Source organism: Cryptosporangium sp. NPDC051539 (assembly GCF_044454545.1).
Classification (GTDB): domain Bacteria; phylum Actinomycetota; class Actinomycetes; order Mycobacteriales; family Cryptosporangiaceae; genus Cryptosporangium.
In genome coordinates this window covers 56390-284349 of sequence record NZ_JBITDV010000013.1, presented here as the reverse complement: position 1 = coordinate 284349, position 227960 = coordinate 56390, and the positions used below count along the sequence as shown (strand labels likewise).

General features: G+C 69.7%; 198 protein-coding genes, 5 pseudogenes and 1 riboswitch (2 of these 204 running past the window's edge). Of the genes and pseudogenes, 83 read left to right on the top strand and 120 right to left on the bottom strand.

The window, feature by feature from the left end:
• The 3 genes and pseudogenes from ACIBZJ_RS35090 to ACIBZJ_RS35080 form a co-directional block, all read right to left on the bottom strand.
• A protein-coding gene (locus tag ACIBZJ_RS35090) for an ATP-binding protein (RefSeq protein WP_395937468.1) crosses the window boundary here: on the bottom strand, window positions 1-856 show its 5' portion. 2342 nt of this gene lie to the left of the window's left edge; only the first 856 of its 3198 coding nucleotides appear in the window; the start codon lies at window positions 854-856; its stop codon lies off the left edge, out of view.
• 155 nt (window positions 857-1011) lie between these two features.
• A pseudogene (locus ACIBZJ_RS35085) lies at window positions 1012-1880 on the bottom strand (M24 family metallopeptidase); the annotation flags it as partial.
• A gap of 42 nt (window positions 1881-1922) precedes the next feature.
• Window positions 1923-2450 (bottom strand): annotated as a pseudogene (locus ACIBZJ_RS35080) (polysaccharide deacetylase); the annotation flags it as partial.
• Window positions 2451-2469: 19 nt separating this feature from the next.
• Between ACIBZJ_RS35080 and ACIBZJ_RS35075 the strand changes: the two are divergent.
• Complete coding sequence (locus ACIBZJ_RS35075) at window positions 2470-2745, top strand: helix-turn-helix domain-containing protein (RefSeq protein ID WP_395937466.1); 276 nt, start codon at window positions 2470-2472, stop codon at window positions 2743-2745.
• 176 nt (window positions 2746-2921) lie between these two features.
• Here the strand turns inward: ACIBZJ_RS35075 and ACIBZJ_RS35070 are convergent, their stop codons facing one another.
• Window positions 2922-3512 (bottom strand): dihydrofolate reductase family protein, encoded by a 591-nt coding sequence (locus ACIBZJ_RS35070; RefSeq protein WP_395937464.1) that lies wholly within the window; start codon window positions 3510-3512, stop codon window positions 2922-2924.
• A gap of 137 nt (window positions 3513-3649) precedes the next feature.
• On the opposite strand from ACIBZJ_RS35070, the gene ACIBZJ_RS35065 reads away from it, so the two are divergent.
• Window positions 3650-4156 (top strand): MarR family winged helix-turn-helix transcriptional regulator, encoded by a 507-nt coding sequence (locus ACIBZJ_RS35065; RefSeq protein ID WP_395937462.1) that lies wholly within the window; start codon window positions 3650-3652, stop codon window positions 4154-4156.
• A 2-nt stretch (window positions 4157-4158) separates the two neighbouring features.
• On the opposite strand, the gene ACIBZJ_RS35060 is transcribed toward ACIBZJ_RS35065, so the two are convergent.
• A complete protein-coding gene (locus tag ACIBZJ_RS35060) occupies window positions 4159-4671 on the bottom strand; it encodes a MarR family winged helix-turn-helix transcriptional regulator (RefSeq protein ID WP_395937460.1) in 513 nt (170 codons plus the stop codon).
• An 89-nt stretch (window positions 4672-4760) separates the two neighbouring features.
• Here ACIBZJ_RS35060 and ACIBZJ_RS35055 point away from each other — a divergent pair, with 89 nt between their 5' ends.
• The 6 genes from ACIBZJ_RS35055 (at window position 4761) to ACIBZJ_RS35030 (ending at window position 10274) form a co-directional block, all read left to right on the top strand.
• A complete protein-coding gene (locus tag ACIBZJ_RS35055) occupies window positions 4761-5699 on the top strand; it encodes an Lrp/AsnC family transcriptional regulator (RefSeq protein ID WP_395937458.1) in 939 nt (312 codons plus the stop codon).
• Between the two features lie 16 nt (window positions 5700-5715).
• Complete coding sequence (locus tag ACIBZJ_RS35050) at window positions 5716-6714, top strand: zinc-binding alcohol dehydrogenase family protein (RefSeq protein ID WP_395937456.1); 999 nt, start codon at window positions 5716-5718, stop codon at window positions 6712-6714.
• The gene (locus ACIBZJ_RS35045) at window positions 6711-7007 is read left to right on the top strand and encodes a DUF1330 domain-containing protein (RefSeq protein WP_395937453.1); all 297 of its coding nucleotides are present in this window, start codon (window positions 6711-6713) and stop codon (window positions 7005-7007) included. The genes ACIBZJ_RS35050 and ACIBZJ_RS35045 overlap by 4 nt, the downstream gene beginning before the upstream one ends.
• Before the next feature lie 194 nt (window positions 7008-7201).
• The gene (locus tag ACIBZJ_RS35040) at window positions 7202-8344 is read left to right on the top strand and encodes a PucR family transcriptional regulator (RefSeq protein WP_395937452.1); all 1143 of its coding nucleotides are present in this window, start codon (window positions 7202-7204) and stop codon (window positions 8342-8344) included.
• Complete coding sequence (locus tag ACIBZJ_RS35035; RefSeq protein WP_395937450.1) at window positions 8341-8994, top strand: MBL fold metallo-hydrolase; 654 nt, start codon at window positions 8341-8343, stop codon at window positions 8992-8994. Before ACIBZJ_RS35040 ends, ACIBZJ_RS35035 begins: the two co-directional genes overlap by 4 nt.
• Window positions 8995-9041: 47 nt before the next feature.
• The gene (locus ACIBZJ_RS35030; protein WP_395937448.1) at window positions 9042-10274 is read left to right on the top strand and encodes an LLM class flavin-dependent oxidoreductase; all 1233 of its coding nucleotides are present in this window, start codon (window positions 9042-9044) and stop codon (window positions 10272-10274) included.
• Window positions 10275-10402: 128 nt separating this feature from the next.
• Here the strand turns inward: ACIBZJ_RS35030 and ACIBZJ_RS35025 are convergent, their stop codons facing one another.
• The 3 genes from ACIBZJ_RS35025 to ACIBZJ_RS35015 are packed head-to-tail and all read right to left on the bottom strand — an operon-like array spanning window position 10403 to window position 13481.
• Window positions 10403-11299 carry a fumarylacetoacetate hydrolase family protein gene (locus tag ACIBZJ_RS35025; RefSeq protein WP_395937446.1) on the bottom strand — a complete coding sequence of 299 codons (897 nt, stop codon included), beginning with the start codon at window positions 11297-11299 and terminating at the stop codon, window positions 10403-10405.
• Window positions 11296-12498 (bottom strand): FAD-dependent oxidoreductase, encoded by a 1203-nt coding sequence (locus ACIBZJ_RS35020; RefSeq protein WP_395937444.1) that lies wholly within the window; start codon window positions 12496-12498, stop codon window positions 11296-11298. The genes ACIBZJ_RS35025 and ACIBZJ_RS35020 overlap by 4 nt, the downstream gene beginning before the upstream one ends.
• Window positions 12495-13481, bottom strand: a complete 987-nt coding sequence (locus ACIBZJ_RS35015) for a cupin domain-containing protein (protein ID WP_395937442.1) — start codon at window positions 13479-13481, stop codon at window positions 12495-12497. Before ACIBZJ_RS35015 ends, ACIBZJ_RS35020 begins: the two co-directional genes overlap by 4 nt.
• Before the next feature lie 257 nt (window positions 13482-13738).
• On the opposite strand from ACIBZJ_RS35015, the gene ACIBZJ_RS35010 reads away from it, so the two are divergent.
• From ACIBZJ_RS35010 to ACIBZJ_RS34975, 8 genes are all read left to right on the top strand, one after another.
• Window positions 13739-14452 carry a class II aldolase/adducin family protein gene (locus ACIBZJ_RS35010; RefSeq protein WP_395937440.1) on the top strand — a complete coding sequence of 238 codons (714 nt, stop codon included), beginning with the start codon at window positions 13739-13741 and terminating at the stop codon, window positions 14450-14452.
• Between the two features lie 25 nt (window positions 14453-14477).
• On the top strand, window positions 14478-16685 hold the full coding sequence (locus ACIBZJ_RS35005; protein WP_395937438.1) for a hydantoinase B/oxoprolinase family protein: 2208 nt from the start codon (window positions 14478-14480) through the stop codon (window positions 16683-16685).
• Window positions 16682-18799 (top strand): hydantoinase/oxoprolinase family protein, encoded by a 2118-nt coding sequence (locus ACIBZJ_RS35000; protein WP_395937436.1) that lies wholly within the window; start codon window positions 16682-16684, stop codon window positions 18797-18799. The genes ACIBZJ_RS35005 and ACIBZJ_RS35000 overlap by 4 nt, the downstream gene beginning before the upstream one ends.
• 19 nt (window positions 18800-18818) lie before the next feature.
• Window positions 18819-19751: an extradiol ring-cleavage dioxygenase gene (locus tag ACIBZJ_RS34995; RefSeq protein WP_395937434.1), complete on the top strand. Its 933-nt coding sequence runs from the start codon at window positions 18819-18821 to the stop codon at window positions 19749-19751.
• A 17-nt stretch (window positions 19752-19768) separates the two neighbouring features.
• A complete protein-coding gene (locus ACIBZJ_RS34990) occupies window positions 19769-20596 on the top strand; it encodes an alpha/beta fold hydrolase (RefSeq protein WP_395937432.1) in 828 nt (275 codons plus the stop codon).
• A 12-nt stretch (window positions 20597-20608) separates the two neighbouring features.
• Complete coding sequence (locus ACIBZJ_RS34985; protein ID WP_395937430.1) at window positions 20609-21004, top strand: RidA family protein; 396 nt, start codon at window positions 20609-20611, stop codon at window positions 21002-21004.
• A gap of 9 nt (window positions 21005-21013) precedes the next feature.
• Window positions 21014-21955 (top strand): ABC transporter substrate-binding protein, encoded by a 942-nt coding sequence (locus ACIBZJ_RS34980; protein WP_395937428.1) that lies wholly within the window; start codon window positions 21014-21016, stop codon window positions 21953-21955.
• A 120-nt stretch (window positions 21956-22075) separates the two neighbouring features.
• Entirely contained in the window at window positions 22076-23104 is a 1029-nt protein-coding gene (locus ACIBZJ_RS34975) for a GGDEF domain-containing protein (protein WP_395937426.1), read from the top strand.
• 45 nt (window positions 23105-23149) lie between these two features.
• Here the strand turns inward: ACIBZJ_RS34975 and ACIBZJ_RS34970 are convergent, their stop codons facing one another.
• The 3 genes from ACIBZJ_RS34970 to ACIBZJ_RS34960 all read right to left on the bottom strand — a co-directional run bounded on the left by ACIBZJ_RS34970 (window position 23150) and on the right by ACIBZJ_RS34960 (window position 28332).
• Entirely contained in the window at window positions 23150-24385 is a 1236-nt protein-coding gene (locus ACIBZJ_RS34970) for an FAD-dependent oxidoreductase (protein ID WP_395937424.1), read from the bottom strand.
• A gap of 221 nt (window positions 24386-24606) precedes the next feature.
• On the bottom strand, window positions 24607-27348 hold the full coding sequence (locus tag ACIBZJ_RS34965; protein ID WP_395937422.1) for a hypothetical protein: 2742 nt from the start codon (window positions 27346-27348) through the stop codon (window positions 24607-24609).
• Window positions 27349-27765: 417 nt separating this feature from the next.
• Complete coding sequence (locus ACIBZJ_RS34960; RefSeq protein WP_395937420.1) at window positions 27766-28332, bottom strand: TetR/AcrR family transcriptional regulator; 567 nt, start codon at window positions 28330-28332, stop codon at window positions 27766-27768.
• Between the two features lie 101 nt (window positions 28333-28433).
• On the opposite strand from ACIBZJ_RS34960, the gene ACIBZJ_RS34955 reads away from it, so the two are divergent.
• Together ACIBZJ_RS34955 and ACIBZJ_RS34950 are read left to right on the top strand one after the other, a co-directional pair.
• Entirely contained in the window at window positions 28434-29528 is a 1095-nt protein-coding gene (locus ACIBZJ_RS34955; protein ID WP_395937418.1) for a hypothetical protein, read from the top strand.
• A gap of 185 nt (window positions 29529-29713) precedes the next feature.
• Window positions 29714-29839, top strand: a complete 126-nt coding sequence (locus ACIBZJ_RS34950; protein WP_395937416.1) for a hypothetical protein — start codon at window positions 29714-29716, stop codon at window positions 29837-29839.
• A gap of 297 nt (window positions 29840-30136) precedes the next feature.
• On the opposite strand, the gene ACIBZJ_RS34945 is transcribed toward ACIBZJ_RS34950, so the two are convergent.
• Window positions 30137-30778: a response regulator gene (locus tag ACIBZJ_RS34945; protein WP_395937414.1), complete on the bottom strand. Its 642-nt coding sequence runs from the start codon at window positions 30776-30778 to the stop codon at window positions 30137-30139.
• Window positions 30769-32028, bottom strand: coding sequence for a histidine kinase (locus tag ACIBZJ_RS34940; protein ID WP_395937412.1), 1260 nt, complete (start codon window positions 32026-32028; stop codon window positions 30769-30771). The genes ACIBZJ_RS34945 and ACIBZJ_RS34940 overlap by 10 nt, the downstream gene beginning before the upstream one ends.
• A gap of 156 nt (window positions 32029-32184) precedes the next feature.
• On the opposite strand from ACIBZJ_RS34940, the gene ACIBZJ_RS34935 reads away from it, so the two are divergent.
• The 4 genes from ACIBZJ_RS34935 (at window position 32185) to ACIBZJ_RS34920 (ending at window position 36139) form a co-directional block, all read left to right on the top strand.
• Window positions 32185-33105 (top strand): ATP-binding cassette domain-containing protein, encoded by a 921-nt coding sequence (locus ACIBZJ_RS34935; protein ID WP_395937410.1) that lies wholly within the window; start codon window positions 32185-32187, stop codon window positions 33103-33105.
• Window positions 33102-33905 (top strand): ABC transporter permease subunit, encoded by an 804-nt coding sequence (locus ACIBZJ_RS34930; protein WP_395937408.1) that lies wholly within the window; start codon window positions 33102-33104, stop codon window positions 33903-33905. Before ACIBZJ_RS34935 ends, ACIBZJ_RS34930 begins: the two co-directional genes overlap by 4 nt.
• 22 nt (window positions 33906-33927) lie before the next feature.
• Window positions 33928-35466, top strand: a complete 1539-nt coding sequence (locus ACIBZJ_RS34925; protein ID WP_395937406.1) for an alpha/beta fold hydrolase — start codon at window positions 33928-33930, stop codon at window positions 35464-35466.
• A gap of 412 nt (window positions 35467-35878) precedes the next feature.
• The gene (locus ACIBZJ_RS34920) at window positions 35879-36139 is read left to right on the top strand and encodes a hypothetical protein (protein WP_395937404.1); all 261 of its coding nucleotides are present in this window, start codon (window positions 35879-35881) and stop codon (window positions 36137-36139) included.
• A 370-nt stretch (window positions 36140-36509) separates the two neighbouring features.
• Here the strand turns inward: ACIBZJ_RS34920 and ACIBZJ_RS34915 are convergent, their stop codons facing one another.
• From ACIBZJ_RS34915 to ACIBZJ_RS34890, 6 genes are all read right to left on the bottom strand, one after another.
• The gene (locus ACIBZJ_RS34915; RefSeq protein WP_395937402.1) at window positions 36510-37595 is read right to left on the bottom strand and encodes a fumarylacetoacetate hydrolase family protein; all 1086 of its coding nucleotides are present in this window, start codon (window positions 37593-37595) and stop codon (window positions 36510-36512) included.
• 41 nt (window positions 37596-37636) lie between these two features.
• Window positions 37637-38656 carry an LLM class F420-dependent oxidoreductase gene (locus ACIBZJ_RS34910; protein WP_395937400.1) on the bottom strand — a complete coding sequence of 340 codons (1020 nt, stop codon included), beginning with the start codon at window positions 38654-38656 and terminating at the stop codon, window positions 37637-37639.
• Window positions 38653-39471, bottom strand: a complete 819-nt coding sequence (locus ACIBZJ_RS34905) for an SDR family NAD(P)-dependent oxidoreductase (RefSeq protein WP_395937398.1) — start codon at window positions 39469-39471, stop codon at window positions 38653-38655. The genes ACIBZJ_RS34910 and ACIBZJ_RS34905 overlap by 4 nt, the downstream gene beginning before the upstream one ends.
• Window positions 39471-40358 carry an amidohydrolase family protein gene (locus tag ACIBZJ_RS34900; protein WP_395937396.1) on the bottom strand — a complete coding sequence of 296 codons (888 nt, stop codon included), beginning with the start codon at window positions 40356-40358 and terminating at the stop codon, window positions 39471-39473. Before ACIBZJ_RS34900 ends, ACIBZJ_RS34905 begins: the two co-directional genes overlap by 1 nt.
• A gap of 38 nt (window positions 40359-40396) precedes the next feature.
• Complete coding sequence (locus tag ACIBZJ_RS34895; RefSeq protein WP_395937394.1) at window positions 40397-41983, bottom strand: AMP-binding protein; 1587 nt, start codon at window positions 41981-41983, stop codon at window positions 40397-40399.
• Window positions 41984-42059: 76 nt separating this feature from the next.
• Window positions 42060-42845, bottom strand: a complete 786-nt coding sequence (locus ACIBZJ_RS34890) for an AraC family transcriptional regulator (protein WP_395937392.1) — start codon at window positions 42843-42845, stop codon at window positions 42060-42062.
• Between the two features lie 224 nt (window positions 42846-43069).
• Between ACIBZJ_RS34890 and ACIBZJ_RS34885 the strand changes: the two genes are divergently transcribed.
• Window positions 43070-44080, top strand: coding sequence for an aldo/keto reductase (locus ACIBZJ_RS34885; RefSeq protein ID WP_395937390.1), 1011 nt, complete (start codon window positions 43070-43072; stop codon window positions 44078-44080).
• 66 nt (window positions 44081-44146) lie between these two features.
• Here the strand turns inward: ACIBZJ_RS34885 and ACIBZJ_RS34880 are convergent, their stop codons facing one another.
• The 3 genes from ACIBZJ_RS34880 to ACIBZJ_RS34870 are packed head-to-tail and all read right to left on the bottom strand — an operon-like array spanning window position 44147 to window position 46292.
• The gene (locus ACIBZJ_RS34880; protein ID WP_395937388.1) at window positions 44147-44629 is read right to left on the bottom strand and encodes a MarR family winged helix-turn-helix transcriptional regulator; all 483 of its coding nucleotides are present in this window, start codon (window positions 44627-44629) and stop codon (window positions 44147-44149) included.
• Window positions 44630-44646: 17 nt separating this feature from the next.
• Window positions 44647-45513, bottom strand: a complete 867-nt coding sequence (locus ACIBZJ_RS34875; protein WP_395937386.1) for an MBL fold metallo-hydrolase — start codon at window positions 45511-45513, stop codon at window positions 44647-44649.
• A 59-nt stretch (window positions 45514-45572) separates the two neighbouring features.
• Window positions 45573-46292 (bottom strand): putative adhesin, encoded by a 720-nt coding sequence (locus ACIBZJ_RS34870; RefSeq protein WP_395937384.1) that lies wholly within the window; start codon window positions 46290-46292, stop codon window positions 45573-45575.
• Window positions 46293-46441: 149 nt separating this feature from the next.
• Here ACIBZJ_RS34870 and ACIBZJ_RS34865 point away from each other — a divergent pair, with 149 nt between their 5' ends.
• Complete coding sequence (locus tag ACIBZJ_RS34865) at window positions 46442-46942, top strand: hypothetical protein (RefSeq protein WP_395937382.1); 501 nt, start codon at window positions 46442-46444, stop codon at window positions 46940-46942.
• 63 nt (window positions 46943-47005) lie between these two features.
• On the opposite strand, the gene ACIBZJ_RS34860 is transcribed toward ACIBZJ_RS34865, so the two are convergent.
• Window positions 47006-47965: an SAM-dependent methyltransferase gene (locus ACIBZJ_RS34860; protein ID WP_395937380.1), complete on the bottom strand. Its 960-nt coding sequence runs from the start codon at window positions 47963-47965 to the stop codon at window positions 47006-47008.
• A gap of 163 nt (window positions 47966-48128) precedes the next feature.
• Between ACIBZJ_RS34860 and ACIBZJ_RS34855 the strand changes: the two genes are divergently transcribed.
• A complete protein-coding gene (locus ACIBZJ_RS34855) occupies window positions 48129-48581 on the top strand; it encodes a hypothetical protein (protein WP_395937378.1) in 453 nt (150 codons plus the stop codon).
• Window positions 48582-48679: 98 nt separating this feature from the next.
• Here ACIBZJ_RS34855 and ACIBZJ_RS34850 read toward each other — a convergent pair whose 3' ends face one another.
• Genes ACIBZJ_RS34850 through ACIBZJ_RS34830 form a run of 5 tightly spaced genes read right to left on the bottom strand, consistent with a single transcriptional unit; the run spans window position 48680 to window position 53891 of the window.
• A complete protein-coding gene (locus ACIBZJ_RS34850) occupies window positions 48680-49876 on the bottom strand; it encodes an ADP-dependent glucokinase/phosphofructokinase (protein ID WP_395937376.1) in 1197 nt (398 codons plus the stop codon).
• A gap of 1 nt (window position 49877) precedes the next feature.
• A complete protein-coding gene (locus ACIBZJ_RS34845; RefSeq protein WP_395937374.1) occupies window positions 49878-50741 on the bottom strand; it encodes a ketose-bisphosphate aldolase in 864 nt (287 codons plus the stop codon).
• A gap of 28 nt (window positions 50742-50769) precedes the next feature.
• Window positions 50770-51618: a carbohydrate ABC transporter permease gene (locus ACIBZJ_RS34840; RefSeq protein WP_395937372.1), complete on the bottom strand. Its 849-nt coding sequence runs from the start codon at window positions 51616-51618 to the stop codon at window positions 50770-50772.
• Window position 51619: 1 nt separating this feature from the next.
• Window positions 51620-52549 carry a carbohydrate ABC transporter permease gene (locus ACIBZJ_RS34835; protein ID WP_395937370.1) on the bottom strand — a complete coding sequence of 310 codons (930 nt, stop codon included), beginning with the start codon at window positions 52547-52549 and terminating at the stop codon, window positions 51620-51622.
• Between the two features lie 55 nt (window positions 52550-52604).
• The gene (locus ACIBZJ_RS34830; protein ID WP_395937367.1) at window positions 52605-53891 is read right to left on the bottom strand and encodes an ABC transporter substrate-binding protein; all 1287 of its coding nucleotides are present in this window, start codon (window positions 53889-53891) and stop codon (window positions 52605-52607) included.
• 293 nt (window positions 53892-54184) lie between these two features.
• Between ACIBZJ_RS34830 and ACIBZJ_RS34825 the strand changes: the two genes are divergently transcribed.
• On the top strand, window positions 54185-55027 hold the full coding sequence (locus tag ACIBZJ_RS34825; protein WP_395937365.1) for a DeoR/GlpR family DNA-binding transcription regulator: 843 nt from the start codon (window positions 54185-54187) through the stop codon (window positions 55025-55027).
• Window positions 55028-55337: 310 nt separating this feature from the next.
• A complete protein-coding gene (locus ACIBZJ_RS34820; RefSeq protein WP_395937363.1) occupies window positions 55338-57485 on the top strand; it encodes an MMPL family transporter in 2148 nt (715 codons plus the stop codon).
• A 70-nt stretch (window positions 57486-57555) separates the two neighbouring features.
• Here the strand turns inward: ACIBZJ_RS34820 and ACIBZJ_RS34815 are convergent, their stop codons facing one another.
• The 10 genes from ACIBZJ_RS34815 to ACIBZJ_RS34770 form a co-directional block, all read right to left on the bottom strand.
• A complete protein-coding gene (locus ACIBZJ_RS34815; RefSeq protein WP_395937361.1) occupies window positions 57556-59007 on the bottom strand; it encodes an ATP-binding protein in 1452 nt (483 codons plus the stop codon).
• A complete protein-coding gene (locus ACIBZJ_RS34810; RefSeq protein ID WP_395937359.1) occupies window positions 59004-59696 on the bottom strand; it encodes a response regulator transcription factor in 693 nt (230 codons plus the stop codon). Before ACIBZJ_RS34810 ends, ACIBZJ_RS34815 begins: the two co-directional genes overlap by 4 nt.
• Window positions 59697-59952: 256 nt before the next feature.
• Window positions 59953-61185 carry an amidohydrolase family protein gene (locus ACIBZJ_RS34805; RefSeq protein WP_395937357.1) on the bottom strand — a complete coding sequence of 411 codons (1233 nt, stop codon included), beginning with the start codon at window positions 61183-61185 and terminating at the stop codon, window positions 59953-59955.
• Window positions 61182-62864 (bottom strand): gamma-glutamyltransferase, encoded by a 1683-nt coding sequence (locus ACIBZJ_RS34800; RefSeq protein WP_395937355.1) that lies wholly within the window; start codon window positions 62862-62864, stop codon window positions 61182-61184. Before ACIBZJ_RS34800 ends, ACIBZJ_RS34805 begins: the two co-directional genes overlap by 4 nt.
• A gap of 46 nt (window positions 62865-62910) precedes the next feature.
• Window positions 62911-64218, bottom strand: a complete 1308-nt coding sequence (locus ACIBZJ_RS34795; protein ID WP_395937353.1) for an NAD(P)/FAD-dependent oxidoreductase — start codon at window positions 64216-64218, stop codon at window positions 62911-62913.
• Window positions 64219-64331: 113 nt separating this feature from the next.
• Window positions 64332-65555, bottom strand: coding sequence for a PucR family transcriptional regulator (locus ACIBZJ_RS34790; RefSeq protein WP_395937351.1), 1224 nt, complete (start codon window positions 65553-65555; stop codon window positions 64332-64334).
• 56 nt (window positions 65556-65611) lie between these two features.
• Window positions 65612-66343: an ATP-binding cassette domain-containing protein gene (locus tag ACIBZJ_RS34785; protein ID WP_395937349.1), complete on the bottom strand. Its 732-nt coding sequence runs from the start codon at window positions 66341-66343 to the stop codon at window positions 65612-65614.
• The gene (locus tag ACIBZJ_RS34780; protein ID WP_395937347.1) at window positions 66340-69078 is read right to left on the bottom strand and encodes an ATP-binding cassette domain-containing protein; all 2739 of its coding nucleotides are present in this window, start codon (window positions 69076-69078) and stop codon (window positions 66340-66342) included. The genes ACIBZJ_RS34785 and ACIBZJ_RS34780 overlap by 4 nt, the downstream gene beginning before the upstream one ends.
• Window positions 69078-70310, bottom strand: coding sequence for an ABC transporter substrate-binding protein (locus tag ACIBZJ_RS34775; protein WP_395937345.1), 1233 nt, complete (start codon window positions 70308-70310; stop codon window positions 69078-69080). Before ACIBZJ_RS34775 ends, ACIBZJ_RS34780 begins: the two co-directional genes overlap by 1 nt.
• On the bottom strand, window positions 70307-72499 hold the full coding sequence (locus ACIBZJ_RS34770; protein WP_395937343.1) for an alpha/beta fold hydrolase: 2193 nt from the start codon (window positions 72497-72499) through the stop codon (window positions 70307-70309). The genes ACIBZJ_RS34775 and ACIBZJ_RS34770 overlap by 4 nt, the downstream gene beginning before the upstream one ends.
• A gap of 230 nt (window positions 72500-72729) precedes the next feature.
• On the opposite strand from ACIBZJ_RS34770, the gene ACIBZJ_RS34765 reads away from it, so the two are divergent.
• The gene (locus tag ACIBZJ_RS34765; protein ID WP_395937341.1) at window positions 72730-73566 is read left to right on the top strand and encodes an alpha/beta fold hydrolase; all 837 of its coding nucleotides are present in this window, start codon (window positions 72730-72732) and stop codon (window positions 73564-73566) included.
• Between the two features lie 4 nt (window positions 73567-73570).
• On the opposite strand, the gene ACIBZJ_RS34760 is transcribed toward ACIBZJ_RS34765, so the two are convergent.
• On the bottom strand, window positions 73571-74500 hold the full coding sequence (locus ACIBZJ_RS34760; protein WP_395937339.1) for a VOC family protein: 930 nt from the start codon (window positions 74498-74500) through the stop codon (window positions 73571-73573).
• Window positions 74501-74540: 40 nt separating this feature from the next.
• Window positions 74541-75392 (bottom strand): fumarylacetoacetate hydrolase family protein, encoded by an 852-nt coding sequence (locus tag ACIBZJ_RS34755; protein WP_395937337.1) that lies wholly within the window; start codon window positions 75390-75392, stop codon window positions 74541-74543.
• Window positions 75393-75521: 129 nt separating this feature from the next.
• Here ACIBZJ_RS34755 and ACIBZJ_RS34750 point away from each other — a divergent pair, with 129 nt between their 5' ends.
• Window positions 75522-76202 carry a GntR family transcriptional regulator gene (locus ACIBZJ_RS34750; RefSeq protein ID WP_395937335.1) on the top strand — a complete coding sequence of 227 codons (681 nt, stop codon included), beginning with the start codon at window positions 75522-75524 and terminating at the stop codon, window positions 76200-76202.
• Between the two features lie 193 nt (window positions 76203-76395).
• On the opposite strand, the gene ACIBZJ_RS34745 is transcribed toward ACIBZJ_RS34750, so the two are convergent.
• Window positions 76396-76908: an STAS domain-containing protein gene (locus tag ACIBZJ_RS34745; protein WP_395937333.1), complete on the bottom strand. Its 513-nt coding sequence runs from the start codon at window positions 76906-76908 to the stop codon at window positions 76396-76398.
• Between the two features lie 297 nt (window positions 76909-77205).
• On the opposite strand from ACIBZJ_RS34745, the gene ACIBZJ_RS34740 reads away from it, so the two are divergent.
• The gene (locus ACIBZJ_RS34740) at window positions 77206-77778 is read left to right on the top strand and encodes an STAS domain-containing protein (protein WP_395937331.1); all 573 of its coding nucleotides are present in this window, start codon (window positions 77206-77208) and stop codon (window positions 77776-77778) included.
• An 18-nt stretch (window positions 77779-77796) separates the two neighbouring features.
• Here the strand turns inward: ACIBZJ_RS34740 and ACIBZJ_RS34735 are convergent, their stop codons facing one another.
• Entirely contained in the window at window positions 77797-78543 is a 747-nt protein-coding gene (locus ACIBZJ_RS34735; RefSeq protein WP_395937329.1) for an ANTAR domain-containing protein, read from the bottom strand.
• Window positions 78544-78706: 163 nt separating this feature from the next.
• Here ACIBZJ_RS34735 and ACIBZJ_RS34730 point away from each other — a divergent pair, with 163 nt between their 5' ends.
• Both ACIBZJ_RS34730 and ACIBZJ_RS34725 read left to right on the top strand, forming a co-directional pair.
• Window positions 78707-79492, top strand: coding sequence for a phytanoyl-CoA dioxygenase (locus ACIBZJ_RS34730; protein ID WP_395937327.1), 786 nt, complete (start codon window positions 78707-78709; stop codon window positions 79490-79492).
• 84 nt (window positions 79493-79576) lie between these two features.
• Window positions 79577-80575 carry a LacI family DNA-binding transcriptional regulator gene (locus ACIBZJ_RS34725; RefSeq protein WP_395937325.1) on the top strand — a complete coding sequence of 333 codons (999 nt, stop codon included), beginning with the start codon at window positions 79577-79579 and terminating at the stop codon, window positions 80573-80575.
• A gap of 30 nt (window positions 80576-80605) precedes the next feature.
• Here the strand turns inward: ACIBZJ_RS34725 and ACIBZJ_RS34720 are convergent, their stop codons facing one another.
• Window positions 80606-81394, bottom strand: a complete 789-nt coding sequence (locus ACIBZJ_RS34720) for a 6-phosphogluconolactonase (RefSeq protein WP_395937323.1) — start codon at window positions 81392-81394, stop codon at window positions 80606-80608.
• A gap of 128 nt (window positions 81395-81522) precedes the next feature.
• Here ACIBZJ_RS34720 and melA point away from each other — a divergent pair, with 128 nt between their 5' ends.
• From melA to ACIBZJ_RS34690, 6 genes are all read left to right on the top strand, one after another.
• Window positions 81523-82863: an alpha-galactosidase gene (melA, locus tag ACIBZJ_RS34715; RefSeq protein ID WP_395937321.1), complete on the top strand. Its 1341-nt coding sequence runs from the start codon at window positions 81523-81525 to the stop codon at window positions 82861-82863.
• A gap of 61 nt (window positions 82864-82924) precedes the next feature.
• A complete protein-coding gene (locus ACIBZJ_RS34710) occupies window positions 82925-84253 on the top strand; it encodes an ABC transporter substrate-binding protein (RefSeq protein ID WP_395937319.1) in 1329 nt (442 codons plus the stop codon).
• Window positions 84250-85200: a carbohydrate ABC transporter permease gene (locus ACIBZJ_RS34705; RefSeq protein WP_395937317.1), complete on the top strand. Its 951-nt coding sequence runs from the start codon at window positions 84250-84252 to the stop codon at window positions 85198-85200. Before ACIBZJ_RS34710 ends, ACIBZJ_RS34705 begins: the two co-directional genes overlap by 4 nt.
• Window positions 85200-86042: a carbohydrate ABC transporter permease gene (locus ACIBZJ_RS34700; RefSeq protein ID WP_395937315.1), complete on the top strand. Its 843-nt coding sequence runs from the start codon at window positions 85200-85202 to the stop codon at window positions 86040-86042. The genes ACIBZJ_RS34705 and ACIBZJ_RS34700 overlap by 1 nt, the downstream gene beginning before the upstream one ends.
• 62 nt (window positions 86043-86104) lie before the next feature.
• Window positions 86105-87394: a nitrate/nitrite transporter gene (locus ACIBZJ_RS34695; protein WP_395937523.1), complete on the top strand. Its 1290-nt coding sequence runs from the start codon at window positions 86105-86107 to the stop codon at window positions 87392-87394.
• Window positions 87372-88973 carry a diguanylate cyclase domain-containing protein gene (locus tag ACIBZJ_RS34690; RefSeq protein ID WP_395937313.1) on the top strand — a complete coding sequence of 534 codons (1602 nt, stop codon included), beginning with the start codon at window positions 87372-87374 and terminating at the stop codon, window positions 88971-88973. Before ACIBZJ_RS34695 ends, ACIBZJ_RS34690 begins: the two co-directional genes overlap by 23 nt.
• Before the next feature lie 10 nt (window positions 88974-88983).
• Here the strand turns inward: ACIBZJ_RS34690 and ACIBZJ_RS34685 are convergent, their stop codons facing one another.
• From ACIBZJ_RS34685 to ACIBZJ_RS34670, 4 genes are read right to left on the bottom strand one after another with little or no spacing between them, the layout of a single operon-like run.
• Window positions 88984-90054, bottom strand: coding sequence for an extracellular solute-binding protein (locus ACIBZJ_RS34685; RefSeq protein WP_395937311.1), 1071 nt, complete (start codon window positions 90052-90054; stop codon window positions 88984-88986).
• A 14-nt stretch (window positions 90055-90068) separates the two neighbouring features.
• The gene (locus ACIBZJ_RS34680) at window positions 90069-91235 is read right to left on the bottom strand and encodes an FAD-dependent monooxygenase (protein ID WP_395937309.1); all 1167 of its coding nucleotides are present in this window, start codon (window positions 91233-91235) and stop codon (window positions 90069-90071) included.
• A gap of 2 nt (window positions 91236-91237) precedes the next feature.
• Window positions 91238-91876 carry a TetR/AcrR family transcriptional regulator gene (locus ACIBZJ_RS34675; protein WP_395937307.1) on the bottom strand — a complete coding sequence of 213 codons (639 nt, stop codon included), beginning with the start codon at window positions 91874-91876 and terminating at the stop codon, window positions 91238-91240.
• Between the two features lie 27 nt (window positions 91877-91903).
• Window positions 91904-94855, bottom strand: coding sequence for a BTAD domain-containing putative transcriptional regulator (locus tag ACIBZJ_RS34670; protein ID WP_395937305.1), 2952 nt, complete (start codon window positions 94853-94855; stop codon window positions 91904-91906).
• Window positions 94856-94940: 85 nt separating this feature from the next.
• Between ACIBZJ_RS34670 and ACIBZJ_RS34665 the strand changes: the two genes are divergently transcribed.
• Both ACIBZJ_RS34665 and ACIBZJ_RS34660 read left to right on the top strand, forming a co-directional pair.
• Entirely contained in the window at window positions 94941-96410 is a 1470-nt protein-coding gene (locus ACIBZJ_RS34665; RefSeq protein ID WP_395937303.1) for a DHA2 family efflux MFS transporter permease subunit, read from the top strand.
• Window positions 96411-96440: 30 nt separating this feature from the next.
• Complete coding sequence (locus ACIBZJ_RS34660) at window positions 96441-97355, top strand: NADP-dependent oxidoreductase (protein ID WP_395937301.1); 915 nt, start codon at window positions 96441-96443, stop codon at window positions 97353-97355.
• 149 nt (window positions 97356-97504) lie between these two features.
• Here ACIBZJ_RS34660 and ACIBZJ_RS34655 read toward each other — a convergent pair whose 3' ends face one another.
• Entirely contained in the window at window positions 97505-98083 is a 579-nt protein-coding gene (locus tag ACIBZJ_RS34655; protein WP_395937299.1) for a TetR/AcrR family transcriptional regulator, read from the bottom strand.
• Between the two features lie 102 nt (window positions 98084-98185).
• Between ACIBZJ_RS34655 and ACIBZJ_RS34650 the strand changes: the two genes are divergently transcribed.
• The 3 genes from ACIBZJ_RS34650 to ACIBZJ_RS34640 all read left to right on the top strand — a co-directional run bounded on the left by ACIBZJ_RS34650 (window position 98186) and on the right by ACIBZJ_RS34640 (window position 100056).
• On the top strand, window positions 98186-98482 hold the full coding sequence (locus ACIBZJ_RS34650) for a putative quinol monooxygenase (protein WP_395937298.1): 297 nt from the start codon (window positions 98186-98188) through the stop codon (window positions 98480-98482).
• 75 nt (window positions 98483-98557) lie between these two features.
• Window positions 98558-98977 (top strand): putative quinol monooxygenase, encoded by a 420-nt coding sequence (locus ACIBZJ_RS34645; protein ID WP_395937296.1) that lies wholly within the window; start codon window positions 98558-98560, stop codon window positions 98975-98977.
• 38 nt (window positions 98978-99015) lie between these two features.
• Entirely contained in the window at window positions 99016-100056 is a 1041-nt protein-coding gene (locus ACIBZJ_RS34640; RefSeq protein ID WP_395937295.1) for a nuclear transport factor 2 family protein, read from the top strand.
• On the opposite strand, the gene ACIBZJ_RS34635 is transcribed toward ACIBZJ_RS34640, so the two are convergent.
• The 8 genes from ACIBZJ_RS34635 to ACIBZJ_RS34600 form a co-directional block, all read right to left on the bottom strand.
• The gene (locus tag ACIBZJ_RS34635; RefSeq protein WP_395937293.1) at window positions 100030-100737 is read right to left on the bottom strand and encodes an ABC transporter ATP-binding protein; all 708 of its coding nucleotides are present in this window, start codon (window positions 100735-100737) and stop codon (window positions 100030-100032) included. The genes ACIBZJ_RS34640 and ACIBZJ_RS34635 overlap by 27 nt on opposite strands.
• Window positions 100738-100748: 11 nt before the next feature.
• A complete protein-coding gene (locus ACIBZJ_RS34630) occupies window positions 100749-101507 on the bottom strand; it encodes an ABC transporter ATP-binding protein (protein ID WP_395937291.1) in 759 nt (252 codons plus the stop codon).
• Window positions 101504-103738 carry an ABC transporter permease gene (locus ACIBZJ_RS34625; protein ID WP_395937289.1) on the bottom strand — a complete coding sequence of 745 codons (2235 nt, stop codon included), beginning with the start codon at window positions 103736-103738 and terminating at the stop codon, window positions 101504-101506. Before ACIBZJ_RS34625 ends, ACIBZJ_RS34630 begins: the two co-directional genes overlap by 4 nt.
• 45 nt (window positions 103739-103783) lie before the next feature.
• Window positions 103784-104935, bottom strand: a complete 1152-nt coding sequence (locus ACIBZJ_RS34620) for an acyl-CoA dehydrogenase family protein (RefSeq protein WP_395937521.1) — start codon at window positions 104933-104935, stop codon at window positions 103784-103786.
• Window positions 104928-105812, bottom strand: coding sequence for a TIGR03619 family F420-dependent LLM class oxidoreductase (locus tag ACIBZJ_RS34615; RefSeq protein ID WP_395937287.1), 885 nt, complete (start codon window positions 105810-105812; stop codon window positions 104928-104930). The genes ACIBZJ_RS34620 and ACIBZJ_RS34615 overlap by 8 nt, the downstream gene beginning before the upstream one ends.
• Before the next feature lie 98 nt (window positions 105813-105910).
• Complete coding sequence (locus tag ACIBZJ_RS34610) at window positions 105911-107053, bottom strand: mandelate racemase/muconate lactonizing enzyme family protein (RefSeq protein WP_395937285.1); 1143 nt, start codon at window positions 107051-107053, stop codon at window positions 105911-105913.
• On the bottom strand, window positions 107050-108327 hold the full coding sequence (locus ACIBZJ_RS34605; protein WP_395937283.1) for an amidohydrolase family protein: 1278 nt from the start codon (window positions 108325-108327) through the stop codon (window positions 107050-107052). The genes ACIBZJ_RS34610 and ACIBZJ_RS34605 overlap by 4 nt, the downstream gene beginning before the upstream one ends.
• 43 nt (window positions 108328-108370) lie before the next feature.
• Window positions 108371-109318, bottom strand: coding sequence for a hypothetical protein (locus ACIBZJ_RS34600; protein WP_395937281.1), 948 nt, complete (start codon window positions 109316-109318; stop codon window positions 108371-108373).
• 291 nt (window positions 109319-109609) lie between these two features.
• Between ACIBZJ_RS34600 and ACIBZJ_RS34595 the strand changes: the two genes are divergently transcribed.
• From ACIBZJ_RS34595 to ACIBZJ_RS34585, 3 genes are read left to right on the top strand one after another with little or no spacing between them, the layout of a single operon-like run.
• Entirely contained in the window at window positions 109610-110905 is a 1296-nt protein-coding gene (locus ACIBZJ_RS34595; RefSeq protein ID WP_395937519.1) for an acyl-CoA dehydrogenase family protein, read from the top strand.
• The gene (locus ACIBZJ_RS34590; protein ID WP_395937279.1) at window positions 110902-112029 is read left to right on the top strand and encodes an acyl-CoA dehydrogenase family protein; all 1128 of its coding nucleotides are present in this window, start codon (window positions 110902-110904) and stop codon (window positions 112027-112029) included. The genes ACIBZJ_RS34595 and ACIBZJ_RS34590 overlap by 4 nt, the downstream gene beginning before the upstream one ends.
• Window positions 112026-112913: an enoyl-CoA hydratase-related protein gene (locus tag ACIBZJ_RS34585; protein WP_395937277.1), complete on the top strand. Its 888-nt coding sequence runs from the start codon at window positions 112026-112028 to the stop codon at window positions 112911-112913. Before ACIBZJ_RS34590 ends, ACIBZJ_RS34585 begins: the two co-directional genes overlap by 4 nt.
• 77 nt (window positions 112914-112990) lie before the next feature.
• On the opposite strand, the gene ACIBZJ_RS34580 is transcribed toward ACIBZJ_RS34585, so the two are convergent.
• The 10 genes from ACIBZJ_RS34580 to ACIBZJ_RS34535 form a co-directional block, all read right to left on the bottom strand.
• Window positions 112991-114181, bottom strand: a complete 1191-nt coding sequence (locus ACIBZJ_RS34580; protein WP_395937275.1) for an ABC transporter substrate-binding protein — start codon at window positions 114179-114181, stop codon at window positions 112991-112993.
• Between the two features lie 128 nt (window positions 114182-114309).
• Window positions 114310-115335, bottom strand: a complete 1026-nt coding sequence (locus tag ACIBZJ_RS34575) for a nuclear transport factor 2 family protein (RefSeq protein ID WP_395937273.1) — start codon at window positions 115333-115335, stop codon at window positions 114310-114312.
• 3 nt (window positions 115336-115338) lie between these two features.
• A complete protein-coding gene (locus ACIBZJ_RS34570; protein ID WP_395937271.1) occupies window positions 115339-115572 on the bottom strand; it encodes a ferredoxin in 234 nt (77 codons plus the stop codon).
• Between the two features lie 65 nt (window positions 115573-115637).
• Window positions 115638-116360 (bottom strand): SDR family NAD(P)-dependent oxidoreductase, encoded by a 723-nt coding sequence (locus ACIBZJ_RS34565; protein WP_395937269.1) that lies wholly within the window; start codon window positions 116358-116360, stop codon window positions 115638-115640.
• Between the two features lie 83 nt (window positions 116361-116443).
• Window positions 116444-117649: an amidohydrolase family protein gene (locus ACIBZJ_RS34560; protein WP_395937267.1), complete on the bottom strand. Its 1206-nt coding sequence runs from the start codon at window positions 117647-117649 to the stop codon at window positions 116444-116446.
• Between the two features lie 142 nt (window positions 117650-117791).
• Window positions 117792-118220 carry a Zn-ribbon domain-containing OB-fold protein gene (locus tag ACIBZJ_RS34555; RefSeq protein ID WP_395937265.1) on the bottom strand — a complete coding sequence of 143 codons (429 nt, stop codon included), beginning with the start codon at window positions 118218-118220 and terminating at the stop codon, window positions 117792-117794.
• Complete coding sequence (locus ACIBZJ_RS34550; RefSeq protein ID WP_395937263.1) at window positions 118217-119389, bottom strand: thiolase C-terminal domain-containing protein; 1173 nt, start codon at window positions 119387-119389, stop codon at window positions 118217-118219. The genes ACIBZJ_RS34555 and ACIBZJ_RS34550 overlap by 4 nt, the downstream gene beginning before the upstream one ends.
• Window positions 119390-119560: 171 nt before the next feature.
• Window positions 119561-120421 (bottom strand): helix-turn-helix transcriptional regulator, encoded by an 861-nt coding sequence (locus tag ACIBZJ_RS34545; RefSeq protein ID WP_395937261.1) that lies wholly within the window; start codon window positions 120419-120421, stop codon window positions 119561-119563.
• 69 nt (window positions 120422-120490) lie between these two features.
• Complete coding sequence (locus ACIBZJ_RS34540; protein ID WP_395937259.1) at window positions 120491-121018, bottom strand: DoxX family protein; 528 nt, start codon at window positions 121016-121018, stop codon at window positions 120491-120493.
• 29 nt (window positions 121019-121047) lie between these two features.
• Window positions 121048-122415, bottom strand: coding sequence for a CaiB/BaiF CoA transferase family protein (locus tag ACIBZJ_RS34535; RefSeq protein WP_395937257.1), 1368 nt, complete (start codon window positions 122413-122415; stop codon window positions 121048-121050).
• Between the two features lie 121 nt (window positions 122416-122536).
• Between ACIBZJ_RS34535 and ACIBZJ_RS34530 the strand changes: the two genes are divergently transcribed.
• The 6 genes from ACIBZJ_RS34530 to ACIBZJ_RS34505 all read left to right on the top strand — a co-directional run bounded on the left by ACIBZJ_RS34530 (window position 122537) and on the right by ACIBZJ_RS34505 (window position 130553).
• Window positions 122537-123703: an acyl-CoA dehydrogenase family protein gene (locus tag ACIBZJ_RS34530; protein ID WP_395937255.1), complete on the top strand. Its 1167-nt coding sequence runs from the start codon at window positions 122537-122539 to the stop codon at window positions 123701-123703.
• 44 nt (window positions 123704-123747) lie between these two features.
• Entirely contained in the window at window positions 123748-124860 is a 1113-nt protein-coding gene (locus tag ACIBZJ_RS34525) for an NAD(P)/FAD-dependent oxidoreductase (RefSeq protein ID WP_395937253.1), read from the top strand.
• Window positions 124861-124925: 65 nt separating this feature from the next.
• Window positions 124926-125951, top strand: coding sequence for a 3-keto-5-aminohexanoate cleavage protein (locus ACIBZJ_RS34520; protein WP_395937251.1), 1026 nt, complete (start codon window positions 124926-124928; stop codon window positions 125949-125951).
• Entirely contained in the window at window positions 125948-128038 is a 2091-nt protein-coding gene (locus ACIBZJ_RS34515) for a hydantoinase/oxoprolinase family protein (protein WP_395937249.1), read from the top strand. The genes ACIBZJ_RS34520 and ACIBZJ_RS34515 overlap by 4 nt, the downstream gene beginning before the upstream one ends.
• On the top strand, window positions 128035-129828 hold the full coding sequence (locus ACIBZJ_RS34510; RefSeq protein WP_395937248.1) for a hydantoinase B/oxoprolinase family protein: 1794 nt from the start codon (window positions 128035-128037) through the stop codon (window positions 129826-129828). Before ACIBZJ_RS34515 ends, ACIBZJ_RS34510 begins: the two co-directional genes overlap by 4 nt.
• Entirely contained in the window at window positions 129825-130553 is a 729-nt protein-coding gene (locus ACIBZJ_RS34505; protein WP_395937247.1) for an SDR family NAD(P)-dependent oxidoreductase, read from the top strand. The genes ACIBZJ_RS34510 and ACIBZJ_RS34505 overlap by 4 nt, the downstream gene beginning before the upstream one ends.
• A 71-nt stretch (window positions 130554-130624) precedes the next feature.
• On the opposite strand, the gene ACIBZJ_RS34500 is transcribed toward ACIBZJ_RS34505, so the two are convergent.
• Window positions 130625-131461: an SDR family NAD(P)-dependent oxidoreductase gene (locus ACIBZJ_RS34500; RefSeq protein WP_395937245.1), complete on the bottom strand. Its 837-nt coding sequence runs from the start codon at window positions 131459-131461 to the stop codon at window positions 130625-130627.
• 104 nt (window positions 131462-131565) lie between these two features.
• Between ACIBZJ_RS34500 and ACIBZJ_RS34495 the strand changes: the two genes are divergently transcribed.
• A complete protein-coding gene (locus ACIBZJ_RS34495) occupies window positions 131566-132309 on the top strand; it encodes a GntR family transcriptional regulator (protein WP_395937243.1) in 744 nt (247 codons plus the stop codon).
• Here ACIBZJ_RS34495 and ACIBZJ_RS34490 read toward each other — a convergent pair.
• From ACIBZJ_RS34490 to ACIBZJ_RS34430, 13 genes are all read right to left on the bottom strand, one after another.
• Window positions 132281-133474 carry a lipid-transfer protein gene (locus ACIBZJ_RS34490; RefSeq protein ID WP_395937241.1) on the bottom strand — a complete coding sequence of 398 codons (1194 nt, stop codon included), beginning with the start codon at window positions 133472-133474 and terminating at the stop codon, window positions 132281-132283. The two genes, ACIBZJ_RS34495 and ACIBZJ_RS34490, sit on opposite strands and share 29 nt — an antisense overlap.
• A 23-nt stretch (window positions 133475-133497) precedes the next feature.
• Window positions 133498-135126, bottom strand: a complete 1629-nt coding sequence (locus ACIBZJ_RS34485) for an AMP-binding protein (protein WP_395937239.1) — start codon at window positions 135124-135126, stop codon at window positions 133498-133500.
• Window positions 135126-135884, bottom strand: coding sequence for an enoyl-CoA hydratase/isomerase family protein (locus ACIBZJ_RS34480; protein WP_395937237.1), 759 nt, complete (start codon window positions 135882-135884; stop codon window positions 135126-135128). Before ACIBZJ_RS34480 ends, ACIBZJ_RS34485 begins: the two co-directional genes overlap by 1 nt.
• 3 nt (window positions 135885-135887) lie before the next feature.
• Window positions 135888-137108 carry an amidohydrolase family protein gene (locus tag ACIBZJ_RS34475; RefSeq protein WP_395937235.1) on the bottom strand — a complete coding sequence of 407 codons (1221 nt, stop codon included), beginning with the start codon at window positions 137106-137108 and terminating at the stop codon, window positions 135888-135890.
• Window positions 137108-137941 carry an enoyl-CoA hydratase/isomerase family protein gene (locus tag ACIBZJ_RS34470; RefSeq protein WP_395937233.1) on the bottom strand — a complete coding sequence of 278 codons (834 nt, stop codon included), beginning with the start codon at window positions 137939-137941 and terminating at the stop codon, window positions 137108-137110. The genes ACIBZJ_RS34475 and ACIBZJ_RS34470 overlap by 1 nt, the downstream gene beginning before the upstream one ends.
• Before the next feature lie 138 nt (window positions 137942-138079).
• Window positions 138080-138655, bottom strand: a complete 576-nt coding sequence (locus ACIBZJ_RS34465) for a TSUP family transporter (RefSeq protein WP_395937231.1) — start codon at window positions 138653-138655, stop codon at window positions 138080-138082.
• 45 nt (window positions 138656-138700) lie between these two features.
• The gene (locus tag ACIBZJ_RS34460) at window positions 138701-144046 is read right to left on the bottom strand and encodes an amino acid adenylation domain-containing protein (RefSeq protein WP_395937229.1); all 5346 of its coding nucleotides are present in this window, start codon (window positions 144044-144046) and stop codon (window positions 138701-138703) included.
• The gene (locus ACIBZJ_RS34455; protein WP_395937227.1) at window positions 144043-147099 is read right to left on the bottom strand and encodes an amino acid adenylation domain-containing protein; all 3057 of its coding nucleotides are present in this window, start codon (window positions 147097-147099) and stop codon (window positions 144043-144045) included. The genes ACIBZJ_RS34460 and ACIBZJ_RS34455 overlap by 4 nt, the downstream gene beginning before the upstream one ends.
• On the bottom strand, window positions 147099-152483 hold the full coding sequence (locus tag ACIBZJ_RS34450; RefSeq protein ID WP_395937225.1) for an SDR family NAD(P)-dependent oxidoreductase: 5385 nt from the start codon (window positions 152481-152483) through the stop codon (window positions 147099-147101). Before ACIBZJ_RS34450 ends, ACIBZJ_RS34455 begins: the two co-directional genes overlap by 1 nt.
• Before the next feature lie 26 nt (window positions 152484-152509).
• Window positions 152510-154366 carry an AMP-binding protein gene (locus ACIBZJ_RS34445; RefSeq protein ID WP_395937223.1) on the bottom strand — a complete coding sequence of 619 codons (1857 nt, stop codon included), beginning with the start codon at window positions 154364-154366 and terminating at the stop codon, window positions 152510-152512.
• A gap of 929 nt (window positions 154367-155295) precedes the next feature.
• Window positions 155296-156525, bottom strand: a complete 1230-nt coding sequence (gene manD, locus ACIBZJ_RS34440; RefSeq protein ID WP_395937221.1) for a D-mannonate dehydratase ManD — start codon at window positions 156523-156525, stop codon at window positions 155296-155298.
• A gap of 114 nt (window positions 156526-156639) precedes the next feature.
• Window positions 156640-157095, bottom strand: a complete 456-nt coding sequence (locus tag ACIBZJ_RS34435) for a VOC family protein (protein ID WP_395937219.1) — start codon at window positions 157093-157095, stop codon at window positions 156640-156642.
• A 67-nt stretch (window positions 157096-157162) separates the two neighbouring features.
• Window positions 157163-158230 (bottom strand): zinc-binding dehydrogenase, encoded by a 1068-nt coding sequence (locus tag ACIBZJ_RS34430; RefSeq protein ID WP_395937217.1) that lies wholly within the window; start codon window positions 158228-158230, stop codon window positions 157163-157165.
• A gap of 69 nt (window positions 158231-158299) precedes the next feature.
• On the opposite strand from ACIBZJ_RS34430, the gene ACIBZJ_RS34425 reads away from it, so the two are divergent.
• The 5 genes from ACIBZJ_RS34425 to ACIBZJ_RS34405 all read left to right on the top strand — a co-directional run bounded on the left by ACIBZJ_RS34425 (window position 158300) and on the right by ACIBZJ_RS34405 (window position 163185).
• Entirely contained in the window at window positions 158300-158887 is a 588-nt protein-coding gene (locus ACIBZJ_RS34425; protein WP_395937215.1) for a TetR/AcrR family transcriptional regulator, read from the top strand.
• 156 nt (window positions 158888-159043) lie between these two features.
• Window positions 159044-160522, top strand: a complete 1479-nt coding sequence (locus tag ACIBZJ_RS34420; RefSeq protein WP_395937213.1) for a diguanylate cyclase — start codon at window positions 159044-159046, stop codon at window positions 160520-160522.
• A gap of 112 nt (window positions 160523-160634) precedes the next feature.
• Window positions 160635-161009, top strand: a complete 375-nt coding sequence (locus ACIBZJ_RS34415; RefSeq protein WP_395937211.1) for a cupin domain-containing protein — start codon at window positions 160635-160637, stop codon at window positions 161007-161009.
• Complete coding sequence (locus tag ACIBZJ_RS34410) at window positions 161006-161428, top strand: hypothetical protein (protein ID WP_395937209.1); 423 nt, start codon at window positions 161006-161008, stop codon at window positions 161426-161428. The genes ACIBZJ_RS34415 and ACIBZJ_RS34410 overlap by 4 nt, the downstream gene beginning before the upstream one ends.
• Complete coding sequence (locus tag ACIBZJ_RS34405) at window positions 161425-163185, top strand: hypothetical protein (protein WP_395937207.1); 1761 nt, start codon at window positions 161425-161427, stop codon at window positions 163183-163185. Before ACIBZJ_RS34410 ends, ACIBZJ_RS34405 begins: the two co-directional genes overlap by 4 nt.
• 9 nt (window positions 163186-163194) lie before the next feature.
• Here ACIBZJ_RS34405 and ACIBZJ_RS34400 read toward each other — a convergent pair whose 3' ends face one another.
• From ACIBZJ_RS34400 to ACIBZJ_RS34390, 3 genes are all read right to left on the bottom strand, one after another.
• Window positions 163195-163836, bottom strand: coding sequence for a TetR/AcrR family transcriptional regulator C-terminal ligand-binding domain-containing protein (locus ACIBZJ_RS34400; RefSeq protein WP_395937205.1), 642 nt, complete (start codon window positions 163834-163836; stop codon window positions 163195-163197).
• Window positions 163833-164681, bottom strand: coding sequence for an oxidoreductase (locus tag ACIBZJ_RS34395; RefSeq protein ID WP_395937203.1), 849 nt, complete (start codon window positions 164679-164681; stop codon window positions 163833-163835). Before ACIBZJ_RS34395 ends, ACIBZJ_RS34400 begins: the two co-directional genes overlap by 4 nt.
• 92 nt (window positions 164682-164773) lie before the next feature.
• Window positions 164774-165373 (bottom strand): TetR/AcrR family transcriptional regulator, encoded by a 600-nt coding sequence (locus ACIBZJ_RS34390; RefSeq protein ID WP_395937201.1) that lies wholly within the window; start codon window positions 165371-165373, stop codon window positions 164774-164776.
• 39 nt (window positions 165374-165412) lie between these two features.
• Between ACIBZJ_RS34390 and ACIBZJ_RS34385 the strand changes: the two genes are divergently transcribed.
• Together ACIBZJ_RS34385 and ACIBZJ_RS34380 are read left to right on the top strand one after the other, a co-directional pair.
• Window positions 165413-166108: an NIPSNAP family protein gene (locus tag ACIBZJ_RS34385; protein WP_395937200.1), complete on the top strand. Its 696-nt coding sequence runs from the start codon at window positions 165413-165415 to the stop codon at window positions 166106-166108.
• 170 nt (window positions 166109-166278) lie between these two features.
• A pseudogene (locus ACIBZJ_RS34380) lies at window positions 166279-166800 on the top strand (SDR family oxidoreductase); the annotation flags it as partial.
• 46 nt (window positions 166801-166846) lie between these two features.
• Here ACIBZJ_RS34380 and ACIBZJ_RS34375 read toward each other — a convergent pair.
• Window positions 166847-167152 (bottom strand): MerR family transcriptional regulator, encoded by a 306-nt coding sequence (locus ACIBZJ_RS34375; protein ID WP_395937198.1) that lies wholly within the window; start codon window positions 167150-167152, stop codon window positions 166847-166849.
• A 638-nt stretch (window positions 167153-167790) separates the two neighbouring features.
• Here ACIBZJ_RS34375 and ACIBZJ_RS34370 point away from each other — a divergent pair.
• Complete coding sequence (locus ACIBZJ_RS34370; protein WP_395937196.1) at window positions 167791-169035, top strand: PP2C family protein-serine/threonine phosphatase; 1245 nt, start codon at window positions 167791-167793, stop codon at window positions 169033-169035.
• A 98-nt stretch (window positions 169036-169133) separates the two neighbouring features.
• Here the strand turns inward: ACIBZJ_RS34370 and ACIBZJ_RS34365 are convergent, their stop codons facing one another.
• The 6 genes from ACIBZJ_RS34365 to ACIBZJ_RS34340 all read right to left on the bottom strand — a co-directional run bounded on the left by ACIBZJ_RS34365 (window position 169134) and on the right by ACIBZJ_RS34340 (window position 175844).
• On the bottom strand, window positions 169134-170129 hold the full coding sequence (locus tag ACIBZJ_RS34365; RefSeq protein ID WP_395937194.1) for a ribonucleotide-diphosphate reductase subunit beta: 996 nt from the start codon (window positions 170127-170129) through the stop codon (window positions 169134-169136).
• Window positions 170129-172432, bottom strand: coding sequence for a ribonucleoside-diphosphate reductase subunit alpha (locus ACIBZJ_RS34360; RefSeq protein WP_395937517.1), 2304 nt, complete (start codon window positions 172430-172432; stop codon window positions 170129-170131). Before ACIBZJ_RS34360 ends, ACIBZJ_RS34365 begins: the two co-directional genes overlap by 1 nt.
• A 167-nt stretch (window positions 172433-172599) precedes the next feature.
• Window positions 172600-172861, bottom strand: a riboswitch (cobalamin riboswitch).
• A gap of 60 nt (window positions 172862-172921) precedes the next feature.
• Window positions 172922-173632: a BTAD domain-containing putative transcriptional regulator gene (locus ACIBZJ_RS34355; RefSeq protein WP_395937192.1), complete on the bottom strand. Its 711-nt coding sequence runs from the start codon at window positions 173630-173632 to the stop codon at window positions 172922-172924.
• Between the two features lie 142 nt (window positions 173633-173774).
• Entirely contained in the window at window positions 173775-174092 is a 318-nt protein-coding gene (locus tag ACIBZJ_RS34350) for a sigma-70 family RNA polymerase sigma factor (protein WP_395937515.1), read from the bottom strand.
• A gap of 355 nt (window positions 174093-174447) precedes the next feature.
• Window positions 174448-174993 (bottom strand): hypothetical protein, encoded by a 546-nt coding sequence (locus ACIBZJ_RS34345; RefSeq protein WP_395937190.1) that lies wholly within the window; start codon window positions 174991-174993, stop codon window positions 174448-174450.
• Window positions 174994-175130: 137 nt separating this feature from the next.
• Complete coding sequence (locus ACIBZJ_RS34340; protein WP_395937188.1) at window positions 175131-175844, bottom strand: GAF and ANTAR domain-containing protein; 714 nt, start codon at window positions 175842-175844, stop codon at window positions 175131-175133.
• A gap of 113 nt (window positions 175845-175957) precedes the next feature.
• Here ACIBZJ_RS34340 and ACIBZJ_RS34335 point away from each other — a divergent pair, with 113 nt between their 5' ends.
• Window positions 175958-176686 carry an ATP-binding protein gene (locus ACIBZJ_RS34335; protein WP_395937186.1) on the top strand — a complete coding sequence of 243 codons (729 nt, stop codon included), beginning with the start codon at window positions 175958-175960 and terminating at the stop codon, window positions 176684-176686.
• 61 nt (window positions 176687-176747) lie between these two features.
• On the opposite strand, the gene ACIBZJ_RS34330 is transcribed toward ACIBZJ_RS34335, so the two are convergent.
• The 9 genes from ACIBZJ_RS34330 to ACIBZJ_RS34290 form a co-directional block, all read right to left on the bottom strand.
• A complete protein-coding gene (locus ACIBZJ_RS34330) occupies window positions 176748-177047 on the bottom strand; it encodes a hypothetical protein (protein WP_395937185.1) in 300 nt (99 codons plus the stop codon).
• Window positions 177048-177273: 226 nt separating this feature from the next.
• Window positions 177274-178248, bottom strand: a complete 975-nt coding sequence (locus ACIBZJ_RS34325) for a methyltransferase (RefSeq protein WP_395937183.1) — start codon at window positions 178246-178248, stop codon at window positions 177274-177276.
• A gap of 71 nt (window positions 178249-178319) precedes the next feature.
• On the bottom strand, window positions 178320-179576 hold the full coding sequence (locus ACIBZJ_RS34320) for an Nramp family divalent metal transporter (RefSeq protein ID WP_395937181.1): 1257 nt from the start codon (window positions 179574-179576) through the stop codon (window positions 178320-178322).
• Entirely contained in the window at window positions 179573-179833 is a 261-nt protein-coding gene (locus ACIBZJ_RS34315) for a hypothetical protein (protein ID WP_395937179.1), read from the bottom strand. The genes ACIBZJ_RS34320 and ACIBZJ_RS34315 overlap by 4 nt, the downstream gene beginning before the upstream one ends.
• Before the next feature lie 84 nt (window positions 179834-179917).
• Complete coding sequence (locus ACIBZJ_RS34310) at window positions 179918-180826, bottom strand: manganese catalase family protein (protein WP_395937177.1); 909 nt, start codon at window positions 180824-180826, stop codon at window positions 179918-179920.
• A gap of 186 nt (window positions 180827-181012) precedes the next feature.
• Window positions 181013-182038, bottom strand: coding sequence for a cytochrome d ubiquinol oxidase subunit II (locus ACIBZJ_RS34305; RefSeq protein ID WP_395937175.1), 1026 nt, complete (start codon window positions 182036-182038; stop codon window positions 181013-181015).
• Window positions 182035-183447 (bottom strand): cytochrome ubiquinol oxidase subunit I, encoded by a 1413-nt coding sequence (locus ACIBZJ_RS34300; RefSeq protein ID WP_395937173.1) that lies wholly within the window; start codon window positions 183445-183447, stop codon window positions 182035-182037. Before ACIBZJ_RS34300 ends, ACIBZJ_RS34305 begins: the two co-directional genes overlap by 4 nt.
• A gap of 215 nt (window positions 183448-183662) precedes the next feature.
• On the bottom strand, window positions 183663-188432 hold the full coding sequence (locus tag ACIBZJ_RS34295; protein ID WP_395937171.1) for a diguanylate cyclase: 4770 nt from the start codon (window positions 188430-188432) through the stop codon (window positions 183663-183665).
• Between the two features lie 156 nt (window positions 188433-188588).
• A complete protein-coding gene (locus ACIBZJ_RS34290) occupies window positions 188589-189341 on the bottom strand; it encodes an IclR family transcriptional regulator (protein WP_395937169.1) in 753 nt (250 codons plus the stop codon).
• Window positions 189342-189411: 70 nt separating this feature from the next.
• Between ACIBZJ_RS34290 and ACIBZJ_RS34285 the strand changes: the two genes are divergently transcribed.
• From ACIBZJ_RS34285 to dmpG, 3 genes are read left to right on the top strand one after another with little or no spacing between them, the layout of a single operon-like run.
• Window positions 189412-190188, top strand: a complete 777-nt coding sequence (locus ACIBZJ_RS34285) for a 2-keto-4-pentenoate hydratase (protein ID WP_395937167.1) — start codon at window positions 189412-189414, stop codon at window positions 190186-190188.
• The gene (locus tag ACIBZJ_RS34280; RefSeq protein ID WP_395937513.1) at window positions 190185-191108 is read left to right on the top strand and encodes an acetaldehyde dehydrogenase (acetylating); all 924 of its coding nucleotides are present in this window, start codon (window positions 190185-190187) and stop codon (window positions 191106-191108) included. Before ACIBZJ_RS34285 ends, ACIBZJ_RS34280 begins: the two co-directional genes overlap by 4 nt.
• Window positions 191105-192103 carry a 4-hydroxy-2-oxovalerate aldolase gene (gene dmpG / locus ACIBZJ_RS34275; protein WP_395937165.1) on the top strand — a complete coding sequence of 333 codons (999 nt, stop codon included), beginning with the start codon at window positions 191105-191107 and terminating at the stop codon, window positions 192101-192103. The genes ACIBZJ_RS34280 and dmpG overlap by 4 nt, the downstream gene beginning before the upstream one ends.
• Before the next feature lie 3 nt (window positions 192104-192106).
• Here dmpG and ACIBZJ_RS34270 read toward each other — a convergent pair whose 3' ends face one another.
• Complete coding sequence (locus tag ACIBZJ_RS34270) at window positions 192107-192436, bottom strand: hypothetical protein (RefSeq protein WP_395937163.1); 330 nt, start codon at window positions 192434-192436, stop codon at window positions 192107-192109.
• Between ACIBZJ_RS34270 and ACIBZJ_RS34265 the strand changes: the two are divergent.
• Window positions 192435-193009 (top strand): annotated as a pseudogene (locus tag ACIBZJ_RS34265) (SDR family NAD(P)-dependent oxidoreductase); the annotation flags it as partial. The gene ACIBZJ_RS34270 and the pseudogene ACIBZJ_RS34265 overlap by 2 nt on opposite strands.
• A 26-nt stretch (window positions 193010-193035) precedes the next feature.
• On the opposite strand, the gene ACIBZJ_RS34260 reads toward ACIBZJ_RS34265, so the two are convergent.
• The 6 genes from ACIBZJ_RS34260 to ACIBZJ_RS34235 all read right to left on the bottom strand — a co-directional run bounded on the left by ACIBZJ_RS34260 (window position 193036) and on the right by ACIBZJ_RS34235 (window position 198647).
• Window positions 193036-194019 (bottom strand): aldo/keto reductase, encoded by a 984-nt coding sequence (locus ACIBZJ_RS34260; RefSeq protein ID WP_395937161.1) that lies wholly within the window; start codon window positions 194017-194019, stop codon window positions 193036-193038.
• 3 nt (window positions 194020-194022) lie between these two features.
• Window positions 194023-194913: an aldo/keto reductase gene (locus ACIBZJ_RS34255; protein WP_395937159.1), complete on the bottom strand. Its 891-nt coding sequence runs from the start codon at window positions 194911-194913 to the stop codon at window positions 194023-194025.
• A 51-nt stretch (window positions 194914-194964) separates the two neighbouring features.
• Window positions 194965-196104, bottom strand: a complete 1140-nt coding sequence (locus ACIBZJ_RS34250; RefSeq protein ID WP_395937157.1) for an AAA family ATPase — start codon at window positions 196102-196104, stop codon at window positions 194965-194967.
• A gap of 4 nt (window positions 196105-196108) precedes the next feature.
• Entirely contained in the window at window positions 196109-197074 is a 966-nt protein-coding gene (locus ACIBZJ_RS34245) for an SEC-C domain-containing protein (protein ID WP_395937155.1), read from the bottom strand.
• Window positions 197075-197138: 64 nt separating this feature from the next.
• Window positions 197139-197786, bottom strand: a complete 648-nt coding sequence (locus tag ACIBZJ_RS34240) for an LLM class flavin-dependent oxidoreductase (RefSeq protein WP_395937153.1) — start codon at window positions 197784-197786, stop codon at window positions 197139-197141.
• Between the two features lie 105 nt (window positions 197787-197891).
• Window positions 197892-198647: a DeoR/GlpR family DNA-binding transcription regulator gene (locus tag ACIBZJ_RS34235; protein ID WP_395937151.1), complete on the bottom strand. Its 756-nt coding sequence runs from the start codon at window positions 198645-198647 to the stop codon at window positions 197892-197894.
• Between the two features lie 42 nt (window positions 198648-198689).
• Between ACIBZJ_RS34235 and ACIBZJ_RS34230 the strand changes: the two genes are divergently transcribed.
• Window positions 198690-199901 (top strand): MFS transporter, encoded by a 1212-nt coding sequence (locus ACIBZJ_RS34230; protein WP_395937149.1) that lies wholly within the window; start codon window positions 198690-198692, stop codon window positions 199899-199901.
• On the opposite strand, the gene ACIBZJ_RS34225 is transcribed toward ACIBZJ_RS34230, so the two are convergent.
• Both ACIBZJ_RS34225 and ACIBZJ_RS34220 read right to left on the bottom strand, forming a co-directional pair.
• Window positions 199873-200724, bottom strand: a complete 852-nt coding sequence (locus ACIBZJ_RS34225) for a lysostaphin resistance A-like protein (RefSeq protein ID WP_395937147.1) — start codon at window positions 200722-200724, stop codon at window positions 199873-199875. The genes ACIBZJ_RS34230 and ACIBZJ_RS34225 overlap by 29 nt on opposite strands.
• 104 nt (window positions 200725-200828) lie before the next feature.
• Complete coding sequence (locus tag ACIBZJ_RS34220) at window positions 200829-201134, bottom strand: hypothetical protein (RefSeq protein WP_395937145.1); 306 nt, start codon at window positions 201132-201134, stop codon at window positions 200829-200831.
• 108 nt (window positions 201135-201242) lie between these two features.
• Here ACIBZJ_RS34220 and ACIBZJ_RS34215 point away from each other — a divergent pair, with 108 nt between their 5' ends.
• Both ACIBZJ_RS34215 and ACIBZJ_RS34210 read left to right on the top strand, forming a co-directional pair.
• Complete coding sequence (locus tag ACIBZJ_RS34215) at window positions 201243-202442, top strand: hypothetical protein (RefSeq protein WP_395937143.1); 1200 nt, start codon at window positions 201243-201245, stop codon at window positions 202440-202442.
• A 78-nt stretch (window positions 202443-202520) separates the two neighbouring features.
• Window positions 202521-202667, top strand: coding sequence for a hypothetical protein (locus ACIBZJ_RS34210; protein ID WP_395937141.1), 147 nt, complete (start codon window positions 202521-202523; stop codon window positions 202665-202667).
• A 166-nt stretch (window positions 202668-202833) separates the two neighbouring features.
• Here the strand turns inward: ACIBZJ_RS34210 and ACIBZJ_RS34205 are convergent, their stop codons facing one another.
• Together ACIBZJ_RS34205 and ACIBZJ_RS34200 are read right to left on the bottom strand one after the other, a co-directional pair.
• Window positions 202834-204234 (bottom strand): amidase, encoded by a 1401-nt coding sequence (locus ACIBZJ_RS34205; RefSeq protein WP_395937139.1) that lies wholly within the window; start codon window positions 204232-204234, stop codon window positions 202834-202836.
• Window positions 204235-204244: 10 nt separating this feature from the next.
• Window positions 204245-204334: pseudogene (locus tag ACIBZJ_RS34200) on the bottom strand (DNA-binding response regulator); the annotation flags it as partial.
• Window positions 204335-204749: 415 nt separating this feature from the next.
• On the opposite strand from ACIBZJ_RS34200, the gene ACIBZJ_RS34195 reads away from it, so the two are divergent.
• From ACIBZJ_RS34195 to ACIBZJ_RS34145, 11 genes are read left to right on the top strand one after another with little or no spacing between them, the layout of a single operon-like run.
• Window positions 204750-205334: a hypothetical protein gene (locus ACIBZJ_RS34195; RefSeq protein WP_395937137.1), complete on the top strand. Its 585-nt coding sequence runs from the start codon at window positions 204750-204752 to the stop codon at window positions 205332-205334.
• Window positions 205331-205639 (top strand): LysM domain-containing protein, encoded by a 309-nt coding sequence (locus tag ACIBZJ_RS34190; protein WP_395937135.1) that lies wholly within the window; start codon window positions 205331-205333, stop codon window positions 205637-205639. The genes ACIBZJ_RS34195 and ACIBZJ_RS34190 overlap by 4 nt, the downstream gene beginning before the upstream one ends.
• The gene (locus ACIBZJ_RS34185; RefSeq protein ID WP_395937133.1) at window positions 205639-206778 is read left to right on the top strand and encodes a hypothetical protein; all 1140 of its coding nucleotides are present in this window, start codon (window positions 205639-205641) and stop codon (window positions 206776-206778) included. Before ACIBZJ_RS34190 ends, ACIBZJ_RS34185 begins: the two co-directional genes overlap by 1 nt.
• Window positions 206775-207272: a phage baseplate assembly protein V gene (locus ACIBZJ_RS34180; protein ID WP_395937132.1), complete on the top strand. Its 498-nt coding sequence runs from the start codon at window positions 206775-206777 to the stop codon at window positions 207270-207272. The genes ACIBZJ_RS34185 and ACIBZJ_RS34180 overlap by 4 nt, the downstream gene beginning before the upstream one ends.
• Complete coding sequence (locus ACIBZJ_RS34175; RefSeq protein ID WP_395937130.1) at window positions 207272-207592, top strand: hypothetical protein; 321 nt, start codon at window positions 207272-207274, stop codon at window positions 207590-207592. The genes ACIBZJ_RS34180 and ACIBZJ_RS34175 overlap by 1 nt, the downstream gene beginning before the upstream one ends.
• Window positions 207592-207960 carry a GPW/gp25 family protein gene (locus ACIBZJ_RS34170; protein ID WP_395937128.1) on the top strand — a complete coding sequence of 123 codons (369 nt, stop codon included), beginning with the start codon at window positions 207592-207594 and terminating at the stop codon, window positions 207958-207960. Before ACIBZJ_RS34175 ends, ACIBZJ_RS34170 begins: the two co-directional genes overlap by 1 nt.
• On the top strand, window positions 207957-210071 hold the full coding sequence (locus tag ACIBZJ_RS34165; RefSeq protein WP_395937127.1) for a hypothetical protein: 2115 nt from the start codon (window positions 207957-207959) through the stop codon (window positions 210069-210071). The genes ACIBZJ_RS34170 and ACIBZJ_RS34165 overlap by 4 nt, the downstream gene beginning before the upstream one ends.
• Window positions 210061-212364 (top strand): baseplate J/gp47 family protein, encoded by a 2304-nt coding sequence (locus ACIBZJ_RS34160; RefSeq protein ID WP_395937125.1) that lies wholly within the window; start codon window positions 210061-210063, stop codon window positions 212362-212364. The genes ACIBZJ_RS34165 and ACIBZJ_RS34160 overlap by 11 nt, the downstream gene beginning before the upstream one ends.
• Entirely contained in the window at window positions 212361-214121 is a 1761-nt protein-coding gene (locus tag ACIBZJ_RS34155) for a phage tail protein (protein WP_395937123.1), read from the top strand. Before ACIBZJ_RS34160 ends, ACIBZJ_RS34155 begins: the two co-directional genes overlap by 4 nt.
• 19 nt (window positions 214122-214140) lie before the next feature.
• The gene (locus tag ACIBZJ_RS34150; protein WP_395937121.1) at window positions 214141-215934 is read left to right on the top strand and encodes a DUF6519 domain-containing protein; all 1794 of its coding nucleotides are present in this window, start codon (window positions 214141-214143) and stop codon (window positions 215932-215934) included.
• Between the two features lie 10 nt (window positions 215935-215944).
• Window positions 215945-216481 (top strand): hypothetical protein, encoded by a 537-nt coding sequence (locus ACIBZJ_RS34145; protein WP_395937119.1) that lies wholly within the window; start codon window positions 215945-215947, stop codon window positions 216479-216481.
• 45 nt (window positions 216482-216526) lie between these two features.
• On the opposite strand, the gene ACIBZJ_RS34140 is transcribed toward ACIBZJ_RS34145, so the two are convergent.
• Genes ACIBZJ_RS34140 through ACIBZJ_RS34125 form a run of 4 tightly spaced genes read right to left on the bottom strand, consistent with a single transcriptional unit; the run spans window position 216527 to window position 220354 of the window.
• Complete coding sequence (locus ACIBZJ_RS34140; protein WP_395937117.1) at window positions 216527-217654, bottom strand: hypothetical protein; 1128 nt, start codon at window positions 217652-217654, stop codon at window positions 216527-216529.
• 9 nt (window positions 217655-217663) lie between these two features.
• Window positions 217664-217831 carry a hypothetical protein gene (locus ACIBZJ_RS34135; RefSeq protein ID WP_395937115.1) on the bottom strand — a complete coding sequence of 56 codons (168 nt, stop codon included), beginning with the start codon at window positions 217829-217831 and terminating at the stop codon, window positions 217664-217666.
• Window positions 217819-219699: an ATP-binding protein gene (locus tag ACIBZJ_RS34130; protein ID WP_395937113.1), complete on the bottom strand. Its 1881-nt coding sequence runs from the start codon at window positions 219697-219699 to the stop codon at window positions 217819-217821. The genes ACIBZJ_RS34135 and ACIBZJ_RS34130 overlap by 13 nt, the downstream gene beginning before the upstream one ends.
• Window positions 219689-220354: a DUF4255 domain-containing protein gene (locus ACIBZJ_RS34125; RefSeq protein ID WP_395937111.1), complete on the bottom strand. Its 666-nt coding sequence runs from the start codon at window positions 220352-220354 to the stop codon at window positions 219689-219691. The genes ACIBZJ_RS34130 and ACIBZJ_RS34125 overlap by 11 nt, the downstream gene beginning before the upstream one ends.
• A gap of 528 nt (window positions 220355-220882) precedes the next feature.
• On the opposite strand from ACIBZJ_RS34125, the gene ACIBZJ_RS34120 reads away from it, so the two are divergent.
• Window positions 220883-221995, top strand: coding sequence for a hypothetical protein (locus ACIBZJ_RS34120; RefSeq protein ID WP_395937109.1), 1113 nt, complete (start codon window positions 220883-220885; stop codon window positions 221993-221995).
• A gap of 67 nt (window positions 221996-222062) precedes the next feature.
• On the opposite strand, the gene ACIBZJ_RS34115 is transcribed toward ACIBZJ_RS34120, so the two are convergent.
• The 3 genes from ACIBZJ_RS34115 to ACIBZJ_RS34105 are packed head-to-tail and all read right to left on the bottom strand — an operon-like array spanning window position 222063 to window position 225280.
• Window positions 222063-222764 (bottom strand): hypothetical protein, encoded by a 702-nt coding sequence (locus ACIBZJ_RS34115; protein ID WP_395937107.1) that lies wholly within the window; start codon window positions 222762-222764, stop codon window positions 222063-222065.
• Window positions 222761-223288 (bottom strand): phage tail protein, encoded by a 528-nt coding sequence (locus tag ACIBZJ_RS34110; protein WP_395937105.1) that lies wholly within the window; start codon window positions 223286-223288, stop codon window positions 222761-222763. The genes ACIBZJ_RS34115 and ACIBZJ_RS34110 overlap by 4 nt, the downstream gene beginning before the upstream one ends.
• Before the next feature lie 21 nt (window positions 223289-223309).
• Entirely contained in the window at window positions 223310-225280 is a 1971-nt protein-coding gene (locus ACIBZJ_RS34105; protein ID WP_395937103.1) for a phage tail sheath family protein, read from the bottom strand.
• 181 nt (window positions 225281-225461) lie between these two features.
• Between ACIBZJ_RS34105 and ACIBZJ_RS34100 the strand changes: the two genes are divergently transcribed.
• Together ACIBZJ_RS34100 and ACIBZJ_RS34095 are read left to right on the top strand one after the other, a co-directional pair.
• Entirely contained in the window at window positions 225462-226175 is a 714-nt protein-coding gene (locus ACIBZJ_RS34100) for a BTAD domain-containing putative transcriptional regulator (RefSeq protein WP_395937101.1), read from the top strand.
• A 77-nt stretch (window positions 226176-226252) separates the two neighbouring features.
• On the top strand, window positions 226253-226510 hold the full coding sequence (locus ACIBZJ_RS34095) for a DUF397 domain-containing protein (protein ID WP_395937099.1): 258 nt from the start codon (window positions 226253-226255) through the stop codon (window positions 226508-226510).
• Here ACIBZJ_RS34095 and ACIBZJ_RS34090 read toward each other — a convergent pair.
• The 3 genes in view from ACIBZJ_RS34090 to ACIBZJ_RS34080 are tightly spaced (at most 58 nt apart) and all read right to left on the bottom strand, a layout consistent with a single transcriptional unit that may run on beyond the window.
• Window positions 226476-226607, bottom strand: coding sequence for a hypothetical protein (locus ACIBZJ_RS34090; protein ID WP_395937527.1), 132 nt, complete (start codon window positions 226605-226607; stop codon window positions 226476-226478). The two genes, ACIBZJ_RS34095 and ACIBZJ_RS34090, sit on opposite strands and share 35 nt — an antisense overlap.
• Window positions 226608-226665: 58 nt before the next feature.
• Window positions 226666-227325, bottom strand: a complete 660-nt coding sequence (locus ACIBZJ_RS34085; protein WP_395937097.1) for a response regulator — start codon at window positions 227323-227325, stop codon at window positions 226666-226668.
• Window positions 227313-227960, bottom strand: the 3' portion of a protein-coding gene (locus ACIBZJ_RS34080; protein WP_395937511.1) for a sensor histidine kinase. The gene runs 585 nt beyond the window's last position; only the last 648 of its 1233 coding nucleotides appear in the window; the start codon falls outside the window, past its right edge; the stop codon is at window positions 227313-227315. Before ACIBZJ_RS34080 ends, ACIBZJ_RS34085 begins: the two co-directional genes overlap by 13 nt.

Below are 227960 nucleotides of genomic sequence, written 5' to 3'. Positions count from 1 at the left end.
GCGCCGACGCGGACGGCTCGCCGACGCCTGCGCTGCCCGGCCGTGCCGCCGGCGTCGCCGCCCGCTCCAGCGCGTGCTCGTGCGCGTGCCGCAGTGCCGAGCCGGGGAGGACACCCAGCTCGTCGGCGAGGCGCGCCCGCACCGCGTCGAACGACACCAGCGCCTCGGCATGCCGGCCTGCCGCGGCCAGCGTCGTGACGAGTGCGGCCTGCACCTCCTCGTGCAGCGGGGCCATCGCGGCGGCCAGCCAGAGCGGCCGGAGCACTCGTTCCGGACAACCCAGCGGGACCGCGAGCCCGACCGCGTCCCGGCATGCCGCGAAGAACTCCTCGTCGAGCCCGGCGAAGAGCGCCGCGGCGGCCGCACCGTGCCGGACGCCGTCTCCGGCGGGTCCGCGCCAGACCTCCAGTGCCGACGCGTAACTCTCGAGGGCCGCGGTGCGGTCGGGCTCGGCCCGGGCAGCCGCGACGCGGGCACGGAAGTCGACGACGTCGAGGGTGCCCTGGCCGGCGACGAACACGTATCCGTCGTCGCGGCGCCGCAGGTAGCTGCCGTCGCGCCGCGGAGGGAGGCCGGGCTCGAGCGCGCGCCGCAGCGCGCCGACGTAGCGCCGGACCGTGTTGACGGCGCTGCCCGGCGCGCCGTCGCCCCAGATCAAGTTGATCAACTCGGCCGTACCGACCGCCCGGCCCGCGCGGGCCAGCAGGACGGCCAGCAGGGCGGCTTGCTGCGCGGGGCCGGTCTCCAGCTCGACACCGTGCCGCCAGATCCGGAGCGGACCGAGTATCTGCAGACGCAGCGTGCCGTCCGACGGCGTCCGGGGGCCGTCGGTCGACGAGGGGGATCCGGTCCGCACCGCCAAGCCTGGCCTACCTCTGAGTCACGGTGAGCTCGCCCGCGTGGGCACCGGGGTGGGGGTGGAGCGAGGCCGATTAGACCGCAGGTGCCACGCGGGCGCCATCCTCCGAGCGTGCGCCATATCGACGTCACCCTCCCGCGGGCAGCTACCGTTCAGACACCGAGGATGTTGTGGTCCGGGCCGAAGGGGAATCTCGTGATGTTCTCGGCGGTGTCCTCGCCGACCACGAGAATGTCGTGTTCCCGGCACCCCCCGGCACCGGGTTGGCCCTCGGGGACCATGATCATCGGCTCCATCGACACCACCATGCCCGGCTCCAGGACGGTGTCGATGTCCTGGCAGACGGCACCAAGCTTGATCAGTTCGAGTCCCCGGCGGTGCACGCGCACGTTGACGTCCCACAGGCGCAGGTGCTCGTCCCTGGGTGTCCCCAGAACAGGGTCCGTTCCAGGGCGGTGTAATAGCCGGCGATCATCGGGAAGCAGTTCAGCGACAGGATGTCCCCGCGCTGGACCCGCCGTGACGTGGCCCAGTTGTGGGCGCCGTCGGTGTTGACGCCGGACTGGAACCAGACCCAGGTGTCGCGGAGCTCCGCGTCCGGGAAGGTCGCGGCGATCTCCCGGATCATCGCGTTGGAGCCGGCGATCCCGACCTCGTACTCCGGGACGCCGTCGCCGATCGCCTCCACTACCGCGGCGCCACCGAGGTCGGCGATCCGGGCGCCGTGCGTGATCAGGTCGATTTCCTCGGCCGATTTGACCATCCGGTGGCGCATGACGGATTGCGAGACGTCGAGGAACGCGAATCCGGGCAACGCATCGGTCAGCTGAGCTCGCAGCAAGCCGGGCAAGTGGTCGTCCTCGACACCGAGGCGGCCTGACGTGACACCGGCCCGCTGCAGCACGGTGGTGATCGCGTGCAGGTAGTTGTCGCGCCGCCAGTCGGTGTAGACGACGTTGTCACCGTAGCTTCGCCGCCACGGCTGGCCGGCGTCGATGTTCGCCGAGATCGTCGTGTGCGATGCGGTTCGCGCTCGACAGCTGGTTCGCCGTCCGTCTGGCGAAGCGCGGGCGGCGATGTCGGCCAGCGTGGTCACCCACATGCCGGGCAGGGATTTGACCTGTTCGATCAGCCGCTCGAGCGCGACCGCGCGGGACGGGCGGCCGGAGAGGAAGGGATGGTTGGTCAGCACGAAACATCCGCCCTGCGCGTGCCGGGCCTGTGCTTCCAGCAGCCACATCTCGCCGGCCTTGGCCGGGCTCTCGATCACCCCGCTGCCGGTCCAGCCGGGGTGGAACGCGTACTGCTCCCAGTCGTCCAGGGCCCATTCCACCGGGATCTCGACGAGCGTTTCGGACGAGCCGGGTTCGATGACGAAGCGGTAGGGCGCGTCGCCGTCGAGCAGGCTGGAGTCGTAGTGGAAGCCGCGCTCGGCCAGCAGGGCCGGGCTGTCCCAGTTCAGCTCCCACCAGGGCGCCCGGTAGCCGACGGGGACGACGCCGGACAGCGCCTTCAGCCCGCGGTCCAGGAAGCCGGCTTCGGTGTCGCGGTCGATGCCCTGCATGGGTTCGTGCAGGTAGCCGTGGTGGCTGTCGTTGCCGGCGGACGAGGTGATCACCGGATTCATCGACGAACACCTCGGCGACCTCCGCAACCTGACCTCGGCCAAGCAGGCCGTACTACTCGAGACGCTCTCGACGTACTTCCGGCACCTGGGAAGCAAGACCGACACCGCCGCGGCGCTGCGTCTCCAACGGCAGAGCCTCTACCAGCGACTCGACAAGGTCTTCGAAACCATCGGTGAGGTACCGGCCGGGTCCGACCGGCTCGCCGGGCTGTTGCTCGCAGTGGAATTCGAACGCGCCCGGCGGCAACTCCGGCGCTAGCGGCCGGACCGCGTGCCGACCCCACGTGGCAGGTGTGGTCGGCCCGGACGCCTGCCCGACGTGCTCCGGTGCACGTTCCAGCTCGGCGACGGCAGCGAACTCTCGCTCCTCGACGAGGCGGGCGTAGCCGTGCAGAACGTCGGTGATCGCGACGCGGCCGGTGAATTCGTCGAGGGTCACCGTCGCTCCTCCGGCGCGGCCACCGGCCGGTACGTGACGTAGGTGAGGCCGGCCCCGAGCGGACGGGACTCGACCAGTCGCAGCGGTTTCGGATCGCTGGTCTCTCCGAAGAGGCGTTCACCGGCTCCGAGGACGACCGGGAAGACGACGAGCCGCACCTCGTCCACCAGGTCGTGTTCGAGAAGCGCTCGTCCGAGCTGGTAGCTGGCGTAGACGAGAATCTCGCCGTCGACGCGCCGCTTGAGCGCCGACACCTCCTCGGCGACGTCACCCCGCAGGACTGTGCCGTTTTTCCAGGCGGGCTGTTCGAGGGTCGAGGACACGACGTACTTCGGCATGCTGTTGAGCCGGTCCGCCCACACGCCGCTCCGGGACGACCACCGCGTGGCGAACCAGGCGTCGGTGCGCCGGCCCAGCAACAGCGCTTCGGCGTTCAGCGCCTCGTCGGTCTCGAGCGCGGCCCACGTCGGCAGGTCGTCGCCTCCGAACCGGTCGAACCAGCCGCCGAGGCGGAAACCTTCCTTACCGTCCGGGTCCTGAACGACTCCGTCGAGCGTGGAGTTCGTCGCGATCACGATCGTTCCCATACCGGGTTCTCCTCCGTCGTGCTGTCGGCTAGCACTGGGGAAGACACCGCGACGCCGGAAAAAGGGGCGCGACCGGCCGACGGGCGCGGTTGGCGGCTCCAGCATGATCACTCGGGCAGCGCTGCTAAGTTCCACGCATGTCGCAGGAGCCCGACCGGATCGATCCCATCCTCGCGTATCTCAAAACCCTCGATCCGAGCCGTGACCTGCAGGCCAAGGCGGTGGCGATGCGCCTGCGCCGGGCGGCCCACTACGTCGACACGAAGATTCGCCGCGAACTCGCCGACGCCGACATCGAGGTCTGGGAGCTGGAGCTGCTGTCCACGCTGCTGCGCAAAGGCGGATCCCTTCCGGTCAGCCAGCTACAGGACGCCGCTCAGCTCACCCCCGGTGCGATCACTCACCGCATCACACGGCTCGAACGCGCCGGCCACGTCACCCGCGGGATCGACCTGGACGACCGCAGGCAGATCATCGTGACGCTCACCGACGAGGGGCGCACCCACGCCGCGAAGGTCATCGACGCCAACGACCACGCCCAGCGCGCCACGCTGGAACAGGTCGATCCCGCGATCCTGGATCGGCTCGCGGACGATCTGCGGACGTTCCTGATCGCGGTCGAGGGCCCTGATCCCTGGTCGTGAGGTCATGAGCCGCCCCGGCGCGGCACTTCCACGGCGACGAGAAACGTCCTGAGGTCGTCGGCCAGACGCAGGAGGATGGCCGGATCCATCCGGTCCAGGGTCGCCCGCTGCGCCTGGTCGTTGGCCTCGATGACCTCCCCGGCGTGGGTACGCCCGCCCTCGGTCAAGCTGACGATCACTTGGCGCCGGTCGTCCGGATCGATGGTGCGAGCCACGTGGCCGACGCGTTCCAGCCGTGTGATGCGGTTGGTGATCGCACCCGGGGTGAGCTGAGCGACGTCCTGCAGCGTGCCGATCGGGACACGTCCGCCCTCCCGCAGCAGCGTGGACAGCAGCTCCATCTCCCACAGATCCATCTGCAGCGGTGTGAGGCGGCGCCGGATCTCGGTGTTGACGTAGTGGGCCGCCCGGCGCAGGCGCATCGCCACCGCCTTGGCCAGTAGGTCGCGTCCCGGCTCCACTTCCCGAAGGTAGGCCAGGATCTCCTCGACCCGGTCCGGCAACGGATCTGGCATCACACCTCCCCAGCATCTACGCTGCATCAGCGCTATATATTTTAGCGTCAAATATTTTACCAAGATTAGCATCCGTTGAAGGAGTCGCCGTGAGGAGTGCCCTCTACGACGAGCTCGACCTCAAACTCCTCCATGCGCTCCAGATCGACGGCCGCGCGCCCTTCAACCGCATCGCCGAAGTTCTCGACGTGTCCGACCGGACCATCGCCCGGCGGTACGCCCGGCTCCGGGCGACCAATCGAGTGAAGGTGACGTGCCGGACCGACTCCCAGCGCGTCGGCGAGACCCTGTGGTTCGTCCGCGTTCGCTGTGCCTTACCCGGGGCCCGCGAAATCGGCGATGCGCTCGCTCGCCGGGCCGACACCTCCTGGGTGAAGGTGATCTCGGGCGGAACCGAGATCGTCGCGACCGTCCGCGCTCCTCACGACGGCGGCGAGCCGCTGCTGCTGGATCGGCTGCCGCGCACACCACAGGTGCTCGAGGTCAGCGCGAACAGCCTGCTGCACATCTTCCAAGGCGAGTCGCAGAGCTTCCTCGACGCGCTCACCGCCGAGCAGGTGGATCAGCTGCGGCCGGAAGCCGGCCCGGAGCGGCACATGGACCTCAGCGAGGACGATCTGCGCCTGATCGGCCTGCTACGCCGGGACGGGCGGACGGACCTCGCGGCACTCGCCGCGGCCACCGGCCACTCGACGGCGACGCTGCGACGGCGCCTGACCGAGCTCCGGTCGAGCGGAGTCCTCTACTTCTACGTCCGCCTCGACTTCCGGGATCTCGGCATGACGAGCCAGACCATGCTGTGGCTGTCCGTTGCTCCGGACCACATGGTCGCCGTGGGCGAGGCGCTGGCACAGCATCCCGAGGTCGTCTTCGCCGCCGCAACGACCGGCTCGACCAACATCTACGCGGTCGTGATGGTCCCCGACTCGTCGTCGCTCTTCGGCTACCTGTCGGGTCGGGTGCCGGCGCTGCCGGCGATTCACCGGATCGAGACCGCACCTGTCCTCGAAAACCTCAAGATCCTGTGAACGAGGAGGCTGACCCATGCGAGCAGCGGTGATCGGAGAGCACGGCGACCCCGACGCGCTCGGCATCCAGGAGGTACCCGACCCGGTTCCGGGCGCCGGAGAGGTACTCGTCCGGTTGCGCGCAGCAGCGCTGAACTACCACGACGTCCTGCTCCGGCGATCCGGTCTCGGCATGCCGCTGCCGCTGATCCCCGGGGTCGACGGCGCCGGCGTCCGATGCGACACCGGCGAGGAGGTCATCATCCAGCCGTCGCTGCGCTGGGGGCCGAATCCCGCAGCCCCCGGGCCGGAGTGGAGCATCCTGGGCGACCGGACGCAGGGCACCTACGCCGAGCTCATCGCACTTCCCGAGGAGAACCTGCGACCGAAACCGCCCGGCTGGACCTGGGCTCAGGCCGCCGCACTCCCTACCGGCGGGCTGACCGTCTACCGGGGGCTGTTCACCCAGGGTGCGCTCACGAAGGGCGAGACGGTCGTCATGCTCGGGTCCGGCGGGGGCATCGCGACGTTCGTGATCGCGATGGCCGCGGCCGCCGGCGCGCGCGTTCTCGTCACCTCGTCCAGCCGGGACAAGATCGCCCGAGCGATGGAGGAACTGGGGGCGGACGCCGGCGTCCTGTACAGGGATCCGGACTGGACCGACCAGATCCGGGCGCTCACCCCCTCCGGCACGGGCGCCGACCTCGTCATCGACACCGTCGGCCGGGACACTGCGGCGTCGCTCCGCTGCGTCCGGCCCGGTGGACGGCTCGTGCTGTTCGGGGCGCCGGTCGGAGCGGTGGCCTCGTTCGACCTCCGCGACTTCTTCTTCAGCCAGCGGTCGATCCAGGGCACCACTCTCGGTACCGGCGAGGAGTTCGACCAGTTGCTCGACTGGCTCGACGACAAGCCGTGGCGGCCGGTCATCGACTCCACTTTCGCGTTCGACGACGTCGTCTCCGCGCACGAGCGGATGGAGTCCGGCCGGCATTTCGGAAAAATCATTCTCCGGTTCGACGACGAGGGGCGCGCATGACCGTCTACGTGCTGGCCAACTTCGAAGTCACCGATGGCGAGGCGTTCGCCGACTACGTTGCGCACGCGCCGGCGATCGTCGCCGCGTACGGGGGTGAATACCTCGCGCGGGGCGGCTTCTCGGAGTTGTGGGAAGGCGACGCAACACCCAAGCGCGTCGTCGTCCTCCGATTTCCCGACGCCGAGCGGGCACACGCCTGGTACGACTCGCCGGAGTACCAACTTCTGCGGGAACAGCGACAGCGGGCCGCAAGCGGGCCGCTACTCATGACGGTGGGCGTCGACGAGACGTAGCAGACCGACACCCCGCGCCGAGGGAATCGGAGCCAGAAGCACGGCCGCATGTCGGATTCGGTAAAGGGAAGCCCTCCGGCGGTCGCAGCCGAGACGTTTCGCGAACATTTCTGGCTTGTGACAAGGCAGCTGCCGAGACTGACGGTCTGATTCTCCGGCGCGCGGGAGGCTCCGTGTACGCAGCCAGGTCGCTCTTGAATACGATTTCTCTCTGCGACCAGGTCGCCGCGGCGGTGGCCCAGGACGCCGGACCGACCGACCTCACCCTCGCGATCGCGGAGGCGTCCGGACGGTCCGTCGTCCTGCTCGACCCCTCCTTCGCACCCGTCGCCGTAGCCGAGGGCACACCGCCCGGCAACCTGCGCAGCTGGCACGACGCCGCCGAGCGAGCGCCCGAGTTACTGCGTGCCATCGCCGCAGAGCACAAACCCGCGCTTCTCCCCCGGCCCTCCGCGACGGCACCCGGGAACTGGCTCGTGGCCCCGGCCCTCACGGCCGGCCAGCTGCGCGGCTTCCTGATCGTCGTGGACGCCTCGCCGGCGAGCGAGCTCGACCTGGTGGCGGTCAGCTACCTCGCACGGATGGTCGGGCTCGCCCTCCCACCGCCCGGGCCCGGCGAAGACGCGCGGAGGCACTACCGGTCGGCGATCCTCGACTCGCTCATCAGCGGCCATTTCGAGAGCCGCACCGACGCTCGCGGCCAAGCCCGTTCCCTCGATCTTTCCGACTCCGGACGACTCCGGATCGCCGTTGCGCGGGGCGCCACCGGAGGGATGCCCGCCACCGCGCCACTGCCCTCGGTCCGGCGTGGCACCGACCTGGTCATCGCGCTGCCGGAGCGGAGTGCCCCCGGGGCACCCGATCCGCTCGACCCCTTCCGCGTTCGCCGGATCACCGTTGGCCTGAGCGAGCCCGCCCTGCCGGAGCAGGTACCGGCCGCACTCCGGCAGGCTCAGTACGCGGCGGAGCTCGGTATCCGCCTCGGCCGCCGCGGCCAGACGATCCGGTACCAGGACTTGGGGATCTTCCGGCTTCTCCTGCGCGCCGAAGACCTCCATCACCTGCGTTCCTACGCCGAGGGCGTCCTCGGAACGCTGCTCGACTACGACGCGCTGCACAGACCCGACCTGATCCGCACGCTGTCGACCTACCTCGCCCAGAACGGAAGTCCCAAGCAGACCGCGCGGGTGCTACGCGTCCACGTCAACACCGTCGCCTACCGGATTCAGCGCATCGAATCGCTGACCGGGCTCGACCTCACCGACCCCGACGACCGGCTCGGTGCACACGTCGCCGTGAAGATCGTCGAGTCCCTCCCCCGTAAGGACAACCCATGATCGGCATCACCCACCTCGGTCACGCCTGCGTTCTGCTCGACGTCGACCACGGGGACACGCACGTCCGCGTTCTGGTCGACCCCGGCACCTATTCGGTGGGCTTCGAGAACGCACGCGAGCTCGACGCCGTCCTCGTGACCCACGCGCATCCCGACCACGTCGACCTGGAGCGACTCCCCGCCCTGATGGCGGCCAATCCCTCGGCCCGACTCATCGTCGATGCGCAGACCGCCGCGCACGACGATCTGGGAAACCTCGCTCACCACGCCCCGGGCAACGGCGAGAGCATCGAGCTGGGCGGCAGCGCAGTCACGGTGCTCACCACCGACCACGCCAGCGTGCACTCGTTGCTGCCCAACGTTCCCAACAACTGCTACCAGCTCGACGACCTCGCCTTTCACCCCGGCGACTCGCTGACCCGCCCGCTCCAGCCGGTGCGCGTGCTGCTGCTCCCGACCGGTGGGCCGTGGATGAAGCTCGGCGAAGCCATCGACTACCTGCGCGAGGTCGCTCCGGCCGTGGTCGTCCCGATCCACCAGGCCGGCCTGGCCGCCGTCCACCAGCAGCTGCACTACCAGCTCCTTCGCACCTTGGCGCCGACCGGCACGCAGGTCGAGGAGCTCGAGCCCAGCGTCGCACGTTTCTTTTAGCGCTATAATATTTAGTGCTGTAGGAGTTTGATCGGCAAGGAGTTCACATGAAAACCATGTTCATGACCAGCTCGGCCATACCGGTGACCGAGGAGGAACGGCGGACCAAACGTCCGGTATCCCGCGACAACGAGGCCTTCCAGCGCATGCTGACGGGCTACGAGAAGCTCGCGCTCTGGGCGGACGAGCTGGGCGTCGACGCATTCGGCAGCACCGAGCACCACTTCCAATACGAGGGTGGCGAGTCGATCCCGAACAACCTGTTGATGTACGCCAAGCTGGCCGCGTTGACCGAGAACATCACGTTCGTTCCGATGTCGATCGTGGTCAATTCCCACGACCCGATCCGCGTCGCCGAGGATCTCGCACTGTTCAGCCACATGTTCCCCGGCCGGCTCGGCGTCGCCTTCGCTCGCGGCTTCCAGACCCGGTGGGTGCAGACACTTTCCCAGACGGAGAGCGCGGTCGCGCACGCCCCGGAATCGGAGGCCGCGAATCGGCAGAAGTTCGATGAGTTCCTGGAGATCATCGAGACCGCATGGGCTCAGGACTCGTTCCGTCACGACGGGCCCAACTATCAGGTGCCGTTCCCCGCGACGGGCATTCCGAACTGGCCCCTCGCCGACTGGACCCGGGAGTACGGCGTGCCCGGCGACGTCGACGAGAACGGGACGATCCACCGGATCGGCATCGCCCCGAAACTCCTCGACCGACCGGAGATCTTCATTCCGAGTACCCGCTCGGAGCAGACGGTCATCGACTCGGGCAAGCACGGCCGGACGCTGTACGTCGCGGCCGGCGGCCGGGACCGGATCCGACAGGTCGCGACGACCTACCGGGACTCTGCCCGCGCGGCCGGCCACGACGTCGAGCTCGGCGATCGGTTCGGCGTCGTCGCGAAAATCGCGCTGGGCGACACGTTCGAGGAGGCGTTCGACTTCGCTGTTCACACCGCCGGGTTCTGGTACCAGAACATCTTCCAGAAGTTCTGGTTCAACGAGGGCTACCGGATCGACTCCGACCCACCTGCGCGCCCCCTCACCTTCGCCGACGAGCGTGCCCTCACCCAGCGGATGCTCGACGCGGGCCAGCTGCTGTGCGGCACGCCGGAGATGGTCAACGAGCAGCTCGCCGACATGTCGACGCTCTACGGCGGGGGCAACCTCGACTGGCTGATCTGGGAGTCCTGGGGACAGTCGATGCCGTTCGACGACTCGGACGCAGTGCAGCGGTACCAGCTCGAGACCTACGCCAAGCAGGTCATGCCGAATTTCCGCTGAGCTGACGGCGGAAACCGCACGGGGCCGGGCCGGACGAACACCGGCCCGGCCCGCTCGCGGGCGGGCGCGGACCGCCGGCCCCTGCTGTTGCACAGGGGCCGGCACGCACGCCTTCCGGCCGCGTAGCCCTATCCCCGCGACCGAAGCGGCGTCACCTCGGCCGGGGGCACCGGCCCCCGGCCGACTCCCTTCGTCGGACAGTGCCGCGCTCCGTCGCCGCTGACCGACACGGTGAGCGTCCCGATCCGGCTGATGGTCACCGAGATCGTGTCCCCGTCCGCGATCGTCCCCACACCGGCTGGTGTACCGGTCGAGAGGACGTCGCCCGGCACGAGCGTCATGACGGACGAGACATACGCGATCAGGGCGGGCACGTCCCAGATCAGGTCGCCGATCGACGCGTCCTGCCGGAGCGTGCCACCGACGGAGCAGCGCAACCGCAGCGAGCCCAGATCACCGACCTCATCCGGCGTCACCAGCCACGGGCCGATCGGCGTGAACGTGTCGAACGACTTGCGAGTCGACCGGTCCTCCCCGCCCCGCATCGTGATGTCGAGCAGGCACGTGTAGCCGAACACGTAAGACAGCGCGTCCTCGGCCGGGACGTCACGGGCCGTCCGCCCGATGACCAGGGCAAGCTCACCCTCCTGGTCGAAACGCCGATCGTCGTACGGCAACCGCACCACACCGTGGTGCGCGAGAACCGACGACGGCGCTTTGAGGAACACCCCGAGGCCGTCGATGTGCGTGGCCTCGTTCATCTCGGCCTGGTGGTCGACGTAGTTGACCGGCGCGGCGACGATCTTCGACGGGTCCGGAAGCAACGGGCCCACCTCGACCGAAGCAAGCGCGAGCCCCGGCCCGGAGTCGACCGTGATCCGCCGCGGGTCGCCGCCGGCGGCCGCGAGAAGTTCCCGCAGCCCGCCGTCCCAGCCCCGACCGTCCAGCCGGACGTCGTGGACGGTGTCGCCGGTCACCGCGCCCACACGCCACCCGGCGCCGGACCGAGAGGTCAAGAGTTTCATCGGGATCCTCCAGGGCTTGGCGCCGCCACGGCGTCGTCGAGGTAGAGCCAGTCGAGCTCGGAGTAGTCGTCGGCGTTGCGGCCACCGAACACGCGCCGGCGCAGGCCCAGCATCGCCTGGTCGTCGGTGTGCCACACCTCGCCCCAGGGCCGCGCGCTCCGCTGGCAGCGCGACGCCTTGCCGATCCGCTGTCGTTCGTAAGCGGCCAGAGCCACGGGCACGTCACCGGGGCCGGGGCCGACCGCGTGCGCCAGCGCCACCGCGTCCTCGAGTGCCTGACAGGCGCCCTGCCCGAGGTATTGCAGCATCGGGTGCGCGGCGTCGCCGATCAGGACGGCCCGGCCGGCGGTCCACGTCGGAAGCGGGTCCCGGTCGACGATCGGCCAATTCCGCTCGGTCGAGATCCGCGCGACGTGTCGCTGCACGGCGTCGCAGGCGTCGGCGAACCGGGACTCGAGCTCGTCGGGTGTGCCGTGGGGAACGAGACCCTGCTGGAAACGGTCGCTCCGGAACACCGCGACCTGGTTGTAGACCTCCAGACTGCGGACCGGGTACTGCATCAGGTGCAGGCCTGGGCCGACCCAGAGCCGGACTTCGTCCGCGCTGACCTCGTCGGCGACCTCGTTCATCGGTAACGTCCCGCGGTAGGCGAAGTACCCGCTGTGATGCGGCGGCGAGGTGTCGATGAGCGTCCGCACGCGGGAGTGCAGCCCGTCCGCGCCCACCAGCAGCCCGGTCCGGTACTCCGATCCGTCGGAGCAGCGCACGAATGCTTCCTCGGCGTCCGCTCGGACGTCGACGACGGTCTTGGTGTTCTCCAGCGCCACCCGGGGCTCCGCCCGGCAGGCGTCGAGGAGTACCTCGAGCAGGTCACCCCGATGCAGGACGACATAGGGGTAGCCGTACCGCTCACGAAACCGTTCGCCGAGGTCGAGCGTGGTCAGATGCTCGCCGCTCATCGCGTCGAGCATCACGGCGCGGCGTGGGCGCACGGCGCGCTTCATCACCTCGCCGAGCAGACCGAGGCGGTCGAGCATGCGCAGAGCATTCGGACCGACTTGCAAACCCGCACCGATCTCGGCGAACTCGGGCGCCCGCTCGATCAGATGCACGTCCCGTCCCTGTCGGGCCAGCGCCACGGCAGTCGCCAGCCCGCCGATCCCTCCGCCGACGACGAGCGCCGGAACGACGGTGGTCATGCTTCACGCTGCCGGAACAGGCCCAGCGCTTCGAGCACTGGGGCATCAGAGGTCGAGAACAAGTCGAGCTGCTCGTCCGCGGACACCGAGAAGGCTCCCCACGACGGCACGACGAAGATGTCTCCCGGCCCGAGCGCGAACGTTTTGCCGCCGATGTCCGCGATGCCGGTCCCGTTCAGCACGGTCCCGACTCGCGAACCGGTCTGCCGGTGGGACGGAGTCCGTGCGTGCGCCCGTACCCGGGTCATTTCGCAACGCAGCGTCGGCATGACGTCACGACCGCCGAGCGGATCCACGAAACGGATCGTGCCGTGGGATTTCGACTCGCCTTCCAGCAACGCCTCGAGAGCGACGTCGGTGTGCTCCCACCGGTAGGCCAGCAGTGGTGAGTGCGGCCGCACCGGATCGGGAGACGACGGGACGAGACCAGGGCCGCCGCCGTACCGCAATTCCGACCGGGACAGCCGGTCCGTGCGGGCATCAACCTCCTCGCTCGGGCCCTCTTCGAAAAAGACCGCGTCGAGACCGGCGACGACCGGCAGATCCAGCACGTCCATCCAGGTCATCGGACGGTCGCCGGGGTTGTGGTGCTCGTGGAACGTCATGCTCGGGGTCAGCACGAGGTCGCCGCGCGCCATGTGCAGCGGATCCCCGTCGACCAGCGTCCACACTCCGGCACCACTCAGCACGAAGCGCAGGGCAGCGGGCGTGTGCCGGTGCGCCGGGGCGACCTCACCGGGGCCGAGGTACTGCACTGCCGCCCACAACGTCGACGACGCGTAGGGTGCGCCGCCCAGCCCTGGGTTGGCACACGCCAGCACCCGGCGGTCGCCGCCGCGGTCGATGCCGACGAGTTCGCCACTGCGGCTCGCCAGGCGGGTGAGCGTCGCGGCCGGCCAGACGTACGGAACAGTGGCGACGACGGGCTCCGGCGTCAACAGACCCTTGAGCATCCACAGCGGCTGTAATTCGTTCTCGCTCATTTCGGCATAGAGCTCGTCTAATTCCGGATCGTTTCCGAAGAAGCGAATCGTGGACACGCGGACCTCCCGCAGGAACGGGTGAGAGATACTGGCTCGTTACCGTAAATCCGCGACAGCCGACAGTCAATTTGCGTCATTCAATTTGTCTTCGGGCCACAAGGCCGGGCCCGGCAATTTGTGGACCGAGCCGACTATTTCCGGCCGCTCAGGGGTGGCAATCTGTTGTTCACATTCACGTCGCCAAAGGAGTCGGTAGCGTGACGACGGAGTTGGTACCCACGTCCGACGACGAAGCGATCAGCCTGGTCGTCGATGGATCTCTCGCTCTGGCGAGGGCCGGACAATCCGATCTGATCTGGGGCCACTGCAGCGTACGGGATCCCCGGAACCGTGGCGCCTGGATGAAAAGTTCGGGCTGGGGGTTCGAGGAGATAGACCCCTGGAAGGTCGTTCTCGTCGCACCCGACGGGCAGGTGGTAGCCGGTTCGGGAAATCGACACATCGAATATCCCATTCACACCGAGATTTTCAAATACAACGACCACGTCGGCGCGGTGGTTCACACGCATTCCGACGCAGCCAACGCGTTCTCGGCGCTCGACGTACCATTCCGCCCTCTCGATCATGCCGGCTGCCTCTTCGGTTATCCCGACGTGCCGCGGTTCACCGCCACCGGCGGGCTGATCCGCGACGAGGCGCTCGGATCAGCCCTGGCCGCCACGCTGGCCGACGCGAACGCCTGTCTGATCCCGCAGCACGGGCTGGTCACGGTCGGACCCGACCTGCCCACCGCCGTGATGACCGCGGTCTTGCTCGACCGCGCCTGCCGGACCCAGCTGACCGCGATGTCCGCCGGTTCGCTGGCCCGGTTCGGCCAACGCGAAGAGACCGCCGCGAAGCGCGCCGAGGTCTGGACCCCACAGGCGATCCGGGGTGGCTGGGACTACCTGCTTCGCACCAACGCCTACTGACGCCCACCGACGACGGGAGAAACCCATGGCATCGTCCGCTGACGAGACCTTTCGCGAGGTCGACCCGGTCACGTTCGAGGTGATCCGCCACCGCCTGCTCGGGGTCGTCGACGAACAGGCCGCTCGCCTGTCCGCCATCTCCGGGTCCAAGAACGTCACCGAGATGTCCGATTTCAACGTCGGCATCTACCTGCCCGACGGCGCCGTCGCAGTGATGGGCCGCACGATTCTCTTCCACGCCTCGTCCATGGGGTCGATGGTCCGGCACGTCCTGGCCGACTGCGCCGAGAACCCCGGCATCAACCCCGGCGACATGTTCGTCGTCAACAACCCCTGGAAGGGCGCCGTGCACGGCCCCGACATGGCGATCGTGGCGCCGATCTTCGCTGATGACGAGCTCATCTTCTGGTCGGGCGGGCTCATGCACATGCCCGATATCGGTGGCATGCGGCACGGCGGCATCGGCCTGGACGCCACCGAGAGCTACCAGGAAGGCCTGCTGTTACCGCCGATCAAGCTCGTCGAGGCGGGCACGATCCGATCCGACGTCTGGAACATGATCCTCTCGCAGAGCCGAGCCGCAGCCGCGATGGCACTCGACCTCAAGGGTCTGATGGCGGCGAACCACGCCGCCGGCGACGGCATCGGCAAGCTCGTCCAGCGGTACGGCGTCGACGAGTTGCGGACGGTCATGGCGACCCTGATCCGAACCTCCGAGGACCGGATGCGCCGCCGGTTGCGCGAACTGCCCGACGTCACGGTGAAGGGCGTCGGATATCTCGAGGTCACCGAGGGGAGCAGCGAGGTCCCCCTGGTCGCCGTCACTCTCACCAAGACCGGCGACCGGATGGTCCTCGATTTCTCCGGATCCACCGACCAGCAGCCGGACGCCAAGAACTGCACGTGGGCCGGCCTGATGGCGGGCATCTCGGCCGCGCTGCTCCCGACGATCGCGTACGACATCCCGTGGAACGCGGGCCTGTACGAGCCGCTCGAGGTCATCTGCCCGGAGGGCCGGGTCTGCAACGCCCGCAAACCCGCCGCCGTCAGCGGAAACATCGCCGGAGCCGCGTACGAGGTCCAGATCGCGACGATCGCCGCCGTGTCGAAGCTGCTGGCCTGCAGTGACGAGTACCTGGGTGAGGCCGAGGCCAGCCCCGGCGGCCGGCCGAGCATGTGGGCGTTCCTCGGGCTGAAGGACAACGGACAGCAGGTCGTCGGCTTCACCTTGGACAACCTGGCGTCGGGCGGGGCGGCGTACCACGACCACGACGGTGTCGCCGTACAGGGTCACCACGACATCGAGCGGACGAACATCTCCAACGTCGAATCGCTCGAGTTCGACTACCCGCTGCTCTACCTCTGGCGCGGGCTCGCATCGGAGAGCGGCGCCGGACGCCATCGTGGCGGCCAGAGCATCGGCGCGTCGTACGTGCCGCACAAGGTCAAATCCTTCGTCCCGCTGGGAACGCAGGTGTTCCAGGTTCCGGACAACCACGGCGCCTTCGGTGGCCTCCCCGGCGCCCAGCCGGCCCAGGTGGTCGTCCGCGGCGCGAACATCCGTGAGGCGTTCGCGGCGGGCCACATCCCGACGGTCGACGAACTGTCCGGCACGCGCACCCACGCCGCCGACCTCCCGGGGCCGCTGTCCCGGGAGGACGTGCTGATCGTGACGGCCGAATCCGGAGCCGGTTGGGGGGATCCGCTCGAACGGCCGGCCGGCCAGGTCGCGGCCGACGTCCGCAACGGTGCCGTCACGGACGAAAGTGCGCGCCGGCACTACCGGGTCGAGCTGGACGCGACCGGAGAGGTCGACGAGGTAGCCACCGCGGCGAACCGGGCGAGCCTGCGGCAGCAACGTGGGCGCTTGGCCGGCAAACGGCGGTTCGACCGGGGCCCGGCATCCGGTCCACTCACCCGGGTGGGCCCGGTCGGCGACCGGCTGCAGGTGGTCCGCGACACCGGCGGCGACCTCTGGACGCGGTGCTCCTGCGGCCACGTGCTCGCGCCCGCCGGCGAGAACTGGCGGCTGTACGCCGCTACCGACGTCGCGCCCGGCGCCGAGGTGGCAACGACGCTGACCGTCCACGAGTCGGTGGAGTTCCGCCGCTACTTCTGCCCGTCGTGCGGGCTCTGCCACAGCGTCGATCTGGTGCCGGTGGGCGCCCCTGATCCGGACGACGTGCGACTGGCCCTCGCGAACTCACCCGCTCAACCGCTGGAGGCACGATGACCGGCAGGTACCTCGTCGGCACCGATATCGGTGGCACCTTCACCGACATGGTCGTCATCGACGACCTCGACGTGGCACACCAATTCAAGACCCCGACCACCCCGTCGGACCGCAGTCAGGGGGTGGTGAACGCCTTCGCCCTGGCCGCCGCCGAGTTCGGCCTGACCCCGGAGGAGTTCGCGACGCGGGTGATGTATTTCGCGCACGGAACCACCGCGGCCACGAACGCACTGATCGAGCGGAAGGGGGAACCGACCGGGATCATCACCACTCGCGGCATGGAGGACACGCTGCTCGTGCAGCGGTCGATGGGGTCGTGGACCGGCATCGGACAGGCCTCCGGTCACTACAGCCGCCGACGCAATCCGCAGCCGCTGGTCGACCGGGCACTGATCGTCGGGGTCGACCAACGCCACGACTTCGAGGGCGAGGAGATCGTCCCCCTCGACGCCGAACAGATCCGGGCCGCGGCGCGGCAACTCCGCCGAGCCGGTGTGAACGCGGTCGCGATCAGCTTCCTGTGGTCCTTCGTCGACCCCGCTCACGAGGACCGCGCCGCTCGGATCGTGAAGGAAGAATGGCCAGAGGTCTTCCTGACCACCTCCAGCGAGATCGCGCCGGTCATCGGCGAGTACGAACGCACGGCGACCACGGTCATCAATTCGTACCTGGGCCCGGTCATCAGCCGGTACGTGAGCCTGCTCGAACGGCGCCTCGAAGGCATGGGCTTCACCGGCGACTTCACCGTCCTCGACTCCACCGGCGGAGTGATGGACGCGGTGGAGGCGGGAGACCGGGCAGTGAGCATGATCATGTCCGGCCCGGCCGGCGGTGTGCTCGCCTCGGCCGCGCTGGCCCGCGAGCTGGGCTATCCGAACGTGATCACCAGCGACATGGGCGGCACGAGTTTTGATGCCGGCCTGATCGTCGACGGCGAACCGCTCGTGACGACGACCAGCATCGCCGACCGGTACCACCTCGCGACTCCGCGCGTGCAGGTCACCGCGATCGGCTCCGGCGGTGGCAGCATCGCGGGCGTCGACGAGGGCGGCATCCTCGTCGTCGGCCCGGAAAGCGCGGGGGCGGTCCCCGGACCGGCCTGTTACGGCAACGGCGGAGACCGGCCGACGGTCACCGACGCCGACGTCGTGCTGGGCATCATCGACCCCGGCTTCTTCCTCGGCGGCCGCTTCCCGCTGCACCGCGAGCTGGCCGAGGAAGCCGTCCGTAAGCACGTCGCCGAGCCGCTCGGGCTCAGTGTCGTCGAGGCGGCGGTCGGCATCCGGCGCGTCGCCGACAATCAGATGGCCGACCTGCTGCGCACCGTGACCGTGCAACAGGGGTACGACCCCCGCGACTTCGTCGTGTTCGCCTACGGCGGCGCCGGTCCGACGCATGCCTACGCGTTCGCCGAGGAAGCCGGCATCGACACCATCGTCGTGCCCTACACCGCGACGACGCACTCGGCCTACGGTGCGGTCTCGTCCGACCGCTACCGGTCTTTCCAGGGCAGCGACCCGCAGCGGACGCCGCCCGGCAGCGCCCGGCCGTCGGCGCACCTGGACCTGACGCGGGTCAACGCCAAGTTCGCCGATCTCGAGCGCCAATGCCGAGCCGCGCTGAAGGATCACCCGTTGCTACGGATCAACCGGACGCTGTACTTCCGGTTCATCCGCCAGGCGCACGAGTTGCCGATCGCCGTTCCCGACCGGGAGCTCACCGCCGAGGACTTCGACCAGCTCCTGATCGACTTCCGGCAGAGCTACGAGCGGATCTACGGACCCGGCACCAGCCTCCCCGAGGCCGGGATCGAGATCAACACGTTCCGGCTCGAAGGACGCATCTCGACGCAGTCCACCGACGCGACCAGCGGCACGCGGGGCGCCCGGGACGAGCGCACGGACACGCCGACCCCGATCGGCAGCCGCAGCGTCGTTTTCTCCGGCACGCCGCTGACCACCACGGTCTACGCGGGCGACCGGCTCCCGGCCGGAGTTCCGATCGCCGGCCCGGCGATCGCCGAGTTCCCCGGCACGACCGTCGTGATCGGACCCGATCAGAAAGCCGTCGCGGACGACGACGGGCACATCGTGATCACGCCAGCGGGCAAGTAGGACGAAGGAGAGCAGAACAATGGCCGAGGTCCTGGCAGGGATGGCGTCCTCGCACGCCTACGCCCTCGTCGATCCGCACAACTGGGAAACCCGGCGGGAGCTGAGCCGGGAGCGTTTCGCGGCGAAGTACGGCACCCCGCCGCCCCAGCACCCCAAACTCGCGGACGAGAGCCCCGAAGAGAGCAACGAACGGTTCCAGAAGCTGGGCGTCGCCTTCCAGCAGCTCCGTGACCAGCTGGTCCAGCTCGCCCCCGACACGCTGATCATCATCGGGGACGACCAGGAAGAGAACTACACCGACACGGTCCCCCAATTTTCCCTCTACACCGGCGAGCACATCCGGGCCTACGACCCCGAGTCGAAGGAGACGACGGCTTACCGCTGCAACGCCGGGCTCGCGAAGGCCCTCCACGGCAGCTTGGTCGACCAGGGCTTCGATCTGACGTCGTCCAGCGCGTTCCCGGACGACCTGCTGATCTCCCACGCGCACGCCCAAATCCTCACCCTGCTCCGGCCGGACGCGCCGGTGGTGCTGGTCTTCGTCAACGCGATCAACCTGCCGGCCGCGACGCCGAGTCGTTGTTACGAGTTCGGCGAAGGCATCCGCCGATGCCTGGACGAACTGCCCGGATCCGAGCGGCTCGTGCTCTACGCCTCCGGAGGCCTCTCCCACTTCAGTGCCGGCTATCCGTATCGGGAGTACGGCGGGCCGCTCACGATGGGCGACATCTCCGAGGACTTCGATCGCCGGGTACTGAGCTGGATCGAAGCGGGCGACGCCGACGCGCTCAAGAGCCTGTCGTCGAAGGACCTGCTCGACAACGGCGAGGTCGAGTTCCGTCAATGGCTCGTGCTGCTCGGCGCGCTGCGTGGGACCGAACCGGAATCGCTGGTCTACGAGCCGATGTATCGCGGGCTGATGGGGATGGGCGTCGGTTTCTGGCGGTCCTGAGTCGAAAGGTGAACGGCATGGAAAGCAAATACAGCAAGGAAGAGACGGACCGATTCGTCGAGATCGACGGTATTCGGCTCCACTACAACGAGGCCGGCGACGGCCCCGCGCTGATCTGCACGCACGGCGGCGGTCCCGGGGCGAACGCCTGGGACAACACCAAGTGGGTACTCGATGCCCTCGCCGAGAACTTCCGGGTGCTCCTCGTCGACATGCCGGGATTCGGCGAGTCGCAGATGCACGTCAGCCGCCAGGACGTCCCGATGGACATCTTCTGCGCCCGGCTGAAGAAGGGGCTCGCCGATCACCTCGGCCTCGGGACCGTCCACTTGTACGGGTCGTCGGCGTTCAGTGCCGCGGCCCTGCGCTTCGGCATCGACTACCCCGGCCGGGTCGGCCGGATCGTCATCCAGGCGTACGCGCCCAGCCAGCACCCCGGTCCGACGCCCGGCCTCAAGGCGGTCGGCGCGTTCGCCAAGGAGCCGACGCCGGCCAACATGGAAGCGATGATGGAGCAGTTCACGCCGAACCCGGACCTGCGCACACCGGAGGCGCTCGCGGCGCGGTTCCGCGCCGCGAACAGGCCGGACCATCTCGCCAGCCGCACGGAGATGAACGCGGGCTCGAATTCCGATCTGGTCGAGGAACTCCGCTCGCTCACCGCGAAAGTGCTCGTGACGTGGGGCAACCACGACGGGATGATCCCGGTCGCCGGCGTCCTTGCCGCGCTCGAGGAGATCCCGGACGTGCAGGCGCACGTCTGGGGCGGTAACAGCGGCCATTTCGTCGCGACCGAGCATCCGGCGGAGTTCGCCCGGCTCGTCACCGACTTCCTGCTCAAATAACTGGAGGCTGCCATGGACCGCGAAACGATTCCCAACCCGCCGGGAGCGCCCGAACGGATCAAAGGCATGGTGCCCGGCGTACGCGCCAACGGCTTCATCTTTCTGTCGGCCATTCGCGGCCGGGATCCGGAGACCAATACGCTCAGCGACGACACGACGACCCAGGCTCGGCAAGCCTTCGAGAATCTGAAGGTGATCCTCGAAGGTTCCGGCTCCAGTCTTCAGCACGTCGTCAAAGTGATGCTGTATCTGAGCGATCTGAAGTACCGGAAGGAATTCCACGACGTCTGGCTGGAGTACTTTCCGACCGACCCGCCGGCGCGCACCGCGGTCGAGGTGTCCGACGCGAGCCCGGCGCCCGGCGGCAACGCGCATTTCGCTCTCGACATCGTTGCGCTGGCCGGCTGAGCGCGCGCAGTGCTGACGCTGAGCGTCACCTATCGGGATGTCGATCGGACGCCGTATCTGTTCTTGTTACGCGACTGCGCGAAGATGCGCGGACTGGATCTGGAGATCGTCCGCTACGACATGTCCCGATTGACGTCGGGCCCCACCGGTCACGACTGGGGCGACCTGCTGATCGATGGCGAGATCGACGTCATTGCGGAGAATTACTGGGGTCTGCAGAGCTACCGGGCCCGTGGTCTGCCGCTGGTCTGTGTCGCTTCGACCTCGAGCCGGTGGCTGGAGAAGCTGCTCGTCGGGCCGGGTATCCGGTCGATCGGCGACCTGCGAGGGAAACGTTTCGCTCTGCGCTCACCCGGACCACAGGCCCTTCTGCCGCAGTTGTGGGCCGCTGACATCGGTCTCGGCTCCTCGATCGAGTTCCTCACGTACTCCGACCGGGAGTACGGACGGATGGGGCACTGGCGGAAGGTACTCGAGGGTGAGTGCGACGCCTGCTTCGTGACGAACCTGTACGCCGACGACGCGCTGGCAGCCGGCCTGCGTGAGTTGCCGTACGAGCCGTACCCGTTCGAGGGAGGCACGGTCACGCTCACCACGACCGAGGAGACCGCCGCGCACCGGGCGGACGCGGTCCAGACACTGGTCGATTCCGCGTTCGACGCGTCGGAGCTGTTCCGGACGGATCCGGCTCGGGTCGTGGGCATCATGCGGTCGGAATGCGCCGAGTTGCTGGGCGAGCATTTTGGTGCGTTGGACGAGACCAGGCTGATCCGGCTCCAGGAGATCCTCCGGGATGAACTCTCCGATCAGCCGGTGCCGACGCCGGAGGGAGTGTCGATCGCGCGCCGGATCCGCCTGGGCTCGGCGCCGGAACTCCAGCGCTACAACCCGATGATCATGTGGGATCTCGGATTCGCGAGGCGCGCGATCGAGAAGCGCTCGTCGCGCTGAAAGGAAGGGTCGAATGCTCGGGCACCGTCGGCAGGCCATGATTCGCTCCGGCCTGCCGACGGCAGCGCCGTCGCGAGCAACTTCGCCTCAGTTCGGCGAGGCCGCTGCCGATTGGTGAGCGTGCGGACCGACATCCCTTCCGCCCTGAACTCTGCCGACGGACGATGGATCGCGACCAAGGGCATCGCCGCGTACCTCGTCGTGCTGAATCTCAACGGGACAATTTTCGGGTTGATCGTGTTCGGGGCACCCGACCGCTGGACGTCCACGCAAGCCGGAACGTTCGGCGTCGGGGTTGGTCAACTCGTCCTGGGCGGACTTCTCTACGCCGCTGCAGGTCGCCTTCCCCAGGTGGTCTGGTCGTGCCTGCCGTTGTTCATGATCTGCGCGACTACGTTCCAGTCACTTCTCGTAGACATGCGCCACCAGCTCGGTCTGCTGCTGCTCGTACCGATTCTCTATTCGGCTTACTACCTGAACAACCGCATGCTGGCGGCAACGCTTGCGGTCGCCATCGCGGGTAATGCGGTCTCGATGGCGCGCCCGCCCCTCGGTGTATACGCGTCGGCGGAGATCGTCTTCTTCACGATCGTGGCGGCCCTCGTGTCGCTCACCGTCAAGCGGCTCCGCCGCGAGGTCGAGCGGTTGGTCATCCTGCTGGCGCGAGACGCGAGCACGGATCCTCTCACGGGAGCTCTGAACCGACGCTCCTTCGACGAGGTCTTCCGGGCTGCGCTCGCCGACTCCGTACAAACCGGCCGGCCGGTCGCGCTCGTCGTCTTCGACGTCGACCATTTCAAGACGATCAACGACACCCATGGTCACGCGGCCGGAGACCGGATCTTGTGCGACGTGACCGAGATTCTCCGGCAATGCTGCCGAAGCACGGACTACGTCGGACGCCTCGGCGGTGACGAGTTCGCCCTGCTGATGCCAGGGGCCGACAGTGAGGAGGGTGCGGCCATCGCGGAGCGCCTGCGTTCTGGCCTGGCGCACGGGTCCGGCGGCGGAGCCACCCTCAGCGTCGGAGTCGCGTCGGCGCCGGCCGGCGGCGTCACCGTTGCCGAGTTGACTGCGGCTGCGGATCAAGCGCTCTACTCGGCGAAACGGATGGGACGCAACCGGATCGCGACGTTCGAAGGCATCTGAATCGCCGCGACCGGCGGGCCGGATCGACGTCCGGCCCGCCGGCGTTCAGCGCGTTACCTCCTGGGGAAGCGGGTTCTGCGCCATGCGCTGCCGTCCGATCTCGGCGGCTTCGCGCACGACGCCGAAGCCGTAGTCGAGCATCTCCCGCTCGTAGGCCGCCAGTGCGTCCGCCGGCGTCGTCCGGCCCGCGGCGACCTCGCCCAGGGCACGGCCGAGCAGCGCGCCGTCACGCATCGCGACGTTGGCGCCGCGGCCGAGAGTGGGAGTCATCGCATGCACGGCGTCGCCCAGCAGAGTGACGTTCGCCGGGGCATCCAGCGTCCCTGGGACGCTGGTGTACATCTCCACCAGGAAGAACGAATCCGAGTCGCCGGCCCGCACGACGTCGGCCGCTGCCTCGGGCCACGCATCCAGCATCTGCGCCGCCACCTGTTGGAGCCGCTCCCCCGACTGGCCCCGCAGGGCCCCGTCCGCGTGGGGGAAATACTCGTGCCGGCCGCCGACGATGCAGACGACATAGTCGCTCTGCTCGCGCATGGAGATGTCGGGGGCGAACTTGGCCGCTGCGTCGGTGGGAGGCACGGGGAAGCAGACGGAGCCGAGTCCGAGGAACACTTTCCGCTGGTCCGAGGCGATCTCGAAGATGTCGGTCAGGGTCTCGGCGGGCACCAGCGGCGCGGCCGCGTCGATCGGCACCCGACCGTAGATCGCGGTGATCCCGGCATCGACGGTGACCAGTTCCGGCGCGCGCTGGGAGCGTGCGGCCGAACGGATTCCGTCGGCACCGACGAGGACGTCACCACGCGCCTCACTACCGTCGGTGAAATAGGCGATGACGCCCTCCGGGGTGCTCCGGTAGTGGTCCAGCGACTTCCCGAAATGCACGACGTCGTCCAGCCCGGCGAGCAGCAACTGACGAAGCGTCGCCCGGTCGACGTTCGCATGGGTCGGCGCGCCGTCGTGCTCCGGCCACACGCCCCGGCCGTGCTCGTCATGACTGGGCAGGCGCTTGAGAACCGACAGATCCGTGCCCAGGATCGTGGTGAACGGTTCGGTGTACTGCGCGGTGGCCTCGAACACGTCTCGCAGGCCTTCCGGCAGTACCTCGCGGGCGGCGTTGAGGGCGTCGGCGTCGAGGTGGAGGCGGTAGCCCTGCGGCCGGTCCCACGGACTCGCGTCACGTTCGAACACCGAGACCCGGATACCCCGGCCGCGAAGCGACTGGGCCAGGGTCAGGCCGCCGAGACCGGCGCCGACAACAAGTACGTTGAATTCAGACATCGAGGTGTGTCTCCTGCGTAGTAGCGGCAAGAGACGCACTGGTGGAGCCATGACCCGCGGTCATGCTCGTGTACGAACGCCTGACGGCGTCACCCGGACTACCTACCGGGCAGTGACTTTCGTACGTCGCCGTGGAACGTAGCAGCCTCCGAAGCCCCCGTGGGCGTAGATGTCCGCTAGATCACTTTCGCCGACCGTTGCTCCGGAGCGAATCAGCCCTGCTAGCGACAGGTCTGGTGGTAGGGCAGGTTGCCGGTGGCCTGAGCCCACTCGGTCGGGGCGAGTCCGCGGCCGGCGATCGCGCAGGCGCGTCCGACGGGGTCGGCGGCCACGGAGCGGGGGCCGGAGATGTCCCAGAGGATCACCGCACCGCCCCCGGCTCCGCTGAGCATCGTGTGCCCGTCGGCGGCAATGGCGGTGACCGTCAGCGAACCACCACCGTTCCCGTCCGCGGCTCCACCGAGTTGCGTCGGCCGGGCGGGATCAGTGAGGTCCCACAGCGTCACGACGTTGGGGTCAGCCACGGCGAGCGTGTGGCTGTCCGGGGAGATCGCCAGCCACTCGGCTTCCCGCTCCAGTGCCGGGCCGAACGGTTCCGGCGTGCTGCCGGACTGCAGGTCCCAGAGGATGACCTCGTGACCGGCGGAGACGAGCACACGTCCGTCGCCGGAGAGGGTCAGCGTGTTGACACCGCCGGTGTTCTTCGTCAGAGGCCGTCCGCGCAGCGTGGGCGAGGCCGGCGTGGACACGTCCCAGAGGACGACCTTCTCGTCCAGGCCGGACATCACCAGCGTCCGGCCGTTCGGGGAGAACACCATCGCGTTGATCGCGAACTGCGGATACTTCGTCTCGCTCAACTGGGTGGGGCGCCGCGGGTCGCGGACGTCCCAGAGCAGGAAGTTCTGTCCGAAGCCGCCTTCGGCCAGCAGTCCCCCCTTCGGCGAGAAGGCCAGGTGCGGAGGCAACTCCTGGTCCGGGGCGAAGCCGGCGGGCGGCCGGGGCCGGACCTTCGTGATCGGGACCGGGTGGGCTGGGTGACGCAGGTCCCACAGCGTGATGGTCCGGTCCCGGCCGGCGGTGGCCAGGGTCCAGCCGTCCGGTGCGACCGCCGGGGCGATGTCTCCGTCGACGCCGGGCAGGCTGCTGACCTTTCTGGGGCGCTTCGGATCGGCGATGTCCCAGATGTCGCTTCCGCTGAGGAGGAGGTGGCCATCGCCCGCGAACGTGGCGAAGTCGAACAGTCCGTCGCCGGGTAACGGTCCGGCCAGCCGCCGGGGTTCGAAGCGGTTGGTCAGATCCCAGATCAGGGCCGTGCCGTCGGCGCTCCCGGTCACCAGCGTCTGGTCGTCCGGCGCGAACGCCAGCGCGTAGATGTCGTCGGTGTGAGCGCGGAGGAGGCGCCCGGACTGCTTCGGGTGAGCCCGGTCGGCGAGGTCCCACACCGCCGCGCTCTCCCGCCCGTTGGTGGCGGCCAGCCGACGGCCGTCCCGGGAGAACGTGATGCCGACCGTCGTCGAGCAGGGCTTGTCGCAGGGGACCCGGGAGACGCTGGCCCGGCCGGGCAGCCGTGCTCCGAGGCTGGCCGGGCGATCCGGTCTGGCCAGGTCCCAGAGCTGAACCCCTTCGTCACCGCTGGCCACCGCGAGCGTCCGCCGGTCGGGGGTGAAAGCGAGGGCGACCACCCATTCGTCGGCAACCGGGAGTTCACCACCCAATTGGTGGGGACCTTCCGGGTCGGAAAGGTCCCACAAGCGAACTGGCTCGTCGAAATTCCCGGTTGCGACGAGTCGCAGGTCAGACGAAAAGGCCGCCGTACCCATCCCGTCGACCTCAAGCGATTCCCCGACCTGGGTCGGCCGGTCCGGCCGGCTGATATTCCACCGGGCCACCGTGCCGCCGTCACCCGCGGTGGCAATCGTCCGCGAATCCGGCGCGAAAGCAACCGTGATGACGTTCCCGTCCGGCTCGACCTCCAAGGGCGAACCGATCAGCGTCGGCGCAGCACCAGAGGTAATACGCCATAAACTGATGTGCCCCTCTTCGGCTGCGCTGCTGACGAGCGTGCGACCGTCGGGTGAGAAAGCCAGGGTCAGGACCCAGTCCCTGTAGGGGCGGACCGACGCGCCGGCCGGCACCGGTGGGCGCCCGGGCGCGGTGGTCCAGAGCCGGATGCTGCCGTCGCTGCGGCCGACCGCCAGGGTCCGGCCGTCCGGGGAGTAGCCGAGAGCGGTGACCGCGGCGGCGCCGTCGGCAAGCTGCGCGAGGACGTCCGACTGCGCGACGGCCCGCACCAGACCGGCCCGGTTCTGGGGGTCGTCGTGGAGGTCCGTGCCGGCCAGCGCCAGCCTTGCCGCGGCCCGCGGGTCGGTGGCCGCCAGATTGTCGGCCTGCGCGATCAATTGCCGGCTGGTGGCGATGCGCTGGAGCCGGACGGCCGCGTTCCGCTGCTGCTCAGCGATCTGCTGCTGGTCGCTGGCCAGGCGTTGCTGGTCGCGCGCCTCGCGCTGCTGGGCCACCGCGAACAGCGCGCTCGCGGTGGCCCCGAGAGCAAGCACGGTGAGCAGGGTGATCGCGGTCCGTGCCAGCCGGCGGGTGCGCCGGAACTGGGCTAGATCCCGGCCGATCAGATCGTCCTTGCCCAGGTGGTGCAGTGGTGCCGCCAGCTCCGCGGTCGCGTCGAGGAAGGCAGGCGCCTGCAGCGAGTACTGCTCCGTGCGACGGACCTCGCGGAGGTCCACCCATCGGGGCTCGGTGGTGAATCCGGTGAGCGCCGCGGCCGGAAGACACGTCGTGGCGTCCGGGTCGAAGCGATCGTCCCGCCAGAGGATCTCGCCCGCGGTCACCGCGATCAGCAGTTTCTCGGCCGGTCGGTGGGCGAGCCAGTACTCCACCTCGCGGGCGACCCACGACGAGCCGGCCGCCTCGGGCGAGGCGAGCAGAACGAAGAACTCGGAGCTTTCCATCGACACGCGAATGGAATCCCACAATGCCGGACTCGCGCCCAGTCCGGCGTTGTCGCGGAATATCCGCAGCGAATTCCGCTTATTCCACGGTTTCGCCAGGCGTTCCAATCCATACTGCAGTTCGGTCGCGAGTTTCTCGTCGGCCCCTCGACTGTACGAAAGAAACGCCGCATATCTTTTCGGGACGTCATTCGTCATGGACGCAGGATAACGCCAGGCAACCAGAGGCTCCGTCCCGTCAGACCACCGTGGAAACGCGACGAGAGGGCTCAGTGACACCACGCGGAAAGCCCGCAATTCGGCAGCCCTTTGATCTCCTCATACCTCTGCCGACGTCGGCGTGGCCGCCCCGCCGTTGCCGGGCCACCAGCGCACGGCGACAGATCCGGATGCCCGGGCCGTCACCCGAAGGCGGCACTAAGCATCAAGGGTTGCCCGTAGCGCGGCGAGGGCGGTCTCGATGACGTCGTAGAGCTTGCGGTCGTCGTCGATCTCGAGCCACTCGGTGACCGACACGTACATCAGGGTCGCCGACGTCTCGGCGAGCAGGGCGGCACGGGTCGGATCGAGGCCGCGGGCGCAGAAACCGTCGCGGATCGCGGCGGCCAGCGCGGCCCGCTTCTGCAGCTCGCGCTCGCGCAGGCCGGCATCGGTCGCGACGATGGCGCGCCACTGCCGGACGGTGTCTTTACGACCCTCGAACCGGGCCTCGGCGACGGCGCGCAGGCCGTCGAGGATGATGGTCAGCGGGCTGGCATCGGCGGGAGCCTCGGTGACGAGTTGCTCGGCGTATGCGGGCAGCTCGGCCTCGTCGGCGAAGAGCACCTCGCGTTTGTCGGCGAAGTGCCGGAAGAACGTGCGCGTTGTCAGGCCGGCCCGCGCGGTGATCATCGGCACCGTGGTCGCGGTGAAGCCCTGTTCGGCGAAGAGCTCGAGGGCAGCCTGCCGCAGCCGCTCGCGCGCGTCGGCTTGCCATCGGGCCATCCCTGAATCCTACTCGTGATGACACGTCATGCCATCAGCAGTACAGTGATGACACGGCGTGTCGTCACCGGACGCTCGCCACACCAGGGCGGAGCCGTGTCATGACAGTTGTGTGGATTCTTGGCGGGACCGGCCGCAGCGCGGGGGCGATCGCTGCCGAACTGCACCACCGGGGCATCAGGCCGGTTCTGGTCGGGCGCGACGCCGGACGGCTGATGGCCGCGGCGAACGGCTTGCCGACGGTGGTGGCCGGATCCGTCGGCGAGACCGCGGACGCGATCCGGCGGGAACGGCCGACGGTGGTCGTGAACACGATCGGGCCGTTCACCGAGACCGCCGCGTCGCTGCTGGACGCGTGCCTGCCGTCCAGCGACTACCTCGACCTGGCGAACGACCTCGCCGCGGTGTCGGCGACCCTCGGCCGCGGCGACGATTTCGCGGCCGCCGGGCGCGCCGCCGTGACCGGTGCCGGCTTCGGCGTGACGGCCACCGAGAGCGTCGTGGCGAAGCTGTGCGAAGGGCGGCCGATCCCGCAGCGGGTCCGAGTCGACATGGTGCCCTCGCTGACCGTCGAGGCCGGCCTCGTTGGCGACGCGCTCGCGGGCACCCTCGTGGAGGGCCTGCCCGGGTTTGAGGGCGGCAGGAGGTTCCAGGGCCGGCGGTACCAAAATGGCCGACTCGTGCCCGACAAGCTCGCCGGCGACCCGATCCGGCTCGTCCTGCCCGACGGTTCGACCGTCACCACGGCGAGCATGCCACTCGGCGAACTGATGGCCGCCCAGCGGGCCAGCGGTGCCGCAAACGTGGTCTCCGCCTCCAGCGAGGCCCCGGCGTCGCCGGTCGTACGCGCGGTCCTCCCGGCGGCCACCGCCCTGCTGAACATCGCCCCGATGCGCGCCTTCGCACGCCGGAGGCTGGCCGCGGTCCGGTTCAAAGCGGCACCCAAACCGCGGGAGCACTCGTGGGGCCACGCCGTCATCGAGTGGGCCGACGGCAGCATGCGCGAGGGCTGGCTGCGCGTCGGCGAAGCCCAGGCATGGACGGGCACGGTGCCCGCCGAAATCGTCCGGCGGCTGCTCGACGGAGAGGGCAAGCCCGGTGCCTACACCCCGGCCGCGCTGTTCGGCCCTACCCTGGCCGAGTCGTGCGGCGGCGAGTACCAGATCCTCGGCGACAGTTCGGCAGTTCGCCCCTGATCGCGATCCCTCACCCGTTGCCACCTGAGTCCGGCCACTCACGAGCCCGACCAGCGGCGTGAGCGAGTGTCGCGAGCCGAACATTCCACGCGTCACGCAGCCGATCGAGCCCGAACCCGTTCCGCGCGAACCTGGTCCCAGGACGGGGAAACACCCCGCGGAACACACTTCGGAGGCTGGACGACATGAGCGACTGCTACGACTACTCGTACGACTGCAACGACTCGTACGACTACGACTGCCGCCCGCGTCGCCGCCACCACAAGAAGCGCCACTACAACGACTGCTGGGACTACAGCTACTGCAGCTGAGCACGGTAGACAACGAGGAGGCCCGGAGCACCCCGCTCCGGGCCGCTTCGTGCTGTGTCCAGCCTCCCGAGGGCAGTCCGAGCGTCGCCGCGCGCTGCCGCTCCCACTCGTCGTCGCGGGCATCGCACCACAGCAACCGGGTCGCCGGTTCGTGGGCGCAGTAGCCCACCGCCTGCAACACCTCCACCGATCCGCATCGTTGCCGCTCATCACGGGGAAGTTGCGCCGGTCGTGGGCCAGCGGACCGGGCGGCGACGGTCGCGCGCGTGACGGCCCGGGACCACCGAAGGATGCCGGTTACGCCCCGAGGAATTTGAGCACGGCCAGCACCCGGCGGTGGTCGGTGTCGGTGGGTGGCAGATCGAGCTTGGTGAAGATGTTGCTCACGTATTTCTCGACCGCGCTGTTGCTGACCTTCAGCACCTTGGTGATGCCGTTGTTGGAGCGGCCCTCGGCCATCAGCCGCATCACGTCGTGCTCACGTGGGGTGAGGCTCACGAGTGGGTCGTCGCGGCGGCGCACGAGCAACTGGGCGACCACCTCGGGGTCGAGGGCGGTGCCGCCCGCAGCGACCCGGCGCAGCGCGTCGAGGAAGTCCGACACCTGGGCCACGCGGTCCTTCAGCAGGTATCCCACGCCGCTCGTGTCGACCGAGAGCAGGTCGGTGGCGTAGGTTTCCTCCACGTATTGGGAGAGCACACACAACGCTATCCTCGGGTATTGCCTGCGGATGACGAGCGCGGCGCGGATGCCCTCGTCGGTGTGGGTCGGAGGCATCCGGACGTCGACCACGACGACGTCGGGCCGGTGCTCGTCGACCGCGGCCAACAACTGGTCGGCGTCGGGCACCGCGGCGACCACCTCGAAGCCGCCGTCGGTGAGCAGCTTGGTCAGACCGGCCCGCAGCAGGACGGAATCTTCGGCTAGCACTACTCGCATGGGACGTCCAACGTAACGGTCGTAGGCCCGCCGGGCGGACTCACCACAGTGATACTCCCGTCGACGGCCGCCGCCCGCTGCGCCAACCCGCGCAGGCCGGTGCCGGTGCCGGCGCCGTCGATCGATGCGCCGCCGTGTCCGTCGTCGGTCACCGTGAGGATCAACCGGTCGTCGACGCGCTCCGCCACGACATCGGCTCGGCTCGCCTTCGCGTGCTTGGCGACGTTCGTCAACGCCTCGGACACGGCGAAGTAGGCGATCGCCTCGATGCTCGGCGAACAGCGCTGCGCGACCTCCACCCGGAGTTTCACCGGCAGCGGTGCCCGGGCGGCAACGCCGGAGAGCGCCGCGGCGAGCCCGCGGTGGTTGAGCACGGCCGGATGGAGGCCGCGGACGAAGTCACCCAGTTCGGAAAGTGCGGCCGTGGCCTCGTCGTGTGCCGTAGCGATGACCTCGACGATCTCCGGTGGCTGGTCGGCGAAGGCGAGGCGGGCCATGCCGAGATTCATCGCCAGCGAGACGAGGCGCTGCTGGACGCCGTCGTGGAGGTCGCGTTCGATCCGCCTGCGCTCGGCGTCGGCCGCGTTGACCAAGTCGGCTCGGCTGCGCGCGAGCGACTCGACGCGCTCCGCGAGTTCGTCGGCCCGACCGGGACCGAGCAGCTGTCGAGCCAGGACCGTGTCCGCCGCCGCGACGCCGCGTGCGACCCACGGTGCGGCGAACAGCAACGCCGTGGCGGCACCGAACCACAGGACGTACCAGGTGCCGGACACCCGCCCACCCCAGAGCGCCGCGAGCAGGAGCGCCGACCAGCACAGCACGACAGCGATGCCGCCGAGACCACCCAACAGCGGGGCAAGCAGGTGGTAGGTGAGCTGCCGCCAGTTCGAGCCGGTGGTCCACGTCCGAAGGACCCGCTGCCACCCCGCGCCGGCCGGGTCGTGCCTCGGCGCGGCGATGCCGACTCCGAGCAGGGCCCGGAACCGCTCCCGTTGGAGCCCGCCGAAGAACCGCGCGCACGGTAGCAAGGCCAGCGGGCCGAGGACGGCCGTCGCCAGATACACCACCGGAAGCAGCGGGTTGCCGATCGGCCCGTCGACCAGGCTGTAGACGGCGGCCCACCACAACACACCCAAGAACCACAGCGCGCCACCCGTCGTCACGCCGAGGAACATCCCGGCCACCGCGTGGAACGTCGCCCGCCAGGTGCGTGGTGCCACCAGCGGACTGACGAACCGCACGCCGGGCATGCGTCCACCGTAGGCATCCGAGCCTCGACCGGCCATCAGGCGCTCCCACCTTCCGGGGTGGGGAAAACCCCACGTCGGCGAGGCCGGTCGCCCCACTGACGGCGCGGCCATGCACGGGCAGCGTGTTCCCCAGACACACACGAAGGAGCGAACACGGTGATCGAGGCACGGCAGTTGACGAAACGGTACGGTGACCAGCTCGCCGTCGATGGGCTGAGCTTCACCGTCCGTCCCGGCGTGGTGACCGGCTTCCTCGGCCCGAACGGCGCCGGCAAGTCGACCACGATGCGGATGATCCTCGGGTTGGACGCGCCGACGAGCGGCTCGGTGCTGGTGAACGGCAAACCCTACCGAGAACACCGCGCACCGCTGCACGAGGCCGGCGCGCTGCTGGAGGCACGCTCGATCCACCCGGGCCGCAGCGCGTTCCACCACTTGCTCGCGCTGGCCCAGACGAACGGGATCCGGCGCTCGCGCGTCGACGAGGTCATCGACGCGGTCGGACTGTCCGATGTGGCACGGCGGCGGGCCGGCAAATTCTCGCTCGGCATGAGCCAGCGGCTCGGCATCGCCACGGCCCTGCTCGGCGACCCCCGCACGATCATCCTCGACGAGCCGCTCAACGGCCTCGACACGGAAGGCATCCGCTGGGTGCGCGCCCTGCTGGGGAGCCTGGCCGCCGAAGGTCGCACGGTCTTCGTCTCCTCGCACCTCATGAACGAGATGGCGCTCACCGCACAGCACCTCGTCGTCATCGGGAACGGCCGCCTGATCGCCGACACCGGCATGGCGGATTTTCTTCGGACCCGGGGGCGCAGCGTCGTGCGGGTGCGCACCACCGACCCGGACGCGCTCGTCGCCCGGCTCCGCGCTGAGGACGTCGAGGTGTCGTCCGGCCCGGATGCGGCGCTGACCGTGTCCGGACTGACCACCGACCAGATCGGCCTCGCCGCCGGTACGGCCGGCATCACCCTGCTCGAGCTCACGGCACAGCCGGTCTCGCTGGAAGAGGCCTTCATCGATCTGACCCGCGACGCGGTCGAGTACCGGGCACACACTGTGGGGGCGTCATCGTGACCAGCATCGTTCTGCCCGCCTACCGGGCCAAGCAGCAGGTCGGTCAGGTGCGCGTCGTTCACTCGGAATGGACGAAGCTGCGTTCGCTGCCGTCCACGATTTGGTGCCTGCTGACCACCGTCGTGCTGGTGGTCGGCGTGGGCCTCGCCTACGCCACGCTGCGCGTCGCCCGCCCGCCCGCGGATCCGTCCGCATTCGACGCCACCGCGATCAGCCTCGCCGGCGTGCAGCTGGCCCAGTTCGCGATCGGTGTGTTGGGCGTGCTGTTCGTCACCGGCGAGTACGCGACCGGGTCGATCCGGGTCAGTCTGGCCGCCGTGCCCCGCCGCCTGCCTCTCCTGTGGGGAAAGGCGATCGCGTTCGCGCTCAGCACCGCCGTGGTCTGCGTCCCGGCCGTCCTGGCCGCGTTCGTTGCCGGCCAGTCGATCCTGTCCGGCCAGCACCTCGACGCGGGCCTCGGCGATCCCGGCGTGTTGCGCGCCGTGCTCGGCAGCGCGCTGTTCCTCACGGCGGTAGGTCTGCTCGGCCTCGGACTGGGTGCTCTGATCCGCAACACCGCTGGCGGGATCTCGGCGCTGTTCGGTCTGATGTTCGCCCCGCAGCTCGTGCTCGGGCTGCTCCCGAACTCGGTGTCGGACAGCTCCTACCGGTATCTGCCGACCCCGGCGGGCGCGGCGGTCAGCCAGATCCACCAGGATCCGCTCGCGCTGACCCCGTGGACCGGCTTCGGTCTGTTCTGCCTCTACACCGCGATCTTCCTCGGACTTGCCGCGTGGCGGTTGCGCCGCAGCGACGTCTGACCCTCCCGTACCGGAGACCTTGATGAACACACGACGCACCTCGATCCTCGGCGCCGCACTGGTCGCCTCGGCCGTATTCGCCATTACTCCCATCGCGTACGCCGGCACCGACGCCCCCGACGCCGGGCTCACGCGGTTCCACCATCAACGCGTCGAGTGGAAGTCCTGCCAGCACGGCACCGACGACACCGAGGGCCGCGCGCTGGACGAAGCCGGCGTGCAGTGCGCGGACATCCGAGTGCCACTCGACTACACCCGGCCGCGCGGGCGCACGATTACGGTCGCCGTTGCCCGCAGCAAAGCCACCGACACTGCCAGGTATGCCGGGCCGCTCATCTTCAACCTGGGCGGCCCGGCCAACCCGGTGCTGTCCACTGTGCCGCTGGCCCGCCAAGGGATGGGCGCGACCGGAGCGAAATTCGACATCATCGGCATGGACATCCGCTTCTCCGGCCGCAGTTCTCCGATCGACTGCGGCTGGCCGGCCAGCTGGCTGCCGCGCTCCGCCGGCACCGACCGCGAAAGCTTCAACCGGATGGTCGCGCTGTCCAAGGACCTCGCCCGCCGGTGCGGCCGGACCAACGCCGACGTTCTGCCGTTCGCGACGACCGCGAACGCCGCCCGCGACATGGACGTCATCCGGGCCGCGCTCGGCGCACCGAAGCTGTCGTTCCTCGGCTACTCGCAGGGAAGTTACCTCGGCGCCCAGTACATCCAGCAGTTCCCGCAACAGGCCGGCCGGATCGTGCTCGACAGCGTTATCGACCCCGACCGCCCCGGCGTCACCATCCTGAGCGACCGCACCGTGGCCCTCCGCCGCGAGGTAGCCCTACGACAGTGGGCGCAACTGGCCGCCCAGCACGACGACCAACTCCACCTCGGCTCGACGCCGGAGAGGGTGCTGGCCACCGTGCAGCGGGTCTATCAGGCCGCCGCGCGCAAGCCGCTCCACGTAGGCCCCTACCTGGTCGACGACACCGTCATCCCGGGCGTGATCGTCAACCTGCTCATCGACGACAGTGAGGACAACGCCCTCGAGCTCGCCGCCACGGTTCGCGTCTTCGAGCAGGCGGCCGACACCGGCAGCGCCGAACCGACCGAGGCGCTCGCGACCACCCTCGCCGGCCAGCTCACCGGTCGGAACTCGGTCGAGCGCAGCGCCGCGACCGCCGTACAATGCGGCGATACCACGACGACCCGCGACGTGGAGACGACCTGGCGCGACGTCGAGGCGGCTCGTGCCACGGCACCCCTGTTCGGCCCGCTCGGCAGCAACATCACCCCGTGTACGTTCTGGCCGAACCCGCCGCAGCAACACCCGATCCGGATCCGCAACGGCGTGCCGGCGCTGGTCGTCCAAGCCGCTGGTGAAGTCAACGCCATCCTCGAGATGGGCCAGGCCATGCACCGCGACCTCAGCGGCTCCCGCATGATCACCCTGGCCGGCGCCCGCGACCACGGCATCTACCTCTTCCGTGGCTCCAACTGCGTCGACCTCGCCGTCAACGCCTACCTCGCCACCGGCAACCTTCCCACGGCCGACCTCACCTGCACCGAGTAGCACATGATCAGTCCACCGAGGACGCGGCGGCGGCCGATTCGGGCCGCCGCCCGCGGGGCGGCCCGATCCGCACGAGGTAGCCGACTTGCGTGGCGCGCTCGCCGGGTTCCTCAGCAGGTTCCGGGCCTGCCGGGTGGCCCAGACCCGTCGGTGCGAGCGGTGACGCCGAGCCGGTGCGCGGTGCGGGTGCCAACCTCGATCGCGAAGAACGACGCCCCTCCGGACCACTTCAGCGCCGTTTCAGGTCCGCTTCAGCGACTGGTGGGATTCTCTCCCGCGCAAACCTTCACCCTTCGAGTCACGGACCGAATTGCATCAGTCAGCAGGTTCGTTCCGCACGACAGAATCGGTGACAACCGGAGAGAGGTAACCGCGAATGAGGTCGAAAGTTCTTGGCCGTCTCGGCCTAGCTGTGACTACGATCGCGATCGGCATCTCGGTAGCATTCGCAAGCCCCGCCGAAGCGCAGCCGGTGAGCTGCAATACACTGCAGGCGCTGTCGGACAATGCCTACCAGAACCAGCAGTATTTCTTCGGACTCTACAATTTCTACTTCAACGAAGGCTACATCGAGGCCGCGTACGGCAGCTACGACGACTACCAGTACTGGACCGCCCAGTGGAACCGGATAGGGAGGAACCTCGCCAGCGCCGGCTGCCTCCTGTCAGGCTGAGACCGGCGTACGTGTCGCGGCGGCTCAGCGGTTCGAATCCTTCACCCGCACACGCCGGGAGAACGGCCCGACCACGGCATCCTGACCGCATTCGAGGCCGCGAGCGTCCGCGCAGCGCGAGGCCGACCGGTGATGAACCACCGCGCGACACCTCGACGCTGCGCCGGTGAACGTCAGGACGTGCGAGGCGGCACCGCAAGAGCAGGACGGTCAGGCTGAGCGGAAGAACGCCGGTGGGCCGGACTCGCCGCACCGACCGACCAGGTCGGAACCGCTGCTCGTCGGGCCGGTCCGGGCAGCCTCGGCTTTGGCTGACCGAGCGAATCCGAACCCGAACCCGAACCCGTCAAACTCAGCATCCTGGCCACCGTCAGGAAGTGAATTCGGCGGTGATCGCGCCGATGTTCGCGAACTCAGCGTGAACCGACATTCCCTCGGTCACCGAAATGGATGCGTGGAGCGCGCCGGCCAGCACGAGATCACCCGGCCGCAACGAGACTCCGAACTCGGCCAACTTATTGGCGAGCCAGACCACCCCGCGAATCGGGTTCCCGAGCACGGCAGCTCCGGCTGCCGTCGATACGACCTCGCCGTTGATGGTGAGGATCATTCCGATGGTGCGAAGATCAATACCCGCGATCGGCGTCACGACTTCACCGCGAACAACCTTCGCGCAAGATGCGTTATCGGCGATCGTGTCGGTCAAACCGATCTTCCACGCGCTGATGCGGCTGTCGATCACCTCGATCACAGGAAGCGCGCCCGCGATCGCTTCGAGCGCGGCAGCTTCCGTAACACCTGGTCCGCGCAGTTCGCGTTCCATGAGGAAAGCCACTTCCGCCTCGACCCGCGGCTGGATCAGGTCAGACACAGGGATCGGCTGGCCGTCGTCGACGAGCATGTCGGCGAAAAGGACCCCGTAGTCGGGCTCGTCGACGCCGAGTTGTTCCTGCATGGCTACGGAGGTCAGGCCGACCTTCTGACCGACGATGACACCGCCGTCCCGCAGGCGACGAGAGACATTCAGCTGCTGGATGCGGTACGAGTCCGCGACGCTCAGCCCCGGGAGTTGCTCTGACAACGGTTGGATGGTGAGGCGGGTCAGCTCCGCATCGTGAAGTTGCGCTGCAAGGTCCTCGAGGCTCGGGGACTCCGACGCTTGGCCGGTGTCAACGCTGACGGTCTTCAACTCAGCGACCACGGACATCGCCTTGCACCGGACGGACCGGTGCAGGTCGTCGGCGAAAAATTCGTTCTCGTCTGCCAAATCGTCGAACGTAAGGATCGCAGTATGGGTGGACGGTTCAGACGACTCCGGAAAGCCTCGATTCTCGCTGATCGAGACGTCCTTCACGGCGGGGATGGTGGCGAAACTCTGGATACCTTTCAGGACCTCCTCCACCTCCGCTTGCGGCGAGTCCTTCCGGAACCAGAAGAACATCAGGTGGTGAATCACTACGTACTCCTTGCCCAGGTTGAGTTCCGACGGGTGCCCGCTCAGGCCACCCACTCCTTGAGGCGACGCACCAGCTCACCGGGGTCGTCACCGACAGGGGTCACCTGGAGGTTGGTCACGCCCGATTCACGGAAGGCCTCGATCCGTTCCTTGACGTAGGACGCCGGGCCGACGAGGTTGACCCGTTCCAGCAGGTCGAGCGGTACGGCGGCCTCGGCCTCCTGCTTCTTGCCGTCGAGGTAGAGCTCCTGGATCCGCCGGGCCTCGTCCTCGTAGCCGTACTGACGAACGAGGTCGTTGTAGTAGTTCTTGCCCCGACTGCCCATGCCGCCGATGTAGAGGGCGAACATCGGACGGATGAGGTCGAGGACGCCCTTCACGTCTTCTCCGATGGCCACCACGCCACCGGCCACGATCTCCAGCGGCGCGAGATCCGCGGGGCGCGCGGCCGTGCCGGCGGCGAGCGCGTCGCCCCATGTCTGAGCGGCGTCCTCGGGCGAGTAGAGGAACGGCAGCCAGCCGTCGGCGTACGCGGCGGCGCCCTCGACCGACTTCGGGCCCAGGGCGGCGAGATAGATCGGGACCGAGGGACGCGGCGGCCTGCTCATCAGCTTGAGCGGCCGGCCGAGGCTCCCGGGGAGCGGCACCTGGAAGGACGGGCCGTCGTGCTCGACCGGCTCACGGCGCAGGGCGGCGCGCACGATCTCCACGACCTCCTTGGTCCGCCCGACGGGCCGGGCGTAGGGCACACCGTGCCAGCCCTCGACGACCTGCGGTCCGGAGGAACCCAGGCCGATGACGGCGCGGCCGCCGGAGACGCTGTCGAGGCCCGCTGCGGTCTGGGCGAGCAGGGACGGCGTGCGGGAGTAGACGTTGAGGATCGCCGACCCGATCTCGACGGTCGAGGTGCGCGCCGCGAGGTAGCCCATCAGCGTCGGGGAGTCGAAGCCGTAGCCCTCCCCGACCCAGACCATGTCGAGCCCGGCGGCTTCGAACGCTGCGACCTGCTCGGCGGCCGCCCGCGGATCGCCGCCGAAGGTCAGCATGGTCGACAGCCTCACGACCGGGCCGCCTTCGGCGCGGGAGCCGCGGAGTCGAAACTGGCACCCATCCCGACGCTGGCGCCTCCGTCGACCGGGGTCACCGTGCCGGTCACGAACCTCGATCCCGGTGAGACCAGCGTGGCGACGAGGTCCGCGAACTCCCGGGGTGCGCCGATGCGTCCCAGCGGCGCCGTGCTCCCCAGCCGCTCCTTGGACAGCTCGGGCTGACGCTCGATGGTCTTGGCGAGCAGCGACGTGTCGAAGAAGCCGGCCAGCAGCGTGTTGACGCTGATGTTCTGCGCACCGACCTCGAGTGCGAGGGTCTGCGCGTAGCCGATCACCGCCGACCACACCGCCGTCGGCGCGGCCATGCCGACCGCGGGACGCCGGGCGACCGCCGACACGACGTTGAGGATGCTGCCGCCCTCGGCCGTCATGTGCGGCAGCGTGGCCCGCACAGACCTGACGACGTAGAAGAAGTGCCGTTCGAAGGCCTGCAGCCAGACCTCGTCGGTGAGCTCGGAGATCCGCCGGATCGGCGGTCCGCCGTCGTTGGTCACCAGCACGTGGACGGCGTCCCCGAACCGCTCCAGCGTCGAGGCGGTCACCCCTTCCAGATCCGCAGCGCTCGAGCAGTCGGCGGCCAGGCCGAGGACCCGCTTCTCGCCGTATCTCTCGGCGAGCTGCCTCTGGGCCGCGGCGACCTTCTCCGCGCGCCGGGCGAAGAAGGCGACGTGGGCGCCCTCGGCCAGGAGACGCTCGGCGATCGCGAAGCCGAGCCCGTCGCTACCGCCACCGACGATGGCGACCTTGCCGGTCAGTCCCAGGTCCATCACGCCACCCCGATCTCGGCGAGGAAGGCTTCGGCATTGCCCGTGAAGACGTCGTCGAGGACGTCAGCGGGATAGCCCTGCTCGCGCCACTCGGCGACCAGCCGCTCGTGGCTGAGCATCGGGTAGTCGGCGCCGAAGAAGACACGCTTGCGCAGCCGCTTCCCGATTTCACGCTTGAGCTCGTCGGGGAAGTAGCGCGGGGACCAACCGTGGAGCTCCATCCAGACGTTCCCCTTGTGCAGGGCCGTCGCGATCATCTCCGACTGCCAGGGCCAGGCCACCCGGCCCGCGATCACGTTGAGGTCCGGGTGGCGCGCGGCCACCCGATCGACGTATCGCGGGTGGCTGCCCTCCAGGGTGATGCCCATGCCGCCGCGGATGCCGGCGCCGGTCGCCGACATCCCGACGTGCATCAGTACGGGACGGCCGGCCTCGCGGCACAGGTTCAGGCAGGCCTCCCAGCCCGGCTCGTCCGGCGTGCCGGCCGGTGTGAACGAGTGCACCGCCAGTCCGATCAGCCCGGGTCCGTCGCTGAGGCAGCGCTCCAGCTCCTTGACGTGGGCCGGCTGCGTGGGATCGATGCCGATCCAGTGGCCGAGGACGACGTCGGGGTGCCGTCGCGCGAAGTCGAAGGCGTAGTCGTGTTGCTCCCGGACGGCGCCGACCTCCAACGTGTAAGTGAAGGCGAAGTCCAGCATCACCCGGGCGTTCGCCGTACGGAACTGCTCGGCCTGCTCCTCGTCGCTGACGAAGCTCATGCCCCACTTGAAGTAGCCCCGCAGCGCTTCGCGGTCCGCCGCGGTCTCATACGGACTGCCTCGCCACCCTCGTTCGGTGCCCCAGTGGGAGTGGAAGTCGATCAGCCGGGGGGACGTGTCTGTGCTCAATGCTGAGCGCCTTTCCTCAATGCTGCGGGTTCGACGGGTCAGTGGACGTTGCGCGTCGAGTCGCGCCAATAGGGAGCCCGCAGTGACTTCTTGTCGACCTTCCCGACCGCCGTCTGGGGCAGCGAGTCGACGACCACGACCTCCTTGGGCGCGTACATCGATCCCTTGACCTGCTTGACGAAGGCCTGGAGCGCGGGCCGGTCGATCTCCTGCCCCGAGCGGGCCACCACGAATGCGGTGACGATCTCGCCCCACCGCTCGTCGGGTACGCCGATGACCGCGGCCGAGCTCACCGACGGATGGGCGGTCAGGGCCGCCTCGACCTCGCTGGCGTAGATGTTGAAGCCGCCGGAGATGATCATGTCTTTCTTGCGGTCCACGATGTAGAGCAGACCCTCGTCATCCTGGCGAGCGACGTCGCCGCTGTGGAGCCAGCCGTTCTTGAGTGCCTCGTCGGTCTGTTCGGGCAGGTTCCGATAGCCGAGCATGACGCCGCGGTTGCGCATGACGATCTCGCCGACCTCGCCCACGGGCACGTCGTGGCCGCCGTCGTCGACCAGCCGGATGCGGTTGCCGAGAACCGGCCGGCCGCAGGACCCGAGCCGCTCGAGGTCAGCGGTCTCGTGAGCGGCCTTGGACAGCACGGTCCCGATGCCGGTCGACTCGGTCTGACCGTAGATCTGGGAGAAGACCGGCCCGATGCGCTCGCGCGCCTCGGCCAGTCGCACCGGCGACATCGGCCCGGTGGCGTACCAGATCACCTCGAGGCTCGACAGGTCCCTGGTCTCCGGCCGGGTGTGGTCGAGCAGCGCGTAGATCATCGTCGGCATCCCGGTGAGGCAGTTGATGCGCTCCGCCTCGATCACGTCGAGGAAGCGGCTGGGCTCGAAGCCCTGCTCGACGACGACCGTCCCGCCGCGCAGCAGGGTCGGGACGACGCTGAGCACGGTGGCGTGGGTGAGCGGAGCCGCGGCCAGGAAGCGCGGCACATGCGGCAGCTCGAAATCCACCAGGTGCGAGAGCGCCATCTGCGCCATCGCCCGGTGCGGCAGCATCACGCCCTTGGGCCGACCGGTCGTGCCGCCGGTGTACTGCAGCCACGCGACGTCGGACTCGGTGGCCGGCCCGGCATCGAGCGCTCGTGCGGCGTAGGACTCGCCCTCGGGCAGGCCCCCGTCGGTCGGCACCACCAGCAGATGGCGCAACGAGTCGACCTGGTCGAGGACCTGCCGGCCGTGCTCCTCGAGAGATGCCGACACCACGAGCACGGCTGCCTCTGCGTCCTCGCAGACCACGATGTGGTCCTGGACCGAGGACAGGGCCTGGAGTCCCGTGAAGCGACCTCCGAGGAGGTACGTCGCAGCCTGCACGATCCAGGACTCGGGCGTGTTCGGGCTGAGCATGGTGACGCCCACCCCCAGGCCGACGCCGCGCCGACCGAGCGCACCCATGTACTGCGAGACCAGGTCCCGCACCTGGGCGTAGGTCAGTCGCCGGTCGCCGGCGACGAACGCCTCCGACGAGCTGTGCCGCGTCAGCGACTGGACGACGAGGTCGCTCAGCGTCGCACCGGCCGAGGCCGTGGATGCCGGCGAAGAGCTCTGGGTGGTGGCAGAGGGAGTCACCCCGTCAGCGTGGGCTCCCGCACGATCGCGCTGCCACCGATGTTCCGCCAGGAACTACCGCTGCCCCGCCAACCTCTCACCCAGGGGACCTGCGGGAGGACCGAACCGACGAGCGATAGCCCCCGGGTGTCTGACCGACCAGCTCGGTGAAGGCGTCGATGAAGCTGCTGGGGTTCGACCAGCCCAGCCGGATCGCCGTGTCGGTGACCGAGGCACCGTCGCTGAGCTCGATCAGCGCCCGTTGGATGCGCAGCAAGGTGCGCCACTGGTGGAAGCTCATCGACAGCTCGCTGCCGAACAGTCGGCTCAGGGTGCGTTCGCTGGCGCCGGCGCGGTGGCCCAGCTCGGCCAGGGTCGCCGGGCTTGCCGGGTCCACGTGGAGCAGGTCGGTGACCGCCTTGAGGCGCCGGTCGCTCGGCTCCGGGAGGCGCAGCGGCTCCTGTGCGGCGCGGGCGAGTTCGGCGAGGACGACGTCGATCAGCAGCCGCGCACGGGGGCTCTCCAGCGGCTCGCCCTCGCTCATCAGCGCCAGATAGGCCTCGCGCAGCAACGCGCTCGCCACGAAGACCGACGGCTCGGCCGGCAGCTGTCCGGTCAGCGTCACGGGCAGCGACAGCACCCGGATGTCCGTCTCGCCGTACGCCTTGCTGCTGTGCACCGCGAACGGCGGCACCCACATGATCCGGCTGGCCGGCGCCACCCACGTGCCCACCTGGGTCGCTGTCACCAGGGCCCCACGCGCGGCGTAGCGGAGCTGGCCGTAGTCGTGGAAGTGCGCGGCCACGTCGGCGCCATGGGCCAGCGGCGCCGACAACGGCGCATCGTCGGTGCAGAAGGCCGGCTCGCCGCTGAGGTCGGACACGCGATCGAGGCTACCCGCCACTGGCGGGTTATCGGAAGAACCCGGCGCGATACCGCTGGTGCGCCTGGCGCCGCGCCGGCGACGGCCGAGGCGTTTGCACTCGATCGAACCGGACGGCCTGGACCTGGTCGAGTGGATCCGAGCTACCGGCTGGACCGCGCCCACCGACGTGGCGCTGCGCGCCTTCTTGACTTGGAGCGCGCTCCAAGCGATTGACTGACCGGATGGAACACCGCTACCTCGGCCGGTCCGGCACGCTCGTCAGCGAACTGTGCCTGGGCGCCATGACGTTCGGCCGTGAGGCCGACGAACCGACGAGCCGCCGCATGCTCGACGCGTTCGCCGACGCCGGCGGCAACTTCATCGACACCGCCGACGTTTACGGCGGCGGTGCCTCGGAGGAGGTCACCGGGCGCTGGCTTGCTGGACGCGACCGCGACCAGTGGGTGATCGCCACCAAGGTGCGATTCCCGTCCGGACCCGGTGTGAACGACGTCGGGCTGGGACGCAAGCACATCCTCGCCTCCATCGACGCCAGCCTACGGCGGCTGGGCACCGACTACGTCGACCTCTACCAGACCCACGGCTGGGACCGGGCCACGCCGCTGGAGGAGACGCTCTCGACGCTCGACTCGCTGGTCACCGCCGGTAAGGTGCGCTACCTCGGCGCGAGCAACGTCACCGGCTGGCAGCTGCAGAAGGCGCTGGACGTCAGCCGCGCCCTGGGGCTGGAGCGGTACCTCACACTGCAGCCGCAATACAGCCTGCTCGCCCGGCCGACCGAGTGGGAGTTGCTCCCGGTCTGCCTGAGCGAGGGTCTCGGGGTACTGCCGTGGTCGCCGCTGCGCGGTGGGTGGCTGTCCGGGCGCTACACCCGGGAGATGTCCGGACCGCCGGCCGGTTCCCGCGTCGACGCCGCCGGTCGTGAGGGGTGGAGCGAGAGCTGGGCCGCGTACGCGAACGAGACGACCTGGTCGATCCTCGACGCTCTGCGGGAGATCGCCGACGCCCGCGACCGGAGCGTCGCTCAGGTGGCGATCCGATGGGTGCTGCAGAGGCCGGGGGTGACCGCGCCGATCCTCGGTGCGTCGCGCTTCGATCAGCTCGAAGACAACCTCGGTGCCCTCGGTTGGACCCTGACCGACGAGGAGATGGCCCGGCTGACCGCGGTCAGCGAGGTCTCCGCGCCCTACCCGTACGACGTCTCGATGCGAGACATCGCGAACAGCCGCTGAGACGCCGAGGCCCCTTCTCCTCTTGAACCGCCCGCGCCGCCTTGGCGAGGCCCCTGGCGATGAGCGTCAAAGGCAGGAGCCGCGGTCCTGGGCGTCGCCGATGATCGTGACGAGCAGCCGGCGCAGGTCCTGAACCTGCTGCGGGCTGAACGGACTCAGGACGGCCGCCTCGACCTCGGCGCACGCGTCGGCCACCGTCGCTCGCAGGGTCTCGCCGGCAGCGGTGATGACGGGGATGCGGAGACGACGGTCTCCGGGGGCACTGTGGCGCACCACCAGACCTCGGCGCTCGAGGCGATCGAGTTGGCTCATCAGCGTGGTCTTGTCCAGGCCGAGGGACCGGCTGAGGTCGGACTGGGTGAGGCCCGGGCTCTTGTCGAGCGCGCTCAGCACGATGTAGTCGCGCAGCCCGAGTCCGTGCCGCTCGGCCACGTCTCCGGTCACGCCGCGCAGGTGCTGCGCGGCGCGGTGCAACAACCAGGTGATCTCGGAGTCGGACGACGGGCTCGGGCCCGCGTCTTGCGACAGCGGTGACTCGGGAGTGCGCATCGCAGAACGGTACGCCGTCAGGAGGCGTAGCCGGTGGCGGCCTCGTGCGTCAGCAGCGGAATGCCGTCGTAGGAGCCGAGATCGTGAGCGGGGACGATCTGCATGAGGCCGTCGAGCGCGATGACGCGCAGCAGAGCCTCGCGGAGCTGGTTCCGATTGCTGTCGGCGAGCGTGCTGAGCAGCCAGGGACGTTCGACCCGCCGGCGAATGCCGTCGATCTGCCACGTCAGGTCGCCGATGAAGGCGTACCGCCGGCCGGAGGGCACGGTGACGAAAATGATGACGGAGCCGGTCGTGTGGCCTCCTGCGAGCGCGACGACCACCGAGCCGTCGCCGTAGACGTCGTAGCTCGACGTGAAACCGAGGTAGGGCCTGTTGTCGAAGCCGTACTCGCGGACTTCATGGCCTTGTGACACCGAGCGGAAGACCTTCCCGTCCGGATCTGCAGCGGCGTAGTCCCTCTCGTCGGCGTTCAGCAGGATCGGGGTGCCCCGCAGGCCGTCGAGCCCGCTGGCGTGGTCCCAATGCGAGTGCGTGAGTAGTACACCCTGGAGCCGCTCGCGGTCGTAACCGACAGCGTCGAGCTGCTCGCCGACCGTCCGGCCCTGTCGGTAAGGCGCACGCACCATTCGCGGAAGCATCGCGATGTGGTCGGCCACGTCGTCACCGAATCCGGCGTCGATCAACAGGTCGCCGTCCGGGTGCTGGATCAGGACCACGGACGCGGCGAACCGGCGCTTGTCCCGGAACGAGCCGCCGCGGACGGCGAGCGCCGCCCGGGTCTCGTACGTGCCGGTCGGCAGGTGATACAGGGCCATGCCTGCGGGCGGGTGAGCCTCCGGGAGCGGCTGGTTCCAGGGAGTGGGCGCGGGAAGAGAAGACATGCCGGGATCGTATGAGCTCAGACTTTCCGAATCAAGACGATCTTTGTCGACCACTGCGGCTACGGCGGGTTCATGCCGTGGGCCGGGTCGGTGGCCGTTCGCAGCCGCACGTACCAGCCGGCCCACGGCAGCGAGCCTTTCCAGATTTCACTGGCCCCGGTGCCGCTACCACAGCACGCGTAATGCACGGTGGTGCCGCCGACCGCCGGGACCGGGAGCAGGCTCAAAAGTTCGTGCAGCGCCGTGGACTGCGTCACCGTGTAGGCGGATGGCCCGACAGAGAGGTTTCCGGGCGGCCTGACGGTGTAGTCGACCGCGCGCTTTTCGGGGTCCTGGCGGTTCGAGCCGAACGAGTATGGATACGGCCCCGGAAGGTCACGAAGTGTCTTGGTGCCCAGCCGCTCAAGGATGAGCTCAGCTTGAGTCGGAGGATTCTCCGCCTCGATGCGATTACCCACCTGATTGTCGAGATAGGCCCCCTGCGGTGCGTAGAAGACCAGCGTCACGTTTGCGGGTATGTCGAACTTCGGATCTTTGACGCGTTTGCCCGGCAACGGATTCAGGTTGCTCTCGACGAACGTGCCGTGACCGCTGACCACGTGTCCGAAAGCAGCGGTCGGAGGGGTCTGCGGCGGCACGAGCGTCGCAGGCGGCGGCGCCTGCACCTTCGGCTTCGGCTTCGGCTTCGTCAGCTGAGAAGTCGACGTAACCTTGGGAGCTTTGACGGCTTTGGTCCGCTTCATGGATTTCGAAAGTTTGGCGGCGTTGGGGTCGAACACCTCAGGCCTCCGATCCGGGGCATGGCGTCAAGAGGCCAGCATCGCACCCGCGGCGACGGAGTCGACAGTGGACAGCGGACCGGCGCCCCGATCTACGTCATCCTCAACAGTTTGTCGGCGAACACCACGCCGGCGCTTAGCGTTGACGGATGAATGACGCACTGGTGTCGGGCTCCATCGCGATCGTCGGTACGGCGATCGGCTGGGCGCTGAGTGAAGCCGGCGCCGGGTGGCGTCGGCGGTCCGAACGGCGAAACGCAGCCCGCGACGCGGCCGACGGCCGGGTTTTCGACGCCGTACGCTCGGCCGGCACCTTCGCCGAAGGTGTTCGTACCCTGATCGGAATCGATCTCAGCAAGGCAACGCACGGAGAGGGCGTCACCCACCACACCTATGAACGGATCGTCGTCGACCTGCAAGCCGAGCTCCGAGGGCTACGGCTGACCTATCTGGCGATCACCGCGAAGGGCCCACGCGAGACGCTTCCCGCCGCAACCGAACTGATCAGCCGAGCCCAACAGCTCTGGACCACCATCGAGGCCCTGCCTCGACGCGAGATTCCGGGCGCTGCCCCACAACTCCTCCGCAGCTGCGACGAGCTCTTCGAGAGAGCCCGCACGCTCGCAGCAACCATCGCCCCTCCTCGGTGAGGAGACGGGAGGTGGCGTGACCCGGACGCCGGCCGCCTGCGCCTACTGGCGAGGGCCCGTCGGTCAGGGTTTGCGGGCGATCGCGCCGTACACGGAGACCAACTCGTCGGACCGGTCGGCGAAGCGGTCTTTCTCGTCCGGGTGCCAGCGGTGCACCAGCGTCACGCCGGGATCGACCAGCTCCAGCCCGTCGAAAAAGCTCTCGATCGCGGGCTTCGGCCGCACCTGCATCGTGACGCCCCGGGCGGCGTAGATCTCCTCGACCTTCTTCCACTGTTCCGGCAGGAAGTCGCCGGTGAGATGCGAAAGCGCGAGGTAGGAGCCGGACGGCAGCGCGTCCAGCAACTGGCGGACGATCCGGTGCGGCTCGTCCGCGTCGCCGATGAAGTGCACGATCGCGACGAGCAGCAACGCGACCGGCTGGTCGAAGTCGAGGGTGCGCTTCGCGGCCTCGATGATCCGTTCCGGATCGCGGAGGTCGGCGTCGAGATAATCGGTGACGCCCGACGGACTGCTCGCCAGCAGCGCTCGCGCATGGGCGAGCACGATCGGGTCGTGGTCGGTGTAGACGACGCGCGCGCCCGGATCGATGCCTTGCGCGACCTCGTGCACGTTCGGCGGAGTGGGCAGCCCGGTGCCGATGTCGAGGAACTGGCGGATGCCCTGTTCCGCGGTCAGATAGGTGACGGCACGCCGTAGCCAGTCGCGGTTGGCACCAGGGGCGACGTCGCTGGCCGGGTTGGAACTCCGGCCGTGCTCAGCCGCGGTGCGGTCGGCCGGGAAATTGTCCTTGCCGCCGAGCAGGTAGTCATAAACCCGGGCCGGATGTGGGACGTCGGTGCGCAGGTCGACCGGCGGGCGGTCGGTAGCCCGGGAAGCGGCCTCGGTCATCCAGTCAGCGTCAGACACGTCGATCCTTACTCGTCCCGGTGACAACGACGCCGATACTAGTGCGCCCGATCCGATGAGGACATGGTCGAGCGCGAGTTCATCCCCCGCCCACGGCAAGCTCTGCGCGGTCACCGGCGTTCGTTTCTCGCCGACCGGTGGCTTGGACCGCGGCCTGCCCGCCGTCCGCGGTCGGATGGAGGATCCGGACGTACGACGGCACGTGAACGCACCCGGTCGCTCAGCAGGTCGTGAACCCGTCCCCGGGCCTTCCCGTCCACCGAATATGAGCGGAGCCATGAACCGACGAAACCGCGCGTGGGCATTACCGATAGCCGTCGGCGCGTTGCTGTGCTCGGCGGCGTGCGGCGCGGACGAGCGCGAAGACACACCCGCGCCGAAACCCTCACCGTCGCTACCGACTGCGACGCCGGGCACGGTCGAGGAGGTGGCCGCCAGAGTCGGCTGCCGGCCGAAGATCCAGATCGAGGCGACCGAGCTCCGCCAGGGCGTGTGCACGACGTCCGTGGGCTACTTCGGCGTGACGACGTTTCCGACCGACGAGCTCAAGAGCGTCTGGCTGGACGCCGCGTCCGGGCGGCCGGGCTGGTACGTCGTCGGCCCGCGCTGGGCGGTGTCGATCGCCGAGCGGCGGGCTGCCGAGACGCTCCGCAAGACGCTCGGCGGCGCGTTGGTCGATGGCTGGAAGATCGCCGAGCGAGAGGGTCCGCCCGCCCCCTCTGCCAGCTGACCGATCCGGAGCGAAGCGGCGGCCGTCGTCAGGAACTCGGACGACGGCGGCGGACGACGAGGGGACCGGCGCCACCGCGGCGGCTGCCGCATCTGCGGTCAGCGCTTCCCCTTCGAGGCGAGCGCGGCGAGGAAGCCGCCGACGAAGGTGTCTCCGAGCCCGACGGTGGTGGGCTCGGGGACGTCGAGCGCGAACGCGGGTACGCAGTGGACGGCGTCGCCCAGGCGCTCGTGCAGCGCCACCGAGAAGGCGATCGACTCGGGTCGTCGCGGTTGCTCGCGCAGGCGTTCGACGTCCTCGGTGGTGACGTCGTCGCCGTGTCGGTAGCGGGCGGCGGCCATCACCGTGCCGGTGTCCAGGGCGTCGGCGTAATCCCCCTCGCCGAGCGTCACGGCCCAGTACTTCGTGTGCAGCACGAGCGTCGGCACCGGAATGAACGCGTGCACGGCGGTCAGCGCGTCCGCAACCTGCTCCGCGTCGAGCAGGTCGATCGCTCTGCCCAGATAGGACTGCAGTTCGTCCTCGTTCAGTCCGTACACGTCGATCTCGTCGAGCAGCGCCTCGCGGACCCGGCGGCTGAAAGCGGGCTCGTGGTAGGCCGCGTCCTCGAAGTAGGTCACCGCGTCCGGCGGCTGCTGCCGCATGTGCTCCCGGAGGGCAGCGAGGCGCTCGTCCAGCTCGGCCACGTCGCGCATGGCGTTGAAACCGGAGATCAGGAAGACCTTCGCCGCGCCCAGCCGATCACCGAGGCCGGCCGCGAGCCTCAGGTCGCTGTTGGCGGGGTCGTTGACGTAGATCAGGCGATTGGGGAACGGTGCGTCGATGTCGATGTCGGCCACGCGAACGCGCAAACCCCGGTCGTACTGGACGATCAGGTGCGGGTAGAACGTGTCCTCGGTGCCGCTGTCGAGGTACTCGCCGTCGGCGGGCAGCAACCGGCGCACGGTGTCGTTGACACTGACCAGGTGCAGGGTGGAGGGCACCCCCAGCCGGCTCATCACGATCCCGGCCCGTACCGAGGTGCCGCCGAGGGTCTCCCGGTACGGAAACCGCTGGGCGAAGGTCGACAGCGCCGGGGCGGAGGCGACGTAGTGCTCGCCGCCCCCGCCACGCGCCACGTACCCCAGGATCGACACCACGAGATCACGCTCGCTGGTCACGGTCGTGGGCGACGTCAGCTCCGCCGCGACGATGCCGTACTCGGCGACCAACCGTTCCAGGACGTCGGCGGTCAGCTTCACCTCGTAGTCGACGCAGCCGCCGAGGCCCAGGAGTACGTCGGATGCGTCGGTCATGTCAGTAGAGTGACGCCTTGCCTGCGGCGCCGAACAGCTCGATTTTCTGAGCGGCGACGACGTTCATGGCCTCGATGCAGGCGGGCTGAATCGCGTTGGGCTCGCGAACCTTCGGGTCGTCGCCGAGCACCTCGCGCATCTTGTTGTGGTAGGCAACCTTGATGTCGGTGGAGATGTTGATCTTGTTGATGCCGGTGCGCGCGGCCTCGTAGATCTCGTCGTCCGGGTTGTTGGAGCCGCCGTGCAGTACCAGCGGGATCCGCACCCGGCTCTTGATTTCCTTGAGCAGGTCGAGTTTCAGCTCCGGCTTCAAGTGGGCCGGGAAGAAGCCGTGGTAGGTGCCGATCGCGATCGCGAGGCTGTCCACGCCGGTCTGCTCGACGAACGTGACCGCGTCGTCGGGGTCGGTGTAGATGATGGTGGCGGCGCCCGCCTCGGCGTAGCTGTCGTTCGCGCCGATCGTGCCCAGTTCGCCCTCCACCGAGAGGCCGAGCGCGTGCGCGGAGTCGGTGACCTTCTTCGAGATCGCGACGTTCTCGTCGAACGGCGCCAGCGAGCCGTCGATCATCACCGAGGTGAAGCCGAACTGGACCGCGTGGAGGATCTGCTCGTAGGTGGCGCCGTGATCCCAGTGAATCGCGATCGGGACGCTCGAGAAGTGAGCCCGCTCGACGATGCCGGTGATCATCTCGCGGCCGATGTGCCGTACCTCGTCCGGATGGATCGCCACGATCAGGGGAGCATTCGTCTGTTCGCTGATCTCCACGATGCCTTTGAACATCGCCCAGTCGCTGATGTTGAAGGCGGGCACCGCGAAGCTGTGCTCGTTGGCGACGTCGAGAATCGCCTTGCCGGTCGTCAGCATTTCTGTGTTTCTCCTATTACTGGGGGTGTCAGGCCTTCACGGCACCGGCGGTGAGCCCGCCGATGAAGCGCCGCTGGAAGAGCAGGAAGAGGACGAGAACGGGAATGGACCCGAGAATGCTCATGGCCATCATCTGGTTCCACTCGTACGAGTGCTGGCCCATGAGCAGCTGGATGCCGATCGGCACGGTTCGCATGTCGTCGGTGCGGGTCAACGTCAGCGCGAACAGGTATTCGTTCCACGAGATCATGAACGTGTAGACCCCGACCGCGATGAGACCGGGAACCGAGATGGGCACGAGGATCCGCCACAGCGTGGTCCAGCTGCTGCCGCCGTCGACCTTCACGGACTCGTCCAGCTCCCGCGGAAGCGTGTTCAGGTACGCGGTGATCATGAGGATCGCGTACGGGAGCGTGAACACCATGTGCGTGAGGATCAGGCCGGTATAGGTGTTGTACAGGCCGAGCGCGACGACGAGCCCGAAGTACGGAATGACGAGCGTGATCGGCGGCACGGCCTGGACGCTGATGATCACCGCGTTGATCGTCTTCTGGAACGGAAACGTGAAACGGCTGAACGCGTACCCGGCGAGGATGGCCACCAACAGCGTCAGAATCGTCACCGCGAAAGCGACGATGTAGCTGTTGAGAAAGAATCTCAGCTGAGCGCCGTTGCCCAAGATCTCCCGGTAGGCGTCGAGCGAGAACGTGTCGGTGACGAGCTTCGGCGGGCTCTGGAAGACGTCCCCGTTGCTCTTGAACGAGGTGGAGAGCATCCACAGGACCGGTAGGCCGGCGAACAGACCACCGAGCACGAGTCCGGTGATGACGCCCGCCTTCGCGAGGGTGCGCCGGGTCTTGACCGTGGCGATCGCCATTTCACCGCTCCCTTTGCTGGCGTACGTAGAAGAAGGCCAGGACCATCGTGAGAAGCAGGACGATCACCGCGGCGGCGGACGCGGTCGCGAATTCGTACTCGCTGAACGCTTGCTTGTAGGTGTAGGTACTGAGCATTTCGGTGGTGTTCAGCGGTCCGCCGCCGGTCGTCATCCAGATCAGCGCGAACTGTTGAGACGTCCAGATCAGGTCGAGCACGGCCATGCTGATGATCACCGGCCGCAGTTGGGGAAGCGTCACGTGCAGGAACCGCTGGAACCAGTTCGTGCCGTCGACGGCGGCGGCTTCGTACAAGTCGTTGGGGATGCCCTGCAGCCCGGCGAGAAGGCTGATCATGAAGAACGGGTAACCCGACCAGATGTTGATGAAGGTGACCGCCCAGAGCGCCTTGTCCGGGTCGCCGAGCCAGTTCACGCCCTCCTGGACGATGCCCAGCGTCTGCAGCACGTAGTTCACGACGCCGGACGGGTCGAGCAGCAGTCGCCAGATGACCGCGATCACCGCGATCGTGAACAGCCACGGCAGGATGTAGACGATCCGGAAGATGGCCTTGGTGACCCCGCTGAGCAGCGGGGTGTTGAGCATCATCGCGAACGCGAGGCCGAGGACGAGGTGGGCCGCCGTGCTGACCGAGATGAAGACGGCGGTGTTCTTCAGCGCGACCAGGAAATCCGGGTCGGTGAGCACCTTGGTGTAGTTGGCGAGCCCGACGAAGACCGAGTTCTCCTGGACGATGACGTTGTCCCGGAACGAGTAGCTGATCACCATCACGATCGGGATGATCATCAGAACGACGATCAGCAGCACCGTGGGCGACAGATAGCCGTACGGGACCAACCGCCGGGCCGGCTTTCTGCGCGGCCTCGTGGGCTGCTCGACCGGCGCGGCGGTCTTCGAGGCGATCAGTGTCATGGCTGTCTCCTAGTGCGGGCGCCGTACCGGGAACCCGGCACGGCGCCCGGGCGGACTACTCGATCACCGACGACCAGTTCTCCTGGGCCTTGGTGAGGGCGTCGTCGACGTTCGACTTGCCGGTCAGCACGAGTTGCAGTTGCTCGTCGAAGCTGCGCATCAGGTCCTCGGACTTCGGGAGGCCGACGAACTCGTTGGCCGGGTAGCCCTGCTGGTAGATGTCGAAGGCGGTCTTGAACATCGGGTCGCTGTTGCTGAAGTCGGGCTTCGCGTTCTTGTTGCCCGGGAAGCCGTTGGCGATCGTGCTCAGCTTCGCGTTCGTCTCCTGGCTCATCAGGTAGGACACGAGCTTGAACGCCTCGGTCTTGTGTTCGGAGGAGTTGGAAACGCCGATGCCCCAGGACGCGTAGGGGATGCCGCGCTTGCCGGTGAAGCCGTCCTCGGCCGGCACGGCCGCCACCTCGAACTTCAGGTCCGGCTTGCTCTTCTTGATCAGGTTGATGTGCGCGAGCGAGTCGATCATCATGCCGACCTGGCCGTTGGTGAACTTCTCGACCTTGTCCTGCTCTTTCATGGTGAGCGACCCGGGCGCGATCACGCCGGCGTCGTTCAGGCTCTTCACGTACTCGACCGTGCTCTTGACTTCGGGGCTGGTCAGGTTCGGTTTGCCGTCCTTCAGCATGCTGCCGCCCGATGCCCACAACCAGGACATGACGTCGTTCTGGACCCCGTTGGGCACCGCCGTGTCGAGCGGGAGCGCCCAGCCTTTGACGTTCCCGCCGCCGGCGCTGATCTTCTTCGCCGCGTCGAGGAACTCGGTGCGAGTGCTGGGCACCTTGCTGACGCCGGCCTTGGCGAGCAGGTCCTTGTTGACGAAGAGCGGGTAGACGAAGTTGACGACCGGGATCATGTACGTCTTGCCCTTGATCTTCACCTGGCTGGCGAGCTGCGAGTCGTCGTAGTTCGCATCCGCCATCAGCTTGGACAGATCGGCGATCGCGCCCTGCTTGGCGAAGTCGCTGACCCAGGCGCCGTCGAGGCCGACCACGTCCGGCAGCGTCTTGGACGCCGCCCCGGTGACCAGCTGCTGTTTGGTCGACGCGTAGGGCGCGCTGACCAGCTTGACCTTGATCTTCGGGTTCTGGGCCTCGAAGTCGGCGATGAGCTTGTCGAAGTCCCCGGCCGGCAGCTCGGCGCCCCACCACTGCGCGAACTCCAGCGTCACCGAGCCGTTCGAGCCGGCGCTCGAATCACTCGAACCGCAGGCCGCCACGACCGCGACCAACGAGGCCGCCGTCACGGCCCCTATCAACCGCTTCAGCCGTGAGGAACGAACCGCCATGGCGATCTCCTTGTATCGAGTTCCTTCTGTTCTCTGCTGTGTTGGCGAGACGTTAGCAGCGTGTTACGAACCTAAACAAGAGTAGAACAGCAAGAAACTGCGGAGTACGGCATACTCTTGCGCCATAGGGTGGGATCGATAGTGTCCGGTGTACGTGTTTACGCAGGAAACGAGGCTATATGGCCAGGCTGCGGGCTGTGATACCCCGGGTCGCTGCTCTTTGCAGCTCTATGCGTTGAAGTGCGCAATCTACGACCCGCCGTGGCATACTTCCGCACTGATGAGAGACAGCTATGAGCGTCGATAAGGACGAGCGGCAGCGCCACCTACCCGCCGGGCGCAAGGCTCAGCTAGCCGCGTACGTCGCAGAAACCGGCCAGGTCACGGTGGGCGAATTGGCCGAGCGCTTCGGGGTCTCCATCGACACCGTGCGACGTGATCTGGATCAGCTGAGCGCCGATGGCGTCCTGGTGCGCACGTACGGCGGCGCCGTCAGCCTTTCCACGGTCGCGCGCACCGACCGAGCCGTGGACCAGCGGCTCACGGAGCAGGAGCAGGAGAAGGAGACGATCGCGGCACTGGCCGCGGCGCTGGTGCAGGACGGTTCGACGATCATGATCAACGGCGGGACGACCACCCTCGCGGTCGCCCGCAATCTGGGCCAGCACCGCGACCTCACCGTGGCCACGAACAACCTGCTGGTGCCCGGCGCGCTGCCGCCCACGGCGGTCCGCGACATCTACCTCTTCGGCGGCGCGGTGCGCACGCTCACTCTCGCGACGATCGGTCCGGTCAGCTTCCGGGCCAACGGCGGCGCCGAACTGGACATCCGGTGCGACCTGGCGCTGATCGGCGTCGGCGCGGTCGCCGCGGACGCCGGCTACACCACGAGCAACCTCGCCGAAGCCGCGATGATGCAGGAAATGATCTCGCGCGCGGCCCGGGTGGCCGTTCTCGCCGACTCCTCCAAGTTCGGCCGCCGGCTGTTCGCGCAAGCGTCCGAGTTGGCCAGCGCCGACTACCTGATCACCGACGCGACGCCACCGCCGGATCTCAGAGAGGCTCTGGCGGCCGGCAACGTGGAGCTGATCACGCCGACGGCTGCCCCTCGAGCACGGGACGCGAAATCCGTCTGACGGCCGGCCGAACGAACCCCGTGCCCGTGAGCGCGCCGGGCCCGTGGGACCGATGACGCACGATCGTCGCCTCCACGGCGGCGACTGACCGGAGACAGAACCGTCGGCCGCACGGAGGCCGCGACGTGGCAGCCGCGTGGACCGGACGGGTCCACCGGCACCGCCCGCGCGGACGTCGATGCGTTGCTCCCCCGGCCCGACGGCTGTGCCGCCAACCGGCCTGAGCGCCGCTTTAACGGTCGTCTCAGATTCGCTCGGTACGAAGTCGGCGTCCGACAAGCGAGGTAATACGCAGGTAGGAGGCCAGTGAATGGCAGTCAACGCAGGGCCGTCCGGGAAAGCGCCGGCCGGTCGGCCGGCGGGCCGGTGGGTGCCGTGGTTGGTGATCGGCCTGTGGGTGGCGCTGGCGCTGGTCATGGTGCCGCTGAGCGGAAAGTTGAGTTCGGTCACCACCGACAGCGCCGCAGACACCCTGCCGGCCAGTGCCGAGTCCACCAAGGTGGCGGTGCTGGAGGACAGTCTCCCCGGCGGGGACGACAACACGTTCGTCTTCGTGTACCACCGCGCCGGCGGCTTGACCGACGCCGACCGCGCGACGGTCGAACGCCACTACGACACCCTTGCCGAGCGGTACCCGCCGAAGGCGGCGGCGGCCGGCGGCAAGGAGGACGGCCCACCGACGAGGCTCTCCACCGACGGCAAAGCGATGATGTTCACCCTCGAGGTGAACACGACCTACGGCGCACCGGAGACGCTCGTCGGCCCGTTGCGTGACGCCGCAAGGGACCGCCCCGCCGGCCTGGAACTCGACGTGACCGGCCCGGCCGCGATCGACGGCGACCTCGATGCCGTCTTCGACGGCATCGACCTGCAGGTCTTCCTCACCACGGTCGTCGTCGTCACGCTGCTGCTCATCCTCACCTACCGCAGCCCGGTGTTGTGGATCATCCCCCTCCTGGCCGTGGGCGCGGCCGCGCTGACCGCGATGGCGACCGTCTACCTGCTCGTCAAGGGCTTCGGCATCGTGGTCAACGACCAGAACTCCGCGCTGCTGACGATCCTGGTATTCGGCGTCGGCACGGACTACGCGCTGTTGCTCATCGCTCGATATCGGGAGGCACTGCATCACCACGAGAACGTCCGGATCGCGATGGTCCACGCGCTACGCGGCGCGGCGCCGGCCATCGTCGCGTCCGCGGCCACCGTGGTCGCCGGCCTGCTCTGCCTGCTCGTCGCGGACCTGAACAGCACCAGCGGGTTGGGCCCGATCGGAGCGGCCGGCATCCTGTGCGCGCTGGTGGCCATGCTGACGCTGTTCCCGGCCGTGCTCGTCGTGCTCGGCAGGCGGATCTTCTGGCCGGCCATCCCGCGATTCAGCACGGCCGTGGCGGAGAAGCCGGGGCTGTGGGGACGGCTCGGCGCCGTCCTCAGCCGCCGGCGGTGGGTGGCGACGCTCGGCTCGCTCGGAATCCTCGGCGTGCTCGCCATCGGGCTGGCGGGCAACACCGGCGCTCTGCGGGAGCAGGACCAGTTCCTGTCCGCGCCGGAGTCGGTCGCCGGCTTCACGGTTCTCCGCCAGCACTTCCCGGAACTCGGCGGCCAGCCGATGACGATCTTCACGCGGCCGGCGTACCAGGAGCGGGTGCTCGACGTCGTCAAGGGCACTCGCGGCGTGGCCATGACCATCCCGGGCCGGACCAGCGCCGGCTGGGCCGACATCTCCGTGTTCCCGACGGACGCCCCGGACACCGCCGCGGAGTACGACACGATCAAGCGGGTGCGCACCGCCGTGCACGCGGTGAGCGGTGCGGAGGCGATCGTCGGCGGGCCGAGTGCGGAAAATCTCGACACCGAGGTGACCACCAGCCGCGACGAGAAGCTGGTGATCCCGCTGGTGCTCGCCGTGGTCCTGATCGTCCTCGGGCTGTTGCTGCGCGCGATCGTGGCCCCGCTGGTGCTGATGGCCACCGTGATCGTCTCGTTCGCCGCAGCCTTCGGCGGCAGCGTGTTCGTCTTCGACACGATCCTCGGGTTCAAGGGCGTCGACTATTCGGTGCCGTTGCTGGCATTCCTGTTCCTGGTGGCGCTCGGCGTCGACTACAACATCTTCCTGGCCAGCCGGGCCCGGGAGGAGGCCGGGCGTCTCGGCACCAGAGAGGGCATGCTCAAAGCCCTCTCGGCCACCGGTGGCGTCATCACCTCGGCGGGCCTGGTGCTGGCGGCCACGTTCGCGGTCCTCGCCACACTTCCGCTGGTGATGCTGATCGAGGTCGGGTTCCTGGTCGCCTTCGGAGTGCTGCTCGACGCCCTGCTGGTGCGGTCGGTCCTGGTGCCCGCCCTCACCCTGCTGATCGGCCGGCGGATCTGGTGGCCGAGCCGGCTGTCCGGTCCAGCGGCGAAGCTGCCGGACGGCCCGCTGTCGAACGCCGACGACGAGGAGCCCGCGCTGCAACGGTGAGTGCGGAGAAGATCCGGGACGGAGCCCAGGCCCGTCCCGGATTTCTCGTTCCTGCGCCGTGCGGCCGGGGTCAGCGCACCGCGGTGTCCTCCCCGGAGGTGAGCCGCGTGATCGGGGCGGGCGGGGCTGCGACCGGAAGATCGACCCGCAGGAGCGCGCCACCGCGAGCGGAGCGCGCGACGGTGACCCGGCCGCCGTGGGCGTCGACGACCCGCTGCACGATCGACAGCCCCAGACCGGATCCCGGCAACGCCCGGGCGCTGTCGGCACGGTAGAACCGGTCGAACACCCGCGGTACGTCGGCGGCGTCGATGCCCGGCCCGGCGTCGTCGACCTCGATCACCGCCGACGCGCCCTCGGCACGGAGCCGGACCTCGACCGGCTGGTCCGCAGGGGACCACTTGCCGGCGTTGTCGATGAGGTTGAGCACCGCCCGTTGGAGCGCAGCCGGACGCCCGCTCACCCACACGGAAGTCACGTCGAGCGCGACCTCGAAGTCGGGTGCCCGGGAACGCGCCCGGGTCGCGGCGGCCACCACCACGTCCGCGAGGTCGAGCAGTTCGGCGCTCTCGTCGCTGACGTCACCGCGCGCCAGGTCGGTCAGCTCGGCGGCAAGGGTGCTCAACTCGGCCACCTGGGCGCCGAGATCGTTGAGCAGCCGGGTCCGGCTCTCCGCCGGCAGCGCGCTGTCCAGGGTGCCGCGCCGATCGAGCCGGATCAGCAGTTCGACGTTGAGGCGCAGGCTGGTGAGCGGGGTCTTGAGCTCGTGGGCGGCGTCCTCGGCGAGCAGCCGCTGGGCCCGCCGGGAGTCCCGGAGCGCGGCGAGCATGTCGTTGATCGACCGGATCAGCCGCCGGATCTCCCCACCGCCCTCATCCGGAATGTCGGCGTCGAGATCCCGGGTGCGCGCGACACGTACCGCGGCGGCGGTCAGCCGGTCGATCGGTGCCAGCCCGGTCCGCGCCACCGCCCGCCCGACGAAGCCGCCCCCGACCATGCAGAGCAGCCCGATCAGCAGCATGCCCAACCCGAACTCGTTGATCGGGCTGTCGTCGGCGACGTTGGCTACCTGGACCGCGCCGTCGCCCGCCCGCAGCGTGTAGAGGAGGTAGCCGTCGTCGTCGAGGCCCGGCGCCTCCATCAGGTCGGCCGACGTGCCCCGCGCCACACGCCGGGCGTTCTCGCTGACGGGGGGCAACGCGGGTTGGCCGGCCGGCGTCCGGATCGAACCGTCAGGCAGGATCACCCGCACCATCCGACCGGCTCCGGGATACGGCGGTAGCTGAACCTGCGCTAGACCTGCGCGCTCCGCGTTCGTCGCCAGGACGCGGGAGTCGGCGCGCAGCTGATTCTCGGCGGTGTGCCGCAGCTCCCAACCCAATAGCTGGCTGGCGACCTGGAAAGCCACGAACACGCTGGCCGCGATGGCCGTCGCCGCGATCACCGTCATCCTGGTCCGCAGGGACCGCCGGCGCCACCATCGGGTCAGCCGGCGCGGTTCCCGGCCGGCGGGCCTCCTCACGGAGGAGTCTCCCGCAACGTGTATCCCAGGCCCCGCAGCGTGTAGATCAATCGCGGTTCACCCTCGGCCTCCATCTTGCGGCGCAGGTAGCTCACGTAGACCTGGAGGTTGTTGGCGGTGGTGCTCATGTCGAAGCCCCAGATCGCCTCGAACAGCGCGTCGCGGGTCAAGACCCGCGTCGCGTTGCGCATGAGGACCTGCAGGAGGGAGAACTCGGTCCGGGTCAGGTGCAGCGACCGCTCGCCCCGCCACGCCTCGAACCTGTCGGGGTCGAGCCGGAGGTCGGCGAACGACAGGATCTGCGACTCCCCGTCGGTCGACGTGCGCCGGCGCAGCAGGGCCCGCACCCGGGCCAGCAACTCCTCGGTGGCGAACGGCTTGGGCAGGTAGTCGTCGGCGCCCGCGTCCAGCCCCGCGACCCGGTCGGAGACCTGGTCACGCGCGGTCAGCATCAGCACCGGCAGATCCCGGCCCGCGGCCCGCAACCGCCGGCAGGTCTCCAGCCCGCCGAGGCGGGGCATCATCACGTCGAGGATCAGCAGATCCAGCGTGTCACCGTCGGCGCCACCGACCCCGTCGAGCACGGCGAGACCGTTGGCGACGGTGCTGGTGTCGTAACCCTCGACCTGCAGCACCCGCGCCAGCGACTCACGGATGGCCGCCTCGTCGTCCGCGATCAGGATCCGCACCCCGGTCCGCCCTCCAGTCGACGCTTTCCGCTCACCTTTCCCGATCAACCTGAGGCCATGATTAAAGCCGTCGGCGCCGGGTGCGACGTTCGTGGCGTCACTGCCACGATCGTGCCCGGGCCCGTTCGGCGGGAACCTGGTTCCACGGGGACACACCCCGCGGAACAACCACCCCAGCACCCCCGGCCCGGATGCCGCGCGGGAGCACGCGGTCCGGCTTCGCCGGCCGTTCCTGGCCGGCCGGCGACGTCCGCTCTCACGGACGGGCGGGCAAGGGCGCACCGTGCACCTGACGTCCTTCCTTGAACACCGCGCGGATGCGTCGGTGCAGGTCAGCGAACCGATAAGGAGTGCCCTCCACCAGCACGAAGTCGGCCAGCTTCCCGTCCTCGACGGTTCCGAGGTCCCGGCTCACCCCCAGAAGTTCCGCCGACGAACTCGTCGCCGAAACCAGCACCTCGGACGGCTTCATGCCGTACCGCTCCATCAGCTCCAGCTCGCGGAGATTGCTGCCGTGTGGTCCCACACCACTGTCGGAGCCCATCGCGATCCGGATTCCCATCGAGTGGGCCAGACGGAACGACCGCTCGTGCTGCGCGGCCACCTCTCGTGCCTTCCGAACCACCGCCGGCGGGAACGGGACGCCACGGTCGTAGGCCTCCACCACGGACAGCGGCGCCGACAGCGTCGGGACCAACCACGTTCCCCGCTCGGCCATCAGTTCAGCGGTCGGCTCGTCGAGAAAGACTCCGTGCTCGACCGAGCGAACACCGGCTTCCACCGCCGACGCTATGCCCGCAGCCGAATGCGCGTGCGCCATCACCGCGGTGCCGGTGGCGGCGGCCTCGGCCACGCATTCGGCGAGCTCGTCCGGCCGGAACTGCGGGTGCTGCGGCTCGTCGCGCGGCGAGACGACGCCGCCGGAGGCGCAGATCTTGATGACGTCGGCTCCGGCGCGTTTCAGTTCCCGGACCTTGCGCCGCATCTCGTCGACGCCGTCCACCAGTGGCCCCGGCCGTCCGGGGTGGGGCTGTGCCCCGATCGACACGGAGCATCCGCCGGACACCGTCCAGTGGTCGTTGTGGCCACCGGTCTGGGAGAGCATCTGGACGGCGATCCTCATTCGCGGCCCGTTGATCCGCCCGGCATCGACCGCCGTCCGGATCCCGAGGTCGGCGCCGCCGGCATCACGGATCGTCGTGATGCCCGCGGCCACCGTGCGGTTCAGATTGTCGATCGCGTCGTAGAACTGGGTGGAGAACGGCTTCGACAGCGCCTCGGCCGGGTCGACTCCGGAGTTGACGACGTGTACGTGACAGTCGAACAGCCCGGGCAGCAGGGTCAGGCCGCGGCCGTCGACCGATCGCGACGCGCTGAGGTCACGACCGACGGCCGCGATCCGCGCCCCGTCGACCAGGACGTCCTGCTCGGCGGTCAGCCCGCCGGACGTCCCGTCCACGACGTCGACACCGGTGATCACGTAGCTCACAGCGCTGCGGCGTTGCCCTCGCGCCGCGGGCCGGCGCAGCTGCTCAGCGTCCCGTCGTCGTCGCGCCAGCTCATCTGGTAGGTGCCCATGTGGTAGTCGTATCGAGGCAGCGGGTTGGTCAGGACGCCGAGCCGGGCCAGACCGTCGACGAAGCCGCTGCTGACCCGGCTCTCGATCGAGAGCTCGTAGGTGTCGGTCAGCGGCAGCATGCGCGGCGCGTCGTCGGCGGCGTAGGGATCCATGCCGTAGTCGAGGATGTTGGACAGGACCTGCGGCACGGTGCAGTGCACGTTCCCCGGGCTGCCGAGAGAGACCACCGGCCGGCCGTCTTTCAGCACGATCGTGTTGCTGAGCACTGCCCGCATTCCCGAGCCTCCGGTGAGCCAGCCGGAGAGCGGCGAGGTGAGCGCGTTGATCTGATGACTGCCGACCATCGGCACGCCGTCGACCACTTCGCCGGCGATTCCGCCGGTTTGCAGCGTGTTCATCATCTGCACCCAGTTGCCCTCGGCGTCGACGAGGCTGAGCTCGCAACTTCCGGTGGGCTGCTTGGATGCCGAGCCGGCCGCGTCGAGGGCATTGCGTCCGCGGGTGAGTTCGACGTGCTTGCTGAGGTCGATCTTGGGCCGGCTGTGCCGGAGCTTGGCCGCGAGCAGCGCGTGGTACTCGTCCGACATCAGCACTCCGGCCGGGTCTTCGAAGATCGCGGGGTCGTTGATGAACCCCGTCTCCAGGTGCGCCAGGCGGAGTGCGTGCGCCATGTAGTAGGCCGCCTCGGGCGACTCGGCGAAATGACCGAGCGACGGGAGGTCCAGGTGCCGGAGGATGCCGAGCACCAGAGCGCAGTAGACCGCCTGGCGGTCCGGCGGAGACAGCTGTGCGACCTCGTAGCCGCGGTGCGACCACCGGGTGGGTGTCGTCCAGTACGCCGGCAGCGCGGTCATGTGGTCGAGCGTGATCGGCCAGTCCAGTTCCCTCGCCCGGGCCACGAAGTGCTGCGCCCAGCCACCGGTGAGGAAGTAGTCCGGCCCTTCGGCGGCCAGGCCGGCCAACGTCTCCGCGAGGGCCGGCTGGGCCCAGCGTTCGCCCACCTGCAGCAGATGGCCGTTCGGAGTGAAGTGCTCACGCCCGGAGGTCGTGTAGAGGAACAGATCGACGGTTTGGGCGTAGACGAGGTGCTCGAACGACGTGACGACGTGACCGTCCCTGGCCGCCGCCACCGCGGGCGCGACGAGGTAACCCCAGGGCTTGGTCGCGAAGCGCTCGAACATGGCCTTCATACCGGGCATGAAGCCGGGGATCACCGACATCGGGCCTCGCGTCCCGGCCGGTGCGTAGAGGCCCCGTCCGCCGGGAACCCGGTGGTGCGCCGGCAGGTCGGCGACGAGGCGGCCCATCGAGTTCAGCTCGTGCACCTGCCCGGTGGCGGCCTCGTAGAACAGACAGGTCACGCTGCCGGCGTGGTTCGTCATGTCTTGCTGGACGACGGCCTGGATCAGGCAGCCGGCGATCGCCGCGTCGATGGCGTTGCCGCCGTCCCGCATCACCTGGAGCATCGTGTCGGTGACCAGTGGATGTTGGCTGGCGCACACCGCACGGCCGCCGGTGATCGGCTGCTTCGGGCCGACACGTCCGCCACTGGACGGATTCGATTCGTGGGGGGCGATCGTCCTGGTCATCGGCTGGACCCTTCGTGTGTCGGCTGAGCTGGTTGGGGTCCCACGGCTAGCCCATGACGGTGCCGGAGGAGTTCCGATTCGGCTGTCGCTTCCGGGAGAACGCGCCGAGATCGATCACATGGCCGGTGTGCTCACCGGTGTAGGTCAGCGGATCGCGGTCGTGGTCGTGACCGCCTTCGACGCCGTCGACCAGCGCGGCGACGAACCGGCCGGCCAGCGGGGCGTTCTTGAACTGGTTTCCGCTGGTGCCGATGGCGACGTAGAACCCGTCGAGGTCGGTGCGGTCGTAGACGGGCGTCCAGTCGTCGGTGACGTCGTAGACGCCGGAGAGACCGGTGGGCTTGTTGGGCACCAGCAAGCCGGGGAACCGGCGCGCAGCGCGGGTGACCTGCGCCTGGAATCGGGCGGCCGTGGGCCGCGGATCCGCCGCATCGACGTCGTCGATCCACTCCAGTGGGTCGCAGTCGGGCTCCGTGCCGCCGACCAGGAGAAAGTCGGGAGGCACCGGACGCAGGTAGATCCCGAGATCCAGATCGGCGATGGCCGGCCCCAGACCCGACGGCCCGTTGTAGCCCGCCGGGGCGGAGACCTGGTGAACTTCCTGACGCATCGGCCGAAGCCGGACCGTGAACTCGGCGCCGACGCCGGCCATTCGATTGATCGAATCGGACCACGGACCGGCGGCGTTGACGACGACCGGCGCGGCGATGCGGGTGCCGTCGGACAGACCGACTCCACCGACCCGCCCGGCGCGCTGGTCGATCGAGGTGACGACGCGATGGAATCGAAAGACGACGCCACGGGCTCGCGCGGCGTCGGCCAGATTGTGTGCCGCCAACTGCGGGTCGTTGACGAAGCCGGCGTCCGGTGTGAACAGGGCGCCCAGCTGCTCGGTGGCCTCGGCGAAGAATGCCTCGTCGTCGAGCCGTTTGGGCGGCCAGTACCGGCCGGTGTCTATTCCGGGCACCCGACCGGCCAGAGTCGCCGCGTCCCACACCTCGTAGGGCACGCCCGCCCGGTCGAACAAGGCGGTGACCGAGGCGTTCGAGATCGGCGGCACGTCGAGCATCACCATGCCGATCCGGACGAATGAGGCCAGCCTCGTATCGGCGGGTGCTTCCAGGTGCTCGGCCCACTTCTCCCAGCAGTGCTCGGACTCCCAGGCTGTCGCGACACCGTCCCAGGTCGAGTAGTTGAATCGCACGATCGCGCTGGACGCGCTGGTCGAACCGAAACCGGCCCCACCGGACTTGTCGGCGACGACCACTCGCAATCCGCGCTTGGCCAGTTCCAGCGCGGCGGCGGTACCGATCACGCCGGCGCCGATGACGACCACATCCGCTGTCTCAGCCATGTCCGCTCCACGATTCACCAGCAATTACCACGATCATGTCGGGGCGACGGCGGCCGGCACGATGGCCATCCGTCGTGCATCAGCGCGACCGAATTCGCCATTCGCGGAAAGCGTTATTCGCGGATCAGCTGGGCGAGCTTCAGACTCAGATGGGCGGCCAGGCGGTCGTCCCCGCGGGAGAGATCGAGGCCGGTGAGTTCCTGCATCCGCCGCAACCGGTAGTACAACGTCGCGCGGTGGATGTGCAGTTGTCCGGCGGTGCGCTGGACGTCGGCGGCGTTGTCCAGGTAGGTCCGGAGCGTCTCGATCAGCTGATGATGTTCGGAGGAAGCGTCGAGCATCGGGCGGATGCCCGGATGGATGCCGTCGGCGAGCTCGTTCGGCGGGAGCTTCGCCAGCACCGCGTAAACCCCCAGTCGCGCGTAGGACACGGTCGGCCCCAGCGCGCCGGTGACCCGGGCGACCTCCGCGGCGTGTCGCGCCTGCGTGTAGGAGCCGTGGGCGTCGGCGAGGCGCCGGTGCGTCGCACCGATCCCCACCCAGCAGCCGCCGGCCGACGAAGCGACCTCGGTGGCCAACCGGTCGTGCACTGCGCCGGCCAGTTCTTCCACGGCCTTGTCGATGCTCGCCGACCGGGTATCGGGCCACACCGCGAGCAGCAGCGAATGGTCGGGCCGGTTGAGGGCGACCGCGTGCCCGGGAGCGAGGAGCCGGCGACAGTGGTCGACCGCGATGTGCAGCGCCAGCCGGCCCTGCTCACCCACCGGTTCGCCACGGTCGTGGCGGAGCGTCGCGACGAGGGCGGTCGTCGGCCCCGGGACGAGGAGTTCCTCCTCGATCAACGCATCCGCGGCCTCCGCACGCAGCGCCGGGTCGGTGGAGACCAGGTCACGAACGAGCTCGCGTTCCCGGCTGCGGCTGAACTCCCAGGTGAGGTACTCGTGGTGCATGATGAGCGCCGCCTGCCCGGCGGCCTCGCGCAGTGTGTCGGCGTCGTGCGCGCTGACCGGCCCGTCCGAACCCAGCAGCCACAGGTAGCCGAGCAGAGTGTCCTCGCGGCGGATCGGCATGCCGATCCGCTCCACCGCCAGCCCGATCTCCGGGCATGCGGGCACCGTGAACAGGTCGGTGGCCCGGGCAGCACCCTGCAGGTCGACGTAGTCCGACAGCTCGACCGAGACACTTCGCCGCATGATGGACTCGACCCGAGCCGGGTCCACCTCCTCACTGGTGTGCGACGTATAGGCGAGAAGGCGTATGTGCGGGTCGTCGACAGCCACCGACCGATGCAGCCGTCCGCCGAGGTAGTCGACCAGCCGCTGCAGGTCCCGGGTCACGGCACGCAGTGTAGAAACGTCGGCTCGGCCTTGTCGACGGTCGTCGTCAGCGCTCGTCATGGCACGTCGTCGTCACTGCGATCAGCGTCGCGACCGTCGGCGAAGTACGACGCGCTGAGTTCGCCGATGCGTTCTCGTAGCTCCGGACCGGCACCTTCGAGGACGCACTCGCCGTGGTTGAGCACATATGCGCGATCGCAGAGTTCCAGAGCGAGATGAACGTGCTGTTCGACGAAGAGCACAGCCATGCCCTCCGACGCGACGGACTTGACGACCTCAGCCAGCCTGCGCACGACGCCGGGCGCGAGCCCCGTCGTCATCTCGTCGATGAGCAGCACCTTCGCGTCGAGCGCGAGGGCGCAGAGCAACGCGAGCAACTGCTGCTCCCCACCCGACAGGAGACCGGCCTGCCGGCCGCGCAGGGCCCCGAGCGCGTCGAATCGCTCGTACACGTCGTTGACGGCGCGGCGGGAGCGGGCGCGCAGGCGAAGATTCTCGTCGACCGAGAGTTGACGGAACAGCCCGCGGTGCTGGGGCACGTAGGCCACGCGATACCGCGCGGCGTCGCGCACACCACGAATTCGCCGTCCGGACACCCGCACCTGGCCGGAGAGCGGGGGCAGCGCTCCGCAGGTGGTGTCGAGCGTGGTGCTCTTGCCGGCCCCGTTCGGGCCCAGCAGGGCGACGATCTCCCCCGCGGCGACGCTCAGACCGAGCTCACGCACGACCGGCACCTTGTGGTGGCCGGCCGTGAGACGGTCGAGTTCGAGGGCCGGCGAAACCGTCATACCGCAGCCTCCGTCGCCGTGATCGATTCGCCGATGTAGGCCCGCACCACGTCCGGGTGGCGCCGAACGTGCTCCGGATCTCCGGAGGCGATCACCCTGCCCTCCTCCAGTACGTAGATCCGATCGCAGATCGCGAGCACCAGTGCCAGGTCGTGTTCGATGAGCAGCACGGCGACTCCGTCGGCGGCGATCGACCTCAGCCTCTCGCCCAATCGGCGGCTCTCGAAACTGTCCAGTCCGGCGGCCGGCTCGTCGCACAGCAGCACGCTGGGGCGACCGGCGAGCGCGCGAGCCACTCCGACGAGTTTGCGCCGGCCGCCGCTGATCTCTGCGGGCCGCTTCGCCGCCATGGCCTCGATACCGAGGAGCCGCATCGCCCACGCGGAGTCGGCGTCGGACGCACCGCGGCGGCGCGCTCGACGAGCGAGACGACGTTCAGCCACCCGGACGTTGTCGAAGACGTCGAGGTCCTCGAACAGTTCGCCGCTCTGCCAGGTGCGGCCGAGCCCGGCCAGATAGCGGCGGTGGGCGTTCACGTGGTCCAGTCGCAGCCGGCCCACCTCGACCGATCCCTCGGAACGCGCGAAGCCGGTCAGCGCGTCCAGCAGCGACGTCTTTCCCGCGCCATTGGGTCCGATCAGGCCGACGATCTCCCCGGAGGCGACCTCTAGCGAGACGTTGTCGACCGCGACGACACCGCCGTAGCGAACGGTGATGTTCCGGACGTGCAGCCCGGCCGTCACCGTGGGATCGACGGCTGTCGTCGGCAGGACCACGGTCCTCTCCACCGAGGCGGTGTGCGGTCGCAGCCGGCGTTTCAGCCTCGAGATCAACACGCGCGTCGCGTCACTGACGCCGTTCGGGCTCTGGATCGCCATCAGGATCAACGAAAGGGCGGAGATCGCGGCCCACTTCGCCCCGAGATTCCAGTACTGGCCGATCCACCCCACCAGAATCCCGCCCGGCACGAGCAGACCGGCGTACAGCGCACCACCGACGCCGGTGATACCGCCGATGTAGGCGTACACGAGCAGCGTGATGCTCAGGAACACGCCGAAGGCGTCGGCCGAGACCGCCTGGGTGTCGTAGGCGAGCAGGCCGCCGCCGAGGCCCGCGACGAAGCCCGCGATTCCCAGCGCCAGGATCTTCGTCCGCACGACGTTGATGCCGACGCTCGCCGCGGCCTGTTCGTTGCTGCGAACGGCGAGGAACCTCCGGCCGAGCCGACCGGCGATCGTTCGTGAAGTCAGAGCGCAGACGACGAGCAGGACCGCGAGCACGGCGTAGACGAACTGCAGCCGGCCGATGTGCGTGCCCACCTGCGAGCCCAAGTCGAGCGGACCGATCGAGGGCGGGGTGACCTCCACTCCGGTCCCGCCCGACTCGGCGTTGTTCAGGACCAGGGACTGCACTGCGGCCGCGCCGGACAGGGTGACGACGGCCAGCTGTGCGCCACGCACCCGTAGCGCCGGCATGCCGACGAGAACGGCGAGGACCGCAGCGACGAGGCTCGCCACCACCAGACCGAGCGGAAACGGCCAGGAGTCCAGGTACTTCGCGAGCGTGAAGGCCGCGATGCCCGCCACCGCGAGTTGCCCGAGCGAGATCTGACCGACCAGACCGACGAGCACCACGAGTGACAACGCCAGCACCGCGTACACCATGCTGGTCGCGAGACCGAGCCGAAGCGTCGGAGTGAGGAAGACGGCCAGGACGGCGATCGCGGCGCCGAGTACGGCGATCGTGCGGAGCTTCATCGCGGGTGGTACCCGAGGGAGCGGGTCGAGCACGAGTCCGGCCCGGGTGGGCAGGCTCCGGCCCCGCACGACGAGTACGAAAACGATGACGAGCAGCGGCACGGCGTCCGTCGCTCCACCGGTGGACAGCCAGGCCGGCCACCACGACTTCGTCGGGACGAAGGACAGCAGACCTTGCACCAGGCCCAGCGCCAGGCCGGTCAGCGCGGCGGGCACGACGTGAACCAGCCGGCCGACGAGCATCGCCGCCAGCCCTGGCACGACCAGCAGCCCGACCGACAGCGAATTCAACGGGCTGATCGACGCGGCGACGATCATCACGGACGTGGTGAGAGCGACGCCACCGGCGACGTTGGCCACGCCGAGCCAAGTCGGAGACCAGCGGCTCAGCGTCAGCGCGACTTCGTCCTCACGGAGGGCGGTGGTCGCCAGACCGAACAAGGTCCGGCGGTACACGAGCGACACCGCGAGGGTCAGCACGAGCACGAAGCCGGCTATCCAGAGCCGGTCTTCGGGGACGCTGAGACCTCCGAGCCGGATCGGAGTGGTGGGAAACAGCGGGGGCACGAAGCGGGACTGCTGCCCGAAGTGGTCGGTCAGCAGGCCTTCGAGCAGCGTGAGCAGTCCGAGTGACGCGATGATCTTCGCGGCCAGCGGTGCGCGCCGCAGCGGCCGGAAGACCAGCAGGTGGGTCGCGGCGCCGAGAGCCGCGGCCAGCAGCAGGGCGACGATGAACGCCGACCAGACCGGCACCGGCCCGCCGAGCGGGATGCTCGCGGTCGTGAACGGCAGGGGCAGCACCAGGTGGCCCGAGGTGCGTAGTTCGTCGTAGGCGAATGCTCCCCAGAGAGCCAGCGCGGCGTGCGCGAAGTTGATCGTGCCGGTGCCCTTGTAGGTCATGACCAGCCCCGCCCCCAGCGCGGCGCCGACGGCGCCTGCGCCCAGTCCGAGGAGGGCGAAGACCAGGTACTGCTCCACTATTTCGTACTGGCTAGTGCGGCCAGGTCGATCGGCTTGTCGCCGATCAGGGTCTGCGTCCCGTCGGCTTGCACCTGCAGCGCGATGTAGTAGCGGCCGCACGCACCGCCGGGCTGAAGCTTTGCCGTGCAGTCCAGCGGCGTTCCGAGTACCTCGCGGCCCCGGAAAGTGCTGAGCGCCTGGTTGACGGACGCCTGCGTGATTTCGCCGCTGATGCCCTTCAGAACATCGGCGAACGTCATCACCGTCGAATAGCCGTAGGCCACGTAGTTCGAGTCGAGGTGCTGGTCGAGACCGGCGGCCTTCGTCACGGCCTCGTATTGGCTGAAGTCGCTCTCGAGCCGCGGATCGTACTTCTCCGCGGAGGCTCGGGAACTGTAGGGGAACAACGTCGACGAGGTGTACACGCCGGCGGCCTGAGGGCCGAGTTGCCGGAGGAACTGGGTGCACGAGCCGGCCCAGAGCACGCCGCTCCACCCCAGCGATTTGGCGGTGCGGACAGCGTTCGTGCAGTCGTTCTCCGACAACGAGAAGATCAGGGCGTCCGCGCCTTTGGCTTTCGCGGCGGTGACCGCCGCCGTGACGTCCGGATTGGCCGGAGCGACCAGGGACAACGAGATCTGGACGCCGTACGGCGCGAGGACGGCCTGGAGGCCTTTGAATCCTTGCGACACGGCCGGCCCGAAGTTGGGGAGAATGACGACGGCGTTGCGGATCCCGATCAGTTTGAAGATCGGGCCGTTGGCGGCGGTGGCGATCGCGACCGGCGGCGTCATGATCGTGCTGTTCGGGTCGGCGCTGACGGCCGGCGGCGCTGTCACGCCGAACAGATGCAGTCCCGCCTTCTGGTAGATCGGCAGAGCGGAATCGAGCCCACCGTCGTCACCGTTGAGTACGGCGAGAACCTTGTGGGTGACGAATTGGTTGGCGCATCTGGTCGACGCCGCCGGTGTGCCGTCGGTCGCGCACAGATCCAGTTCGAGGGGGTGGCCGTTGACGCCGCCGTCGTGGTTGAGGCAGTTGGCGGCCGCCCGGGCCATCGCGGAGACCTCGGGGAGCGCGAAAGCGCCCTGGTCGGAATTGACGAAGCCGACGCGGATCGGCGCGCCGGTCAGTGCGCTCGAACACGAGGTGCGTGCGTCCCCGGTGCCGCTGTCACCGCCACATCCGGCGAGCGCCAGGGCGGCGGCCATCGTGAGCGCGATCCACGCCGTGCGCAGGTGGGCGGTCATCTGATCTCCTCGTGGATCGGTGCCCATTCCCGCGGCGGCTGCTGCCCGAGCAGGCTGCGGACGAAGTGGTCCCAGAACGTCATCCGCGCGTAGGGGCCGATCGTGTAGTGGTCGACGCCCGGCCAGATCTTGAAGTCGAACCGCTTGCCCGCCTGGATGAGCGCGTCGGCGAGAGCGAAGGTGTGGTCGACGGTGGCGTTCTCGTCGATCTCGCCGCACGCGAGGAGCAGATCGCCCCGCAGTCTGTCGGCGAGCGGGACGTTGCCCAGGCCCCGGTATTCCTCGGAGCCGCGGTATTCCTCGGGGCCCAGGTGCCAATCCCAGGAGCCGTACCGCATCTTGCGCGGGTCGTGGACGCCCGCGCTGCTGACGGCGGACCGGTAGAAGTCGGGGAACATCAACAGCAGGCGCGCCGCGTTGTAGCCGCCGTAGGAGTGGCCGACGACGCCGACGCGCTCGAGGTCCAGCGCGGGGCACTCCCGTGCGAGGGCCGTGATCACCGTGACGTGGTCCTCGAGACCGCGGCCGGTGTGGAACTGCTGGAACGTCCACTGCCGGAAGGCGCGGTCGCGGCCGGGAGTGCCGCGACCGTCCAGCATGACCGCGGCGAAGCCGAGCGCGTTGTAGCTCGGCAGGTTCACCTGGCGGCTGGCCATCGCGCTGCCACCGACGAAGGCGTGCGGCGACTGCGTCGTCTGGAACCCGCCGTAGACGTCCTCCACGACCGGGATGCGCTGAGGGTCGTGCGGCTCGGCGGGCAGCGAGTAGACCCCCCACAGGTCGGTGACCCCGTCGTCGGCCTTGACGCGGAAAGCCCGCGGGACGACGTAGCCGGCATCGAGCAGGCGACCGATGTCAGTTCGCTCCAGCTCCAGAACGATCCGCCCGCCGTCGTCGGCGTCGCGTAGTGCGATGACCGGAGCGTCGCTCACCGTCGACCGGTGGTCGACGAAGAAGCGCCCGCTCGGGCTGATGCTCCGGGTGGACGGCTTGCCCCGCCCGAACACCAGGCGGAAGAACTGCGGCTCGGGTGCGACGAGTTCGTGGTCCATCGGCTCGGGTGTGAGCAGCCGCTGCGTGCCGCCGTCGAAGCCGGCGCGGTAGACCCGCCGCCAATACGGGTTCCAGCCGTCGTCGGCACTGCCGGCGAGGTAGGTGATCTCGCGGCGCTCCGCGTCGACGTGCAGAAGGTCACGGACGACGAGTTCGCCATCGCTGATGCGGTTCTTGCACGCTCCGGTCACCAGGTCGTAGAGGTAGAGGTGGCCCCAGCCGTCGCGCTGCGAGAACAGGATCGCCTCGCCGGTCGCCGGCAGCACCCGGACGAGCGGCAGGCTGTAGAGGAATTGGTTGGCCTCGTACAACGGCCTCTCATCGACCACGAGGACGTCCCGGCGCTCGCCGGACTTCACGTCGACCTCGACCAGCGCCGCGCGGGCACTGCCCTGACGGCAATGGAACAGGTAGAGCCGGCTCTCGTCGGCGGACCAGGTGACCTCGGTGCTGCCGTTCATCCTCAGCAGGGAGGCGAGACCGTCGGCGACGTCGATCTCGGCGCGGTCGCCGGTGTCGAGGTCGAGCACGCGGCACTCGGCCGGGGCGGGCTCGCCTTCGTCCTCGAGGTGGACCCTCCACTCGTGGCATTCCGGACGCGCCGCACCCGAGCGGGGCACGTTCTCGGTCATGTGTCTGACCCGCATGCTCCGCTCGTCCGTACGCATCGTGAGCACGCGGCGGCCGGACGGGGAATGGACGGTGCCGAGCGGCGGCAGGTCCAGGCCCGCACGTGTGAACGGCACGAACATGTTGCTGTCGGAGGGCAGCGCGCCCCAGGCGAAGCCGGGCTCGCCGTCGGACGTCACCGGCGTTTCGGTCTCGCCGTCGACGAGCCACAGGTCGTGGTTCCGTCGGCGCAGTCCGCGTCGGTCCGGAGCCCACAGCACGCCGGGACGCGCCTCGGGTGGGGCCGGGCCGACGCCCAGTTCGGCGAGGCTCGCACCCACCGTCCGCACCTCGGACACGGGGTCGACCAGGACGAACTGCTCGCCGTCGGCCGCCTGGCGGCGGTACCAGAAGGCGTCGCCGTCCCCGGTCCAGACCGGGTCGACGCGGCGGTTGCGCAGGAGCGTCGGCAGCTTCTCAGGAGCGAGGGCGGCCGCCTGCTGATAGCGCTCGAGCAGGGTTGGCATACGCCGAAAGTACGGCCGCGGACGGGCCCGGCGCGTCGTGCATCTGTTGAGATCCGGTCCGCCGGTGCCTCGACGTCTGTCGAGAGAGGAGGTGGTGACGGCGGAGTCGTCCGGGGACGACTCCGACCGACGTCGAACGTCGACGGCAACATTTTTGACGGTGGACGCTAGGCGCCGAACACCACGAGCAGCAACGCTGAAGGCAGCCCGACGACGCATCAGGAGGCTCGATGGTCACGCTGCGCGACGGCCGGAATGTTCAGCTCGAGGAGTACGGCGACCCGGCCGGGGCTCCGGCGCTGTGGTTCCACGGCGCGTCGTCGAGCCGGTTGGAAGGTGCGTTCCTCGATGCTCCGGCACGCGAGTCCGGCCTGCGACTCGTCGCGCTCGATCGTCCGGGGACCGGTGGCTCGGATCCGCTTCCGGGCCGGTCCGTCACCGGTTACGCCACCGACGTCGTCGAGGTGCTCGACGCTCTGGGGCTCGAGCGGGCCGCGGTCGGCGGACTGAGCAACGGCGGCATGTACGCGATGGCCATCGGGTTCGAGATCCCGGCCCGCGTGCTCCGGGTGGTGCCGGTGAACCCGACGACTCCCGTCGCCGACGCCGCGGCGAAGGCAGCTCTGTCGTTCGGCGCGCGGATGACGTACTCGTTCATGGCGCGCAAGCCCGATCTGGTGGCCAGGCGGGCGGCGACGGCGGCCGCACCGGGCCGGTTCGCCGCTGCGGTCGCGCGGCGGACCAACCCGGACGCTCACGTGTTCGAGAACCCGGCGACGGCCGCGGCCTGGGCGACGAACAGCGCCGAGGTCCGACGCCAGCCGGACAGCGGCTACGTCGCTACGGAAATCGCCATGGCGACCGCGCCGTGGGGCTTCGACCATCGGGCCGTGTCGGTGCCGGTGAGCCTGGTCAGCGGTGAGAAGGACGCCGGCCTCGGCTACGCGGAGGTGTGGGCCCGGGAGTTGCCGCAGGGCCGTCTGGTGGTCGTACCGGGCGGGCACAACGGGATGCTCGCGCCGGACGTCGCGCGCCGGGTCGCGGACCTGCTCTGCGGCCGTCCGTGACGGCTCAGCCCTTCCCTTCGGCGCTGTGGGCGCCGGTCATGAGTGCGGCGAGGTCCTCGGGCGCCAGGAACGACGGTGGCGGAGGCGGGCCCCAGTTGTAGAGGCCGCGGGCGCCTTCCCAGGTACCGGGGGTCCAGAGCGCGTCGTCGACGATGCAGTCGAGGTCGGAGTAGTACTCGGAGAAGTTGCCCGCGGGATCTTTGAGGTACCAGAAGAAGTTGGAGCCCACGTGGTGGCGGCCGAGTCCCCAGACGTGGCGGCCGGGATCTTTCTCCAGCAGGGCGGTCGCTCCGCGGCCCACTTCGTCGACGTCGTCCACCTGCCAGGACGTGTGGTGCAGGAACTGCACCGGCGCCTGCTGCACGAGGACGTTGTGGTGGTCGGTGGAACAGCGCAGGAACGCCGCGAGACCGGGCACGGTGTCGCTGACCTTGAAGCCCAGGCCCTCGGTGAAGAAGCGCTGGCTGGTTTCCTGGTCGGTGGAGCCGAGCACGACGTGACCGAGTTTGCGGGGGCGGACGGGACCTTCGCGCAGGACGCCGTCGGCGCGGGTGGAGGGCCGGTCGACGCGTCCGGGGCCGTTGTACCGCGGGGCGGGGAGCTCGGGCTGGTCGATCCGGGGTGCGATCGAGACCTCGACGCGGGTGCCGGTTCCCGGATCGGTACTGCTCACGGTGGTGTCGGTCCGCTCCACCGGAAAGTCGAGGCGCTCCAGCCCGGCGGCGACGCGGTCCAGGTCGTCGGGGTCGTCGGCGCCGACGCCGAGTTCGAGCAGGCGCCGCCGGCCGGAGTGGGTGATCCGGAGTTGCTCGCCGCCGTCGGCCGTCGAGAAGAGCTCGGCGTCACGTCGGAGTCCGAATTCGGCGTAGTAGGCGGCGGTCTCGGCGACGTTGGGGACGCCGAGCGTGATCGTGGTCAGGCGGTGCAGGGGCACGTCAGGACTCCTTCGTTGGAGCGACCACTTCGGATACGGGTCAGCCGGCGACGAAACGATGGTTCAGGTCGCCGATTCCGGCGACGGTGCTGATCAGTTCGTCGCCCGCCCGCAGGAATCGCGGGGGCTTGCGCGCCATGCCGACACCGTGGGGGGTACCGGTGAAGATCACGTCGCCCGGTTCCAGTGGCAACACGGCCGACAGCCGCGCGATCAGTTCCGGTACGGAGAAGATCAGGTCGGCCGTCGTTCCCTTCTGGACCGATTCGCCGTTGACCGCGCAACCGAGGTCGAGCGCGTCCGGGTCGAGTCCGCCGGCGCGGAGTTCGTCGATCGTGACCAGCCACGGGCCCATCGGGCTGAAGCCCGGGAACGACTTCCCGAGGCTGAACTGCGGCATCGGACCGGCGAGTTGCACGGTGCGCTCCGAGAGGTCCTGGCCGACCGTCAGCCCGGCGACGTGGTCCCAGGCGTCGTCGGCGGCCACCGCGTCGGCCCGCCTGCCGACGACCGCGACCAGTTCGACCTCCCAGTCGACGGTTTCCCCGGCCAGCACGATCGCGCCACGGGGACCGGTGATCGAGCCGCGGAACTTCGTGAACACCGGCGGCTGGTCGGGAACGGCCACGCCGGCCTCGGCCGCGTGGTCCCGGTAGTTCAGGCCGATGGCAAACACCTGGCCCGGCCGGGGTACCGGCGCACCGAGCTGTTCCGGTGCGAACGACACCGTCTCCCGCGCCTCCGGACCGCCGGCCCAGGCCCGGAACTCGTCCCACCGGAGGAAGACTTCCTGCGGGTCGGGACCGAACTCGCCACCGCTCGCCCGCGCGACGTCGACCGCTCCTTCGTCGAGGAACAAGGCCAGTCGGCCGTCGAGGTTCCCGATGCGCATGCCGTCTCCTCCGTTGAGCTGACCCCATGGTGGCGCCGGATCGACGTCAAAACAAGATTTTATCGAAATTTTTTGGGAGTGTTGGATGCTCAAAATGATTTCGGCATTCCCGTGCTAGGGTCGCCAGCTATGACCGGGCCAGCCGAGACACGGAGTAATGCCGTCTTCGACCAGCTCCGCGCAGATCTGCTCGCCGGGCGTCTCGGGCCCGGGTCCAAGCTCAAGCTCGCCGTACTCGGCGCCCGGTACGTCGCCAGCCTGTCGGTCATCCGCGAGGCGCTGAGCCGCCTGGCCGAGCAGGGCCTGGTGGTCGCGCACCCGCAGCGGGGGTTCAGCGTCGTCACCCTGAGCCCGAAGGACCTCAACGACCTGACGAACACCCGGATCGACGTCGAGACCCTCGCCGCGCGGCGCTCGGTGGAGCACGGCGATCTCGCCTGGGAAACCGCGGTGGTCGCCGCCCATCACGCGCTTGCTCGCACTCCGATACAGGCGGCGGACGGCGACGTGAACGAGAACTGGATCAGCGCCCACCGGGAGTTCCATCGCGCACTCGTCGCGGGTTGCGGGAGCCCGCGGCTCCTAGGAATCGCCAACGCGCTCCGGGACGCCGCCGAGCTGTATCGCGTCTGGTCGCGCTCGCTCGCGCACGACGACGACCGCGACATCGGCGGCGAACACCGCGCCCTGATGGACCTGGCACTGGCCCGCGACGCCGAGGGACTGGCGAACGCGCTGGCCGCGCACATCCGGCACACCACCGAGGTCCTGCTGCGCTACTCCGCGGCGGCCGACAACGACAAGGCCTGAGCCCGCGGCACGGGAGCCCCGCGTCGCCGCCGGACGGTCCGCGGCCAGGTGACCCGTCCCGCCACGGCCCACCGCCCCTGGACGATCGGTCGTGCCGGCGCAGGTGACGACCCCGCCGGCCGCGGGCGACCGGCTCAACCGGCGCCGTACCCGCGGGCCCGCATCACGCCGACGACACCGGACCGGCCGCCGGTCAGGGCCACATCACCGCGTCGTCCGGCTCGATCTCACCGGCGCGTTTCCGGGCGTGAGCGGCGAACATACGCAGCGTCTCCGCGTCGGGAACGAGGACGGTGGTCGTGCGGCGATCGTCGTCCGACGGCCGCTTCGACACCTGCTCGGGGGCGCGGGCCGAAACGGCCCCGCTCGCGCGCCACTCGCCGGTGGACACCAGAACCCGCTGCACGAACGGCGAGGGGTTCTCCAACTGCACTCGGCATCCTGCCGCGGCACAGGAGGACCAGGCCCCGGCTACGGCGCGGACCCCGCCGACGTCGAGGAACCGAATTCCGGCCAGATCCAGTACGACCGCGCGCGGTGCTCCCGACGCGAGGACTCGGTGCACGGCGTCGGTCAGCTGTGACGCCGAGGTCCGGTCCAAGTCACCGGTCAAGGCGATCCGGGCGCCGTCGACCTCCTGATGCGACACCGCCGTGGTCAGCGACGAGCCAGAAATCCCGTCCGGGTCGAACGAAGCGTGGTACATCGGGGTGATCCCGTCACGTCCTGCCGACGCGCGCCCTACCGTTCGAAGGCCACGCCAACAGCTTCGAACAGTAGCCGACCGACGAAGCCGACGGTAACGACCGCTGTGCCCCGCCCCGCTGACTTCCGCGGCGCCGCCGGCCCGATGCGCTGCGTCGCCGCCGCCCCCGGAACCCGGACGGTCACGTCACGGCGGCGCAGCTCGACACCACGTCCCGACCGGCTACAGTTCAACGAGCTGACGCGGCTTCCGAACCGAGGACATTCGGTCGACGCCACGCGATGGGACGACCGCGGTATGGACGCACCACGCTCCCCACGGGATCCCCGTGATCCGTCGCTCACGATCACGATGACGCAGACCGCCGTCGAGGAGATGCGGCTCGCGGTCACCGGCGAACTCAGCCGAACCACCAGTGGGCAATTGATCGACGCCGTCGACCACGCCCTCGCCGCCGTTCAGCCCCGAACGATCCAGGTCGACCTGGCGGAACTTTCGGACATCGACGCGGGCGGGTTGCGGATCGTCGGCCTGGCCCGGCAACGCTGCGCCGCGGCCGACTGCCGGCTGCAGTTGCGCAACGCCCGGCCGGCCGTACTACGCCTGCTGCGGATCGCCGGTCAGTGGCACGAGACGACCGACACCCAAAATTCCTCCGCGACCATCGAGCGCCACGCCGCGCTGACGCGTCAACTGGCCCACGACCGCCGGATGATGACCATCCACGTCAACAATGCGGCCGCGCTGCATGCCTCCGCGCAGGAGTCGACCGACCGTGCTCACGCGATGCGCCGCTACAACGCGGCGCTCCGCGCCCGCGTCGCCGCCCGCCGCAGGCGCGGGCCGGGCAGCGACGGTTCAGCCGGGTAGCTCGCCGGTGCGGTGAGACTACGGACGCGATCCCGGGCTCGATGGCGACCACGAAGGGGCCGGTGCGGGCAACACGCCGGTGTCCACGACCTCCTGCGCGATCAGCCGGAGCTTGACGTTCCGATGCTGTGAGACCTCCCGGAGCAGACCGAAAGCGGCGTCGGCGGTGACCTTGCGCTGCGCCATCAGCACCCCGATCGCCTGATCGATCACCGCACGGGAGCGCATCGCCTCACCGAGTTGCTCGGCCAGGTCGCGGTGACGGAAGTACGCCGACGCGACCTGACTGGCGTTCCCGGCCTGCGCGGCGATGATCTCGCCGAGCGCGACGGCCTCGCCGGTGAACGTGTCCGGGTTGCGGGAGTACAGATTCATCGCGCCGAAGTTCGCTCCGTCCGCATGCAGCGGAATCGACACCGAACTGCTCGCGCCCAGCTTGACGGCCCGCTCGGTGTAGGCCGGCCAGCGGGTGTCCTGGCTCAGGTCACGGATGCGGAAGAGGTTCCCGGTGCGACTGGCGTCCAGGCAGGGTCCTTCGCGTTCGTCGAACTGCAGTTCGTCGAGTTCCTGGGCCCACGCATCGCTGAACGCGACCGCGGAGGGACGGCCGTTCTGGAATGTCGTGATCGACGTACCGTCGGTTCCCGGCACCAGGCGCGTCGCGATCCGGGTGATTTCCTCCAGCGTGCCGACGAGGTCGCCCTGGCCGAGAACGACCGCCGTCAGTGTGGTCAGCTCGCGTAGCTGGTCCTCGGAAAGCTCCATCGCTCCGTCCCTTCCCCAGACGTCAAGCCGAGACGTCGTGTCACCGCGTGCACTGCCCTCCCCGGCGGACGCGAAACCACCGCTCGCCGAGCAGCCCAGGAGTCTGGCTGCCCGTCGCGAAAACGGATGTACGCCGGCCCGGAGTGACCGCCAGACTGTCGTCGTGAATCGTCGCGAAATTGAGCAATTCGAGCGCGACGGGTACGTCGCCGTGCGGGGCGCGATCGCGCCGGAGATCGCCGCGGCCTGCCGGGACGAGATCTGGAACGCCCTGGCCGGCTCCGGCGTCACCCGCGACCCGGCGAGCTGGACCCATCCCGTCGTCCTGGTGCCCTGCCCCCCGGGCAGCCCGTTCGTCGCGGCCGGGACGGCGCCCGCGCTCGGCGCAGCCTACGACACGTTGATCGGTCCCGGCCGCTGGGGACGCCGCCAGGGCGTCGGCGGCATGGTGCCGGTGCGGTTCCCGTCCGAGGAGTTCCCGGGCGACTGCGGCTGGCACATCGAGGGCAGCTACGAGGTCGGCGGCGAGTACTGGGCGAACGTGCGCTCCCGGGCCCGTGGCCTGCTGGCGCTGTTCCTGTTCACCGACGTGGGCGACGACGACGCGCCGACCCGGCTGGCACTCGGTTCGCACCTGGCGGTTCCCCGCCTCCTCGCGGACGCCGGAGAGACCGGGAAGAACACCGACGACGCCCTGTCCGGGCTGCGGCCATCGGTGCTGTGCCGCACCGCGACGCACGCCACCGGGCGCGCCGGCGACGTGTTCCTGTGCCACCCGTTCATCGTGCACACGGCGACCTGGCCGCACCGCGGCCGAGGCCCGCGGATGATGGCGCAGCCGGCCGTGTACGTGGAGGACGGGTTCGCGATCGACGGTTCGGACCTCTCGCCGGTCGCCCGCGCGATCGTCGCCGGTCTGGGCGACGACTCCTCTTCGTGCCGGAACTGACGCCGAACGCTACACTGCAACCGCTTGCTGCAACTCTGCAATCGATGCTTCCTCCGATGCTGCGACCACCTCCGAAGGAGCAGGATGGCTGTCACTCTGGCCGACGTCGCGGCCGCCGCAGGCCTCTCCGGTTCCACGGTCTCGCGAGCGCTCTCCGCCCCCGACAAGGTCAACGCGGCCACTCGTGAACGGGTGGAACGGATCGCCAGGGAGATGGGGTACGTCCCCAACCACAGCGCCCGGTCACTCACGTCCGGCCGGACCGATCTGATCGGGCTGATCGTGCCCGACATCGCCAATCCGTTCTTCCCGCCGATCATCAAAGCGGTGCAGGCTCGCGGTAGCCAGCAGGGCAAAACGGTGCTGATCGCCGACGTGGACGAGCGGCCGGCCGACGAGGTGCCGCGGGCCCGGCTGATGCGTAAGCAGGTCGACGGCCTCATCATCGCCTCGCCGCGGACACCCGACGACGCACTCGGCGAGCTGGTCTCGCTCGGACCGGTCGTCTTCGTGAACCGGGCCGTGCCGGGTGCCGCCAGCGTCGTCATCGACGAGGCCGGTGGGATGGAGCAGGCAGTCGAGCATCTCGCGGCCCTCGGGCATCGCTCCATCGCCTACCTCGACGGGCCCAAGCGCTCGTGGTCGAACGCTCGACGCAAGGCGGCCGTCCGGGAGGCGTGCAGCCGGCTCGGACTCGAACTGGTGGAGTTCGGCCCCTTCGAGGCGCAGGTCCAGTCGGGAGTCCACGCCGCAGACCTGGTGATCGCCCGGGCGATCACCGGGGTGATCGCCTACGACGACTTGATCGCCTTGGGGGTGATGGCGAGGTTGACCGAGCGCGGCGTGCGAACGGGAGCCGACGTCAGCCTCATCGGGGTCGACGACAGCCCGATGTCGGCGATGGCCTATCCGACGCTCACGTCGGTGCACGTGCCCGGCGACGCGGCCGGGGCAGCGGCGGTCGACACACTGCTCGCCGTCATCGACGGTCGGCAGGACGAGGGCGCGGAGCACGTCGTCCTCGACTCCCGGCTCGTGGTGCGCAGTTCCACCGCGCCGGTGCGGACGCCGGGGCGCAGCTGAACTCCCCCGTTCAGCTGCGCCCGGCCGCGGTTACCGGCTGATCGTCGGCTCGGCCCCGTCGAGCAGGGCCGCCGACGTGGGCTCCAGCAGCAAGCGGGCGTGCGGCGTACGACGCAGAACGGTCGCCGGGCAGGCCGGGCCGATCTCGTCCGTGAGGGCGGCCCGAACCGCCTGAGCCTTCCTCTGCTCGGGCACGCACACCTGAACGCGCTCGGCGGAGAGCAGTGCCGGGATCGTCAGGGAGATCGCCAGCTCCGGAACGCTGCGGGGATCGGGGAAGTGTCCCTCGTCGACCTGCTGGCGCCTCGATTCGGCGGTGAGTCGGACCACTCGGGCCCAACGCTCGTCGTCGAAGTCGGCGTCGCCGGGCTCGTTGAAGGCGAGGTGGCCGTTCTCACCGATGCCCATGCAGACCAGGTCCAGTGGCGCGGCACGAAGCTCCTGCTCGTAGCGGTCGGCGACGGCCCGCGGGTCGCCTTCGCCGCTGAGGTAGTGCACTCGGGCGGGGGCGAAGCGTTGCTCGATGCGCTCCCGGATCCAGCGCTGGAAGCTGGCCGGATGCCGGTCGTCGATGCCGACGTACTCGTCCATGTGGAAAACCTCGACCCGGTCCCAGGGGACGCGCTCGTCTGCGAGCGCGTCGGTGAACGCGTACTGCGAATTGCCGGTCGCGATGACGACGCGGGCCTGCCCGCGTTCCTCCACCACGTCCCGGAGGAAGCCAGCCGCCAGGGTGGCAGCGGTCGCTCCCATCGCGTCCTCGCTGTCGTGGACTTCGACGGGGAGCTGATCGGCGGTGAAGCGGGTGACGAGCGTCATGGTGTCCTCTCCGATCCCACGGGTGGGGAGCGTGTGCCCTCGCAGGCTATTGCAAGCGCGTGCAGCATATGCATTAATCTTGCAGCAAGCGGCTGCGCGGCTGCGCCCACCGACTCGAGGGACAAGTCATGACTCGCATCGTTTTCATCGGGGCCGGCAGTGTCGTCTTCACCCGCCAGCTCGTCGCGGATCTCCTGCGGTTCCCCGACCTGCCCGAACTGGATCTGGTCCTGCACGACATCGATCCCGCCCGGCTGGAGGTGGCCCGCGGCACCGCCGCACAGCTCTCGGCCCGCTTCGGCCGCCCCCTCCGCGTCACCGCCACCGTGGATCGACGTACGGCGCTCGACGCTGCGGACGTCGTGGTCGACATGATCCAGGTCGGCGGCATCGACACGACCAGCGTCGACATCGAGCTGCCGGCCTCATTCGGACTGCGGCAGCCGATCAGCGACACCACCGGCATCGGTGGCGTCTTCCGCGCGCTGCGGACCTTCCCCGTGCTGTCGGCGATCGCGCGGGACATGCGCGAGCTGTGCCCGGACGCGCTGTTCCTCAACTACACCAACCCGATGGCGATGAACATCTGGTGGTTGTCCGTCGTCTCGCCCCAGCTGCGCGCGACCGGCTTGTGCCACAGCGTCTACTGGACCGTGCACGACCTGTGCGCGCTGATCGGGGTGCCGGTGGAGGGCACCCACTTCCGGGCAGCCGGGGTCAACCATCAGGCGTGGCTCTACGAGTGGAGCCGGGACGGCGAAGATCTCTACCCGCGCCTGCGCGACAAGATCGCCGCCGACCCGGAGCTCGAACGCCGGGTGCGCGTCGAGATCTTCCGCCGGATCGGCTACTACCCGACCGAGACGAGCGAGCACAGCGCGGAGTACCTGTCGTGGTTCCTTCGCTCCGACGAGCAGATCGAACGCTTCCGCCTGGTGCCGGGCCAGCATCTGGCCACCGCGGAGCAGAACCTGGCTGAATTCCGTGCCGCGCAACGGACGCTGGCCGAGGGCAAGGAACTCGAACTCGACGCCGAAGGCGACGCCGCGGAGTACGCCCCACAGATCATCCACTCGCTGATCACCGGAACCGAGCGCGAGATCCACACGAACATCCCCAATCGGGGATTCATCTCGAACCTGCCGCGGGGTGCGGTCGTCGAGGTGCCGACGAAGGTGGACGGCGCCGGCTTGGCTCCGATCACGGTGGGCGCGATCCCGACGCAGGGTGCTGCCCACAACCGCACCTACCTGTCCGTAGCGGAGCTCACCGTAGAAGCTGCGCTGACCGGCAGGCGCGACGCGGTGCTGCAAGCCATGCTCGTCGACCCCAACGCGAGCTCCACCCTGACGCCGGACCGGCTTGCCGACCTGGTCGACGAGATGTTCAAGGCCCACCAGGTGCTACTGCCGTCGACGCTGGGCGGCGGCGCCGAGCTCGATCTGTCCGACGTGCCCGCCCGTAGCTGACCCGCGCGACCGTCCTGGCGTAGTCGCCGTCCGCGACGACCCGACCCCGTAGGAGCCTGCTATGAAGCAGCGTCGCACGTTTCTCGTCGTTCGCCCGCTGGTCCTCTCCGCTGCCGCGGTGCTCGTGGCTTCCGGCCTCACCGCCTGTGGATCCGGCGGGCAAGGCAACACCAGCCTGGACAAGAACGCCAACGTCTCGATCACGATGTGGACCGGTCAGAGCGAAGACGCCCAGAAGGTCCTCGAGAAGCTGGCCGCTGAGTTCGAGAACGCGCATCCGAACGTCTCGATCGATGCCTCGCCGGGTGCGTCCAGTACCGAGGATCTTCTGCAAAAGCTGTCCGCCGGTTTCGCCGGGAAGAGCTATCCCGACATCTCGTACGCGTACGGCAGCTGGGCCAGCCAGCTGGAGAGCTCAGGGCGCACGCTCGACATCACCGACCAGGTGGCCGATCCCGAGGTGCGGTGGGACGAGTTCCCCGAAGGCGCCCGAGCGACCGTCAGGCCGACCGGTGAGAAGACGATCGGCTTCCCGGCTCTCGTGGACAACCTGTCGCTGCTCTACGACAAGACCGTCTTCGACGCGGCCGGTGTGCCCTATCCGACCGATGACTGGACCTGGGACGACCTTCGGGCCGCGGCCAAGAAGATCACCAACCCCGCGACGAACACCTACGGCTATGCCTACTCGGTGTCCGGTGCGGAGAACACCGTCTGGAAGATGTGGCCGCTGCTCTGGCAGAACGGCGGCGAGATCCTGTCCGAGGACCGGACCAGGGCGGCGTTCGACTCCGAGGCGGGGGTCAAGGCGTTGACGTTCCTGCGGGACATGGCCGTCACCGACAAGAGCGTGTACCTCGATCAGACCGACACGAGGTACGAGCAGCTGTTCAGGAACGACCGGATCGGCATGATGACGTCGGGTCCCTGGATGCTCTTCGACCTCAAGACCGCAAAAACGAAGTACGGCGTGACCAGGCTGCCCGGAACGAACGGCGACCACCAGACGGCCTCTGCTCCCGATATCTGGGCGCTGTTCGACCACAAAGACAAGAACCGCGAGTACTGGGCGTACGAGTTCACCCGGTGGCTGACCTCGGCGCCGCAGGACGAGCGGTGGAACGTCGAGATCGGCAACCTGCCGCTGCGCTCCTCCGAGGCCGACTCCGCCGCGTTCGCCGCCCAGGTCAAGACGTACCCCGGGTTGGACGTGATGGCCGCCAACGGCGTCAACGCGAAGAAGGTGCGGCCGACCGTCCCCGGCTACGTGGGCCTGTCGGAGGCGATCGGTGAGGCGATCGCGGAGGTACTTCAAGGCCGGGGCACGCCGAAGAAGGCACTGGAGAAGGCCGCCGACAAAGCTGATACCGCGCTCGAGGCCGCACGGTGACCACCGCCGTGGCCGCGCCCACCGTCCCCAGCCCGCCACCGCCCGAGCGTTCGCGGCGTGCGAAGCGAACGCGGGCCGGTCTGCTCGACTCCGTGAGCGGGTGGATGTTCGCCGGCCCGGCGACGCTCCTGGTACTCGGGCTGTCGATCTTTCCGGCGGGCTGGGCTCTCGTGCTGTCACTGCAGAAATGGAACGGCTTCAGCCCTCCCGAGTACGTCGGTGGCGCCAACTACGCCAGGCTCGTGACCGACGAGGCGTTTTTCGACGCGGTCCTGCACACGGTCGTCTACACGGCGATGTTCGTCCCGCTGTCCGTGCTGGCGGGGCTGTTCCTCGCCGTCGCGCTCAACCGCCGGATCCGGTTCATCGGGATCTACCGCACCGCGATCTTCGTGCCCTTCGTCGCCTCGGCGGCAGCCACGGGGATTCTCTCCACCTATCTGTTCAATCCGCAGTACGGACTGGTCAACAACGTGCTCCGGATGCTCAGCCTGCCGTCCCAGGGCTGGTTGGAAGATCCGTCCCAGTCGATGGTCGTGATCACGATCATGTCGCTGTGGGGACAGGCGGCTTTCACCACCGTGATCTACCTGGCGGCCCTGCAAGACGTGCCGGCCGAATTGCTCGAAGCCGCCCGCATCGACGGCGCCGGCAAATGGCAGACGTTCTGGCGGATCGTCTGGCCGCAGCTCACTCCGGTGACGGTCTTCATCACGATCTGGCAGACGATCGGTGCGATCCAGCTCTTCGATCTCGTCTACACGACGACGCGCGGCGGACCCCTCGGCGCCACGAAGACGATCGTCTACTTCCTGTGGGAGAAGGCCTTCAGAACTCTCGACTTCGGTTACGGCTCAGCCGCCGCCTACGTGCTGTTCGGGGTCACCCTGCTGACCACCGTCGGTGTCGTCGTCTACTCGAGGCGCAAGAACATGGAGGCGTTCTAGTGGCTCGCACTCCGTCACCGCGCAGGCCCAAGTCACGTCCATCGGCCTGGCACCTGTTCCTGGCGCCCGTCGCACTGCTTTTCCTGCTGCCGTTCGTGCAGATGTTCGTCGCGTCCGTCTCGCCGGCCGACGAACTGGTCAAGTTCCCGCCGCCCCTGATTCCTTCCCGAGTGGACTTCACCGGTTTCGTCGACCTGTTCACCGAGTCCGACGCGCTGGTGTGGCTCGGCAACACCGTGCTGGTAGCTGCGTCGGCGATCGTGTCCCATCTGGTGCTGTGTTCTCTCGCGGGGTACGGATTCGCTCGGCTGGCGTTCAGAGGCCGCACGGTCGGCATCTTCCTGATCCTCGCCACGATCATGATCCCCACCCAGTTGCTGATGATCCCGACCTACATCGTGTTCTCGCGCCTCGGGCTGATCGACAGCCTCGGCGCAGCCATCGTGCCTTGGCTCGCCTCGGCGTTCGGGATCTTCCTGATGCGGCAGTTCTTCCTGTCGCTGCCGAGAGAGCTCGAGGAATCCGGCCTGATCGACGGCGCGAACCGCTGGCAGGTGTTCTTCCGCATCGTCCTGCCACTGGCCAAGCCCGCCCTTGCGACGCTGGCGATTTTCACCCTGCTCGGCTCGTGGAACGACTTGGTCTGGCCGCTGATCGCGATCAACGACGAGCACGCCTTCACGCTGCAACTGGGCCTCGCGAACTTCCAGGGCACTCGACGTACCGAGTGGTCGCTGCTGATGGCGGGCAACGTCGTGGCCACCACGCCCCTGATCGTGTTCTTCCTGTTCGCGCAGAAGCAGTTCGTCGCGACCATGACCCTGTCGGGACTCAAGGGTTGAGCGTCGGAACGGCGGCGCCGAACGCACGCGGCGCCTGGGTCGTCTGGCTGGTCGGCCTCTCGATGTACGTCGTCGCGGTGTTCCACCGCTCCTCGCTCGCCGTGGCCGGTCTCGCCGCCGCCGAGCGTTTCGACATCACCGCCGCTGCGCTGGCCACGTTCACGATGTTGCAGTTGCTGGTGTACGCCGTGTTGCAGATCCCGGTCGGGCTGCTCGTCGACCGGTACGGCTCCCGTGCGGTGCTGATCACCGGCACGATCGTGTTGACGCTCGCCCAGGCCGGCTTCGCGTTCGCCGATTCCTACGGTGCCGCGCTGCTGGCCCGGACGTTCGTCGGCGTGGGGGACGCGGTGACGTTCATCTGTGTGCTGCGTCTGGTGAACGGGTGGTTCAGCCCCGGACGCGTGCCGGTGATCACGCAGCTCACCGGCGTCATCGGTCAGCTGGGCGCGATCGCGGCCGCGGTGCCGATGACGTGGGCCCTGAGCAACTTCGGCTGGACCTGGGCGTACGGGGTCGCCTCGTCGCTGGGGCTGGCCGCGGCGATCGCCGGACTGCTGTTCCTGCACGACGGGCCCGGTGCCCGGACGCTCCGCGGGCCGGCCATGTCCTTCGACGCGATCCGGGCCAGCCTTGCCGCGTCCTGGCAGCAGCCCGGCACCCGGCTGGGGTTCTGGGTGCATTTCACGACCCAGTTCGCGCAGAACGCGTTCGCGCTGCTGTGGGGTTTCCCGTTCCTGGTGAAGGGCGAGGGTGTGTCACCCGACGTCGCGTCGTTGCTGCTGACGCTGATGGTGCTGTCGCTGATCGCGGCCGGCCCGCTGGTGGGCCGGTTCACCGCGCACCACCCGTGGCAGCGCTCGACGCTCGCGCTGGCGATCGTAGGGGTGATCGCGGCGGCGTGGACGCTCGTGCTGGCGTGGCCGGGGCGTGCACCGCTGCCGGTGCTCGTGGCCCTGGTGGTCGTCATCGGGCTCGGCGGGCCGGGTTCGATGATCGCCTTCGACCTGGCCCGGACGTCGAATCCGGCCGAGCGGCTGGCCAGTGCGACCGGGATCGTCAACCAGGCCGGCTTCGTCGCGAGCCTTACCGTCGTCGTCGCCATCGGCGCGATCCTCGACTGGCGTAGCGGCGGCGGCTACCGGCCGGACGCGTTCGGATGGGCCATGTCGTTCCAGTACCTGCTCTGGGCGCTGGGCGCCGGGCAGATCCTGCGCTACCGCAAGAAGGGCCGAGCCCACGCCCTGAGCCTCGACGTCGGCGCGGTGGAGCCGCGCACAACCGCACCTGCGCGGTACTCATGTCAGACCCGGGACGGCCGATCAAACAGTGGTGAGACGGCTCATACATAGTCGTATCAGGCGGCTCGCAGGCATGTTCCTGGCACTCCTGGTGCTGGCGTCGGGCAGCATTGCGACCGTGTTCGCCACCTCGGTGGTCAGCCGTGGGCAAGAGCGGCTCGCCGGGCAGGCGATGACCCAGTCCATGAACGGGTCCGCGGGCATCATCGCCGACGGTATCGGCGCGTACAACAGTGCGATGCTGGACGTGGCGACCGCGGTCGGAGCGAGCTTCACACAACTGGACGCCCGGATGTTCGCGCACCTCACCGTGGCGCTCGACCCCGAGCGTCTACCGGGCGCCGCCCATATCTCGTTCGTGGTGCCCGCCGCGGACTCGAAGGTGGCAGCGGTTCAGGCGTATTGGCGGGCCCGAGGTCCTACCGCGCTCACCCTCCGCCGGACACGGGCCGACGCGAAGCACCAGTTCGTCGTCTTCACCCGATCCTTCAATTCGCGGCCACCGAGGCTGGGCCGCGACCTCTCCACTACGCCGACCACCAGGGAAGCTCTGGACACCTCCCAGCACGTCTGGTCGTTCGCCATGGGCCCGGCGCACGTCGCCGTCCGGGACCGGGAATTGCCGGTGGCTCAGCAGAAGCTCTCGGTCACGATGGCCGTACCGGTGCTGGACGGGGTCGGAGCCTTCCGCGGCTGGATCGTCATGGGTGTGTACGCCGACGACTTCCTGCGCGCGACGCTCAGCGGCCGGATCAGCGAGCAGGTCAATCTGACGCTCACCGACGTCGAGTCGCAGGTGCCGCGAACCATCGTGGAGATCGACGCGGGCACACCGGTGAAGGAGCCGCGTCTCGCGCGCGCACGGGACTTGTACGTCGGTCAGCGCCTCTGGCGCCTCGGGCTGACGCCCACGACCACCCTGCTCAGCGAGGGCGACCGCCGGCTCCGCTGGTTCACGCCACTGGCTGGTGGCGCGTTGACGGTGTTGCTGACCGCACTCGTCGCCGTTCTGGCCGGCGCACGCAACCGCGCGATGGACCGGGTGGACCGGGCGACCGCCGCGTTGCGAGACGACATCGCACGTCGGCAGACGGTCGAAGAGCAATTGCGCGAACGTGAGCGTGAACTGCACGAGATGGCATTTCACGATCAGCTCACCGGCCTCGTGAACCGCAGCCTGTTCTACGATCGCGTGGCCGAGGCGCTGCGCACCCACGCCGACCCGGCGAGCACTTTCGCAGTGTTCTTCATCGACCTGGACGGCTTCAAGGAGGTCAACGACACGTACGGACACGGAGCAGGCGACCTCGTCCTACGAACCACCGGGGAGCGCCTGCTGCACTGCACCCGGAGCACCGACACCGTGGCCCGATTCGGCGGTGACGAGTTCGCGGTACTCCTCGAGCACGTGGCCGATACCGCCGACACGTGTGCCACCGCCGCCCGGATGGTCAGGGACCTCGGTGCGCCGATCCGGATCGGCTCCGACGAGGTGACCGTCACCGCGAGCGTCGGCATCCGGCTGAATCTGCCCAGCGATGACCCCGACACGATTCTTCGCGACGCCGACCTGGCCATGTATCAGGCCAAGACATCCGGCAAGTCCCAATTCGTGCTGGCGGACGCCTAACCTGTCCGGCTCACTCACCGGCCCCCATCCATTCGTTCAGCTTCGCCGTCGCCTGATCGAAGTTCTGGGCGTACCAACCGATGTCCTGATAGAGGGACACACCGGTATTGACCGGACCGTAGACCTGCACCTTGCGCGCGTTGGGGGGCAGGTTCGGCCTGGCTGCCGTGTTGACCGGTGCGGTGCCGAGCGCTTCGGACATGCCGGTGACCGCCGCCGGGCTCACCACCGTCTGGATGAACCGCCGCGCGGCTTCCTTGTTCGCAGACCCTTTCGGCACCGCGAAGGCGTTCAGGGACGTGACCGTCTTGTCCCAGACGATCGTGAGGTCGTTCCCGTCGTTCAACAGCGGGACGAGCCGCGAGTCGGGTAGCAGGAACATGTCCACCTGTTTCGCGCCGACGGCCTGCTGGAGAGCGCCGATGTTCGGAGCGAGCGTGATCTGCCTGCGAATGGTCGACAGCTTCTTCAACGAACGGTCGACGTCGAGGGGATAGATGTCTTTCGGCGCCACCCCGTCGGCCAGCAGGGGGTACTCGAGGATGCCGTTCTGGAGAGAGGGAGTGATGCCCCGCTGCCCCGGGAACCGCCGAACATCGAAGAAGTCCGCCGCGGTCTTCGGTGCTGTTTTCGGGTCCGGGAACGCCTCGGTGCGGTAGGCGATCGGAGTCGCGTTGATCCAGTTGCCGAGATAACACTTGCCGACGGTCTGCGGCACGAGGTCCGTGGTGTCCAGGCCGGAGAAGTCGAGTTCCTCGAAGAGCGTTCCGCAACCTTGGGTGGCAGCCGCGGGCGAGACGGCGACGACGTCCCACTTCACGGCCCGGCTCGAGACCTGCGCTTTGAGCTGCGCCAGGTCAGGCGGCGACGTGTTGACGAACGTCACCTCGGGATGGGCCGCGGTGTAGGGCTTCTGATAGGTGTCGATCATCGCCTGCTGACCCGCCCCGCCGTAGGCGGCGAACGTCAGCATGGTGTTGCTACTGGTCGCGATCGAATGCGCTCCGCTGAGTCCGCAGGACGCCAGCAGGGAAGCAGCGATCGCCGCGCCGGCCGCGCGCCGTACGAAGCTGGACTCCACCCTGCCATCTTGCACTATTTACGGCTATTGCCCGATAGGGCGGCTTCGTAGTCCTCGAGTTCGATGTTGGTCGCGGGCTTGTCGACGATCGTCATGAGTGACCCGAAGATCGACAGCGCCGTGAACATGACGTTGCGGCCGAAGATGCCGAGCCTGGTGCGGGGAGCGAGGAGCCGGCCGGCGTTCACCTTCTGGGAGATCGACGCGTAACCGCGGATCTTCTGTTCGTACTGCGCGAACGCGAGGTGGCAGTCGCCATCCGCCGTGGCGAGTTCTCCGGCCAGGACGTACGCGCCGACCATCGCCAGCCCGGTGCCGAATCCGCCGAGCGCGTTGCCGTAAGCGGCGTCGCCGACGAGAGCGACGCGGCCCCTGCTGTAGTGATCGAGGGTGGCGCGGCTGAGGGAGTCCAGGTAGAAGTCGCCCGAGTCGGGGATCTTGCTCATGAGTTCGGGCAGGCGCCACTTGCCGCCGCGGTAGGCGTCCATGAACTGCTGCTTTTGTACGTAGACGTCGTCGCGGGCGGCCGGAAGCAGGTCGGAGGCGAAGACGAAGAAGGCGGGCGCCTTCAGGCCGCCGAGCGCGGCCATCGTGCCGGGCTCGTTGTACATCACGTCGTCGCCGCCGGCGTCGATGGTGGCCAGCACGTAGTAGTAGCCGAGGTGGGTGACGTAGTCGGCTTCGGGTCCGAACGCCAGTTTGCGAACGTTGGAGTGCATGCCGTCGGCGCCGACGACGATGTCGAAGGTGCGTGGCTCGCCGTTGAGGAAGGTGACGCCGACGCCGTCCGGGGTCTCGGTCAGCGAGGTGATCGAGTCGTCGAAGAGGTACTCGCACTTGTCGGCGGTGAGGTCGTAGAGGAGGTGGGCGAGGTCGCCGCGCGGCACGTTGATCTCGCCGCCGGCGAAGGCACCCGGAACCGTGCCGACCTTGCGGCCCTTCGCGTTGACGAGAGCGCCGTCGCCGCTGGGCACGCCGGCAGCCCTGACCACGTCGAGGATGCCCATCTTCCGCAGCACCGCCAGGTGGATCGGGCCCTTGAAGTCGACGGCTTGACCGCCGCGGCGAACCTCGTGGGCCTTCTCCACGACCGTGACGTCGAAGCCGTAGCGGTGCAGCCAGAACGCGAGGGCGGGGCCGCCGATGCCGGCGCCGGAGATGAGGACGCGCTTGTTGAGCATGATCAGCTGTTCCCTGTGGTGAGGGCGCGGAAGTGGTCGGAGGCGTCGTCGAGAGCGGCGTCCGCGTCGGCGCGCAGGCCCGCGACGACTTCGGCCCGCTCGGCGTCGTCCAGCAACGCGACTCCGATCCGGTCGGTGACGACCTGGATCACGGCGACGAGCGCGGCGGCGTGGGCACGGACGACGAGTGGGTGGAGGCCGGGATGGGTCTCGCCGATCGCGTCCGCGATCGCGTCTGCCTGCTGGTCGCGCGCCTCGAGCGCGAAGCGGCGCAGCACGCTGCTCCCGAGGCACTGGGCGGGAAACTCGCCCCGGGCGATGGCGAGGTCGGCCCGGGCGTAACGGTCGATGTCGCCGTGGACGAGCGGGCGCAGCGCATCGGCCGGTGTGACGTCGTCAGGGCGGTCGCGCACCGTCTCGCGGTAGAACTCCCGGATCTCCTCGGCCCGATCCAGCACCAGTTCCGGCTTGGTCGGGAAGTAGTTGAAGACCGTCTGATCGGAGACTCCCGCGGCCCGGGCGACATCCGACACCGAGACGGCGTCGTAGCCGTGCTCGGCGAACAGGCGAGCCGCCACGTCGGCGAGCTGGTGCCGCATTTGCTGCTTCTTGCGTTCTCGCAGACCCGTCGTCCTCGGCATATTTTTAGAGTAACCAAAAACTTTTGGTTACTCAAGAAATTTGCGGGCACGCCGGGACGCGGCGCGGAGCAGTCGAGCGGCCGCCTGGTGCAGAACGGCCGCCTCGTGTTGTTGCCCGTGCGCACCAGCGACCGTGGCCGCGTTCAGCGTGACCACCGACAGCACGGGCAGATCTCCGGCTTCCAGCGCCACCGCGTACGCCTCCGCCAACGCGGTCTCCGCGCCGGACACGTCACCCAACTCGAGGCACAACGCCGCTCGGGTGCTGCCGACGAGTGCCCGCGCAGGGCTTACCGCCGAGGCGGCTCCGTCGTCGACGAGTTCCCGCGCCCTCTCCAGGTCGCCGAGCCGAACTCGCGAGCCGGTGAGGCGCGGAGCGGACGCGACCGGCGTCCGCTGCCGGATCGATTCGATCCGTGCGATCGCCAGATCGGTCTCGCCGCGCCGCAGGTGCAGATCGATCCAGCGCAGCTCGCCGTACACGTCGTTGCCTCGGTTGTGCGAACCGAATTCGTCAGTCATCACGCGCGCCGCGAGCAAGTCGGCCTGCGCGCCGTCCAGGTCGTCGTCGTGCTGGCGCACCTGGGCGCGGACCGACAGCGCGGCAGCCTGACCCCAGCGGTCTCCGGCCTGCCGGAAGCAGGTCAAAGCGGCCGCGACCGTCGTGCGCACTCGATCGAGCTCGCCGGTGGCCGCAGCGAGCTGCGCGGCGAGCAGCCGCGCCAGTCCGGCCGACCACACCTCGTCGTCCCGAGCCAGGCCCTCGAGGACCGCGAACGCGCTCCTCTCGTTCCGCAAGGAGAGGAGAAGGAGCGCGCTGAGCACCCGGTGCGGGGCAGGCAGGTCCGGGTAGACGCGAAGCCGATCGGCCAGGGCGGCCCGATCGTCGTCGTCGGCATCCGCCCTATTGAGCAGGTAGATCGCCCGAGCGCAGTCCCGCTCCGGACCCAGGGCACCCCCGGGCACCGCCAACGCCTCGCCGAGCCGGTGGGCCGCGTCGGGGTGGTGTCCGAACATCTGCCAGTACCAGGTCAGATCCAGCGCGAGCGCGATCGCGCCGGTGGCGTCGCCGGCCGCGCAGCGATGTCGCAGGGCGGCGAGCGTGTTGTCGTACTCGGCGTTGACGAGCCGGATGGCTGCCAACTGGTCCGGCCCCCGCAGCCGCTGGTCGTTGCGGGCCATCAGCCCGGCGAAGTGGTCGGCGGCCAGGCCGCGAACGGCGTCGAGCTCACCCGTCTCCGTCAGGCGGTTGATGCCGTACTCGCGCAGCGTCTCCAGCATCCGGTAGCGGCCGGGCTCCGGCGCGAGCTGCAGCAGCGATCGGTCGACCAGGCCGGCGAGCAGCTCCGGTACGTCGGCCACCGCACCGGCGCAGACGGCTTCGGCCGAGTCCGCCGTGACCCCACCGGGCAGCACCGAGAGACGGTCCGCGAGCGTGCGTTCGGGCTCGCTCAGCAGGTCCCAGCTCCACGCGATGACCGCTCGCAACGTGCGGTGGCGGGGCCGCGCGGTGCGGCTGCCGCTGGTCAGCACACGAAACCGGTCGGAGAGACCGGTAGCCAATTCCGGCAGCGACAGCGTGCGGAGGCGGGCGGCGGCCAGCTCGAGCGCGAGCGGCATGCCGTCCAGACCGAGAACGACTCGCAGCACGTCGTCCAGCGTGTCGGAGTCGACGGCGAAGCCGGGCAGCACCGCCGCGGCCCGCTCGGCGAACAACCGGACCGAGGCGGTGCCGCGGGCCCGCTCCAGGTCCGCGTCCGATTCGGGCAGGGAGAGCGGACCGAGAGGGACCAGCGACTCACCGTCGACCGCCAGGGGCTCCCGGCTGGTGGCCAGCACCCGCAACTGCGCGCAGCGGGTCAGCAGAATCGAGATCGTGTGTGCCGCCGAATCGATCAGATGCTCGCAATTGTCGATCACGAGCAGGCACGTCCGGCCGCTGAGCTGCGCGACGAGGAAGTCCAGGTCGTCGCGGCCATCCGCGCCGCTGCGCAGCCCGCTCCCGGCCAGAAACGCCGCGACGACCCCGGACGGCTCGGAAACAACGGAGAGATCGATCAGCCAGGTGCCGTCGCGGTGCTCCTGACGCCGGGCCGCTTCCAACGCCAGCCGTGTCTTGCCTGCGCCGCCCGGTCCGAGAACGGTGACCAGTCGCCCGGAGGCGAGCGACGCCTCGATCCGGGCGAGCTCGTCCACCCGGCCGATGAAGCTGGTCAGCGAAGCCGGGAGGTTCCCGGTGGCGGGGGCGGTGCCGGGGGCGAGGGCCGCCGGCTCGAGGCGCAACGCTCGGAGATGGCGTTCGCGCAGCGCGGCGCCCGGATCCGCTCCGAGGGTGTCGGCCAGCGTTTCGCGGACCCGTTCGTACAGAGCCAAAGCCTCGGCCTGACGCCCCTGGGCCGCGAACGCGTCCATCAGCACGACGGCGGCCTGCTCGTGCGCCGGGTGCTCGGCGAGCAGATCGCTCAAGCGAGAGGTCGCGGCGTCGGCACAGCCCGTGGTCAGTTCGGCTTCGGCCAGATCCACGACGACGTCGATCGAAATCCGGGCCAGCCGGGTCGCGACGGACGGTGCCACCGCGGTGATCGCGGTCGGCTCGGAGCCGCTGCGGTCCGTCCATAACGCCACGGCCTCGACCAGGGCGTCCGGGTGGCCGGAGGCGGCGAGCCGTTCGAACCGCAGGGCGTCCACGTCGTCAGGAACGACGTCCAACCGGTAGCCACCGGCGACCTGAACGACGACCTCGGCCGAGCCGAGAGCCCGGCGTAGCCGGGACACGAGGGTCTGGAGGGCATGGGCCGGATCAGCGGGCGGCTCCTCCGCCCAGATCGCGTCGACGAGCGTGCTCTGTTCGACCGGCCGGCCCCCGGCGATCGCGAGCCGGGCCAGCAAACTCTGCAGCCGGGAGCCGGAGACGGGCAGGACGACGTCTCCCCGGGACACCGAGACGGTGTCGAGTAGTGAGATGCGAAGCCCATCCATGCCCTGATCATCGCAAACCGGCAGTAAGAACACCGTGCGAGTGTGGTGCGCGCCTCCTGTGAGCGATCCTCTGCAGGCTGCGGGTATGTCTCTCGAAGCGCCTACGGTCCGTGGCCGCGATGCGACCAACAAATGGGTCGCGCTCGGCGTCCTGAGCGTGGCCCAGTTGATGGTCATCCTCGACTCGACCATCGTGAACATCGCGCTGCCGACGGCCCAGCACGATCTGGGGTTCTCCACCGACAACCGGCAGTGGGTCGTCACCGGATACGCGTTGGCGTTCGGCAGCCTTCTCCTGCTCGGTGGGCGGCTCTCGGATCTGTTCGGCCGCAAGCGGCTGTTCCTCATCGGAGTCGTTGGCTTCGCTCTCGCCTCGGCTCTCGGTGGCGCGGCGGGGACCTTCGCCGTGCTGCTCGTCTCCCGTGTCGCTCAGGGGTCGTTCGGCGCGCTCCTCGCTCCGGCGGCGTTGTCGCTGCTGTCGGTCACGTTCGCGGACAACGCGCACGAACGCGGGCGTGCGTTCGGGATCTTCGGTGCGGTCTCCGGTGCCGGGGGCGCGATGGGGCTGCTGTTGGGTGGCGTCCTGACGCAGAACGTGTCGTGGCGGTGGTGTCTCTACGTGAACGTGATCATCGCCGCGGTCGCGCTGGCCGGTGCGGTGCTCGGGCTACGGTCCGGCGATCGGCCGGAACGGGTACGGCTCGACGTCGCCGGCGCGGTCACCGTCGTCCTCGGCCTGGTCGGGATCGTGTTCGGCCTCGGCAACGCCGAGTCGCAGGGCTGGACCGACACCTGGACCGTCGGCGCGATCGTCGGGGGCGCTCTGCTCATGATCGTGTTCGTAGTGATCGAAACGCGCGCCGAGCACCCGCTCCTGCCGCTCGGTGTGGTGCTCGACCGCACCCGCGGAACGGCCTACCTGGCCGTGGGGATCTCCGGAATCGGATCGTTCGCGATCTTCCTGTTCCTCACCTTCTACCTCCAGGACACGCTGGAATTCACCCCGGTCGAGAGCGGCCTCGCGTTCCTACCGATGGTCGGCATGCTGGTCGTCCGAGCGGTCGTCTCCGGGGCCGCGCTCCTGCCGCGCACCGGACCGCGGCCGCTCGTGCCGATCGGATGTCTCCTCGGTGCGGTCGGCATGGGACTGCTCACCGGCATCAGCACGACCTCCGGCTACGTCGGCGGCGTTCTTCCGGGTCTGCTCGTCCTCGGCTTCGGGTTCGGGCTGATCTTCGGGCCCGCACAGAACGCCGCGACCAGCGGAGTCAGCGCCGACGAGACCGGCGTCGCGTCCGCGATGGTCAACACCGCGCAGCAGATCGGCGGATCGATCGGCACGGCCGTGTTCAGTTCGCTCGCCGCGAGCACGATCACGAACTACCTCGCCGAGCATCCCGGATCCACGCCGCAACTGGCCACCATCGCCGGCTACCACACCGTGTTCTGGATCGCGGCCGCTGTCCTCGTGGCCGGCGCGATCCTGGCCGCCGCGCTGTTCCGCAGCGGCCCACTGCCGATCGATCCGGACGCCGAGCCCGTCGTCGCGATCTGACGTTCCACCCCCCTCTCCGAAGGAGAAGCCGTGAAGGCAGCACAGTTCAGCGAGTTCGGTGGTCCCGAGGTCCTCGAGATCGTCGATCTACCCGAGCCGCACCCGGGCCCCGGTCAGGTGCGGATCGTCGTCCACGCGACCGGCGTCAACGCCACCGAGTGGAAGATCCGCAAAGGCGAACTGAGCTTCGGCGCGCCACTCCCCCAGACGACCGGCCGCGACGTCGCGGGCGTGGTCGACGAGATCGGCGACGGCGTCACCGACGTGGCCGTCGGCGACCGGGTGTTCGGCGTCTCGGACGACGGCGCGGGTGCGGCCGAGTACACGCTGATCACTCACCGCTCGATCATTCCGCCGTCACTCGGGTTCATCGACGCCGCCGGGCTCCCGATCGCGCTCGAAACCGCCACCCGCGCGATCGACCAACTCGGCGTCACGAGCGGGCGGACCCTGTTGATCAACGGCGCCGCCGGCGGAATCGGCAGCACCGCCGTGCAACTCGCCGTCGCTCGCGGCGCGCGTGTCATCGGTGTCGCGAGCGCCGCCAACCAGCACTACCTGAGCGTGCTGGGTGCAGAACCCGTCACCTATGGCGACGGCCTGGCCGAGCGCGTCCGCGCCCTGGCCCCCGGCGGCGTCGACGTCGCGCTCGACGTCGCCGGAAACGGCGTGCTGCGTGAGCTCGTCGAGTTCGCCGGTGGCCCACAGAACGTCGTGACGCTCGCCGACTTCGACGGCGCCAAGGAGCACGGCGTGCACTTCAGCAACGGGTTCGTCGACGGCCACGGGTTCCGCGCGCTCGCGACCGTCGGTGAGCTGATCGAAACCGGGCGGTTCTGGCTCCCGGTCGAGCGCACGTTCCCGCTGGCCGGGATCGCCGAGGCGCACCGGGTCAGCGAGGCCGGGCGGATCCGCGGCCGGTTGGTACTGGTAGTGAAATCGTGACGTGACGCGGGCGTCCCGTCCCCGGTCGGTGGACCCCGGGCGGGCAGCGCGACTGCCCGTGCGAGCGTCGCGTGTGCCTCCCGCGAGCGCCCTGAGCGGGCTGTTGGTGAGCGGCCGAAGTACGGGTTGTCGCGCCGGCGGGGTCCGCGTCAGCGGACGTGTCCGGTCAGCAGCGGTAAGACGATGTCGTCGACTATCTGCACGATGGCCTCTTCGGACACCGGTCTGAGAGTCATCAGCAACTCGTGGCGGAAGAGGTCGAAAGGCAGGCTGACCAGACGCGGCGTCAAGACGGTCGCGTCCACCTCTCCCCGGTCGATCGCTCGTTGGAGAATCACCTCGGCCGCTGACCGACGACCGTCCAGTACCTGGGCACGGAGTGTTTCCAGGTTCGTCCCGGTGTCTTCGAAGTAGGTGCCCAGGAGCACGACGGCGCCGGCCAGCAGGTCCATCCGCGTCTCGTTCGCGGCCCGCATGAGGGCGATGAGGTCGCCGCGCAGGCTTCCGGTATCGCGGATCTCGACCACCCGGCCGGCGCTGGCGTGTGCGATAGCGGCCTGGATGAGCTGCGCTTTGGTCGTCCATCGGCGGTAGATGACCGGGGTGCTGGTGCCTGCGCGCTGTGCCACCGATTCCAGGGTGAAGTTCGCGTAGCCCCGGTCGGTCAACTCGGCCCAGGCGGCCTCGAGCAGCGCCGTCTCGAGCGCGGCGCCTCGTCTGCGCTGCATCGGCACCCTCCCACAGAAGATGTGTCGGCACATCTTACGGCGCGCCCTCCCGTTTGGTAGCTTAAGAAGCACCAGCACATCTTATTGAGAGTGGGCAGGCCCATGAGCACGTCGAAACCAGTGACCGTCCTCATCGAGATTCACGCCAACGAAGGACAGGAAGCACAGGCTCGCGACGCCTTGCTCCATGCCATCAAGACTTCGGAGAAGCCGGGCCTGGTCAGTTCCCGCCAGTACGCGGACCTCAACGACCCGGGCGCGTTCTTCGCCGTGCAGGAGTGGGAGAGCACGGAGGCGTTCCGGGCCCACATGAAGGACGCCGCGGAAGGTGGCATGAACGACGCGATCCGCGTCCTGCGGACGAGCCCCAGGACGACGGTCCTGCAAACGATCGGCTGACGCGCCACCTCCTCGGTTCCGACCGCGCTCGCGCGCCTCTTCCGGCTGCCCGAAACAGCTGACAGAAAGGGAGAAATGAACATTCGTGGGGCCAGACTGGCCGCCTTACTCCTGCTGACCGTCACCGCGTTGACTTCCGGCGGGTGCGGGGCCGCGGACGCCGGCAAGGAAGCCACGACTCCCGCCCGGCCGAAGCAGAGCACGGCATCGAACACGGTGACCGTTCTCATCGAGATTCACGCCAAGAAGGGCCAGGAGCAGCAGGCCCGCGACGGGCTGCTGAACGCCATCCAGACCTCCGAGAAGCCCGGCTTTCTCGGGTCGCGCGAGTACGGGGACCTCAACGACCCCGGCGCCTTTTATGCCGTGCAGGAATGGAAGAGCATCGAGGCCTTCCGCCAGCACATGGCGGACGCCGCCGCCGGAGATTTCGCCGAAGCGACCTCCATGCTCAGCGAACCTCCCAAGACCGCAGTGCTGCGCACCATCAAGTGACGTCAGTCCTCGCTCCACGCCGCAGGAGGATTCCGTTCATGGATCTCGGCCACAACAAGAAGATCGCTCGTGTGGTTCTCGACGACCTCACCCGGGAGACCACGTACGAATGCTTCGCCGAGCGGTCATCGTTCGAGGGCCACATGGTCGACTACGAGACGTCACCCATCCGCGTGGAGAACGACGAGCAGCGTGAGGCCCGGCAGAACGACTTGCGGTCCGAGATGCGACGGGCCGGCAAGGCTCTTCTCCAGATCTACCCGGACGGCAACACCCGGGCGATCAAGAGCATCACGGCGGAGGGCGACCGTGTCGTCGCCGAGTACCTCGTGCACGCCGGCCGGACGATTTTCGACGCCGACGTGGAACACAACTTCCACGTGGTCAAAGTCTTCGAGTTCGACCGCGGGAAGATCGTCCGCATGCGGGAATACTGCGACTCCGCCTATCTGCAGGCCCATGCGGGCCCGATCGCCGAGTTCATGCATCACACCCGGCTGGGCACCGCCACCGAGCCGGCTCCCGCGCATTCCGGCTGGAACAGCGACTGGTGCCTGGCCGGACCGGAGATACGCATCGAATCCGACGACACGACGCCGCACGTCGATCAGCTGACGTCGAACAAGGAAACGGTGCTCGCGTTGAGCAGGAACTGGGGCACCGGCGAGATGGCCGACTCACTGCACGACGACGTGTTTTTCAACAACGAGATCGACCTCGCCGTCTCGCCCGTGCTCGGCAGAGGCATCACGGGACGCGAGCAACTGGTGGCGGCCGCCGGTCGGGCCGTGGCGCCCTTCGACGGGACGCTCACCCGCACGATCACCGCCCTGACGGCGGAGAGCAACCGGGTCGTACTGGAGGAAGAGCTCAGCGCGACCGCCACGCCGGGCACCGGCACGCCGTTCCGCACCCGCACGGCAAAGATCTGCCTGCTCAGGGACGGCAAAGTGTTCCGGATCCGCCAGCACCTGGACAGCGCCTACGTCCAAGCCCACGTGCCCGACCTGGTCCACCGCGTATTCGAGCCGGCGGAACCGGCGCCGTCCGCCTCACGAGACGGTCAAGGCCCGCCCTAGGTACGCCTCGGTGAGCCGGTCGACGTCCAGCCGCAGTTCCTCGGTGGACGCGTGCAGGACCACTTCGCCGTGAACCAGGGCGTAGGCCCGGTCGGCCGCCTGCAAGGCCAGCGCCACGTGCTGTTCGACGAGGAGCACACCCACCGCGGCCTGCGCCACGATCGTGCGGATGGCCTCGAGCAATTGCTGCACGATGATCGGCGCGAGGCCCATGCTCATCTCGTCGATCGCCAGCACACGGGGGGCCGGCAACAAGGCTCGGCCGACGGCGAGCATCTGTTGTTCTCCACCGGAGAGCGACCCGGCGCGGACGCGCAGGCGTCGCCGCAGGGTGGGCAGCAGATCGAGGATGTCGTCGATCGATCGTCCGCCTCGGCGGACCGCGAGCCGCAGGTTGTCGCGAACCGTCAGTCCGGTGACGAGTGCGCGGTCGTCCGGGACGAAGGAGAGCCCGCGGCGCGGCATCAGGTGCGGACGCTCCGCGCTCACGGGATAGCCGCAGACCGTGATCTCGCCTCGCTGCGTCGGCAGCAAGCCGGCGATGCTCAGCAGCGTCGTCGTTTTGCCCGCCCCGTTCGGGCCTAGCAACAGGACGATCTCGCCTTCGTTCACTTCCAGAGACAGGTTCCGCACCACGGTGAGGGCGCCGTATCCGGCGTGCACGCCTCGGCACGAGATCAACGACGAATCCATCATGCGTCCCCGATCGTCGGAGCGCCGAGGTAGGCCTCGACGACACGTTGGTTGCGCCGGATGTCCGGCCCGGCTCCGGAAGCGATGAGCCGGCCGGAGTCCAGGACGTGGACCGCGTCGCAGCTGTCGAGAACCAGATCCATGTCGTGGTCGACGAGCAGCAGCGTGAGCCCGGTTTCGGTCAGCCGCCGCAGGACCGAGCCGAGGGCCTTGCTCTCCGTCGAGTCCAGGCCCGCCGCCGGTTCGTCGAGCATCAAGATCCGCGGCGAGCCCGCCAGAGCCCGCGCGACGGCCACCAGCTTGCGGGTGCCGACCGATACTTCACCGACGACGCTGTCCATGACGTCGGACAGCCCGAACAGTTCGGCGATACGGAGCACATCGGGGCCGGGGCGGAGCGGGCGACAGCGCAGCACTTCGCGGAACGCGCCGACGATACGTCCGCGGAAGGAGCCCAGCAGGATGTTGTCGGCGACGGAGAGGTCGTCGAACAATTCGCCGGCCTGAAAGGTTCGGGCGAGCCCGAGGCGGACCCGCCTGAACGCCGGCTCGACGTCGATCCGGCGGCCGCCCAATGTCACCCGGCCGCGGCTGGGGCAGAACCCACACACCGCGTCGATCAGCGTGGTCTTCCCGGCTCCGTTCGGCCCGATCAAGCCGACGAGCGTCCCGGCGGTGATGTCCAGGGACACGTCGTCCACCGCGACGACGGCCCCATAACGCACGGTGAGGTCTTGGATCTCGAGCAGGCTGCTCATGACCGTGCCCCCGACGAGGACGACGGCACGCCGTCCGCCTCGCCGCCGCGCTGCACGGCTCCTCGTGAGCCCCGGAACGCTGGTGCGGGATCCGGTCCGATCTCCCCCGCGGCCGCACGGTCACCGGCGCGGATCCGGCGCAGCCGCTGCACGACGAGGGGTAGGTCCTGACGGAGCGAACCGGCGATGCCGTTCGGCATGGTGATCGCGTTGACGATCAGCGCCAGCCCAGCGACCACCGGGTACCAGGTCGACAAGGACGGCACCGCTTGTTCGAACAGGATCGTGACCATGCCTCCCGCCGTCAGCACCGCTGCGGTCACCGCGCCGGCGACCAGGGAGATGCCGGCGATGAACACCGAAGCAATGAGGCTGATGGACAGGAACGAGTCGAAAGATGCCTGCGACAGACCGCCGAAGTTCAGATAGCCGGTGAACGCACCGGCCAGGCCCGCGATGAACGCCGAGACGGAAAACGCCAAGAGCTTGATCCGGGCGACGTTCATCCCGTTCGCGGCAGCGGCCCGTTCGTTGGTCCGCACCGCCAGCATCTGCAAGCCGAGCGAGCTGCGACGCAAGCCGACCACGCCGATGCAGACCGGTACCACGACCACGATCATCATCAGAGCGAATGCTGAGCGCGGGTAGCTGTTCTCGGTTCCGATGCCCAGCTCCAGCCCGAACAACGTGGGGCGCTCCACCGTGGGCGAGCCACCGTTGCCCACGTACTTCGCGTTCGCGAAGTAGAAGTTCTGGACGGTCACTCCGGCGGCCAGAGTGAGGATCGCCAGGTTCACGCCGCGCAGACGCACTGCGGGAAGCGACACCAACGCGCCGAAGAGCGTCACCGCGACCACCGCGATCAACGGGGCCAGGGGGAAAGGAATCCCCCACCCGACGGTGAGCTTGCTGAGAAGAAACGCGCCCACGCCAGCGAACATGTACTGAGCCAGCGAAATCTGCCCGGCGAAGCCGGTGAGCACGACGACCGACAGCGTCAGCAGCAGGCTGACGAGCGTCGTGGCTAGCGCCACCTGGTAGTTGCCGCGCAGCGTCAGTGCCAGCACGACAGTCGCGGCGGTGAGCCCCGCCGTCCAGAACAGGACGTTGCGGGGCGGATGTGCCGTGGGCATCGATGGACGCAGGAGGGTGCCGCGGGTGGGCGTCTCGCCGTTTCGCAGGTACATGACGCCGATCAGCAGCACCAGCGGGACGAACGTTGCCAGGCCTTGCTGCGGCAGGAACGAGTACCGGCTCGCCAGGTACTGCGCCAGCGACTCGAGCATGCCGATGACGAGGCCGCCCGCCGTCGCCCAGCCCAGGGACGTCATGCGCCCGAGCATCGCGGCGCCCAGGCCCGCGACCACGAAGAGCGCGAAGTCGTAGGGAGCCACCGGCGCAAACGACACGATCAGGGCCCCGAACATGCCGGCCACGGCTCCGCAGATGGCCCAGTTGATGCCGGCGACCCGATTGGGCGAGATGCCGAGGACGACCGCGCCGACCTCGGTCTCGGCAACCGCGGTGGTCTGCAATCCGAACCGGGTGAATTTGTAGAGCACGGTCAGCGCGACCGCGACCGCCATCACGATGCCGGCGATCCAGACCTGTCTGCTCTGGATGATCAGGTCCCCGCTGCGCCACGCGTGGTCGGGCAGGAACGACGGCGCGGAGATCGTGTTGGCGGCATCGCCCAGCCTAATCGTGACCAGCGAGGGCACGAGTACCAGCAATCCGATGGAGGCAACCGCTTGCGTCAGCGGTAGGGCCGTGCGCAAGTGCCGGAAGACGAGCCAGTAGAGCAGCAACCCGCTGACGCTGCAGAGGGCGAACGTGACGGCGAGCGCGACAGCGGTGCCGAGGTCGCCGCCGATATCGATCAAGGTGGGCTGCCGGGCGAGCACCCCGAAAGCGGCCATCGCGACAACGGTCGTGAGAATCGTGGTGATCGACGGTTTTCCGTGCCTGAGCCAGCGGATGAGCACCGACGCCCCCACGATCACCAGGACCGCGGCCGTGATCGGCACCGAGGCCGCAAGGGGATTGAAGATCGCTTGTTGAGTGCGTAAACCCTGGTACGTCACGCCCCCCAACAGCGCCATCGAGCCGGCGCCGAAGTTCACGACGTTGGAGGAGCGGTACGAAATCGCCAGGCTGACCCCGAGCGCGGAGAAGACAGCGCCGTTGCCCAGCCCCAACAGGAGGAACGTCAGAATCGTCAGAACGCTCATCGGGCTATGCCTCCGCTAGTCGAATGGCTTCTCAGGCCTGAGGACTCACAGGCCCAGCATTCGCCGGCCGATCAGGTCCTTCATGATTTCGTTCGTCCCGCCGTAAATGCTCATCGCGCGTCCGTCTCGCCACAGCCGCGCGATCGGGTACTCCTCCATGTATCCGTAGCCGCCGTGAAGTTGCAGGCAGCCATCGAGGACCCGGCGGTTCAGGTCCGTGCACCACCACTTGGCTTCCGCGGCGTCCTCGGCGGTCAGCTCGCCGTCCTCGTACGCCTCGATCTGCCGGTCGACGAAGGCCTGCGCCAGGTCGAGCTCGGTTTTCATGGTCGCCAGCGTGAAGCGATTGTGCTGAAACGTGCCTACGGCCCGGCCGAAAGCCACCCGCGATTTGACGTAGTTCAGCGTCTCGTCGAAGGCGATCCGTGCGTGTGCGGTCGCGGCGGCGGCAATCATGAGCCGTTCGGCCGGAAGGTTCTGGACCAGATAGTGGAATCCGCAGCCTTCCTCACCGAGCAGGTTCGACGCCGGAACGTGCGCGTCGACGAAACTCAGCTCCGCGGTGTCGGCGGAATGCTGCCCGATCTTGTCCAGGTTCCGGCCACGACTGAAACCTGGAGTACCGTCCTCCACGACGATCAGGCTCAGCCGCTCGTGCGCATTGTTCTGGTCACCGGTCCTCGTCACGAGAACGTAGAGCCGCCCCAGAACACCACTGGAAATGAAAGTCTTCGCGCCGTTGATCACGTACGTGTCACCGCGGCGAACAGCTCGAGTCGAGATCGCACTGAGATCCGAACCGGTACCCGGCTCGGTCATGGCGATTCCGCAGAGAATTTCGCCGGCCGCGATACTCCCGAGCCATCGCTTCTTCTGCTCGTCATCGGCGAGCCGCAGCAGGTAGTCGACCACGAGCTGGTGCGTCACCAGGCCCTGACCCGCGCCGAGCATGCCCGATCCAGCCAGTTCCTCCTGCAGGATCGTTTCGAACCGGATGTCGGTGATGCCGCCCCCGCCGTACTCTCCGGGCACCTTCATGCCCATCAGGCCCATGTCTCCGGCCTTGGCGTACAGGTCCCAGCTCACCTGCCCGGCCCGCTCCCAGTCGGCGAAGTGGGGCGCGATCTCGTGACTGATGAAGTCGCGCACCGAGTCGCGGAACTGGATGTGCTCCGCCGTGAACCCTTTTCTACGCAACTCCGGCTCCGCGGCGTTCGGCCAGACGCGCCAGGCCCGCAAGGCCGTCGGCTACCTCGGCGATGTCCAACTCGTCGAACGGGCCCCGGGAGGTGACCTGCCAGCCCTGCACGACGACGGACTCGACTCCGATGCGGGCCAGCTCGTCGATCTGCTCCGGGCCGGCACGTCCCTTCAGGACCGTGCGGATCCGGAGCGGCGGGCGGCTCCGCTCCTCGGCGACGACCAGGCCGGCCAGCCGGTCGACGACCGCGGCGAGGTCGTCTCCTCGTAACCCGAGTCCCACCCATCCATCAGCGCTGCGGGCAGCACGTCGCAGCGCCACTTCGGTCGTGCCTCCGACGTAGAGCGGGATCCGACACGGCGGCGTGGGCAGGCCCACCGACGGGAAGTCGTAGAAGTCGCCGGCATGGTGGACGAACTCGCCGGCCCACAGCTCCGACAGCAACTCGAGGATCTCGTCGAGCCGCTCACCTCTGCGTTCGAACGGAATCGCCAGCGCGTCGAATTCTTCCCGCATCCAGCCGGCGCCGACGCCCAGTTCCAGCCGGCCGCCGGTCAGAGCCGCGACGGTCGCTGTTTGCCTCGCGAGGTCGATCGGGTGCCGCAGCGGCGCGATGAGGACGTTGGTCATCAGCTTGAGGTCGGCGAAGGTCGCGCCCAGACTCGCCAGCAGAATCAAGGGATCGGGGAACTGGGAGCCGAGAGGAATCAGCGCGGGTTTACCGGAGTACGGATAACTGGTGGAAATCTGCTCCGGAACCACCACGTGCTCGCCTATCGCCACGCCCTCGAGGCCCGTTTCCTGAGCCACACGCGCGTAGGCGACGAGTTCGGGTCCGGGCCGCAGCGCGGGAAGAGAGAGCCAAACCTTCACGGGAAAACTCCTTTCGCGGCGAGTAGCGGCGCGGAGCTGCACGTACCGCGGTCCGCGGTCCGCGGTCCGCGGTCCGCGGCAATCAGTGACGCCGACGCCTACAGGTCGACGCTCAGCCAGGGCGTACGCGCGTAACGGTCCATGGCCGCGATCGACGGCTCGAAGCCGCTTCCGACGACATCGGGCACTTTCACGTGTCCGTCCGCGATGTCGAAGCCGTAGTCGATCAGGGCGTCGAACCACGGCACGTACTCCCACCACACCGGGTGCCGCGATCCCGCCGAGAGTAGTTGCGCCGACACGTGCGGATAGATGTGCGACAGCATCTGTGACGAACTATTCGCCGCCATGTCCGCGATACGGCACCACGGGCCGATCCCACCGACGCGCTCCAGTTCGGCGATCACGAACGGCACTCCGACGTCCAACAGGTGGGCGAACTGATCAACACTGAACAGCGCTTCCCCGGTAGCGATCGGGACCGCCGATTCCCGCGCCAACTGCTCGTAGCCGGCCAGGTCCAGATGGTCGATGGGATCCTCGAGCCAGACCAGGTCGAGATCCGCGAACGCCTCGGCGGCACGCAGCGCTTCCGGGACGTCCCATCTCTGCAGGGCGTCGACCATCAAGCGGGCGTCAGCGGGAAGCGCGTCCCGGACCTGCGTGATGCGCGCGACGTCCTCCTCGACGGACGGCTTGCCCACGATCATCTTGATGGCCTTGATGCCGCGCGCATAGATCGCCCGGGCCTCGGCGACGAGTTCGTCGCCCCCGGTCGGCAGCATGAGCCCGGTTTGGTAGGCCCGCAGGTGGTCGGCCCGCTGCCCGAGGTGACGACCCAAACTCACACCTGCTCGACGGCAGGCCAGGTCTTGCAGTGCCATCTCGAGTCCGGACGCCGCGAATGCCGCCACACCCGCCCGACCGACGAAGGCGGCCGCTTGGTCGAGCCGCGCGAGCGCGTGCGGTAACCCGTCCGGGTGTGCGCCGTTCAGCTGCGGTGAGAGATAGCGGATCGCGGCCTCGAACAGCGTGAGCTGAGGCTCGCGCTGTCCCCACAGCAACGAGTAACCGACCTGCTGGTCGCCGTCGGTCAGCCGGACGACGAGGACGCTGAGGTCCGTCGGTATCCGATGACCGTTCGGCAACAGGACAGCCTTCATCCCGGTCGGAAGTGCGACGTGCCGGACGTCGACGGCCGTGACGACCGCCGACGCCGTACCCGGTTCGAAGGCGCTCATCGCACCGCGGCGCCGGGCCGGCTCTCGAACAACGAGGCCGTCCGCAACAGCTCCGCCGGCGGTTCGGGGTGCCGGTACAGCGCCGCTGCGTTCTCGAAACACAGCTTGCGAATCGTCGACGTCGGAAGAAGCTCGAGTTGGGCGCGGAAGATGTCCTGGCTGTGCGGCCAGGAACCGTCCGGATGCGGGAAATCGGCCTCGAGCATGACCCGGTCTTCGCCGATGAGGTCCAGGGCCCGGAATCCGGACGGGTCCTCGATCGAGGTGAACCAGAAGTTCCGCCGCATCAAGTCGAGCGGATCCGGGTCGGTGTCCTTCCAGTAGGTGGTCTCCTTGCGACGCCGGTAGGCGACCGTGAGTCGCTCGATCGCCATCGGGATCCACGAAATACCGGCCTCGGAGAGCACCACCTTCAGGTCCGGGAACCGGATCGTCACCTTCGAGAACACCCAGTCGACGAGTGCCTCGATCCCGTTGATCGGAAAGAGCGCGCTGCTCACCACCGTCGGTGCGTCCGGCGACGGCTGGGCGACCTTGCCCGACGAGCCGACGTGCAGGTTGATGACCGTGCCGGTCTCGGCGCAGGCAGCGAAGAACGGATCCCAGTGGCCGCTGTGGATGCTCGGGTACCCGAGCGCGTACGGGTTCTCCGAGAAACTCACGGACGGGACGCCCCGGGCCGCGTTCCGCCGGATCTCCGCGGCCGCTCGCTCGGGATCACCCAGGTACGGGAGCTGGCACGGGACGAAGCGGTCCCGGTGCCGGCCGCACCAGTCCTCCAGCATCCAGTCGTTGTAGGACTGCACGCAGGCCAGCGCGACGTCAGGATCGGGGAGCTTGTTGAGCGTCGTCCCGGCGAAACCCCAGACCACCGACGGGAAGTTCAGCGAGGCCCAGATTCCGTTCAGATCCATGTCGAGGACCCGGGCGTTGACGTCGTAGACGCCGGCCCGGTATTGGTCCAGGCGCATTCCGGAAGCGAAAACCTGCTCGATGGGCCGCCCGGCTGCACCGTCGAGTCCGAGCAGCGGGAACCGCTGCGACCCGATCTCCCACATCGGTAGGCCGTCGACCTCGATCATCCGGGGCGCGGCGTCACGGTATCGAGCAGGCACCCGATCGAACAGCGTCGCCGGCTCGAACGCGTGGTCGTCCACGGAGATGACCGGACACCACGTCTGCTGCGGCTCGGGGTCGGGTAACAGCCGGAGTGGCCCACCCAAGTCGAGACCCATTCCCTCGTGTGACTCGGCAACGTCGTCGAGTTCGATCATGTGGTCGTTCCTCCGATGCTCGTATTGCTTCGCCGGTAACGGCTCAGACCTGCGCCAGCCGCCGGCTCTCCTCCAAGAGATCCGTCAGGAGGCGATTCACCTCGCCGAGCCAGCTGTGCTCCCCGGCGTCGGGGACCACACCACGGCGGTCACCGAGGACGATGAGCTCTTGTACGCCGTCCGGACCGGCGATCACCGGCGCGGATCGAACACCCGCCGGAACGACCATCAGGTCGCCGCTGACGTAGACGTAATCCCCCACGGTGCAACTGCCGCCGACGATCAAATGGAGGACTTCCGTATCGAACGTGCGCTCCGGTGCCGACTGCCCGTTGGCCGTGGTGGTCGCCATGACGAGAACGGGGCCGCACACCGGGTCGCCCATCAGCGCCCCGGCCGCCCGAGTCTGCGGTCCGGCCTGGGGCCACCGGTGACTCTCGGCGAAGCTGCCGTTGAAGTGGTTGGCCTTCAGCGGTCCCAGATCAGTCACGAGCGTGCTCGGTCCGCTCGTGTCCTGCGGATCGTCGGAGATGAGGTCGCCCTTGATGCCGAGCCACTCGGCCAGCTTGCGGTCCTGGACCTCGTGCGACGGGCTGTCCTTGCTCACGTGCCGCACCTTCATGCCACGCCGGTCCGCGAACAGCAGAAATGTCCATCCGCCGTCCGGGCCGTGCGCGTAGTTGTCGCTGCGGTAAGGCTTCCAGCCACGCTGGAGCCGGAACTCTCCCTGCCGGTAGACCTCGGAACCCATCGGTAAGGCACCGCGGAGCGAGATGCGGAAGTTGTCGCTCGCGTGTCCGTGCGCGGGTGCATCCGGAGGCGTGATTCCCGGCGGCACCGACAGCAGCAGCACCGCCGGTCCGACCTCGTTGTCACCGAGCAGTACCGCCGTCGCTGCGTACGCCGTCCCCGAGGTCCGAGAAGCGGCCTTCAACTCCCCGGGCGGGATCCATCGCTCCGGCTCGAGGAAACTGACATGCACCCGATCCACGCCGGGCGACTCGACGAACGTCCGGAACAACTCGCACCTCCACGGCTGGGACACCCGCTGAGGCACTCACCGGGCCTGTACGGGGTTGCGATAGTCCCCTCAGTGTTGGCGACGCCACAGTGTGAAACCAGACACTCGCCCCTACTAGTACTGAATCAACCACCGCCGCAGGGGTTCGGACCAGCCGTTGCGGTGGTAGCAGTTCTGCCACCGTCGACCGTTGTGAACGCCCACCTGATCGGTGAGACTCCCCAACCAGGATCCGCGCGCAGAATGGTGGAACGGCTCGTGATGACTCAGTCCGTTGATGCCTCTCGCGCCGAGATCCGGTCGTGGCTCGAGGAGAATTTCTCTCCCCACCTCACGGTGAGCACCTGGCTCGAGCTCCTCTTCGAGGGCTGCTGGGCCGTGCCGGGCTGGCCCGCGCCGTGGGGTGGTCGCGGCTTGACGCCGGCCGAGTCGGTGGCCGTGTTCGAAGAGCTCAGGGCGGCCGGCGTCCCCGGACCGCCGGCCGGAATGGGCCGCGCGCTGGCCGGGCCGACGCTCATCGCCTTCGGCACCGAGGAACAGAAGGCGCGTTACCTCCGGCCGATCTTGACCGGCGAGGAGGCGTGGTGCCAGCTGTTCAGTGAACCGGGTGCCGGGTCCGACCTGGCCGGCCTGCGCACGCGCGCGGAACTCCGCGGTGACCACTACGTTCTCAACGGCCAGAAGCTGTGGACGTCGAACGCGACGACCGCCGACCTCGGCATGCTGCTGGCACGCACCGACTTCGAGGCGCCCAAGCACCGGGGCCTCACGTACTTCGTGATCGAGATGAAACAGCCCGGGATCGAGATCCGGCCGCTGCGGAAGATGAGCGGCGACTCCACGTTCAGCGAAGTCTTTCTCACTGATGCCGTGGTGCCGGTCGAGAACGTCGTCGGTGGCCTCAACGACGGATGGCGTACCGCGCTCGGCACGCTGATGAACGAACGGGTGGCCATCAGCGGCGGAGTACCGCTCGAGTACACGCTGACCGCGCCGGCCGGAGCGTCCGGGCGAGAGATCCGGGCCCTGACCCTCCGCGAGTTCACGGCCGCCGGCGTGAGCTATCTGCCGCCGACCACCGGCGACAGTGCCATGCTCGGTAAAGGCATGGACATGCTCGTGCGACTGGCGATCGACCGCCGCCGAGCCGACGATCCCCTCGTCCGGCAGGCGCTCGCGACCCTGCACACGGCGATCGCGGTCAGCGAGTGGACAGCGTTCCGCGTCTCCGCCCACCTCGAGGCCGGCCGGCCGCCGGGTCCGGAGGGATCACTCGGGAAGATGATGGCCTCCAACGTCGCACGACTCTGGCGCGACACCGCCGACCTGATCTGCGGACCCGACGCCGTGCTGTCCGGAGTCGATGGACCGCTGGAGGGCCTGGTCGCGGAGCAGTTCTTCAACGCGCCCGGTCCGGCCATCTACGGGGGATCGGACCAGATCCAGCGCAACATCGTCGGCGAGCGCGTTCTCGGTCTTCCCCGGGACCCGGGGATCGACTCCTCCGTTCCGTTCCGTGAGCTGCGCACCGACGCGACGCCGCGGCGGGTCCGGTGAGTCGGTTCCGGACGGAGCAGGAGGAGTTCCGCTCCGTCGTTCGCGAGTTCCTGCAGTCCAAGTCCGGCTCGGCAGACGTCCGACGGCTGATGGAGACGGACGAGGGCCTCGACCGCGCGGTCTGGGGGCAGATGGCCGGGCAACTGGAACTCCAGGGTCTGCTCGTCCCCGAGCAGTACGGCGGCAGCGGCTTGACGATCGCCGAACTCGCGATGGTCGCGGAGGAGATGGGCCGCGTCCTCTTCTGCGGCCCCTACCTGTCGCAGACCCTCGCGATCGAGGCCCTGCTGGGCTCCGGCGACGAGAGTGCCCGTGCCGAGTGGTTGCCGAGGCTCGCCGCCGGCACGACGATCGGGACCCTGGCCGTTGCCGAAGACGAGACCGGGTGGTCAACCGAGCAGCTCCGAACTCGCAGCGACGGCGCGTCCACGCCCACGCTGCGGGGACGGAAGACCTTCGTGACGGACGGCGCCGTCGCCGACCTGTTGGTCGTCGCCGCCGACAGCGACGCCGGTCCGTCCCTGTTCCTGGTCGACGGCTTCGCCTCGGGCGTCAGCCCACGGCTGCTGACGACCGTCGACCCGACCAGGAAACTGGCCGTGATCGACTTCCTCGACGCGCCCGCACGGCTTCTGGGGCGGCCGGGCGAAGCCGGTCCCGTGCTCGCGCGCGTGCTGCAGATCGGCGCGGTCGTCCTCGCCGCCGAGCAGGTGGGAGCCGCTCAACGGTGCCTCGAGGTCAGCGTCGAGCACGCCAAGAACCGAGTGCAGTACGGCCGGCCCATCGGGTCCTTCCAGGCCGTCAAGCACAAGTGCGCGGAAATGCTGCTCGCCGTGGAGTCCGCACGATCCGCTGCCGGCCATGCCGTCCTGGTCGCCCTGGGCGAACGCCAGGACCCCCTGGGCCCGGCGGCAAGCATCGCGAAGGCGCTCTGCTCCGACGCGTTGACGTCGGTGACGGCCGACACCATTCAGGTGCTCGGCGGGATCGGCTTCACCTGGGAGCACGACGCCCACCTCTACTACCGGCGCGCGAAATCGAGTGCTCACCTGTTCGGTGATCCGCACGAGCACCGCGACCAGGTCGCCCAACACTTGTTCGACACCTGCGAGAGGGCGAAATGATGCCGGAGAACTTCGACGTGCAGATCGTTGACGGTGTCGCCACGCTCACGTTCGACCGCCCGGAAAAACTGAACGCCTTCACCTTGCCGATGTTCGACGACCTGGTGGAGTTGCTCAGCCGGCTGGACGCGGACGACGACGTGCGAGCGGTGGTCGTCACCGGGCGAGGGCGAGCGTTCTGCGCCGGGAGGGACATCTCGGGGGGCAGTTCGACGTTCGACAAGACCGCGGGCCCGAACCCGGCCACGCTGGCCGGCTACCGCGAACTGGGCGGACGGGTCACGCTACGCATCTTCGACATGAACAAGCCGGTCATCGGCGCGATCAACGGGCCGGCGATCGGCTTCGGCGCCACCGTGACGCTGGCCATGGATGTGCGGCTCGCGGCCGACACCGCCCAGTTCGCCTTCGTGTTCACCCGGCGCGGGATCACCCCCGAAGGAGCCTCGTCCTGGTTTCTCCCCCGCCTGGTCGGCATGGGACACGCTCAGGATTGGATGTGCTCGGGCCGCACGGTCGAGGCGGCGGAGGCCCGGGAAGGTGGGCTCGTCCAAAGCCTGCACCCGGCCGGGGACGTGCTGGCCCGCGCGGAGGCGCTGGCACGCGAGATCGCCGACCACGCGGCGCCGATCTCGGTGGCACTCACCCGACGCCTCCTGTGGGAGATGCAGGGCGCCGCGCATCCGGCGCAGGCGAGCCGCCTGGAGTCGGCCCTCATCTTCGCCCGAGGGCGGTCGGCCGACGCCGCCGAAGGAATCGACGCTGCCCGCGAGAAGCGCGCTCCCCGGTTCCCCATGCGCCTGAGCGACTCGGTTCTCGACGGAGTGCCGGTCACGGGACCGGACCTGCTGAGGATGAGGCTTTCCCCGCCCTCGTTCCGGTGAGCCGAGTTCCGTCGGCTCGGAGCGTCCGGCCGGCCGGCCCGGATCGTGCGGGCCGGCCGGCCTGGGTGGTCGACCTGTCAGCCGAGGATCTCCGAGAAGTCGAGATACCCGTTCGGCTTCAGCGAACCGTTGTCGAATTTCACCATGAACGACTTACTGCTGCAGACCGACGGAGACGCTCGCAACTGCTTCCCGTCGCAGGTCAGCGGGACGTCCCCGTCGAAGGGGTACGAGAAGTTGCGCAAGCCGTGGAAAGCGTCGAGCACGTCCCGGGCGGCGTACGAGGAATCCGCCGGCATGGCCTCGAGAACGGCTCGGATGAGCATGAACGTCGAGAAGCTCGAGGCTGCTCCGACCGTGCCGGGATCCACATCCTTCGCGTAGGTCGCCATCGCGGTGTGATACGTCTTCACTTCGTCCGGTGACAGAGCCAGGAGGTCGTTGGGGGCCAGCCCGATCGCACCGTTTCCCGTCGAACCGGCGTCCTTCGCCACCTTCGGGTCGATGCACCCGGCGAGAAAGACCTGACCGCGATAGCCGATCGACGACGCCGCTCGGAGGCCCGACAGGCAGAACGACGCTGATCCGAAGATCGAGAGCGAGGCGGGATCCCCGGAGGTCGCCAGAGTGACCGGGCCGGTGAGGTCGGGCGTTCCGGCATCCACCAGCTGGACCTTGTACGAGACGCCCTCCTTGTCGTACAAGGGCTTCACCGCATTCGAGATCGCGGCCGAGGGCGGCGCGTTCACCAGGATCAGGGCGTTCGACTTGAGGTTGTGTTCCCTGCCGTAGAGAGCGGCCAGGGCCAGCCCCTCGCTCGCGCCGCCGGAAAGCCCGATGACGTTCTTACTCCCCATGCCGGCCTGGCTCACCGGCGCATGCTCGACGAAGGGGATGCCGGCGCTCGTGATCGGCGTCAAGAACGCGGCCTCGTTGGTCGTCAACCGCGTCCCGACGACGCTGACCTTCGCGGCGACGAACTCGTTCGCGCACCGGGTCACCGATTCCGGGGTTCCTTCGTCGTTGCAGGTGAGCACCTTCAACGGTCGGCCGTGAACGCCGCCGGTGCTGTTCAGGTACTTGGTCGCAGCCTTCGCGACGTCGTTGCTGTGCTCGAGGCCGAGCCCGCCGGGGCCCCCGAGCCACCCGACGAGGATCGGGCTCTTCGACTGGTCCAGGCCCGACCCGGCGGCAGCTGACTCCGTCGCCCCACCGGACGAACCGCAGGCACCTACCGCGAGAAGCAATACGGCCAACCCGCTCAGCATCGATCTAGCCTTGAATGAACTCATTCCACACTCCCTTGTACACGCAGGCACACGGGATCCGTTACGCCTCTGAACGGGTGGATTCCCTCGCCGCGCACTCGTCGTTGTAGGAAACCGCTTCGTCTTTGCTACTGCGCGAAAGCCGGCACCGCGTCCGTCGTGCCGAACACGTACTCCACCGCTTCGGGTGCGTACGCCTGGATGAATCCGCTGTCGAGGTGCTGCCGGACGCGAAAAACTTTGCCGTCGCGAAAGAAGAGAATTTTCAGCGCCGGAACCCGGAACGGCTTGTCCGGGCGCAGCGGCGACATCCCGCTGATGATCTCCTCGACCGCCACTCGGTTCTCCTCGGCGGTCACCGCGGTGATGCGGTGCTCGACGCCGCCGGGAAACAGCTCAGCCACGCGCTCGTGCACCGTGGCCAGCGCGTTCTTACCGTGTACGGCGCGTCCCAGCGCCGGGGTGTTCCTGAGGTCGACCTCGTTGCTGAACAGCACGTCGTCGTGCAGGTGGTCGGCGCTCTCCCGGCTGCCCCACCTCTCGACGACGACTCGCGCGATACGCCGGTTTTCGTCGAGTTCGGCGGAGCCGTCGACCGTGCCGTCCTCCGGGCCGAGCTCCATCTTGTCCGACCGCAGGAGCCAACTCGTCCCCCACGACGAGTGGTCCAGCGCGTTCTGGTCGACGCCTCCCGCCGGTGTCTCGTGCATGTAACGACTGATGTCGCTTCCGAAATCGGTGAGATACGCCGAGTCGCAGTACTCGCGCATACGGACGATCTTCGAATCGCGAAGCTCGAAAATCTTCACGCAGTGGAATTTGTGGTCCTCGTCGTCCCGGAAGATCGTGCGGCCACCGTAGGTGAAGTACTCGGCGACCACCCGATCCCCTTCCGCGGTGAGGCTACGGATGGCGCGGGTGTTGCCGTCGGGGTAGACGGCGCTGAGCGCTTTGCCACTGCGCCTCATCTCACTGACCATCGACGTCTTCCGTGCGATCTCCTGTTCGGCGCTTTCGATGCGAATAGGCGACACGTCGTAGTCGACCATGTGGCCCTCGAATCCGGAGACCTCAGCGAAGTACTGATAGGAGGTTTCGCGGAACAGGTCGTCGAGGACGACGCGAACGATACGTTTGTTCAGTTCTTGGCTCATCGCTCAGAGACCTCCTGGCCCGCTGACGGGAAAGGGATTCTCCGGTCCGACGAGCGAGATGACCCGCTCCGGGCAGGCTGCGGCAGCACGCAGCACGGCGTCCCGCTGCGCGGTGGGCAGTTCGAGAGCGCCGTCGACGCTGACGAATCCGTCGGCGTCGAGAGGGAATTCCTCCGGCGCTTCCATGGCGCAGAGTCCGTTGGCCGCGCACTTGTCCTGCTCGACGAGAACTTTCATGGGAGTCCTGTTTCTCTGGTCGCTGCCGGCTCCCTACCGGGGCCGGACACGTCGCCGTGGTGTTGTCAGGCGGTGACATAGCCGCCGTTGACCGAGATGGTCTGCCCGGTGATCCACTCCGATTCCTCGACGCTGAGCCAGACCACTGCGCCGGCGACGTCTTCCGGCCGGCCGAGCCGGCGCATCGGATAACGCAGGGCGCGACGCTCGTCCCGTTCACTGCGCAGCTCGGGGGGCGGCTCGATGGAGCCGAGCGAGAGGCAGTTGCAGGTGATCCCGTCCGGTCCGACCTCCTTGGCCAGCGCTCTCATGAACCCCGCAGCGCCCGCCTTGGCGGCGGAGTACGCCGTCATGCCGGCCTCCCCGTAGCGCCCGGCGTCCGACGTGATGGCGATGATCCGCCCCCATTTCCTCTCGATCATTCCCGCGAGCACGGCCTTGGTGCAGTGCATGACGCCGTACAAGCTGAGGCCGATGTAGGCGTCCCACTCGTCGGGCGACGTCTGGACGAACGGGGAGAGCCGGAACCCGGTGGGCGGGACTCCGGCGTTGTTGACGAGGATGTCGATCGGCCCGAGTTCGTGCTCCACTCGGCCGGTCGCCTCGGCGATCGCGTCCGGATCCCGCACGTCCGCGACGACGCTGACAGCGATGCCGCCGGCCGCGGTGATCCGGTCGACGACCTGCTCGGAACGGTCACCCGCGATGTCGTTGACCGCTACCCGCGCACCGCGTCCAGCCAGTCGCGCGGCGGTCTCGGCACCGACCCCCTGGCCCGCGCCGGTCACCAACGCCACTTTGTCGGTCAGATCGAACGCGAGTGCCTGGTCCCGTCCTTCCTCTCGTGGCGAAACTCGTGTTCTCCGGGTCATCAGGCGAGATGGAACAGGCGACGGGCGTTGCCGCGCGCGATCTTCTCGATGATCTCCGGGTCGTCGAGACCGACGATTCGGGTCTGCTTCTGGAAGTGGGTCTGACTGGACGGCCAGGTCGAATCCGAGTGCGGGTAGTCGGTCTCGATGAGGACGTTGTCGGCACCGATCGCGTCGAGGTTGCGTAAGCCGACCACGTCACTGAAGAACGTGACGAAGATGTTGGACCGGTAGTAGCTGCTGGGCGGGTTCGGGATGCGCGCGCGGGTTCCGGCCCAATTACCGTGGATCTCCCAGATCTCGTCGGCCCGCTGCAGGATGTACGGGATCCAGCCGATTTGGCACTCGGCGAGGCAAATCTTCAAGGTGGGGTACCGGACGAAGAGGCCGGAGAACATCCAGTCGACCATCGCGGTGACCGCGTTGAGCGTGACGAGGATGTTCGACTCCCCCATCGGGGCGTCGTTCGAGGGCATCGGCACGTGCGAGCTCGAGCCCACGTGGATCATCAGGACCGTGTCGGTCTCGACGCAGGCCTCGAAGAACGGCTCCCAGGCACCCGAGTGGATCGAGGGCAGGCCGAGCCGGGCCGGCGCTTCGGAAAAGCAGATGGCGTGGTTTCCCCGGGCGGCCAGTCGGCGTACTTCCTGCGCCGCCAGCTCGGGGCTCCAGAGCGGAATGATGCCGAGGGGAATCAGCCGTCCACCCGAATCCGCGCACCACTCGTCGATGATGAAGTCGTTGTAGGCACGAACGCACAACAGCGCGAGGTCGCGGTCGGGGGCCTCCAGGAATCCCTGCCCGCAGAAGCGCGTCGGCGCCATGTTCGGGAAGCACAGGGACGCTTCGACGCCGGCGATGTCCATGTCCATCAGTCGCGCCTGAGGGTCGTAGCAGCCCGGGCGAACCTGGTCGAAGGTCGTCGGGCGCAGTTCGACCTCGTCGTGGCCGAACCCGACGGCCGCGCCGACCAGCATGATCGGCTCGCGCTTGTCGTGGTAGTACCAGACGTCCGCCCAGTCGCCGTCCTCGGAGGCCTGGGCCTGCGCCTCGAGCGAGACCTTGCCCCCCACCTGGAATTTCACGCGCTCGCGACGCACGTGCGGAGCAATCTCGTGGTACTTGGCCGGTAGCCGGTCAGTCCACAGGGTGGGAGGTTCCAGCACGTGGTCGTCGGCCGAAATCAGCCGAGGGAATGCGGACATCCGTGTGTCTCCGTTCGGTCTCCGAGGCGACGCCGACGATGGGGTGCAGCTGCCGCGACGGCTTGTGTGCTCGGGCGGCTCTGCGATGCTGGTCATGGTCGCGCTCCGCCGGCCCGGTACGGCAGAACCGATCTGTAACTAGTTACGGGGTTACCTGCGAGGCCCACCTGAGCAAGGAGCTCCGCGTTCCCTCGGCGGACTCCAGATCGTCGAAGCCGACGACGACCGGCAGCCCGATCGCCAGGTCGAGACCTTCCGCGTCGCCGCCCCAGAAGCCCGGCACGAGTACGTCGCTCTGGTCGTCGAGCCGCGCGAGCACCACCACGTACGGCACCTCGACCCCCGGCACCGGTGGCCTGCGGGTCACCGTCCAGCTGGCGATCGTTGCCGTTCCGCAGGCCTGGATCCAGTCCCAGCGCAAGGAACTGCACCGGTTGCAGATCGCCCTCGCGGGCCACCTCCGGCGCCCACAGTCCTGGCACGCCTGCAGGAGCAACTCGTGGCGCGCCAGCGCCGCCCACCAGTCAGCCGAGTCCCGGTCCGGCCGGGGCAGCCAGTTGACGCCGCTCATGCGTCACGCCTCAGGAGAACGGCCGCGGTGAGACCGGAAACGACTCCGGGCTGGCTCGTTGCCAGCGCCACCTCGGCGCCGGCAACTTGCCTGCTGCCACAGGTACGGCGTAATTGATTGGTCGCCTCGGCGACGTGGTTCAGCCCGTGGACGTACCCCTCGGACAGGTGTCCACCGTGCGTGTTGACCGGGAGTTCGCCGCCCGATCCGATGGAGCCGTGCGCCACGAAGCCGGCGGCCTCTCCCGGCGAGCAGAACCCGTACGCCTCGAGCTGCATCAGCACCAAGGGCGTGAAGGCGTCGTACAGTTCGGCCACGTCCACGTCGTCCGGCCCCATTCCCGCGCCGGCGTACAGCCTGGGAGCCAGGTGCCGGGCCGGCGACAGGGACAGGTCGTCCCAGCCGTTGGAGGTCAACTGGCTGCCGCCCCCGAAGGCGGCTCCGCTGATCAGGACGGGAACCTGACGCAGATCCCGGGCGCGTTGGGGTGTGGTCACGATCAGAGCGACGGCGCCGTCGGTTTCCAGGCAGCAATCCAGGAGCCGTAGCGGCTCGGCGATCCACCGTGAGCCGAGGTAGTCGTCCATCGAGATCGGCTCCGTCATCATCGCCCGCGGGCTGAGCAGGGCGTTGGCACGCTGAGCGATGGCCACGCGGCCCAGGTCCTCCGCGCCGTAACCCCAGCGGTGCAGGTAGGCCCGGGTGTGCATGGCGAACAGTTGCGCGGGAGTCAGGTGGCGGTACGGCATCCAGTACTGGGCGTCACCCGCAGTCGCCGCGGGCCCGGAGATCGCGCCCATACGCCCCTCGGAACGAGAGTTGAGCGCCCGCCAGCAGACGACCGTTTCCGCTTGTCCGGTCGCTACGGCCATCGCGGCGTCGATCAGGGTGCCGACCGACGAACTACCGCCGCCGAAGACGTCACGGACGAAACGAATGTCGGTCAGCCCCAGATCCTGGGCGATCTGGGCCGGATCCGCAGAGTCGGCCAGGCGGTGGCAGGCCACTCCGTCGAGGTCGTGGGCGGCCAATCCGGCATCGTGGAGCGCCTCCACGATTGCTCGAAGTGCGAGCGTCTGCGTGCTGACACCCGAATCGCGGAAATACTCCGTATAGCCCACCCCGACGATCGCCGTCCGCTCCCGAAGAACGCGCTCGGGCGAACTCATGGCGTCACGCGGCGGAGCGATTCAGGTGGGGCCGGACCTCGCGATGCAAGAACGACTAGCTGGATCACAACGATGATTTTTGCGATGTACGAGCGAACGAACAGAGAGACGTGGCACTGGTACCAGACTCAATAGCCACCGGAGCCGCACACCGGCGTTCGCGGTCGGCCGCTACCCGACCGCGGACGCTGCCGAAAGCCGCTCCTGCAGGGCGAACAGCTTCTGGCGGGTCTCGTCGTCCACCGCCTGATGCACGCTGAGCAGGAGGCTCGGTTGATCGATCGGTCGAAGCTGGACCTTGCTGATGTGGAGCTCACCGAGGGTTCCGTGGTTCAGCACGACCCCTCGATCGACGAACAGGCAGGCCTGGAAGTGTTGCCACACGTCGCGGAACTCGGCACTGGATTCGGAGAGCTCCGCGATGAGCTCGGCGAACCGGGCATCTCCTGGGTACTTGCCACTCTCGTAGCGGAAGCGGGCGATCACCGCGCGGAGCTCGTCGTGCCAGCCCTGCATCGAGGTGCGGACGTGATCGTCCATCAGCAGGCCGAGCAGCGCGTTGCGGTGTTCGGGCAGGACCTCGCTCATGTCGCCGAAGACGACCGCGTGCGCCTTGTTCCACGCGACGAGATCGAACGCAGCGGTCATCAGGCTCGCGGGGTACGGCATCATGTCGTCGACCAGGGCGAGCAACTCGGCTCGTGGCACTACCGACACCGGCCCGGGCTCCACGGGCAAGCCGGCCAGTCTGCGGACGTAGTCACGTTCGTCGTCGTCGAGCTGGAGGGCGAGACAGACCGACTCCATGGAGTGGGAACTGATCTTGATGTCACGGCCCTGCTCGAGCCACGTGTACCAGGTATCGCTCACGAAGGCGAGGCCGGCCACCTCGTACCGGAGCAGCCCGGGGGCCCGCCGACGGGCGGTGCGGACGAGCCCGAAGTCTTCGGGCCTGAGTCTCTCCCGTCGCGATCGGAGGAATTTACCTAATTCCTCTCGCCCGGCAGGGTTGTCACGCTGTGCCTTCGCCATGAGCAGAAGATTAGGATCCCAGCAACATGGTGGCAATAACTGGTTCATAAGTCCGTGCACGGCGGGAGCTCATTCGACGGTGGTGCCCGCAGGCCGCCAGAACGTCGCGAGGAGTGCCGCGGCGCTGCCGCAACCGGCGAATGTCGCGATGCCCAGGCCTTGCCACCCGCCGGGCTGCCACCAACTCAGAGCGTTGTCGAGCGACCACTTGCCTGCGCCCAGACCGGCCAGTCCGATCGCCATGAGAATCAGGACGAGAACGTACTCGTATCCCTCACCCGGCCGAAAAATGAAGAATCCGTTTTTCAGATGATTCGTGATGAGGGCAACGCCCATCGTCCCGATCACGCCGGCGCAGGCCAGCGGCGTACCGAGACCCAGCACGAGCAGGACGCCGACGCCGAGCTCGGTCGCGCTGGCGAGCCAGGCGTGCAGGAGGCCGGGGCGCATACCGAGACTCGCGAACCACCTGGCCGTGCCGGCGATTTTTCCTCCGCCGAAGACGTGATTGTAGCCGTGCGCCAGGAGCACGACGCCGAGGCCGAACCGGATGACCAGCAGCGACAGATCGATCGCAGGCAGAGTCGACGACATCATGTCTCCTGGTGAAGAGGGGGCCGCCGACGCTAGCCGAGTTCCACCCTGCCCCAGTCCGGATCCTCCGACACGTCTCGCCGGCTCGCGTCCAATGTCTCGCCCGCCCAGCGAATGGCTCCGGGAGTGCGGGTGAACCGGGGGACGACCGTTGACATCCGGATCTGGCCGAGGTCGGGATCAGCCACCGTCTGGATCGTTCCACGGGCCTCGTAATGCGGGTCCTGAAAAATATCCGACATATCAAGTTCTACGCAGGAAACGAGACCTGCGGCGTCGACGACGGCCGTGAGCTCCTGCGCCGTACGGCCGGCGACCCACTTCTCCAGGATCTGGTCGAGTTCTTCGCGATGGGCGACGCGCGAGCCGTTGTCGACGAAGCGCGGGTCGTCCGCCAGCTCCGGCCCTCCGATCACCTCCAAGAGGCGACGAGCCACCGGCTGCGTACTGGCCGTCAACGAGAACCACTTGTTGTCCGCGGTCCGCCAGGTCCCGACCGGAGCGACGTAGGTGTTCGAGGTCCCTTCGCGCCCCAGCACGGTGCCTTCCTGGTCGTAGGTCACCGCGATGAGTTCCATGATGCGGAACGTCGCCTCGTAGAGCGAAAGGTCGATCTCCTGGCCCAGCCCGGAACGCTGCCGCTCGATGTAGGCGGCCAGGACCGCGCCGACACCGGTGAGTGCCGCGAAGTAGTCACCGACCGGTAAGCCCGGATGGACCGGCGGCCGATCCGGGAAGCCGTTCACCGAAGAGAAGCCGCTGAAGGACTGGGCGGATCGCCCGAAACTCCGTTTGCCGCGGTACGGCCCGGTCTGGCCGTACCCGCTGACTCGAAGCAGCACCAATCCCGGGTTCGCAGCACTCAGCTCGCGGTATCCCAAGCCCCATTTCTCCAACGTGCCCGGAGTGAAGTTCTCCAGGACGACGTCGGCGGAGCGTGCCAGCGCCAGCACCGCGTCACGATCGGCGGGGTCACCGAGCGACAGCGCGATCGACCGCTTGTTCCGGCCGTTCGCCTTCCACCACAGCGGAGCGCCCGAATGCGATCCCAGCTTGCGGATGGGATCACCGACTCCCCGCTGTTCGACCTTGACGACGTCTGCACCCCAGTCGGCGAGCATCGTCCCCACCATCGGTCCGGCCAAGAGCTGGCCGATGTCCAAGACACGAAGACCGACGAGCGGGCCGGCTGCTGCCGGGCGACCGTCCGGCTCGTGCCCTGGTTGTTCGCTCGCAGGCATGGAGACTCCCTCTGAGTCAGGTGCGACGGCGGCGCGGATGCGTTGCCGATGGAGCTCCATGTTTGTCCCGGGACGGCCACGGAGAGTGGCACGCTTCGCACTAGTAACAACTCGAACAGTGCGCGTGCGGACCCAGCGCGGTAATCCGTAAAGAGCCACTCAGTTCCGCGGAGCCCGAAGGCGAATCGAGGCCGCTCGGGCGTCCGCTCGGGGCGTCCGGAGTGCGGCCTCTGTCGTCGAACGAACCCCGGCAGGCGTGCTGCCGAAGAAGGAGTCTTTCGTGTTCGACCTGACCGAGGAGCAGCGCGCGCTGAAGGATCTGGCGGCTCGGCTCGCAGCCGAGCGCTACGCCCCGCACGCGTTGGAGTGGGACACGGCCCGGCAGCATCTTCCCGACAGCGAGCGACTGCGTCTCGGCGAACTCGGGCTGCTGGGGCTGACGCTGCCCGAGGAGCACGGCGGCGGCGGGCGCCCGCTGATCGACGCGTTGATCGTCTTGGAGGAACTGGCCAAGGCGAGCCCCGTCGCGGCCTGGCCGGTCTTCGAGGCGTGCACGGGACCGGCCCGCGTGCTGGACCTGTTCGGTACCGCCGAACAGCAGAAGCGATTCCTGCCTGACGTCGTCGCCGGACGCTCGACGATCGCTGTTGCCATCTCCGAACCGGACGCCGGATCCGCCGCGACGGACGCCACGACGACCGCGCGCATCGATGGTGACGAGGTAGTCGTCACCGGCACGAAACGCTGGTGCTCCGGTGCCGGCTACGCCGAGCACTACCTGGTGTACGCCCGGTTCAGCGGCGCGCGTGGCGCCCGCGGGATGGGGGCCGTGATCGTCGACAAATCGGCGCCCGGTCTCAGTTTCGGAGCACAGGAGGCGCTCATGGGCTTTCGCGGCATCGGCTCGGCCGACCTCGTCTTCGAGGACGTTCGGGTGCCGGTGGACAACGTCATCGTTCCGGAAGGTGGGTTCGCCCGGCTGTTCACGGCCTTCTCGATCGAGCGCCTCGGCAACGCGACGATGTCACTCGCGATCGGGCAAGCGGCTCTCGACCGGGCCGCGCGGTACGTACGCGAGCGCAAGCAGTTCGGCCGGGAGATCGCCGAGTTCCAACTCGTCCAAGCCGCGCTGGCCGACATGGTCATGCAGGTGGCAGCGGCACGCCTGCTCATCGCCCAGGCGGCGGCCGGTGCGGGCACAGCCGCACCGGTCCCGCTCGACGCTTCGGTGGCCAAGTGCTTCGCCAACGAGATGGCCAAGCGCGTCTCGGACCTGGCCATACAGCTGCACGGCGGATACGGCTACACCGCGGAGTACGAGCTCGAACGTCTCCACCGCGACGCTCACGGGTGGGCTCTGGCCGGCGGTACGACCAACATTCAACGGACTCGGATCGCGTCGGAGTACCTGGGCCGACGCTTCGATCAGCGCGCCACCGCCGGATGAAACCCGAGGCCGCCACGGCGGCACCGGGCCACCGCCGACGATGTGTGATCATCGGTGCCGGCCTGGCCGGGGTGCGCACTGCCGAGGGGTTGCGCCGGCGCGGTTTCCCGGGCGCCATCCTGGTCCTGGGGGCCGAAACGCATCTCCCCTACGACCGACCGCCACTGTCCAAGCAGTTCCTCGGCGGGACCGCCGGCCCCTCCTGGCTGTCGTCCCTCGCGGACCTTGCCCGGCTCGACGTCACGGTCAGCCTGGACGAGCCGGCAGTTGCGCTGTCGGTGACGGCGCAGACGGTGTCCACGCCGAGCCGGACGGTGGGCTTCGACCTCGCAGTGATCGCCACGGGCTCGCAACCGCGCCGCCTGCCCGGACTGAACGGGCTGGTGCTCCGCACGCTGGACGACGCTGCTCGGCTGCGCGCGAGCCTGCTACCGGGGAAACGGCTCGGCATCGTCGGGGCCGGGCTGATCGGCTGCGAGGTCGCGGCCACGGCCCGGGAGCGCGGGATGACCGTGCACCTCGTCGACGTAGCGCCGGGACCGGCCATCCGGGTCTTGGGGCCGACGGTGTCCTCGACGCTGGCCGAAATCCACCGCAGGCACGGCGTCCAACTGCATTTCGGCAGGTCGGTCACTCGCCCGGCGCCGGACCGGCTGCGGCTCGCCGACGGCACGGAACTGGCCGTCGACCTCGTGCTCGAGGCGGTCGGTGCGGTGCCTTGCACCGGTTGGCTGGCCGGCAGCGGCCTCGCGGCCGGGGACGGCGTGGTCTGTGACGAGCACGGCCGAGCCGCCACGAACGTGTACGCGGTGGGCGATGTCGCCGGCTGGCGCGGCCGACGCCACGAGCACTGGTCGGCAGCGTGCCGGCAGGCCGACCACGTCGCCGCGACGATCACCGGGCAGGCCGCTCCGCCGGCGGGAGTCCCGTACTGGTGGAGCGACCAATACGGGTACAAGTTGCAGGGGCTGGGCGACCCCCGCCCCGACGACCAGGTCACCGAGTTCCGGTGGGGCGCGAAACAACGCCCGGTCGCGCTGTACTCACGCGACGGCAGGCTCACCGGCGCGGTCGGCTTCTCCGCGGCGGGCTTCGTCATGCGGTTGCGCGACCCGATCGCCCGGGCCGTTCCTCTGCGGGAGGTGTCGACGGCGTAGCCCTCGCTTGACACTGCAGAATCGCGCTCCGACAATGGATCCGAAACTAAGGATCGGATCCAATCTTGCCGATCGATCCGATCGCCACGGATGTCGAGAACGAGGTACCAGTGAGCAGAAGTCCGTACGGCGCGTCGGCAGCCTGGATCGAGCAAGTGCGCACCGGCCTTCCGCCGCTGATCATCACTTGCTGCCTCAACGGCGGCGTCCAGGGCAAGGAGTCGCACCCCGGGCTTCCGGAGACGCCTGCGGAGCTGGCGCGCTCCGCCAAAGAGGCGTACGACGCCGGCGCGTCAGCGGTCCACGTCCACCCGCGCAACCCGGAGGACTGGTCCGAGAGCTCCGGTGATCCCGACTTCAACTACGAGGTCAATGCGCTCATCCGCGAGGCCTGTCCCGATCTGATCATCAACAACACGACCGGCGGCAGCGCTTCGACGACGATGGAGCAGCGATTCGCGATGGTCGACGCCAACTGCGAGATGGCGTCGTTGAACCTCGGGCCGGACATGTCCCGCTTCCGCGTCCCGGAACGGTCGGCACCGTTGGAGCATCCGCACCCGGCCGCCGAGTACGACCTCTGCATCCCGTTCACGTACGGCACCATCGAGGGTCTGGCCGCTCAGATGCACCGACGGGGTATCCGTCCGGAGATGGAGCTGTACAACCCGGGCCAGTTCTGGGTGAGCAACGAGCTCATCAGGAAAGCGCTCATCGAGCCGCCGTACGTCTTCCAATTCGTGATGGGCTACCAGACCGCCTCTTTCGCGACGCCCGAGGCGCTCGTCGCGCTGGCGCGGGATCTGCCCGACGGTGCCGTCTACTTCGTGGCCGGTGTGGGCGTCCATCAGCTACCGATGACGACGATGGCCACGATCATGGGCGGCCACGTCCGGGTCGGGCTCGAAGACAACCTGTACTACAGCCGTGGCGTGAAGCTCACCGGCAACGGCCAGGCCGTCGAACGCGCGGTCCGCATCGCCCGCGAGGTGAACCGAGAGGTCGCGAGCCCCGCACAGGCCCGCGAGACGCTCGGCCTGAGCAGCGTCCCCAGCACCTACGAGGCCCGGGGATCGGCGGTGGCCCCATGAGGTTCGCCGTCGACACGGGTGGGACGTTCACCGACCTCGTCATCGAGGAGGACGACGGTAGCCAGACCGTCTACAAGAGCCCTACCGTCCCGTCGGACCAGGTTCGAGGCGTCCTCGACGTCTTCCAGGTGGCGGCCGACGCTCGCGGGGTCAGCCGCGAGTTGCTGCTGGGCCTCGGGTCGATGCTGATCCACGGCACGACGCACGCCATCAACGCGGTACTCACCCATACGACCCCGCGAACCGCGTTCCTGACGACCGAGGGGCACCCGGACGTCCTCGTCCTCCGCGAGGGCGGACGCAACTCGGTGTTCGACTTCTCGCGGCCCTACCCGGAGCCCTACGTCCCGCGAGCGCTGACGTTCGAAGTTCCGGAGCGGATCGATCGCGCGGGTGGCGTGATCAAAGCCCTGGACGAAGCCGCGTTCGCGACCACTCTGGAGCACCTTCGCCAGGCGGACGTGAAAGCCGTCGGCGTCTGCCTGTTGTGGTCGATCGCCAACCCGGTCCACGAACTGCGGGTCGGAGAGCTGCTCGCCGAACACCTGCCCGGGGTGGCGGTCACGCTCTCGCACGAACTGAGCGGGGCGGTACGCGAGTACCGGCGCGCGTCCTCCTGCGTGATCGACGCCTCGCTGAAACCGATCATGGGCACCTACCTCGGCGGGCTGGCCGAGCGGTTGACCAAGAGCGGATTCGCCGGACGCCTGCTCGTGGTCACGTCGAACGGCGCGGTTCGAGACGCCTCCGAAGTCGCCGGGACGCCGATTCTCGCGCTCAACTCCGGTCCGGCGATGGCTCCGGTCGCCGGCCGGCACTTCGCTCGCGAGGATTTCGGGGCCGACACGGCCATCGTCGCCGACACCGGCGGCACCACCTACGACGTCAGCGTCGTACGACGCGGGCGGATCCCGTCGACCCGGGAGACCTGGCTGGGGGAGCCGTTCTCCGGTCACATCACCGGCTTCCCTTCCGTGGACGTCAAAAGCGTGGGAGCAGGTGGTGGCAGCATCGCCTGGGTCGACAGCGGTGGGCTGCTCCACGTCGGCCCGCAGAGCGCCGGTGCGGTTCCTGGGCCGGCCTGCTACTCCCGCGGCGGCACGCAGCCCACGCTGACGGACGCGTGTGTCGCGCTCGGCCTCCTCGACCCGGCCTTCTTCCTCGGCGGCACGCTCCCCCTCGACGCGCAGGCCGCGCGGACCGTCATCGACGAACAGATCGCCCGCCCGCTGGGCCTTTCGGTCGTCGAAGCGAGCTCGTCGATCCTCGCGTTGGCCACCGAATGCATGGTCAGCGCCATCGAAGAAATCACGATTCACCAGGGCATCGATCCACGGCAAGCCGTCCTCGTCGGGGGCGGCGGCGCGGCGGGCCTGAACACGGTCGCGATCGCGCAGCGGATCGGCTGCCCGAACGTCATCATCCCGGCGGCGGGCCCGGCGCTCAGCGCGGCGGGAGGTCTCCTCTCCGACCTCGCCCAGGATTTCGACATCAGCTTCCACAGCTCCGACGTCGGCTTCGATCTCGACGGAGCGAACGCGGTGCTGGCCGAACTCGAGCGGCGCTGCCAGGCGTTCGTCGACGGTCCGGGCGCCGACGCGGTCTCGACCGAGATCGAGTACTGGGTCGAGGCTCACTACCCGAATCAGATCTGGGACCTGGAGGTCGAACTCGCCGGCAGTCGTTTCTCCGGTACGCCCGACGTCGACCGGCTCCGCGAACGCTTCCACACCGTGCACGAGGAGGTCTTCGCCGTCGCCGATCGCCACTCCGGCATCGAGGTCGAGCGCTGGCACGCCCGCGCGCGATGCCATCTCGAGCGAGGCACTCCGCCGCCCGTCGAGTGGCCCGAGCAGCGGCTCCCGATCCGACCGCGACAGGTCTACCGGGCGGGACGCGGGTGGACCGAAGTCGACATCTGGCGGATCCAGGACATGGACCGGGAAACGGTCGTCGAGGGGCCCGCGGTGATCGAGAGTGCGCTCACGACGGTGGTCGTCGACGAGGGCGCTCGGGCCCGCCGGATCGCGAGCGGCGCGCTCGTCATCGAAACGAACACGCAGACCCGAAGTGGAGGCGCGTCGTGAATCCTGGGAACAGCGCCGCCGACGGCGTGATGATGGCGTTGTTGAGCAATCGCTTGAACAGCGTCGTCACCGCGATGATGAACACGGTTTTCCGAACCGGCCGGTCCGGCGTGCTCAATACCGCACACGACTTCTCGTGCTGCATCGTGACGGCGAACCACGAACTGCTCATCGGAGCCAACAGCCTCCCGATCCACATGATGAGCGGACCGGACATCATCAGCCGGTACATCGCGCAGATGCATCCCACGTTCGCGCGCGGCGACGCGTACTTCCACAATTCTCCGTACCACGGGAACTCGCACGCCGCGGACCACTGCCTGTTCGTCCCGGTGATCGACGACGAGGGCGTCCACCGCTTCTCGGTGCTCGCGAAGGCCCACCAGGCCGACTGCGGCGACTCCGAGCCCACCACCTACATGGCTTCCGCGGAAGACGTGTACGAAGAAGGCGCGCTGATTTTTCCGGCCTTCAAGGTCCAGGCCGACTACCAGGACAACGAGGACTTCGTCCGCGCGTGCCAGGTCCGGATCCGCGTTCCGGAGCAGTGGTGGGGTGACTACCTCGCCGTCCTGGGTGCGGTCCGGGTGGGCGAACGCCGGCTCCTGGAGATCGGTCGGGAGGTCGGATGGGACGTCCTCGAGCGCTTCACCGTCAACTGGTTCGACTACGGCGAACGGCTCATGGACCAGCGCCTGGCCGAGTTGCCGTCGGGGACGGTCACGACCGAGAGCGTGCACGACCCGGTGCCGGCCGCACCCGACGGAATCCGGATTCGCACGAAGGTGACCGTCGACAGTGCCGTCCGGCGGGTGGAGGTGGATCTCCGCGACAATCCCGATTGCCTGCCGAACGGCCTGAACCTCACCGAAGCGACCTCGCGGACGGCGGCGATGATCGGTGTCTTCAACAGCATCGGCGGTAGTGTTCCGGCCAACGCGGGAAGTTTCCGCCGGATCACGGTCCTGCTCCGGCAGAACTGCGTCGCCGGGATTCCGATCCATCCGACCAGTTGCTCGGTCGCGACGACCAACGTCGCCGACCGGGTGGCCAACGCCGTCCAGCGGGCCTTCGCCGATCTCGACGACGGACTCGGGCTCGCCGAGTGCGGTGGGGTGATACCGGCCACCTCAGCAGTGATCTCCGGCCGGATGCCCGGCACCGGCCAGCCGTTCGTCAACCAGATCCTGCTGGGCGTCACGGGTGGTGCGGCGGCACCGTCGACGGATGGCTGGCTCACCATCGGACACGTGGGAAACGCCGGCATGCTGCGCATCGACAGCGTCGAACTGGACGAAATGCGCCAGCCCGTGTTCGTCGCCGAGCGACGGCTGCTGCCCGACTCCGAGGGAGCCGGGCGTCAACGCGGCGCGCACTCGGCGCGGGTGGAGTACGGGCCGGTCGGTACGGCAATGGTCGTCACCTACGGCTGCGACGGCGCGGACAATCCGGCCCTCGGCGTACGGGGCGGCCACTCCGGTGGCCCGTCGCGGCACCACCTGAGGCGACGCGACGGCGAGATCTCCGAGCTTCCGTCGGCCGCCATGCTCACGCTGGAGGACGGAGAACGCATCATCTCGGTGACGTGCGGCGGCGGCGGATACGGCCGGCCGGCCGACCGTGATCCTCTGGCGGTAGCGCACGACGTGGCCGAGGGGTGGGTGAGCGGCGAACGGGCCACCGACGTGTACGGGGTGGTGCTCGACTCGTCCGGAGAAGTCGACGATGCCGCCACGGCGTCTCGACGGGCCGATCTGCGTCCCACCGGCAACGCGGGGGCCTCCGCATGAATCTCACGGACAGAGTGGCCATCGTCACCGGCGCCTCCGGGGGTCTCGGCAAGTCGATCTGCCGTACGTTCACCGAGCGGGGAGCCCGGGTGGTCCCCGTCGATGTCACCGGGGACGACGTGTTCATCGCGGACGTCGGTTCCGACGGCGGGAATCGCGCGATGATCGACCATGCCCTCGAGCTCCACGGCCGCTTGGACGCGTTGGTCCTGAACGCCGGCGTCCAGCACGTCTCGCCGCTGGAGTCCTTTCCCGAGGACCAGTGGGACCGGCTGATGAACGTGATGGTCAAGGGACCGTTCCTGGCCATGCGGACCGCTTGGCCCCACCTGACCGCCAGGCCCGGCGGCCGAATCGTCGTGACGGCCTCCGGCTCCAGCTACATCGGCGAAGCCAACAAGGCGGCGTACGTCGCCGCCAAGCATGCGGTGCTCGGCCTCGTGAAGGTGGCCGCGATCGAGGGAGGTCCGGCCGGCCTCACCGCCAACGCGGTAGCGCCCGGCTGGATGCGGACCCCGATGGTCGAGAATCAAGTAGAGGAGCAAATGCGGCTACGCGGGCTCGATCGGCAGGGCGTCCTGGACTTGATGCTGGAGCGTTCGCCGGTCAAGCGCTTCGTCGAGACCGACGAAGCGGCGAACCTGATCGCGTTTCTGGCCGGCCCGGAGTCTTCCGGACTCAACGGGACGTGCACACCGGTCGATCTGGGACTGCTGTCGAACTGAGCGCGGTGGGAACGAGGGAGGGAGCGGCCCCTGATGGGGCCGCTCCCTCCGCCGTGCTCACCCGAGTTCGGTCACGCGGCGGTCCAGCCGCCGTCGATCACCAGCACCGAGCCGCTGAAGTAGGCGCCGCCGTCGCCTGCCAGCAGCACCACCGCCGGCACGATGTCCTCGACCCGCCCGTTGCGCCCCAACGGCGTGCGCGAGATCATGTCGGCCGCGTAGTCCGGATCGGCCATCAGGTGTTCGTTCATCGGCGTCTCGACGTTGCCCGGAGCGATCGCATTCACCCGGATACCGTGCGGCGCGAACTCGACGCCCCAGGTTTTCGTGAGGCCGAGAATCGCGCCCTTCGTCATCGCATAGAGGTCGGCTCCGGCGAACCCGATCAGGCCGGCGATCGACGCCATGTTGATGACCGCTCCCCCGTCGCCCTGTTTGACCATGTGACGAAGTGCGGCCTGGCCACAGAAGTAGGTCCCCTTCACGTTCGTGTTCAGCGCGTCGTCGAAGTGCGCCACTTCGACGTCCAGCGCCATACCGAGGGGGAACGAACCGGCCGAGTTCACCATCACGTCGATACGACCGAACGCCGCCGCCGCACCGTCGATCAAGTTGCTGCATTCCTCGGGGTTCGTGATGTCGGTCGGCACGAAACGGGCCTCTCCACCCCGGGCCGCGATGGCCTCGACGACCGCCTCGCCACGTTCGACGCTGCGTCCGGCCAGCGTGACACGAGCGCCTTCGGCCGCTAGCCCCTCGGCTATCGCACGACCGATCCCGGACGTTGCCCCGGTGACGACTGCGACCCTTCCAGCCAACTGCCCTTCGACCGCCACACCGAGCCTCCTATTGGATCCAAAACGAGTTATTGGATCCCAATTGTAGGTGCGAGGATCTCCGCCGGGCAAGGATCCGCACCCGGTGGCCGCTCGGTTCGGCCGCTTGGGCGCGCAGTGACCAGGGCCTAGACTGTCGAGACGCTTCCGTCTCACCCCAAGAGGATTTCGCGACGGTGGATCACCGAACGACTGCCCGTGACCGGGATCCCGACGACGGATCCGATGGCTCCATCGTCGCCCGGCTGACCGCACAACTGCGCGAAGAGATCCTCTCGGGCGCTCTCAAGCCCGGAGAACGCATCCGCCAAGAAGAGATCGGACGGCGCGCCGGGGTGAGCCGGGCTCCGGCCCGGGAGGCGTTGCGGGCGCTGTCGGGCGAAGGCCTGGTCACGCTCGCCCCGAACGTGGGCGCTCGGGTGGCCCGGTTGGAACCTGCGGAGCTGGACGAGGTGTACCTGATTCGGGAGCACCTCGAACCCGCGGCTCTGGCGCACAGCATCCCGCATCTGACGGTGAGTCAACTGGCCGCTCTGGCCGGCATGCACGCGCAGATGGGTGAGATCGCGGGGTCGGACGAACCCATGGCCGTCGGCCGATTCCTCGAAATCGATCGCGACTTCCATCTCCTGATGACGAGCGCCGGCCCGATGAAGCGGCTCCACGCGATCGTCAAGGGGATGATCGACGCCGCGCAGCCCTACCGGCGCGCGTTGCTGGTCAGCGACCCGCTCCAGGTGCTGCGCACCACGAACGAGGAGCACGGCCTCATTCTCGACGCCGTGCGAAACGGCGAAGTGCAGGACGCGGCGACGCTGCTCGAACTCCACATTCGTCGGACCAGGCACGCGCTCGAACGGGCGTCGGAGATGTCCGGCCTCGGCACCAAGCTCAACCGGTCCGGCGGCGGTACATCGTGACGACCGCGGCGCCGCCGAGGCCGATGTTGTGCTGCAGACCGACGGTCGCGCCTTCGACCTGACGCTTCTCCGCTTGTCCTCGGAGTTGCCAGGTCAGCTCGGCGCACTGGGCGAGGCCTGTCGCGCCGAGCGGGTGTCCCTTCGAGATCAGGCCCCCCGACGGGTTCACGACCCACTGGCCGCCGTAATCGACCGCGCCGTCGTCGACGAGTGCTCCGGCCTGGCCGACGCCGCACAGGTCCAGCGCCTCGTAGGTGATCAGCTCATTGGTGCTGAAGCAGTCGTGCAGTTCGATGACCTGCACGTCCTCCGGGCCGAGCCCGGACTCCTCGTACACCCTCCGCGCGGCGTCGCGGGTCATCCGGGCGCCGACGAGGCTCGCGTCGCTCCCGTCGAACGTGGACTCGGTATCGGTCGTCAACGCCTGCCCGACGATCTCGACCGCCCGGTCCCACAAGCCGTGCCGCTCGACGAACTCCTCGTTCGCCAGCACGGCGGCGGCGCCGCCGTCGGACGTCGGACAGCATTGGAGCTTGGTCAGCGGGTCGTAGACGACGGGCGCGGCGAGGATGTCGGCCAGCGAGTACTCGTCCCGGAACTGCGAATACGGATTGTGTACGGAATGGCGGTGGTTCTTCTCCGCGATCTTCGCGATCGTCTCGCGGCTGACCCCGTAGCGCTCCATGTACTCGCGCCCCGCGTTGCCGAAGATCTGCGCGGCCGCCGGCGCCTCGGTCCGTCCCCGGCGGGCCGCCATCGCGTCCAGGTGGCGGCCGGTCGGCGCCGTCCGGTCGGCCCAGTGGTCGCGCAAGCTACCGCGTTCCATCTTCTCGAAGCCGAGCGCCAGCACGCAGTCGGCCAGACCGGCCCGCACGTACTGGTGCGCCAGGTGCAGCGCGGTCGACCCGGTCGCACAGTTGTTGTTGACGTTGATCATCGGGATGCCGGTCAGCCCGACCTCGTACAGGGCCCGCTGCCCGGACGTCGAGTCCCCGTAGCAGTACGCGAGGAAGGCCTGCCGGACCGACTCGTACGGCACCCCGGCATCGCGCAGCGCATTCTGCGCTGCTTCCTTCCCGATCTCCGGGTAATCCCACCCGGGACGTCGTCCCGGCTTCTCGAACTTCGTCATTCCGACGCCGACGACGAACGATCGGTGCGACATGGCTCTTCTCTCCTTCGCCGGCGTCAGCGCCGGTCCCAGTCGACGTCCGCGTGCTCGCGATCCCACGTCTGCGGTGTGCGGCCCTCGTCGCGCAATGCGTACTTGTGGACGCGGCCGACCGGGCTCACCGGGAGCGCGGACCGGAACTCGATGTACCGGGGAAGCGCGAAATAGGGAACGCGGTCCTTCATCCACTCGAACAGGTCGCGTTCCGTGAGCCCGGCACCCGCGGCGAGCACCGCCGTGACCTTGAGATCGTCCTCCGTCAACTCCGAGGGCACCGCGTGCACCGCGACCTCCGCGAGCCCGGGGTGCACGAGCAGCACCGCCTCCATTTCCTGGCTCGAGATGTTCTCGCCGCGCCGGCGCAGGTAGTCCTTCTTCCGGTCGACGAAGAAGAAGTAGCCGTCCGCGTCGAACCGGCCGAGATCACCGGTGTGGAACCAGAGGTTCCTGGTCACGGCGGCCAGCGCCTCCGGCCGGCGCCAGTACCCGTCGAACATGACGCCGGGTCGCCGCGGACGGCAGACGACCTCTCCGACGTCGCCGACCGGCAGTTCGCGGTCGGCGTCGTCGAAGATCCGGACGTCGAAGTCGTCGGCGTTCGCCTTGCCCGAACTGCCCGGTGGGGCGGTCTCGCCGGACGCGAGCGTGGTGATCGGGAAACACTCGCCGAGCCCGTAGGTGTTGCCGCCCACCTGCTCCGCCCCGAACCGGGTCCGCCAGATCCGCTGCAGCTCAGGTGGGAACGGCGCCCCGTGGACGACGCGGATCCGGCCGTGGCAGCTCGTCATCTCGGGGGTGTCGCCCATCTGCGCGATCAGCGACCCCATCGAGCCGAGCAGATTGATCACCGTCGCGCCGGTCCTGGCGATCTCGGGCCAGAAGCCCGAGACGGAGAACCGCCCGGCGATCGCCGCCGACCCCCGCAGCAGCATCGTCCCGAGGATCGTTCCGCTCACCAGGTTGAAGTGGTAGATCGGTAACGGGCTCCAGTTGAGGTCGTCCCGGGTCCGGCCGCTCTGGACCAGGAACCCCCTGGCGGCACTGAAAACGTAGGAGTTCGAGATCACGCAGCCCTTGGACGGGCCGGTCGTCCCCCCGGTGTAGATGATCAGCGCGGTGTCCTCGGCCGACCGGTGGGCCCAGTCACCGTCACCGTCACCGGCGTCGGCCAGGTAGTCGTCCAGTGGCTCGAGGGGCACCCGCTCCAGCCGGTCACCAGCAACCGGGCCCCGGACCAGCATCCGCTCCAGGCACGGGAAGTCGCGGACGTGCTCGGCGAACCGGCCGACGAACTCGGCTTCGCACACCACGATCCGCGCCTCCGAGTCCGCCACGACGTGGGACAGGAAGCTGCCTTTGAGCGCCGTGTTGATCGGCACCCAGACGCCGCCGAGAAGATTCGTCGCGAACCACAACGCGACCGCGTCGACGTTGTTGTCGAGCATCGTCACCACGGTCTCGTCCGGCTGGACGCCGGCCTTCCGCAGGCCTTCCGCGTAACCGGTCACGCGAGTCCACAGCTCACGGTAGGTGTAGGTATCTCCTCCGAAGTCCAGGAATACCTGGTCGCCGACGTCCGCGACGCACTCCCGGAGTAGGCCGACGGCCGTGCCGCCGGCCGCCGGGCGATGCCACGTGCTGTCCACTAGTCCTCCTGTAAGACCTGCTCCGGACGCCAGGCCGGCGGGCGCCGTTCGAGGAAAGCGGCGAACCCTTCCTCCGCCTCGGTCGTGCCGATCGACTCCTCGACCGCGAGTTCGCCGACCGGACGAAGAGATGCGTGCGCCGCCCGTTTCCACGCCGCCCGCGCACGGGGCGCGGCCTGCAGCAGTTCCGACGCGACCGCCGACGCCTCGGCGTGCAGGTGCTCGTGCGGCACCACCCGCGCGACCAAGCCCATGGCCTGGGCTTCCGCCGCCCCGAACGGGCGGGACGTCAGGGCGAGTTCCTTCGCGCGGGCCAGTCCGACGACCGCGGGCAGCAGCGCCCAGCTCCACGGCGCCGCCACCCCGAGCCGCAGCTCCGGAAGCCGGAAGCGCGCCCGGTCACTCACCACGGCGACGTCGGCGAGGACCGCGAGCCACAGCCCACTGGCCTGACAGTGACCGTTGATCGCGGCCACGACCGGCACCTCACCCCGATACATCGGGCCGAACGGGAGGTCGTCGTCGGTCAGTGGCTCGCCGCCGTGCGACCCGACGTCACCACCGACCACGAAAACGTCGTCGACCCCGGTCACGACGAGGACCTGGAGCTCCGGATCCTCACCGACGTGACGGACCGCCCGGCCGAGCCCGCGGTACATCGGCATCGAGAGCGCGTTGCGCTGCGCCGGGTTGGTCACCGTGCACCAGGCGATCGCGCCGCGCCGCTCGAAACGCAGGTGAGGGGTTCCCAGGTCCATCCCTCACTGCCGGGTCGCGGGCGGTTCCGGCAGTTCCAGGCCGAAGACGCGCGCCGCGTTGGTCTGCAGAATCTTGCGCTTGACGTCGTCCGGAAGCCCGGCGAGCTGCTTGTGCGCGACCTCGATCGAGTTCGGCCAGGTCGAGTCCGTGTGCGGGTAGTCGGTCTCGATCATGACGTTGTCGACGCCGATCTGGTCGAGGGCGCCTACCCCGAACGGGTCCTCGATGAAGCAGCCGTACATGTGCCGGCGGAACAGCTCCGACGGCAGCATGTCGACGGCCAGGCCGCCGAGCTCACCCCGGTCGCCGACCGCACCCACGGTCAGGTCGCCGGCGAAGTCACCCTTGCTGGCCCAGCCCCGGTGCACCTCGACGACGTGGTCGCACCGTTCGAGCACGTACGGGATCCACCCGATGCCGCCTTCCGACAGGCACAGCTTGAGATCCGGGTACTTGGGCAGCCACGGGCTGAACAGCCAGTCGATGCAGGCCGCGGCCGTGCTGGCGACCGGGGTCAGCGCGATGATCGCGGCCATCGGCATGTCGGGCGACGTCGAGGGCAGCTGCGAGGACGAGCCGAGGTGCATGCAGATCGGCATGTTCGCGTCGACGGAGGCCGCGATCATCGGCTCCCAGAATCCGCTCGGGTCGTGGATCGACGGCAGGCCCAGCGGGTACGGGTTCTCGCTGAACGCGATCGCCCTGGCCCCCTTCGCGGCGGTGCGCTCGATCTCCGCGGCGGCCAGGGTCGCGTCCCAGAGCGGGAGGATGATCATCGGGATCAGCCGGCCGGGTGCCGTCCCGCACCATTCGTCGATCATCCAGTCGTTGTAGGCCCGGACGCAGGCCAGCCCGAGCTCCCGATCGTCGGCCTCGGTGAAGGCCTGTCCGCAGAACCGCGGGAACGACGGGAAGGACAGCGAGGCGAGCACGCCCGCCCGGTTCATGTCTTCGACGCGCGCGGCCGGGTCGTAACACCCGGGGCGCATGTCGGCGTAGGTCACCGGGAGCGGGCTGAACTCCTCCCGCTTTTTGCCCGCCGCCGCGGACAGGCCGGTCGTGGGCATCCGCTTGCCTTCGAAGACCCAGGCCTCGCCCTTGTCGTCGGTCACCATTCGCGGCCCGGCGTCGCGGAACTTGGCCGGCAACCGGTCCTGCCAGACGTGCGGCGGCTCGAGTACGTGGTCGTCGACCGAGACCAGCCAGTCGAGAGAGATGTCCATTAGTCGGTCTCCTTGCCTGTTGTCGCCGGGACACCCGTGGGGGCGGCAGGCGTGCCGATCTTGAGTTGTGCGGTGTAGGCGGCGAGCGAGGCGCGGAAGTCCGGGAGCGCGAACGTTTCGCTTTCCGCGGCGAACGCGAATTCGAGTACGCCGGCGAATGCTTTGCTCAGGTGCAGGTTGATCGCGCGTTTCGTGTCCGCGAGGGCCTGCTGCGGCTGCCGGGCGAGTCGCTCGGCGAGCTCGTAGGCGCGGGAGAGCAGTTCGTCGGGCGCTACGACGTGGTTGGCCAGCCCGAGGCGCTGCGCCGTCGCCGCGTCGATCCGATCACCGGTGAAGAGATACTCCTTGGCCTGCAGGACGCTCATCATCAGCGGCCAGGCCAGCACCCCGCCGTCGGCGGCGACGACACCGAGGCTGACGTGGGGGTCGGCCAGAAAGGCCCGCTCGCTCATGAAGACCACGTCCGCGAGGACGGCCAGGCTGCATCCCAGGCCGACGGCGGGACCGTTCACCGCCGCGACGACCGGCTTGGGAAAAGCCAGCATCTCGGTGACGATGCGCCGGGCGTCGGCCATCGACCGGTACCGGTACGACGGGTCGTCACCGACGCGCGCGAGGTAGTCGGTGTCGCCGCCGGCCGAGAACGCGCGCCCGGCGCCGGTGAGGACGACGACCCGGATGCTCTCGTCGTCGCGGAGCCGGCGCCAGACGTCCGCGAGCGCGGTGTGGAGCTCTTCGTTGACGGCGTTGAGCCGGTCGGGACGATGCATCGTCACCGTGCACACCGGCCCGTCCACGGTCACGAGCAGTACCTCGGATTCGGCCTCGCTCATTTCGTCCGCCCTTCTCGTGACTCGACCGAGTATTTGCCGTGGCCAGGCGGACGAACAGGGTCGGCTGATACCAGTACTCCGATTGCTACGTAGGATCCGCCGAGCGCGCCCGCGCCGAAAAAAGCCGGTCCGCCCGCGTCAGAGGGACTCGAGGGCGTACCGGACACCGACCGGCGCCGCGGTCCCACCGAGCAGCAGCCGCAGCCCCGTCTCGGGCAACCGCGGCTGCAACCGCGCGCCCGCGTACCCGCCCAGCAGACCGCCCGCACCGGCCAGCAACCCGAGCGTCCAGTCCGGCGCCGCGCTCACCGACGTGACCAGCGCCAGTCCCGCGTACACCAGGGCCCCGCAGACCGAGGCGGCGAACGTCGAGGCGAGCGCGGCCGGGGCCACCACCGAGACCGGCCGCCCCCGGCCGACCAGGATCGGTCCCATGATCGACCCGCCACCGATGCCGTAGATCCCGCCGACGACGCCGACCCCGAACGCGAGCAGCGCCACCCGCCGCACGGGCGCAGTGCCCGGCCGCGCCGGACGGACCGTCCGGAGACACAACCAGACGCCCAACGGCATCAACACACCGGCGGCGACCAGCCGGAACACCGTCGCGCCGGGCAGCAGGAACACCGCTCCCGAGACCCCGACCGGCGTCGTCACGATCGCGATCAGCAGCCCGGCACCGAACCCGGCCAGAGCCAGCGCCCAGCTCTCCACGAAGGGAAAACTATCCGGCCGCCGCTCGACGCGGTGTCCGCCGCCTCAGTCGGGGCCCGGACGGGTGCGGAGGGCGGCGACGCCGACCTCGTCGTCGGCGGGGGCGTCGGGGACCGCGGTGTCGAACCGCGACAGCGGCCCTCTCCGCAGGGCTGTCCCGGCGAGCACCGTGACGGCGAGCGCCACGACGACGTAGACCAGGCCGATCTCGCGGCCGGGACCGCCACCGATCACCGCACCGACGATCCTGGTGAAGCCGTCGTCGTCGGCGAGCACCCGGCGGAAACCACCGACGGCCAGGGGAGCGAGAACCGCGAAGCTCAGCGGCAGCGTCGACCAGGCGATCATCTGGTTGAGCGCGAACACCCGGCCGTGGAAGCGCTGCGGGACCTTGATCTGGACGATCGTCGTGTAGATGGCCTGGACGAGCGTCAGCGTCAGCCCTACCCCGAAGAGCCCCACCGCGATGAGCGCCACCGACGGTCGCAGACCGGCCACCAGACAGCAGGCGCCGAGTGCCAGGGTCACCAGCAGCATCCCCCGCATGCGTCGCCGGGCCGGGCCGCCCCAGACCGCGAACAGCAGTCCTCCGACGACGGCGCCCAGCGCCTGCGCGAACGCGACGCGTCCCACCTGGGTGAGTGAGCCGACGGTGAGCACCAACGGCGAGACCAGGACCAGCGCCGGTCCCAGCACGATGTTGATCAAGGCGGAGAAGATCAGCGTGGCTCGCAGTGCCGGCGTGCCCCACGAGTAGCGCCACCCGGCGGTGACCTCGACGAGCAACGGTTCTCGCCGCCGGAAGGCCATCGTGCTGGGGAACCGTACGACTGCCAGCATCCCCAGCGCCGCCGCGTAGCTGATCACGTCGACCAGCAGGATGCCGCCCAGCCCGATCGTCGCCAGCGCCCCGGCGGCGACCAGCGGCACCAGCAGCGTGGCGACGCCGGTGGTCAGCTGGGCGAGGCCGTTCGCGTTGCCGAGGAGCGGCTTGGGCACGAGCTGGGGAACGGCTGAGGTGAACGCCAACCGCTGGAACGTCAGCGCCGACGCGACGAGCGCCACGCCGACGTAGAGGTGCCACGGCTGCAATCGGTCCGATGCGTAGAGAACCGCCAGCGCGGCCTGGCCGCCGCCGGCCACGATGCCGCTGATCGCCATCACCGTCCGGCGGCTGGTGCGATCGACGATGGCCCCGGCCACCGGGCCGATCAGCAGGACGGGCAGCAGCCCGGTGACGGCGAAGAGCGTGAACTGCCCGAGGGAGCCGGTCCGGAGGTAGATCCAGATCGGCACGGCCCAGGCGGTCAGCGCCGATCCCGTCATCGAGACGATCTGGCCCGTCGCCACCGCGGCGAATCGTCGCATCGACGGCCGCACGGTCCGGTCAGCGGCGGCCTCCGGCGGAGGGCCGGCGCGGTGGACCTCGTGGAGCCACCACGGTCGGCCGGGCCTGGCCTCGGCGGTGAGAGCACCGACCTCGCCGTCGGCCACCGCCGGGCCGACGCGGGTCAGGATCTCCGCGAGGTCGTCCGCCCGGAACTTGAGGAAGAAGTGTCCGGCCTCGGCCAGCATCACCAGCGCACTGGTCGAGGTGAGGAAACCCCACTCCCGGTACCGCTCCTCGTAGTAGAGCGTCGACGGGTCGCGCTCACCCGCCACCGAGACCACCGGTGCACGCAAGCGCGGGACCTCGCGGGCGAGCAGGTCGCTGAAGTACGCCTCGGCCTGCCGGCTGTCGGCGCGCATGTTACCCACGATCCGGTCGGCCTGCTCCGGGTCGAGCTCGTCGAGGTCGACGCCGCCCGACTTCAGCCAGATCGCGTGGAGCCGGTCGCTCACCCGTCGTTCCCACCAGGCCTGCAAGCGGCTGATCGGTCCGTCGCCCCGGGCGAACGGGAAGATCGCGCCCACGTAGACGGTGTCCAGCACGCGTCCAGCGGCTTCCAGGCGGCGAGCCACCTCGACGACCAACGCGCCACCGACACCGCAGTGTCCGTAGAGCACCAGCGGGCCTTCCACCCGTTCGAGGACTTCGTCGACCGTGCGCCGGGCCAGCTCGTCGAAGGGCAGCGGCTGCTCGTCCAGACCCACGTCGTGACCGGGGATGGCCAGCGCGAACACCCGGTGGCCGGCCGGGAGTGCGTCCGCCAGTGGTTGGTAGACCGCGGCGCTGCCGCCGCCGTACGGAAGGCAGACGTAACTGCGGGCCGGGCTCGGCGCCGGCGGCGTCAGCTCGTGCAGCAACGGACGAGGACCGCTGCGGTCCGCCGCGAGGCCGCGGACCGTCCGGTGGGTGAAGACGTCCATCACGCCGACCGAGTGTCCGGTGCCGGCCAGCTCTTTGCGGAGCCGGGCGACGACCTGGACGGCAAGCAGCGAGTGGCCGCCCAGATCGAAGAAGTCGTCCAGCGCCCCGACCCGATCCCGTCCGAGCACCTCGGCCCAGACCTTCGCGATCGTCGTCTCGACGCCTGGCCGAGGCTCGACGTAGCCGCGCCCGGGCGTGTGTTCGGGGCCGGGTGCGGGCAGTGCGGCCAGTGCGGCCCGGTCGAGCTTCCCGTTCGGGTTCAGCGGGAGCGCGTCGAGTCCGACGATCGAGGTCGGCACCATGAAGTCGGGAAGTGCCTGTCGCAGCGCCTCGCGCACGGCGGCCGGATCGTCGGGTTCGGGCGTGAGGTACGCGACGAGGCGCTGGTCGCCGGGGGTGTCCTCGCGGACGAGGACGGCGGCGCCGGTGACCCCGGGCTGCTCACGCAGGCGGGCCTCGATCTCGCCGAGCTCCACCCGCTGACCGCGCAGCTTCACCTGCGTGTCAACGCGACCGCGGAACTCGAGCAGCCCGTCGCCGGTCCAGCGGGCCCGGTCGCCGGTGCGGTACAGCCGTGCGCCCGGAGGCCCGAACGGGTCGGGCACGAAGCGCTCGGCGGTCAGTTCCGGGCGGCGCCAGTAGCCGAGCCCGACGGGGAGTCCTCCGACGCAGAGCTCACCGGTCACCCCGATGGGTACCGGCGCGAGCCCGGCGTCCAGGACGTAGAGCCGGGCGTTCGCTATCGGCCGGCCGATCGGCGCCGGGACGCCGTCCGGCAGCGGTCCGTACGGCCAGACGCTGACGTCGACGGCGGCTTCCGCCGGTCCGTAGAAATTGTGCAGCGTGCATCCGGGCAGGCGGTCGACCAGCCGGGCGGCGGCGTCGGCGGGCAGGCTCTCGCCGCCGCACATCACCTGCCGGAGGTCCCGGCACCGTTCGATGCCGGGCTCGGCCACGAAGTGAGTGAGCATCGAGGGCACGAAGTGGGCGGTGGTGACCCGTTCGGCGGCGATGACGTCACGGAGGTAGGCCGGGTCCTGGTGGCCTCCGGGCCGGGCGATCACCAGTCGGGCGCCGACGGACAGCGGCCAGAACACTTCCCAGACCGCGACGTCGAAGCCGAGCGGCGTCTTGTGCAGCACCGCGTCCGCGGCGGTCAGCGGATGTCGTTCCTGGAGGTCCCGGAGGCGGTTGCAGATCGCGGCGTGCGTGTTGAGCGCACCTTTCGGACGCCCGGTCGACCCGGAGGTGTACAGCAGGTACGCCGCCTCGTTCCCACCCGACGGCGCGGCGATCTCGACCGGCGCATCCGCGAGAACGTCGTCGAGCAGCAGCACGTCCGCTGTCGTGCCGGTCAACAGGTCCGTCCACCGGCGCTGCGTGAGCAGCACGGTGGCGCCACTGTCGGCCAGGAGGTAGGCGAGGCGCCCGGCCGGGTGGTCGGGGTCGAGCGGCACGTACACCGCGCCCGTCCGGGTGACGCCGAGCAGCGCGGCGATCAGGTCGGGGCCGCGTTCGGCGAGGACGCCCACCAGGGTCTCGCCGTCGACCCCCCTGGCCCGGAGCGAGTGGGCGACCCGTTCGGCCTGCTGGTCGAGTTCGGAGTACGTGAGCGTGCCGTGCTCGCCGCTCACCGCCGGTGCGTCCGGCGTGCGGAGGATCTGCGCGGACACCAGTCCGGCGAGCGTCTCACCCTCCGATCGCGGTCGGTCGGTCGCGTTCCAGTCGTCGAGCAGGAGGGTCCGCTCGTCGGATGGGAGCAGACCGAGCGTCCGGATCGCGGTCCCGGGTGTTTCGACGATCGAGCGCAGCAGTTCGGAGAAGCGCCGCGCCCACCGCTGCCCGGTCGCGGGAGCGAACAGGTCGTCGTCGTGGACGAACGTGCACTGCAGTTCGCCGTCGACGACGACTGCCTGCAGCTCGACCTCGTAGCGGGCCGAGGCGACGTCCAGCGGATGCCAGTCCGCGGCGTGCGACAGCTGGAAGTTGTGCAGCGCGAAGCTGGTCTGGAACACCGGGGCGCGGTCCCCGCGCGGGGAGCCGAGATCGCTGACCACCTGTCCGAAGGGCAGCTCCTGGTGGGCCAGGGCATCAAGCACGCTGCGGCGGGTGCGCGCGAGTAGTTCGATGAACGACGGATCGCCGGTGAGGTCGGCGCGCAGCGCGAGCATGTTCACGAACATGCCGACGAGCGGCTCGGTCTCCGGGCGGGTGCGACCGGCGACCGGCGACCCGACCGCGAAGTCGTCCTGACCGGAGTGCCGCGCGAGGAGCACCTGGTACGCCGCGAGCAGGGTCATGAACAGGGTCGCGCCGTGGGCGGCTCCGAGCGCGGTCAGCCGTGCGGTCAGCTCGGCGTCGACGCTGAGGCGGTGGGTGCTGCCGACCCCGTGCGAGACGCGGCGGGGCCGGTCGGCCGGAAGGTCCAGCGGCGGCACGTCCGCCAGGCGCTGCCGCCAGTAGCGGCGGTGCCCCGCCAGGTCGCCGGCCGACTCCTCGCGCTGCCACCGGGCGTAGTCGCCGTAACCGATCGGCAGCGCCGCCAGAGTGTCCCCCCGGCACAGCGCGAGCAACTCCCCCACCAGCGTGTCCGCCGACCAGCCGTCGAGCACCAGGTGGTGGGCGGCCAGCACGAGCAGTCCGGAGGAGGCCACCAGCAGGGCCCGGACGGGTGGCCCCGCGGCGAGATCGAAACCCCGGGTGACCTCGGAGCGCAGGTCTCCTTCGGCGACGTCCTCGATCAGCAGCGACGCCGACGCCGAGACCACCGCCCGCGGAATTCCGTCTTCACCGGCGGGGAACGCGGTACGCAGGCTCTCGTGCCTGGCGACCAGCGCGTCGAGCGCGTGCTGGAGTACCTCCCGGTCGACCGGCCCCTCCAGCCGGATGGCGACCGGCGTCAGGTAGGCGGGCGTGCCCGGCGAGTACTGCTCCATGAACCAGACCTGCTCCTGCGCGAACGACAGCGGCGGCTGCACGCCGGTCGGGCGGGGCGCGATCCGGGTCGTGGCCGGACGGCGGGCCAGCCGGCGGCGAAGCAGTGCCTGGTGGGCCGGGGTGAGGTCGGGCCCGGCGGTCACGGCTGACCGCCCTGCTCGGCGAGCAGGTGCTCGGCTTCCGCCACGGAGAGCCCGGCGATCGCGTCGGTCAGCATCGCCTCGACGGCCCGTGCCAGCTCGGCCACGGTCTCGTGGGTGAAGACGAGTTCGATCGGGACCTCGAGCTCCAGAAGATCGGAGAGGCGCGCGACGATCCGGGCGGCCAGCAGGGAGTGGCCGCCGAGCGCGAAGAAATCGTCGTCGGCGGAGATCTGGTCCGCGCCGAGCACCTCGGCCCAGACCTCCGCGATCAGTTCCTCGGCCGGCGTGGCGGGCGGACGGCCGCCCGCCGCCACCGGGGCGGGCAGCGCCGCGACGTCGATCTTGCCGCTGGTGGTGCGGGGCAGCGCGTCCAGCGACAGGATCGCGGTCGGCAGGAGATGGCGTGGGAGCGCCCGGGCCAGGGCGTCCGGATCGGGTGGTCCGCCGACGACGTAGGCGACGAGAGCCCCGTCCCGCATCCGGACCAGCGCCTGCGCCGCACCCGCGGCGCGTAGTGCTGCTTCGATCTCGCCGGGCTCGATGCGGATGCCTCGCACTTTCAGCTGGGCGTCGAGACGGCCGAGGAACTCGAGCTCCCCGTCGGGCCGCCACCGGACCAGGTCTCCGGTGCGGTACCGGCGGGCGCCGGGCCGGCCGTCCGGATCGGGCCCGAACCGCTCCGCGGTGCGGGCCGGGGCCGCGACGTAGCCGCGGGCCACCGAGTCACCGCCGATCAGCAGCTCACCGGGGGACCCGATCGGCACCGGGCGTCCGGACCGGTCGAGCACTCGCAGGCGAGCACCGGGGATCGGGCGTCCGATCGGGACAGCGCCGGCGTGCTCGTGGTCGGGCGGGCAGGTGTGGGCGGTGACGCCGACGGTGGTTTCGGTCGGGCCGTAGATGTTGTGCAACGGCACGGGTAGCTGCTCGGCCAGCGCTCGACGCAGATCGCCCGTGAGCTGCTCGCCGCCGCACACGACCTGCCGCACCGACGTGCACCGCTCCAGGCCGCCGGTCGCGATCAGCTCGGCCAGTACGGTGGGGACCGTCGGAAGCAACGTCACCGCGTGCTCGACGGCCAGATCGATCAGCCCGCGGGGATCTACCGGGCCCGGGGCCACGACGATCGTGCCGCCGGTGGCCAGCACCGGGAACAGCTCGTTGACCGCGGCGTCGAACGTGGGAGCGGTGGCCGCGAGAACCCGGTCGCCGGGCCCGAGCTCGCAACGCCGCGCGAACCAGCGCACGTAGCCGGCGAGGGAGCCGTGCTCGATCGCCACGCCTTTCGGCGGCCCGCTGGACCCGGAGGTGTGCAGGACGTACGCGAGGTCCCCGGCGGCAGCCCGCGGGCGTTCGGCGCGCGGCGCCGGTTCGTCCGCGTCGATCCCGACGACCGTCCGGCCGGTAGCGACGGCGCGGTCCGCGACGACGACCAGGTCGGCACCGGCGTCACCGAGGAGAAGTTCGACGCGGTCCGCCGGCTGATCCGGGTCGATCGGCAGGTAGGCGGCGCCGGCCAGCACGACTCCCAGCACCGCGATCACGTACTCCGCCGAGCGGGGCACCGCGACCGCGACCACCCGGCCCGGCGCCGCCCCCAGCGCGGCCAGCCGGTCGGCGAGTCGTTCGGCCCGCTCGACGAGTTCCCGGTAGGTGAGGACGGTGCTTCCGGCCCGTACGGCGACCGCGTCGGGTGACCGCTGGGCCTGTGCCAGCACCCGGTCGAGGACCAGCTCCGCGCCGGCCGCCTCGGCGCCGGTCCCCCAGTCGACGACGGTGGCCGACTCGACGTCGCTCAGGAGCGGCAGCTCCGACACCCGCGTGGCGGGGACGCGGCCGGCGGCGTCGAGAATTCGCAGGTAGCGGTCGACGAGGGCCTGCGCGGTCGCCTCGTCGAACAGCGCTTTCCGGTACTCCAACCGACCTTCGGAGCCGGAGATCTCGAGTACCAACTCGTCGCGGGCCGTCCCGTAGCCCCGCTGCCGTGGGGTGTCGCGCAGGAAGTTGAAGCCGAACTGGGGCAGCGGCGCGCCGGGCTGGTCCAGTATCGACACCACCTGCTGGAACGGGACGTCGCCGTGCTCGATCGCCTGCAGCGTGGCCTCGGCGATCCGGCGGGCGAGCGTCTCGAAGGTCGGGTCGTCAGCGGTGTCGATCCGGAGCAGCACCGTGTTGACGAACATCCCGATCAACGCCGCGACCTGCGGTTCGTCCCGGCCGGCCAGCGGTACACCGACCACCACGTCGGGGTCGCCGCCGAGCCGTGCGAGCAGCGCGACGTAGCCGGCGAACAGCACCGCGAACTCGGTGACCCGCCAGCGCCGAGCCAGCGTGGCCACCCGCTCGGCCACCTCGGTGGGGAGCGTGAACAGGATGTCGCCGCCGGCGTCGTCCTGGTTCAGCGTCCGGGGCCGGTCGGTCGGGAGCGCCGGCACGGGCGGCAGATCGGCCAGGCGCCGCCGCCAGTAGGCGAGTTGGCGGTCCACCCGGTCGGGCGTGAGGTGTTTCTCCCTCTGCCAGACGGCCCAGTCCGCGTACTGGATCGGCAACGCGGGCAGGTTCGGCGCACGCTCCTCCCGTCGGGCCACGCAGAGCTCGGTCAGCTCGGCCGCGAGTTGGTACCAGGACCGGCCGTCGCAGATCGTGTGGTGCGCCACGAAGCCCAGCACCCACTCGTCGTCGGCGAATCGCAGGAGCCGAGCCCGCCAGAGTGGAGCCCGGGCGAGGTCGAACGGTTCCGCGGCGTCGGCGGCGCAGACCGCGTGGACGCGCTCCGCGGGGGAACCCGAGCCGGTACGGAGATCCATGACCGGCGCGGCGACGTCGACCTCGGCGTGCACGACCTGCTCCAGGACGCCACCGGCGAGCCGGAACGAGGTCCGGAGCGACTCGTGCCTGGCGACCACCGCTGCCAGCGCGGCCAGCGCCCCGTCCGCGTCGACGCCGGGCGGGAGCGGCACCGGCAGGCCGACCGCGAACGCGCCGGAGCCGGGCCGGGCCCGGTCGGCCAGCCAGACGCGTTCCTGAGCGTACGACGCCGGGAAGGTCCACATCACTGCGTCCTCCCGGCGCGGGGAAGCGCGGTGATCGGCGCTGCTGGTGGCGGCTCTGCCGGGGAGGCCGCGCGGAGCCGGTCGACCTCGGCGGCGATGCCGGCCACCGTCGGGGCGTCGAACAGGGCCCGCATCGGTACCCGCTGGCCGGTGACCGTGCGGATCCCCCCGAGCAACTGGACCGCGACCAGCGAGTTGCCGCCGGTGGCGAAGAAGTCGTCGTGGATGCCGACCCGGTCGAGGCCGAGCGCTTCCTGCCAGAGTCCGCAGAGCGCCGTTTCGAGCTCGGTGGTCGGTGGGGCGTAGTCGGAGTCGAGGACCCGCTCGGGGCGGTCGTCGGCCGCACTGCCGGTGAGATCGCGTTCGAGCGTGCGCTGGGTGAGCGCGCGGGCCCCCGCCAGCGTGACGTCGATCGGCTGCACGGTCACGGTCAGCTGCGGACCCAGGTCGGCTTCCACCAGCCGGCGCAGCGCCTCGACCCCGTCGGCCGGGGCGATTCCGGCGGCACCCGGGGACACCGCAACGGGCGCGAGCCGGGCCGCGGCGGTCGCGGTGCGCATGGCGTCCGGATCGACGGCACGCAACACCAACTCGGTGATCGCGACGAGTTCCCGGCCCTCGTCGTCGACGATCGTCACGTCGGCGACCAGGATCTTCGGATTGCGGGTGTCGCGGTAGCGCAGGTGGCTCCAGCACTGCGCGGTCAGCGGCGCACGTACCACCATCCGGCCGTAGCCCAGCGGCAGGAAGTGACCTTCGGAGCGGCCGGCCGCGAACGAGAGTGCCTCGTCCAACAGGGCGGGGTGCAGCGGCCACTGCTCCAGTTCGTCGGCGACGAGTGCGGGCGCCTCCAACCGGGCCAGCTCCTCGTCGCCGCCGACCGTGATCTGTCGAAGGCAGTTCCAGCGCGGTCCGAACCGGAACAGCCCGCTGTGCGAGAACGTGAGCATGCGGCGCGGCGCCGGCTGCGCGCACCGCGCTCGGATCGCCGCCAGGTCGTGGATCGGGGCTTGCCCCGGCCCGCTGGTCCGGATCACGGTGCCGCGCGCGTGAACCTGGTCGTGGCCACTCGACCGGCTGCTCAGCTGGAAGTCGACGTCGTCGGTGCCCTCGACGAACGCCACCCGGAGCTCCGCCTGCCCGTCGTCGTCCACCGTCAGCGGTTCGGTCAGGGTGACGTCCGTCAGCTCGACGATTCCTGCGGGGTAGGCCGCGCGGGCGGCCGCGACGAGGGCGGAGAGGTGCGCCGTACCCGGCAGCACCGGCCGGCCGTCCAGTCGGTGTTCGTCGAGCACCCAGTGGGTGCGCGGCCCGATCGTCCCGGTGCACCAGGCGGTGTCGCTGCCGGGTGCCCGATGGACGGTGCTCAGCAGCGGGTCGGCGATCGATGCGGTGACCACACCGCGCTGCAGGGCCCGGAACGCGCTCGGTGCGGCCACCTCCGCCGCCATCCCGACCTCCAGCCAACTGCCCCAGTCGACCGAGATCACGCGGCCGGCGAAAGCGGTCCCTGCCTGCGCGATCGCGTCCAGGAACGCATTGGCCGCGCAGTAGTCCACCTGCCCGAAACCGCCGGCCACTCCGGTGACCGACGCGCACAGCACCACCGCGTCCAGCGGCAGGTCGCCGAAGGCGCGGGACAGGGCGAGCGTGCCGAACACCTTCGGCGCCAGCACCGCTTCGGCCTGACCGCGCTCCTTGACCTCCGCCATCCCGCCGCCCGCGACGCCTGCGGCGTGCACGATCGCGTCGAGCCGCCCGAACGCCGTGAACACCGCGCTGCGCACGGACGCCAGGTCGTCCGGATCGGTGACGTCGGCCGCCAGTACCAGCACCTCCGCGCCCGCACCCTCGATCCGGCGGATCGCCGCGATGGCCCGCCCGATCCGGTCGCTCGCGCCGTGGACGGCGAGGTGAGCGTCCCAGGCGGCGCGCTCCGGCAGCGGCGTCCGCGAAAGCAGGACCGGCCGGATGCCGTCGCGCACGGCAAGCTGCTCGGCGATCGTGATCCCGATCCCGCCCAGGCCGCCGGTGACCAGGCAGACCGAGCCGGGCTGCAAGAACCGGCCGGGCCGTACGGCCGGAACCGGTACGTGCTCCCAGCCGCGTATCCAGCGCCGGCCGCCCCGCAACGCCACCGCCGGGGCGTCGTGCGGCGCGCGGATTTCTGCCGCCACCGCCTCGACGGCGGAGTCCCGTCGGGGCGCGTCGATCAGCCGGGCCGTCAGCCAGGGCAACTCGAGCGGCAGGACCAGCGCGGCGGCGGCGAGCGTGGCGTGCTCCGGTGACGACACGTCGTCGCCGACGACGGCCTGGGTGCCGGTGGTGACGACATCCAGGTGGATCGGGTGCTCCGGCTGGGCGGCGGCCAAGGCCTGGGCCAGGCTCAGGACGCCGTAGAACCCGACGTCGAACGCGGCCCGGACCGCCGCCGGGTCGGCCGCGGCGGGTTCGGCGCCCCACGCGGCCGCGTACACGATGCGTCCGGGCAGCGTGCTTCCCGGAGAGAGACGACGCAGGGCCTCGTCCGGCGTCACCACCTCCGGGCCTTGGCTCCCCGGTGTCCGCAGCCGGTGCGCCAGCAGTTCCACGTCGGACCCTTCACCGATGATCAGCGTCGCTGCCTCCGGCGACGTGGGTGCCGGGGCCGGCGGGAGCTGTCGCCAGGTGGGGACCGCGAACCACTCCTCGATTCCTCGTGGGCCGCTCGGGGCCGGCGCCGGCGCCGGCTCCTCGGCGGTCGTCGGCTCGACCCAGTAACGGCGGCGTTCGTACGGGTACGTGGGCAGCGGGATCCGGCGGGCCGGCGCGTGCCCACCCGCCGCGGTCTGCGCCGCGCCACGTATCCAGAGCTCGCCGGCGGCGGCCAGCAGCGTCGCGTGATCGTCGCCGGTGCTCTCTCGGCCGCCATCGGTACCGCGGTGGCCGGCAGCGGGCAGGCTGGCCACCGGCGGCACCGGCGCGACCTGGCGGGCGAGGGCCGCGAGTTGGCCGCCGGGACCCACTTCGAGCAGCGTCCAGTCGCCCTGGGCCAGCAGAGCGGCGAGGTTGTCGCCGAATCGGACCGTGCCCCGCAGGTGGTCGACCCAGTAGTCCGGGCTGGTCACGGCCTCGGGGTCGGCCCACCCACCGGTGAGGTTGGACAGCAGCGGCCGTTCCGGCCGGTTCCGGACCACGCCGGCCACCGCCGAGCGGAACTCCTCCAGAACCGGCTCCATCAGCGGCGAGTGGAACGCGTGCGAGGTACGCAGCCGAGCATGGGCGACGCCACGTTCGGCCAGTGTGGCGGCGTAGCCCGACACGTCGTCGACCCGACCGGCCACGACGCAGCTTTCCGGTCCGTTCACCGCCGCCACCGCCAGGCCGGCCGGCAGCTCCGCGCGGAGCACGGCCTCGTCGAGCCGGAGCGAGAGCATCGCGCCCGGCGGCGCGGCCTGCATCAGGGCACCGCGCCGCGTCACCAGCGTCAGCGCGTCCGACAGCGAGAACACGCCGGCGAGCGTGGCCGCCACGTACTCGCCGATGCTGTGCCCGAGCATCGCGGCCGGTTCCACACCGTGCTCGGCCCACCACCGGGCCAGCGCGTACTCCACCGTGAACAGCGCGGGCTGGGCGAGCGCGGTCGCGGTGAGCCGGTCGTCGGCGCCGTCCGGATCGGCCAGCAGCAGATCACGCAGGTCGAGGCCGAGTGGCCCGCGCAGGAACTCGCTGCACTCGTCGATGACCGCCGCGTAGGCGGGCTCGGCACGGTAAACGCCCGCACCCATCCCTGGGTACTGGGAGCCCTGCCCGGAGAACAGGAATGCCACCCGGCCCGGTTGCCGAGGCGCGGCGCCGGAGCGCCAGCGTCGCGGGTCGGCCAGGCCGGCCTTGGCGTCGGCCAGGTTCCGGGCCACCAGGTACCCCCGGTGCGCGTGGGTCCGGCGGCCGTGTTCGAGAGTGGACGCGACGTCGCCGAGCTCGAGTTCGGGGTGCCCCTCGAGGTGCTGGTGCAGCCGTTCCACGGCCGTGCCGAGGGCGCCGGCGGACCGCGCGCTCAGCCGGATCAGCCGGGTGCGCGGCTGGTTCCGTGCGGGCGCCGTCGTCGGAGCTTCCTCGAGCACGAGGTGCGCGTTCGTTCCGCCGACGCCGAACGAGCTGACGCCGGCCCGGCGGCGCCCGCTCGCCGGGCGGGTCCAGGGCGAGAGAGCCGCGTTGACGTAGAACGGCCCGGTCGCGAAGTCGATCTTGGGATGCGGGGTCTCGTAGTGCAGGCTCGGCGGGATCTTCTCGTGCTGGAACGCGAGCACGGTCTTGATCAGCCCGACCACGCCGGAGGCGGCGCTCAGGTGCCCGATGTTCGTCTTCACCGAGCCCAGGGCGCACCACTGCGTCGGACCATCCGTGGTTCCGGTGCTGAACGCGCTGCTCAGCGCCGCTACCTCGATGGGGTCGCCGAGCGCGGTAGCGGTGCCGTGCGCCTCGACGTAGCTGACCGTGCGCGGGTCGACCCCGCCGAGCCCCAGGGCCTCACGGATCACGGCGGTCTGGCCGCTGACGCTGGGCGCCGTGAACCCGAGTTTGTCGGCACCGTCGTTGTTTATCGCGTTCCCGAGGATGACGGCCCGGACGGTGTCGCCGTCGGCGATCGCGGCCGAGAGACGCTTGAGTACGACGATCCCGCCCCCGCTACCCCAGAGCGTGCCGCCGGACCGGGCGTCGAAGGCGCGGCAGTGTCCGTCGGGGGACATGATGCCGCCTTCGGCGTGCACGTAGCCCCAGCCGTGCGGGACGTCGATGGCGGTTGCTCCGGCCAGCGCCATGTCGCATTCGGCGTTGCGGAGGGCTTCGCACGCGAGGTGGACGGCGACCAGCGAGGTCGAGCAGGCGGTCTGCACGCTGACGCTCGGCCCGCGCAGATCGAGCCGGAAGGAGGTGAACGTCGACAGGTAGCTGGCGTGGTTGGCGGTGGCGACCGCGAAGCCGCCGGCGCTGCCGTAGACGGCCGGGTTCCGGCGGATGTTGCGCCACTGGTACTCGTCGGGTCCGCTGCCGCCGTAGACGCCGATGTCACCGGGGTAGCGGCTCGGGTCGTAGCCGGCGTCTTCCAGCGCGGTATGGGCGAGCTCCAGGAAGAGGCGCTGCTGCGGGTCACGGAGCTCGGCCTCGCGGGGCGTCATCCCGAACAACCCGGCGTCGAGCAGCCCCGGATCGTCGAGTGCGGCCGCGGCCGGCACGAACCCCGGGTCGTCCAGACGGGACCGCGGAACACCGAGCGCGGCCTGCTCCTCGCGGCTGTAGAAGCGGATCGACTCGACGCCGCCGGCCAGGTTTTCCCAGAAAGTCGCGAGGTCGGGGGCGCCCGGAACGGTCACCGACATCCCGACGATCGCTATCGGTTCCACGGGCGGGGCGGGTAGCTGCGCGGTAGTCAACGGATCTCCTGAGCCAGATCAGCAGGGGCCGGACGGCGGAGCGCCGCGCGGTGGGGTGGATTGCGCCGGGCGGCGGCGCGCTGGGCGGCACGGCCGCGCGGTTCGGTGCCTGCTACGCCGTCGAGGTAGCGGGCCAGGGAGCGGAGCGTGGGGTAGCTGAACAGATCGACCAGCGTCAGCTCGCCATCGACCGCGGGCGCGAGCCGGGCGTGCACAGCGACCAGCGAGAGCGAGTGGCCGCCGAGGGCGAAGAAGCTGTCGTCCGGGCCGATCCGAGGGACGCCCAGGACCTCCCGCCAGACCCTGGCCACGAGGCGTTCGGTCTCACTTCGGCTGCTGTCGGGTTCCGGCCGGCCGGCCCGCGCCGGATCGGATAGCGCCGGGTCGGGTAGCGCGGCCCGGTCGACCTTGCCGGCCGGTGTCAGCGGCAGACGGGGCAGGGCGGTGAGCGTCGCGGGTACGGCGTGGCCCGGGAGCCGGTCGGCGAGCAGGTCATGGAGCTGTGCGTACGAGGTCTGCCCGCCGTCCTCCCCCCACTGGACGTAGGCCGCCAGCGCCAGTTCGCCGCTGGCATCGGTTCCGGCGGCGACGACGGCGTCGACCACCTCCGGGTGTGCGCGCAGCACGGCCTCGACCTCGCCGAGCTCGACGCGGTGCCCGCGGATCTTGACCTGGTGATCGAGTCGGCCGGCCAGGGTGACGGAACCGTCCGGGTTGTACCGGCCCAGGTCGCCGGTGCGGTAGACCCGGTCGGCCGGATCGGCGCGGAACGGATTCGGGCCGAACGCATCGGCCCGCGCCGCACCGGGCACATAGCCGTCGGCCAGATTGTGGCTGCGGATCAGCACTTCGCCCACGACACCGACGCCGGCCTGCTCGCCCTGGTCGTCCACGACGAGAAGCTGGCTACCTTCCACTCCGTGGAGCGCCGCGAGTGCCCCGTAGGCGTGGAGCTGCGGGGTCTCGGTGGTGCCGTAGCCGTCGACGATCTCGGCGGCCGGGGCGAGCTCGCGCAGGGCGTCGAAATCGGCGCTTCTCGATTTGTCGCCGGCGACCACGATCAGGCGCAGCCGCGGCATCCGCCGCCCGGAACGCGCCAGCACCCGAGCCAGCTGCGGTGTCAGGTGCGCGATCGTGACCCGCGCCTCGTCGAGGCGGCCGAGCAGCCGGTCGGGGTCCCGGAGCAGGTCCTGTTCCGGGACGTACACGCGCCCGCCGACCGACAGCGGCACGAACAGGTCCCGCAGCAAGGCATCGTGGACGAGCCCTGACAGGACGGCGCCGGTGTCCTCGGGACCCAACTCGAACCGAGCCGCGTACCAGGCGAGAAAGGACGCCAGCGGACGCTCGCGGGTGCTGATCAGCGCCGGCTCGCCGGTCGTGCCCGACGTGGCCATGAGATAACCGCGCCGGTCGGCCCGCGCGACCCGGTCGTTCTGCGCGCCCCCGTCATGCTGCCGCTGCGTGAGAACCTCCGGGCCGACGCGGGGCAGGCTGCCGAGCGCGGCGGGTAGCGCGGGTAGCACCGCCCCCGGGCACAGCAGCACCGCCCGGGCGTCAGCGGCGGCCGCGAAGCGGGCGACCCGCTCGGGCGGGTGGCCCGGGTCGAGCAGTAACCACCGGGCGCCGAGCCCGAGAACGCCGAGCAGCGCGCCGGGCAACGCGGTCGTCCGACTGGTCAGGATCGCGACCGTCTGTCCGGCCTCGACTCCGGCGGCTTCCAGCGCGGCCCCGGTCCGGGCCCGCGCCCGGTCGAGCTCCGCGTAGGTGTAGGTGCCGCCCACTCCCTCGACGGCGACCGCGTCGGGCCGGACATCGACGTGTCGGCGGATCGCCTCCAGCACTCCCGGCACGCCGTGGCGAGGCGGGCGGAGTGGAGCCGTTGGATCAGGTAAGCGGGAAAAACTTGTGGCGTTGTTCGGTGACGGATTAATGACAGCGCGAAAAGGCTGGCGCATCGGACCCCCGAGTGATTCCGATTTCTGCAAGCCGTTCCGACGTTAGCTGCGGACTCCAAACCGGAGCTCGATTGAACTCAGGTGCGATTCGCGCCATCCGATCCTACTTGGGTACTTGAACTCTCAAACAACTATTTTCTCCGTTTTACGCTCAGGTGACCGATCGATTTCGGCACGCCGAAAATAGGTTTGACGTCGGGCCGACGACGTGCTTCCAACCGCCGTCCACGCTGCTCAACCGCCCCTCGGCGAGGGGTGCGGTTACTCGGTGGCCGGTGGAATCGGAATTCGTCGCGACTCGATTACGCGTGCTGAATAGCGCTGGTTTCTGGCGGCGTCGAAATTGCGAGAGCGGAGGGATCGTTCATTTCGGCCAACGACGATTCGCGAATTCTCCGCGATCCGGAATGGCCGCCATCCATTCCGTCGGTCCAGTCAAAACCGCAGGTAGGACCAGGGCCGGGTGCCGTTCGGGCAGTTCGCGTGACCCCCAAATCCGGAGCCGGAGGTAGTTGACATGACACTGAACCAAATCGGGTTCGAGAGTCCGCCGTCCGGTGCGGCTCGCCGTTCCCGGATCGGACCCCGCGACACGGCGAGACCTCGGGCCCGAGACGGATGGTGCCGCGTATCTGCCTGCTCACGTCGCGGTGGGTCGACCCGGCTGCGCGGACGGCGGCCCGGGGCCGCGGCGGCCCGGATCGTGGACGTCGACGGCGAGCCGGTACGCGTCGCCGGCGCCGGAGACAGTGGCCCGGGCGGCGCCAAGTCTGACGCAATCGCCTAGGCGGTTGTCATCTGTACGGATGACGTCAGGCCCAGCTTCACCAGTCGTGTACGGTGCCGTCGGCCAGCCGGTTGTACGGTAGATAGGCCTGCTGATACGGATATTTTCCGGCCTCGTCGAGCTCGAGCGACACACCCAGCCCCGGCTCGTCGCCCGGATGCAGGTAGCCGTTCTCCCACGTGAAGCTCTGCCGGAAGACCGCGTCGGTCCGCGCGTCGTGCTTCATGTACTCCTGGATACCGAAGTTGTGGATGCTCAGCCCCAGGTGCATCGCCGCCGCCATCCCCACCGGCGAAATGTCCGTCGGGCCGTGCATGCCCGACTTGATCTGGTACTGAGCGGCATACTCGAGCGTCTTTTTCAGAGGGGTGATACCGCCCATGTGCGTCACCGCACCACGCACGTAGTCGATGAGCTGCTCCCGGACGAGTTGCTGGTAGTCCCAGACGGTGTTGAAGACCTCCCCGATCGCCAGCGGCGTGACGGAGTGCTGACGCACCGGCCTCAAGGCCTCCGGATTCTCGGCCGGGGTGACGTCCTCCAGCCAGAAGAGGTCGTAGGGCTCCAGCGACTTCGCGAGTTTCGCGGCCTGGATCGGCGTCAGCCGATGGTGGGCGTCGTGCAGAAGCGGCAGCCCGGGTCCGAATTCGGCGCGCACGGCCTCGAAGACGGTCGGGAGGTGACGCAGGTAGGAGCGCGTGTCCCAGTCCTCCTCGGCCGGCAACGCACCGCGCTGAGCCGGCTCGTGGTCGTAGCGCACCCCGTCCTCCGCGGTGTTCGCGGCGATGCCGTAGATCGACCGCAGCCCCGGCACGGCCGCCTGCACCCGGATGGCCCGGTAGCCCTGCGACAGGTGCTCGCGCACACTGTCGAAGATCTCGGGCAGGTCCCGCCCCGACGCATGCCCGTAGGCCAGCAACCCGTTCCGGGAGGCGCCGCCGAGCAACTGGTAGACGGGCATCCCGGCGGCCTTGCCCTTGATGTCCCACAACGCCATGTCGACGGCCGCGATCGCCGCCATCGTGATCGGTCCGCGCCGCCAGTAGGCGCCGCGGTAGAGGAACTGCCAGGTGTCTTCGATGCGCCCGGCGTCCCTGCCGGCGAGTAGTGGCACCACGTGATCACGCAAGTAGGAGACGACGGCCAGCTCGCGGCCGTTGACGGTGGCGTCGCCCCACCCCACCAGACCGTCCTCGGTCTCCAGGCGGAGCGTGACGAAGTTGCGGCCGGGGCTGGTGACGACGACGTCTGCCTTCGCGATGATCATCGTGCTCCCTGGGGTAGTGAGCCTCGGCCGCGGTGGTGTGCCCGGGCGCGGGCCCGGCCGCGGCGAGCAGCGTACGCGCGCCGTCACGACCGGGGCCCGCTCTCGGTCACGGCCTCAGTACGAGGCGGCGACGTCGAGGATCCAGGTGACGCCGAACCGATCGGTCAGCATCCCGAACGCCGGCGCCCACTGCGCCGGGCCGTACGGTTCGACGATCGTGGCGCCGGCCGACAGCGTCTCCCAGAGTGCACCGACCTCCTCCGCCGTCTCACCTCGCACCGAGAGGAAGAACTTCTCGGTGGTGATCGTGGTGCCGTGCGCGCGCCTGGTCGTCGGCGCGGGCCCCTGGGGAGCCGCCGCACCGGGCACGTCGTAGGCCATCACGCGGAATCCGTTGGGAGCGACGATCTGCCCGAAGACCACCTTCTCCGCGTCGGGCTGGTCCTTGGGCATGCCGAAGTCGCCGTAGGTGGCGATCTGGACCTCGCCTCCGAAGACCGACTGGTAGAAGTTCAGCGCCTCACTGGCTTCGCCGTGGAAGTTCAGGTGCGCGACCGTGTTCACGGACATTCGGTGCTCCTCGTGGATATCTGCGCGGTGTTCTCGCAAGAACGACACTCGCAGCCGTAGAGGACAGTTACTGTCCGCTATTACGGTGGATCAGCGGACGCGCATCGTCGGGTGGCTCGCCGTGCGTGAAGACCGGCTTGGCCGGCGGCGGTTCCCGCAGTATCTCGACCGCGTCGTCGTAGCTGAACGGACCGGCCAGGACGGGCGACGGGTCCAGGGTTCCGTCGTCGATCAGCCGCAGTACCTCGGGGACGTGTGGGCTGGCGTGGGGCGGCCCGGTGACGAGGTTGATGCCGGTTGCGTACAGAGTGAAATACGGCAGGCGCAGCTCGGCGAAGTAGACGGACCGGATGACGCACGTGCCGCCGGGGCGGGTGGACAGCAGGGCGCAGCGAAAGCCCTCCGTGGCCGCCGAAGCATCCACGACCAGGTCAAATCTGCCCTCGAGCCGGTCGGGATACGCGCTCACGGGGACGGCGGTCGCGCCCAGGGCAGAGGCCGTCGCGCATCGCGTCCCGTCGGTGTCGAGGTAGGTGACCTTCGCGGCTCCCAGGCCGACGGCGCTCAGGGTCGTCAGCAACCCGAGGCTGACCGTGCCGCCCACGACGAGCACCTCGGCGTCGGGGTGGGCGGCCAGGGTCGGACGGACGGCCTGGAAGGCGTCGGTGAGGTTGTCGGCGGCGGACGCGGCCAGGAACGGATCGACGGCCGGCGGCAACGGCGTGAGGTTGTGCTCGGCCCACGGGACGCGGACCAACTCGTCGAACAAACCGCCCCAGTGCCCGCCGACGCTCGTGCCGTAGGACGCGAGGCGCGGCACCGAGACACAGGCCCCGGGCAGGTCACGTCGGCAGTTTTCGCAGGTTCCGCAGCTGATGTGCCAAGGAATGACCACCCGCTGGCCGACCCGCAGGCCGGCGGTGTCGCCGGCGAGGTCGACGATCTCGCCGACCGCCTCGTGGCCGAGGGCGAAAGGCGGCTCGAAGGGCGACGGCGAGGCCACGATCCGGCGATCGAGGTCGCAGGCGGCTGAGGCGATCGGGCGCAACAGGGCGTCCGTCGGTGCGGACAGGCGGGGCGCCGGCGGGTCCTGCCATTCCAGGCGTCGGGGACCGACGAGAACGAGGCTTCGCACGAGGCTCCGATTCTAGAGGTGACCTTCTAGAGGACATACTCTAGAAGGTGGATTCGCTATCTTCAACCCATGCCGCGCCTCGTCCACGACACCTCGACGATCCTCGACGCGGCCGCACGACTGCTCACGGCCGGGAGCGCGGACGCCATCACGATCGCCGGCGTCATCCGGGAAGCCGGGGTCTCCAGCGGCTCCGTCTACCACCGCTTTCCCAACCGCGCGGCGCTGCTGGCCGCCGTCTGGAACCGGGCCGTGCAGAGCTTCCACACCGAGCTGTACCCGCTGTTCACCGATGAGCCCGTGGCCGCGGCGACCGCTCTGGGACGCCGCACCGTCTCGTGGTGCCGCGCCCACCCGGCCGACGCCCGGGTACTGCTCACCGGCCTCGGCTCCTTCGAGCCCGACGCCTGGCCCGCGGAGAGCCGCACCTGGCGAGAAGCCGACCAGGCCCGCTGGGACGACGACGTCCGCCGCTTGGTAACCGACCTCAAGACCGCGACCGGACTCCCGACCGCGGAAATACTCCTCGTCGTCGTCGACGTGCCCTACGCGGCCGTACGCCGCTACCTCAGCTTCGACCGCGACATCCCGGCAACCCTCGAAGACATCGTCGAGCGCCTCGTCCGATCGCTACTCACCGCGGAGCCGGCTCACTGAACCGCCCGCGAGCGTGACGCACCGCACCGTGGCCCCCGACGACCCCCCGTGCACGTCTCAGGTGAGCGCGGGCCGTGCCGATGGAAAAACGGAGTCGCGCCCGGCCGGATCGGCGTCGCTCCGCACGGTCGAACCGGGAGACTTTCCATGGCCAGGATGCCTGCGGCGCGGCTCTTCTGGACGCCGTTCTGGTTCGTGCTCATGGCGCCCCTGTCCGCGGTGCTGTTCCTCGGCTTCGGACCGCTGGGCGGGAGCCTGCGGGTGGCATCCGGTGTGCTGATCCTGGGTGAGGTGCTCGGGTGGGCCGGGATCGTCGTCGGAATCCGGCGGTACCGCCCGGTCTCCCTGCTGCCCTGGTGGTGCCTTCTCGCCTACCAGGGGTTGATCTGCCTCGGCTGCACGCTGGCATTCGGAAGCTTGCTGGTGCCCGGGATGACGGTGCCGGTCGACGTCAGCTATGCGTTTTTCCTGGCCGGCTATCCCCCGCTGATCGCCGCCCTGCTGCTCTGGTCCCATCGACGCCGCGTCGACTCCGACACCGCTAACTGGATCGACCTGGGAATCGTCGCGGTCAGTGCGGGAATTCCCTCGGTCCTCTTCACGATCGAACCCACGGTGACGGCGAGCGGCGATGCGAAGTTGCAGGCGGTCGTTGCTGCGGCCAATCCGGTCTTCGACCTCGTCCTCGTGGTCGCGGTCGTGAAGTTGATACTCACACCCAGCCGTCTGATACCGTCGCTCGCCCTGCTCTGCGCCGCGATCGGCTTGCAATTGCTCGGCGACACCGCCAATTTGCTCGCGGCACTCGACGGCCTTTTCGCCGAAATGCCCCTCAGTCCGCCCATCGCACCGCTTCTCGCGTCCGCCCCACTCTTCGCCGCCGCCGCGCTGCACCCTTCGATGGCCTTGCTCTCCGAGAGCCCGGCCTCCGCCGGGCCGCCCGTCTCCGGGCAGCGGGTGGCGACGATGACGATCCTGTCACTCGTGCCACCGGCGATTCTCGTCATCGGTAGCGATTCGTGGGCGTCCTGGGAGATACGCGTGGTGGGAGGAGGCTGCGCCGCCCTCACCGGCTTGGTGCTGCTGCGAGTCTGGCTGCTCGTGGTCGGCCAACGCCAACTGGCGGTTACGGACGGGTTGACCGGGTTGCACACGCGTCGGTTCTTCGACGAGGCACTCGTCGTCGCCATGGCCGGCGCGGACCGGGTCGGGAATCGCGTCGGCTTGCTCATGCTCGATGCCGATCACTTCAAGCAGGTCAACGACAAGTACGGCCATCAGGCCGGTGATGTCGTCCTGAAAGAGATCGCACAGCGTCTCACGAAATCGGTTCGCCTCGGAGACGTCGTCGCTCGCTACGGCGGCGAGGAGTTCGCGGCCATAGTGACGGCCACGAATGCCGAGCAACTGCAAGCCGTCGCCGAACGCGTTCGGCAATCGATCTGCGGCACACCCGTTGCGCTCCAGGACGGATCCGGGCTCCAGGTGACCGTGTCGATCGGCGTGGCGGCGAGTCCGGACAATGCCCGCACGCCCGAACAGCTGACACTCGCTGCCGACGAATCGCTCTATCGCGCGAAGGCGGACGGACGGAATCGAGTCGTCGTCGCGGCGGCGGACGCGTTCGTCCGTTGACCCGGGCCGGAACGCCCGGAGCGGCACCGGCGTGAGCCGTCGGAGTCACAGGTGTGAGTTCCGGCGTCACGCAGGTCCAGGTATCAGCACGTCCGATTTCGAGGAGGTAGCGATGCCCGGAGCCAGTCCGATGAGCACGCCGGTGACGGTCGACGAGGAGTTGATCCAGGGCCGGTACGCCGAGGTGGGCGACTACACGGTCGCGTTCGAGAGCTTTCCCGTCGACGTCGATCCGGCCGAGTTCTTCGTGGGACTTCCGCAGGATCGGTGCAGTTGCCCGCACTGGGGCATGGTGACCGGAGGCCAGATCACGTTCCGGTGGCCGGACCACGAAGAGACCTACGGCGAGGGCGACGCGTACTACGCACCCCCGGGGCACCTGCCGCTGATCACCGCCGGAACCAGCATCGTCGAGTTCAGCCCGACGTCCGAGTTACAGGCCGTCCAGTCCGTGATCGGCGCCAATCTGGCGGAGGTGCCGTCGTGACGGCCGACCTCGACGTGACGCGAGTCGGCCCCGCCGTGGCAGCCCGGTTCGTGCGGTGGATGGAGACCGGCGAGGGGGCCGACGAGGTGTTCGCCCCCGACGTGTTCGGTGACATCACGCTGCCCCACTGGCGGCTGCAGACCGACAACGCCGCCGATCTGGTCGAGATCCGTCGGACGGATCATCCGTTCACCGGCACGATCCGGGTCGAGCGCCTGGAACCGACGCCGGTCGGATGGGTCATGCAGATCGAAGAACGCTGGACCGACGCGTCCGGCGCGCCGTGGTACTGCCGCGAGATGTTCCGCGCCGACGTGACCGACGGTTTGATCAGCGACTTCGCGATCTACTGCTGCGGAGACTGGGATCTCGCGGCGGTACGCCGTCACGAGGCGGAAGTGACATTGTTGCGACCGTGACCGAGCCGATCGGCGATCTCCTCGACCGGGCCGACCGCTTGCTGGCGGCCGGTCGAGGAGCTGACGCGATGGCCACCTACGACGAGGTCGCCACCCTCGCGCTCGCCGCCGGAGACCTGTCCGCGGCGACCCGAGCCGTACTCGGGTTGTCTCGCGGACAGCGCTTCGACGTCGGCGCCGGTCTGCTCCCGGCCCGGCTGCACGCGGTCTACGTGCAGGTCGACGACCCCGTCGCGAAAGCGCGGCTCGCGGCCACGATCGCGCGGACGTGGGCCTACAGCGGTCAGCCGGCCCGGGCGATCGGCTTCGCCGACCAGGCCGTCGCGTTCGCACGCGGCGGCTCGGATCCGGCCGTACTCGCCGATTGTCTGGACGCGACGCTGACCGCCCACTGGGGACCGGACGACCTCTCGCGCCGTCGGGCCTGGGCGGCCGAGCTCGACGAGACGGTCGCGCATCTGCTCGAATCCCGGGCTCGCCAGCAGGCCCACCTCTGGGGCCTGACCGTCGCGTTCGAGACGCTCGACCTGCCCGCTGTCCATCGTCAGCTCCGGGCGCTCGAGAGGCTCGGTGAACAGTCGGCGGAGGCCCGGTTCTTCGGCGCGTCCCGCCGCCTGGCCGTCGACCTGCTGCGGGGCCGCTTCGACACCGCCGCCTACCTGCGCAGCGTCGCCCGGGATGCGGCGGCCGCGACTTTCATCGCCGATCACGAGAACGTGCTCCACGCGATGACCGCCTACCCGGCCCTCCTGGCCGGAGACGAGGAGACCTGCGCCGACGAAGCGGTCGTCTTCGAGGAGTTCGGGCTCGCCGAGGGGTCCCCGACGATTCTGGCCGAAGGAGCCTGGGTCTGGGTCGGAGCGGGCCGGCTCGACCGCGCGGCCGCCCTGGTCGGGCATCTCAGCCCGAACATCCTCGCCGGCCTGCCCCGCGACGCCGACTGGCTGCTCACCCTCCAGTGCACCCTGGAAGCCGCGATCGCCACCGACGCCCTCGATGTCGTGGACGCCGCCACCGACCTGCTCACCGCGTACGAGGGCCGCGCGGTCATCAACGCCGGCGCCGTGATGTTCCACGGCGTCACCGACGACACCCTCGCCCGCGGTCATGCCCTGCTCGGCCACGACGCGACCGCCCACCGGCTGCGCGACCAGGCGCTGACCACCTACCAGCGGATCGGTGCGAGTTGGTGGCGCGCACGCCTGGAACGCTGGTCGGCGCCCTCGGCGCGGCACGCCGAGACGTTCGTCCTGCACCCGCTTCCGGGAGGTCGGTTGTGGCGGGCCGGGTCGGCGACGGTGCCCAGCGTGCGCGGCCTGGGCTACCTGCACCTCCTCCTGTCGGCTCCCGGAACCGACATCAGCGCGCTGGACCTGATGAGCGCCGGAGCCGGTCAGGCGACGGTTCTTCAAGCCGACACGGGTGACCTCCTCGACGAGCAGGCGATCGCCGCGTACCGGCGTCGCCTGACCGAGCTCGATCAGCTGCTCGGGGACAACGAGGACTCCCGGCTCAGCACCGAGCGCGATGCGCTCGCCGAGCAACTCGACGCCGCGCTCGGACTCGGCGGACGACGCCGCAGCACCGGTTCCACGGCCGAACGAGCCCGGGTCGCGGTGCGCAAAGCGATCGTGGGCGCGTTGCTCCGCATCGCCGAGGTCGACCCGGCGCTCGGCCGGCACCTCTACGAGCACATCCGCACGGGAGCCGTCTGCCGGTACGAGCCCGGCCCGCTGGCCCGCTGGGACCTCGGGTGAGCCCGCCTCTCACCCGTCGCCGGAGGCGGTCCCCCGTGACACCGGCAACGGGCGCTCGCGCGGAGTCGCAGCGAGCAGCCCGTCGAGGACCGCGTCCGCCACCTGGCCCGCCTCGGCTTCGGTGAACGGTTTCTGCCCGCGCAGCAAGCGCCACATCACCGGTCCGAACGCGACGTCGAGGGCGATGTCGGGGTCGAGATCTCGGGCCTCGCCGCGAGCGACCGCCCGCCCCCAGAGCTGCTGGGCGCCGTCGCGTCGGCTGTTTAGCAAGCGGTCGCGCAACCACCCGGCCGCGTCGGGATCCTGAGCGGCGGCGGCAAGCAGCTGAGCGAAGACCCGGCCGATCGGGGACGCGTAGAACCTGGCGACGCGACGGATCTGCTCGACGAGGTCACCGCGGGCGGTGCCGGTGTCCGGCAAGGCGGCGTCGAGGGCCAACCGGTCGGCGAAGGCGTCGACGGCGACGCACAGACGGTTGGGCCAGTGCTTGTAGACGGTCGTCTTGGAGACGCCCGAGCGATCGCGAATCGCGTCGATGGTGGCGGCTCCGAGGCCGCCCTCGGCCAGTAGCGCCGCCGTGGCGTCCAGGACGGCCCGGCGGGTGCGGACGCTGCGCGCGCTCGGCGGACGTGCGCCGGGATCCGGCGTCATCGACCGTCGTCCGCGGTGAGCAGCGTGGACGAGCCGAGCGCGCGCCACTCGTCGAGCTCTTTGCGGACGAACTCGAGCTTGTCTTCCACCATGGCCACCGCGTCGGGGCCGAGCTGGAGTCGGAGGGGCGGGTTCGGCGAGGTCACCGCGGTGTGGATCGCCTCTGCTCCCTTGGCCGGATCGTTGAGCTGGCCGTGGTTGGCCGCGGCAGCCGCGTGGCGTACCCGTCCGGCCGTCCCGGCGTAGTCGGCGATCTCGCGGGCGGTGGCGTGCAGAGAGGTGGCGTCGAGGAAGTCGGTGCGGAAGCTGCCCGGTTCGACGACGGTCACCCCGATCCCCAGCGGTGCCAGCTCGGCGCGCATCGCCTCGGTCAGCCCCTCGACCGCGAATTTGGTCGCCCCGTAGACGCCCCAGCCGGCCACCTGCGCGAAGCCACCCATCGAGCCGATGTTGACGATGTGCCCCTGGCCGCGGGAGCGAAGGTGCGGGAGGACCGCGCGCACCACGGAGAGCAGGCCGAAGACATTCGTCGCGAAGACCGCCTCGACCTCGGCTGCCGAGGCCTCCTCCACAGCGCCCAGCAGCCCTCGGCCCGCGTTGTTGACCACGACGTCGATGCCGCCGAAGCGGTCGATCGCCGCCTCCACGGCGGCGACCGCCTGGTGCTCGCTGGTGACGTCGAGTGCGACGGAAAGCACCCGTTCGGACGCGGAGCCCGCGAACGCCGCCTCGATCTGCGTTGCGTCCCGGCCGGTCGCTACGACGTTCGCGCCCGATTCCAGAGCTTTCTCCGCCATGGCGAGGCCGAGCCCGCGCCCGGCGCCGGTGATGAACCACGTTGGCATACCCACTCCTGACTCCGGTTCAAGTGAACTGTACGTCCAGTTCACCGTTTCCCGAGGGGAGCGGCGCCGGCGACCCCGTGACCGCGCGGTCGTCAGCGGACGGAGGGGATGGCGGTGCGGGCGAGCACGCGCAACGCGGAGGCAGCGTCGTGGAGAGGCTCAGCGCTTCCCTGGACGCGCGCCAGCATCTCGGCACCTTCCAGGAGCGCCAGGGCGGCGTTCGCCAGCGACCGAGCGGGCGCGTCGGCCACTCCGGCTCGCACCAGGTGGTGCTGGAGCGTGGCGATCCACCGTTCGAACGCCTCCGCCGCGGCGGCCCGCAGCACGGGCGAGCGTCCGATCGATTCCAGCGCGGTCGCGGCTACCGGACACCCGTCCAGCCAGTCCGAACGGGTGAGCACGTCGGCGAGCGCGAGCGCGCAGTCGGCGAGCCCCTCCTCCGGCGCCGTCGCCCGGGCGAGCGTCTCAGTGAGCAGTGCGTCGACGCCCTCCGCACCCTGACGAAGGGCAGCGAGCGCGAGTTCCTCCTTGCCGCCGGGGAAGTGGAAGTAGAACGAACCCATCGGGGCAGCGGCCTCGGTGGTGATCTGCTTGACGGCGGTCGCCTCGTAGCCCTGCCGGCTGAGCAACCCGACCGTGGCCGTGATCAGGCGCTCTCTGCCACCACGCGGATCCGATTGCGGTTTTCCCATACGGCGACTATACAGAGCGCTCTACTGACTAGGAGAGCGATGAGTCAGATCTTCGAGCTGCGCCAATACACCCTGCACCCCGGTCAGCGGGACGTGCTGATCGAACTGTTCGACCGGGAGTTCGTCGAGTCCCAAGAGGACCTCGGCATCGAGGTGGTGGGCCAATTCCGCGACCTCGACCGACCGGACCGGTTCGTCTGGGTGCGAGGGTTCGCCTCCATGGAGGCGAGGAAAACTGCCCTCTCCGCGTTCTACGGCGGTCCGGTCTGGGCGGCTCACCAGGACGTCGCCAACCCGACGATGATCGATTTCGACGACGTCCGCCTCCTGCGTCCGGCGAGCGCAGGCGGGGGCTTCCCGCCGATGTCGCGGACGGACGCCGGAGCGCGCGCCGCCGACACCGCGTTGACGACGGCCACCATCTACTCGTTCGCCGAACCCGTGACGGAGGCCGTACTGGAGCTCTTCGATCGGGTGGTCGAACCGCTCCTGACGCGATCCGGCAGCGACCGATCCGCGCTGCTGCGGACCGAGCCGTCGCCCAACACCTACCGCGCGCTGCCGGTGCGCGAAGGTGAGCACGTCGTCGTCCGGTTCGGACGCCAGGCCGACGAACACACACACGCGGCCGCCGACTCCGCCCGGCAAGCGGCCACAGCGAGCCTGACGCCGTACTTGCTGAGCGCGCCGATCGAGTTGCGCCTCGAGCCGACCCTCCGATCGCTCCTGCGGTAGCGCCCGGCCACCAACGCCCTCAGCCGGGGCGCCGGCGGCCTCGGACCGGCCGAGCTCGACCGGAAATCAAACGGTTGTTTTAAGTTCCGGTAGAGCAGACCTTCGCCGATAGAGCGGCCGGCTTGCTGGCGGCGACGACCGAGGACCTGGCCGCAGCAGTCGCCCGGCCGATGATGCGTGCACTGGCCGCCGGTGGCACCGAACTCGCCGTCATGCCGACGGTGGCGCGGGTCGGCATCGATCCCTCCCCCGGAGGGCTGGGATCGGCTGACCCCCAAGTTTCAGCAAACCCGCACGGACGCACTGCGTGTACTCACGCTCGCCCTGCCGGAACTCGGACCGGAGCCTTCGCGACCCGGACTAGGGACGTGGGGAACGCGACCGGCGTGCAGGTCGACGACAGCGACCTCGACGATCTCGATCGGCTCGCCGGCGCGATCAGGGACCACGGGAACGGACTCGACGCGGTCTTGGCCAACGCGGGCGGAGACGAGGCGCTGCCGCTGCTCGACCCGGGCGCGGCCATCGTGCTGACCGGCTCGAGCTCGGCCGGCCGAGGAACGTCGGCGTTCGGTCTCTCCGCGGCCAGCAAGGCCGCGATCCGCTCGCCGAGCCGCACGTGGGCGGCCGAGTTGGCCGGACGCGACATCCGGGTCAACACGATCGTCCCGGGTCCGACCGAGACGCCCGGCCAGCCGAGCAGATCCAGGGCCGCCGCACCGTGGCCGAGGTACGGCCTCAGTCTTCGGAGTTGGCCTGATTCAGCCGCAAAGCCTCCTGCAACTGATCCTCCAACACCAGGATCCGACACGCGGCATCCAACGCCACGCCCTGATCAACAAGCTCCCGAGCCCGCGCCGCCAGCCGCAACTGCGACCGCGAAAAACGCCGATGCCCACCCGCCGAACGCATCGGCGTAATCAACTTCAACTCACCCAAACTACGCAAAAAACCCTGCGACGTGCCGAGAATCTCCGCCGCACGACCCATCGTGTACGCCGGAAAATCCTCATCACCGAACATGTCCCCGGAATCTCCGGCCATCCCACCTCCACGTCTGGGCCCCGGCGCTACAAGCGCCGGGGCCCAGGAAAAACGGGTCAAAGAAACACACCATCTACCGACTAAGAACGTCGGCCTACTTATCCGCACCAACCGCCAAACACCACAACGGGGCGCGAGGATCGCATCAACGTGACCGGAGACCACCTCTCGTTCGATGGAAACAACGGTGTCCGCCACCAACTACTGGCGGGCGATCCAACGGTGTCAGACCCCTTCCCTCTCGACTGTGCTGCACCTACACCTGCACCTACCCTGCACTCGGGTCTCACGACGCCGAAGCCCGAACGCGACTTCCTGGGCCCGGACGCCTTTCCCCGGTCTTACGCGGTTGGGGTCGCCTCCAAGACAAATCCAGGCTTCCCCACTTGCCGCACCACCTGACCTGCTCTGTTGCACCTTCCCAGCGAAATCCGGCCGTGAAGCCAAGCCCGAATCTCGCCCCTGCCCGTGGTGAGGACAGTCCGTCAGCTTCTCTGCGTTCTCTTCTCTCGACGTCAGGAACACTATCCAGTCATCGGGAGCATGTCTAGTCCCACCGCCACAGATTTTCTCGGCAGTCACGTCAGGCTCAGGCTCTCCGTCTGGCCCCGGGATCACCCGTACCTATGCTTTGCCAGGTGAGCAGCAAGGGCGTCTCGGACGCAGATCTGTGGGAGATGCTCTTCGCGGTCGAGAACGCGGCGCCCGCCGACGCCGTCGAGGTGGTCGCCCGGCGGCTGAGCCTCGGCGTCGAAGCGACCTCGGCCTCGTTCCTGGTGGCCGATCTGAGTGGCCGGGCGTTGGTGCGCATGGCTCACGTCCCCGACGTCGCCGCCGCTGACACACGCCGGCAGGACGAGGCGGTCGCGGCGGTTCTCCCTTTCGACGGCGGCCCCCGGGAACAGGCACTGCGTTCCCAGCGCGTCCAGGTCGCGCCCGGCGCGAACGGCACGCATGTCGTCATGGCGCCGGTGACCGAGCGAGGCGAGGCCCTCGGCGTGCTGGAACTCACCTTTCCTGCCGAACCGGACGAGGCGACTCTCGACGCGGTCAGCCGGGGCGCCCACGTCCTCGCGTACGTCGTCATCGCCGCCCGACGCCACACCGACCTGTTCGAGTGGAGTCAGCGCACCGCTCCGTTCAACCTGGCGGCCGAGATCCAGCGACGGCTGCTGCCCAGCGCGTTCACCTGCGAAGCAGCCGCGTTCACGCTCTCGGCCTGGCTGGAGCCGGCGTCCACCATCGGCGGAGACACGTTCGATTACAGCCTGGCCCGCGACGTACTGCACATGAGCATGACCGACGCGATGGGCCACGGGGTAGACAGTGCCCTGCTCGCCACGTTGGGGGTCGGCAGCCTCCGCAACAGCCGGCGACGGGGCATGTCCTTGACCGACCAGGCCGCCGCCGCCAATCAGACGCTCAAGGAAAACGCTCCGGCCGGATTCGGCTTCGCGACCGGCCTGATCGCCCGATTGGACCTGCCCACCGGTCTGCTGCACCTGGTGAACGCGGGACACATCCCGCCCCTGCTCGTCCGGGGCGGAGCCGTCGACCGGCTGACGCTTCCGATCGACCTGCCTTTCGGGATCCGCAGCGCACAGACCTACCGCGCGACCGAGCTGCCGCTGCGGCCGGGCGACCGCCTGGTCCTGCTCACCGACGGCATGCTCGAACGTCGAGGGGCCGTGGTCGACCTCGAGCGTCCGCTGCTGGCCCTCGTCGACTCCCATCCGCGGGAAGTCGTCCGCGCGCTCACCGACGCGGTCCTCGCCGTCGGCGGCCCCGCGCTGGCCGACGACGCCTCGTTGCTCGTCCTCGACTGGTACGGCGGCCACGACAACGCCCGCGACGCGCGGCCGTTGCACACCCCCAGCGGCTGAGGGTGGGTGAGCGACCACCCGACGCCGGCGGGGCGACTCGGCGGAATCCACTGGGGCCGGTCGCGAACGCGACCGGCCCCAGCCAGGCAGGCGTAGATCTAGAAGTCTTCGTCGAACGAGACGGAGCCGGGGACCGCGACCTGATACGCGGAGACGCGGCGTTCGAAGAAGTTCGACAGCTCCTGGACGTCCTGCAGGTCCATGAATCCGAACGGGTTCGACGAGGAGTAGACCGGGTCGAGCCCGAGCTGCCGCAGCCGCCGGTCGGCGACGTGCTGCAGGTATTCACGCATGTCGATCAGGGACAGACCCGGGACGCCCTGACCGACGAGGTCCTCAGCGAACTGGGTCTCGCACTCGACCGCCTCGGCGAGCATGTCCCGGACCTGGCGGGCCATCTCGTCGTCGAAGAGGTCGGGTTCCTCGCGGCGGGCGGTCTCGACGACGTCGAACGCGAACGCCATGTGCATCGACTCGTCGCGGAACACCCAGTTCGTACCGGACGCGAGACCGTGCAGCAGGCCGCGCGAGCGCAAGAAGTAGACGTAGGCGAACGCGCCGTAGAAGAACAGCCCTTCGATGCACGCGGCGAAGCAGATGAGGTTGAGCAGGAACGCCCGCCGGTCGTCCTTCGTCTCGAGTTGCTTCAGATCACCGAGCGAGTCGATCCAGCGGAAACAGAACTCTGCCTTCCGCGCGATCGACGGGATGTTCTCGACCGCGGCGAAGGCTTCGAAGCGCTGCTGCTCGTCGGGGACGTAGGTGTCGAGCAGGTTCAGGTAGAACTGGACGTGCACGGCCTCCTCGAACAGCTGCCTCGAGAGGTAGAGACGCCCTTCCGGCGAGTTCACGTGCTGGTAGAGGTTCAGCACGAGGTTGTTCGCGACGATCGTGTCGCCGGTGGCGAAGAACGCGACGAGCCGCGACACCAGGTGGCGCTCGGCCTCCGACAGCTTCGCGAGGTCCTTCAGATCGGTGTGGAGGTCGACTTCTTCGACGGTCCAGGTGTTCTTGATCGCATCTTTGAAGCGGTCGAAGAAGTGCGGGTAACGCATGGGACGCAACGTGAGGTCCATGCCGGGGTCGAGAAGCATTACTGGCAGGCCTCGCAGGATTCGGGGTTTTCCAGGGAGCAGGCGATGGCCTCGTCGGTGGCGACCGGTGTGACCGTGGCCTGCTGGATCCGGGTCGCCGGGCGCGACCGCAGGTAGTAGGTGCTCTTGAGGCCGGTCTTCCAGGCGTAGGAGTACATCGAGGAGAGCTTGCCGATCGTCGGCGACGCGAGGAACAGGTTCAGCGACTGGGACTGGTCGATGAACGGCGCACGGGCGGCGGCGAGATCGATCAGCGCCCGCTGGGGCAGCTCCCACGCGGTACGAAAGACGCTCTTGACGTCGTCCGGGAGCTGGGTGAGGCCCTGGACCGAGCCGTCGGCCTGCTTGATCGTGTTGCGGACCTCCGCGGTCCAGTGGCCCCGGGCCTTCAGCTCCCGGACCAGCGCGGTGTTGATCTGCAGGAACTCGCCGGAGAGCGTCTCGCGCTTGAACAGGTTGGACACCTGCGGCTCGATGCACTCGTAGCAGCCGGCGATGCTGGCGATCGTCGCGGTCGGGGCGATCGCGATCAGCAGCGAGTTGCGCAGGCCGGTGGTCGCGACCCGCGCGCGCAGGGCGTCCCACCGTTCGCCGGTGGTCTCGACGTTCCAGAGGTCGGGCTGCAGGTCGCCGCGGGCCGCGCGGGTGTCTTCCCAGGCCGGGTGCGGGCCGTGCTGCTCGGCGAGGTCGGCCGAGCGTTCGAGCGCGGTGAGGTAGATCTCCTCCGCGATCTTCGTGGAGAGCTCTTTCGCCTCCGCCGAGTCGAACGGGAGACGCAGGGCGAAGAACACGTCCTGCAGACCCATCACGCCCAGGCCCACCGGACGCCAGCGCGGGTTGCTCGCCGCGGCCTGGGGCGTCGGGTAGAAGTTGATGTCGATGACGCGGTCGAGGAACGTGACCGCGGTACGGACGGTGCTCTTCAGCCGCTCCCAGTCGATGTCGTCGCCGGTCAGGTGCGCGGCCAGGTTGACCGAACCGAGGTTGCAGACGGCGGTCTCGTCGTCGCTGGAGACCTCGATGATCTCGGTGCAGAGATTGGAGAGGTGGACGACGTTGCCGGGTTTCGCCGTCTGGTTCGCGAGCCGGTTGGACGCGTCCTTGAACGTCATCCAGCCGTTGCCGGTCTGGGCGAGCGTGCGCATCATCTTGCCGAAGAGATCACGAGCCTTGAGCTGACGAACCTGGCGGCCCGCGTGCTCGGCCGCCTCGTAGGCGTTGTCGAAGTCGGCGCCCCAGAGATCCGGGAAGTCCGGGAACTCGTCGGGGTCGAACAGTGACCAGACCCCGTCGTCCTCGACCCGGCGCATGAACAGGTCCGGGATCCAGTTCGCGAGGTTCAGGTTGTGGGTGCGGCGGGCGTCCTCGCCGGTGTTGTCGCGCAGTTCGAGGAACTCCTCGATGTCCGGGTGCCACGGTTCGAGGTAGACGCAGGCCGCGCCCTTGCGGCGTCCGCCCTGGTTGACGGCGGCGACCGACGCGTCGAGCGTGCGCAGGAACGGGACGATGCCGTTGGACTGGCCGTTCGTGCCGCGGATCAACGCACCCCGGCCGCGGACCCGGGAGAAGCCGATCCCGATACCGCCGGCGAACTTCGACAGGTTCGCGACCTGCGCGTACCGCTGGTAGATCGAGTCGAGCTCGTCCTTCGGCGAGTCCACCAGGTAGCAGGACGACATTTGGGTGTGGCGGGTGCCGGAGTTGAACAGCGTCGGCGAACTCGGCAGGTACGCGAGCGAGGCGAGCAGCCGGTAGAAACCGATCGCCTCCTTCGCGGTTGTGCTGAGCCCTGCTGCCACCCGGAGGAGCCAGTACTGCGGGGTCTCGACGACCTCGCGGGTGAGCGGGTGGCGGAGCAGGTACCGGTCGGCCACCGTCCGGAGTCCGAAGTACTCGAAGCGCAGGTCGTTCGTGACGTCGATCGCGTCGTCCAGCTTGCGGGCGTCGCGGGCCACGAAGGCGGCGGTCCCGTCACCGATCAGGCCCTGCTCGTGGCCCAGCGCGATCGACTGGCTGAAGCTCGCGATGCCCTGACCGCGGACTTCCTTGTCGAGGAATCCGGCGAGCAGCCGGGCGGCGAGCCGGGAGTACTGCGGCTCCTCGCCGATCATCTCCGCCGCGGTCTGGATGCTCAGCTGGTCGAGCTCGGCGGTGGTGGCGCCGTCGTAGAGACCGCTGATCGTCTTGGTGGCGACGCGGAGAGGATCGACGTCGGTGAGGTCGGTGGCGTGGCGCTCGACGGCACGGACGATCTTGTTGACGTCGACGGGTTCGGTGGCGCCGTTGCGCTTCCGGACTTGCATCTGCGGCCTGCGCTGAACCGGTGTCTCCGGCGTGGCCTCGGCGGTTGTCACAACTCTCTCCTCGCGAGTACGTCCAGGGTGAGGACGCGCGAGAACAGACACCATCGCGCACAGCGGCGTGCGGGGCTGGCGTCAGCCGTCCCGCGCGGCCTCCGACCGCCGGACCGTTGCCGGTCCGGCGCGCTGGCAGGTCTTCGGACTCGTGGGCTGTGCGCGGGTCGGTACCGCCGGTCGCGCCGTGGGGCGCGCAGGCAGAATCGGTCGCGCGGGCCTACTGGCCGTCGCTTCCCAGGCCGTTGCCGGGCCCAGTGCTTGGTTGACGGCGGTCGTTCCCACTTACCGCTGCGGGGCAGTCCCGGATTCTCACCGGGTTCCCTGTTGCCACGACCGATCTGGACGATCGGCCGAACCAGCTACGAGAGACACCATATCTAGGTGCGCCACAGAAGTCACACACAACATCTCGTGTCGGCGTTTTGCCGGGGCCGCTCAGGCGGATCGGGCGTCGACGGGGCGCCCGAGCAGGTGGGCGACGATCTCGCGGGTGGCCGGTGCCGGCGGCAAGCCCAGCTCGTCGCGCAGCAGCCTGCGCGTGGTGTGGTAGTGCCGGAGCGCTTCGCCCGGGTTGCCTTCCGCGAGGTGCACTTGCAGGACGCGGCGGTGCGCGCTCTCCCGCAACGGCTCGGTCGCACAGGCGCAGAGCGCCGCCTGCAAGGCCACGTGGTAGTGCCCCTCGTGCAGTGCCCGGTCCGCAGCCTCCTCCAGACGGTGCAGGCGTAGCTGACGGAACCGCTCACGCTCCGCGTCGACCCACGGCTCGTCCCAGGCCGGCAGGATCTCGCCGACCAGCTGAGTGATGTCGATCCGTTCGGCGAACGCGTCGTCCTCCACGAGGTGCAGGTCGACCTCGACCACCGGCATGAGACGCATCTGCCCGCCGTCGGTGTCGACGAGGCGCTCGCCGGTCGGCGCAGGCAACCGCCACAGCGTCGACCGCAACCGCGTCGCGGCGGCTTTGTCGTCCAGGTCGGGCCAGAGCGTCGCGGCCAGCGTCCGTCGGTGCGCGGGCCGCCGGTTGAGGGCCAGTAACGCGAGCAGGCGCTGGGCGGCGCCGCAGACCCGGATCGACTGCTCGTCGTGGCGGAGATCGAATGCGTGGAGCAGCCGGAGGGCTGTTCCGCTCGGACGCGAGGACGTCATCTGGAGTGGGCCTTCCTCAGTGCGCCGCGATGGTCGCCACAGGTCCCGAGCGGCTCACGGCATGCGGCAGTACTACCCGCCTCCGGCCGCCTACACCTGAGCCGTTCCGATGAATAGGCCCGGGAGGCGTCCCTTCCGCCGGTCAGTCAGCGAGCATGCCGACGCGAAGGCGGGAGACGATCTGGTTCAGCAAGCGGGAGATGTGCATCTGGGAGACGCCGATTCTCTCCGCGATCTGAGATTTCGTGAACTCGTCCACGAAGCGCAGCTTGAGGATCTCGCGTTCCCGGTCGGGAAGGGCGGCGAGCAGCGGCTTGAGCGCCTCGTGATTGTCGACGCCCTCAAATCGCCGGTCGAGGCCACCGAGGTTGTCGCCTACCGTGGCCGCCGAGCCGTCCGCGCTGGCCGGCGCGTCGAGCGACGAGGCGTTGTAGGCCTCGCCGGCCTGGAGCGCGGCCAGGACTTCTTCGCGGCGGCAGGTGTATCAGCGTCAGCTCTTTGATCAGGGCGTGCCGCCGACTCTCGTCAGCGCCACACGCCGCCAATTGGTGGAACAGCGGAGCCACGGTCTCGTAGCGGCTGTAGTCCGGTTCGCCGGTGCCGGGTGATGAAGAATCGGTCACCGGTGCCGTGCAGCTCGAAATGGCCATAGCCGTCACTCCCCTGCGGACGGTGTTCCAAGGCCGCTGCCTGACCGCCGGAACGGGGTCGGTTCCTTCTCACCGGACTCCGTTCGGCTGGTGCCCGCTCGGCCGCGACCTATGCGGAACCGACGTCAAAACTTCGCGGCCCGCAACGGGCCTCGGACGTGCTCGTCAGCTCGCCAGCCGCCGTCCCTGCTCTGCGGCATCGGGGGAACGGCGACGCGCGGGTACGAGAACCCTGGGCGTCGGGACCGGGGCAGTCCGCAGTTGCAGGGCCACCGGGTCCATGCCTCGCGCGCCGAGCGCCACCGCCCCGCGTGCGGTCCTCGCGACGACGGCGACCGCACCGTGCCGCACGCGCAACGTCCAGGCCGGTCGGGACACGCCGTCGAGCACCAGTGACATCAGCTCCCACTGCTGGTCCAGAGCGCCGCTCAGCATCTGGTGCCGCAGCTGGGAAAAACTCTGCGCAGATTCTGGACAACTCGTCCAGAGCGCAGGACCCACGCAGGTCAACGCGAGCATCATCGCCCAGTGACGAGCGTCAGCGAGGTCGTCGCCGGGGTGCAGCGGGTCGAACTCGCTGCGCCCGGGCCGTGTCGCGGCGGCAACTACGACGTCACCGGGAGCGGAGTACACGACGGTGATCCACGGATCTCCGACGCAGGTATCGATCGCCCCGGCCGAGTCGACCGAGCAGGGCACGCAACAGGTCATCGCATCCATTACCCACGGATCACCGCCATTCGTCCGGCCAAACCCGGATCCGTCGCCCTTCCCTGGACGGTGGCGCGACAGCGACGAGCGGGTCCCGGGTCCGCCACCCTCGCCTCTGGGTTCTACCGACCCGCTCGCTAGCGCCGTTTCCCGGCACTGCGCAGAATCGCCGCCGCGACCTCACGCAGCTTCACGTTGCTGTTCTGCGACGCCCGCCGCAACAACACGAACGCCTGCTCCGGATCGATCCCCTCCCGCGCGACCAGCACACCGATCGCCTGATCGATCGTCGCCCGCGACATCAGCGCCCCGCGCAACTGTTCGATCAACTCCACCTGCTCGAAGTGGCGCAGCGCGACCGTGACGACATTGACGACCTGCCGTGCGTAAATGTCGGCGTGCTCACGCTCCACACTGCCGAAACGGCCGGCCCGGCCGCCGTAGAAGTTCAACGCGCCGACGGTCTCGTCCCGGATCCGCAGGGGCAGAGACAGGGAGCTGCGCACTCCCAATGCCAGCGCTCGGGGGCGATACCGCGGCCAACGTTCGTCGCCGGCCAGGTCTGGAACGTCCACGACGACGCCCTGACGCAACGCGTCCAGACACGGACCCTCGTCCCACTCGTACTGCTGCTCATCCACCTGCGAACTACGGACATCACTCGCCGCGATGGTCAGCGGAGGACCGTTACGCGCCAGCGTGATACCGCACGACGCGTACGGCGCGACCGCGGCAGCAGCAAGCGTCGCGGTCCGCTGCAGCAACGTACCGACGTCGGGCATCGCCACCAGCAAGTCGGTCAACTCCGTGAACGAACCGACGAGTTCCGCGGAAACCGTCGACTCCGGCATGGCGCCACCTCCCGACCAGACACGGACGGCGTGTGCCATTCCCCGCTCGCGGCCACCTGAACACACCCCTTCGTCACCTTGCGGAACAGCACGTCCCGAGATCCGATAGGAACGTGGACACGGTGCGCTGGCAGATCGACCGGCACAACCCGGTCACCGTGATCCGCCTGGACGGGCATCTGCGACCCCGTAGCGTCCCCGGCCTACGCGCAGTACTGCTCAAATGTCTTGCCGAATGCCCCACCGGGCTCGTCGTCGACCTCGCCGAGCTCACCGTGAGCCAACCGGTGCTCCTCGCCGTGTTCCCCGCCGTCCTCGAACGCGCCGCGAGCTGGCCCGCCATCCCCGTCGTACTGGCCGCACCGAACGACGCCACCACACTAGCCCTGCGCCGCAGCCCCGCGGCGAAAACGGTGCCCGTCCGGCCGACCGTCGAGGAAGCCATCCAGGCCGCCGGACGCGGCGCCCCGCTCGGGCGGCTGCGGCTCTACCTGCAGCCCACGGTGGCGTCGCCCGGCGAGGCGCGCCGGTTCACCCGCGACGCCTGCGCCGCCTGGCACCTCGAGGCGGTCGTCGACGAGGCAGCCGTCCTCGTCACCGAACTCACCGACAACGCCGCCACCCACGCCCGCACACCCTTCGTACTCACGCTCTCCTACCGCGAGCACTACCTACACATCGCCGTACACGACGGCGCGCCCGCTCCGGCACGCAAACACACCGGCTCAGCAGAACCTCTGCTCGGGCGAGGGCTGCGCCTGGTCGACGCTTTCGCCACGGCCTGGGGAACGCTGCCCACCGCCGAGGGCAAAACGACGTGGGCCACCCTGCGCGTCCACTGAACCGGCTCGGACGGGCGCCCGGCACGGCGACCGGTGAAGGCCGCCGAACCGGGCGTGGGAGCTACCTCGCGTCGTAGGGGTCGCGGCTGCCGGACTTGGCCAGACCGCGACTGACCAGGTAACCGACGGTCAGGATGACGACGTAGAGCCACGCGCGGTCAGCGCGGAAGTAGTCGTCATGGCCGTCGTCGCTGCCGACCACCTGAGAAGCGATCAGAACGCCGACGACGGCCGCCACGTAGACGATCAATTCGCTCGTCTTGAAGGACGCCTTCGTTTCGGTGCTCAGACGCCGGGGTGCCGTTCGATCGGACACCGTGGTGCCGGCTGCGTAGTCACCAGTGGGGTTGGCGGTGGTCATGACTTCTCCCAGTTCTCGGGCGAGTTCTCGAACTACGACGGGTGTCGCCGACGCTGACGCGACGTACCCCTGGCGATTCGGCTCAGTCCCATCTGGACGAAAAAATTTCGGGCCGCGATCTGGCCCGGCATCGGACCGGTACGGCATGCGGGATCCGCGCAGCGAGTTCGGCGGTGACTCGGACATCGGCCGCGCCGTCGCCATTGCCCACGCCCGCGAAGGGGCGTTACCGCGGTCGGGTGGCGGTCAGGACAACCACCGCGATCCGCTCGGCGTCGCCGTACTCCTCGCCGTCGAGTTCCTCGCTGTAGACGTCCGGGTCGACCTCCCGGTACGCCCAGTCCAGGTCCGTCCCGGCCAAGCGCTCGGCGACGGCCACCCGGAGTGGATCGTGATTCGCCACGATGCCCGCACCGCTGAACAGCACCAGCGAACCAGCCGGCGCGAGCCGCTCGACCGCGGTGTCGACGATGGCGAGCGACAGCGCGTGGCCTTCCGGTCCGCCGCCGTCCCGATAGAGGCGGCCGGCGCGATCGATCATGAACGGCGGATTGGACACGATCAGGTCGAAGTCGCCATCCACGCCACTCACAAGGTCGCTCAGCACCGGCCGGACGTTCGGCACACCGGCCAGCGCCGCGCTGACCTGCGTGTATCGCAGGGCGGTGCGATTGACGTCGACCGCGTACACGTCTGCTTCCGGCGCCCGCTTCGCCACGGCGATCGCTCCGGCCCCGGTGCCGCAACCGACGTCCACCGCCCGCCGGACCGGTCGATCCTGCGCTTCGAGGTGTGCCACAGCGGCAGCAACCATGCGGTAGGTGTCCGGGCCGAAGAAGACCGAGTCCTGAGCGGTCGTCGGAAACGCGGAATGCACGAAGAGATCGCCGTCGCAGGAGGAGAACCGCACCAGGCTCCGGTGGGTGTCGCCCTCGGTCGCCAGGACGTCGGCGGCAGCCATCAGCTCCACGAGAGACGCCGGCAGCAAGCCCGAGCGAAACGGTCGGCTCCAGCCGAAAACTCCGGGCAGATCGGTCGCCCACGCATTGCCCGGACGCTGGTTGACCCGCTGGTGGGACGCCGGGGTGAGGGTGGTGAACGCGTAGCCGGCGCTCTTCAGTGCCGCGCCGAGGTCGTGCAGGGCCAGGTCCGCGGACGAGAAGCCCGCGCCCGCCTTCGCTGAGGGCTCTGTCGTGGTCATCGCAGAGCATTGCCCCGCCATCCGACTCCTACTCAGCCCGAGCGGCCGGGTTTCGCGAGGCGGGCCGCGCGTCACCCGGCGAAGAGCGACGCGGCGCCGGCCGCGAACACTCCAGCAACGACGAGACCGGCGACGACCCGGACCGACGGCGACAGGGCCCAGCCGCCCACCGTGCGGCGCTCGCTGCAGAACCAGACCAGCGGCACCAGCACCAGCGGCAGCGCCACCGTCAGCAGCACCTGGCTCCACACCAGCACCGACAGCTGCGGCAGCCCACTCCCGGCGATCGCCGCACCGGGGACCAGGCAGGCGATCCGGCGGACCGCGGGTGGGGCCGGGAAACCCGGCAGCAGGCGGCTGATCACGTCGGCGCCCACCATTCCCCCCGCGGTCGACGACGCCAGACCGGCGCCGATCAGAGTGATCGCGAACAGGACGGTGGTGACGGCGCCGACCGACCCCAGCGCGCCGGCGAGATCGGCACCGCGACCCGAGCCGCTCGCGGTGATCGACATGATCGCGCAGTTCACCGCGAACGCGACCCCGAGCGCAGCGGCGGTGGTGGTCAGCGACCGACGGCTGAGCCCGGCCAGCCGGGCCTCGCTCGCGCGGCCGCCCTCCTTGCGGTCGGCGGCGTGCCGCAGATCCCGGGCGAGTGCACTGTGCAGGAGGACGTTGTGCGGCATGACGACGGCGCCGATCAGTCCCGCGGCGACGACGATCCCGCCCGGCGGTAGTGGCTGCGGGCGCAGGCCCCCGAGCACGTCGCCGACGCCGTGCCGGACCAGCACGGTCAAGTACACCGCGCCGACCAGGCCCAGGCACGTGTAGACGGTCCGCCGGGCGACGCCCGGCGGCGCGACGAGGATCGCGACGATCAACCCGGTCGCGGCGGCCACCGAGCCGCCGGTCGACCAACCGGTGAGCAGCTGGACGCCGATCACCACACCCAGCACCTCGACGATCTCGGTGACCACCAGAATCCCGAGAACGGGCGGGATCAGCAGAGCGCGCGCCGGACGGGGCAGACGGGTCCGGAGCAGCGACGCCAGGTCCTGACCCGACGCCAGACCGAGGCGGACCGAGAGGTACTGCAGGAACAGCGCGAGGCCGGTCGCGAGCGCGAGCACCCAGACCAGCCCGTACCCGAACCGGGCGCCGGCCGCGACGTCGGTTCCCCAGTTCCCCGGATCGACGTAGCCGGCGGCGACGAGTAGCGCGGGACCGAGCGTCCCGGCCGCGGTCGACGGCAACAGCGCCCGTCGGGGAGCCCGCACCGACGCGGGCAGTACCGGCGTGGCCGGTACGGCCACCGGCACCGCGGTCACGCCCGGACCTCGTTTTCACGCGCGCCGCGGCTCCCGGCGCCGCGACGGATCTCGTCGGCCGCGAGACGGACCCGGACGACGAACAGGGCGGCCAGCAGGAGCCCGGACAGCGCGAGCAGCGGGTCGCGCGCCCAGGCCGCGACCGGGACGACCAGCGCGAGCAGCGCGACGAGGCCGGGCCGGTGGCGGGCCACCGCGGCGAACGGCCGCGACATCGGCGGCTCGAGAGCGTGCCGATCGAGGGCGTGGTGAACCATGGGGTCTCTCCTCGGACAACGATGGGCTCGGGCACCGCCGGATCCGCGGCGCCCGGCGCCGGGCGGCGCCGGGCACCCGCTGGATCAGTCGGTTCCGGTGACCTTCTTGACGACGTTCGCGATGCCCTGCGCGGTGCCGCCGGCGGCGGTGCCCGGCTTGCCGCGGCCCTGCGAGCCGTCATAGGTCGCGTAGAGCTTCGGGTCCGGCGGCGGCAGCAAACCGATGTCGTCGCTGGGCACGGCCGGGTTCTGGACGAGAATCTCCTGGTCGTCGACGAGCGTCCGGCCCTGCGCCCAGCGGCCCTCGGTGGCGGTGCTGGTTTCGTCGAACACCCAGTAGGTGTGGTCTTGGATCTTGTCCTCGTTCTCGAAGTTCGAGTCCTCGACGATGTCGGCGAGGCCGTCCTCCTGCAGCTGCTCGATGCCCAGCAGCCACTGCTGCTGGTGCCACGTGTCCCGGGCCAGGTTGAACTTCAGCATCGCCCGGACGCCCGGGTCGTCGCTCATGTTGTAGAGCCGGCTGGTCTGCAGCCGCCCCTGGGCCTCGGCGTGGGCGTTGGAGCGGAAGTCCGCGAGCAGGTTCCCGCTGGCCACGATGTAACCGGTGTTCCACGGCACGCCCTGGCTGTTGAACGGCGTCGCTCCACCGCCGGCGAGGATCGCGTGCTGCGGGTTCATGCCGCCCAGAACCGCACCGAGGACCGGATTGACCGCAGCGGCCTTCTCGGTCGTCTCGTTCGGTGCGCCCTCGAGCAGCCGGGCGATCATCGTGCTGATCATCTCGACGTGACCGATCTCTTCGGTCCCGATGTCGAGCAGCATGTCCTTGTACTTGCCGGGGATCCGGCAGTTCCAGCCCTGGAACAGGTACTGCATGGTGACGGTCAGCTCCCCGAACTGACCACCGATGAGTTCTTGCAGCTTCATCGCGTACACCGCGTCGGGCTTCTCCGGCTTGGCGGCGAACTGCAGGTTCTTCACGTGGCGGTACACGGCGTACTCCTCGCCTCGGGGACGTCGGCCGGTGTTCCGACCGCTACGGAAGACCTTCACCGACGCTCGTCCCCATCTCGTCCGGACGCACGTCTCGGCACCGTCTCCGCGGCGTCACCGCATGCTGCGACGAACCTGCCCGACGACGGAGGAACCCGGGCCGGCGGCCCGGGTTCCTCCGTGACTTCAGTGACTCTCGAGCCGGCCGCGCTGTTGCAGAACGAACAACAGACCCAACGCCGGGACGACGATCGCCAGCGCGATCGCGGCGACGATCGTCAGCGCCCACAATGTCGCCGGGGGCGCGGCCGCCTCCCCGATGCTCAGGTGGGTTCCGAGCACGTACGGGTACTGCGCCACCCCCCAGCCGGCCACGATCATCCCGGCCGCGGTCACGGCCAGACCTTGGAGAAGGCGCGGCGCGGCCCGTCCGAGCAACAGCAGCGCGCCGAGACCACACGCACCGGAGAGCACCACGAGCGGCAGCCCGCGGCTGAGCAGACCGTCGAAGAGCCGGGGGGCGTCCGCGCGCAGGACGAGAATGCCCGCCAGTGCCACCAGGCCGGTCACCAGTGCGGACAGCTGCGCCCGGCGGCCGAACCACCGTCCGAGATCGGCGATCTTGCGGCGCTCCAGCTCCGCGGCGGGCACCGGTCGGCGCCGCGCCTCGGCGGTCAGGAAGACCGCTGCGACGAACGCGCAGACGAGCACCGCGAGCAGGCCGCCGAGCAGTGACGTCGGATTGACCCAACTGGTGATCGGATCGCCGTGCCCACGGGCGGGCACGCGGCCGGACGCGATCCCGCCGGCCACCGTGCCCAGGAAAAACGGCGTGATGACCGATGACGTCGCGAACGCGGCTCCGGTGACGCGCTGCTGCTCGGTGTGCTCCACGACTTTGCGGAACGCGAAGCCCGATCCGCGGACGACGACGCCCAGCGCGGCCAGCCCCAGCGGCAGGTACAGCGTCGTCGTGATCGCGGCGAACGCACCCGGGAAGCCGGTCCACAGCATCACCAGGCAGAAGATGAGCCAGACGTGGTTGGCCTCCCAGACCGGGGCCAGCGTGGTGTCGATCAGGTGGCGGGGGTCCCGGCCGCGCCGGGCACCCCCGGCGGTCAGATCCCAGAACCCGGCGCCGTAGTCGGCTCCCCCGAGCACGGCGTAGGCGACGACACCGAGGAACAGCACGACGGCCGCGAACGTGCTCATGCCCGGTCACCGGCCGGGCCGTAGGGCACGTCGGCAACCGCCGCGTCGTCGACCGCGTCGTCGTTGGCCGCAGCCGCGTCGTCCGCCGCACGCCATCGGCGTTTCAGTAGCCCGAGCACGGAGAACGTGGTGATCCCGACCGCCGTGTAGAGCACGAGGGTCGCCCCGAACAGCAGCCAGATGTTGCCCTCGGTCGTCACTGCGTCCCGGGTCAGCAGATGGCCGACAACGGTCCACGGCTGCCGGCCCACCTCGGTGACCACCCAGCCGGCCTCGAGCGCGACGGTTGCCGCGACGCCGCTGACCGCGGTGGCACGCAGGAACCAGCGGCTGCGCGGCAGGTCCTTGCGGCGCCACCACACGGCGCCGAACCACGCCGACAGCGCCAGCAACGCCATGCCGATGCCCACCATCACGTCGAAACTCGAATGGACGATCGTGACGGCCCGGTCAGTGGGCCGGAACTGTTCCGGTACGTCCTCGAGGCCGTGGATCTCGGTCGACGGTACGTAGCCCGAGAGGATCGACGCACCGCAGGGGACGCTGACGCCATAGTGGACTCCGTCGTCGTAGTACCCGCCGAGCACCTCGGGAACGCACCGACCCGTCTCGTGCAGTGCCTCGATCGTCGCGAACTTCGCCGGTTCGTTCCGGAACACCTCGCGGGCCGCGACGTCGCCGACGAAGATCTGCACCGGCGTGACGAGCGCGGCGACGGTCAGCGGGATCAGCAGGCCGAGCCGGTGGTAGCGGTCCCGCCGTCCGCGGAGCATGCCCACCGCGTACACACCGGCGACCGTGAACCCGGCGACCATGTAGGCCGCGAGCAGCATGTGCAGCGCCTCGTACCAGAACGCATCGTTGAGAAGCACCTTCACGGGACGCACGTCGACGATCTGCCCGTTGCGCATCGTGAAACCGGCCGGCTGGTTCATCCAGGCGTTCGCCGCCACGACCGACGACGTGCCTCCGACACCGGACAGCACGACCGGGACGCCGGACCAGAAGTGCGGCCACGGCTTCATCCGCCGCCACCCGTAGATGTAGATCGCGACGAAGATCGCCTCGATGAAGAAGAACAGTCCCTCGATCGCGAACGGAATGCCGAACGCCGCGCCGTAGATGCCCATCAGCCCGGGCCAGAGCAACCCCAATTCGAACGAGAGGACGGTGCCCGAGACCGCGCCGACCGCGAACAGCACGGCCGCCACCTGCGACCAGCGCCGGGCCAGCAGGAGGGCGGTCTCGTCGCCGCGTCTGAGGCCCCGGTAGTTCGCGATCAGCATCAGGAACGTGAACGCGACTCCGAACGGCACCAGGATGATGTGGAAGCCCAGCGTGAAGGCCATCTGTTCGCGCGCGGGCCACAATTGCTCCGGGTCCGCTGCGAGAACCCAGTCAACCGCCATCGAATCTCCCGTTTCCGTCGATCCGCGGAGGGGCGCTGACGAAGCGCGTCTACCCACATTCAGGTCCTGCACACGCCCGTCGGCCCGGCGCTCCTCGGCTCAGCGCTCGTCGACGACGTCGTCGACGCGGACGTGAGCCCCCCGCTGGCAAGCCCCACGCCCCACGGCCGCCGGGTGCACTGACCGGACCGGAGCGGCGGCACGCCGGTCGGGTGTCAGCTGCTCACGCGATTTCTGCCTTCGCGCTTGGCCGCGTACAGCCGCTGGTCGGCGTCGTCGATCAGCTGCCGGACGAAGCCGTCGGCCGACGGGACGACGGCGGCGACGCCGATGCTGACCGTCACGATTCCCGTCGGGGCGGCGGCGTGCCTCTCGCCCAGGTCCGCGATCGCGGCTCGGGCGCGTTCGGCGACCCGGTACGCGGAGGACGCGTCGGTGTCGGGGAACACGACCGCGAACTCCTCGCCCCCGTACCGGGCGACCGTGTCGCTGGTGCGCACGGTCGTGGTGAGGACGTCGGCGACCCTCCGCAGACAGGAATCGCCTGCCGTGTGTCCGTAGTGGTCGTTGTAGAGCTTGAAGTGGTCGATGTCGATCATGGCGACGGCGAGAGAACTCTTCGGCCGCTGGGCGCGCTGCCATTCGCTCTCGAGCACGTTGGCCAGCAGCCTCCGGTTGGCGAGGCCGGTCAGCGGGTCGGTGAGCGTGAGCCGTTCCAGTTTCCGGTTGGCTTCGGCCAGTTCGGCGGTGCGCGCGGCGACCGTGCTTTCGAGCGAGGCGTAGAGCTGCGCGTTCGCCAGCGAGACCGCGAGCTGTCCGGCGATGAGTTGGACGCCACCGAGGCGTTCGGTGGTGAATGCGGCCCGGCTGAGGGAGTTGCACAGCACGAGCACCGCGTGTCCGGCGCCCTGGTGTCGGATCGGCACGGCCAGCAGCGAGCACTGTTCCAGGCCGGCGAGGTAGGGATCGTGCGTGAATCGCGGGTCGTCACAGGCGTTTTCGACGACGAGCGGCTCGCCGCTGCGCTCGGCGTAGCGGAAAGCCGAGAGCGGGAACAGTCCTTGCTCACCCGCCTGCTCGAGGCTCGTCGCGGGGTCGGTTCCGAGCAGCCACCACGTCTGGGCCGGTTCGTTCCACACGGCGATGTGCGTCGCCGTCGCACCGGTCATCGCGGCGAGCACGTCCGCCATTCGTTCCCGAAGCCGGTCGAGGTTGGTCTCCGAACTGAGAGCCTGTGAGGCCGCCAGGATGCCGAGCAGGTCGATCGCGTCCGACGTGATGCTCACCGAGCCCTGCGTCGGGATCCGCAGCGCCAGTGGGGCCGGGCCAGTGCCCAGCCAGGCGAACTCTTCGACCAGTCTCGCTGTCTTCGCCGTGGCGCCCCAGTCTTCGTACTTGTGATGCGCCTCGGTGAGCAGGAGCTGCCCGCTGTGCCGCAAGCCCAGAGCCAGGTGATACCGACCCGCGCGTTCGGTGATCAAGGCCTGGTGCCAGGGACGGCGGCGGCCCGCGGCCGCGGAGACGGCTCGGTCGTACGCGCGCAGGGCGGGGCCGTACTCGTCGGCGGCTCGGTGCTGCTCGGCGTCGAGCAGATGAAGCAGGTGGGCGAAGTTGGCGGGGGCGTCAGCCACCCTCGCGGTCAGCCAGGTCCGGCAGGCCGCCAACTCCTCCGGGTGACCGCCGTGGCGGATGATCGTGAGCGCGCGCAGAAAGTAGCAGGTCGGAACGATGGGCGTCGCGTGGACGCCAGGCAGGAGCGGCATCAACGCGGTGGTGTGCTCGACCATCGCGGGAACGTCATCGAAGAGGGTGGCGACCAGAGCCCGCAGCCGGTAGAGGTTCGCGGTGGCCACCGGGTCGGCAAGCACGGTTCCGAACCGATCGGGCCGAGCGTCAGGCGTGCCGGTCATCGCCAGCGCGGCCTGGCGATAGGCGATGAACCCGTGCGCGGCGTGATCGTTCCCGGTCCGGGCGCAGAATGCCGACGCGATGTCGGTCTCGGCCAGCACCTCCGCGAGCGTGGCGGCGTGCTCCAGCAGCAGCGGAATCGTGACGTAGAACGAGTAGCAGGCATTACGCAGATCGCCCCAGCGGATCGCGCCGTCGTGAGCCTGCCGGGCGATGGCCAGGACGTCCTCGGCCGGCTCGAACCAGTACCCGGTCCCGAGCGCGTAGAGAAAGCGGGCTTGGGACGTGTCCGGCTCGTAGCCGCGGGCCTCGCCGAGGGCGATGACCCGTTCCAGGACGTCACGCCCGATGCGGTAGTCGTCGCGGAGCGCGCTGGCGACGAACCCCAGGTGGCTGACCGGACCGACCAGCGCCGCCGCCGGGCCGTGTTCGGCCCAGAGCCGGACGCATTCGACCACCAGCCATCCCATCGTCCGGTGATCGCAGAAGTAGGCAGCCGGCAGGGTGCGGTTACTGACCTCGGCGATCGCGCGCAGCCGCGAGTCGTCCAGTTCGGGCCGGGCGAGGTCGTCGCTGATGCTTCCGCGCCGGACCCACTCGTAGGCGATGTCCATCCCGGCCGCGACGCACGCGTCGAGTTCCTCCTCGGCCGGTGGGTGCAGACCGAGTTCGCAGAGCACGACCCGGCCCAGGGCGACGGCTTCCTGAGGTCTGCTGCGCGCGGTCAGGCTACCGATCTGTATCCCGGCGGCGGCGGCCCGGTCACCGGGGGTGCCGGGTTGCGCGACCACCCAGGCGTAGAGGTCGTCGGTTTCGGCGAGGCGCCCCAGGCAGAAGAGCGCGGTGAGCTGCTCGATGGCCAACGCGATGTCCCGGCCGCCGAGCCGCTGAGCTGCGGCCAGCAGTCGCTCGACGGTCTCGAAGTCGCTGACCAGCCTCGCCTGCGCAGCGACACGGCGGCACAGCACGGCGACGGCGGCCCGCTCGGCCGGGTCGGTCACTGCGTCGAGAACCGGCAGGTACTGAGCGACGGCCAACGCCTCCCGTCCCCGGACGGCCGCCAGCCGCCGGGCGAGCTGCAAACGGAGCGCGCTCGCGGTGTCGTCCGTCAGCCGGCCGGCGGCGGCTTGTTGCACCCGGTCGTGGACGAACGCGATCGCCTCTTCGACCCCGATCGTCACCAGCAGACCGTCCTCCATGGCCGGCAGCATCTGCTCGGTCAGCGTCGCCGCCGCCTCACCGGTGGCGTGCTCCAGCAGGTCGATCCCGATCTCCCCGCCCAGAACGCTCATCAGCCCGAGGATCCGTCGCGCCGGGCCGGGAAGAGCATCGATACGCGCGGTCAGCGATTCGATGACGTCCGCACCGCGCAGGCGTCGGTGCAGCGCCACCGGATCCCAGCGCCAGCCCTCTTCGGCGAGCGTTATCGCACCGTCACGGCAGAGCTGGTTGAGGAGCTCGACCGAGTCGAACGGGTTGCCCCCGGTACTGGCGCAGATCTCCGCGGCCAGATCGGCCACCGCCGCCACGGGCATCCGTAGCACCTCGGCCAGCAACACCCCGAGGTCCTCGGCGGGCAGGTTCACCAGTTCCAGCAACGGTGGCGACAGCTCCAGCCGACGCCAACGGCTCATGATCGCGGTCAGTGGATGTGCGGCGTCGACCTCGTCGGCGCGGTAGGCCGCGACGACCAGCACGTTCGGAATGCGGACCGACGCCATCGCATCGAGAAGTTCCAGCGGCGTCGGACCGGCCCACTGGACGTCGTCGAGCACCATGACGATCGGACGCGCCGGCGTGGCCACCGACGTCAGGATCCCCAGCGCGTCCTGCACCAGCTTGGCCGACTCGGCTTGGGGATCCCCCACCGGCGTCGGCACCGGGGCGACGCCGAGCAGCGTCCGCAGTTCCGGGAGGATCTCCGCCGTCGCACCCGCCCGCCGGGCGAGCCGCGCCCGCAGCCGATCCCGCACCGCGCTGAGCTCACCGTCGGGCTCGGCCAGCAGGAGCCGGCAGAGACCGCGCAGGCACTGCCGTACCGCGTCACCGTCCAGGTCGCTCCGATGGGCATCGAACTTGCCGCCGACCAGCCATCCGCCGGCACCGGTGACCAACGGTCGCAATTCGTTCACCAGCCGGGACTTCCCGACGCCCGGGACGCCGCTGATCAGCAGCAACCCGCTGCGGGAGCCCACGTCGCCGGCCGGGTGGCCGTCGGGCCCCGGCGGTACCGCTCGCCGAGCGCCGGCGAAGGCCGCGGCCAGGGCCGCGACCTCCCGGTCCCGTCCGACCAGCCGGGACGGCGGAAGCAGACGCCGGGGGAAATCTCGTTCGCCCAGCCGGAAATCGGCGTCCTGCCAACGACCGGTACGAACCAGGTCTTCGAGCCGCGCGAGGTCGAAGACCACTCCCCGTGCGCTCTGGTAGCGCCGGTCCGGATCCTTCTCCAGCAGCCGGAGGACGAGTCGGGAGAGCGCAGGCGGTACGGCCGGATTCCGCGTGTGAGGTGGCTCGGGCAACCGGGTGAGGTGGTCGTGCACCAGCCGCAGGGCGTCACCGGTGCCGAACGGTGGCTCTCCGGTGATCAGCTCGTAGAAGGTCGCGCCCAGGCTGTAGAGGTCCGCGCGCTGATCGACCGTCCGTCCGGTCCGTCCGGTCTGCTCCGGGGGCAGGTACGCCAAGGTGCCCGTCATCTGCAGCTGGTGCAGAAATCCGGGCCGCTCCTCGGCGGTCGTCGTCGCCAGGTCGAAGTCGATCAGCAGCGGACCGGCGTCCGATCGGACGATGTTCGACGGGTTGATGTCTCGATGCGTGACACCCCGGTCGTGCATCTCCGCGACCGCCGTCGCGATCTGGGTGGCCATCCGGAGCAGCTCGGGCAGTTCCCACCGGCCGAACTCGGCCGGCGAGACCGCGTCGGCATCACCGAGCAGCAGGGAGTGACCGCTGCCCTTCCCGATCAGGCCGACGACACCGGGCACCCCGGCCAGGTGCTCCAGGACGCTCCGCTCGCGCTGGGCACGCCTGGCCGCATCCGGGCCGACGAACTCTTTCCGGATGGCGATTCCGCCGCTCACCCGAACACGACTCACCCGCGTCCGCACACTGCGATATACAGGCTCGTCGTCGGCACCATCGCGCATGCTTGAGGTCCGTTCCGGTCTCGGCCTGCCGTCTCATCGGCCGGCCGAGACCGATCCTGAACGATTTCCGCCGTCGACGGCGATCGTGCCTCACGAGCGGGATCGGGCTCGGACGCTGCGCAGTGCGGCCGCCGCCGCGCGTACGGCGTCGGCCTGCGTTTCCGGGCGGAACCGGCCGACCGGGCCGGTGATGCTGATCGCGGCCAGCGCCGCACCGCCCTGTTCGTCGAGGATCGGGGCGGCCACGCACAGCAGACCGAGGCGGGACTCCTCCCGCTCGAACGCGACGCCCTTCTCCACCACCGCGTCGAGCTGACGCTTCAGCAGGCCGGGAGCGATGACCGTGTGCGGTGTGTGGCGCTCCAACGCACCACCGAGAACCTCGCGCCGGAGCTCCGGCGGTGCGTGGGCCAGCAGGGCCTTGCCGATCGCGGTGCAGTGCAGCGGCATCCGCCCGCCGGTCCGGGACGGGCTCTGCGCCTGACGGTGGCCGGCGAGCTTGGCGACGTAGACCACCTCGTGGCCCTCCCGGACGCCCAGGTGCACCGTCTCGTGCGTGCGCTCGTAGAGATCCTGCAGGAACGGCATCGCCAGCTCGAGCAGCTGCCGCTCGACCGAGGCGAGCATCCCGAGCTCGAACAGTCCGCCCGAGAGCCGGTAGCCCTGCTCGTCCCGGTCGAGCAGACGGTGGTGCACGAGGTCACGGGCGACGCGATGCGCGGAGGCCTTCGGCAGGCCGGTGCGCCGGGCCAGCTCGGCCAGGCTGAGCACCGGCTCGTCGAGCGTGAAGCACCGGAGCAGGGCCATCGCCTTGCCCAGGACGCTGTCGAGTTCACCTGCCATCGGTCGGAGCGTACCGCTGAGTGGTACGGCGAGCTCGGTTTCCCAGGTCCGCGCGGTGCACGATCACGCCATGAGTCCTTCGATCGCCGCGGCCGCGGATCGTCTGCGTGCCGCCGCCGACGACACGACGCCCTGCGCGCCGGTACGCGACCTCCTCGGGCCGGACGACGTCGACGCCGCGTATGCCGTCCAGCAGCTGGTCGCGAACGCGCGTGCGGCCGCGCTGATCGGCCGCAAGATCGGCCTCACCTCCCCCGCCGTGCAGCGGCAGCTCGGCGTCGGCCAGCCGGATTTCGGACTGCTCTTCGACGACATGAGCGTGAGCAGCGGCGGCACCGTGCCACCCGGACGGCTCCTTCAGCCTCGCGCGGAGGCCGAGGTCGCATTCGTGCTGCGTGCGGACCTGGCCGACGGCGACCTCGAGCTGGCGCAGATCGAAGCGGCGATCGACCACGCCGTCGCCGCGATCGAGATCTGCGACAGTCGTATCGCCGGCTGGGACATCAGCTTCGCCGACACCGTCGCCGACAACGCGTCCGCCGGGCTGTTCGTGCTCGGTGACGACCGTCGCTCGCTGGACGACGTCGTGCCCAGGGACGTGACGATGTCGATGTCGATCAACGGCGTCGAACAGTCCACCGGCTCCGGCACCGCCTGTCTGGGCGACCCGCTGCTGGCCGTCCAGTGGCTCGCCCGGGAAGCGCGACGTTTCGGGCAGCCGCTGCGGGGCGGCCAGGTGATCCTCTCCGGCGCGCTCGGCCCGATGCGCCCGGTGGCACCCGGCGACGTCGTCGAGGCGAGCGTCTCCGGCCTCGGCAGCGTGTCCGTGACGTTCGGGAAGGACTGACGATGACCAAGGTGGCCATCATCGGGTCGGGCAACATCGGTACCGACCTGATGATCAAAGTGATCCGCACGGCCGAGCACCTCGAGATGGGCGTGATGGCCGGTATCGCCCCGGCCTCCGACGGGCTGGCGCGGGCGGCCCGGATGGGCTTCGCCACGACGCACGAGGGCGTCGAGGGGCTCGTCGCCCACCCCGGTTTCGACGAGATCGGCATCGTCTTCGACGCCACCTCCGCGAAGGCCCACCTCCACAACGCCGCCGTGCTGGAACCGCACGGCAAGCGGCTGATCGACCTCACGCCCGCGGCGATCGGCCCGTACGTCGTCCCCGCGGTGAACTTCGACGAGCACCTCGACGCGCCCGACGTCAACATGGTCACCTGCGGGGGGCAGGCCACGATTCCGATCGTCGCCGCGATCTCGCGGGTCGTCCCGGTCGCCTACGCCGAGATCGTCGCCTCGATCGCCAGCCGCTCGGCCGGCCCCGGAACCCGCGCGAACATCGACGAGTTCACCGAGACCACGTCGGCGGCGATCGAACAGGTCGGCGGGGCCCGGCGGGGCAAGGCGATCATCGTCCTCAACCCGGCCGAGCCGCCGCTGATCATGCGCGACACCGTGTTCGCGCTCGTCACCGCGCCGGACCCGGCCGTCCGCGAACAGATCGACGCCTCGGTGCGCACGATGGTCGACGACGTGGCCGCCTACGTGCCCGGCTACCGGCTCAAGCAGCGGGTCCAGATCACCGAGATCCCGGCCGACCAGCCGGTGCACACGCTGACCCCGGACGCGCCCACCCACCAGGTATCGGTCTTCCTCGAGGTCGAGGGCGCGGCCCACTACCTGCCCGCCTACGCCGGGAACCTCGACATCATGACGTCCGCCGCCGTGCGCATGGCCGAAGGAATCGCCGCCCGATGAAGATCTTCGTACAGGACGTCACCCTCCGGGACGGTATGCACGCCGTCCGGCACCGCATCTCCCCCGACGACGTCAAGCGCATCGTGCTGGCGCTGGACGAGGCCGGCGTCGACGCGATCGAGGTCGCCCACGGCGACGGCCTGGCCGGCGGCTCGGTCAACTACGGCCCCGGTTCGCACACCGACTGGGAGTGGATCGAAGCCGCGGCGTCGGTCCTGAAGCGGGCTCGCCTGACGACGCTGCTGCTGCCCGGCGTCGGCACGATCCACGAACTCCGGACCGCGTACGACCTGGGTGTGCGGTCGGTGCGGGTGGCCACGCACTGCACCGAGGCCGACATCTCGGCCCAGCACATCGCCGCCGCCCGCGAGCTCGGCATGGACGTCGCCGGGTTCCTCATGCTCTCGCACATGGCACCGCCGGAGAAGCTCGCCGAGCAGGCGAAACTCATGGAGAGCTACGGCGCGCACTGCGTCTACGTCACCGACTCCGGCGGGCGGCTGACGATGAACGACGTCGCCGCCCGGGTCCGCGCCTACCGGAACGTCCTCGATCCGGCGACCGAGATCGGGATCCACGCCCACGAGAACCTGTCGCTCTCGGTGGCCAACTCGGTCGTGGCCGTCGAGAACGGCGTCTACCGGGTCGACGCGTCACTCGCCGGGCACGGCGCCGGTGCGGGCAACTGCCCGATCGAAGCGTTCGTCGCGGTGGCCGACCTCTCCGGCTTCGAGCACGGGTGTGACTTGTTCAAGCTCCAGGACGCCGCCGACGACCTCGTCCGGCCGCTGCAGGACCGCCCGGTCCGCGTCGACCGCGAGACGCTGACGCTCGGCTACGCCGGCGTGTACTCGTCGTTCCTGCGGCACGCCGAAGCCGCCGCCCGCCGCTACGACCTCGACGTCCGCGACATCCTGATGGAGTGCGGCAAGCGGAACCTCGTCGGTGGCCAGGAGGACATGATCGTCGACGTGGCGCTGACGCTCGCGGGCTGATCGCTACCCGGGACGTTCGGCGATCAGGCGGGCCTCCTCGACCAGCGCGGAGCGCACGGCGACCGCCGCCCCGGTCAGAGCGCCGATCCGCGCCAGGCCCATCGAGCGGCCCGTCCAGTTCGGATCGTCGACGTCGACGCACACGATGCCGGCGGGCACGGCCGCCGCGACCAGGCGCGGAACGGTCGTGACGCCGAGGCCGGCGGCGACGAAACCGAACCGGGCGGACCAGTCACCGAGCTCGGCGACCACCCGGGGGCCGGTCAGCGTCGGCCAGGCACCGAACTGGGGCTCTCCGCGCGCACCCCGCCCGGCGACCCAGCCCTCGTCCACGAGTTCGGCGACCGGCTTCGGCCGGCTCTGGGCCGAGGCCGCCCTGCAACGCGGCGACCGCGTGGTCGCCACCGCCCGGAAAACCGAGGCGCTCGAGGATCTCGTGGAGCGCTTCGGAGCCTGCGCCGCCAGGGCAGCGGGCACATCCTGCAGGTGACGAGCGAGGGCGGCATCCGGGCCTATCCCGGCATCGGCGCCTACCACGCCTCCAAGTGGGCCCTCGAAGGTCTCTCGGAGTCGCTGGCGCAGGAGGTCGCGGGCTTCGGCATCCACGTCACCTGCGTCGAGCCGGGCGCGTACGCGACGGACTGGCTCGATCGCGGATCCCGCCACAGCGTCGAGTCGCCCGACTACGCCCGGACCCGCAGCGAGACGGCCGCGGAGTTCACCGTCGGCACGGCCGCCGCCACGAAGCCGGCCATCCTCGCTCTCGTCGACGCCGAGCACCCGCCGCGCCGGCTCCTCCTCGGCCGGGACTTCCCCGTCATCGAAGCGATCTATCAGGAGCGTCTGCGGACCTGGCGCGACTGGCAGCCGGTATCACTCGAGGCGTTCGGCGCGCAGGTCGGCTGAGCGTTCCGTCGGGGTCCGCCCGGAGGCTAGCGTTCGATCAGGGCCATCTGGGCTTCGGTGTGGTGGCCGCCCTCGGGCAGGGGGAGGTTGTCGAGGGTCTCGATCTGCTCCGCGGTCAGCTCGACGCCGTCCGCGCCGACGTTTTCCTCGACCCGGCTGACGCGCTTGGTGCCGGGGATCGGGACGACGTCGTCGCCTTTGGCGAGCACCCAGGCGAGCGCGACCTGCGCCGACGTGGCTCCGGCCTGGTCGGCGACCGCTCGCACCTCGTCGGCGATCCGCCGGTTCCGCGCGAAGTTCTCGCCGGTGAAGCGCGGGTGGAACTTGCGGAAGTCGCTGTCGTCGAGCGCCTCGATGTCGGCCGGGGTGCGGAGCGCGCCGGTGAGGAAGCCTCGGCCGAGCGGCGAGTAGGCCACCAGCCCGATGCCCAGTTCCCGCAGGACCGGGAGCATCTCGTCCTGGTCCCGGGTCCACAGCGAGTACTCCGACTGCAGCGCGGTGACCGGGTGGACGGCGTGCGCTCGGCGCACCGTGTCGATCCACGCTTCGGAGAGGCCGAGATAGCGGACCTTGCCCTGCTCGACGAGCTCGGACAGTGCGCCCATCGTGTCTTCGATCGGCGTCTGCGGGTCGACCCGGTGCTGGTAATACAGGTCGATGCGGTCGGTGCCCAGCCGCCGCAGCGAGCCTTCCACCGCGGCGCGGATGTTGTCCGGGCTGCTGTCGGGGTTCCCCGGGCCGGCACCGCGGTGCGAGACCATCCCGAACTTCGTCGCGAGCACGACCTCGTCCCGCCGGCCCTTCAGGGCCTGACCGACGAGTTCCTCGTTGACGTACGGGCCGTAGATCTCGGCGGTGTCGATCAGCGTGACGCCGAGATCCAGCGCGCGGTGGATGGTGCGGATCGATTCGGCGTCGTCGGTGCCGGCGCCGGTGAACCCGTGGGACATGCCCATCGCGCCCAGGCCGATCCGGGAAACCGCTAGTTCGCCGAGGTTCGCGTGACGCATCGATCAGTCCTCCGGGATGGCGCGGCCCCAGGCCGCCAGTGTGATGTCGGCCGGTTCCGGGCCGCCGCGCTTGCCGGTCTCCAGACCGTCGATCGCGGTCAGTTCGGCGTCGGTGAGCTCGAAGTCGAAGACGGCGAAGTTCTCGGTGATCCGCTCCGGCCGGACCGACTTCGGGATCACCTGGCGGCCCTGCTGCAGGTGCCAGCGCAGCATGACCTGGGCCGGAGACTTCTGATGCCCGGCCGCGATCTGTCCGATCACCGGGTCGTCGAGCGTGCTGGTGTGGCCGCTGTCGCGGTAGAACGTGATGCCGCCGATCGGCGCCCAGGCCTGGGTCAGGATGCCGTGCCCGGCTCCGAAGTCCTGCACTGCGCGCTGGGCGAAGTACGGGTGTACCTCGATCTGGTTGACCGCCGGCACGACGTCCACGGTGTCGAGCAGTGCCGTGAGGTGGTCGACCATGAAGTTGCTGACGCCGATGGCGCGCACCCGGGCGTCCGCCGAGAGCTTTTCCAGGGCGCGGTAGGCGCCGAGGGTCTTCTCGAAGTCCGAGGGGAGGGCCTGGTGCAGGATCAGCAGGTCGATCTGGTCGACACCGAGCTTGCGGGCGGCCTTCTCGAAGCCGTGCAGCGTCTCGTCGTAGCCGTAGTCGCTGATCCAGATCTTCGTCTCCAGGAAGACGTCGTCGCGGGCGACGCCGGAGTCGCGCAGCGCCTCGCCGACCTGGCCTTCGTTGCCGTACGCGGCGGCGGTGTCGATGTGCCGGTAGCCGACGTCCAGGGCGGCCGAGACGGCCGCGCGGGTCTCGTCCGGAGGGGTCTGGAAGACGCCGAGCCCCAGCGCGGGGATCTCGACGCCGTTGTTGAGCGTGAACGTCGGAACGGTGTCAGGCACGGTTGAGCCCTTCGTCGAGGTTCTGCGTGGTCGATGTCATGGTCGCGCCGATCAGCGGCCGGGCCAGTGCCACGGCGGCTCGTCGAGTCGCCCCTGCCCGTCGACCCGGGTCTCGCCGAGCTCCTTGATCAGCTCGATCCTCGACAGGTCACCCTCCAGCGCGTTCACCAGTGCACGCGAGTGGCTGATCACCAGCACCTGGGTGCGGGCCGAGCCGGTGACGATCAGCTCGGCCAGTGGCCGGAGCAGGTCCGGGTGCAGGCTGGCCTCCGGCTCGTTCAGCACCAGCAGGGCCGGCGGCCGTGGCGTCAGCAGTGCCGCCACCCACATCAGGTACTTCACCGTCCCGTCCGAAAGCTCGGCGGCGCCGAACGGCCGCAGCAGGCCGGGCTGTCGGAAACGGAGCAGAATGCGTCCGGCCTCGACTTCGACCGCCAGCGAGCTGCCGGGGAAGGCAGCGTCGACGGCGGCGTCCAGGGCCTCCGCATCGCCGATTTCCCGGATCGTCTGCAGTGCGGCGGCGAGGTCGGCGCCGTCCGGGCCGAGCACCGGAGTGCGCGTCCCGACCTGCGACTGGCGGACCGGCGCGTCGGCGTCGGTCCGCAGGTGGTCGTAGAAACGCCAGGACCGGATCCGCTCGCGGACCTCGAGGATCTCCGGCGCCCGCTGGGGATCGGAGTACTCGCTGAGCATGCTGTCGTAGCCGGCCAACACACCCGGAACCGCCAGCCAGCTCCGCCCGTCGCGCAGGCGGAGCGCGCCGTTCGCCCGGTCGGCCAGCAGCCCGGCTGGACGGAGGAACGGCCCCGACCAGATCACCTCGCGTTTGATCTCCGGGTCCCGTCCGAACACCGATCGGGACGGCTGCGGCAGGCCGAAGTCGACCGCGTAACCGAAGTCGTCATCGGCGAAGCCCAGCCGCAGGCAGACCGGGTTGCGCCGGACCGTGCCCTGCGGCCGCTGCTCGCGGGCCCCCATCTCCGGCCCGGCCCAGAGGGTCGACGAGAGGCCGCCCTCCCGGGCCAGCGCCGCCACCGCGCCGTTGCGGGCCGAGTCGGCCAGCAACCGGAGCGCGCGGTAGAGGCTGGACTTGCCGGTGCCGTTGGCCCCGGTGACCACGGTCAGCCGGCCCAGAGCCACCACCAGGTGCCTTAACGAACGGTAGTTCTCGACCGCCAAGGTGGTGATCACCGGGTTAGCTCCGGGAGCGCGGCAGGCAGCACTTCTTGTACTTGAGGCCGGAGCCGCACCAGCACGGCGCGTTCCGCTCCGGCGGCCAGCTGATCTTGTCGGTGCCGGCGGCCAGCCGACGGGCGTAGTCCGCCCGGGCCCGGTCGTCGGGTGCGGTCAGGTCGCCGGCCGAAGCGCGCAGTAGTTGCTGGCCGGAGCCACCGCGCCGGACCAGCTCGCGCTCCAGGCGAGCGCGGTGCTCGTCCCACGTCGCGCCGTAGACGTCGGCCAGCGAAGGCCAGCGCGCCACCACGTCGTCGAAATCGGTCCGGGGCCAGAAGACCAGATCGTCGGCCGGTTGGGCCGCGGTGCGAGCCGACGCGTTGGCGAGCCTGGTCTCCAGGCGCTCGGAGAGCGTGTCGTGCGCGTCGTGCTGCAAGCCGAGCGAGTGGCGGACGCGATGGCGCTGCTGCAGCAGGAAGAACAGCAGGCCGGCGTCTTCGGCGCTGGTCGGGTCGGGGCCGTCGCGCCCGTCCAGCACCTCCTGCACGGCGGCGGTCAGCCACTCCTCGGCGAGCCGGGTACGCCCCCCGACGGCCAAGGCCACGCTGACGTACGCCGCCGCGTCCGAATACTGCGTGAGCAGCGGGCGGAGAGGCTCGAGCTCAGCCATCGCCTCGTCCTCGCGGCCGGACCGGAAGAGGAGCCGCGCTCGCAGGGCGCGGGCCGCCGCGACCTGGCTGTCGTCTCTCTTGCCGTAGGCGTCGAGGGCACGCTCGGTGTACCGGAGCCCGGCGTCGAGCTTCGACCGGCTCTCGGCGATCTCGGCCGCGAGCACGAGGGCGAGGCCGGCGTCGTCCGGGTCGGCCAGCCGTCCGGCCTCCGCCGCGTCCGCCAGCTCGGCGGCCAAGCCGAGCGGGTCGGCGGCGCCGAGGGCGGACTGCCGGATCTCTGTCAGGTCAGCGCTGGTCAAGTCAGCTTTCAATGACACGCGGCAACCGTACTTCGCTTCGGGGGCATCAGTTACCCCGGCACACGGTTGTGGCGGCTGTTGCTCAGCGAGCAGAGGCCAGGCCGGTCAGCGCTTCGAACCGGTCGGCCTCGGCCGGGATCAGCACGACGCTGGTCGCTCCCGCACCGTGGCGGGCCGCGATCCGGTCGCGCACCTCGTCCGGCGTCCCGGCCAGCGACAGTTCCCGCACCCACTCGTCGGGCATCGTGGCCGCGAACTCCTCCGGGCTCGCCGACTTCCGGCGGTGCGCCGCCAGGTCGCCGGCGAACGGCAACGACGCCAGGTGCGGCGCCCAATCGGGCTCGCCCACCCACGCCAGCCCGGGGCGCGCCAGGTCCCTGGCTTTCCGTCCGTCGTCGCCGACGGCTGCCGCGTCGTAGGTGATGACCTCCGGCGATACGGACGCCAGACGAGCCACCGATCCGGCGACGTAAGCGGGCGCGGACGGCTCGGCCAGCAGCACCCCGTCGGAGACCTGACCGGCGAGCGCGATCGACTTCGGACCGCGCACGCCGAGCACGACCGGGGGCACCGTCTGCGGTACCTCGCCGATCACGACGCCCTCGACGTCGACGTACCGGCCCGCCGCCGGCCCCGGCTCACCGCGCAGCAGCGTGCGCACGGCGACCGTGTACTCGCGCACCTGGTTCGCGGGCAGGTCCCGCGGCAGCATCACGCCGATCCGTCCCATGGTTACGCCTTTCCGAGCGCTGTGATCCGGGGCGCTGTGACCAGCGCGGCCGAGCCGGTGAAGAGGTGGGCGCGGGCACGGCCGGCCGGAGGCTCGGGCCCGTGCTCATACTTTCTGGACGAGGGTGCCGGCGGCGGTGAGGGCGTTCGTGTGCTCGGGATCGGCGTCGTCGGTGGTGACCACCAGATCGAGTGCGGCGACCGGCGTCACGAACGCCAGGGCGGTCCGGGAGAACTTGGCCGGGTCGGCGACCGCGATCACCCGGTGGGCGGACGCGATGATCGCGCGCTTGATCGCGGCGTCGGCCAGGTCGTAGGCGGTGAGCCCGGTGGCGGTCAACCCGCAGCAGCCGAGGACCGCGGTGTCGAACCGCAGCGCGGCCAGCGACGCCTCGGCCAGCGGGCCGGTCAGCGCGAGCTCGTCCGGACGGGGTTCGCCGCCGGGCAGCAACAACCGCAGCTGCGGTGCCCCGACCAGCGCGTTCGCGGCGTGCAGGGACATCGGCATGACCGTGAGGCGGCGCCGGGTGAGCAGCCGGGCTACCTCCAGGCAGGTGGTGCCGCTGTCGAGGACCACGGCCTCCCCGTCGGCGATCAGGTCGGCGACCGCCTCGGCGATGCGCCGTTTGGCGTCCAGGTCTTCGTGGGTGCGGACGGCGAACGGCGGCTCCTCGCCCCGCAGCACCAGCGTGCGGGCGCCGCCGCGGTAGCGCTCGAGCATGCCCTGATCGGCCAGCAGCTCCAGATCGCGGCGCACGGTCATCTCCGAGGTGCCGGTGAGCTCCGCCAATTGGGTAACCCCCAGCTGACCGGCGTGCTGCACCGCGTCCAGGATTCGCCGGTGGCGGTCGCTGATCGTCATGCCGCTATTCAAACACAGAAAGTGTTTGTTATGTTCGAAAGCATGCTCGGAACCACTACCGTGACGCCTGCCGCCACCCGGTCCGCGATTACCGCCACCTATGCCGCGTTCTTCGGGTCCGGCTTCGCGTTCGCCAGCTGGGCGTCCCGGATTCCGCAGGTCCGCGACCGGCTCGACCTCGGTCCGGCCGCGCTCGGCCTGGTGCTGCTCGCGATCGCGGCCGGATCGCTGCTCGCGCTGCCGATCTCGGGGTCGGTGATCAGCCGGATCGGGTCCTCGCGCACCGTGACGGCGATGGCCGTGCTGTTCGGCGCCGGGCTGATCACCGCAGGCGTCGGCTCGTTCGTCGGCGTGGTTCCGGTGGTGATCGGGCTGTTCGTCCTCGGTTTCGCCAACGGCGCCTGGGACGTGGGGATGAACGTGCAGGGCACCGTGGTGGAGCGGCATCTCGGCCGGTCGATCATGTCCCGGTTCCACGCCGGGTTCAGCGTCGGTACCGTCGCCGGGGCTCTCGTCGGTACCGCGATGATCGCCCTGCACGTACCGGTCGCCGTCCACCTGGCCGTCGTCGCCCTGATCGTCGTCGCCATCGTGGTGTGGCAGGCGCAGCGGTTCGTCGCCGACCACGACGGCGCGGAGCCGGCGGAGGAGGAGGAAGCGCCGCGGGTCGGTGCGCTGACCGCCTGGCGGGAGCCGCGGACCCTGCTGATCGGGGTGTTCGTGCTCATGTTCGCCTTCACCGAGGGCGTCGGGAACGACTGGATCAGCATCGCGGCGATCGACGGTCACCACGTCTCCCCCGCGCTCGGCACGCTCGCCTTCGCCGGCTTCCTCACCGCGATGACGATCGGACGGTGGTTCGGCCCCGGCCTGCTCGACCGCTACGGACGCACGACCGTCGTCCGCGCGCTCGCCGTGATCGGTATCGCCGGGGTCTCGCTCTTCGTGTTCGCGCCCGCCCCGGCCTACGCCTACGCCGGCACGCTGCTCTGGGGCCTCGGTGCGTCGCTGGGCTTCCCGGTCGGCATGAGCGCCGGTGGGGACGATCCGCGACGCGCGGCCGCCCGGGTCAGCGTGATCGCGTCGATCGGGTACTGCGCGTTCCTCGCCGGGCCGCCGGTGATCGGATTCCTGGGCGACCACTACACCGTGCTGCGCTCGCTGATCGTCGTCGCGGCGCTGCTCGGCGTGGCCGCGCTCCTCGGCGGCACGGTCCGGCCGCCGGCTACCGAGCGGCCGGAACCGGCTGCGTGACGGCGGTCTCGCGGCGGCTGCGGCGCATCGGGACGATCGTGCCGCGCCGGGCCGCGAGCCAGAGGAAGAAGACGGTCAGCACCACACCCACGCCGACCGTGTAGAGGCTGCCCTCGACGCCGAACGCGCCGCCGGTGACGAGGTCCGGGCCGCTGCTCAGCGTGGTGTCGAGCAGCCCCTTGGAGTCGCCGTTACCGGACACCGTCGCGCTGAACACGCCACCCAGCGCGAAGTTCCAGCCCAGGTGCCAGCCGATCGTCACCCAGAGGTTGCGGGTCGCGGCATAGCAGGCGGCGAGCATGAAACCGGCCGAGAGAGCGATCGCGATCGCACCCCACAGGGTCGCGTCCGGGTTCATCAGGTGGGACGCGCCGAACACCAGGCCGGTGAGCAGGAGCGCGATCCAGGTGCCGGTCAGCTTCTCGACCCAGCGGAACAACACGCCCCGGAACATCAGCTCCTCGGTGGTCGCGGCCGCGGTCATGAAGCCGAGGATCCCCAGCGCGCCGCTCACCGACCCGACTCCGTCGACGTGGACGTGGACGTAGCCGAGGAACCAGAGGTTGACGATCACTGCGGCGAACATCGCGAAGCCGATCAGGACACCGCGGGTCAAACCGCCGGCCGCCTTGCGTCCGGCCAGCTCGGTGACCTCACGCTTCTCGGTGCGGCCGACCACCCACCGGTAGACCAGCGTCGCGAGCACCGCGGCCGCCAGTCCGACGGGCAGCGTGAGCCACGGGTTGTCCTGCACCGCCGTGACGGCCTGGCCACCGGCGGCGGAGATCGCGACGACCGCCACGAACTGGAAGAGAAAGCGCATGACGACTCCTTCGGGGTTCGCGGCTCGGGCGCCGCGGCCACAAAGGACGCTATTGATCCGCTACCGCCGAAACGTCACCACGCAGTGGACACCTGTGTGTAGCTCTAACGGGGGACAACGATCCGGCCCGCCCGCCGAACGGCCACCACACCCACGACGACGCCGAGCACCGCAGAGAGCGCCACGGCCACCCCGGGCAGGTGCAGATCCAGCGCGGACACGATCGCGAAGCCGTCGAACAGCGAGATGAGAACGAAGCCGACGTGTCCGACGAACTTCAACGGGTCCTGGGTACGGAGCGCGTGCACCGCGGCGTAGGTCCGCCGGAGAAGGTAGAGCCCGAGGAGCGCCAGCCCGCTGAACGTCAGGCGCTTGGCCGTGGGCAGGCCGGGCCAGTCGAGGACGATCACGGCGAGGAGGGCGACGACCGCGACGCGCTCTACGCCCTCACCGGCCGCCGCAGGCAGCGGGTGCGGTAGCGCGTCGGGAGCTCGCGGCCCGGCTCTACGATCGCAGGAGTGCCCCGCGTCCTGCGCTGTCTGGTGTTCGGGCTGATCAGCCTCCTCGCGCTGGGGGCGAGCGTCCGGCTTCTCGCGCCGGCCGACACCACCTCCTCGGTACGTCGGCAACTGACGTTCCTGCGTGCCGAGCTCGAATCCGGTGCGGCCGAGCGCGCCCAGGACCAGTTCCCCGAGGGCTACTTCTTCCTCTACGCGCTGTACGGCCTGGCCCAGGTGGACCTCGGCCTGGCCGGCGACGAGCCGGACCGGTCCCGGCGCGAGGCCGGCTGGGCGCTGAGGCACCTGGAAAGCGCCGCGGGCCGGAGACCGTTCGACGCCGGCCTGACGCCCGCCTACGGGATCTTCTACCGCGGCTGGGTGAACTGGCTCCGCGGCGGAATTCTCCGGTTGCCGCCGCACGACGCCGCCGACGCCGCCGAGGTCGCCCGGTTCGAGCGGGACTCGGCCGAGATCGCGGCCGCGTTCGACGCGTCGGCCACGCCGTACCTGGCGGCGTATCCGGGACAGGCCTGGCCGGTCGACTCCACGGTCGCGGCGGCGTCGCTGGCTCTGCACGACGCCGTGCTCAGCCGGAAGTACCAGGGCACGGTGGCGCGGTGGACGGCGAAGGTCCGGGCCGGGCTGGACCCGGCCACCGGGCTGATCCCGCACACCGCCGACGTCACGACCGGCGCACCCACGTCGAGCGCCCGCGGCAGCTCGCAGAGCATCATCCAGCGGTTCCTGCCGGAGATCGACCCGCCGTTCGCCCGCTCCCAGTACACCCGCTTCCGGACGACGTTCCTGAGCCGGCCGCTCGGTCTCGGCCCGGCGATCCGCGAGTACCCGCACGGCACCGACGGCGCGGCCGATGTGGACTCCGGCCCGCTTCCGCTCGGCGTCAGCTTCGCCGCGACCGTGGTGACGATCGGGGCGGCGAAGGTGCAGGGCGACGAGTCGCTCGCGGACGGGCTGGCCCGGTTCGGCGAAGTGGCGGGGCTGCCGATCGACACCTGGCACACGCGGCGGTACGCCTTCGGCCTGTTGCCGATCGGCGACGCGTTCCTGGCTTGGTCGAAAAGTGCCCGCCCGTGGGTGGCCGCTACCCCGCCGCCGCCGAAACGGGCGGTCCCGGGCTGGTGGCCGCTCCCGCTACTCGTCGTCTTCGTCGCGATCGGCGCCGCGCCCTGGCTGATCCGGCTCCGTCGACGATCGTGAGGCGGTGCTTCCAGCGCCGCTTCAGGCCGCGGTGTGACCCTTTCTCCGCTCCCCCACATCGTGAGACCGAAGAAAAAGGTGCGAATCACCAAAATACGCGCGGCGACCGTTGCTGCAGCCACCGTCGCCGGGCTGGCCACGTTCGGCCTCGCCAGTCCGGCCCAGGCGTTGCCCTGGGACTGCTACAGGTTGCTCAACGCCGAGTCCGCGGCGTACGACACGTAACAGAGCGCGATGAGCAGGTACTCCACCTTTCAGGGGAGAATCTACGGACCGACGTTCTACACCCTCTTGGTCTACGCCGAGCGGGACTGGGCCAGGGCGACCACGGCCAGCCTCAACGCCGGCTGCTGACGGTCCGAGGATCTCGAACGGTCGGCCGGCCGTTCGTTCACGGGTGGCGATCACCCCAGGGAAGGGCCGCCTCCAGCGTCGTGGCCAGCTGGAGCAGCAGATCCTCGCGCCACGGCGCCGCCACGATCTGGACGCCGACCGGCAGCCCGGTCTCCTCGTCGAAACCGACCGGCACCGAGATCGCCGGCTGCCCGGTCACGTTGAACACCGAGGTGAACACCGCCATCGGGTAGCTGTTGAACAGCGCCATCATCGGCTCGTCGTCCATACCCGCCCGCCACGAGCCGACCACCGGTGGCAGGCACGCCATCGTCGGCGTCACGAACACGTCGTAGCGGGCCACGAAGCCCTCGACGATCTGCCGGGACAGCAGCTGGGTCTTCTGGACCGCCTCGGCGTACGTCCACGAGTCGATCGCCCGCGCCGCGTCCCGCAACGCCCGGTTGTGCGGCTCGACCCGGTCGGGGTCGGCGAGCGGGATCCCGGCGCTGCCGAGGTTCCAGATCGTCATGAACGCGCCGACCAACTCGTCGGACGGCGGTAGCGGTAGCGGCTCGTCGACCACGTGGTGACCCGCGGCCTCCAGCGCCCGCAATGCCGACTCGACCGCCCGCACGCAGGCCGGGTCGACCGCGATCCCGGGAATCGGCGACTCGGTGAGCACGCCGATCCGCAGCCCGGTCTGCGAGGACGCCGCCAACGGCTGCGTCGGCGGTGACCACCACGCCGCCGGATCGTGCCGCGCCAGCACGTTCAGCACGGCCTCCGTCTCCGCCACCGTCCGCGTCAGCACGCCGCTGGTGACCAGGCCCTCACCCCCGACCGTCGTATTGGTCACCCGCCCCCGGGTCGGCTTCAGGCCGACCAGCCCGTTGCACGAGGCCGGAATCCGGATCGACCCGCCGCCGTCGGACGCGTGGGCGAGCGGCGCCATCCCGGTCGCGACCGCGATCGCCGCCCCGCCCGACGACCCACCGGGGGTGCGCTCGCGGTTCCACGGGTTGCGGGAGATGCCGAGCGCGTCGCTCTCGGTGAACGACACCGTGCCGAACTCCGGTGCGGCGGTCTTCCCGAGCAGAACGAACCCCGCGTCGACGAACCGCCGGACGACCGGCTCCGACTCCGCCACCGGCTCCCGGCTCGCACCGGCCGACCCGTACGTCGTCGGCCAGCCGGCCACGTCGTGCAGGTCTTTGATCGGCAGGGGGACGCCGTGGAACGGCGGCAGATCGTCGGGCGACGAGGCCCGCACCACCGCGTCGGCGGCGGCCGCAGCGGCTGCTCGCACCTCGTCGTCGGCGCGGAAGCAGAACGCGTTGAGCGCGGGGTCCAGTTCGTCGATGCGGGCGAAGCAGGCGTCGACCGCCTCGACCGGGCTGATTTCTTTGCGGCGGATGGCGGCGGCGAGGTCGAGTGCGGAAGCGAAGGGCTGCACCATGGCGCGTACGTTAGCCAGTTCCCGGCACGACCAGGCCGGTTTCGTACGCGACGACGACCGCCTGGGCCCGGCTGTTCAGGCCGAGCTTCGCCCTGACGTCCGCGACGAGGATCCGTACGGTCATCGTTCCTCTCCGATCGGTAAGCGCGCGACCACCGCGAACCCTCCCTCGTCTCGCGGACCCGCGTCGAGCACCGCCGTAGAGCTCCGCCCGTTCCCGCATGCCTTTGATGCCGTGGGCGGGCGTATCTCGCCGTAGCCGATCTCGATGCCGACGTGTGCCGGGCCGGCATGTTTGAGGACGTTCGTCGCGGCGGCGACCGGGAGCACGGCCGGCCAGGCTTCTCCTCCACCCTTCCGTCACGCCCGAAGCCGGTGACGGCCCGGTGACAGTGCGGTGACGACGCTCGGCCGAGAATCCGCCGCATGGCGACGGGCAGGAACTGATGGCGGGGCTGAGCGGCGCGGCCGAGCCACTCCGGGGTGCGCTGGTCTCCGTGGGCCCGGATGGCTCGATGTCCACTGTCGTCCTGTTCCAGTTCAACCCGGAGCGGATCACCCGTTCGGTGCGCGCCCGTGCTCCGGGCTACAACGTCGAAAGCGTCCGCCTGACCGGGGCACCGATCGAGACCTTGTCGATGGCCGTCGAGATCGACGCCACGGACCAACCCGCCACGGACCAACCCCGCGGCGGGCCGGGCATCCACCCGCAACTGGCCCGTCTCGAACTGCTGCTCTATCCCCCGTCGTCCGACGTGCAGAAGAACGCCAACCTGGAAGCCAACGACACGCTGCCGATAGTCCACCCCGAAGCGCCGCTGACGCTCCTGGTCTGGGGGCCTCGCCGAGTACTTCCGGTGCGCCTGACCGAGTTCTCCATCGTCGAGCAGTTCTTCAGCGCGTCGCTCGATCCGATCCGCGCGCAGATCAATCTCTCGATGCGGGTCCTGTCGTACTCCGACCTGCCCCCGACGAACAAGGGCCACCACATCTTCCTCGCGCACCAGATCGCGAAGGAGTCGATGACGAGCGTCTCCGGTGGCCGCGACGCGCCTGCCGATGCGGTGGTCGGTGTCTCGCTCCGCTCGGTGGTGCAATGACCGACGGACGCTACGCGCAGTGTGAGCAGGCCTCCGCCACGATTCCGGACGAGGCCGGAGGCACGCGCGAGGTCCGCTACCTCCGGCGGCGTCTCCTCCCGCCGCTCGGTGCCACGCCGGTCGTCGCCCAGCACACGGTGGGCAGTGGCGACCGCCCCGACCTGGTCACGGCCAGGTATCTCGGCGATCCGGAGCAGTACTGGCGCGTCTGCGACGCGAATCTCGTCATCCATCCCGACGAGCTGACCGCGCCGGACCGCCTCGGCACACGCGTCTCGATCCCGCTTCCGACCGGAGCGGCCTGATGGGGCTCAACGGCACTTACGCCGACCTCCTCACGATGTCGATCGGCGCGACCGTACCGGCGAGCCCCTCGCCGTCGTTCCTGCAGTCGGTTCGCGAGGTGCGTGTGACCCGGACCGAGTCCGGCCGGGCCGCGTTCCAACTTCTGCTCGCGCTGGAAGACGGGTCCGGCTCCGACGGACGCAGGTCCGCGCTCGACAAGATTTCCGACGACGAGCTGAAGCCGTTCAACCGCGTGGTCCTCTCGCTGGCCGTGAACGGCTCCCCGGTCGCGTTGTTCGACGGCGTGACCACCCACCGCGAGGTGACCGCGGACGAACACGGCGCGATCACGGTGGTGCTGACCGGGGAAGACCTGACCGTCGCTCTGGACCGGGAAGAGCGCTCGGCCGAATACCCGGGACAGGACGAGGAGGCGATCGTGAACACGATCCTCGCCCGCTACGCGTCCCGGTACCGGCTCCGGTCCGACGTCACGCCACCGCCGGGATCGAGTGCGCCGACCGACCACCAGGTCCCGGTCCAGCAGTCCACCGACCTCGAGCACCTGCTCGACCTTGCGGCCCGCCACGACTTCGTGTTCCGGATCGACCCCGGGCTGAAGTCCCCCTCGGCCTACTGGGGGCCACGCCGGACCGGACTGCCCCGGGCGGCCGGGCCGATCCGGTTCGCTCCCGAGCAGGCGAACGCCGAGCGGCTCCGGGTCCGCGTGGACGGTCTGTACCCGGTTCGGGTGAAGGGTCTGCTCCAGGACCCCGAGAGCGGCTCGCCGGTGACCGTGGACGTGGTCGGGTTGTCCGACCATCGAGGCTCAGACGTGCCGCTCTGGGAGACCTATCCGGACCACATCCGGTCCGAGCGGTACCGACGGAGTGGCTTGAGCACGAGCGATGCGACCACGTGGGCCACCGGACGCGGAGCCGCGACGGCCGAGGCGGTGACGCTCACCGGAGTGCTCAACACCGCGTCTTACGGCGCTGTGCTGCCGGTGCCCGGCGTCGTCAGTGTGCTCGGGGCCGGCGGACCACATGACGGTGATTACCGGATCGTCCGCGTGACCCACACGATCACGCTCCGGGACGGCCTGCACCGGCAAGAGTTCACCCTGGTCCGGCCCGGTCTCGCCGAGGTGCGGCGATGAACAGGTTCTACGGCAAGTACCGCGGCACGGTGGTCGAGAACACCGACGACTCGAAGCAGCACCGGCTGCGCATCAGTTGCCCGGCCGTGCTCGGCGAGGGCCGGAAGAGCTGGGCTCTCCCGTGCCTGCCCTACGCCGGTGACGGTGTCGGGCTCTCCCTGTTGCCGCCGGTCGGGGCGTGGATCTGGGTGGAGTTCGAGGGCGGCGATCCGAACCTCCCGATCTGGACCGGCTGCTTCTGGGGCCCGGATCAGGTGTTGCCGGAGGCCGACGGGCCCGCGAAGAAGATCCTGCGCACCGACGGCGTCACGCTGACGATCGACGACACGCCCAACTCCGGCGGCGTGTCCCTGGCCGTCGGCAGTCCGGTGGTCCCCGCACCGCTGACCGTGCGTCTCTCGTCGTCCGGAATCGAGCTCGTCAACGGCAACGCGAAAGTGACGCTCACCGCCACCACCGTCTCGATCAACGACGGCGCGCTGGAGGTGATGTGATGGCCGGCGAACTCGTGACCGTGGCGACGGCCGCGAACTGCGCCCACTCCGCGCCCGCGCAGGTCGTCCCCGGACCGCCGAGGGTCCGCGTCGGCGGGCAGCCGGTCGTCACGGTCCAGGACGTCTACACGATCGCCGGTTGCACGTTCGCTCCGACCGTGGGCAACGGTCCGTGCGTGACGGCCCGGTGGGTCACCGGTGCCGCCCGGATCCGGGTGGGTGGCGTCCCGGTGGCGGTGGGCGGCGGGGTCAGCATCTGCACGCCGACCAGCACGCCGCTCGTCGTCCCGGTCGTGCAACCGCGGGTCAAGGGGCAGTGATGACGCATCTCGGGTTCCCGTTCCGCCTCGACGCCCGCGGACGCAGCGTCGAGGTGGACGAGGTCGCGTACGCGCGGGCGCTGATCGAGCAGGTGCTGTTCGTCGCACCCGGAGAGCGGGTGAACCGGCCGGCGTTCGGCAGCGGACTGCTGCAGCTCATCTTCGAGCCGATCGGCGGCACGCTCGTCACGGCGTCCGAAACGCTGATCCACGGTGCGCTCGTCCAGCAGCTCTCGGACGACGTCGACATCCGCGGAGTGGAGGTGACCTCGGATCCCGAGGCCGAGTCGACGCTGCGCGTCGTCGTGACGTTCCGTCCCCGTCCGAGCGGTCCGGTGTCGACCGCCGTGTTCCACCGTACGCCGTGAGCGGGGCCGCCCCGGACGGGCTCAACGCGATCGAGGAGGTGTCGGTCCGCAGTGGTGACACCCTGCGGGTCCGCTGTCGGCTTCCGGTCCCGACCTCGGTGGACGCCACGGCGCTGCGCATCGCGGGTGGCGCCAACGACCCGGTCCGTATCCGGGGCGTCGCACGGTCGGGCCCCGACCAGGAGGCCGTCCGGACGCTGATCGTCGAGGTGAGCGGCGGTGACCGGTCCGCGTACCGGTTCGAGGTGATCGAGCCGCTGCGCCACGGCTTCGACCCCGACCTCGCCGCCGCGGTGTTCACGTTCGGGGCGGGCGGCCACCCGCCACCGCGCGAAGGCCCGGCCGCGTCGCCGCCGACGCACGGGCCGCACGTCGGCTACCTCGCTCGCGACTACGCCGGCTTACGGCAGACGATGCTCGACCGGCTCAGCGTGCTGCTGCCCGGCCGGACCGATCTCAGCCCCGCCGACCTGGGCGTCACGCTGGTCGAACTGTTCGCGTACGTCGGAGATCAGCTCTCCTACGCCCAGGACGCGGTGGCCACCGAGGCCTACCTGGCGACCGCGCGCCGACGCATCTCGATCCGTCGCCACGCCCGGCTCCTCGACTACCCGATACAGGAGGGCACCGCAGCCCAGGCCTGGCTGGTGTTCACCGCCGACGCCTCGCACACGACGATCGAGGTGCCTGCCGGTACCGACGTCGACAGCGGTTCGACGCTCTTCTCCACGCTCACGCCGCTGCGGGTGCGGGCCGACCGCAACGCGTTGCCGGTGGCGACGACGGATCCGGTCCCGGCGGGCGCCCACGCCGTCACGCTCACCACTCCGGCGGCGGCCGGCCTGCGTCGGGGCGACGCACTGGTACTGGACGACGGCGTCCGCTGCTGGCCGGTGCGGCTCGACCGCGACCCGGTCCCGGCCCCGGGTGGGAGCCGGGTCCGCTGGACGGCCGCCGACGCGTTGCCGTTCCCGCTCGCGGTCGCCGGCGCGGGCGCGGTGGCTCACGCGAACGTGGTACTGGCCGAGCACGGTGCCCCGGTCGGGCCCGAGCCGCTGGTTCCGCCGGTCGTGCCCGCGGCCGGTCCGTACCGCCCTCGCCTGAGCCGGACCGGCGTCGCCCACGGCGTCGCCCACGGCGGTCCCGGCAGCGGCTCCGGCGGCCCGGACGCCGACCGCCCGGTCCCCCGTGTCGTCGTCCGTGGTGACGGCCGGGTGTGGACAGTCGTCCCGGATCTGCTCGACAGCGACCGTTTCAGCTACCACTGCGTGGTCGAAGTGGACGACGACGGGCACGCCCTCGTGCGGTTCGGCGACGGCCGGTACGGGCGACGCCCCGAACCCGGGACGTCGTTCACGGCCCAGTACCGGCTCGGCGGAGGCACCGCGGGCAACGTCGGCGCGGGTGTCCTCGCCCACCTCGCCGCGACGCCTCCCGGGCTGAGCGTCCGGAACCCGCTGCCGGCGAACGGTGGCCGCGAACCGGAGCCGATGGAGCAGGTCCGGCGGTGGGCGCCGGTCGCGCACCGCGATCGGCGTCGAGCCGTGACGTCCGCGGACTGGGCGGCCGCCGCCGAGCGCCATCCGGAGGTCCGGCGAGCCGTCGGTTCCCGGCGCTGGACCGGGTCCTGGTTCACCGAGGTGGTGACCGTCGACCGGGTCGCGGGGCACGCCGCCGACGCCGGCTTCCTCGCTGGTGTCGAGGCGTTCCTGCAGCCGTTCCGGCTGGCCGATGTGGACCTTCAGGTGCGGCCGGCGATTCCGGTTCCGCTCGGGATCGAACTGCTGGTCCGGCTGACCGATCCGCGTTCGCGCCGCGCCGTCGACGCCGGCCTGGTCGAGGCGTTCGCCGCGTTCTTCGACCCCGACGCCCTGGGACTCGGCGAAGCCGTCTACCTCAGCCGAGTCGTGTCGACCGCGATGGCGGTGCCGGGCGTGTCCGGCGTCGAGTGGCCCCGCTTCGGTCGTCTCGACCGGCCGGCCGAGCCGACGGCCGCCGCCGGCCGCATCCCGATCGGCCCGGCCGAGGTCGCCCGTTGCCCGAGCGACCCGGACCGGCCCGAGCGCGGGTCGATCGACTTCCGGTTCGTGGAGGCCCGCGATGTCGTCTGACCGTCACGGGGTGGTTCTCGCCCGTCTGCGCCGGACGCTCGACGAGCGGCTGCCGTTGCTGGCCGCGGCACCGTCCGACGATCCCGCCCTCGCCTTGCTGGACGCGTTCGCGCTGGTCGCCGACGTGATCGGTTTCTACACCGAGCGGGTCGCCGCCGAAGGCTACCTCTCCACCGCGGCCGAGGACGGTTCGATCCGCGCGCTCGGGCGCACCGTCGGCGCCGAGTTCCGGACGGCCGCGCCGGCCTCCACTTACCTGGCCTTCGACGTCGACGACCGCTCCGGCGCCGCGGCGTCGGTCCTGGTGCCCGCGGGTACTCCGGTGCAGAGCGTCCCCGGTCCGCAGGCGTTCGAGACCACGGCCGACCTGGTCGCGACGCCGGAGCACAACGTGCTCTCGCTCCGTCGTTTCGTACCGCAGCGCATCGATCCCGGCAGCACCGGCGTTCGCCTGGCCGGGACCTCGACCGGACTCCGGGCGGGCGACGCGCTGCTGATCCGCGGTGCCCACGGCACGCCGTGGACGCTGCGCACGATCGGTGCGGTCATCCCGGCGGCCGGTCCGAATCCCGGGACGCGGATCGAGTGGACCGAAGCTCTCGACGGGTTCTCGGACGGCTCCCCGCCGGTGCGCGTGTACGCGCTGCGGATCCGTGCCGATCTCTTCGGGTACAACGCGCCCGATTGGCGGGCGATGCCCGACTCGGTCAAGGCCGGATATCTCGACGAGCCGGGAGACCGGCCGACCCAGTGGCCCGGGTTCGTGGTGAACGCCTCCACGCTGCCGCTGAACGGCCACCACCCGACGCTGGCCGCGAACACCCCGGTGGTCGTGCAGCAGGGCACGAAGACCGAGCTCAGGACGATCTCGACGGTGGAGCCGAGCAGCCTGGCCGACTTCGCGATCACCGGACCGGCCACGGTCGTCACGCTGACACCGGCGTTGACCCTCACCGGCCTCGATCGACGCCAGATCCAGGTCTACGCGGGAGCGGAGGAGCTCCCACTGGCCGAGGACCCACTCACCGACCTGGTGCCCGGTCCGGACCTGACGCTCGACCGGCCGGTCGACCTCGACCCCGGCACCCGGGTGCTGGTCTCCGGCCTCGACCGGGACGGAGCGCCCTGCGGGCAACTCGCCACGGTGACGTCCGCCGTCCGCGGACTCGACCGCACGGCGCTGGTCCTCGACCGTGTGCTGCGGACGCCGATCCGGCCCGACAGCCTGCGTGTGCACGCGAACCTGATTCCCGCCACCGCCGGCCGGACCGTCACCGAGGTACTCGGCAGCGGAGCCGCCGCCCGCCCCGACCAGAGGTTTCCGCTGCACCGCGCGGATCTGTGCGGAGCACCGGCGGTCCGCGTCGACGGAGTCGCCTGGACGCGGGTGGACAACTTCTACCGCTCCGGTCCGGACGATCGGCACTTCGTCTTCCGGCTCGACGAGGAAGGGCGGGCCCTGATCGAGTTCGGGGACGGCGTCCGCGGGAGCCGGCCCACCACCGGAACCGAGAACCTCACGACGACCTACCGGGTCGGGGGCGGAGCCGCGTCCAACGTTCCCGCCGGGGCGCTCACGCTGCTCACCGAACGACCGCTCGGCGTGCGGGCGGTCACGAACCCGCTGGCGGCCGCGGGCGGCGCCGACGCGGACGACCCCGAGGCCACCCGTCGCGTCATTCCGCTCCGGGCCCGTGAGCCCGACCGGGTGGTCAGCGTTCTCGACCACGAGGAGTTCGCACTGGTCTTCCCGGGAGTCGCCAAGGCCCGCGCGGCCCCGATGCCGGGCGGACGCGTGCATCTGACGGTCGCGGGCAGCGCCGACCTCACCGCTCTCGGTGCCGCGCTGGCCGCTGCGGGCAGCCCCGTCGCCGGCCTGACCGTCGCCGCCTGCACACAACGGTGGTTCCTGGTCGCGCTGGCGGTGCTGCCCGACCCCGCGCGCGTGGCGTCCGACGTCCTCACCGCGGTGGCCGCGGCCGTGCGGACCGGGTTCGGGTTCGCCGCACGGGGCCTGGCCCAGCCGGTGACCACGGCCGAGATCCTCACCACCGCGCAGACCGTGACCGGCGTCCGGGCCGTCGTGCTGACGGCGCTCCGGAGAGTGGACGCCGCCGCTCGGCTGACTCCCCCGCCGAGGCCCGCGGGGCCGTTTCCGCGGTTGAGGTCGGTCACCTCGCTGACCTCCACGATGCCGGCCCTCCCGGCCCGTCTCACACCGGACGGGGTGGCGCCGGCCGAGTTGCTCCTGGTCGCCCCGGAGCTGATCACCGTGCAGGGGCTGAGCGAATGATCTACGAGCTGTTGCCGGCCGAACACCGCCGGCGCGATGCCGAACTCGGTCATCCGCTGCGGTCGTTGCTCGCGCCGGTCGAGGCCGAGTACCAGCGTCTCCGGGACGGTATCGACGCGACCTACGCGAACTGGTTCGTCGAAACCTGCGCCGCCGACGTGCTGCCGCTGATCGGCGCGTTGCTGGGCGTCGACGACGGCGCCGGGACGACCCGCGCCTCGGTGGCCGACGCGGTCCGCGTCCGGCGGATCGAGGGCACGGCCGCCGGACTGGCGCGGGCCGTCAGGAACGCCACCGGATGGCCGACCCGGGTGGTCGAGTCGCTCCCGCTGGTCGCGATGACGCAGCACGTGCGCCGGATCCGCCCGGACGCGGTGCGGACGCCGGACCTGCGCGACCCGGCACGTCCCCAGGATCGCGCGCTCCGCACGGCCGACGTGCGCGGCCCGTACCTCCCGAACCACGTCCGCGTCCACGTGTACCGCACCGAAGCCCAGCCGATGTACGGCGTGCACCCGCGCGTCGCCCCGCCCGGGCACTGGGCCCGGACGTTCGACCCGGGCGGCCGGGACCGCCCGCTCTACGCCCGCACCGATCCGCCGGTCGCGCTGGACCACCTCACGCTGCGGCGCCTGGCCCGGGAGGGCGACCTCGACCGGGTGCTGCGGATCGAGCTGGCCGGACAGGCCGTACCGGCGGATCGGATCCGGACCGCGAATCTGGGGATCTGGCGGCAGCCGGACGCCGACGTCGTCGCCGTCGACCCGGTGCGCGGACGGTTCGCGCTGGGCACCGCGTTCGACGCGAGCGCCGCGATCAGGGCCGACCTCGCGTTCGGTGGCCGGGGCGACCTCGGCGCCGGACCCGGTGACCGCCGCTCCCTCCTGGACGCGGTGGGCGCGGCTCCCCCGGCGTCCGCGAATTGGCAGTTCGTCGTGACGGCCGGCCACGACCTGGCCGAGGCCGTCCGGGCCTGGGACGCCCGCCGGGCGACCGCCGGGGGCGGGACCGGGGTGATCCGGATCGCCGACAACGCGCCGCACCGCGGATCGCTCACCCTGACCGCGGCCGGCGACGAACGGTTGATCGTCTACGCGGCCGACGGCGCTTGTCCGTACGTCGACGGATCCGTCACCGTGGCCGGCGCGGTGGTGCTGGCCGGCCTCCGGGTCGAAGGTGCGGTGAGCACGGGCGACGACTCGGCGCTGGTGCTGACCGGCTGCACGGTCGGTGGGGTCGTGAGCACCGGACCGGACGCACTCCGGATCCACCGCTGTGTCAGCGGCCCGATCCGGTCCGGCCGGGCGGCGCTGACCGTGAGCGAGAGCGTCGTCCACGGCGACATCGACGCGACCGGAGCCGAGGTGACGTTCGACGCGGTCACGCTCCTCGGGGGACTGAACGCACGAACGCTGGACGCGGCCGACAGCATCCTGGCCGGTCCGGTGACGCTCACCGGGGCCGCACCCGGGTTCCTGCGGCACTGTTCCGCGCCGACGGCCCCGGACGGTCTACGCCGCGAGCACTGCAGTCCGGACGGCGTCGTACCGCGCTTCGAGTCGACCGATCCCGACCATCCGGCCTTCGGGCAGCTGTCCGCGGCCGGTCCGGCGGAGATCGCCCGTGGCGGCCAGGACGGCGAGGAGATGGGCGCCTACCGATTTCTGCGGCAGCCCGCCGGCCTCGACGAAGTGCGCGCCCAGTTCGACCGGCACTTGCGGCTCGGCCTCACCGCCGACGTCACCCTCGCGACCTGACGGCCCTCGGAAGGACGACATGAAAGGCGACTTCACCCGGCGGACGTTCCGCCGCAGCAACCACTACCGCGCGGTGCTGATGCAGCAGGGCCGGGTCCAGCTCGACGCCGACTGGAACGAACAGCACGACATCCAGCGCCACCACGACGAGATCTCGATCCGGGACGCGATCGGCCGCTGCGGCGCACCGGTGGACGGGGCCGGCTTCGCGATCACCGACCAGCTCGAGATTTCGGCCGGGCGGTACTACGTGGACGGGATCCTCTGCGAGAACGACGAGCCGATCCCGCTGTTCGCCCAGCCCGACCTGCCCGATCCGGACGTTCCCGCCGAGAGCGGCGAGTACATCGCGTACCTCGACGTCTGGCGGGAGCACGTCACCGCGCTCGAGGCGCCGGGGTTGCGCGAGCCCGCGCTCGGGGGCATCGACACCGGAACCCGGATCCGCACGACCTGGCAGGTCCGGCTGGCGCCCCGGGAGGCCGACCCGCCATCCTCGGACTGGATTCCGCCGGAGGCGCGCACACCGGCCGGGCAGCTGCGGGCCCGGACGGATCCCGGCTACCAGCGGCCGACGAACCAGCTCTACCGGGTGGAGATCCACGATGCCGCCACGTTTCTCTGGTCGCGGGAGAACGGGACGATCGTGGACTCGGCGACCCAGGTGGCTCCGCTCGTGTTCGCGCTCGGCGGCTCCCGTCCGGAGCTGGCCGACGCGTTCTCCGCCGGTGACCTCGTCGAGATCACCAGCGTCGACCGGGGCCGCCGCGGTCAGCCCGGTTTCCTGGCACACGTCGACACGATCGACGGTCCCCGGCTGACGGTGTCCGAATCTCCTCCGGAAGGAACGCTCACTGGCACGGTGACCGTCCGGCGGTGGGACTGTGCGACGGCGGCCGGTCTCGGGCCGGGCTGGCTTCCGCTGGAGGACGGTATCCAGGTGCAGTTCACGGCCGGTGAGTACCGCACCGGGGACTACTGGACGATCCCGGCCCGAACCGCGACGCCGCTGGTCGACCTGGGCACGATCGGTGACATCGAGTGGCCGGTGGTCGACGACGAACCGGTCGCGTTCCCACCGGAAGGCGTCGAGCACCACTACGCCGCGATCGCTCTCGTCCAGCTGACCAACGGCTCGTGGCGGTCCGTCCGCGATCTGCGGCGGCAGTTCCTGCCGCTGAGTGACGAGCGTCCGGAACCGATGTTCCAGCCGGAGCCCGGTCTGCACGTCACGACGATCTACCTCACTGCTGAGGCATCGAAGAGACGGCTGGACTACGGCAGCCAGGTGACGCCGGCCCAGCTCAGCGGAGGACTGACGGTCGAGCTCGACGCCGAAGTCGCGGGACCGCCCGACGGCTGGCCGCCGATGATCACGGTGCTCGTGGACGAAGCCCGAGCAGGCACGACCCAGCCGGTAACCCTGATCGGCGCGGTAGCCGTGAGCGGCCGGATCCTGCGCTGGGCCCCGGTCCCGGAGGCGATCGACTGGCTGCACGCTGTCACGGCCCCGACGTTCTGCCACGTCCGGGTGCACGGCGCGCTCGTCGTCAGCGTGAGCAACCCCCCGCTGATGCTCAACGGCTTCGCCCGGACGGTCCGGGCCGCCGACGGCCGGCTCACCCAGTCGCTCCCCACCGTGGACGACGTCCACGGCGCCGACTACACGATCGATCTGCCGATTCACCGCACCGCGACCGGTCCGGCGCGATTCGACGCGGCCGTTTTCGACACCGACGTCTGGGCCCCGGACGACGACGCTCCGGGCGCGCGCTTCGATTCGGCGCTTTTCGACACCACCACCTGGAACTAGGAGGACTCTCATGACGATCGACCCTGGTCTTTCCGAGATGCACCCCGGCGACCCGATCCGGTCCAGCGACTGGAACACCCTCGCGTCGGCCGTGGGCGGACTCCAGATCGGAGTGACCGGCGCGGGCTACCTCGGCGTCTCCCAGTTCACCTCGGAGATCTGGGAACGCTCGACGACCTCGGCGGCCTACGTCCCGGCGGTGAAGGGTACGGTGGCGTTCGCCCAGAAGACGACGGTGTTGGTCGCCGGTCACGGCCACGGGCTGACCAGGGACAAGGACGTCTCGCTGGACATCGCGATCTACGTGGACGGCACGCTCCTGGGACGCCGCGACAACACGTCCGAACTGGCACCGTGGGGTGCCGGGGTCTTGCAGTCCAACGCGAACAGCCTGTCGTCGTGGAACCAGGTGCTGGCGCTGGGGTCCACAGTGGTCGACGCGGGCAGCCGGGCGTTCGAGATCCGATTCCGGGCGCGGGGAGGCGGCAAGGAGGTCTTGTTCAGCGGCGCCAGCCTCTGGGTGGTCCGCCTGGGCCCGGCCGCGTGAGCGCGGGCCTGCCGGCCCGCCGTCCTCGGCGTTTTACCAACGGACCTATTTCCTCTTCTTCGACTCCTCCGCTTCTTTTTTCTTCTTGTTTTCCCGACGCGTCTCCTGAGCCTTCGGTGCGCTCTTCTTCGCCTTGGCCGAGACCCTCCTCCGCATTTGACGGTAAGCCTCCCACGTCACTCCCGCCGCCGCGTCGGGCGTATCCAGCGATTCGGTGACCTCGTCGCTCAACCTCCATTTCATGTAGGTGCTGTTGAAGCCGATTTTGGACGGCTCGCCATATTGCTTGCTGTAAATTTGATATATCTCGCCGCCGGGCCAGGGGTGCTTCCACGCCGTGTTCGGCTCGGTGTTCATCATCGGATCGTGCTCCAATCCGTGCTCCTCCAGCAAAGTGAAACAGTCAGGACACGGGTACATGTTGGAATAGATGATCCCCTTGATCTTCTCCCCCGGCTTCGGCGTCTTCAGGCTCCGGTCCTGGAAATGTTGGTGCAAAATGATGGCCTCGGCATGCTGGCTCGTGGGATCGGTGCCTTCGAACTTGTCGCACAGCGTCACCCCATTGCTTGCCCAAGACGGCTTATTGGCCCCCGGTATTTTTTTGAAGTCTTCCTCTATCGCTTTCAACTTCGGTCCCTTGACACCACCGGTGCGCGACAGATAGATGTGATCGCCCAATATCCCGACCCCGTACGCCGACTTCGCGCCTTCGCGCGGGGGAAATTTGTTCAGAGCCCACTTCATGATGAAATCGCGTTCGGTCGTGTTGCGCCTCCACCGGAACTTCGCCGCCGCTTCCTCGCGCGTCGATTCAGGACTTTCCTCCGGCCGCTTCCGCTTCCGGGTCGCTTCGGGTTCAGGACGGTCCTCTTCTTCCTCGATTTCCCGCTCCCGCAGCTTCGCCTTCTTGCCGGTGACGAGGGCGGGCTTCTTCGTCCGGGAACGACCGCGGCCTTCCTCCTCGTCGACGTCCTCCGGCTTCCCTTTCGGCCTGAATTTCGGTTTCGGCGGGATGGACTTCTTGGCGAAGAATCTCTCGACCGGACGCTCCTCCAAGACTGGTTTCCGATCCAGATCCGGTTCCCATTCCGGTTCCCAGTCCAAGTCGGAGCCGGAGTCGGATTCACGACCCGACCTCGACTTCGTTTTCGACGTATCGCGGTAGTCCATTCGGAGCCCCTACTGATGCTGAGTCGAGACCGATCCGGCCCGGAGATAGCCGCCCGAGACGAGGGCAGCGACGATGCCGGCCGTGAGAACCTCGTAGCGCCCGTCCAGCAGGCTCTCGATACCGTCGGGGTCGAGTTCCACCACCAGGTGATCGAGGCGGACGATCACGTCGTCCATCCGGCCACCTCTGCGGCCGGAAGCGAGCGTTCTAGCTTGTGGTACTCCACGCGGGCCGCGGCCAGGACGTGCGCCATGTCCACCGCTTCGTCGGCGGCGGCCGCCCGGAACGCGGCGGCCAGCGCGATGTTGTGGATCACCGCGCCGGACACCGACAGCCGGGCCAACGCGTCGAAATCCAGATCCTTGGTGGGAGCGGCGGCGGGGAACGCCCGGCGCCAGATCTCTGCCCGCGAAGTCTCGTCGGGAAACGGAAACGGAACGATGAACCGCAGCCGGCGCAGGAACGCCTCGTCCAGGGAGTCCTTCAGGTTGGTGGTGAGGACCGCCAGCCCGCGATAGACCTCGATCCGTTGCAACAGATAGCCGATCTGCATGTTGGCATGCCGGTCGTGGCTGTCCTTGACCTCGCTGCGTTTGCCGAACAACGCGTCCGCCTCGTCGAACAGGAGCACCGCGCCGCCGGCTTCGGCCGCGTCGAAGATCCGCCGGAGGTGTTTCTCGGTCTCGCCGATGTACTTACTGATCGTTTGGCTCAGGTCGACGCGGAACAGGTCCAGGCCGACGTCGTGTGCGATCACCTCGGCGGCGAGCGTCTTGCCGGTGCCGCTGGGCCCGGTGAACAGTGCGGCCGTGCCGACGCCGCGGCCGTCGCGGGCACCGAAACCCCAGTCGTCCAGCACCGTGAGGCGGTGCCGGAGGTGGACGGCGATCTGACACAGCAGGTCCCGCTGACGGTCGGGCAACACCATGTCGTCCCAGCTCACCGCCGGTTCGATCCGTTGGGCCAGGTCGTCGATGGCCGGACGCGTGCGACGGCGGGCCGCGGCCCAGAGCGTGGGGCCGTCGAGTGTCTGCGCCTCGGCGACGATCGTCCGGACTTCCGCCGGTCCGAGGTCGAACTGCCCGCCCAGCCGGTCAGCCCACCCACCCGCGTCCGGGGCCTCGTCGAGAGCGTGCGCCCAGACGGCGCGGCGATCGGCGAGACGATCGGACCGGACCTCGAATCGAGGGAGCCGGACCGCGTCCGCGGACGGCTCGCGCATCGTCACGACGAGCGGCGCCTCCAGACGCTCCGCGAACGCTAGTGCCCGGCGTTGCTCGGAGTCCTCCGCGCCGTCGATCTCCAGCACCCAGACGACGTCGGTCAACCGGTGCTCGCGCTCGCACCGCAAGGCGAGCTTCCGCCGGTCGGCTCCGTCGCTCGGCAGATCGACGTCCCGCAGTAGATACGTCCGCCTGCCGCCCGCGGCCGACGCCGCCGCAAGGCGGAGGTCGGAGAGTCGACGGCCGTGCAGCAGCACGGCAGATGCTCCGGCGTCCCAATGCCGGGCGACGGCCCGCGCGGCGTCGGTCAGCGCCGGCGTCAGCGCGGTCGGCGCGTCGAGCGGTGTCGACACCGCGACGATCTCGGGGTCGAGGTAGTCGACCCCCACCAGCGTGTGCAGGATTCGTTCGTCGATCTGCAGTGCGCTAGTGGTCGGCACCAGCGGATGCGTCATCCGTACGAGCCGCCATCGGCGCAAGGGCGCGGCCGGACTCATCGCCGCCCACTCGGCGTCCGGCAGATTTTCCAGCGCCAGCGAGAACGTCGCAAAGGTGCGGTCGCCGTCGCCCTGCGCCCGCGCACAGGCGTGCGCGAGGCCGAGGTCGAGCTCCGTCCCCGCGCACATCAGGAGCGTGGCACGTTCGAATTCGGTCAGCCCGAAGCGCCGGCCGAGCACCTCGATCCTCGGCTCCCCGGTGAGTTCTTCCCGACGGGCGTCCCGGTCCTCGATCGCCGCCTCGAGTTCGTCCTCGTCGGCGTCCGTCAGGCGGAGCCGTAGAACCCGGAACGCGGCGTGCAGGTACCCGCCGTCATCGGTCACGGGCCGTCCCCGGTGCGACGGCGATGTCGATTCCCTCGGGCCGGTCCGGTCGATCCACCGGCTTCGACAGCCCTTCGACGACCGCGACGCCGGCCCGGTACGCGACGGACAGCCGATAGGTCGAATGGAACATCGATGACCAGAGCCGGGATGCCTCTTCGATCGTCATCGGCACCATGCCCACCCGCACCGGCTCCATCTGATCGGCGAGATCGGCGAATCCCTCCCAGGCCGCGGGGTTGTGCTCGGTCGCCTCCTGCACGGCGGTGGTGATGACCGATCGGGTGAGTAGCGGCCGATCGGCCAGTGCCCCGACCGCCAGGCCGAGCAGGCGCTGCGGCTCCAAAGTCGACTCGTCGCCGGTGAACGTCAGCAGGTAGTGGAGGTCGAGGCCCTGCCGCGGGCGCGCCGTGAGCGTGCCGTCGCTTCGCCGGGACGGGAGCGCTTCAGCGGCGTAGATGCCGTTCGGGACCACGTGGTAGAGGAAGACGTTGATGCCTCGCGTCGACGAGTCGGTTTTCGCCACTAGCGAGGGCGGGCGCAACGTCGTCACTCCGGCGGTCTCGACCCGGCCGTCGCGCGCCTGGGCCAGTGCGTCGCTGAGCGTTCGGACGAGGGTGGCGGTGACCATCGCGACCGCCAGGTGGTTGCTCACCGGCGGTCCTCGTTCCGGCGGCTGAGGTACTCGTCGAGGGAGAGGCGTTCCACCGGCTTCGGTGCGATCGGGCCGGGGTCCGGTGGTTGCGGCGCGGGTCGCACCTCCAAACGGTCGATGTGGATGGTGATCCGCGGTGCAGCGGTGCCCTCCGTTCCCGCGGAGGCTTCGCCGCGGAGCGCCGCACGGAGGTTGCTCGTACGCCGGGCCGGGTTGTCGAGGTGTACCTGTGGCGCCGGGGTGGCGGGCGCTGATCGACCCGGACGTTGAGCGGGCGAGGCCGGCGGCCCGGAGCTCGTCGGTACGGAGCCCGTCGGTACGGAGCGGGGTTCCGGCGGGGGCCCAACCAGAGCGGTGGTCGGGTCCGACGGGAGGCGAATCCGGGCCGGGGTCTCCGCCGACCGGAACTCAGGCGAGACGGGGGACTCGGGGCTTGCCGGGACGACGGGTGAGGCTTTGCTCGGTACGGCGGCGGGTGGGGCTTTGGCCGGTGCGGCGACGGCCGGTCCGGATGTGGAAGGCGCCGGTGTGATCGAGGAGGACGTCGGTGTTGCGGGCGGTGACACGACAGTGCCGTCGCCCGTCGGTATGGGCTCGGGTGATCGTGTGGCTGGGCGCCCGGCCGCCACCGTTCCCGCCACTTCGGCGACCCTCGTCGTCGCCACGGGGAGGGAGGTTCTCGCCGGCGCGGCTGTTCCGGTGGTCGGCGGCGAGGATTCGGCCGCACTCGGGGAAAGCCCCGGCGCCTCGGCGGTGACCGAGGATGGTGGGGAGCCGAGGTCCGAGGGGGCGAGTGCGGCCGCCTCGGGCGTCTGCGGTGAAGCCGTGTCGCCGGCGCCGGCTGAGACAGGCCTGGGCGGCGCCGACCTGGCCGCCGACGCGGAAGCCGTCGTTCCGGTCGCCGGCGGCACCGAGCCGCCCGGCCCGCCCGCCGTAGGCACACCCACCGCCGATCCGCTCCCTGTAGACCCGCTCCCCGTAGACCCGCTCTCGGTAGACCGGCTCTTCGCCGACCAGCCGACCGCCCGCCCGGCCGCCCGTGGCTCGCCCACCGACAGCGGTGCTGTGCCGGAGGTGCTCGCCGCTGCGGATGCGGCGCCCGGCGTGATCTCGGCCCCTGCCCCGGACGCGGCTCCCGCCGCCGACGCGGCTTCCGCCTCAGGCACAGCCCTCGTCCCGGACACAGCTCCCACCGCCGACGCGGCTTCCGCCTCAGGCACAGCCCTCGCCCCGGACACAGCTCCCACCGCCGACGCGGCTTCCGCCCCGGGCACGGCCCTCGCCCCGGACGGGGCGCTCGGCGCGGGCAGAACACTCGGCGCAGGCAGAACACTCGGCGCGGGCAGATCACTCGGCGCGGGCAGAACACTCGGCGCGGGCAGAACACTCGGCGCGGGCAGAACGCTCGGCGCGGGCAGAACGCTCGGCGCGGGCAGCCTCGCGGCGGCGGCCGTTGGCGGCTCGTCGGCCGCGCCGGGCGTCGGCGCGGCCGGGATCGGCCTCTCCGGCTCGGGCGGCGTCGCGTCAGTGGCCCGCGGCAGGCTGGTCGACCGACCGGCGGCTGCCGGGTGCGGTTCCGAGCCGAGGTCCTCCGAGAGGACTCGCACGAAAGCGTCGGCCGTGTCCGGCTCGAAGCGGTGACGCGGGGACGGCCCCAGCACCGGCAGCTCCCCCAGCGTCCGCGCGGCAAGCGTCCACAGGAACCCGCTCATCCGATCAGCTCCAGGTACACGGCCCGCCGCGCCGGGCTCAACGCGAGGATCTCCGGCTCGGTCCAGCCGTACGCCTCCGCCAGCACGTGCACGTCCTGCAGCAACGCCACCGCCGCGGCCTGGACCTCCGCCCACAGCAATGCCCCCACGTCGACCGCCGCCTCGGTCTCCGCACCGCACTCCCCGCACCGCACCAGCACGGTCAGCGCCGCGCTCTCCGCCGCCTCCTCCATTGCGCGCTCCACCGCGTCCACCAGAAGCGCGCGCTGCCCGGCGTCGAGATCAAGATCGGGAACGCACCACGAGAGCAGCGCGAACCGCGCGTCCGCGGCCGGACCGGTGAGCGCACGGAGGTCCACCGAGGTCGGCAGACGGAACTCCACCGACCGACCCGAGACCGGCACCGTGAACCGTGCGCCCGCGGCCCGCCAGGGCGACACCGGGAGTTCCCGCGGGTCGACCGGGACCTGCAGCGTCTCGCCGCACCCGCCGCACGTCAGCACGGTCCGCACCGGACCGCTGCAGAGCTCGCGGAGCCCCTCGATCAGCACGCCGTCCCGGCTGCCGACGTCGACCGCGGCGGCCTCGGCCCACGACAGCCCGGCCAGCGCGGCCAGCAGCCCCACCGCGCGGTCGACCGGGTGCGGTGGCGCACCTCGTTCCCAGGCGGTCAGCACCCAGCCGACGGCTGCGCTCATCCCGCCGGGTGGGTGAAGCTGGGCTCGGTGGGCTCGGCGACGTCGATGTCGCGCTCCCAGCCCTCGTTCTCCAGCTTGAGGTGCTGGATCGCGATCGCGTTCCCGTTGGCGTCGAGGTCGGGCAGCGCCTGGTACTCCGACACCCAGCAACGGTGTACCCGGTAGGCGAGCGCGAGCTGGCCCGCCTCGTTGAACACCTCGATCACGATGTCCTTGCGGAAGTCGCTCAGCGAGAGTTCCGACCCGGCACCGCCCGCGATGTCGTGGATCTTGTTGGCCCACTGCTCGAAAGCGACGTCGTGGGTGACGCCCCGCTCGAGCGTGATCGCGGCGTACTCGGACCGCCCCGGCGACTTCCGGCTGCTGCTCGGATCACCTCCGTTGCGGTGGCTCACCACCTCCGTGGTGCGGGTCAGCGCACCGACCTTGCTGACGCCCGCGACGTACCGCCCGTCCCAGCGAACCCGGAATTTGAAGTTCTGATACGGATCGAATCGCTGGGCGTTCGCGCTGAACTGCGCCATTCGACTACTCCTGAGGTCGGGTCAGGCCTGGGCGATCTGCTGGATCTGCAACATCACGAACTCGGCCGGACGCAACGGCGCGAAGCCGACGTGGATGCTGACCCGTCCCGCACCCACCTCGTCCTCCGGGTTGTTGGCGCTGTCGCACTTCACGAAGTACGCCTCCCGGCTCGTGGCACCGGCGAAGGCCCCTTGGCGGAACAGCGAGTTCATGAACGCACCGACGTTGAGCCGGATCTGCGCCCACAGCGGCTCGTCGTTGGGTTCGAACACCACCCACTGCGTGCCCCGGAACAACGACTCTTCGATGTGCAGCGCGAGCCGCCGGACCGGCAGGTACCGGTACTCGTCACCGAACTGGTCGCCGCCGCGCATCGTCCGGGCTCCCCAGGAGACCGGCCCCACCCCCGGGAACGTCCGCAGGACGTTGACGCCGCGTCCGTTCAGCCGGCCGACCTCGGCGTCGGTGAGGGCGACTTCCAGGTCCGCCACGCCGAGCAGACTGGCGTCGACTCCGGCCGGGGCCTTCCAGACTCCGCGGGTGGCGTCGGTGCGGGCGATGAGGCCGGCCAGGGTGCCGCTGGCGACGAACGTGTTCAGCCGGCCCTGGGCCGACTCGTCGGCCTGCCGGATGCGGGGGTAGTAGAACGCGGCGTTGCGGGTGCCGTCCCCGACGAGCCTGAGGGCGTCGAGCGCCGCCAGGGCGTCTTCGACCGGCTGGAAGGCAGCGGCTCGCGGCGGCGGATCGACGATCAGTACGGCTCGCCGCCGGACGCAGTACTTGAGCGCCGGGCCGTAGACCGCGGCCAGATAGCTCGTGGGCGCGTCCGGCATCGGGAGGCAGAGGAGATTGAAATCCGTGAGGTCGAGGGCGTAGAGGCCGCGGTGCGGGGTCGCGAGGTCGACCGCGTCGTCGTGATAGTTCGTCGAGAGGAGAGCCGAGCCGTCGTCTCCGCCGGTGGCCGCCAGCGGTTCGGTCTGCCTGGCCGGGCGTCCTTTCGGCAACGTCCCGTCGGCCCGGATCAGCCGGGACTCCTCGGCCAGAACTCCGTCGATGCGGCGCGGGCCGGCCACCACGGTCAGGTTGCGGAACGTCTCCAGCACGACGCGGTTCTCGGTGACCGTCACGTCGAACAGAGCGTCTGCGTTCACACCGAGCGTTTCGGCGACGTTCGCGGCCGCGGCCGCCTGGGCGGCTGTCGCGTCGGCCCCGGCCTTGTCGGAGTCGGCCGTGGCCTTGGCAACTTCCGCCTTGGCCTTCGCCTCATCGGCTTTGCCCTGGTCGGCCACGGCCGTCGACTTCGCGGTCTCCGCATTCGTTTTGTCGGTCGTCGCCTTGGATTGAGCGGCGGTCGCGTCAGATTTCGCCTGTTCGGCTTTGGACTTGGCGGCATCGGACTTGGCGGCGGCCAGGTCCGCGGTGGCCTTCCCGAGCGTGGCCGTGGCCTCGGCCAGCGCGGTGTGGGCCGCGGCGACGTCAGCGTCCGCCTTCAACCCGGCCGCCACCGCTTTGTCGGAGGCGGCCGTGGCGGTCGCGATGTCGGCGGCGGCCCGGTCCGACGCGGCCTGGGCCGCCACGGCGTCGGCCTCGGCCCGCTCGAGCTTGGCGTCGACGTAATCGATGCTGATCTCGAGCGTCTTCGCCCAGGTTCCGGGTTCTGCCGCCACGATCCGTAACGGGCAGGCCGGGTCGGCCGCGAGACTCCACCCCGCGGCTGCGGCGCCATTCACCAGGCGGACGACGACGGCCTGGCCGCCGCCGTTCGCGAAGAAGTCACGAACGGCGTAGCTGACGCTCGATTCCGTCCAGATCCCTCCGAACGTGCGCTGGAAGTCGGCGTAGCTGTTCACGACGACCGGCTTTTCCGCAGGTCCGCGCCGGGTCCGCCCGACAAACGCGGCGACCGACGTGGCGGCACCGCTGATCGTCCGGTACCCGCTGGGTACCTCGGTGACGTAGACGCCCGGATAGCTGGTGGTGACGGCGACCATCGAGCCCCTCTTCCCGCTCTCCGTTCCGCTGCGCGGACCGCTGAGCCGCGAGCCTAGGGACCTCGGCTCACCGCGGCGTCACACCTCCGTCACAGCTCCCCGGAGCGCGAAATCCTCGGTAGCCTCCTGCGCTGAACGCTTCCCTCCATGGTGGACCGAAGCCGGAACCGGGGGTCTGCTCTTGACGATCGACACTGTGCCGACGCCGCTGCGCCGGGGCCGTCTGCGACTGTTCGACGGATTTCGGCTGGAGGCCGGTGGTGACGAAATCGAATTCGGTACGAGCGCTCAGCGCCTGCTGGCGTTCCTCGCGCTGAACGGCCCGTCCACCCGGACGGTGGTGGCCGGACGGCTCTGGGGCGACGTCAGCGAAGAACGCGCGCAGGGCAGCCTCAGGACGACGATCTGGCGGATCGGACGCAAGGTGTCCTGGCTGGTGCGGAGCGAGTACCGCCGTCTGTCGCTCTCCGACGCCGTCACCGTCGACGTCGCCGAGTTCAGCCAGGATGCGTTCGCGCAGCTCCGCAACGGCAGCAGTGCGAACGGCGCGCGCAACCGCCTCGCGGTCCAGGAACTGCTGCCCGGCTGGTACGACGACTGGGTCGTGTTCGAGCGTGACCGGCTGCGCCAGCTGGATTTGCATGCCCGGGAGAGCCGGGCGAACGAGCTCTACGCCCGCGGCGAATTCGGGCTGGCGCTGAACCTGGCGCTCGAGGCGGTGTCTCAGGAGCCGCTGCGCGAGAGCGTCCGCAAGCTGGCCATCCACATCCATCTGGCGGAGGGGAACACCGCGGAGGCGATCCGCGAGTACCGGCGCTACCGGCAACTACTCGTCGAGCAACTCGGCGTCGAGCCGTCGCGTGAGCTCGCCAACCTGTGCGTCGGCCTCACCTAGGAACCCGGGCGTCGGGCGGCCTGCGCCCGTGAAACCTCGGTCGGCGCGTCCGGGTGATCGTTCGAGGAGTAGGCGGGATGTCTGCTTCCGCGACGCGACGGAACCATGCCCGGCGGAGCCGAGGTCGTTCTCTGACCCTGCCTCGGGGCGCCCCCTCCGGATGGGCCGGTATGGACGTGCCCAACCGAGTCCAAACCTCGAAGTATGAAGACGGGCAGGTTCATCTTCGCGACAGCAAAAATCCGACCGGCCCACACCTCTCGATGACCGGTGACCAATGGGTAGGATTTCTCGATTTCGTCAGCTCGCTCGAGGCCCGGAAAGCCGGTCGATAACGCTCTGCGTGACCAGCTTTCCGGCTCCGGGGTTCTCCAAATACAAAACGACGTCCGAGTCCTCGTCGATCCCCGGCTCGCCGAATTCGAGCAGCACGTGCGGCTGCCGCCAATGCGGGAAGCCAGCAGGGCCGGGCCGGCGAGGGCGGGCTTCGCTACCCCAATCGCCGCACGTTTTCGAGATATCGCAGCACCGCGGTCACCCGGCGATCGGCCGCATCGTCGGGCGGCAGGTCGAGCTTGGCGAAGATGCTGCGGATGTGCTTGTGCACCGCACCGTCGGTCACGACCAGTTGCTGCGCGATCGCCGCGTTCCCCAGCCCCTCCGCCATCAGCTTCAGCACGTCCAGCTCGCGCGGGCTGAGCCGGTCGAGCCGCGGATCCGACCGCGTCCGCGACAGCAACTGCGTGACCACGTCCGGGTCGATCGCGGTGCCACCGTCGGCGACCCGCTGCAGGGCGTCCAGGAACTGCTCGACCCGGCCGACCCGCTCCTTGAGCAGGTACCCGAGACCGGCGCTCCCGCCGGCCAGCAGCTCGGTCGCGAACGCCTGCTCGACGTAGGCCGACAGCACCAGAACGGCCAGCCCCGGATGCCGGCGGCGGGCCTCGACCGCGGCCCTGATGCCCTCGTCGGTGTGCGTCGGGGGCATCCGGACGTCGACCAGCGCGACGTCCGGCCGATGCTCCTCGACGGCCTGGAGGAACTCCTCCGGGTCACCGGCCGTCGCCACCACGTCGAGCGATTCGGCTTTCAGCAGCAGCGCGAGGCCCTCACGGAGGAGGGCGTCGTCTTCGGCGATCACGATCCGCACGGGAGCTCCACGGCCAGAATCGTAGGGCCACCGACCGGACTGGTGAGGCTCAGCGTCCCGTCGTGTGCCTCCACCCGGCGCCGGATGCCGTCCAGACCCGACCCGGAAGCCGCGTCGGCACCGCCGTGGCCGTCGTCGGTGACACGGATGCGCAATCGCCCGCTCCGGAGCACGGCGCTCAGCTCGGCCGAGTGCGCCCCCGAGTGTTTCGCCACGTTCGTCAGCGCCTCGGCGACCACGAAGTAGGCGGTCGCCTCCACCGACGCCGCGCACCGCCCGCCGACGTCGAGTTCGACGCCGCACGGCACCCCGCTGTTCGCGGCGAGGCCGGTCAGGGCCCCGGCCAACCCCCGGTCGGCGAGCACTGGGGGCAGGATGCTGCGCGACACCGCCCGCAACTCGGCCAACGCCGACTCGGCCGCCTCCTGCGCGCGCTCCAGCAGACCATCCGTCTCGGACGGGTTGCGGCTCAGCGACCGCCGGGCGGCGCCGAGCAGCACGGTGACGGCCACCAGCCGATTCTGACTCCCGTCGTGCAGCGAGCGCTCGATCCGGCGCAGCTCGATCGCGTGCGCGTCGAGCGCCGCGGCCCTGGTGGCGGTGAGCTCGACGACCCGCATCGACAGGTCGACCGA

What these genes read in the sequence shown, in the direction of transcription:
- ACIBZJ_RS34650 (WP_395937298.1), top strand. Translation starts at nt 98,186, where the DNA reads ATGAGCACGTCGAAACCAGTGACCGTCCTCATCGAGATTCACGCCAAC.
- ACIBZJ_RS34905 (WP_395937398.1), bottom strand. Translation starts at nt 39,471, where the DNA reads ATGGACCTGGGACTGACCGGCAAGGTCGCCATCGTCGGTGGCGGTAGC.
- ACIBZJ_RS34800 (WP_395937355.1), bottom strand. Translation starts at nt 62,864, where the DNA reads ATGACCAGGACGATCGCCCCCCACGAATCGAATCCGTCCAGTGGCGGA.
- ACIBZJ_RS34960 (WP_395937420.1), bottom strand. Translation starts at nt 28,332, where the DNA reads ATGGCCCGATGGCAAGCCGACGCGCGCGAGCGGCTGCGGCAGGCTGCC.
- ACIBZJ_RS34300 (WP_395937173.1), bottom strand. Translation starts at nt 183,447, where the DNA reads ATGGCGGTTGACTGGGTTCTCGCAGCGGACCCGGAGCAATTGTGGCCC.
- ACIBZJ_RS34340 (WP_395937188.1), bottom strand. Translation starts at nt 175,844, where the DNA reads ATGCCGGAGTCGACGGTTTCCGCGGAACTCGTCGGTTCGTTCACGGAG.
- ACIBZJ_RS34355 (WP_395937192.1), bottom strand. Translation starts at nt 173,632, where the DNA reads ATGACGTCCTCGCGTCCGAGCGGAACAGCCCTCCGGCTGCTCCACGCA.
- ACIBZJ_RS34595 (WP_395937519.1), top strand. Translation starts at nt 109,610, where the DNA reads ATGACTCAGTCCGTTGATGCCTCTCGCGCCGAGATCCGGTCGTGGCTC.
- ACIBZJ_RS34185 (WP_395937133.1), top strand. Translation starts at nt 205,639, where the DNA reads ATGGGGCTCAACGGCACTTACGCCGACCTCCTCACGATGTCGATCGGC.
- ACIBZJ_RS34735 (WP_395937329.1), bottom strand. Translation starts at nt 78,543, where the DNA reads ATGGAGCTTTCCGAGGACCAGCTACGCGAGCTGACCACACTGACGGCG.
- ACIBZJ_RS34435 (WP_395937219.1), bottom strand. Translation starts at nt 157,095, where the DNA reads ATGTCCGTGAACACGGTCGCGCACCTGAACTTCCACGGCGAAGCCAGT.
- ACIBZJ_RS34720 (WP_395937323.1), bottom strand. Translation starts at nt 81,394, where the DNA reads ATGACGCTCGTCACCCGCTTCACCGCCGATCAGCTCCCCGTCGAAGTC.
- ACIBZJ_RS34515 (WP_395937249.1), top strand. Translation starts at nt 125,948, where the DNA reads ATGAGGTTCGCCGTCGACACGGGTGGGACGTTCACCGACCTCGTCATC.
- ACIBZJ_RS34985 (WP_395937430.1), top strand. Translation starts at nt 20,609, where the DNA reads ATGGACCGCGAAACGATTCCCAACCCGCCGGGAGCGCCCGAACGGATC.
- ACIBZJ_RS34725 (WP_395937325.1), top strand. Translation starts at nt 79,577, where the DNA reads ATGGCTGTCACTCTGGCCGACGTCGCGGCCGCCGCAGGCCTCTCCGGT.
- ACIBZJ_RS34235 (WP_395937151.1), bottom strand. Translation starts at nt 198,647, where the DNA reads ATGACGATCAGCGACCGCCACCGGCGAATCCTGGACGCGGTGCAGCAC.
- ACIBZJ_RS34360 (WP_395937517.1), bottom strand. Translation starts at nt 172,432, where the DNA reads ATGCAAGTCCGGAAGCGCAACGGCGCCACCGAACCCGTCGACGTCAAC.
- ACIBZJ_RS34665 (WP_395937303.1), top strand. Translation starts at nt 94,941, where the DNA reads ATGTCTCTCGAAGCGCCTACGGTCCGTGGCCGCGATGCGACCAACAAA.
- ACIBZJ_RS34110 (WP_395937105.1), bottom strand. Translation starts at nt 223,288, where the DNA reads ATGGCGCAGTTCAGCGCGAACGCCCAGCGATTCGATCCGTATCAGAAC.
- ACIBZJ_RS34885 (WP_395937390.1), top strand. Translation starts at nt 43,070, where the DNA reads ATGGAACACCGCTACCTCGGCCGGTCCGGCACGCTCGTCAGCGAACTG.
- ACIBZJ_RS34330 (WP_395937185.1), bottom strand. Translation starts at nt 177,047, where the DNA reads ATGACCACCGCCAACCCCACTGGTGACTACGCAGCCGGCACCACGGTG.
- ACIBZJ_RS34540 (WP_395937259.1), bottom strand. Translation starts at nt 121,018, where the DNA reads ATGATGTCGTCGACTCTGCCTGCGATCGATCTGTCGCTGCTGGTCATC.
- ACIBZJ_RS34570 (WP_395937271.1), bottom strand. Translation starts at nt 115,572, where the DNA reads ATGAAAGTTCTCGTCGAGCAGGACAAGTGCGCGGCCAACGGACTCTGC.
- ACIBZJ_RS34425 (WP_395937215.1), top strand. Translation starts at nt 158,300, where the DNA reads ATGCCGCGCCTCGTCCACGACACCTCGACGATCCTCGACGCGGCCGCA.
- ACIBZJ_RS34555 (WP_395937265.1), bottom strand. Translation starts at nt 118,220, where the DNA reads ATGAGCGGCGTCAACTGGCTGCCCCGGCCGGACCGGGACTCGGCTGAC.
- ACIBZJ_RS34160 (WP_395937125.1), top strand. Translation starts at nt 210,061, where the DNA reads ATGTCGTCTGACCGTCACGGGGTGGTTCTCGCCCGTCTGCGCCGGACG.
- ACIBZJ_RS35045 (WP_395937453.1), top strand. Translation starts at nt 6,711, where the DNA reads ATGACCGTCTACGTGCTGGCCAACTTCGAAGTCACCGATGGCGAGGCG.
- ACIBZJ_RS34095 (WP_395937099.1), top strand. Translation starts at nt 226,253, where the DNA reads ATGTCTGCTTCCGCGACGCGACGGAACCATGCCCGGCGGAGCCGAGGT.
- ACIBZJ_RS34710 (WP_395937319.1), top strand. Translation starts at nt 82,925, where the DNA reads ATGAAGCAGCGTCGCACGTTTCTCGTCGTTCGCCCGCTGGTCCTCTCC.
- ACIBZJ_RS34795 (WP_395937353.1), bottom strand. Translation starts at nt 64,218, where the DNA reads ATGGCTGAGACAGCGGATGTGGTCGTCATCGGCGCCGGCGTGATCGGT.
- ACIBZJ_RS34575 (WP_395937273.1), bottom strand. Translation starts at nt 115,335, where the DNA reads ATGAGCCAAGAACTGAACAAACGTATCGTTCGCGTCGTCCTCGACGAC.
- ACIBZJ_RS34850 (WP_395937376.1), bottom strand. Translation starts at nt 49,876, where the DNA reads ATGACCGACGCATCCGACGTACTCCTGGGCCTCGGCGGCTGCGTCGAC.
- ACIBZJ_RS34750 (WP_395937335.1), top strand. Translation starts at nt 75,522, where the DNA reads ATGACCGGGCCAGCCGAGACACGGAGTAATGCCGTCTTCGACCAGCTC.
- ACIBZJ_RS34970 (WP_395937424.1), bottom strand. Translation starts at nt 24,385, where the DNA reads ATGTCTGAATTCAACGTACTTGTTGTCGGCGCCGGTCTCGGCGGCCTG.
- ACIBZJ_RS34155 (WP_395937123.1), top strand. Translation starts at nt 212,361, where the DNA reads ATGATCTACGAGCTGTTGCCGGCCGAACACCGCCGGCGCGATGCCGAA.
- ACIBZJ_RS34560 (WP_395937267.1), bottom strand. Translation starts at nt 117,649, where the DNA reads ATGTCCGCATTCCCTCGGCTGATTTCGGCCGACGACCACGTGCTGGAA.
- ACIBZJ_RS34305 (WP_395937175.1), bottom strand. Translation starts at nt 182,038, where the DNA reads ATGAGCACGTTCGCGGCCGTCGTGCTGTTCCTCGGTGTCGTCGCCTAC.
- ACIBZJ_RS34115 (WP_395937107.1), bottom strand. Translation starts at nt 222,764, where the DNA reads ATGAGCGCAGCCGTCGGCTGGGTGCTGACCGCCTGGGAACGAGGTGCG.
- ACIBZJ_RS34585 (WP_395937277.1), top strand. Translation starts at nt 112,026, where the DNA reads ATGATGCCGGAGAACTTCGACGTGCAGATCGTTGACGGTGTCGCCACG.
- ACIBZJ_RS34875 (WP_395937386.1), bottom strand. Translation starts at nt 45,513, where the DNA reads ATGTCTTCTCTTCCCGCGCCCACTCCCTGGAACCAGCCGCTCCCGGAG.
- ACIBZJ_RS34225 (WP_395937147.1), bottom strand. Translation starts at nt 200,724, where the DNA reads ATGCGCTTTCTCTTCCAGTTCGTGGCGGTCGTCGCGATCTCCGCCGCC.
- ACIBZJ_RS34965 (WP_395937422.1), bottom strand. Translation starts at nt 27,348, where the DNA reads ATGGAAAGCTCCGAGTTCTTCGTTCTGCTCGCCTCGCCCGAGGCGGCC.
- ACIBZJ_RS34845 (WP_395937374.1), bottom strand. Translation starts at nt 50,741, where the DNA reads ATGCTGACGACCGGCAAGGCGATTCTCGACGTCGCCAACGAGCACAGC.
- ACIBZJ_RS34840 (WP_395937372.1), bottom strand. Translation starts at nt 51,618, where the DNA reads ATGGCGATCGCCACGGTCAAGACCCGGCGCACCCTCGCGAAGGCGGGC.
- ACIBZJ_RS34505 (WP_395937247.1), top strand. Translation starts at nt 129,825, where the DNA reads ATGAATCTCACGGACAGAGTGGCCATCGTCACCGGCGCCTCCGGGGGT.
- dmpG (WP_395937165.1), top strand. Translation starts at nt 191,105, where the DNA reads ATGAAGATCTTCGTACAGGACGTCACCCTCCGGGACGGTATGCACGCC.
- ACIBZJ_RS34145 (WP_395937119.1), top strand. Translation starts at nt 215,945, where the DNA reads ATGACGATCGACCCTGGTCTTTCCGAGATGCACCCCGGCGACCCGATC.
- ACIBZJ_RS34825 (WP_395937365.1), top strand. Translation starts at nt 54,185, where the DNA reads ATGAGCGTCGATAAGGACGAGCGGCAGCGCCACCTACCCGCCGGGCGC.
- ACIBZJ_RS34205 (WP_395937139.1), bottom strand. Translation starts at nt 204,234, where the DNA reads ATGGTGCAGCCCTTCGCTTCCGCACTCGACCTCGCCGCCGCCATCCGC.
- ACIBZJ_RS34945 (WP_395937414.1), bottom strand. Translation starts at nt 30,778, where the DNA reads ATGCGAGTAGTGCTAGCCGAAGATTCCGTCCTGCTGCGGGCCGGTCTG.
- ACIBZJ_RS34290 (WP_395937169.1), bottom strand. Translation starts at nt 189,341, where the DNA reads ATGGCAGGTGAACTCGACAGCGTCCTGGGCAAGGCGATGGCCCTGCTC.
- ACIBZJ_RS34260 (WP_395937161.1), bottom strand. Translation starts at nt 194,019, where the DNA reads ATGCGTCACGCGAACCTCGGCGAACTAGCGGTTTCCCGGATCGGCCTG.
- ACIBZJ_RS35000 (WP_395937436.1), top strand. Translation starts at nt 16,682, where the DNA reads ATGACCGGCAGGTACCTCGTCGGCACCGATATCGGTGGCACCTTCACC.
- ACIBZJ_RS34170 (WP_395937128.1), top strand. Translation starts at nt 207,592, where the DNA reads ATGACGCATCTCGGGTTCCCGTTCCGCCTCGACGCCCGCGGACGCAGC.
- ACIBZJ_RS35020 (WP_395937444.1), bottom strand. Translation starts at nt 12,498, where the DNA reads ATGACCACCGTCGTTCCGGCGCTCGTCGTCGGCGGAGGGATCGGCGGG.
- ACIBZJ_RS34140 (WP_395937117.1), bottom strand. Translation starts at nt 217,654, where the DNA reads ATGGACTACCGCGATACGTCGAAAACGAAGTCGAGGTCGGGTCGTGAA.
- ACIBZJ_RS34325 (WP_395937183.1), bottom strand. Translation starts at nt 178,248, where the DNA reads ATGACCACGACAGAGCCCTCAGCGAAGGCGGGCGCGGGCTTCTCGTCC.
- ACIBZJ_RS34880 (WP_395937388.1), bottom strand. Translation starts at nt 44,629, where the DNA reads ATGCGCACTCCCGAGTCACCGCTGTCGCAAGACGCGGGCCCGAGCCCG.
- ACIBZJ_RS34775 (WP_395937345.1), bottom strand. Translation starts at nt 70,310, where the DNA reads ATGACCGCCCACCTGCGCACGGCGTGGATCGCGCTCACGATGGCCGCC.
- ACIBZJ_RS34580 (WP_395937275.1), bottom strand. Translation starts at nt 114,181, where the DNA reads ATGCTGAGCGGGTTGGCCGTATTGCTTCTCGCGGTAGGTGCCTGCGGT.
- ACIBZJ_RS35015 (WP_395937442.1), bottom strand. Translation starts at nt 13,481, where the DNA reads ATGAGCGAGAACGAATTACAGCCGCTGTGGATGCTCAAGGGTCTGTTG.
- ACIBZJ_RS34950 (WP_395937416.1), top strand. Translation starts at nt 29,714, where the DNA reads ATGAGCGACTGCTACGACTACTCGTACGACTGCAACGACTCGTACGAC.
- ACIBZJ_RS34820 (WP_395937363.1), top strand. Translation starts at nt 55,338, where the DNA reads ATGGCAGTCAACGCAGGGCCGTCCGGGAAAGCGCCGGCCGGTCGGCCG.
- ACIBZJ_RS34365 (WP_395937194.1), bottom strand. Translation starts at nt 170,129, where the DNA reads ATGCTTCTCGACCCCGGCATGGACCTCACGTTGCGTCCCATGCGTTAC.
- ACIBZJ_RS34640 (WP_395937295.1), top strand. Translation starts at nt 99,016, where the DNA reads ATGGATCTCGGCCACAACAAGAAGATCGCTCGTGTGGTTCTCGACGAC.
- ACIBZJ_RS34150 (WP_395937121.1), top strand. Translation starts at nt 214,141, where the DNA reads ATGAAAGGCGACTTCACCCGGCGGACGTTCCGCCGCAGCAACCACTAC.
- ACIBZJ_RS34175 (WP_395937130.1), top strand. Translation starts at nt 207,272, where the DNA reads ATGGCCGGCGAACTCGTGACCGTGGCGACGGCCGCGAACTGCGCCCAC.
- ACIBZJ_RS34375 (WP_395937198.1), bottom strand. Translation starts at nt 167,152, where the DNA reads ATGGCCGGAGATTCCGGGGACATGTTCGGTGATGAGGATTTTCCGGCG.
- ACIBZJ_RS34190 (WP_395937135.1), top strand. Translation starts at nt 205,331, where the DNA reads ATGACCGACGGACGCTACGCGCAGTGTGAGCAGGCCTCCGCCACGATT.
- ACIBZJ_RS34765 (WP_395937341.1), top strand. Translation starts at nt 72,730, where the DNA reads ATGGTCACGCTGCGCGACGGCCGGAATGTTCAGCTCGAGGAGTACGGC.
- ACIBZJ_RS34990 (WP_395937432.1), top strand. Translation starts at nt 19,769, where the DNA reads ATGGAAAGCAAATACAGCAAGGAAGAGACGGACCGATTCGTCGAGATC.
- ACIBZJ_RS34385 (WP_395937200.1), top strand. Translation starts at nt 165,413, where the DNA reads ATGAGTCAGATCTTCGAGCTGCGCCAATACACCCTGCACCCCGGTCAG.
- ACIBZJ_RS34955 (WP_395937418.1), top strand. Translation starts at nt 28,434, where the DNA reads ATGACAGTTGTGTGGATTCTTGGCGGGACCGGCCGCAGCGCGGGGGCG.
- ACIBZJ_RS34180 (WP_395937132.1), top strand. Translation starts at nt 206,775, where the DNA reads ATGAACAGGTTCTACGGCAAGTACCGCGGCACGGTGGTCGAGAACACC.
- ACIBZJ_RS34315 (WP_395937179.1), bottom strand. Translation starts at nt 179,833, where the DNA reads ATGGTTCACCACGCCCTCGATCGGCACGCTCTCGAGCCGCCGATGTCG.
- ACIBZJ_RS34470 (WP_395937233.1), bottom strand. Translation starts at nt 137,941, where the DNA reads ATGAGCGAGGCCGAATCCGAGGTACTGCTCGTGACCGTGGACGGGCCG.
- ACIBZJ_RS34755 (WP_395937337.1), bottom strand. Translation starts at nt 75,392, where the DNA reads ATGCGCATCGGGAACCTCGACGGCCGACTGGCCTTGTTCCTCGACGAA.
- ACIBZJ_RS34630 (WP_395937291.1), bottom strand. Translation starts at nt 101,507, where the DNA reads ATGAGCAGCCTGCTCGAGATCCAAGACCTCACCGTGCGTTATGGGGCC.
- ACIBZJ_RS34785 (WP_395937349.1), bottom strand. Translation starts at nt 66,343, where the DNA reads ATGACGGTTTCGCCGGCCCTCGAACTCGACCGTCTCACGGCCGGCCAC.
- ACIBZJ_RS34695 (WP_395937523.1), top strand. Translation starts at nt 86,105, where the DNA reads ATGTACGTCGTCGCGGTGTTCCACCGCTCCTCGCTCGCCGTGGCCGGT.
- ACIBZJ_RS34475 (WP_395937235.1), bottom strand. Translation starts at nt 137,108, where the DNA reads ATGGACATCTCTCTCGACTGGCTGGTCTCGGTCGACGACCACGTACTC.
- ACIBZJ_RS34390 (WP_395937201.1), bottom strand. Translation starts at nt 165,373, where the DNA reads ATGGGAAAACCGCAATCGGATCCGCGTGGTGGCAGAGAGCGCCTGATC.
- ACIBZJ_RS34680 (WP_395937309.1), bottom strand. Translation starts at nt 91,235, where the DNA reads ATGCTCAACAAGCGCGTCCTCATCTCCGGCGCCGGCATCGGCGGCCCC.
- ACIBZJ_RS35070 (WP_395937464.1), bottom strand. Translation starts at nt 3,512, where the DNA reads ATGGGAACGATCGTGATCGCGACGAACTCCACGCTCGACGGAGTCGTT.
- ACIBZJ_RS34925 (WP_395937406.1), top strand. Translation starts at nt 33,928, where the DNA reads ATGAACACACGACGCACCTCGATCCTCGGCGCCGCACTGGTCGCCTCG.
- ACIBZJ_RS34605 (WP_395937283.1), bottom strand. Translation starts at nt 108,327, where the DNA reads ATGATCGAACTCGACGACGTTGCCGAGTCACACGAGGGAATGGGTCTC.
- ACIBZJ_RS34625 (WP_395937289.1), bottom strand. Translation starts at nt 103,738, where the DNA reads ATGAGCGTTCTGACGATTCTGACGTTCCTCCTGTTGGGGCTGGGCAAC.
- ACIBZJ_RS34830 (WP_395937367.1), bottom strand. Translation starts at nt 53,891, where the DNA reads ATGGCGGTTCGTTCCTCACGGCTGAAGCGGTTGATAGGGGCCGTGACG.
- ACIBZJ_RS34655 (WP_395937299.1), bottom strand. Translation starts at nt 98,083, where the DNA reads ATGCAGCGCAGACGAGGCGCCGCGCTCGAGACGGCGCTGCTCGAGGCC.
- ACIBZJ_RS34855 (WP_395937378.1), top strand. Translation starts at nt 48,129, where the DNA reads ATGAACCGACGAAACCGCGCGTGGGCATTACCGATAGCCGTCGGCGCG.
- ACIBZJ_RS34770 (WP_395937343.1), bottom strand. Translation starts at nt 72,499, where the DNA reads ATGCCAACCCTGCTCGAGCGCTATCAGCAGGCGGCCGCCCTCGCTCCT.
- ACIBZJ_RS34940 (WP_395937412.1), bottom strand. Translation starts at nt 32,028, where the DNA reads ATGCCCGGCGTGCGGTTCGTCAGTCCGCTGGTGGCACCACGCACCTGG.
- ACIBZJ_RS34480 (WP_395937237.1), bottom strand. Translation starts at nt 135,884, where the DNA reads ATGGACCTGGGAACCCCTCACCTGCGTTTCGAGCGGCGCGGCGCGATC.
- ACIBZJ_RS34105 (WP_395937103.1), bottom strand. Translation starts at nt 225,280, where the DNA reads ATGGTCGCCGTCACCACCAGCTATCCGGGCGTCTACGTCACCGAGGTA.
- ACIBZJ_RS34740 (WP_395937331.1), top strand. Translation starts at nt 77,206, where the DNA reads ATGGACGCACCACGCTCCCCACGGGATCCCCGTGATCCGTCGCTCACG.
- ACIBZJ_RS34865 (WP_395937382.1), top strand. Translation starts at nt 46,442, where the DNA reads ATGAATGACGCACTGGTGTCGGGCTCCATCGCGATCGTCGGTACGGCG.
- ACIBZJ_RS34645 (WP_395937296.1), top strand. Translation starts at nt 98,558, where the DNA reads ATGAACATTCGTGGGGCCAGACTGGCCGCCTTACTCCTGCTGACCGTC.
- ACIBZJ_RS35035 (WP_395937450.1), top strand. Translation starts at nt 8,341, where the DNA reads ATGATCGGCATCACCCACCTCGGTCACGCCTGCGTTCTGCTCGACGTC.
- ACIBZJ_RS34545 (WP_395937261.1), bottom strand. Translation starts at nt 120,421, where the DNA reads ATGGCGAAGGCACAGCGTGACAACCCTGCCGGGCGAGAGGAATTAGGT.
- ACIBZJ_RS34675 (WP_395937307.1), bottom strand. Translation starts at nt 91,876, where the DNA reads ATGCCGAGGACGACGGGTCTGCGAGAACGCAAGAAGCAGCAAATGCGG.
- ACIBZJ_RS35025 (WP_395937446.1), bottom strand. Translation starts at nt 11,299, where the DNA reads ATGAAACTCTTGACCTCTCGGTCCGGCGCCGGGTGGCGTGTGGGCGCG.
- ACIBZJ_RS34415 (WP_395937211.1), top strand. Translation starts at nt 160,635, where the DNA reads ATGCCCGGAGCCAGTCCGATGAGCACGCCGGTGACGGTCGACGAGGAG.
- ACIBZJ_RS34230 (WP_395937149.1), top strand. Translation starts at nt 198,690, where the DNA reads ATGCTCGGAACCACTACCGTGACGCCTGCCGCCACCCGGTCCGCGATT.
- ACIBZJ_RS34395 (WP_395937203.1), bottom strand. Translation starts at nt 164,681, where the DNA reads ATGCCAACGTGGTTCATCACCGGCGCCGGGCGCGGGCTCGGCCTCGCC.
- ACIBZJ_RS35060 (WP_395937460.1), bottom strand. Translation starts at nt 4,671, where the DNA reads ATGCCAGATCCGTTGCCGGACCGGGTCGAGGAGATCCTGGCCTACCTT.
- ACIBZJ_RS34995 (WP_395937434.1), top strand. Translation starts at nt 18,819, where the DNA reads ATGGCCGAGGTCCTGGCAGGGATGGCGTCCTCGCACGCCTACGCCCTC.
- ACIBZJ_RS34835 (WP_395937370.1), bottom strand. Translation starts at nt 52,549, where the DNA reads ATGACACTGATCGCCTCGAAGACCGCCGCGCCGGTCGAGCAGCCCACG.
- ACIBZJ_RS34420 (WP_395937213.1), top strand. Translation starts at nt 159,044, where the DNA reads ATGCCTGCGGCGCGGCTCTTCTGGACGCCGTTCTGGTTCGTGCTCATG.
- ACIBZJ_RS35065 (WP_395937462.1), top strand. Translation starts at nt 3,650, where the DNA reads ATGTCGCAGGAGCCCGACCGGATCGATCCCATCCTCGCGTATCTCAAA.
- ACIBZJ_RS34455 (WP_395937227.1), bottom strand. Translation starts at nt 147,099, where the DNA reads ATGTGGACCTTCCCGGCGTCGTACGCTCAGGAACGCGTCTGGCTGGCC.
- ACIBZJ_RS34240 (WP_395937153.1), bottom strand. Translation starts at nt 197,786, where the DNA reads ATGGGACGGATCGGCGTGATGCTGCCGCGGGACCTGCCCGCGAACCAG.
- ACIBZJ_RS34195 (WP_395937137.1), top strand. Translation starts at nt 204,750, where the DNA reads ATGTCCACTGTCGTCCTGTTCCAGTTCAACCCGGAGCGGATCACCCGT.
- ACIBZJ_RS35005 (WP_395937438.1), top strand. Translation starts at nt 14,478, where the DNA reads ATGGCATCGTCCGCTGACGAGACCTTTCGCGAGGTCGACCCGGTCACG.
- ACIBZJ_RS34135 (WP_395937115.1), bottom strand. Translation starts at nt 217,831, where the DNA reads ATGGACGACGTGATCGTCCGCCTCGATCACCTGGTGGTGGAACTCGAC.
- ACIBZJ_RS34745 (WP_395937333.1), bottom strand. Translation starts at nt 76,908, where the DNA reads ATGTACCACGCTTCGTTCGACCCGGACGGGATTTCTGGCTCGTCGCTG.
- ACIBZJ_RS34490 (WP_395937241.1), bottom strand. Translation starts at nt 133,474, where the DNA reads ATGTCGCACCGATCGTTCGTCGTCGGCGTCGGAATGACGAAGTTCGAG.
- melA (WP_395937321.1), top strand. Translation starts at nt 81,523, where the DNA reads ATGACTCGCATCGTTTTCATCGGGGCCGGCAGTGTCGTCTTCACCCGC.
- ACIBZJ_RS34285 (WP_395937167.1), top strand. Translation starts at nt 189,412, where the DNA reads ATGAGTCCTTCGATCGCCGCGGCCGCGGATCGTCTGCGTGCCGCCGCC.
- ACIBZJ_RS34610 (WP_395937285.1), bottom strand. Translation starts at nt 107,053, where the DNA reads ATGAGCGCCTTCGAACCGGGTACGGCGTCGGCGGTCGTCACGGCCGTC.
- manD (WP_395937221.1), bottom strand. Translation starts at nt 156,525, where the DNA reads ATGATCATCGCGAAGGCAGACGTCGTCGTCACCAGCCCCGGCCGCAAC.
- ACIBZJ_RS35030 (WP_395937448.1), top strand. Translation starts at nt 9,042, where the DNA reads ATGAAAACCATGTTCATGACCAGCTCGGCCATACCGGTGACCGAGGAG.
- ACIBZJ_RS35050 (WP_395937456.1), top strand. Translation starts at nt 5,716, where the DNA reads ATGCGAGCAGCGGTGATCGGAGAGCACGGCGACCCCGACGCGCTCGGC.
- ACIBZJ_RS34550 (WP_395937263.1), bottom strand. Translation starts at nt 119,389, where the DNA reads ATGAGTTCGCCCGAGCGCGTTCTTCGGGAGCGGACGGCGATCGTCGGG.
- ACIBZJ_RS34400 (WP_395937205.1), bottom strand. Translation starts at nt 163,836, where the DNA reads ATGACGCCGGATCCCGGCGCACGTCCGCCGAGCGCGCGCAGCGTCCGC.
- ACIBZJ_RS34345 (WP_395937190.1), bottom strand. Translation starts at nt 174,993, where the DNA reads ATGACCTGTTGCGTGCCCTGCTCGGTCGACTCGGCCGGGGCGATCGAT.
- ACIBZJ_RS34670 (WP_395937305.1), bottom strand. Translation starts at nt 94,855, where the DNA reads ATGGATGGGCTTCGCATCTCACTACTCGACACCGTCTCGGTGTCCCGG.